At 49.3% G+C, this 209968-nt stretch carries 184 protein-coding genes, 1 other RNA gene, 2 pseudogenes and 1 other annotated feature (1 of these 188 running past the window's edge); of the genes and pseudogenes, 25 read left to right on the top strand and 162 right to left on the bottom strand.

The window, feature by feature from the left end; genetic code table 11:
* From TX85_RS11790 to TX85_RS11835, 10 genes are all read right to left on the bottom strand, one after another.
* On the bottom strand, nucleotides 1–1171 hold the 5' portion of the coding sequence (locus tag TX85_RS11790; RefSeq protein WP_044479288.1) for an adenosylhomocysteinase. It extends 98 nt beyond the left edge of the window; only the first 1171 of its 1269 coding nucleotides appear in the window; it begins with the start codon at nucleotides 1169–1171; the stop codon falls past the left edge of the window.
* Between the two features lie 11 nt (nucleotides 1172–1182).
* Nucleotides 1183–2820 carry a bacillithiol biosynthesis cysteine-adding enzyme BshC gene (bshC, locus tag TX85_RS11795; protein ID WP_044479289.1) on the bottom strand — a complete coding sequence of 546 codons (1638 nt, stop codon included), beginning with the start codon at nucleotides 2818–2820 and terminating at the stop codon, nucleotides 1183–1185.
* 151 nt (nucleotides 2821–2971) lie between these two features.
* Nucleotides 2972–3910: an ABC transporter ATP-binding protein gene (locus TX85_RS11800; RefSeq protein WP_044479290.1), complete on the bottom strand. Its 939-nt coding sequence runs from the start codon at nucleotides 3908–3910 to the stop codon at nucleotides 2972–2974.
* On the bottom strand, nucleotides 3907–4905 hold the full coding sequence (locus TX85_RS11805) for an ABC transporter ATP-binding protein (RefSeq protein ID WP_044479291.1): 999 nt from the start codon (nucleotides 4903–4905) through the stop codon (nucleotides 3907–3909). The genes TX85_RS11800 and TX85_RS11805 overlap by 4 nt, the downstream gene beginning before the upstream one ends.
* A gap of 11 nt (nucleotides 4906–4916) precedes the next feature.
* Nucleotides 4917–5855 (bottom strand): ABC transporter permease, encoded by a 939-nt coding sequence (locus TX85_RS11810; RefSeq protein ID WP_187375158.1) that lies wholly within the window; start codon nucleotides 5853–5855, stop codon nucleotides 4917–4919.
* A gap of 26 nt (nucleotides 5856–5881) precedes the next feature.
* A complete protein-coding gene (locus TX85_RS11815; protein WP_044479293.1) occupies nucleotides 5882–6814 on the bottom strand; it encodes an ABC transporter permease in 933 nt (310 codons plus the stop codon).
* 199 nt (nucleotides 6815–7013) lie between these two features.
* Nucleotides 7014–8729 (bottom strand): peptide ABC transporter substrate-binding protein, encoded by a 1716-nt coding sequence (locus TX85_RS11820; RefSeq protein ID WP_044479294.1) that lies wholly within the window; start codon nucleotides 8727–8729, stop codon nucleotides 7014–7016.
* A gap of 239 nt (nucleotides 8730–8968) precedes the next feature.
* Nucleotides 8969–9355, bottom strand: a complete 387-nt coding sequence (locus TX85_RS11825) for a DUF3397 domain-containing protein (protein WP_044479295.1) — start codon at nucleotides 9353–9355, stop codon at nucleotides 8969–8971.
* 70 nt (nucleotides 9356–9425) lie between these two features.
* The gene (locus tag TX85_RS11830; RefSeq protein WP_044479296.1) at nucleotides 9426–10397 is read right to left on the bottom strand and encodes a ketopantoate reductase family protein; all 972 of its coding nucleotides are present in this window, start codon (nucleotides 10395–10397) and stop codon (nucleotides 9426–9428) included.
* Nucleotides 10398–10501: 104 nt separating this feature from the next.
* Nucleotides 10502–11158 (bottom strand): RsfA family transcriptional regulator, encoded by a 657-nt coding sequence (locus TX85_RS11835; protein ID WP_044479297.1) that lies wholly within the window; start codon nucleotides 11156–11158, stop codon nucleotides 10502–10504.
* 309 nt (nucleotides 11159–11467) lie between these two features.
* On the opposite strand from TX85_RS11835, the gene TX85_RS11840 reads away from it, so the two are divergent.
* A complete protein-coding gene (locus TX85_RS11840; RefSeq protein WP_044479298.1) occupies nucleotides 11468–11704 on the top strand; it encodes a DUF2626 family protein in 237 nt (78 codons plus the stop codon).
* 147 nt (nucleotides 11705–11851) lie between these two features.
* Nucleotides 11852–12928, top strand: coding sequence for a coiled-coil domain-containing protein (locus TX85_RS11845; RefSeq protein ID WP_101781141.1), 1077 nt, complete (start codon nucleotides 11852–11854; stop codon nucleotides 12926–12928).
* On the opposite strand, the gene TX85_RS11850 is transcribed toward TX85_RS11845, so the two are convergent.
* Nucleotides 12923–14179, bottom strand: a complete 1257-nt coding sequence (locus tag TX85_RS11850) for an ABC transporter substrate-binding protein (RefSeq protein ID WP_044479299.1) — start codon at nucleotides 14177–14179, stop codon at nucleotides 12923–12925. The two genes, TX85_RS11845 and TX85_RS11850, sit on opposite strands and share 6 nt — an antisense overlap.
* A gap of 141 nt (nucleotides 14180–14320) precedes the next feature.
* Nucleotides 14321–15652 carry a PhoH family protein gene (locus TX85_RS11855; RefSeq protein WP_044479300.1) on the bottom strand — a complete coding sequence of 444 codons (1332 nt, stop codon included), beginning with the start codon at nucleotides 15650–15652 and terminating at the stop codon, nucleotides 14321–14323.
* Nucleotides 15653–15782: 130 nt separating this feature from the next.
* Here TX85_RS11855 and TX85_RS11860 point away from each other — a divergent pair, with 130 nt between their 5' ends.
* Nucleotides 15783–16373: a YhcN/YlaJ family sporulation lipoprotein gene (locus tag TX85_RS11860; protein ID WP_233500694.1), complete on the top strand. Its 591-nt coding sequence runs from the start codon at nucleotides 15783–15785 to the stop codon at nucleotides 16371–16373.
* 38 nt (nucleotides 16374–16411) lie between these two features.
* Here TX85_RS11860 and TX85_RS11865 read toward each other — a convergent pair whose 3' ends face one another.
* The 6 genes from TX85_RS11865 to TX85_RS11890 form a co-directional block, all read right to left on the bottom strand.
* Nucleotides 16412–16864 (bottom strand): pyridoxamine 5'-phosphate oxidase family protein, encoded by a 453-nt coding sequence (locus TX85_RS11865; protein ID WP_044479302.1) that lies wholly within the window; start codon nucleotides 16862–16864, stop codon nucleotides 16412–16414.
* Between the two features lie 76 nt (nucleotides 16865–16940).
* Nucleotides 16941–18032, bottom strand: a complete 1092-nt coding sequence (locus tag TX85_RS11870) for an LCP family protein (RefSeq protein ID WP_044479303.1) — start codon at nucleotides 18030–18032, stop codon at nucleotides 16941–16943.
* A 96-nt stretch (nucleotides 18033–18128) separates the two neighbouring features.
* Nucleotides 18129–18437 carry a YlaH-like family protein gene (locus TX85_RS11875; protein WP_044479304.1) on the bottom strand — a complete coding sequence of 103 codons (309 nt, stop codon included), beginning with the start codon at nucleotides 18435–18437 and terminating at the stop codon, nucleotides 18129–18131.
* Between the two features lie 38 nt (nucleotides 18438–18475).
* Nucleotides 18476–20317 carry a translational GTPase TypA gene (gene typA / locus TX85_RS11880; RefSeq protein ID WP_044479305.1) on the bottom strand — a complete coding sequence of 614 codons (1842 nt, stop codon included), beginning with the start codon at nucleotides 20315–20317 and terminating at the stop codon, nucleotides 18476–18478.
* 166 nt (nucleotides 20318–20483) lie between these two features.
* Nucleotides 20484–20984, bottom strand: coding sequence for a hypothetical protein (locus tag TX85_RS11885; protein WP_044479306.1), 501 nt, complete (start codon nucleotides 20982–20984; stop codon nucleotides 20484–20486).
* Between the two features lie 138 nt (nucleotides 20985–21122).
* On the bottom strand, nucleotides 21123–21782 hold the full coding sequence (locus TX85_RS11890; protein ID WP_044479307.1) for a TerC family protein: 660 nt from the start codon (nucleotides 21780–21782) through the stop codon (nucleotides 21123–21125).
* A 126-nt stretch (nucleotides 21783–21908) separates the two neighbouring features.
* Between TX85_RS11890 and TX85_RS11895 the strand changes: the two genes are divergently transcribed.
* A complete protein-coding gene (locus tag TX85_RS11895) occupies nucleotides 21909–22631 on the top strand; it encodes a TerC family protein (protein WP_044479308.1) in 723 nt (240 codons plus the stop codon).
* A gap of 132 nt (nucleotides 22632–22763) precedes the next feature.
* On the opposite strand, the gene thiI is transcribed toward TX85_RS11895, so the two are convergent.
* The 5 genes from thiI to TX85_RS11920 all read right to left on the bottom strand — a co-directional run bounded on the left by thiI (nucleotide 22764) and on the right by TX85_RS11920 (nucleotide 27939).
* Nucleotides 22764–23996, bottom strand: coding sequence for a tRNA uracil 4-sulfurtransferase ThiI (gene thiI, locus TX85_RS11900; RefSeq protein WP_044480024.1), 1233 nt, complete (start codon nucleotides 23994–23996; stop codon nucleotides 22764–22766).
* Between the two features lie 6 nt (nucleotides 23997–24002).
* Entirely contained in the window at nucleotides 24003–25151 is a 1149-nt protein-coding gene (locus tag TX85_RS11905; protein WP_044479309.1) for a cysteine desulfurase family protein, read from the bottom strand.
* A 4-nt stretch (nucleotides 25152–25155) separates the two neighbouring features.
* Nucleotides 25156–25911 carry a lytic transglycosylase domain-containing protein gene (locus TX85_RS11910; RefSeq protein ID WP_044479310.1) on the bottom strand — a complete coding sequence of 252 codons (756 nt, stop codon included), beginning with the start codon at nucleotides 25909–25911 and terminating at the stop codon, nucleotides 25156–25158.
* A 1343-nt stretch (nucleotides 25912–27254) separates the two neighbouring features.
* Nucleotides 27255–27668, bottom strand: a complete 414-nt coding sequence (locus TX85_RS11915; RefSeq protein WP_044479311.1) for a hypothetical protein — start codon at nucleotides 27666–27668, stop codon at nucleotides 27255–27257.
* 46 nt (nucleotides 27669–27714) lie between these two features.
* A complete protein-coding gene (locus TX85_RS11920; RefSeq protein ID WP_044479312.1) occupies nucleotides 27715–27939 on the bottom strand; it encodes a DUF1540 domain-containing protein in 225 nt (74 codons plus the stop codon).
* 164 nt (nucleotides 27940–28103) lie between these two features.
* Between TX85_RS11920 and TX85_RS11925 the strand changes: the two genes are divergently transcribed.
* Nucleotides 28104–30011, top strand: coding sequence for a S8 family peptidase (locus tag TX85_RS11925; protein ID WP_044479313.1), 1908 nt, complete (start codon nucleotides 28104–28106; stop codon nucleotides 30009–30011).
* 100 nt (nucleotides 30012–30111) lie between these two features.
* Here the strand turns inward: TX85_RS11925 and rnpB are convergent.
* The 26 genes from rnpB to TX85_RS12045 form a co-directional block, all read right to left on the bottom strand.
* Nucleotides 30112–30519: RNase P RNA component class A (gene rnpB, locus TX85_RS25400), an RNA gene on the bottom strand.
* A gap of 76 nt (nucleotides 30520–30595) precedes the next feature.
* A complete protein-coding gene (locus tag TX85_RS11930) occupies nucleotides 30596–31711 on the bottom strand; it encodes a Nif3-like dinuclear metal center hexameric protein (RefSeq protein WP_044479314.1) in 1116 nt (371 codons plus the stop codon).
* Entirely contained in the window at nucleotides 31687–32448 is a 762-nt protein-coding gene (locus tag TX85_RS11935) for a tRNA (adenine(22)-N(1))-methyltransferase (RefSeq protein ID WP_044479315.1), read from the bottom strand. Before TX85_RS11935 ends, TX85_RS11930 begins: the two co-directional genes overlap by 25 nt.
* Nucleotides 32445–33275, bottom strand: a complete 831-nt coding sequence (locus tag TX85_RS11940) for a hypothetical protein (RefSeq protein WP_044479316.1) — start codon at nucleotides 33273–33275, stop codon at nucleotides 32445–32447. Before TX85_RS11940 ends, TX85_RS11935 begins: the two co-directional genes overlap by 4 nt.
* An 84-nt stretch (nucleotides 33276–33359) precedes the next feature.
* A complete protein-coding gene (gene rpoD, locus TX85_RS11945) occupies nucleotides 33360–34487 on the bottom strand; it encodes an RNA polymerase sigma factor RpoD (RefSeq protein WP_044479317.1) in 1128 nt (375 codons plus the stop codon).
* 42 nt (nucleotides 34488–34529) lie between these two features.
* A complete protein-coding gene (gene dnaG, locus TX85_RS11950; protein ID WP_044479318.1) occupies nucleotides 34530–36353 on the bottom strand; it encodes a DNA primase in 1824 nt (607 codons plus the stop codon).
* A gap of 44 nt (nucleotides 36354–36397) precedes the next feature.
* Entirely contained in the window at nucleotides 36398–36859 is a 462-nt protein-coding gene (locus TX85_RS11955) for a YaiI/YqxD family protein (protein ID WP_044479319.1), read from the bottom strand.
* 33 nt (nucleotides 36860–36892) lie between these two features.
* On the bottom strand, nucleotides 36893–38968 hold the full coding sequence (gene glyS, locus TX85_RS11960) for a glycine--tRNA ligase subunit beta (RefSeq protein WP_044479320.1): 2076 nt from the start codon (nucleotides 38966–38968) through the stop codon (nucleotides 36893–36895).
* Nucleotides 38961–39848, bottom strand: a complete 888-nt coding sequence (gene glyQ, locus TX85_RS11965; protein ID WP_044479321.1) for a glycine--tRNA ligase subunit alpha — start codon at nucleotides 39846–39848, stop codon at nucleotides 38961–38963. Before glyQ ends, glyS begins: the two co-directional genes overlap by 8 nt.
* Nucleotides 39849–40036: 188 nt before the next feature.
* Complete coding sequence (locus tag TX85_RS11970) at nucleotides 40037–40204, bottom strand: hypothetical protein (protein ID WP_158297324.1); 168 nt, start codon at nucleotides 40202–40204, stop codon at nucleotides 40037–40039.
* 8 nt (nucleotides 40205–40212) lie between these two features.
* Nucleotides 40213–40962: a DNA repair protein RecO gene (gene recO / locus TX85_RS11975; RefSeq protein WP_044479323.1), complete on the bottom strand. Its 750-nt coding sequence runs from the start codon at nucleotides 40960–40962 to the stop codon at nucleotides 40213–40215.
* A gap of 26 nt (nucleotides 40963–40988) precedes the next feature.
* Nucleotides 40989–41135: a YqzL family protein gene (locus TX85_RS25880; RefSeq protein WP_071784189.1), complete on the bottom strand. Its 147-nt coding sequence runs from the start codon at nucleotides 41133–41135 to the stop codon at nucleotides 40989–40991.
* Between the two features lie 137 nt (nucleotides 41136–41272).
* Nucleotides 41273–42175: a GTPase Era gene (gene era, locus TX85_RS11980; RefSeq protein ID WP_044479324.1), complete on the bottom strand. Its 903-nt coding sequence runs from the start codon at nucleotides 42173–42175 to the stop codon at nucleotides 41273–41275.
* Nucleotides 42176–42236: 61 nt separating this feature from the next.
* A complete protein-coding gene (locus TX85_RS11985) occupies nucleotides 42237–42650 on the bottom strand; it encodes a cytidine deaminase (RefSeq protein ID WP_044479325.1) in 414 nt (137 codons plus the stop codon).
* Nucleotides 42651–42684: 34 nt separating this feature from the next.
* A complete protein-coding gene (locus TX85_RS11990) occupies nucleotides 42685–43056 on the bottom strand; it encodes a diacylglycerol kinase family protein (RefSeq protein WP_044479326.1) in 372 nt (123 codons plus the stop codon).
* Nucleotides 43056–43553 (bottom strand): rRNA maturation RNase YbeY, encoded by a 498-nt coding sequence (ybeY, locus tag TX85_RS11995; RefSeq protein WP_044479327.1) that lies wholly within the window; start codon nucleotides 43551–43553, stop codon nucleotides 43056–43058. Before ybeY ends, TX85_RS11990 begins: the two co-directional genes overlap by 1 nt.
* The gene (locus tag TX85_RS12000; RefSeq protein WP_044479328.1) at nucleotides 43525–45819 is read right to left on the bottom strand and encodes an HD family phosphohydrolase; all 2295 of its coding nucleotides are present in this window, start codon (nucleotides 45817–45819) and stop codon (nucleotides 43525–43527) included. The genes ybeY and TX85_RS12000 overlap by 29 nt, the downstream gene beginning before the upstream one ends.
* 81 nt (nucleotides 45820–45900) lie before the next feature.
* The gene (locus TX85_RS12005; RefSeq protein WP_044479329.1) at nucleotides 45901–46875 is read right to left on the bottom strand and encodes a PhoH family protein; all 975 of its coding nucleotides are present in this window, start codon (nucleotides 46873–46875) and stop codon (nucleotides 45901–45903) included.
* A gap of 6 nt (nucleotides 46876–46881) precedes the next feature.
* Nucleotides 46882–48060: a sporulation protein YqfD gene (yqfD, locus tag TX85_RS12010; protein ID WP_044479330.1), complete on the bottom strand. Its 1179-nt coding sequence runs from the start codon at nucleotides 48058–48060 to the stop codon at nucleotides 46882–46884.
* Nucleotides 48057–48350: a sporulation protein YqfC gene (gene yqfC / locus TX85_RS12015; RefSeq protein WP_044479331.1), complete on the bottom strand. Its 294-nt coding sequence runs from the start codon at nucleotides 48348–48350 to the stop codon at nucleotides 48057–48059. Before yqfC ends, yqfD begins: the two co-directional genes overlap by 4 nt.
* 110 nt (nucleotides 48351–48460) lie before the next feature.
* On the bottom strand, nucleotides 48461–48904 hold the full coding sequence (locus TX85_RS12020; RefSeq protein WP_044479332.1) for a GatB/YqeY domain-containing protein: 444 nt from the start codon (nucleotides 48902–48904) through the stop codon (nucleotides 48461–48463).
* A 15-nt stretch (nucleotides 48905–48919) separates the two neighbouring features.
* Entirely contained in the window at nucleotides 48920–49093 is a 174-nt protein-coding gene (gene rpsU, locus TX85_RS12025) for a 30S ribosomal protein S21 (protein WP_005547957.1), read from the bottom strand.
* Between the two features lie 134 nt (nucleotides 49094–49227).
* Nucleotides 49228–49590, bottom strand: a complete 363-nt coding sequence (locus TX85_RS12030) for a histidine triad nucleotide-binding protein (RefSeq protein ID WP_044479333.1) — start codon at nucleotides 49588–49590, stop codon at nucleotides 49228–49230.
* A gap of 277 nt (nucleotides 49591–49867) precedes the next feature.
* The gene (gene addA, locus TX85_RS12035) at nucleotides 49868–53842 is read right to left on the bottom strand and encodes a helicase-exonuclease AddAB subunit AddA (RefSeq protein WP_044479334.1); all 3975 of its coding nucleotides are present in this window, start codon (nucleotides 53840–53842) and stop codon (nucleotides 49868–49870) included.
* Nucleotides 53839–57378 carry a helicase-exonuclease AddAB subunit AddB gene (addB, locus tag TX85_RS12040; protein WP_044479335.1) on the bottom strand — a complete coding sequence of 1180 codons (3540 nt, stop codon included), beginning with the start codon at nucleotides 57376–57378 and terminating at the stop codon, nucleotides 53839–53841. Before addB ends, addA begins: the two co-directional genes overlap by 4 nt.
* A gap of 1544 nt (nucleotides 57379–58922) precedes the next feature.
* Nucleotides 58923–60293: a class I SAM-dependent rRNA methyltransferase gene (locus TX85_RS12045; RefSeq protein ID WP_044480025.1), complete on the bottom strand. Its 1371-nt coding sequence runs from the start codon at nucleotides 60291–60293 to the stop codon at nucleotides 58923–58925.
* A gap of 162 nt (nucleotides 60294–60455) precedes the next feature.
* Between TX85_RS12045 and TX85_RS12050 the strand changes: the two genes are divergently transcribed.
* Complete coding sequence (locus TX85_RS12050; RefSeq protein ID WP_044479336.1) at nucleotides 60456–61448, top strand: Na/Pi cotransporter family protein; 993 nt, start codon at nucleotides 60456–60458, stop codon at nucleotides 61446–61448.
* Between the two features lie 4 nt (nucleotides 61449–61452).
* On the opposite strand, the gene TX85_RS12055 is transcribed toward TX85_RS12050, so the two are convergent.
* The 18 genes and pseudogenes from TX85_RS12055 to gpr form a co-directional block, all read right to left on the bottom strand.
* Complete coding sequence (locus TX85_RS12055) at nucleotides 61453–61884, bottom strand: NUDIX hydrolase (RefSeq protein ID WP_044479337.1); 432 nt, start codon at nucleotides 61882–61884, stop codon at nucleotides 61453–61455.
* A 149-nt stretch (nucleotides 61885–62033) separates the two neighbouring features.
* Nucleotides 62034–63377: a tRNA (N(6)-L-threonylcarbamoyladenosine(37)-C(2))-methylthiotransferase MtaB gene (gene mtaB, locus TX85_RS12060; protein WP_044479338.1), complete on the bottom strand. Its 1344-nt coding sequence runs from the start codon at nucleotides 63375–63377 to the stop codon at nucleotides 62034–62036.
* Between the two features lies 1 nt (nucleotide 63378).
* Nucleotides 63379–64143 carry a 16S rRNA (uracil(1498)-N(3))-methyltransferase gene (locus tag TX85_RS12065; protein ID WP_044479339.1) on the bottom strand — a complete coding sequence of 255 codons (765 nt, stop codon included), beginning with the start codon at nucleotides 64141–64143 and terminating at the stop codon, nucleotides 63379–63381.
* A gap of 138 nt (nucleotides 64144–64281) precedes the next feature.
* A complete protein-coding gene (locus TX85_RS12070; RefSeq protein ID WP_044479340.1) occupies nucleotides 64282–64968 on the bottom strand; it encodes a site-2 protease family protein in 687 nt (228 codons plus the stop codon).
* A gap of 4 nt (nucleotides 64969–64972) precedes the next feature.
* Nucleotides 64973–65941: a 50S ribosomal protein L11 methyltransferase gene (gene prmA, locus TX85_RS12075; RefSeq protein WP_044479341.1), complete on the bottom strand. Its 969-nt coding sequence runs from the start codon at nucleotides 65939–65941 to the stop codon at nucleotides 64973–64975.
* A gap of 99 nt (nucleotides 65942–66040) precedes the next feature.
* The gene (locus TX85_RS12080; protein WP_044479342.1) at nucleotides 66041–66229 is read right to left on the bottom strand and encodes a YfhD family protein; all 189 of its coding nucleotides are present in this window, start codon (nucleotides 66227–66229) and stop codon (nucleotides 66041–66043) included.
* A 43-nt stretch (nucleotides 66230–66272) separates the two neighbouring features.
* Nucleotides 66273–66581 (bottom strand): hypothetical protein, encoded by a 309-nt coding sequence (locus TX85_RS12085; protein ID WP_044479343.1) that lies wholly within the window; start codon nucleotides 66579–66581, stop codon nucleotides 66273–66275.
* 169 nt (nucleotides 66582–66750) lie between these two features.
* Nucleotides 66751–67869, bottom strand: a complete 1119-nt coding sequence (dnaJ, locus tag TX85_RS12090; RefSeq protein ID WP_044479344.1) for a molecular chaperone DnaJ — start codon at nucleotides 67867–67869, stop codon at nucleotides 66751–66753.
* A 151-nt stretch (nucleotides 67870–68020) separates the two neighbouring features.
* The gene (dnaK, locus tag TX85_RS12095; protein ID WP_044479345.1) at nucleotides 68021–69859 is read right to left on the bottom strand and encodes a molecular chaperone DnaK; all 1839 of its coding nucleotides are present in this window, start codon (nucleotides 69857–69859) and stop codon (nucleotides 68021–68023) included.
* A gap of 48 nt (nucleotides 69860–69907) precedes the next feature.
* Nucleotides 69908–70504: a nucleotide exchange factor GrpE gene (gene grpE / locus TX85_RS12100; protein WP_044479346.1), complete on the bottom strand. Its 597-nt coding sequence runs from the start codon at nucleotides 70502–70504 to the stop codon at nucleotides 69908–69910.
* 59 nt (nucleotides 70505–70563) lie between these two features.
* On the bottom strand, nucleotides 70564–71595 hold the full coding sequence (gene hrcA, locus TX85_RS12105) for a heat-inducible transcriptional repressor HrcA (protein ID WP_044479347.1): 1032 nt from the start codon (nucleotides 71593–71595) through the stop codon (nucleotides 70564–70566).
* 115 nt (nucleotides 71596–71710) lie between these two features.
* Entirely contained in the window at nucleotides 71711–72178 is a 468-nt protein-coding gene (locus TX85_RS12110) for an N-acetyltransferase (protein WP_044479348.1), read from the bottom strand.
* A gap of 95 nt (nucleotides 72179–72273) precedes the next feature.
* Entirely contained in the window at nucleotides 72274–73440 is a 1167-nt protein-coding gene (gene hemW, locus TX85_RS12115) for a radical SAM family heme chaperone HemW (RefSeq protein ID WP_044479349.1), read from the bottom strand.
* Nucleotides 73441–73996: 556 nt separating this feature from the next.
* Nucleotides 73997–75814: a translation elongation factor 4 gene (gene lepA / locus TX85_RS12120; protein ID WP_044479350.1), complete on the bottom strand. Its 1818-nt coding sequence runs from the start codon at nucleotides 75812–75814 to the stop codon at nucleotides 73997–73999.
* A 63-nt stretch (nucleotides 75815–75877) separates the two neighbouring features.
* A complete protein-coding gene (locus TX85_RS12125) occupies nucleotides 75878–76945 on the bottom strand; it encodes a LacI family DNA-binding transcriptional regulator (protein ID WP_233500695.1) in 1068 nt (355 codons plus the stop codon).
* 90 nt (nucleotides 76946–77035) lie between these two features.
* Nucleotides 77036–77485 carry a hypothetical protein gene (locus TX85_RS12130; RefSeq protein WP_044479351.1) on the bottom strand — a complete coding sequence of 150 codons (450 nt, stop codon included), beginning with the start codon at nucleotides 77483–77485 and terminating at the stop codon, nucleotides 77036–77038.
* Nucleotides 77486–77521: 36 nt separating this feature from the next.
* Nucleotides 77522–78817, bottom strand: coding sequence for a stage II sporulation protein P (locus TX85_RS12135; protein WP_187375142.1), 1296 nt, complete (start codon nucleotides 78815–78817; stop codon nucleotides 77522–77524).
* 136 nt (nucleotides 78818–78953) lie between these two features.
* A pseudogene (gene gpr, locus TX85_RS12140) lies at nucleotides 78954–79969 on the bottom strand (GPR endopeptidase).
* 193 nt (nucleotides 79970–80162) lie between these two features.
* Here gpr and rpsT point away from each other — a divergent pair.
* On the top strand, nucleotides 80163–80435 hold the full coding sequence (rpsT, locus tag TX85_RS12145; protein ID WP_044479353.1) for a 30S ribosomal protein S20: 273 nt from the start codon (nucleotides 80163–80165) through the stop codon (nucleotides 80433–80435).
* Between the two features lie 108 nt (nucleotides 80436–80543).
* On the opposite strand, the gene holA is transcribed toward rpsT, so the two are convergent.
* The 6 genes from holA to TX85_RS12175 form a co-directional block, all read right to left on the bottom strand.
* Nucleotides 80544–81563, bottom strand: coding sequence for a DNA polymerase III subunit delta (gene holA, locus TX85_RS12150; RefSeq protein ID WP_044479354.1), 1020 nt, complete (start codon nucleotides 81561–81563; stop codon nucleotides 80544–80546).
* 523 nt (nucleotides 81564–82086) lie between these two features.
* Nucleotides 82087–83235, bottom strand: coding sequence for a zf-HC2 domain-containing protein (locus TX85_RS12155; protein ID WP_044479355.1), 1149 nt, complete (start codon nucleotides 83233–83235; stop codon nucleotides 82087–82089).
* Entirely contained in the window at nucleotides 83232–83780 is a 549-nt protein-coding gene (locus tag TX85_RS12160; protein ID WP_044479356.1) for an RNA polymerase sigma factor, read from the bottom strand. Before TX85_RS12160 ends, TX85_RS12155 begins: the two co-directional genes overlap by 4 nt.
* 148 nt (nucleotides 83781–83928) lie before the next feature.
* Nucleotides 83929–86601 (bottom strand): ComEC/Rec2 family competence protein, encoded by a 2673-nt coding sequence (locus TX85_RS12165; protein WP_049894911.1) that lies wholly within the window; start codon nucleotides 86599–86601, stop codon nucleotides 83929–83931.
* An 86-nt stretch (nucleotides 86602–86687) separates the two neighbouring features.
* On the bottom strand, nucleotides 86688–87206 hold the full coding sequence (locus TX85_RS12170; RefSeq protein ID WP_044480028.1) for a deoxycytidylate deaminase: 519 nt from the start codon (nucleotides 87204–87206) through the stop codon (nucleotides 86688–86690).
* A 21-nt stretch (nucleotides 87207–87227) separates the two neighbouring features.
* On the bottom strand, nucleotides 87228–87722 hold the full coding sequence (locus TX85_RS12175; protein WP_049894912.1) for a ComEA family DNA-binding protein: 495 nt from the start codon (nucleotides 87720–87722) through the stop codon (nucleotides 87228–87230).
* 117 nt (nucleotides 87723–87839) lie between these two features.
* On the opposite strand from TX85_RS12175, the gene comER reads away from it, so the two are divergent.
* Entirely contained in the window at nucleotides 87840–88676 is an 837-nt protein-coding gene (gene comER, locus TX85_RS12180; RefSeq protein WP_044479358.1) for a late competence protein ComER, read from the top strand.
* A gap of 43 nt (nucleotides 88677–88719) precedes the next feature.
* On the opposite strand, the gene leuS is transcribed toward comER, so the two are convergent.
* The 15 genes from leuS to TX85_RS12255 all read right to left on the bottom strand — a co-directional run bounded on the left by leuS (nucleotide 88720) and on the right by TX85_RS12255 (nucleotide 102373).
* Nucleotides 88720–91161, bottom strand: a complete 2442-nt coding sequence (leuS, locus tag TX85_RS12185; RefSeq protein WP_044479359.1) for a leucine--tRNA ligase — start codon at nucleotides 91159–91161, stop codon at nucleotides 88720–88722.
* Between the two features lie 80 nt (nucleotides 91162–91241).
* Nucleotides 91242–91458: a binding site (T-box leader), on the bottom strand.
* 125 nt (nucleotides 91459–91583) lie between these two features.
* Complete coding sequence (locus TX85_RS12190; RefSeq protein WP_081671706.1) at nucleotides 91584–92045, bottom strand: class I SAM-dependent methyltransferase; 462 nt, start codon at nucleotides 92043–92045, stop codon at nucleotides 91584–91586.
* A gap of 121 nt (nucleotides 92046–92166) precedes the next feature.
* Nucleotides 92167–92961 (bottom strand): MBL fold metallo-hydrolase, encoded by a 795-nt coding sequence (locus TX85_RS12195; protein ID WP_233500696.1) that lies wholly within the window; start codon nucleotides 92959–92961, stop codon nucleotides 92167–92169.
* Between the two features lie 119 nt (nucleotides 92962–93080).
* Nucleotides 93081–93812, bottom strand: a complete 732-nt coding sequence (locus tag TX85_RS12200) for an MBL fold metallo-hydrolase (protein ID WP_044479361.1) — start codon at nucleotides 93810–93812, stop codon at nucleotides 93081–93083.
* The gene (locus tag TX85_RS12205; protein ID WP_049894914.1) at nucleotides 93802–94614 is read right to left on the bottom strand and encodes an ABC transporter ATP-binding protein; all 813 of its coding nucleotides are present in this window, start codon (nucleotides 94612–94614) and stop codon (nucleotides 93802–93804) included. Before TX85_RS12205 ends, TX85_RS12200 begins: the two co-directional genes overlap by 11 nt.
* 48 nt (nucleotides 94615–94662) lie before the next feature.
* Nucleotides 94663–95445, bottom strand: a complete 783-nt coding sequence (locus TX85_RS12210; protein WP_049894915.1) for an ABC transporter ATP-binding protein — start codon at nucleotides 95443–95445, stop codon at nucleotides 94663–94665.
* Complete coding sequence (locus TX85_RS12215; RefSeq protein WP_044479362.1) at nucleotides 95442–96263, bottom strand: ABC transporter permease; 822 nt, start codon at nucleotides 96261–96263, stop codon at nucleotides 95442–95444. The genes TX85_RS12210 and TX85_RS12215 overlap by 4 nt, the downstream gene beginning before the upstream one ends.
* The gene (locus TX85_RS12220; RefSeq protein ID WP_044479363.1) at nucleotides 96256–97215 is read right to left on the bottom strand and encodes an ABC transporter permease; all 960 of its coding nucleotides are present in this window, start codon (nucleotides 97213–97215) and stop codon (nucleotides 96256–96258) included. Before TX85_RS12220 ends, TX85_RS12215 begins: the two co-directional genes overlap by 8 nt.
* Nucleotides 97216–97285: 70 nt before the next feature.
* Nucleotides 97286–98842: an ABC transporter substrate-binding protein gene (locus TX85_RS12225; RefSeq protein WP_044479365.1), complete on the bottom strand. Its 1557-nt coding sequence runs from the start codon at nucleotides 98840–98842 to the stop codon at nucleotides 97286–97288.
* Nucleotides 98843–98864: 22 nt separating this feature from the next.
* The gene (locus tag TX85_RS12230) at nucleotides 98865–99710 is read right to left on the bottom strand and encodes a MurR/RpiR family transcriptional regulator (protein WP_044479366.1); all 846 of its coding nucleotides are present in this window, start codon (nucleotides 99708–99710) and stop codon (nucleotides 98865–98867) included.
* A gap of 31 nt (nucleotides 99711–99741) precedes the next feature.
* Nucleotides 99742–100410, bottom strand: a complete 669-nt coding sequence (locus TX85_RS12235; protein ID WP_233500745.1) for an HAD family hydrolase — start codon at nucleotides 100408–100410, stop codon at nucleotides 99742–99744.
* Nucleotides 100411–100665: 255 nt separating this feature from the next.
* Nucleotides 100666–100878, bottom strand: coding sequence for a hypothetical protein (locus TX85_RS27040; RefSeq protein WP_049894917.1), 213 nt, complete (start codon nucleotides 100876–100878; stop codon nucleotides 100666–100668).
* A 53-nt stretch (nucleotides 100879–100931) separates the two neighbouring features.
* Nucleotides 100932–101561, bottom strand: coding sequence for a hypothetical protein (locus tag TX85_RS12245; protein WP_044479368.1), 630 nt, complete (start codon nucleotides 101559–101561; stop codon nucleotides 100932–100934).
* 18 nt (nucleotides 101562–101579) lie between these two features.
* Nucleotides 101580–101882: a hypothetical protein gene (locus TX85_RS12250; protein WP_044479369.1), complete on the bottom strand. Its 303-nt coding sequence runs from the start codon at nucleotides 101880–101882 to the stop codon at nucleotides 101580–101582.
* A gap of 17 nt (nucleotides 101883–101899) precedes the next feature.
* Nucleotides 101900–102373, bottom strand: coding sequence for a GNAT family N-acetyltransferase (locus TX85_RS12255; protein ID WP_044479370.1), 474 nt, complete (start codon nucleotides 102371–102373; stop codon nucleotides 101900–101902).
* Nucleotides 102374–102521: 148 nt separating this feature from the next.
* Here TX85_RS12255 and TX85_RS12260 point away from each other — a divergent pair, with 148 nt between their 5' ends.
* Nucleotides 102522–102965 carry a hypothetical protein gene (locus tag TX85_RS12260; RefSeq protein WP_044479371.1) on the top strand — a complete coding sequence of 148 codons (444 nt, stop codon included), beginning with the start codon at nucleotides 102522–102524 and terminating at the stop codon, nucleotides 102963–102965.
* A gap of 6 nt (nucleotides 102966–102971) precedes the next feature.
* On the opposite strand, the gene TX85_RS12265 is transcribed toward TX85_RS12260, so the two are convergent.
* From TX85_RS12265 to TX85_RS12295, 8 genes are all read right to left on the bottom strand, one after another.
* Nucleotides 102972–103337 carry a DUF4180 domain-containing protein gene (locus TX85_RS12265; protein WP_044480035.1) on the bottom strand — a complete coding sequence of 122 codons (366 nt, stop codon included), beginning with the start codon at nucleotides 103335–103337 and terminating at the stop codon, nucleotides 102972–102974.
* 135 nt (nucleotides 103338–103472) lie between these two features.
* Nucleotides 103473–104441, bottom strand: a complete 969-nt coding sequence (locus tag TX85_RS12270; protein WP_044479372.1) for a sugar phosphate isomerase/epimerase family protein — start codon at nucleotides 104439–104441, stop codon at nucleotides 103473–103475.
* Nucleotides 104442–104454: 13 nt separating this feature from the next.
* On the bottom strand, nucleotides 104455–105174 hold the full coding sequence (locus tag TX85_RS12275; protein ID WP_044479373.1) for a ThuA domain-containing protein: 720 nt from the start codon (nucleotides 105172–105174) through the stop codon (nucleotides 104455–104457).
* Nucleotides 105171–105608, bottom strand: coding sequence for a sugar phosphate isomerase/epimerase family protein (locus tag TX85_RS27585; protein WP_324607080.1), 438 nt, complete (start codon nucleotides 105606–105608; stop codon nucleotides 105171–105173). Before TX85_RS27585 ends, TX85_RS12275 begins: the two co-directional genes overlap by 4 nt.
* A gap of 9 nt (nucleotides 105609–105617) precedes the next feature.
* On the bottom strand, nucleotides 105618–105920 hold the full coding sequence (locus tag TX85_RS27590) for a hypothetical protein (RefSeq protein WP_233500698.1): 303 nt from the start codon (nucleotides 105918–105920) through the stop codon (nucleotides 105618–105620).
* 198 nt (nucleotides 105921–106118) lie between these two features.
* Entirely contained in the window at nucleotides 106119–107012 is an 894-nt protein-coding gene (locus tag TX85_RS12285; protein ID WP_044479374.1) for a carbohydrate ABC transporter permease, read from the bottom strand.
* A gap of 12 nt (nucleotides 107013–107024) precedes the next feature.
* Nucleotides 107025–107948 carry an ABC transporter permease gene (locus tag TX85_RS12290; protein WP_233500699.1) on the bottom strand — a complete coding sequence of 308 codons (924 nt, stop codon included), beginning with the start codon at nucleotides 107946–107948 and terminating at the stop codon, nucleotides 107025–107027.
* 80 nt (nucleotides 107949–108028) lie between these two features.
* Complete coding sequence (locus TX85_RS12295) at nucleotides 108029–109624, bottom strand: extracellular solute-binding protein (protein WP_044479376.1); 1596 nt, start codon at nucleotides 109622–109624, stop codon at nucleotides 108029–108031.
* A gap of 557 nt (nucleotides 109625–110181) precedes the next feature.
* Between TX85_RS12295 and TX85_RS12300 the strand changes: the two genes are divergently transcribed.
* Both TX85_RS12300 and TX85_RS12305 read left to right on the top strand, forming a co-directional pair.
* A complete protein-coding gene (locus tag TX85_RS12300) occupies nucleotides 110182–111276 on the top strand; it encodes a GntR family transcriptional regulator (protein WP_044479377.1) in 1095 nt (364 codons plus the stop codon).
* A 33-nt stretch (nucleotides 111277–111309) separates the two neighbouring features.
* A complete protein-coding gene (locus tag TX85_RS12305) occupies nucleotides 111310–113508 on the top strand; it encodes a GH92 family glycosyl hydrolase (protein ID WP_044479378.1) in 2199 nt (732 codons plus the stop codon).
* Between the two features lie 181 nt (nucleotides 113509–113689).
* On the opposite strand, the gene fabF is transcribed toward TX85_RS12305, so the two are convergent.
* Together fabF and TX85_RS12315 are read right to left on the bottom strand one after the other, a co-directional pair.
* Entirely contained in the window at nucleotides 113690–114928 is a 1239-nt protein-coding gene (gene fabF / locus TX85_RS12310; protein ID WP_199558829.1) for a beta-ketoacyl-ACP synthase II, read from the bottom strand.
* 34 nt (nucleotides 114929–114962) lie between these two features.
* On the bottom strand, nucleotides 114963–115691 hold the full coding sequence (locus TX85_RS12315) for a lysophospholipid acyltransferase family protein (RefSeq protein ID WP_044479379.1): 729 nt from the start codon (nucleotides 115689–115691) through the stop codon (nucleotides 114963–114965).
* Nucleotides 115692–116224: 533 nt separating this feature from the next.
* Here TX85_RS12315 and TX85_RS12320 point away from each other — a divergent pair.
* The 3 genes from TX85_RS12320 to TX85_RS12330 are packed head-to-tail and all read left to right on the top strand — an operon-like array spanning nucleotide 116225 to nucleotide 118040.
* The gene (locus TX85_RS12320; protein ID WP_044479380.1) at nucleotides 116225–116542 is read left to right on the top strand and encodes a PadR family transcriptional regulator; all 318 of its coding nucleotides are present in this window, start codon (nucleotides 116225–116227) and stop codon (nucleotides 116540–116542) included.
* On the top strand, nucleotides 116542–117099 hold the full coding sequence (locus TX85_RS12325; protein WP_044479381.1) for an HAAS signaling domain-containing protein: 558 nt from the start codon (nucleotides 116542–116544) through the stop codon (nucleotides 117097–117099). Before TX85_RS12320 ends, TX85_RS12325 begins: the two co-directional genes overlap by 1 nt.
* Nucleotides 117096–118040 carry a DUF4097 family beta strand repeat-containing protein gene (locus TX85_RS12330; protein WP_044479382.1) on the top strand — a complete coding sequence of 315 codons (945 nt, stop codon included), beginning with the start codon at nucleotides 117096–117098 and terminating at the stop codon, nucleotides 118038–118040. The genes TX85_RS12325 and TX85_RS12330 overlap by 4 nt, the downstream gene beginning before the upstream one ends.
* Nucleotides 118041–118300: 260 nt before the next feature.
* Here the strand turns inward: TX85_RS12330 and TX85_RS12335 are convergent, their stop codons facing one another.
* The 8 genes from TX85_RS12335 to TX85_RS12370 all read right to left on the bottom strand — a co-directional run bounded on the left by TX85_RS12335 (nucleotide 118301) and on the right by TX85_RS12370 (nucleotide 126298).
* Complete coding sequence (locus TX85_RS12335) at nucleotides 118301–119539, bottom strand: RICIN domain-containing protein (protein ID WP_392391822.1); 1239 nt, start codon at nucleotides 119537–119539, stop codon at nucleotides 118301–118303.
* Between the two features lie 279 nt (nucleotides 119540–119818).
* Nucleotides 119819–120562 (bottom strand): MOSC domain-containing protein, encoded by a 744-nt coding sequence (locus TX85_RS12340; protein WP_044479384.1) that lies wholly within the window; start codon nucleotides 120560–120562, stop codon nucleotides 119819–119821.
* A 43-nt stretch (nucleotides 120563–120605) separates the two neighbouring features.
* Entirely contained in the window at nucleotides 120606–121274 is a 669-nt protein-coding gene (locus tag TX85_RS12345; protein WP_044479385.1) for a uracil-DNA glycosylase, read from the bottom strand.
* A gap of 99 nt (nucleotides 121275–121373) precedes the next feature.
* Nucleotides 121374–122462, bottom strand: coding sequence for a GerAB/ArcD/ProY family transporter (locus tag TX85_RS12350; RefSeq protein ID WP_044479386.1), 1089 nt, complete (start codon nucleotides 122460–122462; stop codon nucleotides 121374–121376).
* Between the two features lie 17 nt (nucleotides 122463–122479).
* Entirely contained in the window at nucleotides 122480–122701 is a 222-nt protein-coding gene (locus TX85_RS12355; RefSeq protein WP_044479388.1) for a hypothetical protein, read from the bottom strand.
* Nucleotides 122698–123924, bottom strand: a complete 1227-nt coding sequence (locus TX85_RS12360; RefSeq protein WP_044479390.1) for a Ger(x)C family spore germination protein — start codon at nucleotides 123922–123924, stop codon at nucleotides 122698–122700. Before TX85_RS12360 ends, TX85_RS12355 begins: the two co-directional genes overlap by 4 nt.
* A 15-nt stretch (nucleotides 123925–123939) precedes the next feature.
* Nucleotides 123940–125403: a spore germination protein gene (locus tag TX85_RS12365; protein ID WP_044479391.1), complete on the bottom strand. Its 1464-nt coding sequence runs from the start codon at nucleotides 125401–125403 to the stop codon at nucleotides 123940–123942.
* Nucleotides 125404–125557: 154 nt separating this feature from the next.
* Nucleotides 125558–126298 (bottom strand): GTP pyrophosphokinase, encoded by a 741-nt coding sequence (locus tag TX85_RS12370; RefSeq protein ID WP_044479392.1) that lies wholly within the window; start codon nucleotides 126296–126298, stop codon nucleotides 125558–125560.
* A 159-nt stretch (nucleotides 126299–126457) separates the two neighbouring features.
* Between TX85_RS12370 and ald the strand changes: the two genes are divergently transcribed.
* The gene (gene ald / locus TX85_RS12375; RefSeq protein WP_044479393.1) at nucleotides 126458–127585 is read left to right on the top strand and encodes an alanine dehydrogenase; all 1128 of its coding nucleotides are present in this window, start codon (nucleotides 126458–126460) and stop codon (nucleotides 127583–127585) included.
* A gap of 84 nt (nucleotides 127586–127669) precedes the next feature.
* Here ald and TX85_RS12380 read toward each other — a convergent pair whose 3' ends face one another.
* A complete protein-coding gene (locus TX85_RS12380) occupies nucleotides 127670–128335 on the bottom strand; it encodes a bifunctional 2-keto-4-hydroxyglutarate aldolase/2-keto-3-deoxy-6-phosphogluconate aldolase (protein WP_044479395.1) in 666 nt (221 codons plus the stop codon).
* A 232-nt stretch (nucleotides 128336–128567) separates the two neighbouring features.
* Between TX85_RS12380 and kduI the strand changes: the two genes are divergently transcribed.
* Genes kduI through kduD form a run of 3 tightly spaced genes read left to right on the top strand, consistent with a single transcriptional unit; the run spans nucleotide 128568 to nucleotide 130983 of the window.
* A complete protein-coding gene (gene kduI, locus TX85_RS12385; RefSeq protein ID WP_044479397.1) occupies nucleotides 128568–129401 on the top strand; it encodes a 5-dehydro-4-deoxy-D-glucuronate isomerase in 834 nt (277 codons plus the stop codon).
* Between the two features lie 40 nt (nucleotides 129402–129441).
* Nucleotides 129442–130188, top strand: a complete 747-nt coding sequence (locus TX85_RS12390) for a DeoR/GlpR family DNA-binding transcription regulator (protein WP_044479399.1) — start codon at nucleotides 129442–129444, stop codon at nucleotides 130186–130188.
* A 42-nt stretch (nucleotides 130189–130230) separates the two neighbouring features.
* Complete coding sequence (gene kduD / locus TX85_RS12395) at nucleotides 130231–130983, top strand: 2-dehydro-3-deoxy-D-gluconate 5-dehydrogenase KduD (RefSeq protein WP_044479401.1); 753 nt, start codon at nucleotides 130231–130233, stop codon at nucleotides 130981–130983.
* A gap of 78 nt (nucleotides 130984–131061) precedes the next feature.
* Here kduD and TX85_RS12400 read toward each other — a convergent pair whose 3' ends face one another.
* The 4 genes from TX85_RS12400 to TX85_RS12415 form a co-directional block, all read right to left on the bottom strand.
* Complete coding sequence (locus TX85_RS12400) at nucleotides 131062–131871, bottom strand: ABC transporter permease (protein ID WP_044479402.1); 810 nt, start codon at nucleotides 131869–131871, stop codon at nucleotides 131062–131064.
* Between the two features lie 4 nt (nucleotides 131872–131875).
* A complete protein-coding gene (locus tag TX85_RS12405) occupies nucleotides 131876–132682 on the bottom strand; it encodes an ABC transporter permease (RefSeq protein WP_233500700.1) in 807 nt (268 codons plus the stop codon).
* A 2-nt stretch (nucleotides 132683–132684) separates the two neighbouring features.
* On the bottom strand, nucleotides 132685–133743 hold the full coding sequence (locus TX85_RS12410; RefSeq protein ID WP_044479406.1) for an ABC transporter ATP-binding protein: 1059 nt from the start codon (nucleotides 133741–133743) through the stop codon (nucleotides 132685–132687).
* 573 nt (nucleotides 133744–134316) lie between these two features.
* Nucleotides 134317–136350, bottom strand: a complete 2034-nt coding sequence (locus TX85_RS12415) for a methyl-accepting chemotaxis protein (RefSeq protein WP_044479407.1) — start codon at nucleotides 136348–136350, stop codon at nucleotides 134317–134319.
* Between the two features lie 246 nt (nucleotides 136351–136596).
* Here TX85_RS12415 and TX85_RS12420 point away from each other — a divergent pair, with 246 nt between their 5' ends.
* Nucleotides 136597–137520, top strand: a complete 924-nt coding sequence (locus tag TX85_RS12420) for a serine hydrolase domain-containing protein (protein WP_044479408.1) — start codon at nucleotides 136597–136599, stop codon at nucleotides 137518–137520.
* Nucleotides 137521–137627: 107 nt separating this feature from the next.
* Here the strand turns inward: TX85_RS12420 and rnjA are convergent, their stop codons facing one another.
* The 17 genes from rnjA to spoVAC form a co-directional block, all read right to left on the bottom strand.
* On the bottom strand, nucleotides 137628–139346 hold the full coding sequence (rnjA, locus tag TX85_RS12425) for a ribonuclease J1 (protein WP_044479410.1): 1719 nt from the start codon (nucleotides 139344–139346) through the stop codon (nucleotides 137628–137630).
* Between the two features lie 52 nt (nucleotides 139347–139398).
* Entirely contained in the window at nucleotides 139399–140049 is a 651-nt protein-coding gene (locus TX85_RS12430) for an SGNH/GDSL hydrolase family protein (protein ID WP_081671708.1), read from the bottom strand.
* A 20-nt stretch (nucleotides 140050–140069) separates the two neighbouring features.
* On the bottom strand, nucleotides 140070–140843 hold the full coding sequence (locus TX85_RS12435; protein ID WP_044480037.1) for a class I SAM-dependent DNA methyltransferase: 774 nt from the start codon (nucleotides 140841–140843) through the stop codon (nucleotides 140070–140072).
* Nucleotides 140844–140884: 41 nt separating this feature from the next.
* Nucleotides 140885–141793, bottom strand: a complete 909-nt coding sequence (locus tag TX85_RS12440) for a CvfB family protein (RefSeq protein WP_044479414.1) — start codon at nucleotides 141791–141793, stop codon at nucleotides 140885–140887.
* Nucleotides 141790–142137: a ribosome silencing factor gene (gene rsfS, locus TX85_RS12445; protein ID WP_044479415.1), complete on the bottom strand. Its 348-nt coding sequence runs from the start codon at nucleotides 142135–142137 to the stop codon at nucleotides 141790–141792. Before rsfS ends, TX85_RS12440 begins: the two co-directional genes overlap by 4 nt.
* 24 nt (nucleotides 142138–142161) lie before the next feature.
* Nucleotides 142162–142746 (bottom strand): bis(5'-nucleosyl)-tetraphosphatase (symmetrical) YqeK, encoded by a 585-nt coding sequence (yqeK, locus tag TX85_RS12450; protein WP_044479416.1) that lies wholly within the window; start codon nucleotides 142744–142746, stop codon nucleotides 142162–142164.
* The gene (locus TX85_RS12455) at nucleotides 142730–143323 is read right to left on the bottom strand and encodes a nicotinate-nucleotide adenylyltransferase (RefSeq protein ID WP_044479418.1); all 594 of its coding nucleotides are present in this window, start codon (nucleotides 143321–143323) and stop codon (nucleotides 142730–142732) included. Before TX85_RS12455 ends, yqeK begins: the two co-directional genes overlap by 17 nt.
* A gap of 74 nt (nucleotides 143324–143397) precedes the next feature.
* Nucleotides 143398–143688, bottom strand: a complete 291-nt coding sequence (yhbY, locus tag TX85_RS12460; RefSeq protein WP_044479419.1) for a ribosome assembly RNA-binding protein YhbY — start codon at nucleotides 143686–143688, stop codon at nucleotides 143398–143400.
* Between the two features lie 25 nt (nucleotides 143689–143713).
* On the bottom strand, nucleotides 143714–144556 hold the full coding sequence (gene aroE / locus TX85_RS12465; protein ID WP_044479420.1) for a shikimate dehydrogenase: 843 nt from the start codon (nucleotides 144554–144556) through the stop codon (nucleotides 143714–143716).
* Nucleotides 144557–144596: 40 nt separating this feature from the next.
* A complete protein-coding gene (gene yqeH / locus TX85_RS12470; RefSeq protein ID WP_044479421.1) occupies nucleotides 144597–145724 on the bottom strand; it encodes a ribosome biogenesis GTPase YqeH in 1128 nt (375 codons plus the stop codon).
* Nucleotides 145721–146248, bottom strand: coding sequence for a YqeG family HAD IIIA-type phosphatase (locus TX85_RS12475; RefSeq protein ID WP_044479422.1), 528 nt, complete (start codon nucleotides 146246–146248; stop codon nucleotides 145721–145723). The genes yqeH and TX85_RS12475 overlap by 4 nt, the downstream gene beginning before the upstream one ends.
* 67 nt (nucleotides 146249–146315) lie before the next feature.
* Nucleotides 146316–148565: a DUF4129 domain-containing transglutaminase family protein gene (locus TX85_RS12480; protein WP_044479423.1), complete on the bottom strand. Its 2250-nt coding sequence runs from the start codon at nucleotides 148563–148565 to the stop codon at nucleotides 146316–146318.
* Nucleotides 148562–149632 carry a DUF58 domain-containing protein gene (locus TX85_RS12485; protein ID WP_316244885.1) on the bottom strand — a complete coding sequence of 357 codons (1071 nt, stop codon included), beginning with the start codon at nucleotides 149630–149632 and terminating at the stop codon, nucleotides 148562–148564. Before TX85_RS12485 ends, TX85_RS12480 begins: the two co-directional genes overlap by 4 nt.
* 183 nt (nucleotides 149633–149815) lie before the next feature.
* On the bottom strand, nucleotides 149816–150772 hold the full coding sequence (locus TX85_RS12490) for an AAA family ATPase (protein WP_044479425.1): 957 nt from the start codon (nucleotides 150770–150772) through the stop codon (nucleotides 149816–149818).
* Nucleotides 150773–150946: 174 nt separating this feature from the next.
* Complete coding sequence (gene spoVAE / locus TX85_RS12495; protein ID WP_044479426.1) at nucleotides 150947–151297, bottom strand: stage V sporulation protein AE; 351 nt, start codon at nucleotides 151295–151297, stop codon at nucleotides 150947–150949.
* Nucleotides 151298–151299: 2 nt separating this feature from the next.
* Nucleotides 151300–152316, bottom strand: coding sequence for a stage V sporulation protein AD (gene spoVAD, locus TX85_RS12500; protein WP_044479427.1), 1017 nt, complete (start codon nucleotides 152314–152316; stop codon nucleotides 151300–151302).
* On the bottom strand, nucleotides 152316–152786 hold the full coding sequence (spoVAC, locus tag TX85_RS12505; RefSeq protein ID WP_044480038.1) for a stage V sporulation protein AC: 471 nt from the start codon (nucleotides 152784–152786) through the stop codon (nucleotides 152316–152318). The genes spoVAD and spoVAC overlap by 1 nt, the downstream gene beginning before the upstream one ends.
* Before the next feature lie 418 nt (nucleotides 152787–153204).
* On the opposite strand from spoVAC, the gene TX85_RS12510 reads away from it, so the two are divergent.
* Nucleotides 153205–154278: a M42 family metallopeptidase gene (locus TX85_RS12510; protein ID WP_044479428.1), complete on the top strand. Its 1074-nt coding sequence runs from the start codon at nucleotides 153205–153207 to the stop codon at nucleotides 154276–154278.
* A 568-nt stretch (nucleotides 154279–154846) separates the two neighbouring features.
* Here the strand turns inward: TX85_RS12510 and TX85_RS12515 are convergent.
* Nucleotides 154847–156877, bottom strand: coding sequence for a beta-galactosidase (locus TX85_RS12515; protein WP_044479429.1), 2031 nt, complete (start codon nucleotides 156875–156877; stop codon nucleotides 154847–154849).
* A gap of 127 nt (nucleotides 156878–157004) precedes the next feature.
* Between TX85_RS12515 and TX85_RS12520 the strand changes: the two genes are divergently transcribed.
* Entirely contained in the window at nucleotides 157005–157841 is an 837-nt protein-coding gene (locus TX85_RS12520) for an AraC family transcriptional regulator (RefSeq protein ID WP_044479430.1), read from the top strand.
* Between the two features lie 210 nt (nucleotides 157842–158051).
* Here the strand turns inward: TX85_RS12520 and TX85_RS12525 are convergent, their stop codons facing one another.
* From TX85_RS12525 to yicI, 6 genes are all read right to left on the bottom strand, one after another.
* On the bottom strand, nucleotides 158052–160418 hold the full coding sequence (locus TX85_RS12525; protein WP_044479431.1) for a glycoside hydrolase family 95 protein: 2367 nt from the start codon (nucleotides 160416–160418) through the stop codon (nucleotides 158052–158054).
* 80 nt (nucleotides 160419–160498) lie between these two features.
* The gene (locus TX85_RS12530) at nucleotides 160499–162235 is read right to left on the bottom strand and encodes an ABC transporter substrate-binding protein (protein ID WP_044479432.1); all 1737 of its coding nucleotides are present in this window, start codon (nucleotides 162233–162235) and stop codon (nucleotides 160499–160501) included.
* A 190-nt stretch (nucleotides 162236–162425) separates the two neighbouring features.
* On the bottom strand, nucleotides 162426–163328 hold the full coding sequence (locus TX85_RS12535) for a carbohydrate ABC transporter permease (protein WP_044479433.1): 903 nt from the start codon (nucleotides 163326–163328) through the stop codon (nucleotides 162426–162428).
* 13 nt (nucleotides 163329–163341) lie between these two features.
* A complete protein-coding gene (locus TX85_RS12540) occupies nucleotides 163342–164322 on the bottom strand; it encodes an ABC transporter permease (protein WP_044479434.1) in 981 nt (326 codons plus the stop codon).
* Between the two features lie 92 nt (nucleotides 164323–164414).
* Nucleotides 164415–166211 (bottom strand): sensor histidine kinase, encoded by a 1797-nt coding sequence (locus tag TX85_RS12545; protein WP_044479435.1) that lies wholly within the window; start codon nucleotides 166209–166211, stop codon nucleotides 164415–164417.
* Nucleotides 166212–166380: 169 nt separating this feature from the next.
* The gene (yicI, locus tag TX85_RS12550) at nucleotides 166381–168702 is read right to left on the bottom strand and encodes an alpha-xylosidase (protein WP_044479436.1); all 2322 of its coding nucleotides are present in this window, start codon (nucleotides 168700–168702) and stop codon (nucleotides 166381–166383) included.
* 138 nt (nucleotides 168703–168840) lie between these two features.
* Between yicI and TX85_RS12555 the strand changes: the two genes are divergently transcribed.
* Nucleotides 168841–169743 carry a helix-turn-helix transcriptional regulator gene (locus tag TX85_RS12555; RefSeq protein ID WP_044479437.1) on the top strand — a complete coding sequence of 301 codons (903 nt, stop codon included), beginning with the start codon at nucleotides 168841–168843 and terminating at the stop codon, nucleotides 169741–169743.
* A gap of 105 nt (nucleotides 169744–169848) precedes the next feature.
* Here the strand turns inward: TX85_RS12555 and TX85_RS12560 are convergent, their stop codons facing one another.
* The 7 genes from TX85_RS12560 to arfA all read right to left on the bottom strand — a co-directional run bounded on the left by TX85_RS12560 (nucleotide 169849) and on the right by arfA (nucleotide 181689).
* Nucleotides 169849–172653 carry a glycoside hydrolase family 3 protein gene (locus TX85_RS12560; RefSeq protein ID WP_044480039.1) on the bottom strand — a complete coding sequence of 935 codons (2805 nt, stop codon included), beginning with the start codon at nucleotides 172651–172653 and terminating at the stop codon, nucleotides 169849–169851.
* Nucleotides 172654–173056: 403 nt separating this feature from the next.
* Nucleotides 173057–174598, bottom strand: a complete 1542-nt coding sequence (locus tag TX85_RS12565; protein ID WP_044479438.1) for a response regulator transcription factor — start codon at nucleotides 174596–174598, stop codon at nucleotides 173057–173059.
* Nucleotides 174599–175986: 1388 nt separating this feature from the next.
* Nucleotides 175987–176952, bottom strand: coding sequence for a glycoside hydrolase family 43 protein (locus TX85_RS12575; protein WP_044479440.1), 966 nt, complete (start codon nucleotides 176950–176952; stop codon nucleotides 175987–175989).
* A 37-nt stretch (nucleotides 176953–176989) separates the two neighbouring features.
* Entirely contained in the window at nucleotides 176990–177823 is an 834-nt protein-coding gene (locus TX85_RS12580) for a carbohydrate ABC transporter permease (protein ID WP_044479441.1), read from the bottom strand.
* Complete coding sequence (locus TX85_RS12585) at nucleotides 177823–178719, bottom strand: carbohydrate ABC transporter permease (RefSeq protein WP_044479442.1); 897 nt, start codon at nucleotides 178717–178719, stop codon at nucleotides 177823–177825. Before TX85_RS12585 ends, TX85_RS12580 begins: the two co-directional genes overlap by 1 nt.
* A 69-nt stretch (nucleotides 178720–178788) precedes the next feature.
* The gene (locus TX85_RS12590; protein ID WP_044479443.1) at nucleotides 178789–180123 is read right to left on the bottom strand and encodes an ABC transporter substrate-binding protein; all 1335 of its coding nucleotides are present in this window, start codon (nucleotides 180121–180123) and stop codon (nucleotides 178789–178791) included.
* A 30-nt stretch (nucleotides 180124–180153) separates the two neighbouring features.
* Nucleotides 180154–181689 (bottom strand): arabinosylfuranosidase ArfA, encoded by a 1536-nt coding sequence (gene arfA / locus TX85_RS12595; RefSeq protein WP_044480040.1) that lies wholly within the window; start codon nucleotides 181687–181689, stop codon nucleotides 180154–180156.
* 370 nt (nucleotides 181690–182059) lie between these two features.
* Here arfA and TX85_RS12600 point away from each other — a divergent pair, with 370 nt between their 5' ends.
* A complete protein-coding gene (locus TX85_RS12600) occupies nucleotides 182060–182977 on the top strand; it encodes an ArsR/SmtB family transcription factor (protein ID WP_044479444.1) in 918 nt (305 codons plus the stop codon).
* 98 nt (nucleotides 182978–183075) lie between these two features.
* On the opposite strand, the gene TX85_RS12605 is transcribed toward TX85_RS12600, so the two are convergent.
* From TX85_RS12605 to TX85_RS12625, 5 genes are all read right to left on the bottom strand, one after another.
* Nucleotides 183076–185871, bottom strand: a complete 2796-nt coding sequence (locus TX85_RS12605; RefSeq protein ID WP_071784190.1) for a LamG-like jellyroll fold domain-containing protein — start codon at nucleotides 185869–185871, stop codon at nucleotides 183076–183078.
* A gap of 14 nt (nucleotides 185872–185885) precedes the next feature.
* Nucleotides 185886–187373, bottom strand: coding sequence for an alpha-N-arabinofuranosidase (locus tag TX85_RS12610; protein ID WP_044479447.1), 1488 nt, complete (start codon nucleotides 187371–187373; stop codon nucleotides 185886–185888).
* 36 nt (nucleotides 187374–187409) lie between these two features.
* Nucleotides 187410–188252 (bottom strand): carbohydrate ABC transporter permease, encoded by an 843-nt coding sequence (locus TX85_RS12615; protein ID WP_044479448.1) that lies wholly within the window; start codon nucleotides 188250–188252, stop codon nucleotides 187410–187412.
* Nucleotides 188253–188305: 53 nt separating this feature from the next.
* Nucleotides 188306–189184 carry a carbohydrate ABC transporter permease gene (locus TX85_RS12620; protein ID WP_044479449.1) on the bottom strand — a complete coding sequence of 293 codons (879 nt, stop codon included), beginning with the start codon at nucleotides 189182–189184 and terminating at the stop codon, nucleotides 188306–188308.
* An 81-nt stretch (nucleotides 189185–189265) separates the two neighbouring features.
* Complete coding sequence (locus TX85_RS12625; protein WP_044480044.1) at nucleotides 189266–190489, bottom strand: extracellular solute-binding protein; 1224 nt, start codon at nucleotides 190487–190489, stop codon at nucleotides 189266–189268.
* Between the two features lie 553 nt (nucleotides 190490–191042).
* Here TX85_RS12625 and TX85_RS12630 point away from each other — a divergent pair.
* The gene (locus TX85_RS12630; RefSeq protein ID WP_044479451.1) at nucleotides 191043–191960 is read left to right on the top strand and encodes an ArsR/SmtB family transcription factor; all 918 of its coding nucleotides are present in this window, start codon (nucleotides 191043–191045) and stop codon (nucleotides 191958–191960) included.
* 216 nt (nucleotides 191961–192176) lie between these two features.
* Here the strand turns inward: TX85_RS12630 and TX85_RS12635 are convergent, their stop codons facing one another.
* The 12 genes and pseudogenes from TX85_RS12635 to TX85_RS12690 all read right to left on the bottom strand — a co-directional run bounded on the left by TX85_RS12635 (nucleotide 192177) and on the right by TX85_RS12690 (nucleotide 207989).
* Nucleotides 192177–194480: a glycoside hydrolase family 3 N-terminal domain-containing protein gene (locus TX85_RS12635; RefSeq protein WP_044479452.1), complete on the bottom strand. Its 2304-nt coding sequence runs from the start codon at nucleotides 194478–194480 to the stop codon at nucleotides 192177–192179.
* A gap of 40 nt (nucleotides 194481–194520) precedes the next feature.
* Nucleotides 194521–196179 carry a response regulator gene (locus TX85_RS12640; protein ID WP_071784191.1) on the bottom strand — a complete coding sequence of 553 codons (1659 nt, stop codon included), beginning with the start codon at nucleotides 196177–196179 and terminating at the stop codon, nucleotides 194521–194523.
* On the bottom strand, nucleotides 196169–197974 hold the full coding sequence (locus TX85_RS12645; RefSeq protein ID WP_233500702.1) for a sensor histidine kinase: 1806 nt from the start codon (nucleotides 197972–197974) through the stop codon (nucleotides 196169–196171). The genes TX85_RS12640 and TX85_RS12645 overlap by 11 nt, the downstream gene beginning before the upstream one ends.
* A gap of 94 nt (nucleotides 197975–198068) precedes the next feature.
* The gene (locus TX85_RS12650) at nucleotides 198069–198899 is read right to left on the bottom strand and encodes a carbohydrate ABC transporter permease (RefSeq protein WP_044479454.1); all 831 of its coding nucleotides are present in this window, start codon (nucleotides 198897–198899) and stop codon (nucleotides 198069–198071) included.
* 17 nt (nucleotides 198900–198916) lie between these two features.
* Nucleotides 198917–199791, bottom strand: a pseudogene (locus tag TX85_RS12655) (carbohydrate ABC transporter permease).
* 157 nt (nucleotides 199792–199948) lie between these two features.
* Nucleotides 199949–201265, bottom strand: a complete 1317-nt coding sequence (locus tag TX85_RS12660; RefSeq protein ID WP_044479456.1) for an extracellular solute-binding protein — start codon at nucleotides 201263–201265, stop codon at nucleotides 199949–199951.
* Between the two features lie 646 nt (nucleotides 201266–201911).
* On the bottom strand, nucleotides 201912–202931 hold the full coding sequence (locus TX85_RS12665; protein WP_044479457.1) for a glycoside hydrolase family 130 protein: 1020 nt from the start codon (nucleotides 202929–202931) through the stop codon (nucleotides 201912–201914).
* Nucleotides 202932–203218: 287 nt separating this feature from the next.
* Nucleotides 203219–203977: a GntR family transcriptional regulator gene (locus TX85_RS12670; RefSeq protein WP_044479458.1), complete on the bottom strand. Its 759-nt coding sequence runs from the start codon at nucleotides 203975–203977 to the stop codon at nucleotides 203219–203221.
* A gap of 51 nt (nucleotides 203978–204028) precedes the next feature.
* On the bottom strand, nucleotides 204029–205045 hold the full coding sequence (locus tag TX85_RS12675) for a sugar kinase (RefSeq protein WP_044479459.1): 1017 nt from the start codon (nucleotides 205043–205045) through the stop codon (nucleotides 204029–204031).
* Nucleotides 205038–205793, bottom strand: coding sequence for a 2-dehydro-3-deoxy-phosphogluconate aldolase (dagF, locus tag TX85_RS12680; protein ID WP_044479460.1), 756 nt, complete (start codon nucleotides 205791–205793; stop codon nucleotides 205038–205040). The genes TX85_RS12675 and dagF overlap by 8 nt, the downstream gene beginning before the upstream one ends.
* Nucleotides 205794–205795: 2 nt before the next feature.
* Nucleotides 205796–206899, bottom strand: a complete 1104-nt coding sequence (locus TX85_RS12685) for a DgaE family pyridoxal phosphate-dependent ammonia lyase (RefSeq protein WP_044479461.1) — start codon at nucleotides 206897–206899, stop codon at nucleotides 205796–205798.
* Complete coding sequence (locus tag TX85_RS12690; RefSeq protein ID WP_044479462.1) at nucleotides 206865–207989, bottom strand: amidohydrolase/deacetylase family metallohydrolase; 1125 nt, start codon at nucleotides 207987–207989, stop codon at nucleotides 206865–206867. Before TX85_RS12690 ends, TX85_RS12685 begins: the two co-directional genes overlap by 35 nt.
* 403 nt (nucleotides 207990–208392) lie before the next feature.
* On the opposite strand from TX85_RS12690, the gene TX85_RS27965 reads away from it, so the two are divergent.
* On the top strand, nucleotides 208393–208518 hold the full coding sequence (locus TX85_RS27965; RefSeq protein WP_262362635.1) for a hypothetical protein: 126 nt from the start codon (nucleotides 208393–208395) through the stop codon (nucleotides 208516–208518).
* A gap of 50 nt (nucleotides 208519–208568) precedes the next feature.
* Here TX85_RS27965 and TX85_RS12695 read toward each other — a convergent pair whose 3' ends face one another.
* The 3 genes from TX85_RS12695 to TX85_RS12705 all read right to left on the bottom strand — a co-directional run.
* Nucleotides 208569–208754, bottom strand: a complete 186-nt coding sequence (locus tag TX85_RS12695; RefSeq protein WP_044479463.1) for a hypothetical protein — start codon at nucleotides 208752–208754, stop codon at nucleotides 208569–208571.
* A 176-nt stretch (nucleotides 208755–208930) separates the two neighbouring features.
* Nucleotides 208931–209131 (bottom strand): hypothetical protein, encoded by a 201-nt coding sequence (locus TX85_RS12700; RefSeq protein ID WP_044479464.1) that lies wholly within the window; start codon nucleotides 209129–209131, stop codon nucleotides 208931–208933.
* Between the two features lie 24 nt (nucleotides 209132–209155).
* On the bottom strand, nucleotides 209156–209968 hold an 813-nt coding region (locus TX85_RS12705; protein ID WP_044480048.1), incomplete at its 5' end, for a glycoside hydrolase family 25 protein.

The following is a 209968-nucleotide window of genomic DNA, read 5'->3' on the forward strand; positions in this document are numbered from 1 at the left end:
CATCCAGCTCATACGGCACATTTACAACTGTTTTTCCAATCTGCTTGTATCTATCATTGACATATTTCAGGGACAGAGCTTGCAGCGCAAAGGTCATATCCATAATCTCGGCAGGATGTCCATCGCCTGCTGCCAGATTTACAAGACGTCCTTCAGCTAGAATGTAGACTTTACGGCCGTCCTTCAGCTGATATTCTTCGATATTGCGGCGAACCGTACGAATGCTGCTTGAGCGTTCCGCCAGCTCCGGTTTATTCACTTCCACATCGAAATGGCCGGCATTGGACAGGATTGCTCCATCCTTCATGACATCATAATGCTCACCGCGTATGACGTCACGATTCCCGGTTACGGTGACGAAGAAGTCGCCAAGCTTGGCTGCTTCCATCATCGGCATCACGCGGAATCCATCCATATAAGCTTCCACTGCTTTAATTGCATCCACCTCGGTGACGATGACGTTGGCGCCAAGTCCTTTTGCCCGCATCGCAACCCCTTTGCCGCACCAGCCGTAGCCTACAACGACAACTGTCTTCCCTGCAACAACAAGGTTTGTTGTCCGGTTGATCCCGTCCCAGACCGATTGACCTGTACCATAACGGTTATCGAACAAATATTTGCAATAAGCATCGTTAACAGCAACCATTGGAAATTGCAGTTTGCCTTCCTTATCCATTGCCTTCAGCCGCAAGATTCCCGTCGTTGTCTCCTCTGCGCCTCCGCGGATATTTTCCAGCAAATCCTGCCGTTCTGAATGCAGAATCGTTACAAGATCGCCGCCATCATCGATGATGAGGTCGGGCTTTATTTCCAATGCACGGATGAGCAATTGTTTGTATTCGGCTGGCTCCGGATTGTACTTCGCAAATACCGTAATGCCATCCTCGACAAGGGCTGCGCATACATCATCCTGCGTAGACAGCGGGTTGCTTCCTGTAATCGTAACCTCTGCCCCGCCGGCCTGTACTACTTTAGCCAAATAGGCCGTTTTGGCCTCCAGATGCAAAGAAATCGTTACCTTAAGCCCCTTGAAAGGCTGCTCGGCTTCAAATTGCTTGCGGATCCGTCCCAAAACAGGCATGTGAGCCTCTACCCAATCAATCTTCAAATGCCCTTCCGGGGCAAGCTTCATATCCGTAACAATACTATTCCTAACCGCTTCCTGACTCATCCTGAATCCTCCTACAAATAAAGTATCCGATGCGTTCCCGTTACATCATAAGGAATTCCTGCAAGCTCGTCAATCCAGCTCCATCCATATCGATTTAAATAATAAAACGCATTATATGTCCGCTCTTGCAACCTGCCCATCGGAATGACGGATTGCTCGATACGTTCGAAATGTCTGATTCCGGAATCGTTGCTCTTTGCCAAAGCATCCATCGACTTATTGCGGAGATATTCGATTTGTTCAATAATTTTGTCCCGATTAGCTCCGCCCAGCTTGATCAAGCCCGCTTGCACTGTTCCCAGTTGCTCGATCAACGGATTGTACATGGCCTCAAAGGAAGACTTAATCTCCGCAAATCGTTCCTCCAAATGGAGATGATCCTGTTCCTTCAGCCAGGCCTCACGCTTATCCGAAAGTGAATCCTTATTATTCACATCGTTCCACTCCAGCCCGTACTTCTCCATATTCCTTTGAACTGCCCCGTCGATCATGGTGAAGGATTCCCGGGGAACTAAAACAGGCATCTGGATGCCGAACGCCTGGAAGGCTTTGCCCGTCAACGCCCAATATGCAATCTCTCCAGCACCAAGTACCGTTCCCAAGACCGGCAGCACCGAGTCCTGCATTAACGGACGGGTCAATACATTATTGCTGAACCGTTCGGGATGCGCATGAAGCTCGGCAAGCAATTCATCAGCCGAAAAAGAGCAGGTCCCCTTCCTGTCGGTAAAGACACCCTTCTGCTTGAAGAGTAGCTTCCGTTCCCCTTCATGAACATAGAACAAATTGGCCCCGCCTTCATGAACGTCTGCTTGAAGGGAGAATCCCCCGGCTGCAAGCTCCTTCCCCGCACTAAGGTAAGCCTGTTCCAACTCGTCGTTTTGCTTGATCATTCGTTCGAATACGGGAACTTCCAGCTTTCGCAGATGCGGGTCAGCAGAATCCATCACAATCAGCCCGAATCGGCCAAACAGTGTCCCGATCAGCTTGGCAAAGCATTCTGTCAATGTGCCCGACTGGGAAGCAAGAGTGCGGTATGCATCCAGCAGCCCCGATTTGAATTCTGTATTCTGAAGCAGGTTATCCAATTCATCGGCAATTTGCCCCCAATCCTCCTGCATCACTTTCACCTGGCTGACAGGGGTTCGCTGCTCTGACCTTTTTGCGATCCGAATTCGTTTGATCTGCTGGTCAGCGGATAACAGATAAGTATGATCCACCTCATCCCAGTCATGATCCTCTCCTGCAATCCAGAAGACAGGGACAACGGGATGGGAGAGCTTTTCTTGTGCTTCTTTCGCCGCTTTAATAATCGATAAAGCCTTATAAATTACAAATAACGGTCCCGTCAATAAACCGCTCTGCTGTCCCCCGACGATTACAGCTGTGCCTTCTTGCTCCAGCAGGTCAATGGATGCCATCACTGCTTCATGCGGATTATGTTCTCTATTAAAATCCTTAAGTACTTGAGTCAGCTTGATGCGGTCGAGGCGTCTACCATCGCTCTGCTTAAGCCAATCTATTCTTCTCGCCCATTCTTCCCGGCGGGTCAAATCATACTCATAGAAATGCTCAACCTTACTATAATGGTGTATCATTGCCTCTGCCAGCGGCTGTGATGAAGGCAACGGTTGTTGTTCGATATTCATGGGGCTCATAATCCTCCTGTAGTTACTAAACTATCTCTCAATATAGCACAAGTGGCGTAAAATCGCGAAGCTGTTCACAACACTTTGGTATATGCGCAAAAAGCGGCCATTCAGGAATATCTCCTGAACAACCGCTATCTTAAACAAGGATTTAGCCCTTCTTGGGCATGGAAACCCAATGGCCTTTGGAAACTTCCACAAGCTCCGAGTTGTCCAAGTCAAACAAGCCGCCGCCTGCATGATCACCTTTTCCATGAATCGGACCATTTCCATGATCATCAAGCAGAATCCGCTTCTTGTTCGCTTCAATTTCCGGATCGGGAATTGGAATTGCGGACAATAGCGTCTTGGTGTAAGGGTGGAGCGGATTGGCGTACAGTTCTTCGCTTTCCGCCAGTTCGACGATGCGTCCCAGATACATAACCGCCACCCGGTCACTGATATGCTTCACCATGGACAGGTCATGCGCAATAAACAGATAAGTCAATCCCAGGCGATCTTGCAGATCCTTCAAAAGGTTGACGACCTGAGCCTGAATCGATACGTCGAGCGCAGAGATCGGTTCGTCACAGATAATGAACTTTGGATTTACCGCCAGGGCACGGGCAATTCCGATCCGTTGGCGCTGACCGCCGGAGAACTCATGTGGATAACGAGTAGCATGATCCGGGTTCAGACCAACCATATCGAGCAGATCTTCAACCCGTTTCTTTCTTTCCGCACGCGATCCTGCCATGCCGTGAATGTCCAGGGCTTCACCAATAATATCAGTAACAGTAAATCGAGGATTCAACGAAGCATAAGGATCCTGGAAAATCATCTGCATATCACGGCGCATATGCTTCATCTTCCGCGGAGAAAGCTGATTGATATCTACACCGTTAAAGCGGACACTGCCGCCGGTAGGCTCGTATAATCGCAAAATCGTACGTCCGGCTGTAGACTTACCGCATCCCGATTCGCCTACGAGGCCGAGTGTTTCGCCTTCAGCAATCGAGAAGCTGATATCATTGACAGCCTTCAATACACTGCCGCTGCCGACATTAAAATACTTTTTCAAACCTTCCACTTCAATCAGGTTTTTACTCATGACGACTGTCCTCCCTCTTTGGCCATAGGGTGAAGATCCCAGCAACGGGCCGAATGAGTATCGCTGAATACAGTCGCACTTGGGTCGATTTGTTCGCAGATCTTCATCGCCTGATCACAACGTGCTGCGAATGGACAGCCGATCGGCGGCTTGATCAGATCCGGAGGAGTTCCGATGATCGGAATCAACGGCTCACCCTTCTTTTGATCCAGCCGCGGCATCGATCTGAGCAAGCCTTTGGTATAAGGATGTTGAGGATTTTTAAAGATTTCCCATTTCGTACCGGTCTCGACTACTTCACCGGCATACATAACGATAACACGGTCACACATACCTGCAACCACACCCAGATCATGGGTAATCAAAATAATAGAAGTACCGAGACGTTGCTGCATTTCCTTCATAACATCCATGATTTGCGCCTGAATGGTTACGTCCAGCGCTGTTGTCGGTTCATCAGCAATCAGCAGGGATGGACGGCAAGCCAAGGCAATCGCAATCATCACCCGTTGGCGCATACCGCCGGAGAATTCGTGAGGATATTGGTTAAAGCGGGCTTCAGCATTTTTAATGCCGACCAGTTTCAGCATTTCGATCCCTTCCTGCTTTGCCTGAGCCGCTGACATTTTCTGATGTTTGATGAGAACTTCTGTAATTTGTTTTCCTACTTTAATAGTAGGATTCAAAGAGGTCATCGGATCCTGAAAAATCATTCCAATATCTTTGCCGCGAACTGCTTCCATTTGCTTATTCGTCTTTTTGAGCATGTCCTGTCCCTGGAACAGGATCTCACCTTGCTTGATGATTGACGGAGGGGACGGAATCAGGCGCATGATCGTTTGGGCCGTTACGCTCTTGCCGCTTCCGGACTCACCTACGATCGCAACCGTCTCCCCTTTACCTACTTCAAAGTTCATGCCGCGAACGGCCTTTACCTCGCCGCCTTTCACTTGGAAAGATACGTGCAAGTCTTTGACTTGTAAAATCGGCTCCATCATTCCACCTCCTATTTCTTCAGTTTAGGATCCAGCGCGTCGCGAAGACCATCGCCAAAAATGTTAAATGCCAGCATGGTCAAGCTGATTACCGCGGCCGGGAACATCATCCGCCAAGGGTAGTACAACCAGCCGGTCAAGGCATCATTGATCATCGAACCCAGCGAAGCAACCGGAGCTTGTACACCCAATCCCAAGAAGCTCAGGAAGGCCTCCGCGAAGATTGCATTCGGAACCGACAGTGTAACTGTAACGATAATCGGCCCTACTGCATTCGGCAACAAATGCTTGAACAAGAGACGTCCAGACCCGGCTCCCATCGAGCGGGATGCAAGTACGAACTCACGATTTTTCAATTGCATGATTTCACCGCGCACTATCCAGGACATGTTGATCCAGCCTGTAATCGTGAGCGCAAGAATAATGGTCCCCAAGCTCGGCTCAAGTACAACCAGCAGCAGGATTGTGACCAGAAGGTAAGGAATCGCGTACAAAATTTCCGAAAATTTATTCATAATCTCATCGACGCGGCCGCCGAAGTAGCCCATGGTTCCGCCATAAATGACACCGATAATCAGGTCAATACAAGCAGCAACCAGACCTACAAACAGTGAGATCTGAGCACCTCTCCAAGTACGGACAAACATGTCCCGTCCCAGATCGTCTGTGCCAAACCAGTGCGTCAATGAGGGGCTTTCATTTGTAGCAAGCAGATCATTTGAATAGTAGTCATAGCCGTGAACCCACCCCGAAATGAGAGGACCAAGAACTGATGCAACCACTATAAATGCAAGCACCCATAAGGCTGTCATAGCCAGTTTGTTAGCACACAAGCGCTGCCATGCATCTCGCAAAGCGGAAATACTTTCGCGCTGAATCACTTCTGCTTGTTTTTCGTCTGTACCTATCTTTCTGAAGTCATCTGGCTTAAGCTCAACCGGAGAATTCATAACTTGAACTTGATTGCTATCCACTTCTAGCCCTCCTTTCCTTTGGAAAGTTTAATTCTCGGATCCACAAATACATAAGCAATATCAGTCAAGAACCGGGCAATCATCAGCAGGGCGCCGTAAAAAATGGTAATCCCCATAATCACCGGGTAATCCCGGCCGCTAATGGCATCAACAAACTGCTTCCCGATGCCGCCGATACCGAAGATCTGTTCGATAACGACAGAACCAGTTACAATGTTCGCCGTCATTGGTCCCAGATAAGTAACAACCGGCATAATGCCGTTGCGAATGACGTGTCTAAACAAAATGGCAATCCAGTTAAGACCTTTGGCCTTTGCCGTCTTGATATAATCCGCATGCAAAACCTCAAGCATGCTGGAGCGGGTAAGCCGTGCGATAAATGCAATCGGTTGAGCAGTTAACGCCGCCACCGGAAGGAAATAATAAATCGGGCCTTTAAAGCCCATGGTAGGCAACCAATGGAGCTTGGAAGCAAAAACATACTGTAGTAGTGTTGCAATAACAAAGCTCGGGACCGCAATCCCCAGCACAGCTAAGACCATGGCTATATTATCCAGCAGCTTTCGATGATATAGCGCTGCCAGCATCCCTAGGGTAACACCTACGATAACCGCCACAATAATAGCCACAAGTCCAAGCTTCAAGGATGGAGCAAAGGAACCGGTAATAATATCAGCAACCTCATGATTGATCTTCTTCATCGAAATTCCGAAGTCACCTTGCACGATGTCACCTAAATACTTGAAATACTGCTGATAGACGGGCTTGTCGAATCCATATTGCTCATACAAGCGTTCCCTAATCTGGTCTGGGACCTTTTTCTCCGACGTGAAAGGGTCGCCTGGAATGGCTTTCATCAGAAAGAAGGTGGCCGAGATCAGAATGAACAACGAAACCAACATGTAAAATAACTTATTGGCTATATAACGTACCATGCCCGTTAGCACCTCCTTTTGATAAAATTCGACATTAAGATTTTAAGACAATTAAGAGCTTTTGTCTATTGGATACAATATCCTCAAGCTTCAAGCTCGATTAATAACCTATTGTAGATACGCACAAAAAAATCGGGATATATACGGATAATCACATATATATCCCGATGAAACTATGCAATTTCCAAGCGTACTTGGATTAATGTTCCAGCAGGTAGGCGCGAGAGTAGTCAACCGCACCGCTAAAGTCAAGTATTACGCCTTTCAGATAAGGTTTAGATACGGAAACACTTGTATAGTAGTAGATCGGCAACAGAACTTGGTTGTCCTTGATCAGGTTTTCCTCAGCCTTTTTGAATGCCTCGTTACGCTCAGCAGCATCATCCGTGCTCTTCGCTTGGTTGATCAAAGCATCGTAATCGGCATTAGCATAACCGGAATCATTGTTACCGCCGCCAGTTACCCACATATCGAGGAAGGTCATTGGATCGTTATAGTCCGCACTCCAACCTGCGCGAGCGACTTGGTAGTTCAGGCTTTGACGGTTTTCAAGGAACACAGCCCATTCTTGGTTTTCCAGCTTCACGTCAACACCAAGGTTCTTCTTCCACATGTCAGCTACAGCCAAAGCGATTTTCTTGTGGCCTTCGCTTGTATTGTACATTAAAGTGATTTCCGGCAGTTGTGTATAGCCTTTTTCTTGCATGCCTTGCTCAAGCAATTTCTTGGCTTCTTCATAGTCTTCCTTGAAGTAAGCTTTATCGTCTACTTCGTTACGGAACTCATCGTTCACACCTTTGATACCAGGAGGGACATAGCCATAAGCCGGGAGTTGTCCGCCCAAGGTAACTTTATCTACGATCGCTTGACGATCGATAGCCATTGCAAACGCTCTACGGATATTAACGTTATCGAATGGTTCTGCAGTTACGTTGAATTCATAGTAGTAAGTAGATGCAGTCCCCTTGATTTCAACTTCATCTTTCAGCTCTTGCTGAACAATCGGAATTTGGTCGGTTGGAATTTCGCCGTTCGGATGTCCGGCACGATCCAATTCGCCGTTTCTGTAAGAAGCAAGCTCAGTAGCGCCGCTGTTTACAAGCGACATTGTTACTTTATTCAGCTTGATCTCATCTTTACCCCAGTAAGAATCACTCTTGGTTACTTCGATCGACTGGCCTTTCGCCCAAGTCGTCAAAGTGAAAGCGCCATTTGTGATCATCTTGTTGGCGTCTACCGCCCAAGCTTGGTCATCCTTAACGGATTGATGAACTGGATAGAATGTATAGAAGGAAGTCAGACCCAGGAAGTATGGAGTTGGTGTTACGAGTTCTACTTCCAAAGTATGTTCGTCTACAGCTTTCACACCCACTTGGGAGAAGTCTGTAATTTTCCCTTCATTAAACTCTTGCGCATTTTTAAGGTAATACAATTGGTAAGCATATGGAGGAGCAGGCAACGTTTCAGGACTCAGAACACGTTCCCAAGCAAATACGAAATCATTTGCTGTTACAGGATCGCCATTGCTCCAAGTTGCTCCTTCACGAAGATGGAACGTATACTTGGTTCCGTCGATTTCCCAGGATTCAGCGGCAGCCGGTTGAGCTTCGCCAGCTTCATCCATGCGAGTCAAACCTTCGTACATCAGCTTCAGCACCGTGTTGGCTTGGCTGTCTTGGGCTTGAGCCGGGTCAAATGTTGGCGGCTCGGAGCTCAGGTTGATTCTCAGTGTTTGATCTGCTGCCAGCGTTTCATCACCGCTGTTTGCAGTATCATTGTTCGAAGTTGCGGTGTTTCCACCGTTGCCACTATTCGACGCCGTGTTGTTCTTGTCGTTCGATCCGCATGCAGAGAGCAGCGTACCTACCGCGAGAACAAGCGTCAAAAGAAGCAAAAGACTCTTACTCTTCTTCATCTTGCAAGATCCCCCTTAAAAAAATAGTGTGGTATATGTTTTTAGATTATACAACCAGCGGTCAAAAAAATCCAACATAAATTTTCAGAAAGTTAATCTAATTTTGATAAAACACATCAATTCGTCAACAAAATTGTCTATTATACAATATTGACTTTTCATTTTCTTAACAATTAACGAATCATGTCATATTATTATGTAGGATTATGCTCATCATCATCAGCAGGATCTATTTTGTACTAAGCGGTCGTAATGTATGTAAAAAAGCTGATCAGGAAAAGCACGATATAAAGAACCCCGGTGCCAGCGAACGTCAGTCTCCAAACCACGCGAACCAGCTTGCGGATGTTGACCTTTCCCTTCATGCGCGTCTGTGCCCCTCCAATTAAGCCCGTAGCAATAAGGATCACCAGCAGGATCAAATAAAATCCGGAGCTTGAAGAAAACACTATATTGAACAAGGCCGAGACAGAGAGAATCAAGAAAAACGTACTTACATCCATAGCAAGCTTGATTGCGGCTTTCTGGTCTTTATTCGCAAAATAGAAGCTTACCAGATAGACTAATACAAAAGGAACGAATGGAATGATAGACAGCACGGTAACTGATGTGAAAATAATATCCAAGTGTTCACACCTCCTCGAAAATTTGGGGGCTGCGTATAATTAAGGATAGCGTAATAATTTTATATGGCTGTCAAGGATGCAAGGACTTAACCAGGAGCCATAGCATTCTATGCATCGGAAGGTCGATTCCAACTGACTCAGCCAATCCAACCAGCTGTCCGTTAATCGCATCGATTTCCGTTGCACGATGATGAAGAACATCTCCCAGCATGGAGGATGTATTCGTCGAGGTAGACCGGCATACGCTTGCTACTAATTCGGATGCATCATCATCCAGCGAAATACCGCAAGCTTTATAGGCTCGCTCCGCTTCTGCACATAACATCCGGACCATCGTCATGCGTTCCTCACTCACAAGCAAATCACCGTTTGGAACACGCAGAATTGCGGTAAGCGGATTAATCACCGAATTAATCAATAATTTGCGGTAGATATCCTTATCGATGTCATTCGACAAAAATGTTGGAAATCCTGCCTTTCTAAGTGTATTCAGCAAAGTTTCAGTTGCTTTATCATGAAGCACGTCAGTGCGGCCTCGGGCTTGAGCTTTGGACACTCCCAGCCTGCTCTCTCCCAATCCGGCTCTGCGGACTCCATTATCCGCCAGTCTTGTGGAGCCTTCGGTTGTAATGATCGTAAACACGGGCCTTCCGTCAAGCCTGCGAGATATTTTATCGATGTGGCCGATACCATTTTGCAGACAGGCAATTCGGGTGTCCGGTCCGGCGATGTGTGATAAGGCTGATATCATCTCCTCCTCTAAATGGCTCTGCTTCACCGCAATCAGAATCCACTCAGGCGCCTCCTGCTGCGCAGCAGCATGTTCATCACATTCACTTTGCTTCAAGACACGTGCAGTCCAATGTCCCGCCTCAATTCTTACTGTATTTCCATCGGCTTCTTCAATATAGATGCCTTGCTCAAGCAGCAATTTTCTTTGAGCTTCCTTACGCGTCCAGAAGGTAATTTTCTCCCCTGCTTTGGCCAGATACCCTCCATAGAGCAAACCAATAGCTCCTGCGCCTACAATATGTATGTTCATTCTTTATTCTCCTCTTTCACGCTTGCTTCTTTCTTTATACCAAAGCCTTCCGAGGAATACAAAAAAGAACTGCCCAACAGGGCAGCTCCTTTTGTCAGATAACCTCATTCAATCCGTTCCAGATTTCCGTTGGCATCCATCTTGAATCGCTTCTTCAGCTCTTCATCTTCTTCATTAAGGAAGGCGAGCCTTCTGGCACGATCCATAATCTGAATCAGCGCCTTGTAATCATCGTTTACAACCCGGTAATCGGTCTGAACCTCGCTCACCTGAGCATTCAAATGCTCATTCTCGACACGCAGTCTGGCGAGCTGTTCTTCTTTTTCCCGGAGCTCTTTCTCCAAGGATTTCATATGACGATTACTTTCAACAATCGTGTTCTTCCATCCGCGCAGGAAACGGATTACAGCATCAATGGAGATCGTCTCTTCACTAACGCCTTCTCCCTTATAGCTTCCTGCATCTTCTACTTCCGCCTGAGCCAGTGACGAAATTGCCGGATTCCCCGAGAGAACCCCCTGCTTCTTCATATAGTTCCGCTTCTGCCGTTGTGCTTTCGCGATCCCGATTGCAGCTTCGTATTTTTTGCGGACACAGCTGTTCCACCGAAAACCGCAAGCTGCCGCTGTTCTGCCAATTCGCTCACCGACTTCCTCAAAAGCGGTAAGTTGAGTGCTGCCCTCCCGAATGTGGCGCAGTGTTACCTCTGCCAGAATCAAATCATCTTCAGCACTCCATGCGTCTTGTCTGACTGCTGCCATGCTATAAAAACCTCCCAACGACTTCCTGATATCACTGTAAAAACTGCTTACTCCATTACTATGCCTCTCATAGAGTTCATAGAATCTATTTGATACTAAAATGTATTTCCAAAATAAACCTTCTCCATACCTTTGAAAGCTTGAACAAGAAATAAACATTCAGACTCACAAAATGAACAAGAACAAAAATCACAGTTAAATAACGAATTCAAGCGCAATTTGTGTCTTTTCATTTACACTTTATATTGTTGAGGGTATAATGAGAAATAGTAAACGGTTACGTTATACATAGGAAAGGGGGCAATGTTCTTGGCTCGCATGTTCCGTGTTCTCGGGTTCTTTACCCTGGCAATCGGGTTAATGGCTTTTGCGGGAAACCTCATTGAAATGGCACTGTTATTCTTTTTGCAGACCGCCTTTCTCGTACTGTTCGGTTACTTGAAATTTACGGAGAGAACCTATATTCTTTTGTTTTGGGGATATATGATTGTTACTTTTACCGGTTTTAGTTACTGGACGATCTTTCAGATGGGTCTTCCCCTCTAATTGCAAGTGTGCAAATACTTTAGACGTTTGGTTAATTCGCCAGCGTCTTTTTTTTGCATTTATCCGGAATGAAGAGGACTGATAATTAACTTCCTGTTATCATATATATGAACAAGCAGTTTATGACAAAAGGGGGCTGATCCGAAGTTGAACAGAAACTTTATGGCTATTTTTCTCGCCGCCTTGCTGCTGTTTAATCTTCTGCAGCCACATCGCGTCCATGCTGCTGCGATGTCCGATGAAGAGCTCCGTATTTTACAGGACAGTCTGTCTATTATCGAGCTTGACAGAGAGATTGCCAGAATCGAGGTCCAGCAAGAGGAAGCGCATCGAACCGCAGAGCAATTGCAACTGGAGCTCGAGCGGAAGAACGAACAGATCGATCGAAGCCGTGAGCAGGCCGGAAAACGTCTCGCCGCCTATTATATGGGGGAACGCGAATCCTTGATGGCCGCCATATTATCCGTGAACAGCTTGAAGGACTTCTTTGCAGTTATGGATTACTACCAGATCATCGCGGAGCGGGATCGCGATGTCCTCAATGCCTATAAATCAGAGTATGCCGGAATCAAGGCAACAAAGAAGAAAATAGACAATTTGTCCGTCGAGCTCGCAGGGATGAAGGAAAATTTGCTTAAACAAAAGGCCCGAATCTCTGAGCTGCAAAATAGCGTCCAGGGCGTCCTGAGTGCGAGCAGCGACCCGGAGAAGCTGGCTGCACTTATCCGCGAGCTAGGGATGTACTGGGAGAATGTCGGCTTGTACGAGGTTCGTCGTTACTTTCGGGAACTCGCTTCTGCGATGGCGGATTTCCCGGACTTCTTACAGGAGCATAAAGAAAGCCTCACTTCGGACAAAAGCGGTTATACCTTGATTGTCCGTGAAGAGGACTTAAACAGCTTCCTGCACGGAAAGAGCGAATTGTTAAAGGATATGTCCTTTCAATTTGAGAACGGGCTCATTATCGCCAAGGGAAAGCGCGATTCGCTGGAGCTTCAGCTTGAAGGAAGTTACTCGGTAGTGAATGATCCCGAAAATTGTATCAAATTCCATGTTGAACGGCTGATTTTTAACGGTCTGGAGCTTCCTGACACCACGCGCAATGAACTGGAACAGGACTTTGACCTCGGATTTTATCCCAAAAAAATAGTTCCGTTCGTTGAAGCCACCGAAGCGGCGATCAGCGAAGGAACCTTGAAGGTCAAATTAAAATTGGGTTTATAGCTCAGCCTTCCACTCCATGAGAAAGGTGTGCCTATCCTTCCCATCTGCAAGAAACGGCGCAGCAATCTTCGAAAAATGCTGCAGCCATTCCGGGAATCCGGTATCTGCGGGGATTACCCCCGAGTTATTAACAAATGATGCAGGAATCCAGAACGGCAGGCCTCCGCGAGTCGATTGATAATATATAGTCTTGAGGACCGGCAGTTTGCCGGTTCCTTCATACCATTGCCGCTGCTCAAACTGGTCAGTCATAGCTGCAATCCATTGCCCGGCCGCATCTTTATTGGCTGATTGGGCTGATACGACATAACTCCGTCCATCAATCCACATCCATCCTGCTGCCGGATCATCAAGGTTCGGATACAAAATTTCCATCCCCGCATCCATGCGGCTGGCAACTTCACTCCAACGAACCAGGGCAAACATGGCCTTCCCCTCATTCAGACTGGAGGACAGCTCTTTCAGTTCCGTACCTTCCAGGTTGAGAAGCAGATGACGTATCCCTTCGATAGAAAGCACCGCTCGCTCCATTGCATCATCCGGCAAAAAAGCTCCGCCGGACTTGTCGTCCTCGTCATTGCCGGACAATTGCCACAACAGGGAGAGCACGGCATAAGGATCAGTAAAATCAAGTGCAAACAAATAGGGTATCCCTTGTTTCTCTTCATAGGCTGAGATCAGCTGCATCCAGTCGTTTGCGTTCTTAGGCAACGACAAGCCAGCATCCTGTACACGATCCTTTTGGATCATCCATACATATGTATCCGCATCCATTGGAACGGACCACATGTAACCATTCCATTCCCCAGGGGCCAGAGAAGCGGTTAATAATTCCCCGGTTAATGACCCTGTGTAATAGCTTTCGGTTGGTGACAAATAGCCTTCTGCTGCGAATCGGCGAACCCAGATATTATTAAGAAGCAGTACATCCGGCGCTTCACCAAGTCTAAGCTCGTTTTGAACTGAAGTATAATCCGAATCATACGGGAAATTCGTCAATTCCACATCCATACTAAGCTCTTCTGAAATTTTACTGTTCATTTGCTGAAGTCTGGAGAATTCCGACTCTTTCATTTGAACGGCTACCTTTAACGACTTTGGCTCCTGCTCTGTCTCCAGCACTTTCGGCTGGGCAGGCTCGAACTCCCCCGTTCGATCAGAGCGAGGAGGAGTTGCTGTATTGCTGGGTGATAAGTTGATCAAGGCAAGCAAAAGGATGGCAAAAAGGACCCAATGGTTTTTTCGCTTCACACCAGTTCTTCCTCTCCGGATGATAACCCTTTCCCTATTGTAACAACTTTCCCCTTGCTTGTCCTTACAAATCACAACAAAAAGCTGCCTTTTCGGAAAGTGATTCCCGTCAAGGCAGCTTGTTTACTCGAGCTCAGGAAGCTACAACAGATCGGCGGCTACCTGTGCCAGTTTGGATCTTTCCCCCTTTTCCAAGGTAATATGTCCACTGATTCCCTCTTCCTTAAAGCGTTCGACCAGATAGGTCAGACCATTGCTTGCAGAATCCAGATAAGGATGATCAATCTGTTCCGGATCCCCCATTAGAATGATCTTGCTCCCTTCTCCTACCCGAGAGACGATCGTCTTCACCTCATGCCGGGTCAAATTTTGCGCTTCATCAATAATAATAAACTGGCCAGGGATCGATCTGCCTCGAATATAGGTTAGCGCTTCAACCTGGATACTTCCAAGGCCCATAAGTATTTTGTCAATATCGCCAGATTTTTTGGTATCGAATAGATACTCCAGATTATCGTAGATGGGCTGCATCCACGGACGAAGCTTCTCCTCCTTTTCTCCCGGCAGATAACCGATATCCTTCCCCATAGGCACTACCGGACGGGCAATGAGCAGCTTCTTGTATTTATGGTCATCCTCCACCTTCATCAAGCCCGCTGCAAGCGCAAGGAGCGTCTTTCCGGTCCCTGCCTTGCCCGTGATTGTGACCAGTGGAATATCATCATTCAGCAATAATTCCAGCGCCATTCTCTGCTGAGCATTCCGTGCACTGATTCCCCATACCGGATCATTGCTGAGAAAGAGCGGCTCCAGCCGCGTAGCTTCCTTGTTCACCCGCAGCAGCGCTGACTTCCCTGTACCCATCTCATCCTTCAGAATTACAAATTCGTTCGGATTCAGCGAATAGGACAGCCCGAGAGGCTTAATCGCCAGACTGCGGTAGCTGTAAAACTCATCAATCACGGAAGGGTGCACTCGGATGGTGACATAACCCGGATACAGTTCATCCAGTCCCGCCGTCCGATCAGACAAGTAATCCTCGGCAGCCAGACCAAGCACATCGGCTTTTACCCGAACCAGCACATCCTTGCTTACCAGAATAACCGAAGCCGGCTGCTCCAGCTCTGCCTGCTCCAGATGGTAATTCAAGGCTACCGCCAAAATCCGGTTGTCGTTCGATATCTCACCAAACATCTCCTGAACCTTGAGGAAGCTGCGATGGTTGAGTTCCACCTTAAGCGTACCTCCATGCTCAAGAAGGACCCCGTCATGAAGATGTCCCCGATCCCTTAATCCGTCAAGCAGCCTCGACACTCTGCGGGCGTTGCGCCCGATCTCCTCTGCATTTCGTTTCTTGGAATCAATCTCTTCAAGCACAATCGCCGGTATGATAACCTCGTGTTCTTCAAATGCGAATAAGGCAGTCGGATCATGCAATAGAACATTGGTATCGAGAACAAAGATTTTTTTCATGGCTATCCCCTCCACAAACATCTTGCAGCCTCTAAATTCACATACATAGTTTTCTTCCATTCGGGAAAAATGAAGCCAAATCCCGATCGAAAGGATGAACACCCACATGCGAATATGGCTGTGTTTAGGAATGACGATTTTACTGCTTGCAGGCTGCGGAACCAATTCTAGAACGGCATCACCCTCTCCACAGGATCAAAACAACACGGGTGGATTTAGGACCCAGAGTACTACAGAGAATGTCGAGCAAATGAATACAGGGGGCACCATGACTGCAGAGCAGAGACAGATTCATCTGGAAGAACTGGCTCAGCGTGTTCCCGGAGTTAACGGAGCCCATTGCATCATTATGGGAAAGACCGCAATCGTCGGTATTGATGTCGATGCTAAGCTGGAGCGGGCACGTGTCGGCAGCATCAAATATTCAGTGGCCGAAGCGCTGCGTAAAGACCCGCAGGGTGCCGGCGCCGTGGTAACTGCAGATATCGACATCAATCAGCGCCTTGTCGAGATAGGCAACAAAATCAGGGAAGGGCATCCGGTATCCGGCTTTGCAACCGAGCTGGCCGATATGATCGGAAGAATCGTCCCTCAGCTCCCAAGTGATACGGTCCCTCGCACCAAGGATCAGACCGGCAATCAAAAGAACGATAGCATGGAAATTGCGCCCGGGGGCAACAATCAAGGCTCGGAGCATTTATCCGAGCAGCCGCGAGGCTGACAGAATGTCCCAAAATAAAAAGCCCGGCGAATAAATCGCTAGGCTTTTTTCATGGCTGCAAACACTTGATTGTCCAACAGCTCTGCTGCACGCTGGTCATACACCTTGGCATAAGCCGGCGCAGAAGCAAGCTGCGCTCCGTAGAAAAGCGCATTGCGCACCGCATCGATCTTCAGATCGAAGCAGCACATTTTAAACGGAACCCCCTCAAGGGGATCCTGGACCGTCACAGCCGCTCCATTAATGGCGTAGATCGTATCTTCGCCGAAAACCGTAATCGTAACTCTTGGCTGACGCTTGATGTTGTTGACAAGTCTTGAACGGTGATCCAATGCAAAGCGAAGGGTGTAATGATCCTGCGCATAGATCCAGGAGATCGCGCTGGATGTCGGTCCGCCGGACTCCTGATCAACCGTGCTTAGCAAAACGAAGGTCTCAGACTGAAAGGTTTCGAATAAAGCCTCTGATAATTGGGTCACAAGTTCAGACATACAGCCAGCCCTCCATTACATGATCACTGGATTAATTAATTGTATTATACCATGTTCAAAAACTTGCCTTCAATCGTCACTCGCCTGCCGTTTCCTCCGTTGGGGTCTCAGGCTCTGGCTGTTTGGTTCCGGCAAGCTCGTTTTTGAGCGCCAGTTTGGCTTGCTCCAGCTCCGAATCATTAAGGTAAACGTAAGGACTCTTCCACTCGCCGGTCACCGGCATGAAATCCACATCCTCCTTGGAGATGCTCCAGTAGGCAGAGATCATATTCTTCATCTGTTGGGATTCTAGATCTGTCTCCAGATTATCTCCGACAGCCTCAATTACTTTCCCGGCCCCAAGTACACCATTCAAGGATTTGGCCTGTTCAATCAAGCCGTGAAGCACTTCATTCTGGCGCTTGTTACGCGAGAAATCATCAGAAGCCTTCGTTCTCGGCTTACAATTGGAGGAGGTCTTCCGGTAACGAACATATCCAAGGGCATCCTCCCCGTTCAGATGCTGGGGACCTTCCTTCAGATTAATATCCGTACCGTCAGCCGTATCGCGATAGCACATGTCTGCATCCACATTCACATCAACACCGCCAAGCGCATCTACAATGTCCCTGAATCCCTGGAAGTTCAATACGGTAACATAGTCAATCGGTATATCCATATATTTCCCGAGCATCGTCTTCATTTCATCCTCGGCGGAAACTCCCGATTTCTTCTCGGCAACCAGGAAGTTCGGATAGAATGCATTGAGCTTATTCGTCTTGTATCCGTCCATTGAGAAACGCGTATCCCGCGGTAAAGATACTACGGTGGCAGATTTCGTGTCGGGATTCATCGCAATGATCATAATGACATCGCTCAGATGTGTCCCTGTCTCGGGCCTGTAATCCGTCCCTAACAAGAGCATTGTGATCGGTTTGACCTTGGCAGATTCTTCAGGAGCCACCTCGACGTCACTGCCTGTGTCTTCAATAACCTTGTCCAGCGTAAGGTACAAATAACCAATATAGGCGCCAACACCAATTATAGCCACGATGATGATGCTTAGAAATATCTTCAGAAATGTTTTTCCTGCTGATTTCTTTCGCTTTTTCGATTTGGAAGCTTTATTAGCAGGAGCAATTCTTTGGCTTTGCCCCCGAGGAGGCAAGCCGCTGTTGGAAGAACTCATGAACCTCAACACCTAATTTCATCTGGATTATGTCACATGAATAAGAACGTTGCAGAAGCCTGCAAGGTTACAGCATGTACCACAGACAGACAAGCATTAGTCTTGCTTGCTCACAGCTGTTGACGAAAGGGATTCCTTCCGCTTGCGCCGGCCCTCTACAAAATAGCGGATTCGAACCATCAGCATCAGGATAACCGCTACTAACAGGCACTGAATAATCGGCAGTTTGTCGATTTGAAAAATGAGCAGAAGGAATGAACCGATTGCCATGATCACATACAGCACGATTTCTTTAAGCAATGGAAGCTTTTGCTGTGCCCGAAAGACCTTGTTGTATACGAAAGCCACCAACACAAAAATAAGAATATACGATATTACCGGATTTTGCGCCAGCCAAGCTTGCATAGCGGATTCCCTCCTTCTCGCACTTGCTTATATTTCTATTATAGATTGGCTTCTGCCATTTTGCGATGTTTTTCGGCACGTTCCCGTTCGCTCTTGTTCAAAATTTTCTTTCTCAGGCGAATAGACTTCGGCGTAATCTCGCAATATTCATCATCATTCAAATATTCCAGCGCCTGTTCCAGCGAGAACAGACGAGGCGTCTTCATCTTCACGGTATCGTCCTTCGTTGCGGAACGAATATTGGTTACCTGCTTCTCCTTACAGATATTCACAACAATATCGTTATCTCTTGTATGCTCGCCGACGATCATCCCTTCATAAATCTCGACCCCAGGTTCCAGGAACAAGGTGCCCCGGTCTTCGATCGAAAGAATCCCGTAAAGCGTGGATACCCCATTTTCGCTAGATACCAGAACCCCTTCATGACGTCCGCCAACCTGCCCGCCAACTCGAGGTCCATAGCTGTCAAAGGCATGATTCATGACTCCGTAACCCCGTGTCAGTGTAAGAAAATGTGTCGCATATCCGATCAAGCCACGCGCAGGAATCAGAAACTCAAGACGCACCTGACCTGTTCCGTTATTAATCATGTTCACCATCTCGGCTTTGCGTGTTCCGAGACTCTCCATAACAGCGCCCATGCTTTCTTCTGGGACATCAATCAACAGACGTTCGATCGGTTCCATCTTGACACCATCAATTTCCTTGATAATTACTTCAGGCTTCGAAACTTGCAGCTCATAGCCTTCACGGCGCATATTCTCAATCAGAATACCCAAATGAAGCTCTCCGCGTCCCGATACAATGAAGGCATCCGGGCTATCGGTTTCATCCACACGAAGCGACACGTCCGTCTCCAATTCCTTTAACAACCGCTCACGAAGCTTGCGGGAGGTGACCCATTTCCCTTCCCGGCCAGCAAACGGACTATTATTTACGAGGAAGGTCATTTGCAGGGTCGGCTCATCAATCTTGAGCACCGGCAATGCTTCAGGGTGATTCGGGTCGGCAATCGTCTCACCGATATTAATGTCCTTGATCCCGGCGATGGCCACAATATCCCCGGCACCAGCTTCTTCGGTTTCTACACGGCGGAGGCCCTGGAAGCCGAATAACTTCTCGATGCGCGCAGACTTCTTGCCGCCTTCGCGCGTCATTACAGTGACAGGCTGTCCTTGACGGATCACACCGCGATTCACACGTCCGATCGCAATCCGTCCCAGATATTCATTATAATCCATCAAGGTCACAAGAAATTGCAGAGGTTCCTCTACGGTTTCAGTAGGTGCGGGGATTTTTTCAATAATGGTCTCATAGAGAGCAAGCATATTGTCATCCTGTTTCTCAGGATCCAGACTGGAGGTTCCGTTCAATGCGGAGGCGTAGACAACCGGGAATTCCAACTGCTCGTCATTTGCTTCCAGCTCGATGAACAAATCAAGTACTTCATCGATAACTTCTGCCGGACGTGCTGCAGGGCGGTCGATTTTGTTCACTACGACAATCGGGGTAAGTTGATGCTCAAGTGCTTTGCGGAGTACGAATTTGGTTTGCGGCATGCAGCCTTCATAGGCGTCAACCACAAGCAACACGCCATCCACCATTTTCATGATCCGCTCTACCTCTCCGCCAAAATCGGCGTGTCCCGGAGTATCCACGATGTTAATCAGGTAATCCTTGTAAGTGATCGCTGTGTTTTTAGCCAAAATGGTAATCCCACGTTCACGCTCCAGATCGTTGGAATCCATTGCGCGCTCCTGCAAGGCTTCATTTTCGCGGAAGATTCCGGATTGTTGAAGCAGTTTGTCTACAAGTGTTGTCTTGCCGTGGTCTACGTGAGCAATAATAGCGATATTGCGAATGTTTGTTCTTTCATGCATGGTCTTTTCTCCAAATCCTTTCGTCTCTATATGTGTTTACTGAAAACAGCTAATCTCAGCCTGAATCACCATTAAAACAAGCGCCGGTAATTTGACATAACCGACGCTTGGACATATCCCTTATATTATACGCAAATCCATGAAAAATTCAATAACTTTACAAACTTCACCAACTTCGGCGGGTATTCCTGCGTCCGCGTGCAGCAATCAGCCAAATTCCCGCAACAATCATCAAGATGGCAAGCAAGTAGATAAATGCCATCGAGAACAAAGTGAACCCGAACAAAACAAGTGAAACAGCGGTCAGAATCAAGGTGACGATCCATAATCCGTTATGGCGCGTGCCCGACAGCAATAAGTATTCATACAGCCCGGCCGCGATTCCGAGAATGAATCCAGGCCAGATATGCTTCATCGTCTGCCAGCCCCAGATAATGGCGATAAAAAACATAACGCTGTAAAGCACCAGCATGGCTCCCGGGACGAGTAATTCTGCCGGTCCTTTCCGCCAAAAATATAGCAAGTGGAGTAACAGGCCCGGGATCAATAACAGAAGCGGCCAGAACGCTCTCCCGAGAAAGCCGAATACGCCAAGCTTACCGAGCAGGATGATGATCCCCGCGGCTAAAATCAGTATCCCTGTTGTTAGTTTGTTGTTGTCGGACATCCCATCACACACCTTCCAGTGGACAATGAGGGACAAGCCGCATCAAAAAACGACATTTCCCTTTGCTTCCAGTTTAGCTGATAACAGCACAAAAAACCACTCTCAACCCCTGCTCTGAGAATGATTTTTTGAGGGAGATCAGCGTCGCCCGATATTATATTTCCTAATCCAGCCGAACATAATAACCAACACTGCGAGGATGAAGGGAAGCAATTGCGCAAGCGAGGGCAGCAAGGAAGTAAGCAGCCTGCCCATCTTCGGATCATTCATTAGCATTTCACCTGCAGTATAGGCAAGGATTCCGGCCCCCGCATAGTTCAACAAGGGTACCTTGTGCAGTAAGGTAGCAATCAGATTACTTCCCCAGATGACGATGGGAATGCTAAGCGCAATACCGATCACAAGAACGGCTACATCACCTTTTGCCAATGCGGCTATCGCAAGAACGTTATCCAGACTCATGACGAAATCGGCTATAAGAATAACCTGAATCGCCTTCCACAAGGTACCCGCCTCGCGTGCATCGCTCACTTCGTCGTGAGGCATCAGCAGTTTGAAAGCAATCCCGGCCAGCATGAGCCCTCCGGCAGCTTGGATAAATGGAATTTTCAGCAGAACAAGTGCAATCCAGGTGAGGGCGCATCGAAGCATGATGGCCCCCAACGCTCCCCACCATATAGCACGCTTCCGCTGCTTCACGGGTAAATCCTTGCTTGCCATAGCAATGACCAGCGCATTATCACCGCTTAGCACCAGATTAATTATCAGTATCTCAACCAATAGCAAGAGCTGCTCCAAGCTTATCCCCCCTCGATCATAATTATGAAACGAAGGGCCAAGCTATGCCTGGCAATCATAAAAGGCTGGACAAATGGTGGCATTAGTTTTTTAATACCTATATACCGAATAAGGAAGTGACATCAATTGGATTTATTTCAGGCAACATTCTGGTTTTCTTTACTCAACATCATCTTTATTGATCTGATTCTTGCAGGCGACAACGCGATCGTAATCGGAATGGCCGCTCGCAAGCTCCCGCACACGGTTCAGAAAAAAGCGATCCTTTACGGGACTGCCGGTGCGGTCGTGCTCCGGATTCTGGCTACGCTCGTTGTTGTGTGGCTGCTGGGTATTCCTTGGCTGCTTGCCGTAGGCGGGGTGATGCTTATATTTATTGCCTATAAAGTTCTGGCCGATGATGGGGATCATGATACCATTGAAGCGAAGGACAAGCTATGGCCGGCAGTACGAACGATTGTCATTGCAGATGCGGCTATGGGACTCGACAATGTCATTGCTGTTGCAGGCGCGTCGGGACAGCATACCATTCTCGTTGTAATCGGTCTGCTGATCAGCGTGCCGATTGTTGTATGGGGCAGCACCATTTTCATTAAAATCCTGGGCAGGTTCCCTTGGATTGCCTATATCGGAGCAGCGGTTCTGGCATATACAGCGTCCCACATGATTACCGAGGAGCCCCATTTCCTTCCCTTCTTTGAAGAGCATGTCGTCCTTCGTATTTTGTTCATCGCCCTCGTAATCGCCGCTGTTCTTATCGCAGGGTATTTCAAAAAAGCGCGGCAAAAGAAGCGGCGGAAAGAAGCCGAGGCCGCACGAGGTTCAAGCTCAAGGCCGGCCACCCGGTAAGGTAACAAAAAAAGATCAACCGCAAACAAGCCGGTTGATCTTTTTTTATAGCTGCGCTCCATAAATGCGATTTCAGAAAATCGGCTCTTCAACGCCGAGATGGTTGCGGGAGCCGATGGGCGAATCGATCTCTTAGAACCAGTTATCCGAAACTGCCGCAGCTTCTTCATTTTGCCGAACTACCTCTTCATCCGGGCGGATGATCAAGGTCTCCGTATCCGATACCGCAGCTTCAATCAGTCTCTCCAATCCGGCAATACCGGCTTCGATTCGCTCCACGACCCGCAAGTTAGGATTTGTAGTCGGTGACTTGGGGACGAACAGCGTGCAGCAATCCTCATAGGGCAGGATCGAAATATCGTATGTCCCGATCTCCCTTGCTTGGCTAATGATTTCCTCTTTATCGATCATGACAAGCGGGCGCAAAAGCGGAAGGTCCGTTACCCTGCCGATTACATTCATGCTTGCCAGCGTCTGGCTTGCCACCTGTCCCAGACTATCCCCGGTCACGATAGCCAATGCTCCGTTGCGTTCCGCAAGCAGCGATGCAATCCGCAGCATGGATCGGCGCATCAGGGTAATCGTCAGGTTTTCCTGTCCAGTTCCTGCAATCGCCGTCTGAATTTCTGTGAAGGGAACTAGATGAAGCTTGATTTGGCAAGCAAAGCGGGACAAGACCTTGGCAAGCTCGATCACCTTCTCCTCCGCCTTCTTACTTGTAAAGGGGTAGCTATGAAAATGCACGCATTCAATTTCCAGCCCCCGCCGCATGGCAGACCAGCCCGCTACCGGGCTGTCGATGCCGCCGGACAAGAGCAATAAACCTTTTCCATTTGTGCCCAGCGGGAAGCCGCCGGCTGCCGGAACCACTTCAGAGTACAAGTAGGTGCCTTGTTCCCGGATTTCCGCGCGCAATTCCAATTCAGGATTATGGACGTCTACCTTCAATTGAGGGCAGAGCTGCAGGACCGGGCTGCCGATCAGCCGATTCATTTCCTGGGTGCCGTGCGGGAACTCCTTCCATACTCGCCGGGCACTCACTTTGAACCGCATCTGACGATCTGTCGGCAGATCGCAGACAAAGAGCTTTGCCGCTTCGATGATATCCTCAAGTCTGGAAGGAACGACAACTACAGGGCTAATCGAGGTCACACCGAAGATGTGCTTCAGGATCGAAATGATCTCATGCGCGGGTTCGCCGTTCAACACGACATAAATCCGGCCATATTCCCTGATAATTTTAACTGCGGGATACTTCTTAAGCAGCACCTTGACATGGGACAGAGCTGCCTTTTCAAAACGGGAGCGGTTCTTCCCTTTAATCGTTATCTCTCCAAAACGGAGCAGAAGCATATCGTAAGCTATCATGTTTTAATTCTCTCCCTTTAATCTACGCACGCGGTCCACAGACTTTCCGATCGCCGCGAGCAGCTCCTGAATATCACCTGCTGTATGCTCCTCGGCAAGACTGATGCGAACGCCGGACTCGGCCTCAGCCTTGCCGGCTCCCATGGCCAAAAGCACCCGGCTGGGCTCGGCTTTCTTCGAAGAGCAGGCTGACTTTGTAGAGACAAGAAATCCTTGCTCTTCCAGCATATGCAGGAACGCCTCCGCCTTCATGCCAGGATACGAGAAATGTACGATGTGCGGAGCCACAGCTTCGCCCGAATGAACGATCAGCTCAGGCCAGGCAGCTAAGCCTTGAATCAGCTGCTTTCGCAGGGCATTTAGCTTGCCTGCGCGTTGCTGTTCACCCTCCTTGGCAAGGCGGATCGCCTTTGCCATCCCGACAACGGCCGGGATATTCTCCGTTCCCGGCCGCAGGCTATCCTCCTGTCCGCCGCCCGACATGAGCGGAACAAGCGAAAGACCTTCCCGCACCATGAGCAGTCCGGCCCCTCTCGGTCCCCTTAGCTTATGCGCAGAAAGGCTATACAAATCAATTCCGCTGTCCATGAGAGACAGCGGAACTTTACCAAAGCCCTGGACACCGTCGACATGGAAAATCACGCGAGGATGTTCCTTTTTAAGTCTGCGTCCAAGCTCTTCCACGGGCTGGATGCAGCCTGTTTCATTGTTCACGTGCATCACGGACAGGAGAACCGTATCCTTGCGCACGGCGTCAAGCCCATCCTGCACAGAGATTTGCCCGTTTTTATCCACGGGGAGAAAAGTAACCTCCCAGCCCTGCTTCTCTAACTGAACATAGCATTCCCATACCGAAGGATGCTCGACCTGGGTGGTAATCAAATGTCGGCCGCGGCCAGCATATCGCATTGCTGCTCCCTTTACGGCCAGGTTATTGCTCTCAGTGGCTCCGGAGGTAAATATAATTTCTCCGGGCTTTACGCCAAGCGCGGCGGCGCATACCTCCCGTGCCTTTATAAGCAGTCTTCCGCTCTCCTCGCCAAGCTTATGCAGGGAGGAGGGGTTGCCATAATGAGCAGCCATCACCTCTGCCACAGTTCGCACTACATCTTCATAAGGCGGGGTTGCAGCGGCATGGTCAAAATATTTCATATTCTCAGCCCTCATATTTAGCCCGAGCTGCGGCGATCTTTACAATATACCGTTGGGTCTCGCCCGGCAACAGCTCCAGCTTCTCCATCAGTTGCGAATCCCCGGAAATGCCGAGCTTGGCAAGGCGTCCAGGTCCTGCGTTATAAGCAGCCAAAGCAGTATTCTCATCTCCGCCGAAACGCTTTATTTGAGCAGCCAGATAACGGGTGCCTGCGTCGATATTTTGGGCCGGATCAAATGGATCTGTTACTCCAAGTCCCTGGGCCGTACCATCCATCAGCTGCATCAAGCCCTTAGCCCCGGCAGACGATACTGCCTGAGGATTAAAGGAAGACTCCGTCTCAATAACAGCTTTAATCAAGCTGGCAGATACGCCATATTTTTGTGCGGCTTGCGTAATGAGCGGCTCCAGATCCCCGGCAGTTGCTGAGGAACTCGTGCTTGACCGGGCTGCAAGCAGTTGGCTTAATGCCGCAAATGACTCCGTATCCAATCCGGACAGGCCCTCCCAGGCGTTGTCATCGTTCATCATGCCCGAAGAGAGCGTGCTTAAATCTGCAGCGGTCCACGGAACATTGCTCAAGATATCCTCTTGCCCTGCCGGATCGCCGCTTTCTGCTCTCATTAACTCCTGCAATAATATATCAAACAACGAACGGTCGGTTTCTGCTTTTGCTCGGCTCTCCGTATTGCTGAAATCGACAGCGCTTCTCGACTGTGTCTGAATCAGCTGCACCATGGTTCTTGGATCAATTTGCATGACGGTAATTCCTCCACCTTGTTATGGACAAAGTCTAATATAGCCTTTATTTTACACTTGTTCCACCAGCTTGACCAGCCGTAAGTCAGTTTCCATTCAAAATGGCAAAAAATCGTGCAAGTGCGCAGCAGTATAAAACAGCTGACGTTTCTGCGTTCCGGGGGTAACGTGTAAAGGTTGCTTACGATCGCTGTTGTTCGCGGATTCCTTGGATTGAACTAAGCCTCAAAAGGTAGAAATCCACTCGCAAAGGCGACCGCTTCGCTTCTGCAGCAACCTTCACACTTATACCCTTATTACGCAGGCTCGTGAGCTCGGCATTATATGTGCCGAATGCATGATAGTAGCCCACATGCTCGAATCCCTTGACATGTACCACCGACTCGTTCTTCCGGCATTTGAGGTGCCGGATAACACCGATGCAATACAAACAGTAACTGCGAATCATTGCACCTTTCAGCGGATAGGTGCATGGACAACTACCCACACAAGGACTATCCCCGGCAGATTCTGCAAAATAGCAACAAAGTACCGTCTACGCACACACACCTCGCATCATGCAGATCTCACACTGCGCAAAGCTCCCAATAATGTACGGTGCTTTACAGCATGACGACGATTGGCAGACCCCATGCATATACGGATCACACACATGCAGTGAAAAAAGTTACTCTAAATATAGGTGAAATGGTGGGAATGCGGATATAGTGAAATTTTTTCGCTTAAAGTTGACTAAAACGTGGATTTGGCTAGTTACTGGCGATCTAAGGTAAGTTTTTTCACTAAAATTGGGTTCGAGCGTCGAATGAAGAATTTAAGGTAAGAAATTTCACTGGAGCATGATGGAATGAGACAGGAAAAGCGGGATGGGTGAAGCTCGGAACAAGACTGGAATGCGTAGTCAAATAACGAAGTTCCGCGTTCTGCGTAAGGCCGAGGCAACGTGCGACTGGCCGTAACTTCAGGCGGCCAGCTTACTGTAATGCGACATGTGAGCGCAGGCACGTGCAAACTGCACTGTAGTTGAACTTTAAAGGCGAAGTAATCAGGGCATAAGTATGAGGTGTGCTGTAGAAGCGTTAGCGGTCGCCTTTGTAAGCGGATTTCCCCCCTGTGATAACTTGGTCCAATTAAAGAAATCCGCGAACAACAGCGATCGTAAGCATACCTCATACGTTGCCCATCCAACTCGCCATCTAATGTTCAACTGTTTTCTGCTGCTGCACATTTTGCCGCTTAAATGCCGTAGTCGGAATGCTTGTTGCAGTGCAGCCCTAACAAAACAGGGCCTCCCGCCAGATCAAGTCTGTTGGGACAGCCCTTTCGCAGATCGACTATGCGGTTTACCGAGTGAACGGAATGAGTACGAAATAACTGAGCGTCGCTACAATACCTAGTCCCGCCGCCCATGCGCCTGAAGCCTTCCGGCCTTGGCTGTATGCGTAGAAGCCCAGTACGGCTGCAATGGGACCTAGAATTATGGACCACATAAACAAAGATGCGATGCCCAGGCCTACGCCGATATAGCCCACTGTTTTCCCCGCTTCTCTTCCCTTAGCTCCTGCGTTATCCGGATTGATTTCCTGCCGTTCGGTCTCCGTAAAGGCCGTTCGGCTCGGAGCAAATTCGGCTGCATATTCCTCGTTGTGCTCCTCGTGCGGCATTCGTGGATAATCAGTACGGCTCTTTAATGAGTTATCCGAACTGTTCGAATTATCAAACTTTCTGGAGTTATCATTCGGACCTAAGTTATCCATAACTGGCACCTCCTGTAGAATGGATCATGCACTTGCTTTTTGCAAATTACGATTTAGGCTTAAAGGTGTGACAGCAAGTTGCTGATGAGGATTCGGCAATATCCTGATGCTCTGTATCGAACGATTCCCCTGCAAATTCCGCGTTGTAATCCCGGGAGGCATGAGTGTCAATGTCGATCATGATCATGTCCGCTTGGCATAAGTTTTTCTCACCCCAATACGTGCAGTTGGAGACGCTGCATTTTACAATCGGCTTATCTTCTTTAGCCATTTATAATCACCTCAAGCTACATTTTTTCCGTCCCGCCGGTTTGATATGCGAAGCGGCTGCTGTTAAATGAATACAAAAAAGATGCCTTTCGGCATCTCAGAATAAAATCTTCCGGTTTTCCTCATTCTAAGCCTGTTCAGACTAGTCTTGAGGAGGCCTTACCTATGAAGCGGAAAAGCTGGGCTCTGCTAGCGCTATTAGCCGCCGGAGTCATTGTCTTGTATACATTTGCATCTGATCCACAGCAGAATTCACATTCGAATAACGCCTCACGACCCGAAACCGCATCAACAACCGGGCCAAAGAAGCTTGGGAATCATCAGGAACACAAGCTGAAACAAATGATGAAGCAGCGTGACATGACAGCTACCGAGCGCTTGGCGCGTCTGGATGCAAAACGGCATGTCCGGCAGTTGGCTGAACAATATGCTGCAGTCCGTAAGAGCGGCGAAACACCTTCCTATGCCCGGGAGCTGCAGAAGGATCACGGTCAATTCTTGTCGATCATCTGGGTAAAGGACGGCCAGGAGCGGGAAACAAAGGCCGCTTCCTATAAGCTTGATCAGAAGGAGCAGAAGCAACTGCGAGGCTATCTTCAGTATGCCCGAAAGGCTCTCCAGCGGAAGCAATCCTACGAATCGCCTTCATTCCCTCAGGATCAACCCAAGTATTATGTTGTTGCCGAGCCGTCCGGTCAAGGACAGTCCGGTATGATTGCTGTTATGGACATGGGGATCCTGAAACGGGTGGAAGAGCATCAAGACAAAAACCTGCGGCTGATTCCATATCCCAAGGAAGGGAAGTACAAGGTGGAATCCATACATGCCGATACACTCAAGGATATGACCGTCAAGACAGGCCATGACAACGAAAAGGCAAGCCACTATTACGAAAATGAAATCGTTGTGACCTTTGCGGAGCCACCCTCAACAGAAGAGTTGAGTAGAATGACCCAAGAACTGCAATGCGGCCAACCAAAGCGGATTGCCAACACCTACATTTTTCGTTCTGAAACGATGGATATGAAGCAGTTGAAACACTATTTCCAGACGAAATGGAAGCCGAATTATGTGGAGCCCCATTACTTGTACATGACAAATGACAACTTGAGCATGAATCTGACTGATGAATCCCCGGTAATTCCGAATGATTTATTATTCTCTGAATATCAATGGAATCTTCCGGTTATAGAGACTAATCGAGCCTGGAAACTGTCCAAGGGGAGCGATGATGTCATTGTTGCCGTGGTCGATACCGGAGTGGACCTGAAGCATCCCGATTTGAACGGGCGCTTGCTGGAAGGCTATAACGCCATCGAGCAGGAGGAGGAGCCCTATGACGATGTTGGCCATGGCACGCACGTCGCCGGAATTATCGCAGCGAATGTCAATAACAATGAGGGCATTGCCGGCATGATGTGGGGAGGCAAGATCTTGCCTGTAAAAGCGCTCGACAATACTGGCGCCGGAACATCCTACTCTGTGGCTGAGGGCATTATCTGGGCTACCGACCATGGAGCCAAGGTAATCAATCTCAGTCTAGGGAATTATGCGGATGCCCAATTTCTGCATGAAGCAGTCAAGTACGCCTTTGACCGGGATGTAGTCCTGATTGCCGCTACCGGAAACGACAACACCGAGCGGGCCGGCTACCCAGCGGCTTATCCGGAAGTATTGGCAGTATCTGCTACAGACTTTCAGCTCCAGCGCGCTTCGTTCTCCAATTACGGCGATTATGTTGACGTCATGGCTCCCGGCGAGAGCATTGCCAGCACTTACCCGGACAATCAGTATGCCGCTTTGTCCGGTACCTCCATGGCCTGTCCGCATGTCACCGCATTGGCCGCCCTGATCCGCTCCGTCAACCCCGATCTGCGAAATACCGAGGTGATGGATCTGATCCGCAGCAATGTGATCGATCTCGGCCCGACAGGACGCGACAAGGATTACGGCTATGGACAGATCGATGTCTATGCCGCACTGTCCGCTGCAGGAGCAGGGGATTCAGCGCTGCAGCTCTGGCCGCAGGCTGTTCAGCGCAAGATTAACCAGATTCTGGACAAACACAAATAATCTGCTGAAGAAAAAGAGGCTATTCCGTCGGATTCAGGATCTCTCGGGAATAGCCTCATTTCATTCATAAAAAATCATTAATGATATAGGTGGTTGCAGTGAAGAAAGTTTGCCGTAAGCCGGGTTCTGTACTCTTGGCGGTAATCACGGGAACAACCCTCCCGCTTGGAGTGACAATCATCTATCTAGGCCGTACATTACTGGACGGCTCCAGCGACCAACCCGGACGCGCCTCGGGCAAAGGCTGCTTCACGAAGGAAGCTGCGTCCCATTAGGTCTTGCTCCAGATGGGGTTTACCAGGAACGAAGTCACCAGCGTTCCTCGGGGTCTCTTACACCTCGGTTCCATCCTTGCCTGATCCGCAATTGCTTGCGGCCATCGGCGGTCCATTTCTGTGGCACTATCCTTCGGCTCGCGCCGACTGGACGTTATCCAGCACCCTGCCCTATGGAGCCCGGACTTTCCTCCCGCGGCAACAAGGCCGCCGGCGATTGTCTGTCAAACTTTCAATAGCAACACATGTTAGTATACAGGCATCTCCCCGAGATCACAAGTATGAAACTGCAGGAAAAAGTCGTAATGATTAAATAAAGCGGAAGGGCTCCGTATCTATGCCGGAAGCAAATACCTTTGTCTCGTACTTCCCCTCTCTCAGCTTTTGCTCAAGCCATTCCGCCACCTTGGCCTTCATAATCTTCTCGGCATTATGACCTGGGTCGATCAAAGCGATCCCCGCCATCTGGGCATCCTGTGCCGTATGGTAATCAATATCTCCCGTCACCAGCACATCCGCCCCTCGGAACATCGACGCTTTCCAGTACTTCCCTCCAGAGCCTCCGACTACTGCGGCTTTACGGAGCGGACGATTCAGATCACCGACAACACGAACGAAAGGCACGTCCAGCTTCTCTTTGACTCGTTCTACGAATTCACCAAGAGTGGCCGGTTCACGCAGCTTCCCCACACGTCCAAGTCCAAAGGTTCTTCCCTTCAAATCCATCGGGTATAGGTCATAAGCAACCTCTTCATAGGGATGGCTTTTGAGCATGGCTTGAATCACTCTTTTTTGCAGGCTCTCGGGAACAATCGTCTCAATCCTCATTTCCTCTACGGTCTCCAGCTTGCCTGGAGTTCCAATGTAGGGATCTGTCTCCGCACCGGGAATAAAGGTTCCCTGATCTTCCGTATTGAAGCTGCAATGGCTGTATTGCCCGATGGCTCCGGCTCCCGCATTGAGAATGGCCTCCAGCACCTGACGGTGATGGTCTTTCGGAACGAACACGACCAGCTTATGCAGCCGGTCCGTATGGATATCCTCCAGAGCTTCGCCAGGCTCAATCCCCAACGCCTCAGCCATCCAGTCATTCATTCCTCCGTCTGTAACATCAAGATTTGTATGAGCGATATAGACAGCAATATCATGCTTGATCAGCTTCTCATACACCTTGCCCATCGGCGTATCGGTTTGCAACTGCGCAAGGGGACGGAAAATGATCGCATGGTGCGCTACAATCAAATCAGCACCCAGCTTGATTGCCTCATCTACTACTGCCTCATTCACATCCAATGCAGTCAGCACACATTTGATATCCTTTTGCAGGCTGCCAAGCTGGAGACCGATTTTGTCGCCCTCCATCGCAACATGCTTAGGAGACAATTGCTCCATATACTGAATTACTGTTTGTCCTTTTGCAAGCATTCCATTACCTCCTTCAACTGCCGAGCCAGTTCTGCCAGTTCCTGCTCCTTGATCCTCGACGCCTCATGCGAGGAGGAGGCCACAGAGCTGCGAATCCGCTCCAGCTGTTTGATTTCTCCGTGCCACTTTTCAAACCAGACTGCATTCGGCTCCTTAATTAACCAAGGACCGAGCAATAGCAGCAGTTCCTCCGTTAGCTTCATTTCACTGCCAGGCAGTGCTCGGGGCGCATACAGCTGGGCATTAAAACCTGTGCTGTCAGGAAGACGTCTTGCCGTCAGAATTTCATAAATCTTGCCGTCCTCCTCCAGAATGCTCTCTTCGGTTAAAGCCCATTCATGACGAAGCAGCCAGCGCCGAACCAAATCTTCGCCTACATTCGGCTGAAGCACAAGGGTATGGACCCCTGCAAGCTTCTCCTGACCGGCTTCTAGAATGGAAGCGATTAATGCTCCTCCCATGCCTGCGATCGTAATTGTGTCCACCTCTCCAGGACTGACAACCGCTAGCCCGTCTCCTTTTCGTACAGCAATGGAAGAGGTTAAGCCCGCTTGAGCTACCTGCTGCTGCGCCGCCTTCAACGGCCCCTCATTCACCTCACCGGCAACAGCGCTCAAGGCAAGCCCATTCTTCACAGCATACACCGGAAGAAGCGCATGATCCGAGCCAATATCGGCCAATTTACAGCCCATTGGCAGCCGTTCCGCAATCTGTATCAACCTTGCTGATAATTTCATGAAGAAATCCACACCACCCATTTTTTTCGTAATCCAAACAAAACGCCCAGGGCCAGCACAATCTTTAATAAAAGAAATAGCTCCATTCCTTGAACCGGTTGCTGCCGAAGCAGGAAATAATCCGCCTCCGGCATGAACCAAAGGGTCACCGACAGGGCGAAAAGCACTCTGGACACCATAACCAAGCGCTGATGAACAAGCCAGACCAACCAGAAGATAATGATGCTGACCGGAAGCCAGACGACCTGTAACCAGATCCATGAATACTCAGGGTGCAAATAATCAAATATAAAAGCGTAGACAAGTATGAAGGCCGCAAAACCGCAATACATCAGAATTCCGATCTTTAGTATAGTTCCTGCGCATAGCCAGACCAGACCACAGCCGGCAATCAAGGCCATAAAGGCGAGACCGCTGCTCCACCCCTGCAGGAGAAGAATCCAGCTTCCGAGGCCAAGCAGGATAATGCTCCCCGCACCGGCTGTCACCAACGAGAACAGATCTCTCTGCTCACGATAATATCCAGAGATGACGTAACAGATAGCCGGAACCAGCAACGTAATTCCGATTTGCAATGGCCAGGCAAAAAGGCTAAAATAAAAAGAAATAAAGAAAAAGAAGGAAATAATTCCAAAAGAAAGTAACCAAGCCTTCCAGCTGCCTTGACTGAACGAGCCCAACGAGAGCATCGGACGGGCAGCAGTTGGCGACTCGTCATGATCCCGATACAAGTTCTCTAGAAAGTCGCAACACTGCTCGGGCAGCAACCGGCTTCGCCGCCAATGAGCGATTTCTCGGAGAATGATGTCTCTTTTATCCGGATTCACATTATAACCTTCCTTCTGAGAGAGTTACTTTCATCAAAAAAAAGACCTTGCTGCTCTGATCAGCAGAAGGTCGGGTGCCTTGGACTATTCCAGAAAGTCCTTCAGCCGTTTGCTCCGGCTCGGATGGCGCAGCTTCCGAAGGGCCTTCGCCTCGATTTGGCGTATACGCTCGCGGGTGACGCCAAACACTTTGCCGACTTCTTCCAGCGTTCTGGTACGTCCATCGTCCAGTCCGAAGCGCAGTCGAAGCACATTCTCTTCACGCTCGGTCAGCGTATCCAAGACATCTTCGAGCTGTTCCTTGAGAAGCTCATACGCCGCTGCATCGGCAGGGGCCAGCGCTTCCTGGTCTTCGATGAAATCACCCAGATGGGAGTCATCTTCTTCACCAATCGGCGTTTCCAGCGAGACCGGCTCTTGGGCAATTTTCATGATTTCTCGTACTTTCTCAACGCTTAATTCCATCTCGGCTGCGATCTCCTCAGGCGCAGGCTCACGCCCAAGCTCCTGCAGCAATTGACGGGAGACCCGAATCAGCTTATTAATGGTCTCCACCATATGCACAGGAATCCGAATCGTTCTTGCCTGGTCGGCAATCGCGCGGGTAATCGCCTGGCGAATCCACCAAGTGGCATAAGTACTGAACTTGAAGCCTTTCTTGTGGTCAAATTTCTCAACCGCTTTGATCAGGCCCATATTGCCTTCCTGAATCAGATCAAGGAACAGCATGCCGCGTCCTACATAACGCTTGGCGATGCTTACAACCAGCCGCAGATTCGCTTCGGCCAGACGGCGCTTCGCTTCTTCGTCGCCACTCTCGATCCGTTTGGCAAGCTCCATCTCGTCATCACCGGATAACAAGGGAACTCTTCCGATTTCCTTCAAATACATACGGACCGGATCATTAATTTTGATCCCGGGAGGAAGTGTCAAGTCATCGTCGAAGCCGAATTCCCCGTGCTCTCCATGCTCATCATCATTGCGGCGAGTCGTAAGCTCTTCATCGCTGTCACCGGTAATATCAATGCCAAGATCAGCTAACTGCTCATAGAACTCGTCCATCTGTTCAGGATCCTGCTCAAATGGCGACAGCTTCTCCATAATTTCTTTATAAGTCAAAGAAGATCTCTTCTTGCCCTGCTCAATCAGACGATCCTTGACCTGTTCCAGTGTTAATTCGGTTTCTAGTTCAGTATGTTGTTCATTCGTCATTTCTGGCTCCCTCCTCCCTAGAAACTAACCACGGTTCAACGTCTATTGTCTCTCTAGGGCAATAATCTCACTGGCTATTTGTGCTGCACGCAAAAAATCCCCGGCTTTTTCAGCCGATACCATTTCTTCTTTCTTTCGTCTGATTTGCTTCATCTGAGGCACCTTCTTGACTTCCCGGATACAGTCGTCAAGTTCCTGGGTGCTCCATTCTGCAGGAAGCTCCATCATGGCGATTCCAATGACGGATTGCTCAAGCCGTTCATCCTGCAACGAAGCAATAAAGCGGCTTGCATCCGGCGGTTTGCCTTGTGCATAGTATGCGTATAGATAAGCAGCAATGGCTGCATGATCTTCGAGGTTAAATTGGTCTCCAAGCGAGTCACCCACATAACGGGCTACCTCATCATCCTGGAGCATAAATGCAAGAAGCCGGCGTTCGGCAACATGATAAGCAGGCAACAGCTCCGGCATGGAAGCCTGCCCCGTTTTATGCCTACCATTATTCCACCTTTTGCCCTTATTATCCCCTGCATAGTTGTTTTTTTGCATGGATTGGCGCTTCTCATTGCATTCCTGCTTCAGGCTTTCGAAGGAAACCTGCAGCTCAGCCGACAACTCCTTCAAGTAAATCTCTCGTTCGGTTGGTGACGATAAGGGAGCAATTACTTCCATCGCATCCTTGATGTAGGCAACCTTTCCGTCTTCTTCTAGCAGTATATGGTTTTTTCTCAAATATATAAGCTTGAATTTTACAGATGAAACAGCTCCATCCAAAATTTGACGATGAAACCGCTCTGCTCCGTATTTCCGAATAAAGTCGTCCGGATCGAGCCCTTCGCTCAGCATTGCAATTCTTACCTGAAATCCCGCGTCTTCCAAAATCGGTATGCTCTTCAACGCAGCAGCCTGTCCGGCTTGATCTCCGTCATAGCAGACAATGACCTCATCGGCCAATCCCCGCATCATGGCGGCATGGCTCTCGGTCAGCGCCGTGCCCATTGTCGCTACTCCGTTATGCACTCCAGCTTCCCAGGCACTAATCACATCTCCATAGCCCTCAAATAATACAAATTGACGTGATTTTCGTATCTCGCCCTTGGCCATATGAAGATTGTATAAAGTCCGGCTCTTGCTGAACAGCTTGCTCTCGGAGGAATTCAGATATTTCGGCTGACCCTCTCCCAGAACTCGTCCTGCAAAAGCAATCACTTTGCCGCTTCGATTATGGAGCGGAAACATGACCCGATCTCGGAATCGATCGACGTAGCCGCTGCCGTCCTGTTTGGACGACAAAAGTCCGCCCTTCTCCATGACATCAAGATTAAAAGAACGCTTCTCCAAAAATTGAACAAGCGTATCCCAACGTGCAGGCGCATAGCCGATTTGGAACGTGTCAATCGCCTTTTCGCTGAATCCTCTTGACTTTAAATAGTCCATTGCAGACTTTCCATACTCCGTATTCTTCAGCAGGAAATGATACAGCTTCGCTGTCCATTCGTGCGCTTGCAGTTGCTGCTCCAGCTCCAGATTTCGCGGAGAATCTCCGGCAGAACCGCCCGTTCCGGCCTCATAGGGAATATGAGCTTCATCCGCCATCAGCCGAACGGCTTCCGGGAATGTCAACCCTTCGAGCTCCATCCGGAATTTGATCGCATTACCGCCCTTGCCGCACCCGTAGCAGTGAAAAATCTGCCTGTCAGGCGTAACAGTAAATGAAGGCGTCTTCTCCGAGTGAAACGGACAAAGCCCCTTCATATACTTGCCTTGCTTTGTTAAATGAACGTGCTTGCTGACCGTATCGACAATATCATGCTGCCGCAGGACGGCCTCGATGACTTCCTCAGGAATGCCTCGCCCGGTATTCATCTAACCACCTTCATCTTTCATAAAACACATTTAATTATAATTCGCTAAAATTGTACATTCTCCTGCAAATCCCGCAAAAGATTTATCAGGCTCGATCGAAAGTGCTGCCGATCTTCTTCAGAAAAGGGGCGCGGACCCCTGGAATGCTTGCCCGACCGTCTTGCCTTGGCCTGGGCATGTCTTCGTTCCAGCAAGTAATCGATATTCCCCGGGTGAAATATATCGCCCCGGGGAGACAGTGCCTGGCAAGCCTTGGCTAGCACAAGTGCGGCCAGACCGTAATCCTGGGTCACCACAACATCGCCGCGCCGGATATGATTGACGATATAAAGATCGGCGCTTTGCTGACTGCGGTCAACCTGAACGACCTCTACACCGGATGCCTCCTTCAGAACATGGTCGAAGGACGACACCATCAGTACGGAAATGCCGAACTGGCTGGCAATCTCAATAATTTCGGCTTTGACAGGACAAGAGTCCCCGTCAACAACAATTCTCGAAGACATGCGGGGACCCCCTTTCATTTAGTCGTGTGCTTATTATGCCCAAACAAGCTTGCCAAAGTCGGCAAATTGCTTCAATTCCTGGTCAATAGCCGAGAGCAGCGCCAGCCGATTCATCCGGATTTGCTCATCCTCGGTCATCACCATAACGCCGTCAAAGAAAGCATTAATCGCTTCCTGCAAGGAAGAAAGCGAGGTCAATGCCCCCGAAGCATCCTTGCCCTCAAGCTGGCGGCGGAACTCAGGTGTGATCTCCGTCAACTTCTGATAAAGCTTGGCTTCCGCAGGATCATGGAGCAGGTCAGAGCGCACCTTAACAGCGGAAGCTTTGGAGGCAAGGTTGCTTACACGTCCAAAGGCTTCGCAAACGGTCTTGAACTCCGGACGTTCAACAGCTTCCATCAATCCGTTGCCCCGGGATACGACAGAGACGACGTCATCATAGCCCGCCCCCATCACAGCATCCACCACATCATAACGGCAGTGATCGGAAAGGGTCTTTCTTACGCGCAAGCCGAAGAACTCCAGCAGATCCTTCATCATTTCTTCCTTGCTCCGCTTCAGCTCATGGAAATGGGCATGAGTCTCAATCGCAAGCTCGAACAGTTGGGATAACTGAACCTCCAACTGATGCTCCAGAATAATCTGAACAATGCCTGCAGCTTGACGGCGCAATCCGTAAGGATCCTGTGAGCCTGTCGGGATAATCCCTATGGAGAAGCAGCCTGCAATTGTGTCCAGCTTATCGGCAATGCTGACAATGGATCCGACTTGCGAAGCCGGAACATCATCTCCGGCAAAGCGGGGCTGATAATGCTCAAAGATTCCCCTGGCAACAGCATCAGACTCCCCGGCTTTGCGAGCATAGTCTTCCCCCATCACTCCTTGAAGTTCCGGGAATTCATAGACCATTTGGGTAACCAGGTCGAACTTGCAAATTTCAGCCGTACGACTCACGGCTTCTACAGTGCCGCTGTCAGCGCCGAGCAATGCGGTCAGCTTCTCGCTGTTGCGGCGGATCCTGCGCACCTTGTCTCCTACCGTGCCCAGCTCCTCATGGAATACGATGCTCTCCAGCTTGGACAAGGCATCCTTGATCGCCAGCTTTTGATCCTCTTCATAGAAGAATTTCGCATCGGACAGCCGTGCGCGAAGAACCTTCTCATTCCCGCGGGCGATAAGGTCGAGGGAACGGTTGTCTCCGTTGCGGACGGTAACGAAGAAGGGCAGCAGCGCTCCATCTGCATTCAATACCGGGAAGTAGCGCTGATGCTCGCGCATGGAGGTGATCAGCACCTCCTGCGGAATATTCAGGAACGATTCCTCGAACTTCCCGAACAGGACGGTCGGTGTTTCCACCAGGAACAGAACTTCCTCCAGCAAATCTTCCTTTACAGCGATATTCCAGCTTTGCTCTTTGGCAAGGTCTGCAATTTGCGAAGTAATCATTGCCTCCCGCTCTTGGATGTCAGCAATCACATGCTGGGCGCGAAGCGCCTCCACATATTCGCCAGGGGATGCAATGACGGTATCCTGACCAAGGAAACGGTGCCCGCGAGTGACATTCCCGGATTTGACTCCCGCAATTTCCAGATCAATAATCTCGCTGCCGAACAAAGCAACCATCCAGCGGATCGGACGCACAAACTTGAAGTCATAGCTGCCCCAACGCATATTTTTAGGGAAATTCATGGCATGCAGTATACCTAATAAGCCTTCAGACAGCAAGGACTTCGTCTCAACACCTTCACGGCTCTTGCTGACATAAATGTATTCGGTTCCCGACAATTCGCGGAAGGTGAATTGATCCGGATCCACACCCTGACTTCGGGCAAATCCAAGAGCAGCCTTGCTCCAGTTGCCGCTCTCATCCAATGCGATTTTACGGGAAGGCCCCTTCACTTCTTCATGAACGTCCTCCTGCTTCTCGGCTACGCCCTTTACCAATACCGCAAGACGGCGCGGCGTCGCATAGCTGTCAATGCTGTCATAGGAAATGACCGAATCTCCCAGCCACTTGCTCGTGCGTTCCTTTAATTGCTCCATAGCTGCACGGATAAAGCGCGCAGGCATTTCTTCGAGTCCAATCTCAAACAATAAATCCTTAGCCATGGATTTCGCCTCCTTTGTTCAGCATCGGGAATCCAAGCTTTTCGCGCTCCTCCAGATACGTAGCCGCTACTTGACGGGCAAGGTTCCGGACTCTTGTAATATAACCGGTGCGTTCAGTCACACTGATAGCCCCCCGGGCATCAAGCAGATTGAAGGTGTGCGAGCATTTCAGCACATAATCATATGCCGGGTATACCAGGTGCTCGGCCATTGCTTTCGCCGCTTCCTGCTCATACATGTTAAATAACGTGAATAGCATCTTTACATCGGAAAGCTCAAATGTGTACTTGGAATGCTCAAACTCGGCTTGATGGAATACATCGCCATAGCTTGTTCCATCCACCCACTCCAGATGGAATACATTCTCCTTGTCCTGGATGTAAGAAGCCAGCCGCTCCATACCATAGGTAATTTCCACGGCTACCGGATTCGTCTCGATTCCTCCAACTTGCTGGAAATAAGTGAACTGTGTAATCTCCATACCATCCAGCCATACTTCCCAGCCGAGTCCCCAGGCGCCAAGTCCCGGATGCTCCCAGTTATCTTCGACGAACCGGATATCATGCTCCAGCGGGTTAATGCCAAGTCGCTTCAAGCTCTCCAGATAGATTTCCTGGATGTTGTCCGGCGAAGGCTTCAGAATAACCTGGAACTGATGATGCTGGTACAGCCGGTTCGGGTTCTCGCCGTACCGTCCGTCCGCCGGACGGCGGGAAGGCTCCACATAAGCTACATTCCACGGCTCCGGTCCGATGGAGCGCAGGAATGTCATCGGGTTCAGCGTCCCTGCACCCTTCTCCACATCATAGGGCTGGACGACGATGCAATTTTGCTCGGCCCAGAACTGCTGCAGGGTCAAAATCATTTGTTGAAAATTCATTGAACCTCATCTCCTTGTTTGCTGAATAAATGAGAGTCCGCAACATTCGCGGGCGGTGAGGCGCAAAAAAGCTCTCGCCGCCCACGTCTGTTGTCAGACGTAGGGACGAGAGCTATTGTCCCGCGGTTCCACCCTACTTGATCTGCCTGACAGCTAACTTGCATGCCGCTCACGAACAGATCCGCTTTTCACGTACCATTCCCATCCTCCCGGGCCGCCGCTTCATGAGTTCCTCCGGCCGGGCTTCCACTACCCCCGACTCGCTGTTCCTGCCGCTTCGAAACATCATTACTTTTCCCGATCAACGCATGGGTCTCCAGAAAGGAGAAATTCTTATTTATAATATCCGATTTCACATGCCGCGTCAAATCTCGTATTTATCAAGCTGATCCAGAAAGCTGCGCGACTTCAGCTTAAGTCCAAGCTGCATATCCATGAAATCCCGCATGATCCTCTTGAGCTCCGCCGTTGTCTCATCCTTAACTTCAACATTGCCCAGCCTGCGCATATCCATACGTTCAAAATAATGGAGCAGCTTATAGGTGCCTGCAGACACCTTTTGAGCAGCCGGATCGTGATGTCCGCAAGAAGGACAGAGCGAACCTCCCAGCCGGGGACTTATTTTATAAGTATCCGCCGTGCGTCCGCAGGATACGCAATTTGAGATGACGGGTCCATAGCCGGCGGCCTGCAAAATTTTCATCTCATATAGTGCGATGACAACCTCGGGGTCCTTTTTCGAAGCCAGCGATTCAAGACAAGCCTTTAGCTGTGTGTACCAGAAGCTGCCCACCTCTTCATCCTGCAAGGTCCGATCCAGCAATTCGCAAGCATAGGAGGCATAGGCCGCTAAAAAAAGATCCTCACGTAAAGAAAAGTGAGATTCAATAATCTCACCTGAATTCAATGTGCCCAGACCGTGGTTGGGACGGTAAAATGCAAACTCCCCGAGCGTAAAAGGCTGCGTTATTGCCGCATGACGGCTCTTGACCTTTTTTGCTCCCCGCACCAACACTCCGATTTTACCGTTGCCTTCTGTGCACAGCGTGATGATCTTGTTCCCCTCGCCGTAGTCCATGCTGCGGATGACAATGCCTTCCACCCTGTATAGCATGTCTCTTCCCCCATGTGTGAACCTTGTTATATTTCCTGTTGTTCCTCCGGAACAACCCATTCCTCTGCGGCTTCAGTCATCTCGTCCTCTGGATTGCCAACAGCTTCTTTATAGAGCATGTAAGCATCGACATCTCCAGTCATTGAAAAATACTTCCACGAAAAATCTCGCATTCGTATTCACCCTTCCCTTCGAAATGACGCCTTTTAAAAGGAGTGTTCAAAAAGTGATAACTTTTGAACTACCACGTTCAAAGGATAGGATGCTCGGGTAAACACGAACTAATGTGATACAAATCCTCCCAATCCGCCTACATGTCGCGATGGAAGCCCAAATCCTTCAAAATCCGTTCCTGGTTCCGCCAGTCCTTCTTCACTTTCACCCATAGCTCCAGGAAGGTTTTGGAGCCCAGCAGATTCTCAATATCTTGTCTCGCCAGCTTGCCGACTTCCTTCAGCAAAGCTCCTTGCTTTCCGATGATAATTCCCTTCTGAGAGTCTCTCTCCACAAAGATGATAGCCGATATATAGACGACCCCATTCTCCTCTACCCGCATATCTTCAATAGTTACGGCAATGGAGTGCGGCACTTCCTCCCGGGTCAGATGAAGAATTTTCTCCCGGATCAGCTCTGCGCATACAAACTGCTCCGGATGGTCGGTCACCTGATCCTCTGGGTAGTACTGCGGGCCTTCCGGCAAATACTTGCCGATCTGCTCGATCAATGTATTCACATTGCTTCCAAGCATCGCGGAGATCGGTACGATTTCTGCAAAATCATACAGCTTCCGGTACTCCTCGATGATCGGGAGCAATTCCTCCGGCTGAATCCGGTCGATCTTGTTCAATACGAGGATAACAGGGGTTCGCACATCCTTGAGACGTTCAATAATAAAACGATCTCCGCCTCCCAGCCCTTCCGCAGTATCAACGAGGAACAGAACCGCCTCTACCTCCCCAAGGGTGTTCAGAGCTGTCGTGTTCATATAATCGCCGAGCTTGGACTGCCGCTTGTGGATGCCGGGCGTATCCAGAAAAACCACTTGCATCTCTTCAGATGTGTAGACCCCATGAATTTTATTACGGGTTGTCTGAGGCTTATCGGACATGATTGCAATCTTTTGGCCGATGATATGATTCATCAACGTAGATTTTCCGACATTCGGCCGTCCAACGATGGCGACGAAGCCTGATTTGAATTTGGATTTTGCCATGTAGTGAAAGTTCCTTTCGCATGTTTATGCTATATTTTCATAACCGTTGGGAATCCTTGCATTATTCCTGCTGTTCCTGCAGATTCACAGAGCTAAAATAGTACGGCAGCAGTTCCCCTACCGTAGTTTCTTTGACATCACCCTTCAGGTTGCCAAGCACAACCGGCATTTCCGGACCGCATAGCTCCAGAAGCACCTGCCGGCAAACCCCGCACGGAGAGATCGGTCCCTCGGTATCGCCAACAATTGCGATGGCCTGAAAGGATCCCGGCTTCAAGCCGTCAGCAACCGCGCGAAATACGGCCGTCCGCTCCGCACAATTGGTTGGTCCATAGGCGGCATTTTCAATGTTACAGCCATGGTGGACCTTTCCCGACTGATCCAGCAGTGCGGCCCCAACGCCAAACCCTGAGTAAGGGATATATGCTTTCTTCCTTGCCTCAACTGCTTCTTGAAGCAGTGCTTTGTAATCCATTCTATCAGCTCCCCATTCTAAATGAACCGCTGTGCTACAGTCCCAGCAATGTCATCACAGGCTTCCAGAACACTAAAAGTCCGATGAAGACGGCAAAAGCCGCGGCGATCAGCACAGCTCCGGAAGAAGCATCCTTGGCTTTCTTCGCCAATTCGTGCCACTCCGGTGCTGCCAGATCCACTGCAGCTTCGATCGCAGTATTGATAACTTCGGTTGCAAGAACCAACGCAATGGTCAACAGCAGCAGCGCCATATCTCTTGCGGGCAAACGCAGCAACAGTGCGGCAGTCACCACGACAATTCCGGCAACAACATGAATTTTCATATTACGCTCATGCATCACGGTTTCTCTGATGCCAGACCACGCATCCTGAAACACTCTGCTCCAACTGCGGCGGGGCTTCATTACCGAACCAATCCTACTTGGGCAAGGACCGTTTCCTGTTTTCCCATCATGACCTGTTCGCTGGCGGTATCTTGATGATCATAGCCTAGCAGATGCAGGAATCCATGGACAAACAGGAATCCCAGCTCACGCTCCAGAGAGTGACCGTAGTCTTCACTCTGTGCCTTCGCCCGCTCGACGGAAATGATGATGTCGCCGAGCACGTCGGTCAGCTCGTCCAGCTCTTCACCTTCTTCAAGCTCGTACACGATATCCATTTCCTCATCAAGCGATTCGTTCATGGCAAAGGATAACACATCGGTAGGTCGGTCGATGCCGCGATACTCCTTGTTCAACTCGTGAATAGCCACATCATCCACAAAAGTCAGGTCAACCTCTCCTTCGACAATGCCCTCCATCTCGGCGGCCGCTTGAAGCAGCTTGTCCAATAGCTCGATCAGACTATCCTCTACCGCCATTTTGTCTTGATCATTGTTCCAAGCCAGTGTTAGGCTCATTCACAGCACTCCCCTTGTCTTTCTCTTCGATCGCCTTGTTCTTCTTGATTTGATCCGGATATTCAATTCGGGAATGGAAGATTCCCATGACCGTTTCTTTCAATGTCTGGGCAATCAGATCAAGCTCACGCATCGTCAAATCGCATTCATTAAACTGGTGGTCATCAAGCCGACTCTTGATAATCTTCTCGATCATTGTCTCGACCTGCTCCACTGTAGGCTTGCGAAGGGAACGCACAGCAGCTTCTACGCTGTCGGCAATACCGACCACCGCTGCCTCTTTGGATTGAGCCTTCGGACCAGGATAGCGGAAGTCGTTCTCGGTGAAATCCGGTTCCAGACCTTGCTCCTCAGCCTGCGCGAGCGCTTTGTGATAGAAATAGTGGAGGAATGTCGTACCGTGATGCTGCTCCGCGATATCGCGGATCGGCTTCGGCAGCTTATACTCCTTCTGCATGTCCACCCCGTCCCGGGCGTGGGCAATAATGATTGATTTACTAAGTTTAGGATCTATAAAATCATGCGGATTCTCCATATTATTCTGGTTCTCGATGAAGTAGCCCGGGCGTTTCGTCTTGCCGATATCGTGATAATAAGAGCCTACCCGGCAGAGCAGTCCATCTGCTCCGATCGCTTCAGCAGCAGCCTCGGACAAATTCCCGACCATGACGCTATGATGATACGTTCCCGGTGTCTCGGTCAGCAGCTTCCGAAGCAGCGGATGATTGGGATTGGACAGTTCCACCAGCTTCAGGGCAGACAGGATGCCGAATGTAACCTCGAAGAATGGCATTAATCCGATAACCAGTATCGTAGTCAACAAGCCTCCGGCAATGGCAAAGCCGATGGCAAGCAGTGTATCGCCATTCTCGGCCCAGCCGTTGTTATGAATGACAATCAGCGAGAAGACGGCCAAGGACCCAAAGAGGCAAATCATGATCCCTGCCTTAAGCAGGGTTGACCGCTGGCTGGCCTTGTGAATGGCAAAGATGGAAGCATAAGAAATGACCAGGGCAAACAGCCCGAATTCAAAGTCAAAGATTTGTCCCTGATGAACATTTAGAATAATACTTGCCATAATGCTTAACAGAATGGAGCAGGTATAAGCCAAGGACAAATCGATCAGCAAGGTGATCAGCATGGCTCCCGTCGCTACCGGCGCCAAATAACCCATATAAGGACGCTGTTCATTTTGCAGGATAGAAGTAATATGTAGTGATAACAGCGTGATAAGCAGAATCAACAGCAGCATAACAAATTGCGAATTATTGTACTTAAAACGGTTTACCCCTTGGGATTGACGCATAAACAGGATCAGACCGGTCGCCATCAAGGCAGACAGCAGGATAAGCCCCAACTGCGGCCAGTAATTAACCTCATCCTTTAACAGCCCATTTTTCTCCAGCAGACTATACATTTCCTCGGAAATTTTTTCGCCCTTTTGAATCAGAACATCCCCTTGCTTGATATAAACTGTAGGGGTATTCTCTCTGGCCTCTACCTTCGCGGCTTTAGTCGCTTCATCATCGAAAAATTTATTCGCGGTGATCGCCAGTCTTGCGAGCTCCTGTACAACCTCACGGGAGGTCCGTTTGCTTAGCGAGCTGGTGCTGACCATTTCCGCCACTTTCGCCCGGGCGGTCTGCGCGTCGACAATCTGGTCTGTCATCAATCTGGCCACGATATCGGCAGCTACCGGCTTCATTTCGTTAATATCCTCCGCCGTCAGACGGGGAATTTTAATGAAGGTCTCCTCGGAAATGGAATATTGCTGTTCATCCACCTTACGGGTAACTTCCTCGAACAGCGTCGCTGAATAAGCACTGTTAGAGCGATTATTCATAATAAAGTTTTGCACGTGGTCCTTTACACGCTGCGGAAGCTCTTCACGATAAATATTGATTTTATCATCGGTCGATACCTGATCATCCTGATTCAGCCGGGAGATGCGATCAAGCAATTGCCCGACCAGCGCCTCGTTGCGAAGCGGCAGGATTGAATAAATCTGCCCCACTTTCTCGGCTGCCTCTTCTTGCGCCTTCAGTGTAGCCTTTGTATTCGGTATATCCATAGGGGATAATATTTCTTTGTCCGCCGGCAGGCCTACGGCAATGTCGTAAGTTTCCGGCAACAGCTTGGGCGACATACTCAAATACAGCATGACAATAAGCGCGCCATACAGTACATACCGTACTGAGGAGCTGTATTTCCAGCCTGCCGTCTTGGATTGGAGCTTGCTCTTTCCCTGCTGATTGCTTGAAGTCATAGAGACAGCCCTCCCGCAAATTGATAAACCCAAAGCAGCCTTACCCGAATGATCTCCGGGTAAAGGCCTCCGGGAATTGACTTACTGACCTTGCTGCTCCGCAGCCCGGTCATACGCGACAATAATTTTCTGAACCAAGGAATGCCTTACCACATCCGAATCATCGAAATGAACAAACCCGATTTCCTCAATCTGTTCCAGAATCTTTCCCGCCTCAACCAGACCGGACTTTTTGCCGCGCGGCAAATCGATCTGTGTTACATCTCCTGTAATGACCATCTTCGAGCCAAAGCCGAGACGGGTCAGAAACATCTTCATTTGTTCAGGGGTTGTATTCTGGGCCTCATCCAAAATAATAAAGGAATCGTCCAATGTACGCCCGCGCATATAAGCTAACGGTGCAATCTCAATCAGTCCCCGCTCCAGCGCCTTGGCTGTCTGGTCTGGACCCATGACATCATATAAGGCATCATAGAGCGGCCGCAAGTAAGGATCTACCTTCTCCTGCAGATCTCCAGGAAGAAAGCCCAGACTTTCCCCGGCTTCCACAGCAGGACGGGTCAGGATGATCCGCTTGACTGCACCTTCCTTCAAGGCTGTTATCGCCATAACAACGGCAAGATAGGTCTTCCCTGTTCCTGCGGGTCCGATACCGAACACAATGTCCCGCTTCCGGATTGTCGTGACATAATGCTTCTGACCAATCGTCTTGACCCGAAGCGGCTTGCCGCGATAGGTGACCGCAATTTCTCCCTTATATAAATCAAGCAATTGATCCGCGCGAAAATCCTTCGCCAGATCAATCGCATAGAGCACATCCCGTTCGGTTAGAATATACCCGTTCCGGATTAATTCAAGTAATACCTCGAACAATTGCTTGGTTTTCTCTACTTCCTGTTCTTCACCGCGAACAGAAATCTCCGATTCACGAAGCGCAATAGTTGCATGTATTCTCTGCTCGGTCAACTTCAGAAAGACATCCTGCGGACCGAAGAGCGCCAAACCTTCCGATGCATTCTGGAGCGGTATTTTTATGCTGTACAGTTGTTCTGACAAATAGACTCATTCTCCTTGATCATATACTATCGGGAGTTCTTCCGCGATGGATTGTTCCACTTCAAAAAGCACTTTCATATAAACTTTACCATTGTCTGTCTTCTCATGCAAAATTTTTTGATTCAAAATCGTAGTGTCAGCGCCGTTTTTAGCCAAAATATCTTCTTTTGCCCGTTCGATCCCATCGGCGGCAGCCTTCTCCTCGCTCAGCTTGAATTCGAGCACTGCCGTCTCCTGAATCTTTTCGCTCATCCAGCCGATCGGGAGCTTGAAGCTTCTCCAGGTCAAGGGATCAAACTCAGTGGTAACCCGTGACGATTCAAACCCCGCATTGCCGTATCCGGTCAACTGGATTGCTGTCCGTCCAAAGTACAGGTAGCCGCGCTCCTTTTCTTCCCCAGTAAATACATTCTGCTTGCGAATAAGCGGAACTTCTATATTGTATTCATGCCATACATTAGCCCGAATTTGGCCCTTTGACACAACAGCCTTTCCGCCTTGATATCCGGACACCAGGATTTGCCCCTTTTTAACCCGGTCATGCTTTTTCACCTCAGGCTGTCCCTTTTCCGCATAAATGAACGTAATGACCCCATCAGCCTTACTGACCAAATGACTCGGACTGACAAGCTTCTTCTCCGGCTCGGTCGCCTCTACTATTTGAATATGGACCTTGGTTCCGGTTCGTGATACACCGACCCAGGAGATTCCTTTGAGCTTGCGGCTCAGACCGGCTGACAGCTTGTCCTGTGAAGGCAGCGCAAAGGTCCACTGAAAAGGATACAACCCTTCTTCCTTCGCAGCAAGCAGGATATCCTGCTTCGCTATCTTATCATTGCCTGTTACCTCGATATCCCATACCATTCTGGTTAAGCTAAAAAGAACAGCCGCGAAGAGAATAAATCCGGCGGCAAACCACTTGCGGCGCCAGAGACGAAGCAGCATGAACGGAAGTCCAAACCGCTCCTTCACGGAAACCCTGCAGCCTGTCCGCTTTAACAGCGGGCGAAGCGCAAAAAAGCTGTCTACCTTCATACACAACTCCATTTTCCGGTCATTATTCGGCTTGATATCCCAGATATGGATTCCCGCAGCGTTCACCTCATTAATGAAGCCTTCGATGTCTCCCCCACGAACAACGACCGTTATAGCCCCGCTCCACTTTGTCAATATCGATGATCTCATGAAGATCCCTCCGCTTCACGATAGTTGATACCGTTGATTTTTCCTTCAACCACAATTTCTTCAGGCATGATTTCCCTGATGAGCAATCCGCTTCCATATACCTCCAAGGTTCCTTCCTTTGTGCGCAAATGAAGGGCCTCAGGGGAAAAGTGCACAATACCGCGGTGGTTTTCTATGTATAACTGCTTGCCGCCAACCCAGGTGAGCCTTGGCAAATCAAACACAAGATCATTCGGAAGATCCAGAGCTTCGACCGTCCATTTCCGTATTTTGCGAATCATCCGGCTCATACTGAGGCAAACCTCCTTCTTTTACTTTACACAGTATGCTAGGAGCGGCTTATTTATGAAAAACAGAAAAAACACCCTCTACCAAAGTAGAGGGTGTTGCTGTGATCTAACTATTGCAGAAACTGTTGAACTGCCTGATTAACGAGCTTGCCGTCTGCCCGGCCTTTGACCTTAGGCATTAACGCGCTCATTACCTTCCCGATATCGGCTTTCGAAGTAGCACCGGTTTCCTGGATGGTCTGCTGTACGATAACTTTAATTTCATCTTCGTTCAGCTGTTCGGGAAGATACTCGGCAATAATCTCGGCTTCCGCCTTAACATTTGCGGCAAGATCGTCACGACCTGCTTTTTCAAATTCTTGGAGGGCATCTTTGCGCTGTTTGATTTCACGACTTAGGATATCAAGCACTTCACTATCGTCCAAAGTTCTTTTCAAATCTATTTCAAGATTTTTAATCGTAGCACGAACCATTCGAATGGTGGAGAGTTTGAACTTGTCTTGACTCTTCATCGCTTGCTTCATATCTTCGTTCAATCGCTCGCTAAGACTCATGGTAGCAATTTCCTCCTAAAACTTTCTTTTACGAGCAGCCTCAGACTTTTTCTTGCGCTTTACGCTTGGCTTTTCATAATGCTTGCGTTTCTTCACCTCAGCCAATACGCCATCTTTAGCGATTGAGCGCTTAAAGCGACGAAGTGCAGCATCAATTGTCTCGTTTTTGCGAACTTTAGTTTCAGACACCAGTTTTCCCTCCCTCCGACCAGACCGTCCAAGAGCCTAACACGGTTCATCAAACTTCATTATAGGGGAAAAATAAATAGGGTGTCAACCTGAGCACCCTATTTTTAATATATGGAAGGAGAATGTTTTCTTCATCAAGCGTGCGAGCTGGAATGTTGGACTAAAGCGCCTAACTTCGTCCCGCCAAGCAGGTGGTAGTGGATATGGTAGACCGCTTGTCCGCTGTCAGGCCTGCAGTTATTAATCAGACGATAACCGGACTCTGCTACGCCAAGCTTCTTTGCCGCTTCCTTCGCGACCAAATGCAAGTCGCCAAGAAGCGCCGCATCCTCTTGCTCCACATCGTTCATCGTAGCGATATGCTTCTTGGGGATAATCAGTACATGTGTCGGTGCCGCGGGCTCAATATCGTGGAATACAAGAAAGCGGTCGTCTTCATATACTTTATTGGACGGAATCGAGCCTTCCGCAATTTTGCAAAACAAGCAGTTCTCCATAGGTACGCCTCCATGATCATATAGTTTTCTCTATCATACAAAAAAATGGCAAAAAAAAGAAGCACCCTAGCGTACTCAGCGAGTTCGCTTCTCACACGGACGTATTGGACCGAAAATAAAAATTCTCTGTCAGCAATACGTCCGTCGGGGTGCTTGCAAAATTGATGTCGGCTAACTGTAGTATAACAGCGGGTTGATACTGTATCTGTGATCAACATCACTTATTTTTGCTTTGTGAAGAAAATATCATCTGAAGCTTGGACATCATTATTACGTCTTACAGCTGGACGGCATCCCCGCTGTCGAAGAAAAACAGCCACTTCTCATCGACAGGCATGCCCGTAATTTTCTCCAATGCTTCTGCATACAGCTCGAGCTGGAAGCGGTAGCTCTCGGTCAGGGCGGCGACGCCGCCGCGGTGCGGAAGCACCTTGTCACTCTTGTAATCCAGCAGAATTACCCGTCCGTCCACCTGGAACAGACAGTCGATAACCCCCTGTACCAGTACAGTCTCTTCTCCTTCATTAGGCTCCAGTTCCTTATTGCCTTGCGGTTGTAGCTGATGCAAGCGGCGGTGTGCCCGGGAAGCCGGCAAACCAAAGCTGAAGGGCATTTCACGCCGGATCCAGTCGGCTTGTCTCAGCGCCATTCCGAGCGGACTATTTCGGAACTGAATAATATATTCGAGGTTAATTCCTGAAATCTGCTCCGAAGTCATAATCTGGCGTTCTACCAGTTGATTCAGCAAGGAACGCAGACTCTCTGCCGTTTCTTCCCCTTCAAAAGAAATATGCTGCATCAAGGTATGATAGGCTGTTCCACGCTCGGTGGGCGTGAGTCGGTTCTGTTCCATAAACCTTGGTCTTCGCAGCTGCAGCTGGAACTCCGGCAAAGATGGCTCGCTGTCCTCCGCGGAAAGTGCAGGCGGCGGTGTCAAAATATCCACAGCCGGAGACTCGTCGGAGTTCAGAGCTTCGTAGGACTTCAGCTCCGTAACGGTGGTCTTCGCCGGAAGCATCGTATCCTCATGATAAGGATACGACCAGCTTAACGCAGCCTTCACTTGCTCGTCTGCCTCCTTGTTCACATGATGAAGCCAGAACGGGGCTTCGTCGGATAATAACCGATCTAGGACCGAATGCTCCCCCGGCATGAACGGCTGATCAGAAGGAGCTGCTGTCCCGTCCGCCAGCTCAGCTGTGGCCGCAGCCTCCTGGTGATCTACTGCAGCATGGGTAGAATCCGGCTCCGTTAAACCGGATTCCGCCCGGATCAGCCATTCGGACGCGGTATCCGCCAGTACGCCGGAAGCTGTCTCCGACAAGCCTGCCCAGCGGCGCAATTCAACTGCCGAAGGGGTGCGGATCAGCGAAGGGCCGATCCAATCCAGATAGGATCGGGCACCGGCAAGCAAATAATCCGGCAGTTGTTCCTCGCGGATATCCATCACTGAGCCCCAGCCTTCAATTGTCTTGCTTAGGTCTTTTACAGCGGATATCAGGATCAGTTTGTCTTTGGGACGGGTGAGGGCCACATACAACACTCTCATCTCCTCCGCCAACAATTCCATTAACGCTCGTCTTCGAATCGCCAGATTCGGCAGCATCGGATAGCTGACTCTTCTGATGCTGTCCACGAGCTTCGGACCAAACCCCAGCTCCTTATGAATGAGGAAGCGGGCATTCAAATCCTGCCGATTGAACATTTTGGATAAGCCGGCGACAAAGACGACCGGAAATTCCAGTCCTTTGCTCTTATGAATCGTCATGATCTGCACAGCTTGTTCCAGTGATCCGGAAGCCGATGCCGCACCCAGATCTCCGCCGTTCTCGCGCAGCCGCTCCAGATATCTGAGGAATCGGAATAGTCCGCGCGATGAGGTCGCCTTCTCATAGGCAATAGCCCGATCATGCAGTGCTTGGAGATTGGCCTGCCGCAGATGTCCGCCGGGAAGCCCCAGTGCCCAATCCTGGAGACCGGTATCCCGATAGATTGCACGGATCAGGTGCCCAAGATCGCCCTCACTGGCCAGGTTGCGCCAGTCATCCAGCTGTTCCAAAAATAATTTCAACTTATCCAGGGCTGTCGCATCCATCTGATCCCCCGAAGCCGCAGAGAGAACAGCCTCATAGAAGCTGCCGCTCGGCAAGGTCAGACGAACCTGTGCAAGCTCTTCTTCGCTCAATCCAAAGACAGGCGAGCGCAGCACAGCCGCAAGCGGAATATCCTGCAACGGATTGTCTATAACCTGCAGCAGGCTTAACATCGTCTCCACTTCGGACGCCTGAAAATACCCCTGATTCAGTTCACCGTATGCAGGTATCCCTTCGATTCGAAGCTCTTCGATCATGATGGGAGCCCATGACAAGGTAGAACGAAGCAGAATGACCATATCTCTGTATTCGGCAGGACGCAGCCGCTTAAGCTGCTTGTCATAGACCTGCAGCGGAGGCAGTCCGGTCTGCCCGGTCAATTCGCGAATTCGCCGGGCAATTGCCCGCGCCTCCAGCCGAACGGCCTCCGGTTCGACTTCATTTTCTTCTATGCTCTTGTCATTTGATCCGCTGACTGGCGATACTGTGTTTGTGAGATCCCCAGCCGCTTCTTCGGACGAGGAGGAGGCTGAAGCCTTCCGATCCAGCAGCAACAGCTCTGGCCGGTAATCACTGCCTTCGTTGAGATTCTCGTAGCCTTCTCCATACACCAGCTCCGCCCTGTTATCATAGGCGATCTCCGCCACACCTTCATTCATGATCTGCCGGAACAGCAAATTAACCGCATCGACAACCTCTCGTCTGCTGCGAAAGTTCCTGGCCAGATCAATTCGTAGTCCGGAGCCGGTGAAATCACCGCCATAGCTGCGGTATTTCTCCAGGAACAGCCCTGGCTCCGCCAGACGAAAGCGATAGATGCTCTGTTTCACATCTCCAACCATAAACCGGTTGCCCGGAGACTGCCGTGCAATGAGACGCACGATATCCTCCTGAACCGTATTTGTATCCTGATATTCATCAAGCAGCACTTCCTCATACTGGAGCTGATACTCCCTTGCAGCCTCGGAAGGCATCGTCATTGCCGGCGTCGAATCGGGGTGCCGCAAAATTTGCAGGCAGTAATGCTCCAGATCGGAAAAATCAAGCCAGCCGCGCTCCATCTTCTCCTTCTTGTAACGTTCTCCGAATTCAATGACCAGCTCAGCCAGCCCTTCCATTAGCGGAGCTGCAAGGTAGAGCTCCTCCAAGTAATCCTGAAGCGAGCGGGAAAATAACTGTCCTCGCAGCTCGGTTACAGATTTCTTGACATCGTCCCGCAGCCTTTTTACCCGTTCCTGCAAATCAGGATCCGTCTGATCCTTCTTGCAAGGCTTCAGCTTGCCGAAGCCTGCTCCAAGGAATCTTTCTTGCAATCCAGTCCATCCGTCAGCTTCCGAAGCTGCAGCCTGCAGGCTGGCGATGAGAGCCATATCCTCCCGCAGCGTATCCGCATAAGGGGCTGGGCCGCCGGGAGACAAAGCCAGCGCTTCAGCCTGTCGAAGCACATCGGCAGCGTCGTCCAGAATAATCAAAGCATCCTTCAGCAGGCTCGACAGCCAGCCGCTGCCCTCCAGTTCGGCCAGATCAGCCGGACGAAACGCAGCTGCAGCCTGACGCAGCCAGTGCTCGGGCCAGGATTGACTGCGGGAAAATTCATACAGCTTCTGAACGAGCACGAACACCTCGGAATCGCTGCGCTCTCCGCTAAACCAATCTACCAGCGTCAGAAAGTCGCCGCCCTCCTCCTCTTCGGCATACTTTTCCTCGAACAGGCCCTCCAGCACTTCCTGGCGAAGCAATACGGCCTCACTCTCTGACGCAATCCGGAAGCCGGGATCAAGCGGGATAAGCGTGTAATGCCGCTGAATCACTTCCATGCAAAAGGAATGAAGCGTGGTGATCGAGGCTCGGCCAAGCATGGCCAGTTGCCGGGACAAATGCTCGCTTCCCGGGTCACGCTCCAGCTCCCGCTCTAATGCCTCGCGGATGCGCTGCCTCATTTCCGAGGCCGCAGCTTTGGTGAAGGTTGCTACCAGCAGCCTGTCTACACTTAAGGGCTGGTCGGCAGCCGCCAGCTTGCGGATAATCCGTTCTACCAGCACAGCCGTCTTTCCTGAGCCGGCTGCAGCGGCAACCAGCATATCCCCACCGGAGAGAGAGATCGCATTCCACTGATCATCACTCCAGTAGCTATCTTGAGGCTTCGGTATCCTATTCATTGGCCCTGCTCCTCCTCTCTTCCGGGTTGTCCAAGCATGCTCCAAAGCTCTTCCTTGCCCGGCTTGTTAAGCACTTTATAGCTGCCGTCCAGCCCTTCATCAAACCGGCATACCGGTTTGAACTGGCAATAAGTACATGCTGTTTCTGCCGCTATTTTATACGGGGTTATTTGAACCTCGCCATCCGTAATTCGGGTTCCGATATCCACAACCTTATGACGCACAGAGCTTAATAGGCCCTGCCATTGCTCCAGCGTTGCCACGGAGGCCGTGCTATAGAAGCTGCCATCGCTTTTGACGGCTACAGGCAGTATGTCCGAATACCCCTTCTCTAGCTGCCCGTCCATCCGGGCAATGACCTCGCGATCTGCAAGCAGCAGGCCTTTCATTTTGAACCGTTTCAGCATTTCGCTGTAGGCTTCCTCTTCACTAAGTCCGTTACTGCTCTGAAGCAATGGATTATGGACATGAAAATACAACGTTCCAGCCGGAAGCGCCGGCCGGCCGAGCCACATTTCCGCCGAGCTGAGCAACACATCCAGATAGGTCAGCATCTGCAGGGATAGTCCGTAATACACCTCATGCAGCTTCAAATCCGTCTGGCTGGATTTATAATCAATAACCCGAAGCAGCACGCCTTCTTCCCCTTCGGACATATCGACCCGGTCGATTCGTCCTACAATCTCCATCACGCAGCCGTTTGGAAGCTCAAAGGTCAGCGGCGGAAGCGGGCGGCCCGGGCCAAAATCGAGCTCGAGTCCGATGGGCTCGAAGCTGCCTCTTCGAGACTGCTCGCCGAGGATAACCGATGCCCGTCCAACAATTTGCTTTAACTTGCGTTTGATATAGCCATAACGCTTCGTACTGAGCAAAATCTCGCCCTGGAGCTTGGGAGCGAGGCGCTCCACGACTGCATCCGCCTCTTGAAGACACTCCTCCGGAGTCAGACTTCCCCAGCTGCGGCCTTGCTCCTTAAAGGTGACTGCCAGTTGGCTGAGCGCCGAGTGGAATAACTGTCCAATATCCGGAGCCTTGAGCCGATACAGCTGACGTTCCTTAAGCCTTAGACCGTGGGAAGCAAAATGAGAAAACGGACAAGCCGAAAACTTCTCCATCCGCGACACACTTGTCCGCAGCACTTTGCCATACAGCTTCCTGCTCGTCGCTGGAGCCAGGCTGTATGCGCGGTTGCGATAATCGAGCGAGCCTACGAGCCTTCTCAACACGCCGCTCCATTCCGGCGATTGATTGTACCAATCCAGTGCGCTCCACCATACCGCCGAGACAGGCTGGCCGGTACGCCACGCACGAAGCTGACTGATCAAGCGCGGCAAAGTAGGCACAGGACTGCTTATATAATTTAGCGCAAGCATCTCAGCATCATCCGGCACGGGCTCATCCTCAATCTTACGCTCCTGAAGCATGCCTCCGGGGAAGATCGCTTTGATCTGGCGGATCACTTCGGATGGAAGCAAGGGCTTGCCCTCCTCATCTGCTTGCGGATAGCTAAGCCATAAAGAGCGGCTTGCCGAAGATAGCGCGCTATAAATGAGGAATCGCTCATCAAGCAGCCTGCGCGTCAGCCCCGGCGCCAGCTCCAATCCAAGCTCGCCAAGCAGGCTGCGCTCCCGGTCACTCAGCAATCCCTCTTCCTGAATCCCTGCGGGCATAATACCTTCGTTAACTCCGAGCAGAAAAACTTGCAGCGCACGACGTGTACGGGTCCGATCCGTACTTCCGATCAGAACCTGATCCAATGCGGGAGGCACCAGTCCCAGACTGAGCGATTTGATTCCTGTCTCCAGCACCCCTGCAAATGCTTCAGGCGCGAGCTTCTCTTCCCCCATCATCTCGACAATCTGATCAAGCAAATCCAGCAGCGCCCCCCATAATTGGCGATGCTCTGCCGCCTGCTGCGGCCGTCCCTTCTCCAGTGCTTGATGCGCCAGAAGATCAAGCCGGTCCGCTGCCGCGATTGCCTCAAGCAGTCCATACACGGCGAGACACATCTCCCGTGCCGTCTTGGCCTGCTTAAGCGCCTTGTCAAAGGCTGCAAGCGGCGTGACGACCGCATTTCGGCAGCGTTCGAGCAGCTTCAGCTTATCCGCAGCGGCACTGGTTCGTCTCTCCTCTGTTTCCTCCAACGATTCGCTCGGTTTAGGCTTCCACGGACGACCATCTGTCCAGCGGTAACCCTGAATGCCGCTGGCAAGCACGTAGTTCTCCAATTCGTCCATATCTTCCCGGGTCAGACTATGATCCGCAGGCAGCAAAAATCCGGTTTTCACACTGCGAAATACATCCTCATACCTCCAGAATTTCAGCACAATGTCCAGAGAAGCCCTGATAAATTCAATCAAAGGATGATGAAGCAAGCTTTGCTTCTTGTCCGTAAAATAAGGAATTCCATAATCCTCAAATATCGGCCCCATCACCTGTGCATAGTCATCGATATTCCGTACAAAAACAGCAATATCTCTATACCTGACGCCTTCCTCACGAACAAGTCGGAGAATTTGCCTAGCGGCTCCATCGACTTCAATCCGCCGGCTGCCGGCATTTAGCAAAACAACGTCCTGCTCCAATCCTTGCGGAGGCTTTGCACCCTGCCAAGGCTTTCTTCGTTCGTAAGCCTCCTCGAGATAGGCGAGTGCTTCACTGCCCCGAAACCGCGGGTACGGACTTGAATTCAAGGTGATGGTCGGCTGTATCTCCGCACCCATCGCTTCCGCCAGCTCCCGAAGCTTGATATAGGTGGAGGCTGTTGCATGGAATATATTCAATTCATGAGGCTGTGCACCATCATCATAGGATCGATCCAGCGTCAACGCTACAGTGACGGAATCAACTGTCTTCAGCAATTCACCAAGCGCCTTATATTCACCAGGGGTAAACGAATGAAATCCGTCAATCCACAGCTTGGCCCCACGCAAATAAGCCGAGTCCTTCGCTCCTTCGGCCAGCTTGACAACATGGTCCTCTGCATCGATGTACAGCCCGGACAGCTCGGCATCAAATTCACGGTACAGCAGGCTCAAATCATGCAGCTTGTCCTGTAATAACGCGTTCTCTCCCTGAGTAACCGGAGCCGATGTCAGCGCCTCTCGATAGCTGCCTAACAGGTTGAAGTCGGCTTGATGCTTCTTCAGCTCGGTATAAAGCGAATTTAACTCATCAATCAGTCCGAGCTGATCACCGCCCTTCCCATATAAACGCAATGCGTCTTTGTGTCTTCGCATAATTTTATAAAGGAGCATCTTCTTGCCTTCATCACTGATCGGAACCAACGCAGCCCCGCCAGTCTCCTGCATAACCCGGAGAGCAAGCCGGCGAAAGCCGAGCACCTGCAATCGAACCGTGCCGGAGATGCCGGGAGCATTCAAAATCGCCTGTTCAATTTGAAATGTCCCTTGTTCCGGAGCAAGCAGAATCATCGGAGGGCCTGTCGGATCCTCGCGCAGCTGTGATGTGATATCCTCCAGAATTTGATGGCTCTTGCCGCTTCCGGAACGGCCGATGATCAATTGCAATGACATGAAGCTGCCTCCCTTGTAGTGACGGTGTACCTGCCCGTTCGTTTTTCTAACTGTAAATCAGTATAACATACCTTCATCGGATAGGAATATACGTTCCCTCTTTCTACAAGCTGTCATTGCTGCGTACTTGCAGGAAAATGTGCAACAGCGGAATATAGCTAGAACATTGGAGGCGAGTTAGAGGGGCAACGTGTGAAGTGTGCTTACGATCGCTGTTGTTCGCGGATTTTTATGATTGGACCAAGTTCTGGCAAGGGAGAAATCCGCTCTCAAAGGCGAACGCTGACGCTTCTACAGCACACTTCACACTTATGCCCTGACTACTTCGCCTTTGCTGTTCAACTGATACGCAGTTTGCACGTGCCTGCGCCACAGTTGCATTACAGTAAGCTTGCAGCCTGTGGCATGCAAGTAGGATACTCCGCGCGCCAATAGCCCCCTCCTAACTTCACTTTACTGCCAGCCCCGCCTTAGATTAGGCATCGCGAATGGAAGCCTGCGCGATTCACTTTATGCACAGTCCAATGGAACACCGGCGCCTGGAGTTGCGTCCAGTCATACGTTGCTTCAACCTTGAGCGGAACGCGGATCTTCGTTATCCGACTGGGCATTCCATTCTTGCTCCGAACTTTACTCGTCCTACTTGATCAGCCTAATTCCGGTCATGCTCCAGTGAAATTACTTACCTTAAATTTACCATTCGACGCTCAAACCCACTTTTAGTGAAAAAACTTACCTTAGATTGCCAGTCATTAGCCAAACCCACGTTTTAGTCAACTTTAAGTACAAAAATTTCACTATATTCGCATTTCTATCATTTCCACTAAATTTAGAGTAACTTTTTTCACTATATGTGTGTGATCTGTATTTGCATGGGGTCTGCCAACCGTCGTCATGCTGTGAAGTTCCGTACGTTGGAGCTTGGCGCAGTGTGAGATCTGCATGATGCGAGGTGTGTGCGTATACGTACTTTGTTGCCATTTTACAGAATCTGCTGGGAATAGTTCTGTGGGTAGTTGTCCATGAACCTACCCCCGCTGAAGGTGAAATGATTCGCAGTTACTGTTTGTATTGCACCGGCGTCTAGGCACTTCAAATGCCGGATGAACGAGCCGGTAGGTACATGTCGAGGGATTCGAATGCTAGTCACCGCATGGGCGGCATTGTTAGCTATTAAAGTGCATTCGGCACATACAAAGCCGAACTAAAGAATCTGCGTTAAAAGGGTATAAGTGTGAAGGTTGCTGCAGTAAAGCTTTCAGAAAGAAAGCTACATCGGGAGCATACGCTCGGAGTGGTCGCCTTTGCGAGTGGATTTCTTCCTTGTCAGAACTTATTACAATAAGAGAAATCCGCGAGCAACAGCGATCGTAAGCAACCTTCACACGTTACCCCCGGAACGCAGAAGCAATCTTTAGATGGTTTTATACTGCTGCACGCTTGCACGAAACTAGCGGCGAATGGACACAAAAAGAGAGCGCCCGACGGATTCGCGATCATCGGAGCAACTCTCTTTGCTAATCACTTATGGTAATCACTTATAGTTAAAACTGCTTGCTTCTTACTTCAAAAATGGCGAACTTCAGATAATGGCCTTCGTCCACGCCAAGAATCTGCGGGTGATCCTTGCCGGCAGCACGCCATTCTACAAGGCGCAGAATCTTGCCTGCGTCAGCGGCCGCCTCTTGAATCGTCTCGAGAAAAAGATCAGGGCGCATATGGTATGAGCAGCTGGCAGTCACCAGATAGCCGCCCTCATTCACCAGCTTCATGCCATGCAGATTGATATCCTTATAGCCTCTGCATGCGCCCTTGACCGCTCCGCGCGTCTTGGCGAAGGCGGGCGGATCCAGGATGACGACATCCCAGGTTCTGCCGCCTCCGGCCGTCATCGGCACCGAGGTGTCCGCCTTAACGCTACCCGCCGCCCGAAGGCTCCGCTCATTCAAGCCTTTAACCTGGCTGCGCAAATATTCAAACGCATCGGCAACCACAAACTCGACGCGATCCTCGAAGCCGTTCAGCTCCACATTTTGGCGGGCACTCTCAATCGCATGCTCGGAAATATCCAGACAGGTGACCTTTTTGGCGCCGTATTTGCAAGCATGAAGCGTGAAGCTGCCCGTATGCGAGAAGCACTCCAGCACGGTTGCCCCGTCCCAATAAGGAAATGTGACCTCCTTGCCGTTCCGGTTGACCGGGGCGGTGCGCACGGATCCGTCCTCATTAGGGACCTCTTGGAGTTCAATCCCGCTCTTTGCTCCCCAGCCGGTCATAAGCGGGGCTGTCGACGCCCGGTTCTCGCGCTGGTCAAAGAAGTAACCGGTCTTCTGTCCTTGCTCAATGTCTACTGAAATGAGCAGGCCGTTCTCTTTTACCGTCACAAAGCGAGGCGGATTGCCGTAGATCGGCCCCTTGACCTGCTCCAGCCCCTCCATTTCCCGGATCGGCACATCGCTGCGTTCATATATCCCTACAGGGTTCATGACCGAGACAAGCGCTTCTACAATGCTGTCCCTGCAACGATCCATGCCGAGGGTCAGAATTTGTACCACGAGCACCTCGCCGAACCGGTCTACGATCAGGCCAGGCAGGAAGTCCGCTTCTCCATAGACCAGGCGATACGCATCGTCCGCCACAAAGCGGTTTCGGTGCAGCAAACACTCCCGGAATCTGCGCTCGAAAAAGGCGGTATCCATCTCCTCCAATTCCAGATACGATACAGCACGCACCGTAATCTGCGAGGCAGGATTGTAATAGCCTGTCGCCAGAAAACGCTGGCGATGGTCCATGATCCGCACCAGACTTCCCGGCTGCGGGCCCCCTTCCACCCGTTCAATCTCATTGTTATAAATCCAGGGGTGCCCCTGCTCCAACCTTTTCTTTCGAGCTTTATGCAAAATTACCGATGCCACACGCTTCAACTCCGTTCATCCTACTTCAAATCTGATTCTGATAAGCCGCCGTCTTCATTCCTGCTGCTGCCACCGGGGTAACCGCATCCGACACCGGTGAGCATGCAGCCCTAACCACGGGCATAAGCTTAGATATAACTTGTACATCCAGGAGGTATTTCCTTGGTACGCGACATCATTTTTCCTGTAACCTTCGGTCTGGCCCTTTTCCTGTTCGGAATGAAGTTAATGGAGGCCTCGCTGCAGGCCTGGGCAGGCCCCCGGCTCATAGCCGGACTCCGGACCTCGACTAAGACACCCTTGACCGGTATGCTGTCCAGCACTGTCGTAACGGCCTTGCTTCAGAGCAGTACTGCCGTGACCGTGATGACCATCGGGCTCGTAAATGCCGGCCTGCTCAGTTACGCGCGCACACTGGGAATCATTCTAGGGGGCAATATCGGCACCTGTCTGACCACTGAGCTGATCGCCTTGAATATATCACGCTGGGGCCCTGCGCTGGCCGTAGGCTCTATTATCCTATGGATCGCTAGCGTCTTGACGGAAGAGCTTTCGCCGCGAGCCGCGATCGCCGCCTGGAGCCACTTGCTTCGCCCGCTGCAGCTTGGCGCGCTGGTGCTCCTTGGCTTCAGCCTGATCCTGATTGCCATCGCCTGGATGCAATCGATAGGTCCCGCGCTGGAAGCGCGCGGGGTCATCGACTGGCTGCTCGGCCATGCCGGAGACAGCCTGCTGTGGGGCGCTGCGGCAGGCGCGGTCATCACCGCGCTCATTCACAGCAGCGCCGCCGCCATTGCGATGACTATGGGGCTCACCGCCACCGGCGTACTTCCGGTGCCGTTCGGGATCGCTATGGTCATCGGCGCCAATGTGGGGACCTGCGTCACGGCCGTGATCGCCGCCATCGGCGGCACAAGGTCCGGCCGGTTTGTGGCCTGGTCCCACGTATTGCTCAATGTTGCCGGCGCTGTACTGTTCCTGCCGCTCACCCCGCTGCTGGCTGAGGCAAGCGCCTGGATCTCATCCGATCCGGCGGCACAGATCGCGCATTCCCAGACCATTTTCAATGTTGTCTGCTCTATACTGGCCCTGCCCGTCTGTTATCTACCCTTGTGGAGCAGGCTGGACAAGAACATGGTTCCACCCGGGGCATAGGCAGCTAGAGCTGAACGCCGAGCATAACCAGCGCCTTTTCCAGAATAAAATCATTATTATCATAGCCAAATTTCATCTGATTCTCCAAAGCCTCTGCCGGAGAGTACCAGTCGACACTGCGAATCTCCTCCAGTTGGGGCTTCAGTTCTCCGCTCTGATACTCCACCAGATAATAATGCACTTCTTTATTCACCGCTCCATACGCCGGATGCCGGTAGGTATAAGCAATAATGTCGATCAGCTCTTTGATCCGGCCGTTGACGCCCGTTTCCTCTTTGATCTCACGAAGAGCCGTCTGCTCTACGGTCTCACCGGGTTCCCGTTTGCCCTTGGCATACGATATCCGGCCGTAGCGATCCCGAATCAACTGAATCCGCAGCTCGCCCGCTTCCCGCCAATACACAATGCCTCCTGCGGATATTTCTGTCTCCGGCATCTCTGCTCCCTCCTGGCCTTACCTGACTCCAGAGCCATATCGGCCTGGGCCATGATTGGCAACAAGGACTTCAGCCCGCCTGGGCTGAAATCCCTGTAGAATTCAACTTCTATATCCTATTTACACAATCTTATTTACACAAAATCCACTTAAGCCAAAGCTTGCGTAATGGCTTGATCCATCACACGCACGAGACGGCCTTCGCTTGTGTTAGCGTCCGCTTTCGTTACCTGAACACGGCACAGCTTGCCGGTCAGGTCCTGCGATCCCTCAAAGCAAATCTGCAGATAGTTATCGCTGAAGCCCGCCACATAGCCAGTGCCCCAAGCCCCTTTTTCATCGCGCTCCGGGATGACCTCAAGCACTTGACCCACGAATTTCTCCGCATAGGAAAGCTGCATTTGCTCGGAAAGGTCGATCAATTGCTGAACTCTGGCATTTTTAACTTCCTCATCAACCTGATCTTCCATCCGCGCAGCCGGGGTTCCGGTCCGTTTGGAGTATGGAAATACATGCATCTCGGAGAAGCCGATGCGCTTGATGGCCTCAAAGCCTTCATTGAACAGCTCGTCAGTCTCGCCCGGGAAGCCGACGATCAAATCGGTTGTAATCGCCACCTCCGGCATGAAGGCACGGATCTTCGCAATCTTTTCCTCAAATTCTTCAATGGTGTATTTCCGTCTCATCCGCTTGAGAACCTCGTTGCTTCCGGCCTGAAGCGGGATGTGGAAGTGACGGCACATCTTGGACGAATGCTTGAGCACCTCAAGCATCCGGTCATCGATCTGACTCGCTTCAATGGAGCTGATCCGGATCCGCCCCAGACCTTCAATCTTATCAAGCTCCCATAACAAATCGGCAAGACTGAAATCCTCCAGATCATCGCCGTATCCGCCAGTATGGATGCCCGTCAGTACAATTTCATTATAGCCTGCGGCTACCAGCTGCTTGGCCTGGGCTACAACGTTCTTCGGATCACGGCTTCGCGACAATCCGCGCGACCAGGGAATGATACAGAACGTACAGAAGTTGTTACAGCCCTCCTGAATTTTGAGAAAGGCCCGGGTATGATCCGCAAAGCCCGGCACATCAAGCTCTTCAAACTCCCGGGTCTTCATGATATTGCGGACAGCATTAATCGGACGACGCTGGGCTTGCAATTCCTTCACATAAGGAATGATTTTGTCGCGATCCTGCGTACCGACAACGAGATCCACGCCCGGGATATCCAGGATTTCTGCAGGCGAGGTCTGGGCGTAGCAGCCCGTTACTGCCACAATCGCATCCGGATTTCTGCGAATGGCGCGGCGAATAATCTGCCGGCTCTTCTTATCCCCGGTATTCGTCACCGTACATGTATTGATCAGATATACATCGGCGGTCTGTTCAAAGTCCACCTGTTCATAGCCTTCATTTTTAAACATCTGCCAGATCGCTTCTGTATCATAGAAATTGACCTTGCAGCCCACAGTATAAAATGCAACGGATGCCACGTTACATCCCCCCCATTTCTCCAGATTCATACATGATGCATGTCAGGGCAGCCATTCCCGCTGTCTCCGTTCTTAAAATCCGTCTGCCAAGCGAAGTGGATACGGCTCCCGCTTCCTCCGCCTCCTGGATTTCCCGTTCCGAAAATCCGCCCTCCGGACCAATCACGACGGCAACATGGCACTGGTTCTCCCGCAGTGTCGCCTCAATCAAGGGGCGAAGCACATCTCTAAGCCCGCCGCCATCTTCCTTCTCATAGCAGATGCATACAAGATCAAAGGTATCCAATCGACGGAGCAATTCCTTCCATGAGATTGGAGTCTCTACGGCTGGAATTACACTGCGGTGTGATTGCTCAGCCGCTTCCTTGGCGATTTTACGCCACCGGGCTATCCGCTTTTCTTCCTTCTTGCCATCATACTGTACGACAGTCCGTTCCGAGATAAAGGGCAGAAATCCATCTGCACCAATTTCCGTGCATTTTTGAATGACCGTCTCCATTTTGTCGCCCTTCGGCAGGCTCTGGACAAGTGTGACTTTCACCCAAGGCTCGCCTTTCTGCTCAAGCATTTCAAGGATCTCCGCAGATACTGTCTCCGGCTCCAAGGATACAATTTTGACAAGGGCATCCCGGGAGGCACCGTCACTGACGATGAACTGATCGCCCGGTTTGGATCTCATAACTTTGCTTATATGGCGGGCGTCTTCACCTGTGATTGTTACAGAACGCTCTCCGAATTGATCGGGCCCAATAAAGTACCGCTGCATAATCACCATTCCTTGCACAAAATAAACCAAAATACATCATACAACTTTTATTTTCCGGATTCCAGTGGCGGTTTTAGGGAGAACTCCGAACTGCCCCCTTAAGCTCAAATTTAAAAAGTCGGCTTTTTGAACTACCTCTTAAGCTCCGAACAGAACACGGAAGAAGATCAGAAAATGTTCCGCCAGCGCATTTGCCGCTCCGTACAGCGGCACTATAGTATAGAGCCGAAATGTAGGCACTACCAGAATAATCAAGAAAACCAGGATCGACCATTGCTCAAATCGGTGCAGGATGCCCAGCATCCGGCGCGGCACCAGATCTTCGACGATCCGGTAACCGTCCAGCGGCGGCAAGGGAATAAGGTTGAACAGACACAGAAAGAAGTTCATGACGATAAAAGTGCTGAAAAAGATATGAATCGCCTGCTGCAACTTATCCTCTACCATAAATGGAGATACTACTCCGGACTGCAAAAGCGCTGCATAGATCACCGAGCCGAGCACGGCCAGCAATAAATTGCTCAGCGGGCCGGCAACCGAGACGATAATGCCCATTAAACGGGGCTTGTCGAAGTTATCGCGATTGACCGGGACCGGTCTGGCCCAGCCGAAGCCTGCTATCAACAGCAGGACAATACCGAAAAAATCAAAGTGAACCGTCGGATTAAGGGTAACCCTTCCAAGCATCTTGGCTGTAGGGTCACCGAACCGATAAGCAAAATAGGCATGAGAAAATTCATGGACTGTAAATGCAATCAGCAATGTAACCAGGTAGAACGGCAACTCGCTGATTGGCACATACAAGAGTTTATTTAGAAACTCCATTTATTTACCTCTTTCTCGCTACAAAGGCAACCCAATCCTCTTCACGGGCTGTCTGCGTGATCTCAAAGCCGGCAGCAAGCAGCGCGTCTTGCACAGCCTGCTCCTTGTTCTTATAAATACCTGAAGCAATATAAATTCCGCCTGACTCAAGCGCTTCATAGACATCCTCAATGAATAGCAAAATGATTTCGGCCAAAATGTTGGCAACCACAACGCGAACCGGCAGCTTCACAGATATCGGGGTGTTCACACCTTGCTTCAATACCGACAGCAGATCGCTTTCCACAACCTGAATCCGATCTTCCAGGCCGTTCAATCTTGTGTTCTCCGCGGCACTGGAGACAGCTACAGGATCCAGATCCAGCGCCAGCACCCGGGAAGCACCTAATCTGCATGCGCCTATGGCAAGAATTCCGGAACCGGTGCCGACATCTATAACTTCGTCTCCCGGCTGTATTACACCTTCTAATGTGCGTAAGCACAACGATGTCGTAGGATGCGTGCCTGTGCCGAAGGCCATACCCGGATCAAGCTCAATAATCTGCTCTTGATCCGATTGCGGCGTGTACTCTTCCCAGGTCGGCTTGATGGTCAAGCGATCGGACACCTTTAGCGGCTTGAAATATTGCTTCCAGTTGTTCGCCCAATCATCCTCATCCACCTCTCTGATGGAGTAAACAGGCTGTCCGGGATCAATGTCATATTCCCGAAGCTCTTCAACCCGCCGCCTGATCTGTACTGCCACCTCATCCAAGGCAATCCCTTCCGGAAAATAGCCAAGAATCTTCGCCTCTCCCTCCGGAATGTCGTTAGGAGGAATTTCAAACCATTGACCGAGCGAGGTGTCGCGGGGCTTGCTATTATCGACATGCTCTTCTATCGTAACGCCGCCTGCACCTGCCTCATGCAGAAAGTTGGTGATCATCTCCACGGCCTCTTCGGTAGTATGTATTGTAAGTTCATTCCATTTCATCGTAAGTTTTCCTCCTTGAAATCATGCATAAGGTTTATTGTACTATAGACCGGGACATTATCGCAAAAAAAGGCCGGGCATCAGCACCCGGCGCTTTCATTACAATTTTCGCTTTCCTTCCTGTCGAGCATTTGCCCGTTCACTGCGCTCCAAGGCTTCCCAGTCCTCCTGATCTGCCAGGTCATCGGAAAATTCAACGTCTTCATGATATCCTCCGGACAAATCGTTCAGGCTTCTATCAGCCGATCCCCTTTTCGTACGCCGATCCTCTGAACTAAATTTGGACATCTTGTACCTTCCCCCTTCACAGATTTGAGTTGCTTGCTAAAGGCTATAGCAGTCCGTCCAGGTCCTCAATCAGACGCAATGCCTGATGATGAATGCCTTCATCCACGACGGCGGTAAGCAGGATATCCCTTCCGGTTGGCCCTCCTTGTCCGCCATGACTCATGCCGCTTGAAGCCGGATCAGCAGCGCTAAGAATCCCTAAGGAGTCTCCGAACTCAACAGAGTATTCTTCTCCATAACGGCTGATGCGATCGATAGATACATCCGCCGCTCTTAACGCACGGAGCTTGGCAGCTGCTTCACCGGCTTCCTCAGGGCTTTTGAAATACGCCAGAATATTTTTCTCGCCCATACCGCATTCTGTCCTTCCTTCAATAATGAACAGAACCTTACAAGGTTCCTCGAGGATTAGGATGAGTATCTGGATAAGTATTTATCCTCTGAAAATAAAAAAGAGCGGCCCGGCATCATCTTGCGATGTCCGGGCAGCCCTCATGCCGCTATAGGCCTATCCTGTTAAATTAATCCCCGCGGAAAGCCCGCTTCATACGGTCGAAGAACGACTGTTCATGCTCATGCGTGAATTCCCCATCGAGCGAAGCGAATTGGCGCAGCAATTCCTTCTGCTCCTCGTTGAGCTTGCTAGGAGTAACAACCACAACCTTGACATGCTGATCCCCTTGACCGATGCCGCGCAGCTTAGGCACCCCTTTGCCCTTAAGGCGGAAGTAGGTTCCCGTCTGTGTACCGGCAGGAATCTTCAGCTTTACCTTCTCCGTCAAGGTCGGAATTTCGATCTCATCGCCTAGTGCAGCCTGGGCAAAGGTCAGCGGAATCTCACAATAAATATCGTCGCCTTCCCGATCGAAGAAATCATGAGATTTCACACGGATAATGATATATAGATCGCCGGCCGGACCTCCGCGCAGCCCGCCTTCACCCTCTCCGGCCATCCGAAGCTGAGCGCCGTCATCCACGCCCGCCGGAATGCGGACATGAATCTTCCGCTGTTTCTTGACCTTGCCGTTACCACCGCAGGTGGTGCACTTCTCCCTGATAATCTGTCCTCTACCGCCGCAGTTAGAGCATGCACGGCGGTTAACCATACGGCCAAATGGCGTATTCTGCACGACCTCCTGTTGGCCTGAACCATGACAGACAGAACAAGTCTCAGGCCGGGTGCCCGGCTTTGCTCCGCTCCCGTTACAAGTATCGCAATTCTCTGTCCGGGGAATCGTGATATCTGTCTCTTTGCCGAATACGGCTTCCTTGAATTCGATGGTCATCGTATATTGCAGATCATTACCTCGCTGCGGAGCATTCGGATCACGCCGATTCCCTCCGCCGCCGAAGAACATATCGAAAATATCGCCAAAACCGCCGAAATCGCCGGAAAAGCCTCCGCCCATCCCCTGGTTAGGATCGACATGCCCATATTGATCATATTGCGCCCGTTTGCCGGAATCACTCAGCACATCATAGGCTTCCTTCACTTCCTTGAACTTTGCCTCCGCGTCATCCGCCTTGTTCACATCCGGATGATACTGCCGTGCCAGCTTTCGGTAAGCCTTCTTGATCTCTTCCTCGGAAGCTGACTTGCCGAGGCCCAGCACCTCGTAATAGTCCCGTTTCTCTGCCATCCTTCCACCCCCATACTTGACTTGAAGCCCTGCTGTAAAGACCGGCCCTTAATCCGGCAAAAGGAAAGTCAAAGCGCAGGCTTACCTGCACTTTGACCTCCCCAGCTCACCCAAGTCTATTTACTCTATGCATCAAGGCATGTGCCTCGGATTAATTCTTCTTGTCTTCGTCAACAACCTCGTAATCAGCATCGACTACATTGTCTCTGCCGCCAGCAGCTTCGCCCTCCGCACCGCCGGCTTGCTCCCCGGCTTGAGCCGCCTGCTCGTACAGCTTCACCGACAGCTGTTGAACGATCTCGGTCAGCTTCTCGGAAGCAGCCTTGATCACTTCCAGGTCATCGCTTTCCAGTGCTTTCTTGAGCTCTTCCTTGGCAGCATTCGCTTTTTCCGTCTCGGAAGCATCGACTTTATCCCCGAGCTCCTTCAACGTCTTGTCAACGCTGTAGATCAATTGGTCGCCGTTATTCTTTGCTTCAACAAGCTCCCTGCGTTTCTTGTCCTCTTCCGCATGAAGCTCGGCATCCTTCATCATGCGCTCCACTTCATCATCGCTCAGACCGCTCGACGAGGTGATTGTGATTTTTTGACTCTTGCCTGTGCCTTTATCGGTTGCAGATACGTTCACGATCCCGTTGGCATCGATGTCGAACGTAACTTCGATTTGAGGCACACCGCGCGGAGCCAGCGGAATGTCGCCCAGCATGAAGCGTCCCAGCGTTTTGTTGCCGGCAGCCATTTCGCGTTCCCCTTGCAGAACATGGATTTCAACGCTTGGCTGATTATCCGCATAGGTGGAGAATACTTGCGATTTACTTGTCGGAATGGTAGTGTTGCGCTCGATCATCTTGGTGAATACGCCGCCCGCGGTTTCGATACCGAGCGACAATGGGGTTACGTCGAGCAATACAACGTCCTTCACATCGCCTGTAAGCACGCCTGCTTGAACCGCGGCGCCAAGCGCTACCACTTCATCCGGGTTTACTCCCTTATGAGGCTCCTTGCCAGTCAGCTTCTTGATTGCTTCCTGTACAGCAGGGATCCGGGTCGAACCGCCAACAAGCACTACTCTATGGATATCCGCAGAGGTCATTCCTGCATCGCTAAGCGCACGGCGGGTTGGTCCCATTGTACGTTCTACAAGGTCAGCCGTCAATTCTTCGAATTTAGCGCGGGTCAGATTAACTTCAAGGTGCTGAGGCACGCCGTCCACTACCGTAATAAACGGAAGCGAGATCGTTGTCGTCAGAACGCCGGACAATTCTTTCTTCGCTTTTTCCGCAGCATCCTTCAGGCGCTGCACAGCTGCTTTGTCCTTGCTCAGGTCAATGCCTTGATCCTTTTTGAATTCAGCAACGAGATAATCAATAATCTTTTGGTCGAAGTCATCGCCGCCCAGGTTGTTGTCCCCGCTGGTGGCCTTAACTTCAAAGAAGCCGTCGCCCAGCTCAAGAATCGATACGTCAAATGTACCGCCGCCCAGGTCGTAAACCAGGATGGTTTGATCTTCTGCTTTTTCAAGACCGTAAGCCAAAGCTGCCGCCGTAGGCTCGTTGACGATCCGCAGCACTTCCAGACCCGCAATCTTGCCGGCATCCTTGGTTGCTTGACGCTGGCTGTCATTGAAATAAGCCGGAACCGTAATGACCGCCTGGGTTACCGTTTGTCCTAAGTAAGCTTCTGCATCCGACTTCAGCTTCTGCAGAATAATTGCCGAAATTTCTTGCGGCGTGAAATCCTTGCCGTCAACTGTTTCTTTATGGTTCGTTCCCATATGTCTCTTCACCGACATGATCGTGCGGTCCGGATTCGTAATCGCCTGACGTTTCGCCGTCTCACCGACAATGCGTTCTCCGTCTTTCTTGAAGCCCACCACCGAAGGAGTGGTGCGGGCGCCTTCCGGATTCGGGATAACGACAGCCTCGCCGCCTTCCATTACGGCTACGCAAGAGTTTGTTGTTCCAAGGTCAATACCGATAACTTTACTCATAGGAATAGTTCCTCCTTAAATGTATGCTGCAAACTGGGAAAAGGGCGATTAACCTTTCACTTTGACCATCGCCGGACGAAGCACTTTATCTTTCAGCATGTAGCCTTTTTGTACTTCTTCGACCACATCGCCTTCCTCATATTCATCGCTCTCCACCTGCATAATCGCCTGGTGGTACTCGGGGTTGAACGGTGTCCCCACAGCCTCCATCGGCGTCAAGCCTTCCGCTTTAAGAATACCTTCCAGTTGGCGGAAGATCATCTCAACACCCTTGGCATAAGAAGCTGCCTCCGGCACATCGGAAACCGAGCCCAAAGCGCGTTCAAAATTGTCAATGACCGGCAGAAGCTCGGTAATAAGCTTGGCAGATGCATACTTGCCCAGCTCTTCCTTCTCCTTCACGGTCCGGCGGCGGAAGTTATCATAATCGGCCTGTGTACGAAGCAGACGCTGCTTGTGCTCTTCTATTTCAGCCTTCAGCTTCTCCGTCTCAGCCTCAAGGGCTTGATCCTGATCACCCGCTGCCTGTTCCTGAACATCTTCTTCAGGAGTGCCGTCGTCCGTTACGTTGTCCGTATCCGCATTTTCCAGCTCTTCTTTAACTCCAGTCTCCATCTCGTCTTGAATCGGTTGTTGTTCCTTCAAGATGTCACCTCCTTAGACAAAATTGCTGCAATTCATCTGCATCATTTACCCTATTGAATTTAATGAATCCTGGATAAAAATCTGCTCAGGTCTTTTGATAGGATGTCCAGGATTCCAATAACCCGTGCATACTCCATTCGTGTCGGACCAAGAATCCCAATCGTTCCCACCGCTTCACCGTCAATTGCATAGGTCGCCGTAATCAGACTACAGTTCGCAAAGGCTTCATGGCCATTTTCAGTCCCGATCCTCACCTGTATACCGCCCGGGCTTGAAGCCGAGGCCATCATTTTCAGCATCGTCGGCGTCTCCTGGAACAAATCGAGAATGCTCTTTACCTTATCAACCTCTCGGAATTCCGGCTGGGTCAGCATATTCGTCATCCCGCTAAGGAACAAACGCTGCGTATCCTGCCCATTATCAAGCGCATCATCCAATACACTCATCAGACCCTCGAAATGACTCACATAACGCTCCATTTCCTGACCGATCTCGTTGTAGAGCGCCGTCTTCAGCTTGTAAATAGGTATCCCGGTCAATTTTCGGTTAAGCAGGTTCACGAAATGCTCGATCTCCGAAACTGAAATTCCGGCCGGAATGGATACGGTCTTGTTCTCCACTTGACCCGTATTGGTCACGATAATGGCGACAGCCGTATTCTCATTCAGCGGCAGCAGCTGAAAATGACGCAACGACGTATTAAAAACTTCCGGCCCAAGCAGGATGGAAGTGTAATTCGTCATATTGGAAAGAATGGTGCCCGCATGCTGTACGATCTGTTCAATCGCATTCAGCTTCTCCGCAAAAAACGTCTTCAGGGTATGCAATTCCTTCGGCTTGATCAGATCCTGGGGAGCCAGATGATCCACATAGTATCGGTATCCCTTATGAGAAGGTATCCGTCCTGCAGAAGTATGAGGCTGCTCCAGAAATCCAAGTTCCTCCAGGTCGGCCATCTCATTGCGGATGGTGGCTGGACTGTAAGAAACATCTCCCCGCTTGGATATGCTCCGGGATCCCACCGGCTCCGCTGAACGGATATAATCATCAACTATAGCATTAAGTATCATCCTTTGGCGTTCCGTAAGCATGGTAATCCCTCCTGTATCACTTGGATAAAGCTCTGTTTCAAGCTCGTTAGCACTCGTTGTCGTTGAGTGCTAATCACTATTACAAAAATACCAAACCAACCTGACGATTGTCAAGTCAGTTCAGTATCTTGAGCACAGCTATTTCGTCGCAGCATTGCTGCTTCGAACAGTTCACGCAATCCCGCCATACTTTCTCCGGAAAAATCTCCTTTTCCACCACATGATATCCATTCTTTAAAAAGAAGGAGACCTCATAGGTAAGAGCCATCACCCGGGGGAGGGACTGCTTTCTCGCTTCCATCTCCAGCTGCTCAACAAGCATCGAGCCTAGTCCGCGGCCTTTATACCCTTCCGAGATGCCAAGCGAGCGAATCTCCACCAGCTCATCTCCGAGCTTGCATAACGATCCGCAGCCTACAATGATACCGTCTGCTTCCGCAACGATGAAATCTTCGATCTGCCGCTCGAGCACAGCCCGGGAGCGCGGGAGCATGATCCCCTTTTTTGCATATTCATCTATAAGCTCAAAAAGCTGACCTACATCCTCCAGCTTCGCTTGTCTGCATAAGATAACAGCCTGCATACCTTCTCCCCCTCCGATCAACGCTGCAATGATTTACGAATAAATATACATCACAGTGTATAAAAGTTCAAGAGAGAATATACATTCTATTTCCCTTAGCTGGTTAGCGCCCCGACAAATTCACCAAATACCTCGTTGCCGAGTAAAATCCCGCGCTCGCTGAGACGATAACCTCCATGATCAGCATGCGGCTCAAGAAGTCCGGCATTCAGCATTTTTTGAAGCTGGCCCTCAAAGATACTCTCCAGAGAAGCTCCAAATTGATCACTAAAATCGCTGCTGCGAATCCCGTCCAGCATCCGCAAGCCAACCATCACAAAGTCCTCCATTGCCTCCTCGCGCGAAACCCGGAATTGCTCCAGGCGCGGAAGTCTCGTCTTGGCGGCTTCGACAAAGGGGCTGACCCCTTTAATATTCATATGGCGCTGACCGCCGACATAACCGTGCGCACCGGCTCCAAGACCGTAGTAATCCTCATTTCGCCAATAGGTCGTATTGTGCCGGCTCTCCAAGCCGGGCTTGGCAAAATTACTGATCTCATATTGTTTATATCCTACTGCCTTCATCCGAGACATCAGAAGCAGGTACATGTTCAACTCATCCTCTTCACTCGGAAGCGGCAGTTGATTTCGCTGAAACAGGGTATGGAATAACGTATTCTCCTCCACCTTAAGGCTGTAAATCGAGTAATGAGGGAGTTCCAGCTCAAGGGCCCGGTCTATACTTTCATTTAACATGTCAACCGTTTGATTAGGAAGCCCGAACATCAGGTCGATGGACATATTTGAAATTCCAGCGAGACGAGCATTCTCAAGACTTCGATATACATCATCTGTATTATGAATCCGTCCGATTCCCGTAAGCAGGTCATTCTGGAATGCCTGTACCCCGAAGCTGACCCGGTTCACCCCGCCGGCCTTCATGACCAACAGCTTCTCCAGGTCCGTCGTTCCCGGATTTGCTTCCATCGAGAATTCGATATCATCCGCCCAATCCGGAAAATGCCGTTTGACCGAGCTCAGGAAATACTCCATCTCATCCGGCTTGAGTACGGTTGGCGTTCCTCCGCCTACAAAAATGGACTTGATCGTTCCGGGAGGGGTCTCTCCAACCGTAAGCTCCATCTCCCTATCCAGTGCGTGCAGATAGTCCATGACAGGCTGATCCTTCAGCACGTAAGAGTTAAAATCGCAATAGAAGCATTTATTTGTACAAAATGGTATGTGAATATACACCGCCTGCGGTGATGTTTGCTGGCTCATCTTATTCCCTCCTTAATGACTGCAAATTCATGTCTGTGTCCAGCCGAAAGTCCGATATAGCGCGAAGAGGGTGTCCCAAAAGCAAGCTTTGGAACACCCACGCCAATAGAATAGGATGGTCATTTTCTTCATCATCATAACCCGTATCGGCGATGACGATTTTGGACAGCTTGCCCGGCTGTGATTTTACATTTCACTATAGTAAGCGGGCGTCATGACTTCTTACTATAGCTATTTCGCGCACTTAAAATGGCTTCATTTAGGTGCGAGTGTTCACGCGACGAAACAAGTGCCAAAAAGCAATTAGATTACTGAACTGGGAGCTCTCACGGCGAAACAAGTGCCGAAAAGCAATTAAATTGCTGAATTGAGAGCTCATACGACGAAACAAGTGCTGAAAAGCAATTAAATTGCTGAATTGAGAGCTCATGCGCCCTTTTGAGCGGCTTGCTCCCTTGTCAGAACTTAGTCGAATCAGAGAAATCCGCTAGCAACAGTGATCATAAGACGCAGCATCATTAACAAGGACTCTGGGACAGCCTCTAAGTCGAACCTGCTATTTATCGTCGATCTTCAGTACTGCCATGAAGGCTTCCTGCGGAACCTCGACATTACCGACCTGCTTCATCCGCTTCTTGCCTTCCTTCTGCTTCTCAAGCAGCTTGCGCTTCCGCGAGATATCCCCGCCGTAGCACTTGGCAAGCACGTTTTTCCGCATGGCCTTGACCGTCTCGCGGGCAATAACCTTTGTTCCGATCGAGGCTTGAATCGGCACCTCGAACATTTGACGAGGAATCAGTTCGCGAAGCTTCTCGCAGATAACCCGTCCGCGATGATACGCGCGCTCCCGGTGCACGATGAAAGACAACGCATCGACTTGCTCTCCGTTCAAGAGGATATCCATCTTGACCAGATTGGACTGACGGTAGCCGGACAGCTCGTAGTCGAAGGAAGCATACCCCTTCGTGCTCGATTTCAATTGATCGAAGAAGTCATATACGATCTCCGACAACGGGACCTGATAGATAATGGTGACCCGTGTCGTATCCAGATATTCCATATTAACGAATTCACCGCGCTTGCCCTGGCAAAGCTCCATAACAGTTCCAACATAATCGTTCGGAACAATAATGCTTGCCTTAACAAACGGCTCTTCCACATACTCGATCTTGCCAACCTCAGGATAATTCGAAGGGTTGTCAATTGAAATCTGTTCTCCGTTGGTCAAGGTGACATGATAAATTACGCTCGGCGCCGTTGTAATCAGCGGAATATTGAATTCACGCTCAATGCGCTCCTGGATGACATCCATGTGCAGCAGACCGAGGAATCCGCAGCGGAATCCAAAGCCCAGCGCACTGGAGGTCTCGGGCTCGAAGCTCAGCGAAGCATCATTCAGTTGAAGCTTCTCCAAGGCCTCGCGCAAATCATTGTAGTCCGAAGTCTCAATCGGATACAAGCCGCAATAGACCATCGGATTGATCTTCCGGTATCCTGGCAGCGGCTCTGCTGTTGATTTCTTGGCATCCGTTACCGTATCCCCGACCCGGGTGTCCCCCACATTCTTGATCCCGGCTACGATAAAGCCGACATCGCCGACGCTAAGCTCGTCCACTACAGTCATCCGCGGTTTGAATGCTCCGACCTCAATAACCTCAAACGTTTTGTCGGTCGCCATCATCTTGATCTTGGAGCCTGCCTTAATATGACCATCGATGACACGCACATAGACGATAACTCCTTTATAAGGATCATAATGCGAGTCAAAGATGAGCGCCTTCAGCGGCTGATCAGGATCTCCTGTCGGGGCCGGAACCTTCTCAACCACCTGCTCCAGAATTTCCTTGATTCCGATACCCGCTTTTGCAGAGGCAAGCACGGCATCACTGGCATCCAAGCCGATAACATCCTCCACCTCCTGCTTAACGCGGTCAGGATCAGCGCTTGGGAGATCAATTTTATTAATAACAGGCAATATTTCAAGATTGTTATCCAACGCTAAATATACATTAGCCAGGGTTTGCGCCTCGATTCCTTGCGCAGCATCCACGACCAGCAATGCGCCTTCACAGGCAGCCAGGCTTCGGGATACTTCATACGTGAAATCGACGTGTCCCGGCGTATCGATCAGATTGAGTATATACTCTTCTCCATCGTCCGCACGATAAGACAAGCGAACCGCTTGCAGTTTAATTGTAATACCGCGCTCCCGTTCCAGATCCATCTGGTCCAGAACCTGCTGCTGCATTTCTCTTGAGGAAAGCGCTCCAGTATATTCCAGGATCCGGTCGGCCAAGGTCGACTTTCCATGGTCTATATGTGCGATAATACAAAAATTACGAATCTTCTTTTGTCTTTCCCGAATGTCAGTCATTCTTACCCCCACCACAAATCCTCGTAGTCAATCAATTCATTATATCAGTTGAGAGGGGCGGCATCAACGCTTCAATTCCTTTGTCGAGGAGCGGAGGACAAGTTCGGCCGAGACGAGTATCTTCTCCCGAATCTGATCCGGGCAGTCAATTCGCTCAAGCAGCTTCCGGACCGCGCGTTGTCCCATCGACTCCTTAGGCACATGGATTGTGGTGAGCATCGGCGAGCTGCGGAAAGCATCATCAATATTATCAAACCCCGTAACACTAACCCGTCCCGGCACATCGATTCCAGCATGCCGGAGCGCATCCACGACATGAAGAGCAATCGCATCATTCGCACAGATCATCGCGGTTGGCATTGTTCCTCCTCTCAGCCTTTCCTCCGCCCACTGCTGCACAAGGGAGACATACTTTTCTCCCAGCTCTACATTGGTCGGCTGAAGCATTGGGTCATCCTTGCTTGGCATCACCAGTCCGTTAGCCTCCATCGCCTCCCGGTACCCTAGCCAGCGATCCCGGAAGCTTCGGGAGAAGGAAATATCCCCAATAAAATGCAACTGCTCATGACCAAGCTCAATTAGATATTGACAGAGACGCATCACACTGTCAGCATTGTTCGCAAATACAGTATCTGTCGGAATCAACGCATCCTCATGATCGACCAGTACCATGGGAATTCCAAGCCGGTGTACCTCCAGCAGAAGAGAGGACTCGATGTTGCCCACGCCGATCAGTCCCAATATCCCCTCGGGGTTGAGGATGTGGCTGAGATCCTCGGCTCTTGATTCGGAGATTGTCATCATTCCGATCCCTAGAGACTCCAGCTCTCTGTCGATTCCCTCCAGAATTTTACCCCAATACAAAGACTCCCTCGTCTGAAACCGGTTGTTCGGCATCAGGACAATGACCGATTGTCTCGACGAGCCGGCTGCAGGCGCGGAAGCCCGCGACAAAGACCCGTGCTTCATATAAGCATTCTTCTGATTAAAATAACCCAGCTGAGATGCTGCTTGAATGACCCGGTCTTTCGTTACTTCATTCACGCCTCCCTTTCCGGACAAGGCTTTCGACACGACAAATTTGGATACCCCCAAATGGTCGGCGATATGTTGCATCGTAACCTTCTTCACTGAATAACCCCCGACATTAATCCGTTAGTAATAATACTATCATTATTATAACAAATAGCTGTCTTTGAGGTACGCCTTGCTGCACAGTTCTTATTCTCCGGAATCAAACCAGGATGAGACCCAATGAATACTCCTGCTGGATAACTGCTGAAGCAGGCTTGCCGTTTTGTCCGCAAACCGGTCAACGGCAGGAGCCTGCGGGTCCGGCAGCAGCAAATCAGCCGGGGTCTGCAGTCCATCCGCTATTTCCTCTACGGAGGAGGGCAGCTGTGAGTCAGCTCCGCCTTGAGCAGAGTCAGTCTGCTCAGGAACCATAAAGTATCCGGTCTTGCCGTCCGGAGTTATAAAGGTATACACCTCCTTGATCGGGTTCGCCGCAGCAGAATTGGCTTGCTGCAACCCGGACCCGTTCTCAGGCCCGGTTGTTGCCTTCGAATCCTGCGGGCCCGGTGAGGCCGGCTCCGATATTTGCATTCCGAGCGTGACTCCTGCAGCCAGCAGCAGCACATACAGCAGTGTTTTCTTAAGCGATTTCCCCATCAGTAACACTCCTTCCTTCCGGACAGCAGAATTGCATCAGGACTGATGATTGCTTTGAATTTGATTCCCGTTACCGTTACTGCCGCTCTGTGTCAACGAACCCGCCTTCAATGCCTCCTGGTTCTCCCAATACAGGTCGGAAATAATCTGGGCCAGCACCTTTGCTGTCCGTTGGAGCTCTTCCTCCGTATTGTCGATTCCCCCAACCTCGATCAGGATGCTTTGCGGTGACAGTGACTGATTGTACTCGCCATTCCCCTGCGAACTCGTCTTGCCCCAGATTCCTCTTGAGATCCCCGGGTAAGCTGCCTCCAAACGATCATGAATCTTATTCGCAAAGGATTCGTTCTTACGCCAGTTTTCATTTCCATGTCCAATGATGAAATACACCTGGGCATAGGAAAGGCCATCAATCGTGGTGGTCGTTTTATCATGCCGCTGTGAATCGCGGTGAATATCAATGAAGTATTCCAGCATCCCGTTTTCAGCCATCGCAGCCTTTACCGTCTCTCTGGAATATTTATATGAATAGTTATAGCTGTAATTGCTAACTGTAGCAGCATAGTTCTTGAACGAATGCAGGGTAGCTATCCCTAAGCGCTCCAGCTCTTCGGCCATAAACTCTCCGACCAATCCGACATTTTTCTTTTCTTCCGCTGAGCTCGGGTTATCTATGTTGGTACCGAGAATAGGATTGTAGGATTCCTGGGGATGTGAATGGTAGATCATGACGACATTTTTGTAGCCTGGCTGGTTTGCCGGCTGCTGATCAGGATTGGTTGGCGGTTGATTCTGTCCATCCGTCTCCGTTGGGGGGATGTCATTCTGGTCTGGGTCGGTGGTTCCCAAGTCAGGCTCTGAATGCTCGGGAGCCGTATCGGATGCCCCTGAGCCGGGATGATAATCCTCCGGCGCCTGGACGGTCTTATTCCCTGAACCAATACGAAGCAATACAGGATTGTCCGCGCCGAGGCCCGGAACCTCGCGGGCTACCAGGCTTTTCGGATCCGAAGGATTTACATCCGTCAACAATTGGAAGACAAACCGGGAGACCTGTCCGGCAGATATAGCCGGACTGTCCGAATCACCTCCTGAATGCGGGAGCTCCATGCCTATCATTTCGATGAAGAACTGGCTGGACAGTGAAGCCGCGAGCCCCTTCATCGACGATACGGGAGAGGTATGCAGATGCTTCTCTGCGATCCCGAACGTACCCAATAGAACAAAAAAGACAACCGACATCGCCGACATCAACAAAAAGGTGCGCCCCATTACAAGCCCTTGCAGCAGATTCGCTCTGATTTTCCCAATATTCCATGCTCTGAACTTCATTATGTGTTATCCTCCTCCAGCCAGTACGCTTAGGCTCTGATCTCATATACTTCAAATCTATGAACCTATCGGAGAGGATAGAACTTGCTATTATCATAAAAATAGAAGTCCGCGAGAATGCGAACTTCATAGAGAGTTAGTGGGTGTAGGCCGATATGTTTTCCCGATTAACCGCCTCATGCAATGCAAGATTCAGGCCGTTGGCGATCACGTTGGCGATATCTTCAATAAACTCGTCGATTTCTTTAGGCGTCACGATCAGATCGTGCCCCAGCGGCTCCAGCACTTCCTTGACCAATCCCAAGCGTTCGCTTTCGCTTAACTCGGTCAATAGCCCAAGAATTTGCTTGGTCTGCACCTGTTGTCCGCCATCCTGCTCCTGGTCGAAATGGGTCTTCATCATATCGAATACATTGTTCACGATGGTGGAAGCATAGCACACGGTGGGCACTCCGATGGCGATGCAAGGCACTCCGAGAATCTCACGGGTCAGTCCCCGGCGCTTATTCCCTATGCCTGAGCCCGGATGGATACCGATATCCGCAATCTGGATCGTCGTATTAATCCGTTCCAGTGAACGCGAGGCAAGCGCATCAATGGCAATAATGAGATCCGGCTTTGTACGTTCCACAATCCCTTGCACAACTTCGCTCGACTCGATGCCGGTAATTCCCATCACTCCAGGAGCAATCGCGCTAACCGGACGGTAACCCGGAGATACCCGATCCGGGGTCAATTCAAAATAGTGGCGGGTGATCAGCACATTCTCAACGACAAGCGGACCCAGCGCATCCGGAGTCACATTCCAGTTCCCAAGCCCGACAATAAGAGCCTTCGCTCCTCTGGCAATACCAAGCTTGTTAAGAAAACCGCTGAATTCTTTGGCGAACGCTTCGGCTACCTTGTCCTGCAGCTCACTGTCCTGGCCCCGCAGTCCGGGGACCTCAATGGTAATGTAATGCCCTTTGATTCTGCCGAGCTTGGCTGAAGCAGCCTCATCCAGCACATCAAGACGAGTAATCTTAATACCATCCTGTTCTTCAACCTGCTCTGAACTCCAGGGAGCGGCCCGCCATGGATGGTCTCGGCAAGCTCCCGGGATTCCACAGCCAGATCGGTGCGAACCGAGTATTTTTGCAAATCCAGTGTCATTGGATCACGCCTCCTTTTTCTTGCTCGCAGCTATAGTTTGCGAGACAGCGCAGACAATTATTCACGATTAATTCCACTTACGGCCGTGCCGAATTGTTTGTAGGAACTGATTGCAATTTGCTAGGCATCGTGATAAACTATTTTAAGTTGTGAATCATCTGGGATGATATATGCTTTACAGGAGGTGAATGCAATGCCAAACATTAAATCCGCAATTAAACGCGTAAAAACGAATGACAAGCGCCGTGCGCTGAACGCTTCGCAAAAGTCTGCTCTTCGTACTGTTGTTAAAGCTGCTGACACAGCTCTGGCTAACAATGAAGTGGACACTGCAAAGTCTGCTTTCGCCGCTGCTTCCAAAAAATTGGACAAAGCCGTTACTAAAGGTTTGATCCATAAAAATGCAGCTGCCCGCAAGAAGTCCCGCTTGGCTAAAAAATTGAACGCCCTTACGTCGCAAGCGTAAGCGTCGCTTTTTATAAACTTAAGCTCAAAAAGACCTGAACGATAATCGTTCAGGTCTTTTTGATGATATCAGCAAGTATAAACTTCGGAGCATGAGTTCATTATCCCCTTAAGCGCCTAGTCTGAGCAGGAACAGCTCCAGGCCCAGCACCTTATCAATTCCGCCGCTTTTCATCTGGTAGTCAAGCTGCGCAAGATCGGATAAGATCCCCTTAAGCCGCGAAGGCTCAAACTTTCTGGCTTGTTCACCTGCAATTTTAACCGCATAAGGATGCAGGCCCAGCTGCGAAGCAATTTGCTGCTGCGAATAGCTCTGTCTTGCCATATCCTTCACCTGAAGCATAATCCGGAACTGCCGGGCAATCAGGGAAGCAATTTTGATGGGCTCCTCCCGCTGCTTCAATAATTCGTAGAAAATATCCAGCGCCTGTTCAAGGCGCAGGTTGGCAATATGCTCAACCATCACGAATACATTCTGCTCTGTTGTCCTGGCAACAAGCTGTTCAATAACCGCAGAGTCAATCATTCCGCCTTGCCCGGCATATAGACAGAGCTTGTCTATTTCAGTAGACAACGGGGACATCTGGACGCCTACCGTCTGAACTAACGCCTCGGCTGCCTCACGGCCGATTCGGCTGCCTCTCTTCTCAATCTCCCGAATCACCCAGTTTGTTAATTCGCTGCCGCCCAGCGGCATAAAGGAAAGCACCGTACCCGCCGCCTTCACAGCCTTAACGATCTTCTTACGCTCATCCAGCTTGTCTCCTTGTACCAAAAAGACAATTACACTGTGCTCCGCTGGATTGGACAGATAAGAGGTCAGCGCCTCAACTTTATGTTCGATCTTGCCGTTATCCTTCCCCGTGCCAAACAGCGACACATCGCGAACCAGAATCAGCTTCCTCTCTACAAGGAAGGGAAGCATTTCGGCTTCTTCCACAATCATCTCAATCGGCGTATCAGCCAAGTCATAGGATGCAAGCGAGAAGTCCCGCTGCTCCGGATCCGTAATCTGCGACTGCAGCAGACTGACGAATTCTTGGATCTGATATTTTTCCGTACCGTAGCATAAATAAATCGGGGCAATCTGCCCTTGCTTGATTTGTTTCAGCACTGTCTTGACGTCCATCATGCAACTCCCTCAGGTTTCTAAGAACATGCTCAAATACCTATATAAGTTGGTCTAAGAAGAGTACGCCGCTGGGGGGCAACGTGTGAAGTGCTCTTCCGATCGCTGTTGTTCGCGAATTTCTCTGACTGAACTAAGCCATCATAAGGTAGAAATCCACTCACAAAGGCGAACGCTAACGCTCAATGCTTCCGAAGTAGCTTTCTTGCAGAAAGCTTTTAGCACTTCACACTTATGCACATTCCACGTAGCTTCTTTCCAACTCAACTATCTCTATGATACTGTGAAACGACGGATTCGTCCAAGTTTTGCCCGGAAATGCAACAAAGGAACCTTCGCTATGCGAAAGTCCCTTTGTCCCAGAGCATCTATATAAACGCAGGCCGGAAGGCTCTAGAAACAATCCCGCCTGCGGTCATACGACGTTCAGGGTGTAGCTCTTTACCGTACCTTGATATAACCTATTCCATATCTTCTGAAAAGGTGCCACCGGTTGGGGCCCGTTTTCTTTATCTCTGTATTTCTAACGAACAGGCTGAAGGGTATAGGAAGCAGATACTCCGTCCTTCTCTACAATATAAGTAAAGACTGTTCCATCCTCAGACCACTCGCCGCTAACCCAATCTCCTTCTACAGGCAAATCCGTAACCATGGTTGAGCTGTCGAACTCATTCCGGTACAAATACAAATGCTCATCCAGATATTTCACCAGGAAGAGCCCATCCGGAGAAGTCCACTCATCCGGCATCGCAAACCTGGAGATCCCCATCATCATTCCTCCATCCTGCAAATCTCCTTGCTGTTCAGCAATGCCTTCATTTTCCTGGATCAGAGGAGGATCAGAGGGCCTTTCATCCCTTACGGCATCTTCCGAAGCATCAGCGCGGTTCGCGGCAGATGTATCTTCCTTGTTGGCCAACTTCTCATTTTCTTGGCTGGTTGGCTTTTGTTCTGAAGAAGACGATGGGCTCTTCTGATTCGGGACTGGGGAATCCGGCTGCTCCGGAGCTGTCCCCGTCGAATGGCCGGAGTCAGCAGTCGGACTGCTGTCTGCCGTGCTTTGTTCATCTGCAGCTGGTTTATTATTATCAGATGCCTCAGGCTCTGGAGTTGCTGATGAGGCATCCTGAGCCGCTTCTTCCTGTGCACTGCCGGATGTCATATGATCTGCATCCGACGACTGGCCCATATCCTGTGCAGAGGATTCAAGCGATGAATTCTCACTCGTGTCCATTACGGAATAAGAAGCTATCTCAGCATCGCGAACGGTACGCGGCTCTACCTGATAAATAAACACACCCAAAATCACTGCCGCCGCCAGACCGAGCGCGCCTGTACGATAAGCACGGCTGCGGCCTGAGGTCCGCTCGCGCCGGCGATTGACCGGCTCAGCAGCCATTGTCGCGGCAGGGATCTCCTCTGACGCGCTGCCTTCTTCCCGGCGGCCAAGATCAAGCGCCTCAAGCTGCGGGAGGATCGCATCGACAAGGCTGTAACGCGGGGCCAAAACCGGAAGCTCCTCCAATTGGGCAGACAGCTCCTTGAGCATAGCGAACTCTTCCTTACAATCACGGCAGTTCTGAATATGCTCAAGCAGCGCGGAGCTCTCTTCCTCGCTCAGATCATGGTCGATATAACGATGCATCCATTCCACCGCCTCCGAGCATTTCATCCTGATACACCACCTTTCTGATAATCTTGAAGTAATTGCTGAAGCTGCTGCCTGGCTCTGAATAAATAGGATTTCACCGTATTCAGCGGCAGATTCAGACTATCGGCTATTTCATTGTAAGAGAAGTCCTGCAAGTACCTTAGTACAACGACCATTCGATGCTGTTCGGGTAACTGATCAATCGCATCCCGGATGTCTTGAGCCAGATAACCGGACATGACCTCGCGTTCTACGCTTTCCTTTCCCTGAAAGACCATTTCATGCTCATCAATGGATACGGTCGGCTTAGCCCGGCGAAATTTGTCGATACAGATATTCGTTACGATACGTTGAACCCAGGTCTTGAACTGCGCCTTCTCCTCATAAGAATCAATTTTTGTATAAATGCGGATAAGTGCTTCCTGCGCAGCATCCATAGCATCCTGTTCATTTTTTAGAATGTAAAAGGCCGTAGTATATACATGATTCTCAATTTCTCGCAATAGGGTGATTAGAGCGTCGCGATCGCCCGATTGAGCGGCTCTGACGAGTCCTTGCTCCACCACAAAGGCTCCCCCTCTCTTGCAACCTTACAGACGGGATCGTCCCGAAATATGTTGCAATGTTGTTACTATTATTTTTGATAAATTCCTGATTAACTCACCTTAGAATATCAAAAAAAATAGATTGCGTCATCCGCAGGCTGCTGGAAGATCAGTACGCCTCATTTAAAGCCTGCCACTTGCTCCGAACATAGAGCCGCCCCTGTAGAATTCTGAACTGAATTCCTCCGTTCAAATCGGTCCGATAAATCCGGCTGCCTGTTGCTTCAAGCCGTTCGACAACACCGCTGTTAGGATGACCATACACGTTTGACCTGCCCGCTGAAATAATAGAAATTCCAGGCTGCACTTGGCTCAGCCATTCCTGTGTGGAGGAGGTCTTGCTGCCATGATGAGCCACCTTTAAAACATCGCTCCTAAGCTGAAGGCCCTTGATTGCTTGACTCTCCAGCTTCTCCAACATTCGCCGTTCTGCCTTAACGTCCATGTCTCCCGTAAATAGAAACGAAACCCCATCCATAGTCAGCCGGAACACTACTGATCGCGTATTCTGATCCTTAGTATAAGGAAAATTCGAGGTGATAAGCTCATCCTCCGGAGCCAGAAATACAAGCTGGGTCTTCTGATCCGGCTGTAATACCTGTCCTGTCTTAACAGCATAAATGGGGATATCCTGTTCTAAGGCCGTCCTCATGAGTTGATTCATCGTTGCCGAGTCTGCAAGGCTGCCATTAAGAAAAATCATCCCAACCGGGTAGCTATCCAAAACCGCCTGCAAGCCGCCGATATGATCCTGATCTCCATGGGTCAGCACCACGGCATCCAGCCGATGAATGCCCCGCTTTTTAAGCAGAGGGACAAGCGTCTTCTTACCTACCTCAAAAGGGTCTCTGCGCTGCCGCCAAGTATCGCCGGGCTTCCGGAAAGTGACGGTTCCCCCGCCGTCTACCAAAATATGAAGTCCGGCAGGCGTCGTAATCAATGCGCTATCCCCTTGTCCGACATCCAAAAACTCGACATACCCGGTTCCCTGGCGATAGTCAGATTGGAAGCCGACATAGAGAAGAACGCCCATGATAGCTGCGGCTGCCAGCGACATTCCAATATCGCGCCACGATCGGCGAGGCTCATTGAAGAAGGGAATCGGGCCGGGTGCTGAAGCTGGCCTCGGATCATGACCTGGGTAGGGCGGAAGCGGCACCGTATCCTCCTGCGTCAGAAGGCTGCCTTGATTCCGTTCCTGTTCCTTCGCAATGCCTGCTTCCCGTGACAAAAGCCAATACAGCACAACGTAAAAGGAGAGCATCCAGAGCAAGGAGGGAGATTTCCAATACGTCATGGACCCCATCCAGCTATTCAACCATTCCGTGATGACAAAGGTTAAGCGATTGAGCTGGATTACCGGGTAGGCAATAAAGCGGGCAAGCGGCATCCAGATCAGGCCGACCAGCAGAGCAGCCATCCCGCCCGGAAGAGAAACCAGGCTGACCACTGGAACAAGCACCAGATTTGCTGCCAGGGACAGAATCGAGACCTGATTAAAATAAAAAATCGTCAGAGGGAAGGAGACCAGCTGTGCCGCAACAGTAATGGCTACTGCAGAGCGAAATCGACCGGGCAGCCATTTTAGCCATGGCCTAAGCAACGGTACAAACACGATCAGACCGGCTGTTACGGCAAAGGATAGCTGGAAGCTCACATTTACAAGTAAATAAGGGTCCCAGATCAACATGACCAGACAAGAAGCGGAGACAAGGTGAAGGCCATCCTTCAACAATCCTCTGCGGAGCAGATACAGTCCCAGCATGGTCATCATTCCGGCACGGATGACGGAAGGGGTAAATCCTGTCAGCAGAACATAGAACGGAGTGAAGCCCAGCGCTAACAGCTGCGAGGACTCTTTAGTAAGCCTGCATAACCGGCAAAGCCCTAATAGCAAGCCAATATTGATAGCCACATGACTTCCTGATATCGCTAAAATATGACTAAGCCCCAGGTTCGTAAATTGAGTGTATTTATCAGGCTCCAGTTCATCAGCCAGGCCGATCAGAAGCCCCTTCATATATCCGCCCTGCCAGTCCGGGAATAGCGCGTCCACCTTCGCTCCAAGCGCTTGCCGGAGTTTATCAATATTGCCTAGCAGCTGCGGGGTTCCCCAGCCTCCGGTACGATTCAATTGCACTACCTCCGAAGCACCCTTGACCTTCAGAAGCCAATGTATCCGCTTATAGTGGAGATAGTTCCTGTAGTCGAAGCCGCCATAATTACTGGATATGCTTGGCCGTTCAAGCGCCCCTTGAATCCGGACCTCCTGTCCCCTCCCCCATAAGGCTGCTTCGTCCAGTTCCTCTTCCTTTGCCAAAGTTACCTGTACCAGAACTCTCTCGCCATCCACATTAGACAGCTTCGTCTCGGCAGGGAGCTGATCGATATCAGTGTGCTCAAGCTCCAGCTCAACTTCTCCCTTCAAACGGAGCGTAAAGGTTACCCGGTCGCCATCGATGTCCGGAGAAGACACAAGGATGCCTTGCATGGCAGCAGTCGATTTGTCAGGAAGGACGGATTGCCATATCCGTTCAAATGAGCCCGACAGCTTGCTTGTGTTAAGCTTGTCCTGAACCATCCAATATCCGGCAGCAGCTGAGAAAATAACCCCTAAAATCAGAAGCCTCTTCCAGGACAAGGAGCACATCATCCCGTACAACGGCAGCATCAGCACCATGCCTGCCCATAGCAGCCAGAACTCCGTTCCTTGCAACAAGCAGGCGGCTGTGCTTCCCACAATCCAAAAGCAAGCCGCCTGAACCAAGGGTCTCTGCTTCATAATGAACCTTCCTTTGTCGTTCAAAATAAAAAGAACCCCGCCTGTCTTTAGACAGATGAGGTCCTTCCTGCATCTCAATCAAAAACTTAATCCTGAATCATGACTACGGTCTCCGGGGGAGGTGAATAGGTATCCAGCCTTCTGAAGACGATGCCTTTTTGTTGCATCATTGCGGTTACCTTGCCCGTATCCTTCGGATAAGGACGGTGATAGACGATTTCTGTAATTCCGCTGTTCGCCAGCATATTGGCACAGGTCCAGCAAGGCTCGTCCGTAACATAAACGCTGGACCCCTCCCGATCTACGCGATCCGTGAACAGAAGCAGGTTTTGCTCCGCATGAATCGTCCGGATGCATCTTTGCTTCTTGATCACCTTCTCCTGGCCTTCTACAACGGTAACCTCGTAATCCTCCGCGATCATGCACCCGGCCTCCAGACAATCAGGGACGCCGGACGGGGCACCGTTGTATGCCGTGCCCAGCAGCTTCTTGCCCTGCACCAATACAGCGCCCACATGTCTGCGGCTGCAGCGCGAGCGGGTAGACACCATATAAGCAATATCCATGAAGTAGGTATCCCAATCCTTACGTGTCTCCGGACTTATCATAAGCAAATTCCTCCATTCCTACAGCCCGATATGCGGCTTCATTTTTTCCAGCATTTTATCTCCAATTCCCTTGACCTTCGTTAGATCCTCAATGGCTTTATATAACCCATGAGATGTTCTGTATTCGATAATAGCCTGCGCTTTCTTCTCTCCGATGCCTGGAATCTCCATTAGCTCTGTTATTGAAGCTGTATTAATAGAAATTACATTGGATGCTGCAGCCGGAGTCTCTGATTGAGAAGTCTGCGGCAACGGCGTGGCTGCAGACTTCTCAGCAGCGGCTTGTGCTTGGAGCGTATCCGTAGCAGTCGGCCCCGTCTCCGGTGGAGTCGTTGTCTCGACTTTCGGCTCGGCAGCCGTCTCTTGCAGCGATACAGCGGCGGCAATCTCCATATTCAGCGGAATCCAGTCATCGATAATCCGGTCTTGGCGGTCTCCAGCCGCAAACCATACCAGTGCTGCTCCTGCGATCGCCGAGATCAGTGATGTGATGACGTACCCTTTTCTAATCATTGGCATCCCCCGACCTTAAAATTTCCATGAAATAAGTCATGAATATGCATTCTGTGCGCATAAACCTACTATATCAGGTTATATATTATGAGGTTGCATACGGAAGGGGGAACAAGGATGAAAGTAGCCTTCATCGGAACTGGATCGATGGGAAGCTTGCTGATTGAAGCTTTCCTGCGTTCCGGTGCGTTGCACCCGCATTTTATTTATGCCAGCAATCGTTCCCGGGAAAAAGCAGATGGGCTGGCCAAGCGTTATCCAGGTCTGCGCGCCGTGAGCAGCAATGTGGAAGCCGCTGCAGGGAGCCAGATTATTTTCCTGTGCGTAAGGCCGCTGGATTATCCGCTTATTCTGGCAGAGATCGCCGACGTGCTGGATGAAAATCAGATCGTCGTGTCAATAACAAGTCCTGTCCAGATCGAAATGCTTGAAGGAAGAATTCCGTGCAAAATTGCCAAGATTATTCCGAGCATTACACACTCTGCCTTATCCGGGGCATCGCTATGCATTTATGGACAGCGCATATTGCCCGAGGATCGCTTATTGCTCGAACAGCTCATGTCGTCCATCAGTGAGCCCGTAGTGATTGATGAGTCCGAAACGCGCATCGCATCAGATATCTCGAGCTGCGGTCCTGCCTTCATTGCCTTCATCCTTCAGGAATGGGCCGAGGCCGCTGCAAGACATACCGGCCTTGAGTATCACCACGCGATAAGGCTTGGAGCAGAAATGCTGCACGGCACAGGCAAGCTGCTTACCGGGGGCGGCTTCTCTCCGGAAGAGCTGCAACGCCGGGTAGCGGTTCCCGGGGGAGTGACCGCCGAGGGAATCGCTGTGCTAAGAGCCCGTCTACAGCATGTATTCAGCGCATTGATCGAGACGACACACCGCAAATTTGAGGAGGATCTAAGCAAGCTGGATCAATCGTTTACAAAACAGGCAGGTCAGGTCTAGTTCATCCCGTTGAAGGATGTACGCCTGGCCTGCCTGACCGTGCTTAACCTACTACAATGTTAACCAGTTTGCCTGGAACAGCGATAATCTTGCGGACCGTCTTGCCTTCGGTCGCCTGTTTGACATTCGGCAATCCAAGGCTGTACTCCTGCATGGCCGCTTGATCCATATCTTTGGAGATTTTCGTGCGCTCCACGATTTTTCCATTAACCTGCACTACGATTTCAACCTCGGCATCCACAGTCCATGCCTCATCATAGACTGGCCAAGGCTCGTAAGAAATGCTCTCTTGATGTCCAAGACGCTCCCACAGTTCTTCAGCCAGATGCGGAGCCAACGGAGACAGCATTTGAACGAAGTTTGCTGCAGCCGCTTTTGGTATAGCGTCCGTCTTGTAGGCTTCATTAATGAAGATCATCAGTTGGCTGATCGCTGTATTGAAACGAAGTGCTTCCATATCCTCTGTGACCTTCTTAATCGTCTTGTGCCAGGTCCGTTTGAACTCGTCACTGCCGTCCCCGTCCACAATTTTGGCATTCAGACTGCCGTTCTCGGCAACAAACAGACGCCAGATCCGGGCCAGGAAGCGATGCGTGCCTTCCACACCGTTAGCATTCCAAGGCTTGGTTGCCTCCAGCGGTCCCATAAACATTTCATACATCCGCAAGGTATCGGCTCCAAATTCGTTCACAATCTCATCCGGATTAATTACGTTGCCGCGGGATTTACTCATCTTCTCGTTATTCGTTCCAAGGATCATCCCTTGGTTAACCAGCTTATGGAACGGTTCCTTCGTCGAGACCACGCCAAGGTCATACAGCACCTTGTGCCAGAATCGGGCGTACAGCAGATGGAGCACCGCATGCTCCGCACCGCCGATATACAGATCGACCGGCAGCCATTCCTGCTGCTTTTCCTTCGAGCAAAGCTCTTCATGATTATGCGGATCAATATAGCGCAGGTAGTACCAGCAGCTTCCCGCCCATTGCGGCATGGTATTCGTCTCGCGGCGTGCCGGCAGGCCGGTCTCAGGGTCGGTTGTATTTACCCATTCCGTCACATTGGCAAGCGGAGATTCTCCCGTACCGGATGGCTTGATTGCATCCACATCAGGCAGAACGAGCGGCAACTGATCCTCAGGCACCGGCTTCATCGTTCCATCTTCCAGATGCAGAATCGGGATCGGTTCTCCCCAATACCGCTGACGGCTGAACAGCCAATCGCGCAGACGATAGGTTACTTTTCCCTTTCCTTTCCCCTTCTCCTCAAGCCAGGCGATCATCTTCTTGATGGCCTCTTCATTACGAAGACCGTTCAGGAAGTCGGAATTGACATGCGCTCCGTCCCCGCTGTAGGCTTCTTCGTCCAGATTGCCTCCGGACACTACTTCAATAATTGGCAGCTCGAACTGCTTGGCGAATTCATAGTCCCGTTCATCATGACCCGGAACAGCCATAATGGCCCCCGTTCCATAGCCCGCAAGCACATAGTCGGCAATCCAGATCGGCAGCTTAGCGCCGTTGGCCGGATTGACCGCATAAGCCCCCGTGAATACGCCGGTTTTTTCCTTCGCCAAATCCGTCCGTTCCAGATCGCTCTTGCGGGCGGCTTGATCCTGGTACGCCTGTACTGCAGTTGCCTGCGCCTCTGTAGTAATATGAGCCACGAGCTCATGCTCAGGAGCCAGAACCGCATAGCTGGCACCAAACAAGGTGTCCGGACGAGTCGTAAATACCGTCAGCGTCTCTTCGTGTCCATCGATGGCAAAGACCACTTCAGCTCCTTCGGATTTACCAATCCAGTTGCGCTGCATATCCTTAATGCTCTCCGACCAATCCAGCTCTTCCAGATCCTCAAGCAAACGCTCTGCATATTCGGTAATTTTGAGCACCCATTGACGCATCGGCTTGCGGACAACCGGATGGCCGCCCCGCTCGCTCTTGCCGTCGATGACTTCTTCGTTTGCAAGTACGGTCCCGAGTGCAGGGCACCAGTTCACTGGCACTTCGGCTACATAAGCAAGACCCTTTTTATAGAGTTGGATAAAAATCCATTGTGTCCATTTGTAATATTCAGGATCTGTCGTGCTGATCTCACGATCCCAGTCATAGGAGAAGCCCAGCGATTTGATCTGGCGCCGGAAGTTGTTGATATTCTTGACCGTAATATCGCGCGGATGCTCTCCGGTATCAAGAGCATGCTGCTCCGCCGGCAGCCCGAAGGCATCCCAGCCCATCGGATGAAGCACATTGTAGCCGCGCATCCGCTTGAATCTGGACACGATATCGGTAGCCGTATAGCCTTCCGGGTGACCCACATGAAGTCCCGCACCGGATGGGTAAGGAAACATATCAAGCGCATAAAATTTCGGTTTTCCCGCTTCTTCACGAGTCTTAAAGGTCTGGTGTTCATCCCAGTATGCCTGCCACTTCGGCTCGATCGTCTGAGCCTGATACACATCATGCGATGTTTGCTTCTCTGTCATTTCTAGTCCTCCCTAGAGTACATAATTCAACCTAGCTATCGAAGGGAATAAAAAAACCTCCCGATCCTTAGCGTATCATCGCTAGGGACGAGAGGAAGTTTCCCGTGGTACCACCCTAGTTAGCGTCGGACATCCTTTGTCTAACGCTCCCTTTACACCCTTAACGCGGGTAAAACGATGATGGTTTGCATCATCACTCCGAGGCGAGTTCATTCTCATTCCCCAACCGGCTTGCACCAGACCGCCGGCTCTCTGGGTGGCAGAACTTGAATTACTACTCCTCATCATTGCTTGTGAATATCCAATTTAATCACAACCATTATATAGAAATCAGTGCTTGGCGTCAATGTCGCCCGTGATTTTACTTTTGAAGTATGTAATCGATAAAGCCTTGGCGAATCCATTTTCCAAGCCACTGCCTTCTATCTGGATTGATTCCTCCTCTGTCCAATGTAGCAAAAATAATCGTCATCCTCTATGAAAACAATCTCAAAGCCGACTTTCCGGGACAAATCCAAAAGCCTGCTATCCGAGGGAATAGGCTCGAACGAGCTGACATGCCCAATCCGCTCATGATGCTCTTTTAATTGTTGTCTGGACCTTGCATGCATAATGGCAAAAGTTCCACCATGTTTTAGGTTGTTGCAAGCATTTTCGAATACTTGGTCCAAATTTTCAAAATGAGGAATGCTGTTATAAATAACTACGAAGTCAAACTCCTGATTCAAGCTGAATTCTTCTTCAAAATCGGCACATACCGTTTCTACATCTGAAAAGCTCTCCTTTAATTCATCCAGCATTTTTTGCGAGATATCAATCGCGGCATATCTTTGCGGGGTTACCTTGTTATGTAGGTATTTCTGATCTGCAATCTCCGTACTAATTCATCCGCGCAAATGAGTGATTTCTCAGGTATTTGCTGATTCCATTTCGATGCTATTTGATCGAAGTTGTGACTTTCTTGTTCTTTTCTTGAGTTAGACATGATTTTTTCTCGCCTCCTTATTAAAAGTGAATATTGAAGTGCTGATATCGGTGTATTCCAGAGCCATGCTTGGCTAGATCACGCTGAAGCAGATCCTGACAGGCTTCATGGACTTCCTTAATAAAATCTGAGTTCAAATCTAAATCGTGATGACCTGGCAGTACCTTCGAGATATTATCTAACCGGCTTATCTTCTCAACCGAGTTAACGAATTGCAGCGGATCTGTCGTCGGATAAAAAGCAAACAAGGTGCCTTTATAAATCAAATCGCCGGTAAATAAATACCCTCGTTCCGCTTCATAAATACAAAGGTGTCCCGGGGAATGACCCGGCGTATGGATAAGCGTTAGCACTCTTTTTCCCAGGTCGATGGTGTCATAATCTCTTACCACCCCCGCAGGCTCCCCTTTAAACGGCTCGTAGTTCTCTATACAAAAATCTTCAGGAAGCGGTAGCGTAATATCCCGGATTACATCTCTACGAATAACTTCTATCGGCAATCCCGGTATCCCATTCCTCAGCCACTCTTTCTCCAATTCATGAACATAGATTTCGTCAAAAAGCCCGTGGTTCCCGATATGATCCCAGTGGACATGCGTGGTTATGACCTTGATTGGAAGTGAGGTTAATTGATCTACTATCTTTTTGATATTTCCAATTCCGATCCCCGTGTCAATTAGAGCAGCGTGGCTGTCTCCAATAACAAGATAGGAATGGACCTTCTCCCAATGCCCATACTCACTAATGGCATATGTCCTAGAATCTATTTGTTCAACGGTAAACCAATGGTTACATGGTTCCAAAGCTTCTCCCACCCCTTTTTTTGCAAAATAACCCGGCCTTAGATTATCTTATCTTAGGGCCGGGTCATCGCTGTTATCTTATGATTATACATCCAGGCAGTGATCGTGCCTATCTTTCCGGGAGAGCTTCCTCACAGTTCAATCAACATGCCCGGCTCCGCCAAATGAACATTCCGGTTTCCTTGTTGTTTGGCATCCTCCAATAAATCCTGCAAATTTCCGTAATGAGGCAGGTGCGTGAGCAGAACCTTTTTGGCCTGGGAATGGTGTGCTAATATTCCGGCTTCCCTGGATGTCATATGGCCCATGCGCGATCCGTCCGTTCCATGATACAAGCTACATTCGGTTATCAACAAATCCGCCCCTTGCGCAAACGAAATTAAATCATCCGTAAATAGGGTATCCGAGGTATAGACCATCACTTTATCTTCACAGGTGATCTTCATAGCGTAGGCCTCAACGGTATGTGCATTTTTCTTGAACTCAAACAGGAAAGGCCCTAAGGTCAGCGAGGTAGTTTCGTCGAAGCTTTTAAAACGGGAACCCAACATCCCCTCCACCTCTTTGCGGAAGCTCTCGCTTTCCGGCCCATAAATATTTAACACTGTATCCGCTCGCCCGATCTGAGTGTTCACTAACCTTGAATACAAATAAGCCCCAATATCGGCATTATGATCATAATGATAGTGAGACAGCACCACATGATCAATCTTGTTCAAATCAATATAATCCTGTGCTTTAACGAGGACGCCGCTTCCGCAGTCCAGCATAACCGTAAAGCCTTGGTGCTCAATCAAATAACCTGATGTAGGGCCATTTTGCTTCGGAAAGCCGCCCCACATGCCGATGACTCTACATTGCATAATGATTCTCCTTATCGAACAAAAATGAACTGGAAACCAGTGTTTGGGTATACTCGTCCTTCGGAGCAAAGAGCACTTCCTCTTTTGTCCCTTGCTCCACCATTTTTCCGTGCTTCATTACCATTATAGAATCAGACATATAATTAACAACACCAATATCATGAGTAATAAATAAGTAAGAAATCTCAAGCTCTCTTTGCAATTCCAACAGCAAATCGAGAATCTGCTTCTGAACCGACACGTCCAAGGCCGAGACGGACTCATCGCAGACGATTAGCTGCGGCCTCAGCAGCAAAGACCTGGCAATGGCTACCCGCTGTGCTTGTCCTCCGCTAATTTCAGTTGCATGCTTGCTGAGAATGCTGTCCTCCAGCTTTACTCTATGCAGCATTTCCTTGATTTGATGGAGAGCTGCGTTCATATCGAAGCTATCGCTTGCAATTTTCAAAGGCTCCATTAGCACTTCTTTAACCGAAAAGAACGGATTTAAAGACTCCTTGGCGCTTTGGAAAATAAACTGCACATTGCTTCGGTATTTCTTATATTCTGCCTTGGACAGTTCCTTAATGTTCTTGCCGTAATATAAAATCTCTCCGGAAGTGGGCTGCTGCAAATTCCCGACAATCTCGGCAAACGTCGATTTGCCTGAACCCGATTCGCCGACTACCCCTACTGTTTTTTTCCTTGGAATCCGAACCGAAACACGATCCACCGCGGTGAAAAAAGCTTGTTTATCAAGGATGCTTTGCTTCTTTAATTTGAAGGTCTTCACAATATCCTTCGCTTCAATAATCATGTCCATATCATAATCCTCCTTACGGAAGCATTTTTCCCTATCGAGGCTATAAGCCTATTTGATTGTCATGGTAGAGTCCAACAATTGCCTTGTGTAAGGATGCTCGGGCTGTGAAAAGACTAGCTCGGTGCTGCCGGACTCAACAAGCTTGCCTTTATACATGACGTAAACGCGGCTGCAGTACCTTCGAATGATATTCAAATCATGCGATATGAACAAAATCGGGACACCCTCTTGTCTATTCATCGTATCGAACAGATCCATGACTTGTCTCTGAATGACGGTATCCAGGGCCGTGGTCGGTTCATCGGCAATAATTACTTTAGGGTCGGTCATCAAGGCCAATGCAATATTGACACGTTGCTTCATGCCACCGGAAATTTGAAAAGGATAAGAATTCATCACCCGGTCCGGGTCCTTGATACCGACTTTGGATAGCAGACGGCAAGCCTTGTCATAAGCTGCTTCCCTGCTTTTTTTCATGTGATGCATATAAGCATCACCGATTTGATGCTTGATTTTGATCAAAGGATGCAGGAAGGATACGGTGTTTTGTGGAACAAATCCGATTTCGCGGCCGACCAAGGCACGAATCTGTGCGGCATCCATCCCTTCCACGCTCCGGTCCATCAAGGTCAGTTGCTCGTACTCGGCCTGCAAGCTTTTCGGCAATACATTTAGGAGGGCCTGCGTGGTCAAGGACTTTCCGGAGCCTGATTCCCCGACAATGCCGACAAACTCCTTGTCATTCAATCCCACGGAGACGTTGTCCACCAGGACGGCGCCTGATTGATCCTTAATGGTTAACCCTTTGATTTCCATTAACTTGGAGGTCATACGGATTTTCTCCTCCCCACCGTCGTGTCATTAAGCGCATCCCCGATCAAATTGAATCCTAAAATCGCAATGACTAAAACAATGCCGGAAGGAATCGCCAAATACGGGTAGCTCAATGTAAATTGACGGGATTCACTCAGCATCAGACCCAGGCTCGCATTCGGCGGCTGTACCCCGAGTCCTAAAAATGACAGTGAGGATTCGAGCAAGATCGCTCCGCCAATGCTCGATGAAAATTGCGTGATTAATTTGGGCAGCATGGAAGGCAGGATATGCTTCACAATAATCCGCCAAGGAGTTGCTCCATAGCTCTTGGCTGCCTTAATATACAATTCGTTCTTCTGATCGATAACAAGCGAATAGGCTAACCTGGCATAGGTAGGTATCATAAAAATCGCAATCGCAAGCACCGCGTTCCACAGCCCTTTCCCGGTTACAGCAACCAGCATCAATGCTAGAAGCATCCCCGGAAATGCCATAAAACCATCGATAACCCGCATAATTACACTTTGCAATACGCCTTTGGCAATACCTCCGATCGAACCAATCACGACACCGATACTGGCGCCGACGGCAACAGATACCAGGCCGACGAGTAAGGCATACCTCGTTGATATCATAATGCGGCTTAATATATCGCGGCCAAACTGGTCCGTACCCAGGAAATATTCCCCGCTGGGGCGATGCAGCCGATCTATCGTATTCATATTATTAGGATCGTGCGGAAGATAAATAAATGAAGTCAGACAAAGCAACACAACCATGCTAACCAAAGCAATCCCAAGCAGGACGAGCCGATTGTTTTTCCCTTTACGCATTTCTTTCACCGCCGAATTGGATCATTGGATTGATCACTCGATATAAAATATCCGCCAGAAAATTCACACAGACTACTACGCCGGTAATAAACATAACTGTTCCTTGCAAAAGAATAATATCCCGCTGCTCGACGGCTACCAATAATAGACGGCCAACTCCCGGGAGGGCGAATATACTTTCTACCAGCACAGTTCCGGCGAGCAAGCCCGCGAGCTGCATCAAAATCGTGGTAACCGGAGCGATAACCGCACTTCGCAATGCGTACTTGAAGACCGCTTGTGCGGGCGATAACCCGTTAACGCGTGTCATCAGCATAAAATCCTGCTCCAGAGCACTAAGCATCGAGCTTCGGATGATCCGGATCAGATAGCCGATCAATCCGATCGCCACCACGATTGAGGGGAGCAGCAAGGAATGGAGACTTCTCCACCAGCCCTCTTCAACAGGTATGAATCCCGGGACTGGGAACCAACCTAACTTTCCGGAAAAGAAAACAAGAAAAATTAGAGCAAGCCAAAATTGCGGAATGGCATCTCCTAGCTGCATAACCGTTCGTGCTAATCGATCTATCCACTTGTCCTGATATAAAGCAGAGAAGATCCCTATGATGGCAGCAACCGGTATCGCTAGCAGTAAGGAAAGAACAGCCAAAGAAACGGTTATCATCAACCTTTGCATGATCAGCGTCAAAACATCCTCACCGAAGAACAAAGAATTGCCCCAATCGCCGGCCAGGAAATGAGTCAACCAGGAGAAATATCGCTCATACCAGGGCTGATTCAGGCCCATGGATTCCCGCAATGCCTCCAGCCGTTCCGGTGTCGCATCCGTTCCGAGCGATAACAATGCCGCATCCCCCGGAATGACGGTGAGTACAAAGAAAGTGATCAACGAAATTACAAATAACACAACAACACCGCTTACCAACCGATTGATTGTGTATTTAACCATCTCAAACCTCTTTTTTCATAGAAGTATGAAAGCTCCTCTATGGCAGAGGAGCTTATCAAACAAAGCTCGATTAATTCGTGAAATAGACATCCTTCATTTCATAAATATCAATCGGATAAGATTGATATCCCGCGACATTAGCTGCCGTTACAGTCAAGCCGATCGGGGATTGAATGTACAGCGCCGGAACATCTTCAGCAAGAATTTGCTGCAATTCCTGATAGAGCTTCAGACGCTGTTGTTCATCGCGTTCTTGCTGAACCTGGGTTAAAATTTCATCGACCCGTTCGTTCTTATAGTTCATATAGTTTTCTTTGCTTTCGGAATGGTAGCGCGCAAGCAATGCATAAGGATCCAGTCTTCCGGTATGTCCGGTAACGGTCAGATCATATTTTCGGCCTGTATATACATCGCTCAGCCAAAAGCCCCATTCTACCGTATGAATATTGATCGTTAACCCAACCTTTTTCAACTGGTCGGCAATCACCTGACCTGCAGCAACGTAGTTTGGATAAGAGCTAGGCAAGTACATTTCTAAAGTTAAGCCTTGGGCGTATCCCGCCTCTTCAAGCAGTTGTTTTGCTTTCTCAGGATCGTAAGTGATAGCATCATTTGTATCCAGATACTCCTTCAGCATGGGCGGATAATGGGATCCGATTTCCTGCCCATAGCCCCACCAGACGGTATCGATCAGGGCTTGTTTGTCCACCGCATAATTGATAGCTTGTCTTACGCGAGCATCCGAGAGAGCTTCATTGTCCAGGTTCATAGCCATCACTTGCACGGCATTGGCTTGAGTCTCGATAATGCTATACTCCGAATTGCTTTCAAACTGGGGAACAGCGTCGCCGCTAACGTTGATAATGTCCAGTTCACCGCTTTGCAGAGCCGTAATTTGCGAAGTTGCATCCGGCATCATGATAAAGCCGACCTTTTCCAATTTCGCCGGTGTAAAATAGTCGTTATTTCTTGTGAGAACAATTTGTTGCTGCGGAACCCATTGCTCCAGCTTGAACGGACCTGTACCGACCGGATTGTTTCTCAGCTGTTCTACTGCTTCTTCCGGAACTATCGCTGTCCATGGATAGGCGAACTGGGAGACCAGAGCAACATCAAGCGCTTTTGTTGCAAATTCAATATTGTAATTGTCTACAGCCGTAATGCTAACGATATTGGAAAAATCTCCTGCCCGCGGACTTTCCTCGCCCTTTAAGCGTTCGAAGGAGAACTTCACATCTTCTGCGGTCATCTCACGGCCGTTGTGGAATTTTACGCCCTCCCGCAATTTGAACGCAATCGTTAATCCATCTTCGGATACTTTCCATTCCTCGGCCAAGCCTGGAACAAATTCACCGTCCGAGGATACTTTGACCAAGGTGTCGTAAAGGTTATTTGTGATTTGAAAGGTGGAGGCTGCAGTTGTGCGATGCGGATCGAGTCCATCCGGATCCACGGTCAGAGCCATTTTTAATTCCGTTTTTACCGGCGCTTTAACCTCCGCTTCCGGGCCTCCCGCAGCTGTGTTGTTGGTTGGAGCCGGTGCCGAAGCCGCGCCATTGTTGCTTCCGCATGCTGCAAGAATAGCAACCATCATCAGGACCGATAACGCATTTAAAAGTTTTTTCATCGTAACCTCCATAGCCGTATTTTTAAAATTTGTTCTGTAGCTCTTTAAAGTTGAGGTAATGGTCTTCAACCTTTTCAATATGCTCTCGGACTCTTTCTTTTCCAAGATAAGAGACTTCATTAACAACTGCATTGCACACAGACACCGCGGCCGTATAGGAATCGACGAAGCTCTTGGAAGCGGACTTGGCGATAAAGATAACGTCGGAAAATTTGCAGATGGGTGAAACCGGTGAATCGGTTATTGCAATGACCTTCAGGTTTCTTTCTTTAGCGAACTCGGCGACTTCTGTAATTACTTTGTTATAGCGAGGGAAGGAGCACAGAAAAACGACATCACCTTCGGAGAATCGAGCCAAATATTCGGCAACCTCACCCTGTGGGATCAAATAACTGTTTCCCAGCATGTAGTTCAAAATAAAGGACATATAAGACGTAACCGATAATCCCATTCGCCATCCACCCACCCAGACGGCCTTCGCATCGAGAATGAGTGTTGCGGCACTCTTAATCTCTTCAACAGAAATTTCTTTACTGGTTTCCAGAATGTTCTCGGCTTCCAGATAAAAGTGGCTGTTTAACCAGGAATCATCCTTCACCGTGGAGATGGATTCCAGATTGTTGATCGCCCGGTTCATTTTCCGCAGATCGTTCCGCAGCTCTTTTTTCAGCAGCATGAAGCTATCGAAGCCAAGATTTTGCGCAAGCCTGTGTACGGTCGCTTCCGATACGCCAGAGGCAGCCGCAATTTTTTGAGCAGAAGAGATGGCCGCATCCTGCAAATTTTCGAGAATGTAATATGCCGTTTTCTTTTGAGAACTGCTCAATTGATCGTATCTTGTCTGAATCAGCTCTTTGATATTTTCCATTCAACTATAGATCCTTTATCAAGTTTTACCTTCACACAACGAGGGCGGTTAAATCATGAATTGTGGAAATCACTTCAACATCATTAATTTCTTCAATTCCTTGCTTGGCGTACGGATTGATCAGAATGCCCTCCATGCCGACTTGCCGGCAGCCGATGATATCATCGTAATAATTATCGCCTACCATGAGACACTGGCTTGCCTGAACCCCAGCCAGTTCAAGTGCATGACGGAAAATTCGTTCGTCCGGCTTCTCGATATCAACCTCGGACGAAATAACGACGTAATCCAGATAAGGCATAATTCCTGTATTCTCCAACACCTCTCTTGCTGTCAAATTCCAATTGGAAATCAGGCCGATCTGACAGCCTTCCTTCTTCAACTGTGCGAGCGTTGAATGTGCTGCCTCGAACGCCCTCCATTCGGGACGTCCCTTGCGTTCCTGCTTGGAAGTAAGCAATTCCGTATTTTCATCAATTTGCAGGCAGCGGTTGATCATTCTGTAATACGGCTCCTCCCAATGGCTTCGGTCTTTTCCGAGCAATCCAGGAAAATGCTTCATAAAATGCTTGTCCGTAAGGTGATAGGCCAACAGCAGCTCATCGATAGATTTTTCAATACCAAGCTGTTGGAGATGCTCCCGATACAGCTCTTCCCGATTCCAGTAAACCAGCGTATAACCTAAGTCGAACCAAATCACTCTCTGCAAATGATCCCCTCCTAGTGAAGACTTTCCTTCATTTGATGTAAACATTGGTTGATTTCCTTCACAATTAGTACTATAAAGGGCTTGTATTAAACCAAAACCATTTTGGGGTAAAGTCATTGTTAATTTTTTGGCTTGGTTAAAGCAGAAAAAAGAGACTTCTGCTGAGGGGCAGTAGTCTCTTTTTACAAAAATGATCCTATTGTTCTTCAATTTTAAATAGAAAAGGGGCCGATTATTCTGAAATGTTTACTTATACTCCTTTCTTTGTAGCGTTGAATCCAGTAACCATTCCTTCAACCCCTCAATACTTACATAATTTTCGGATTCAATTCGAATTACCGGGAAAAGCTTACCGGAGTATACGCCTGTTGTTCTTAACATGGTATCTTCACTAATAATAATTGCTTTTACCTCAGCTTCGGTTAAGTTCAAATACTCTGCTGTTTCTTTGATCGTCATTAGAGGTTTATATACACTTCCATTGACGAATAAACATCGTAATCGCTACTTGCTTATTCATATTTTTCATCAACCTTGATTTTCAATAGCAACACAGTCAAACTTTCGTCTAAGATTTGATTAATAGATTTCAAGTCCTGGTAATCGTAGGTTTTGAGCGAATTCTCTGCTTGTCTATAAACGGCCAATATCTTGGTCTCTCCCGCCTCCAAACCAATTGCTTCCTTACCTATAGCATAGTCCCAGGTACTAATAGTTGCATTCGGGTCTAAGATTTTTTCCTCAACCGGATGCGGAGATACACTTGCTGTTGGAGAATATAACAGGAATAACGGATGGTCGCTGTTCGGGTTGATTATGCCAAATCCCACTAGACCTTCTTCCACTTGATTCGGACTTAACCCGTAAGATATTTCAGTAATTCGAACAGGTTCAGCAGCTCCATTTCTATATCCCTCGACCCAAATGGTTACCCAACTTTGATTCGCGGAAGGTAGCTTCAAATGATAATCAAATAAGATTCCTAGCCCCATTTTTTTAAACATCTTCTCATAGTCGGAATTTACGTGCGAAGATATATAGGCAATTTTCTCGTCTTCATTCGCTTGACTGCTACATCCTTCCAGGACAAAAAACAACCCCAGAAATACCATGGTAAAAATAATCCATCGAATTTTTTTCATACGATGCTCCTTCTTGAATCAATCCCTTTTTGCATTTTTTCTCCGGAAGAAAGAGATCCCGCCAAACCCGCTGATCACTGCAATATAGAAACCTAGATCGTACCACCAACCCGAGTTATTTATTTCATATACTCTAATTTCGCGATTGAAAAATCCTATGATCAATGAAATAGGGGCCACCCATCCATGCCATATGCCCCAGAAAAAACCTGCTGGATCTTCAGTGCTGTTCCTTCCATCACCAGGTACGCAACCCGATAATAGTGCCATGCAAAACATGAAAACAAAGAAAATTATGAGGTACTTTAGGCTCTTTCTCATAAATCATCATCTCCTGATTAATGAAGTTCTTTACTCATAAGTATGGTTATTAATTTTGTCTGTCCATTAAATACATTCTTTACATCGTAAGGCTTAAAACCGAGTTTTGAATAAAAGGCTAATCCTCTGGAGTTCGTATTGTGACAGACCAATTTCAACTGCTCAAGCTTCAGCAGATTTTTAGCTTTATCCATCATGACTTGGATTAAATACTGTGACGCCCCTTGCCCCCGATATCCAGGAGACACAACGACATTCCCTAGCCAGAAGCCATCTTCATCCTTATAAATATTTGCATATGCTACCACTTTTTTCGTTTGTTTGTCTATTATCACTGTCGGTTCAAATCTATCTTTTGCTAAACCAATGATTTGGTCAGACGTAAGAGGATATACGAACCTGGGACTCATGAAAAGCAACTCCTCTTCAGATTGAGGGAACGTGCAAATGGCTTCAATATCTCTGGTCTCAAGCTTTCTATGAAGGTACATCTTCTCAGCTCCTTAATACGCCTATGTAGGTGTTCAAAACTTTATGAAAAGACCTATTCTGAGATAGCTCCTATCTTGGCCGGGCATGTCCAGCAACAATTCTAATCAGTTATCCGTTATAAATAAAAGGAGAAAGAAGGTGAGGTTTATGAAAAAAGCTGCTGTACTAATGATACCCATTGCTTTAATCATTGCAGCTGCTGTCGTTTACCTGGTTTCGTCATCTGGAACACGGTTGGACATGGACGGCAACAACATAAGGGGAATTCGAATTGAACAGCAACCAGAGTTCTATAATACCGGTCCAATTTCTGTTACGAACGAAGCAGAGATAAAGCTTATTACGGATTATTTGAACGGTTTGGAATTAAAGAGTCCTAACCATAACCCGGACGAATACGATGGAAGTGCATTTGTTTTTACAATTGAAAACAAGGACGGTACTGAGCGAACCATAGTACATTTTGGCAATAAATTTCTCAGAGCCAATGATGAATGGTATGAGATCAGCTACGAGCAAGCCTCACGTTTTGATGAGGAGATCTATCCCAATTTAGAAGCTGCTTATGAGCACTTCCATCATGTAGAATAAGCGTCACTATACGTTACTCAATTTATCAATCGCCTGTTCTTCATCCGATAGGAAAAATAAATCCTTCCCCTTATTACTCTCATATATAAAATCCTTCAAACTTTCGCTTTGATAATTGGCGAAGCTGCCCACAATTGCAATTTTCGTCTGATAATTTATGAATTTCTGAAGGATCTCACCCGCCAATCGTGTCTTCAAGTCAAAAAACTCTTCACAGATCGCGGATTTATTCAATATGATTCGATGGGTCCCTGTCTGATAATTAATCGTTGCAATAAAATCCAATGCTGACTGGACATCCGTGATTAACACTTCATCACTTTGTACTAATGCGATCTCAATTCCATTCTTGCTAATTAATTGTATGTTCATCCTCTTCCTCCCGGGAAACTTATAGTTCTCCAAATTGTACCTATATTGGGCTGTATCTATTATATAAAAAAATACCCAGCCCAAGATAGCTCCTATCTCAGGCTGGGTCATATTTTGTTTTGTTTGATGCTCCTTTTATGCCCACCACATGGCGGAGGGCTGTTCGTGGATCATGATCGATTTCAGGTTAGTGACGGCACGAGTTAAGCCTTCGTCGATGGACATAATTGGATCCTCATGCTCAATGCTGATGACATAGTCATATCCATATACGCGCAGCGCGGAAATGATATCAGACCATACCTTCAAGTCATGGCCGCAGCCGACAGAGCGGAAGGTCCAGGCACGAGTCTTTACATCTCCATAAGGCTGCATATCCATTAATCCGTACATATTGATATTGTCCTGATCCAGATACGTATCCTTGGCATGAAAATGGTGAATAGCGCCGGCTTCGCCCAGAATTTTTACAGCAGCAACGGGGTCAATGCCTTGCCACCACAAATGGCTAGGATCCAAATTACAGCCAATCGCTTTCCCGGTCGCTTCCCGCAATTTCAGCATGGTATATGGCGTATGGGCAAGGAAGCCGCCATGAAGTTCAATACCGATCTTTACACCGGCCGCTTCCGCTTCCGTATTAATTCCTTTCCAATAAGGAATCAGCTTCTGCTCCCACTGATAAGTATAGCTGTCATCGTATTCGGTCGGCCAAGGCATGACAGGCCAGTTCACCGTTGTATCGGATGCATTCCCGCCGGCAATGCCGGAGAATCCGTTAACGACCGGAACATGCAATAAGCCGGCTAACTTGATGGTCTTGCGGAGCAACTCATCTGCCTCGGCAGCCACTTCCTTCACTGGCGAGATCGGGTTATTGTGGCAGCTTAGCGCCGAGATTTCCAGTCCTTTATCAGCCAGCTTTGCCAAGTATTCTGCCCGCGCCTCGCTGCTCGCCAACAGCTTATCAATATCCAGATGCGCGTTGCCCGGATATCCGCCGGTTCCGATTTCTACCGTTTGCAGTCCTTTCTTCGCAACCTCGTCAATCATCTCTTCAAAGCTTAAATTGTTAAATAGGGGAGTAAATACACCCAGCTTCATTGAATTTTCCTCCTTAAACTTTTAACTTTTGACGTGCTTCATAGTGTCCATAGGTTGGGTAAGTATTTTGAGTCGGCGCGCACCAGCGAACGCCATTTCTAATCACCTGCTGCACCTTTTCATTGTAATAGCTAGGATAAGTTTCATGGCCCGGCTGGAAATAGAAAACCTTCCCGTTCCCTCTGCGGTACGTGCAGCCGCTCCGGAAGACTTCGCCTCCCGGGAACCAGCTCACAAAGATCAGCTCGTCCGGCTCCGGGATGTCAAAGTGCTCCCCATACATCTCTTCAACGTCCAAATCGATAAATTCGCCGATCCCTTCCACGATAGGATGACTCGGATTGACATTCCATATCCGGCAATTGCCTCCATCCTCCCGCCATTTCAAGTCACAAGACGTTCCCATTAATCTCTTGAATATTTTCGAGAAGTGTGCCGAATGCAGGACCACGAGGCCCATCCCTTCAAGAATGCGCTTGTGCACGCGGTCAACAATTTCGTCCTGAACCTCGCCATGAGCCATATGTCCCCACCAGACAAGGACATCGGTCGCCTTCAATACTTCCTCCGTTAACCCGTGCTCGGGCTCATCCAGAGTTGCCGTTCTCACTATAACCTCGTCTTCGGATAAGAACTTCAACAACTGCCCGTGAATGCCTTCCGGGTACATCTCCTGAACAGCTTGATTGTGCTTCTCGTGACGGAATTCATTCCATACGGTGACTTGTATCAAGAATAGACCTCCTCAACAATCGCCTCAAGCTGCCGATAACAGATCGCGGTCGCCTCTAAAGGTTGATAAAGCTGAAACTCTTCCTGCTCCACAATGAGCCAAGGCAAAGCCAGCTGTTTCGCGACTTGAACATATTCCTTTATCGGCAGAATGCCGGATCCAACCTCCGTGCTCTTCCGGGAAGAACCATGCATATCCTTCATATGAAAAAGTCCAACGCGGTCTTTGTGGGCTTCCAGCCAAGGCAATACGTCATGTTCAGAGCAGGCCAGCCAATACAGATCTACTTCCAGATTGATATGCTTGGAGTTATTTACCATATAATCGAGAATGTCTTGACCCGGGATTTCCGTGAATTCATGGGCATGATTGTGGTAATACAGTTCCATGCCTTCCTGATCCAATCTCTTCGCGATTCTCTCCATGTCATCAATAAAGCTTCTCTACTCTTCCAGGGTCCGGAAGGATACGCCCGGAACCACCAGGCGCTTATTCCCGATGCCCTTTTCAAAGACTATCGTTCCCTCAAGATCTTTTTGCAGTGCTTCATAGGGAAGATGGGAAGCGGCAACCTTCAAGTTCAATTCGTCCAGATAGCTTTTCACTTCAGCTGCGCTTTTGCCATAATAGCCGGCAAATTCCACACCATCATACCCGCTTTCCTTCACCTGTTTGAGCGCTGCATAAAAGTTCTCTTTACATGCATCCTTAATACTCCATAACTGCAGGGCGATTTGGGGCTTCATATTTTCTCCTCCTGAATGCTGCTCTATTTGTTAAATTCATTATAGCTAAAACCCGGGCAACTTTCTCTCAAATATCGCGCCATCTTTGCTGGACTAAAAGGAGGCGTAAACATAATCTCCTGTTTTACACCTCCTCCGGGGTTCCCGCCTATATTCAAATTTCCTTTTTGGAAAAATGATTTTCAATTCAAGCACAGACTATCCTTTAATCGCCCCAACCATAATGCCCTTCTCAAAATACTTGGACACCACCGGATAGAAGATCAGCACCGGAACACTGGACACGACGACAACCGCATATTTAATCGACTGCTTCAGCGAGTTGACCTCGCTTTGATTGGCGGTCATAATCGCCTGGTTCACCGAATCCCCCATCTGGTTCTGCACAAGAATTTCCCGCAAAATCAACTGCAATGGGAACAGGTTCCGATCGGAAAGGTAAATCATCGCATCAAAATATCCATTCCATCTGCCTACGCCATAGAACATCATCATCACTGCGATAATAGGCGTGGACAGCGGGAGAACGATTTTAAGAAGCAGCTGCATATCAGTCGCTCCGTCAATAAAGGCGCTCTCCTCCAGCTCAAGCGGAATATTTTGCTGGAAATAAGTACGCATAATAATCATATTGTATACGCTGATTGCTCCGGGAATAATCATGACCCACATCGTATTGACAATACCAAGTGCTTGGTTGACGAGGTATGTCGGAATCAGGCCGCCGGAGAAGAACATCGTGAAGGTGAACAGCATCGTAATGACGTTCCGTCCTCTGAAATCCCTCCGCGACAACGGGTAGGCGGCAAGGGTAGTCATGACCACGTTAACGGCCGTCCCCAGCCCGGTATAGATGATTGCATTTTTAAATCCCATCCAGATATCGCTGTTTCCGAATACCCGCTTGTACCCATCCAGCGTAAAGCCTCTTGGCCAGAGCAGCAGTACATGATCGAAAATTTGTCTGGGATCGCTTAGTGACGCAAATACAACGAATAGCAATGGATAAAGAATAATCAACGTTAAAATGCCGACAAGGACCAGGTTGAACCAATTAAAAACCTTATCTCCTCTTGATAACTGATAATCCACGGTTGCCCCTCCTTACCACAGACTGGTCTCACTGAATTTCTGGGCAAATTTATTGACCAGGTACAGCACGATGAAATTGATCAGGTTGTTAAAAAATCCCACAGCGGCCGAGAAGCTATATTCCGCATTCAAAATACCGGCCTTGTACATGTAGGTAGACAATACCTCGGAAGTAGCCAGGTTGGCATCATTTTGCATCAACAGCACCTTTTCAAACCCTACAGACATGACAGAACCCGTAGCAAGAATCGTACAGATGACAATCGTCGGCATAATCGCCGGGATGGTAATGTACCAGATGCACTTCAAGCGGGAGGCACCTTCTATATAAGCCGCCTCATACTGATCCTGCGGAATACCCGACATCGCTGCGGTGTATATCAACGTCCCCCAGCCAACCGATTGCCAGATGCCCGACCAGACAAATACATGAGGGAACAGCTTCGGATTTCCGATAAAATCAATGGGCTCGCCGCCAAAATACTGGATCACGGCATTAATGACCCCGTCTACCGGGGAGGTAAAAAACATCACCATGCCGACGATGATGATTACGGAAATAAAGTTAGGGATATAGGAAATCGTCTGGACGATCGATTTGTATTTTTTATTGCGGATCTCGTTAAACATAAGCGCCAGAATAATAGGAAGGGGAACGCCAACCACCAGACTGTACAGACTGATTCTCAACGTGTTGATGATGACATCCTTAAAATAGAAGGCATTAAAAAACCGCTCAAAATGATCAAACCCCACCCAGGGGCTGTGCAGGATACCAAATGCCGGGGAATAATCCTTGAAGGAAATAATAATTCCGTACATAGGGATGTAATTCCATATGATTAACGAGGTCAAAGGCAGCAGCATCATGATGTACAGCCATTTTTGCTTCAGAAACGATTTGCCTTTTGCGCCAGGAGGAAGTTTCTTTCGCACTGAAGATTCCATAGTTTACCCCTTTCTTTAAAACTTGGGGGAGATTCCCGAGAATCTCCCCATCGCTTCTTGATGTGCTCTTAGCTTTCTTTATAACGCTTGTATTGCTCTTGCTTGATTTGCAAATATTTATCCGAACCCATCTTCTTCAATTGGGCGATATAGTTGTCCCACTCTTGATCAATATCCTTTGTGCCCGTTACGAACTCCACCCGCATTTGACCCACATAGTTGCCAAGATCGGCCATAATCGAGGAGGATTCATTAGCTTCCTCCTGCGTTGCCGGCAAATCCGGCAGAGTTACGCTTGGCAAGGTTTCTTCCGTCAGATCGGTGTATACCGGTGCTTCCTGCCGGCCGGCAGCCGCTCTGATTTCCGGTGATAATTCAATGTACGGGAAGTACCCGCCATATACGTTGTCAACATATTGGAACGCGCCAAGCCCGATGCCGTCCTTGTAGTTCAAGATTTCATCGATATAGACCATGCTGCCGTCTTCCATATTATAGGTAACGCCTTCCTTGCCCAGGTAGCCGAATACACTGCCCTCTTCACTGTAGAAATAGTCCACCCATTTCGGGATCGCTCCCGGGTCTTTCGCGTCCTTCGTGATAACAAGACTGGATGCTCCCGCAACCTGGGAATCCGTCAGTGAAGCAGTAGCTCCGTCCGGTCCTGCAAGCACGTTAATCGGAACAAAATCATTCTTCACGCTCTCGCCAATGTAATCCGGAGCTGCCCAGTTCCAAGCACCCACTGTATCCTTGGCGGCATCTGCTGTCCATTTGTCATAATCCACGCCGCTGAAGGCCTGCTTGTTGATCGCCCCGCTCTCATACATCCGGTTTTCATATTTCAGAACTTCTTTATATCCATCAGAGGTAATCGTAAGCTGGATCTCATCCTTGTCATCGACATAGATAAAGTTCCCCAGAGCTTTCCGTCCGCCATTCCCGATGCCGAAGGAGCCCATCATCATCTGCTCAAAGGTCCAGCCAAGCGAGCCGCTAGGCATATACCAGCCCTGTTCGTCGTTAACGCCGTTGCCGTTAGGATCTTGAGTTACAAACGCATTCAATGCTTCTTCAAGCTCGGCCGTTGTCTTTGGAACCTCCATACCCAGGTTGTCGAGCCACTTCTTGTTAATATATAAGCGGATCGTCCGGTTGCCTTCCGGATAGGGATCAAGGTAAGGGGTGGCATAAATGTGTCCATCGGCGCTGGTCAATCCTTTACGGATATCCTCATTCTCATCCAGAAGCTTCTGCAAATTAGGTGCATGCTCCTTGATCAAGTCCTCCAGCGGGATAAAAAGGCCTTGCTGGCCGTATTTCAACAGCTCTCCGTTGCTCCAATCCACTTGATAGAAGGCATCCGGCAGCTGTTTTCTCGTCAAAATCACATTTTTCTTTTCGCCGATATCACTCAGTTCTTCCCACTCTACCTGAACGCCGGACATTTTCTCGTATTCCTGCCACATCCATAGATCCTTAGATGCCGGTCTCAAATTGTTCCAGCTTGGTCTCAGAAGTGAAATGGATGAAGCGGTATTTCCGGATTCCGATGACTTATCATTCTCTGTTGAACCTCCTGAATTGCCGCCGCAGGCAGTAACAAGTAATGCCATCATTAACGTACCAAGTAATACAACCTTCCCTTTTCTTGAACGAAACATTTGGATGCCCCCTTATAATTTGATATATCAAATCACTGAACAAAGCCTATTTTGAGGCATATCATATTATTTTGTCAAGCGTTTACATTCTAAAATCTTAAAACATGTAAGCGCTTGTTTCCGGAAACATCTTCATTGCCCAGGCTAGTCATTGATTAAAAACTCTATCTCGCCCCAATAATATTGAGTAAAAAGGACTACTTCTCTTTATCCGCTATGTTCTTTTCTATTGCCGAAACACGGGATCTATCGTATATTCAACGTAATTGTTATTAATGCTCTATAAGTTGAACTACTAAATTTTACGTTCTGGGGGCAACGTGTGAAGTGTGCTTACGATCGCTGTTGTTCGCGGATTTCTTTAATTGAACTAAGATATTGCAAGGTAGAAATCCACTCACAAAGGCGAACGCTTACGCTTCTTCAGCACACTTCACACTTATGCCCTTTCTACGTAGCTTTCATAGTTCAACTTATATCGCCTGTTATTTGCCTAAGATAATTTGACATGTACATAAGTAAAATGGTATACCAATTTTGACGAGGTGAAATGTCTTATGGAGCAAATCCCGCTATATCAACACATAGTAAACAACCTCAAAGCAAAAATTGATTCCGGAGAGCTGAAGGCCGGAGATCAGCTTCCTACTGAAGCTGAGATTTCCAAGCAATTTAGTGTAAGTCGGATCACTTCCAAGCGAGCTTTGACCGAACTGGAAAATGCCAATTTAATCTTTCGTGTCCAAGGAAAAGGCAGCTTTGTAAATACTAAGCTCACTCCCGCTCATGCCTTGGCCAAGGGCAGCAAAGAGATTTTGCTCATTCTTCCGTTTTCCCATAACCCGGGGCTTGGTGATTATGAAAAGGGGATCAATGAATTTCTGGCAACAACGGACTATACCTTGAACATTCAGTCCAATACGCTTGTCGGTCAACGCAAGTTGCTGGAGGCGGCGCTGCGCAGCTCCAATGCCGGGTTGATTTTCTATCCGGTTAGCAGCAATTCGGATCTCGGAATTCTATATCAATATCATTTGCAGAAATATCCGCTAGTTACGATGGACAAGACCATTGACGGCATTCCCTTCTTATCCGTTGTCTCCGATAATTTCAATGGAGCTTATATGGCCTGCAAGCATCTGATCGATAATAACCATAAGAAAATCGCCTATGTCTCCTCTTTGAATGTTGAGAATTTCTCATCGATCCGTGAGCGCTATTTCGGCTATTTGAAGGCTCTTCATGATTACAACCTGAATGATTACAGCGTCAATGACTTAACTGAGCGCTATCTGACCCATGAAGACGGACAAGGCAGAGCGTATTATCTGCAGTTCATTCAAGCTGTTAAGGAGCAAGGCATTACCGGGATTGTGGCGGAGAACGATCTGATTGCGATCGAGATCATACAGATTGCCAAGGAAATCGGACTATCCATTCCAGAGGACTTCTCGATTGTCGGCTTTGACAACATTCATCTGTCCAGCTTTGTTGAGCCTAAGCTGACCACGATCTCGCAGGATTTTGGCCGAATGGGCTATCTTGCAGCAAAAAATCTGATTGCAACGATTGAGAATCCGCACCAGCCGCCGCGGGAAAACGTCATAGTTCCCGTGCAGCTCATCGAACGGCAAACCGTTAGGAGATTGTAATACTACTTTTTATATCAAGTTAGGAGGTTCTGCATGCTGCATTACATTGATACACGACAAGGCTCCCACAATAAGCATGCTTTTTCGCACGGAAACACACTGCCCTATACATCGGTTCCCTTTGGCATGAATCATTTTGTGGTTCAGACCAACCAGGAAGGAAGCTGGTTCTTTAATCCCCATGACCGCGTCTTTTTGGGCTTGCGTCTAACTCACCAGCCAAGTCCATGGATGGGGGACTTCTCCTATTTCTTAATGACACCGATTGCTGACGAGAAAATCAAAGGCTCTCTCTTCTCTTGCCAAAGCTCTTACCGGCCTGAAGAAGCGGTCTTCAAGCCGCATTATGTCAAGGTGAAGCAGCAGCGCTACAATATCATTACCGAGCTCGTTCCGACCTGCTATGGCGCCACGATGAACATCAAGTATAATTCCAGCAAGCAAGCCGGGATCGTGCTGAATGTGAAGAACATCAGCGAATTTCATATCGATGCTGCGAATCGTAAAATTACCGGCTATATCAGTAATTTCGCAGGCTGTCATGACGACGGATTCCGCATGTATGTATCCATGAGCTTTAATAAAGATATTGATCTAAGCACTTCCGGATATTACAACGCTGAAGGCGATCTCTGTAATGAAACCCGCCTGAACGGTGTGGATCAGCATGTCGTTATTCGTTTCCATGACTGTGAAACCGATATTCTGGAGGCCAAGCTGGCCACTTCATTTATCAGCCTGGAGCAGGCCGAGCTTAACTTACAGCGGGATTCAGGTCCGTCGCTCCATGAGCTGAAGGATCAAGCCGCACAGACCTGGAATCATTACTTGAACAAAATCCAGGTCTCCCATTCGAACGAAGAGTATTTGCGCACCTTCTATGGCTGCCTGTACCGCATGTTCCTGTTCCCGCAGAAGTTCTATGAGCTCGATGAGAATATGGAGCCGATTCATTACGATACTACCGCCAAAGCTGTTAAAAAAGGGGTCTTGTACACCAACAACGGCTTCTGGGATACTTATAAAACGGTCTACCCGCTCTATTCCATCATTGCTCCTAAGGAATATGAAGAGATGCTGGAGGGCTTCCTGAACAGTTATCGTGAGACCGGCTTCCTGCCAAAATGGCTGTCTCCGGATGAACGGGGACTCATGCCTGGAACGCTTATCGACGCGGTAATCGCCGATGCGGCAGCCAAGGGGATCGGCCAGCAGCTAATGCCTGAATTGCTGGAGGCCATGCTTACCGCCGCAAAAACACAAAGCGAAAAAGACTGCTATGGGCGTCAAGGTACGCTTGACTATATCAAGTACGGCTATGTGCCAAGCCATTATCACGAAAGTGTTAACCATACGTTGGATTACGCTTATAGTGATTACTGCATCAGCCGTGTGGCTGAAGTGCTTGGCGACGAGGAAGTCGCTGAGCATTACCGGCACAGCGCGCTGAATTACCGGAATATCTTCGATCCGGAGACCGGCTTCATGCGTGCCAAGGATGCAAACGGACAATTTCGTCCTGACTTTAATAGCACAAGCTGGGGTCTTGATTATGCGGAAGGCAGCGCTTGGCAGAACAGCTTCGCGGTGTTCCATGATATTCAGGGTCTGATTGAGGCCTACGGCTCTAAGGAGCGTTTCTTTGAAAAGATCACCGAGCTGTGCAATAAAGAACCTGAATTTGATGTACTGGGTTACGGCTTTGAAATTCATGAGATGAGTGAAATGGCGGCCATCGATTATGGGCAGTTAGCCATTTCCAATCAGCCGAGCTTCCATATCCCGTATCTGTTTAATTACGTGGGTCAGCCGGCCTCCTCGCAGGTTGTCATCAAGCAGCTGCTAGCCAATCTGTTCAACAGCGGCTTTGACGGATATCCTGGGGATGAGGACAACGGCAGTATGTCCGGTTGGTACGTGTTCAGCTCCATGGGCTTCTATCCGGTATGTCCTGGCAGCAATCAATATGTATTGGGAATTCCCTTGTTCGATAGTGTCAAGATCGAGCTCCCTAACGGCAAGCATATGAAAATTGAGACCTCCAACAATAATCCGCAGTCTAATTTCGTGGCTAATGTGAACCTGGATAACAAACCGTATCAAAAGCTGTTCATTACCCATGAAGACATCCTGGCAGGGAAATCACTGGATTTCCGGCTCGGTCTTGCTCCAAGCTACCGAAGCTACAAGCCTGAGGAGCTGCCTTTTTCGATCACAGAACCTAAGAACTGAATATGAGTGTGCAGATGTAAAAAGACTCCCAAACAAAGAGAAATTCTTTGTTTGGGAGTCTTTTTATAAGCTCTTTATTAACTTTCCCATATAGTTTAGGCTTAGTTTCTTCAGCATTACACTGATCCAAGGAGACTGCTTGGTTGAAGCACTCTGAAAATTGCTTTGAGAAGTATTGAAATTATTTTCCAGAAAACTGTTTTAAGACTAGAACAGCATTATGTCCCCCAAAACCAAATGAATTACTAAGCGCTACTTTAACATTTTGTTGAACTGGAGCATCAATCATGTAATTCAAATCGAATTCATCCTCAAGCAGGCTTGTTCCCATTGTTTGATGAATAAAGCCATCTGTAATAGTCTTTGTACAGACAATAAATTCAATGCCTCCAGCCGCCCCCAAAGAATGTCCTATCATTGATTTTGTTGAATTTATTTTAACTGTCCTTGCAAATTCTTTGAAAATTTTCTTAATTGCTCTTGTTTCTGTGATGTCATTCTGGTAAGTACTTGTTCCATGAGCGTTAATATAATCAATTTCCGATGGGGTAACTCCAGCTTCTTCTATCGCCAGCTCCATCGCTTTCGCCGCTCCCCCACCATCCTCTGAAGGCGATGTCAGATGATATGCATCTGCTGTGCAAGCGTACCCTGCCAATTCAGCATATATTTTTGCTTTTCGCTTTATGGCATGTTCTAGTTCTTCCAAGATAACAATTCCTGCACCTTCGCCAATAACAAACCCATTACGATCTCTATCAAAAGGAATGGAAGCGCGGAGTGGATCTTCTGTTATGGATAATGCGGTTAATGCGGAAAACCCTCCAACACAAGTAGGTGTGATGCAGCTTTCTGTACCTCCGGCAATCATAATATCAGCGTCTCCACATTGAATACTTCTGTAAGCTTCACCAATATTGATTGCTCCTGTTGCACAAGCTGTTGAAATACTAATACACTTTCCTTGAGCACCTAGCTTTATCGCAACATTTCCAGCCGCCATATTAGGAGTCATTTGAGGAATCATCAGTGGTTTCAATTTTCTGGAACCTTTTTCTTCAATTATTTTACAAGCACTTTCGACAGTCTGCAGACTACCTACACCTGACCCTATCGCCGTTCCAATACGAAACGAATCTTCATTGCTAATGTCTATTTCAGAATCTTCCCAAGCCTCAATTGCCGCAGATACAGCATATTGTGAAAAAAGCTCCATCCTCTTTGCGGATTTCATATCTATTTTTTCAGTAGCTACGAAATTTTTTACCTCTGCCGCAATTTTCACTTTGTATGAAGTGGTATCAAATTTCGTTATTTTATTGATGCCTACTTTCCCTTGTTTAATGTTCTCCCAAAATTCATTTACGGTATTTCCAATAGGAGTTACTGCTCCTAATCCTGTAACAACAACTCTTTTCATTATATGCCGTCCCTTCCCAGAAGCTACTTCATTATCAAAACTCTGAAATAGCACGAGTGTGTATAGTTATTGCGTTCTTTATCACTGCTTTTACCATCTCTGCAATTTGTGATGTTGACATACCCTTATACTGTTCGTAGTAAAGAGGTTGTAAGAAATGGACTTGCACAGTTATCCGCTTAATAGATTTTGAATCAAACACTTTATATGAATCAATCAATGCCACTGGCACGATGGGACACTCCGCTTTTATTGCACTCTTAAAGCTACCACCCTTAAAATCCAAAAGTTCATTCCTATTTTTACTTCTTGTCCCCTCAGAAAAAATCATGAGATTACGCCCATTCTTTACTTCGGCGGCTACTTGATTAATTGTCTTCAAACTTTGCCGTACATCCTCTCGATCAAGTGCAATTGCCTTAACACACAGTAATACCTGCTTTACAAACGGAATACTATCCAGTTCCTTTTTGTATACTGTAGAAAATGGCACTTCTAACCCCTGTGCAATTGCAAATCCATCAAATAAACCTTGATGATTGGGAAAAATCATGTAACCGTTTTTAATTGGCAGATTCTCTTTTCCATAAACCTCCAGATTAATTCGACCGCCCTTTATCATCCACTTCGAGAATTTCCGTATCAATGCGTATTTTTGTTCTTCTGGATACTTATTTGTGTGCTTTGCATAATGGCATAATGTAATCCATCCATAGGGAATAAAAAGAATGTTTCTAAGAATAACTAGTATAATTCTTTTCATTAAATTCTCCTTATATCATCGTTAATCGTTGAGCATTCATAAAAAACAGGTTATACATATTCTACTGATTGAGCATCCCCCTCAGGAGCATGTATAGATAATCCTTATGGTTGAAATCATTTCATCTGCCATAATCGAAACCTCCATATCTCTTTTTCTACTGATTGAAAAATACTAGGGGATTTTCTATCTGAAGTCTGTCTGTGTTGTATCTCATTACTTAACTTGTTACGGTTATATTACTGCCTCTTTATTTGCAAATTGTGAAAGAATTGTTTGAGAATCATTAATTTGAACGATTTACAAATATACTAATCCGGCCCCATATACGATACGCCTTCAGCGGAATGTCGAAACATACAACACCAGATTATTATTTTCTGATTCATTTGCCTGATAATTGGCACATTGTCTTGTACTGCATTCATCCTGGTACACTATATTGCATTGTAGAATAGTAAGTGTTATATTATAGCAAGAGGAGGTATTCAATATTAAATAATAGTGATCATTACCGCATAGGAGGGTTTTGAATGAATATACAGTTCAAGAAAGGGGTTCTTGATCTGTGCGTGCTGGCCCTGACCGCACGGGAGGACCGTTATGGCTACGAGCTTGCCGTGGTGATTTCCTCCAAGTTTGAGGTGGCGGTGGGCAGCGTATATCCGCTACTGACCCGTCTGACGCTGGAGGGGTATTTTTCCAGCTATCTGCGGGAGTCCCGCGAAGGACCTCCCCGCAAATATTACAAGCTTACGCCGCTTGGGCGCGATCATCTGAACGAACTGATCGAGGAGTGGCGGTCGTTCACAGTTTCCGTAGATCAATTGATAAAGGAAGGTATCGGCTGATGACACAGGAACAATTTCTGAAAAAGCTCAAGGAACAGATGAAGTCGATTCCCGAGCCGTTGCGAAGCGAGTGGATATTCGATTATGAGGAGCACTTTCGACGGGCGATGGAAGACGGACTAGCTGAAGAGCAAATCGCCAATGAGCTTGGCGATCCGCGCCAGCTTGCCAAAGAAATGCTGCTGGTCTACCGGGTGAATCAGGCGGAGAGCAGCAACGGACGTATTGCGCCTGTGTCGAAGGCAGTTATTGCTACGGTAGGTTTGGGATTTTTTAATCTGGTTTTTGTTCTGGCGCCTTACCTCGTTCTTCTGGCTTTGCTGCTCGGTTGCTGGGCTGCAGCCTTCGCCAGCGTACTGGGCGCATTGACCGCTGTTTACGAAGGATTATTCGGTGGCGGCCTTACCCTTATCCAAAGTATTTTCGCAGCATTGGCGCTGTTGGGATTGGGAATGCTGCTGGCGGCGTTCTCCCGCTGGCTGACGAGGGCGGTTTCCAAAATGACTTTGCAGTATTTGAAATTTAATTCCAGAGTGATGAAGGTGAAGAAGCGATGAAAAAGTGGGTCATTACCGCGGTTATTCTGCTGACGATCGGATTGATTGGCGTTGGCGCGACGTTGTGGAACGGAAAAGGCTTCGATTATAGCAGTGTAGAGATCAACCAGGATCAATCGATTGATGCCGGTGGCGTGAAGGATATTGTTCTTTCAATGGACGGCATGGATGTAACGATGGCGAAAAGTTCGACAAACGAAATCAAGATTTTTTTGACCGGTAAGGCAAGCAAGAAATTGGCGGATGCAACAAAACTGAACATCGTTCGGGAAGGCGATGCGGTCAGGATTGGCGTGGATACTAAAGCCTCCACATTCGGCATCAGTGTATTCGAGTTACAGGCTCGAGTAGAGCTGCCGGCTCAGCAGTATGATTCCTTGGTCCTCAATACCAAATCCGGGAATTTGAATATGGCGGAATTTGCCGCTCAATCCGTGAGAATTAAATCGTATTCGGGCAAAATCAAGCTTGACGGCGTGACCGCGAGCACAGTTTCGCTCGAACTGGGCAGCGGCGATGCGGAAATCAACCATGTTTCGGCGGATACCGTAGAGCTGAACGGAAAATATGCGAATGTAACGCTCGAAAAGCTGACCGCACAGAAACTGAAGGTGAAGACGGGCAGCGGCGGCATCAGCATGAGAGATGTGGAAGCCGAGCTTGAACTGGAGGCTGATTCGGCCAAAATTGAGGCAACGATGGCGGATATCGCACACCCTATGAAAATTACAACCGGCAGCGGTGATGTTACTCTCTATACGGCTGAACAGCCTTCTTCTGCAACAATCAAATTCAGTCACGGTTCGGGAAAACTTCATAACGAATGGGATAAGCAAGATCAGCCTACTGCCGATAAGCAGGAAACCATCCTATTGGGCGATGGGGGCGTATCGGTGGACATTAAAACAGGTTCAGGAAATTTAACGCTCGCAAAGCGATAAGCGGCCGTATGCACGTTGGAGGTGAGGCGCATGTACGAGCCGTATCGCCTATTTATGAATCTCCGTTCTACCTATAGGAAAAGGTTGAGTTATGATATGTGGAAGGCCACCTTCTTTAATTACTTATGAAGGTGGCCTTCATGCCGATTTATTGCTGATTCCCATGTTTGTAAGTTTACTTAGTTGTGCTGTCCCAATACTCGCCGGACAAGCGTCCGGTTAAATCATAGATGTAGGTATAGGGCTCGCCTAGATGCTGCTTATTGTATACGAGTCAGAAACCATCTCTGGGCATCCGTTCCGTTATCATTCCACTGCTGCACAACCGCTCCGTCGGCCGTGGAGGAATTGGACACATCCATCACCAGGCCGCTCGCTTTGTTGACGAGCTTATAATAGCCTCCGCCAACATCGACCAGCTTCCACCTTTGAGCGTTGTTCCCGTTATCGTCCCATTGCTGAAGCCGGAGACCTACGGTGCTCGCTCCGCTTGGCACATCCAGGCACTTCCCGCTATGAATAGCCGTCAGCTTGTAGTGCCCATCCCCTGTATCCGTTAGTCTGAACTGCTGGTTCGCTGCGGTATAATTGGTCCACTGCTGCATCTTGGCGCCGCTGGCCGTGGACACATCCACAACATCCAGCACTTTACCGCTAACCTTGGAGGTCAGAGTATACACTCCGTTATTGACAATACTGGAGGAAGTGGACTGTTGATAGACGCGAACATAATCAACAAGCATTTGGGAAGGAAACGGAGTCGAGCTGTTCGGAGACCCCGGCCAATTTCCGCCTACAGCCATATTAAGCAGAATGAAAAACGGCTTCTGGAATTCCTCGGTATTGCCGGTTCCGTTCTGAATGAGAATTTCATTGAACTGCACGCCATCTACGAACCAACGGATATAGTTGGCATCCCATTCGATGCTGTACACATGATATTGGCTGAAATCGACTGCTCCTGAAGCTCTTCCATAGGAGGCATAGCCATTCGCATCCCAGTGCACGGTGCCATGGACATTGCCTTCATGATTGATGCGCTCCATGATATCGATCTCACCGCTCTTCGGCCAGCCTACCGAGGTAATATTGTCGCCGAGCATCCAGAACGCCGGCCACAAGCCTTGTCCGGAAGGCAGCTTGATACGAGCTTCAATTTTACCGTACTTAAAGCTCTTCAAGCCTTGAGTCTTAATGCGGGCGGACGTATATTGCATGCCGCCGTAGCTTTCTTTGCGGGCCGTGATGACGAGATTACCGCCGGTAACTTGCAGATTCTGCGAACGATTGGTGTAGTATTGCAGCTCATTGTTGCCCCAGCCACCGCTTCCGGTACCGGTTTCGGCAACCCAGTTGGAGGTGTTCAGAGAAGTCCCGTTGAACTCATCACTCCAGACCAGGTTCCAGGTTGCAGCGTCTGCCTTCATTGGGGGCATCATCGACATTATCAACGTAAAGATCACAAATAGCGCAATTACTTTTCCTCTTCTAAGCATCATTTTCCCCTCCATTTTTTAAAATGAGAGCTTCATAGAATGATACATCAAAGCAGAAATCTACCTGGGTAACCTCTCTATCACCTCACATACTTCATCTATCTCAAAGCACGTCGCGCGCCGTACTCTGAAACCTTTATTGGAAGCGCTATCATTAGATTTAAGTCCATTATATACCAGTTTCTATATTTTGAATATCTAAATTTTCATATTTTTGTAAAAAAAAGAGCGTTTCTTCATTCATCTGTGATGATTGCAGAACACCCTTATCTATTCCGAATTCTAGGCGCGTAATACGTCTGCCTCCGGGTTGTCCAACAGCTTCACCTGGTCGCCTAATTGAACCCTTCCTGGCTTTACGACAGAAGCATATACCCCAAACCGAAGAGAGAAATCCTGATGCACCTTTTTCAGCAAAGAAGGATCTCGGTCCAGGTTATCCGGGTCCATCGTAATCATGACACAACGCTCGCAGTAACTGTCTATCTGTAATTCCGCCTCGCCAATGCCAAGACGCTGACCGATCCAGTCTCCTTCAAAGATCGAATCCTCCGTGACCGCTATAACAAAATTCCCCCGGAACCGCCGATGATCCACGGGCTGTCCCCACGCCTCTTCCAGCCTTCTCAGGCTTGCATCTGTAACAAGAAGCACACTTGCCTCATCCACGGACAGCAAATGCGGAAATTGCGGGTGAGGGTCCCGCAGCCTGGACATGGTTACCGGCTTCTTGGACAGCTTTTGAATTTCGTTCAGCAGCTGCTCGTCCCAGCCAAGGACTGTCCCGTCAGGGGTGGTGACTTCGATATCACCATCAATGAGTTTGGCATGATAGGATAACAGGCCAGGAATATTTCTTGCCGTTACGAAGCGCGACCAGCCCTCTTTAGTCTCATCATAAAATGCGCAATACCGGTCGCCCACCAGGCCATAAGACTCTATATCGCATACTTCCAGCGTTTCTCCTGCCAACGACTTTACCGGATAACGGTTGATGTCCCGAATCTCGCCGATGATTGATTGCATAGCTCTACTCTCCCCGTTGCATCGTGTCTTATCCTTCATCTGCTTACAAGTTCGGCAGCGCCCAATTAATCTTCGGCATGCCATGCTGTTCAAGAAAGGTATTTGTTCGTGAAAACGGCCGGCTGCCTAAAAAGCCTCTATGCGCCGAAAACGGGCTGGGATGCGGAGATTGAATCACCATATGACGATTCCGGTCAATAAAGGCTCCCTTTTGCTGGGCATAGCTTCCCCAAAGGATAAACACCAGCGGCGTCTCGCGTTCATTCAATTTCATCATTACCGCATCGGTGAATTGCTCCCAGCCCAGCCCCTTATGGGAATTAGGCTGGCCTTGCCGTACAGTCAATACCGCATTCAGCAGCAGCACCCCCTGCTCCGCCCAGGGCAGCAGATAGCCGTGGTTCGGCGGCTGCAGACCGAGATCCTGCTCCAACTCCTTATATATATTTTGCAGGGAAGGAGGAATGCGCACTCCCGGCTTCACTGAGAAGCTCAGGCCATGCGCCTGCCCCGGACCGTGATAAGGGTCCTGGCCAAGTATGACGACTCGTGTGCTCTCATAGGGCGTTAGCTTCAACGCGGAAAACAACAGCTCTTTGGGTGGAAACACGGTATGTAGTTTGTATTCACGGGCCAGCGCATAGCGAAGCTCCTGAAAGTATGATTTCTCGATTTCATCCTGTAAAACAATATCCCAATCGTTACCAAACATCTTTGGCGGCTCCTCTCTTGTAGAACACTCTGCCTATTATTCTATCTGAGAGAGCCAGGTCAAGCAATGAATGAACGAAGCAAGAAGACAAAATTCATCTTATTTTCGAAGCAGCTTTCTCTTAATGATTCCGGTCAGGCAGAGCAGAAACGGTACAACAATCAAATGGAGCAGGGCATAACTGAACCAGACCTTTTGAATGATTTCTCCAACGTACACGGAATTAATATAGGTTTCCCATGCGACCAGAATGATGAGCACAGAAAACGTGTTAATTAACGCCCCTTCTTCCTTCAAGCCAAACACAATTCTCATTCCCTTCAGCATGGAGAAGAATAGCAATGAGATTTTAATGAAAAAAGTCAAAATCCATATCATCACCAGAATCCCTTCCACACGCTGCAGAAAATTCCCCACATTAATCGTCTTGGCCAATGCGTAGGCCGGAAATGAATTGTTCTCTGTCTGTTCAATCCCAAGGACTAGCACACTAAGTAAAACAAGGAGTGTAAGAAATAGTTCTCCTAACAATGCCCCTCCAAGAAAAGCCCGTTCCCCCTTTTTTTTCTCTTGGACTAATGGAATGAACACCATCATAATAATCAATTCCTGAAATACCGCCGCATGGGAGCCTGCCTTAATAATAGGAGCAATCCCGTCATCGAAGATGGGGAGAATGAAGTCCAGGTGAATCTGCGGAATCAGCGTTAAAACCAGCACAAGAAACAGCACGATGATAAATGGAAACACTAACTCTCCAACTCTTGCTAATACAACGATACCCAGTCTTGCACATACAACTGCCGCAATGAGAAACAAGATTTGGGTTGCTTCAATCGGAGTTTCAGGCATCATCTCACTCGTCAGGAAAAATCCAAGATTGCCTAGCAGCGTCCCGGTCAGAATCAATATGTAAAAGAGATACAGCAGAGACAAGACTTTGCCGCACCATTTTCCAAGGATATTTTCGAAGATCTCGAATAAATTGCTGCCGGGGTACAAGCGGGCAAGCACGATATAGATACAGACCATGAACAGGTTGATTGCCGTAGATAATAGGTCAGCAATCCAAGCATCCTCCCGGGCAATTCCGGCAAGCCCGGACGGGGTGACCAAGATCGAAGTGCCCATGGTCAATCCAAAGGTTAAAATAAAAAATTGGACGGTCGTAATGGATGGTGTTTTCATCGTTATTCCCCCATATATTAGCCAAGCCAGCGGCTTAATGGCCAGGTTGCCGCTCGAATCCAGTCCAAGGGCCGAATCACGGGATATCCCCTCCATTCCGCTAACAGAACGCCAAATGTCATCATCCATAGCAAGGTAAAGACGATACGATCCCTTCGCAATGCCCGTTTCTTGAGTTGCAATCCCTCTTTAATGAGGGTGTATACCATAACCAGCAGCAATATAATATTCCAGTTCATTGTTCGTTCATCTCCCGCTTTACAGGTTGAACAATAGAGCCAATCCTTCTAATAGCCACTTTTGATTTCACGGTGATTTTGCATTGTTTAAATTGCTCATCCCAATGGTCTCTCAGCTTCTTCCACAGCTTGGGATACTTCCGGTGAAGCGCCTCGCCGAAGCCGAATACGTCGGTCCCGTATTTCTCCTGAATAATTCGGAGATCCCGCGTGACATAGCTGTCCACCTTTTGCTCAATTTTCCGGTTGATCCATTCAACCGTGTCAGATTTTTGCAGGTCCACTGTGCTTTGTACCGAATTCAGGTCTGTCTCCATCGTCATCTTAACGGTAAACTCGGGGACATTGTCTTCTCCCAGCTTCACTTTAATATCGCTCTCCGTTCTCCTCACCTCAAAACCAACGATCCCCCCCTCAGGTCCCTCAATATATCCGGAGGTGGTATTGACCTCATTCAGCGCATAGTTAGTGCTCTTGCTTAACGGCTCCCCCAACCAACCGACCAACCGGTCACGATTGAATACCGCAAGACCCACGTGCTTTAGAAGCGTCATCGGCACCACTCTTTTTTTATTTTCATGCGATTCCCCTTCCTTCTTGTTCCCCACGACTTGTACACCGGGCAGCACCGGATTGGAGCCTCGTCTCTCCATCTGGGTAATAAATTGCTGCAGGGTCACCCTGCCGGTAACCGCCCATTTCTTCTCGGACAAGAGGATCGAGGAATAGAGCGAATTGGCCGGAATGTTCTCGAAGGAGGTGACCACGTCAAGAATTTCAGAGGCCTTGCCGCCTTTGCTCACAAGCATGAAAAAATCGGTGCGAAGCTGCTGGTTTCTTGAGAGAAAGTCCAGTGCGTCGCTTACCCCTGAGCGGGCCAGGCTCTCCCCGAAGATGAGCACCCTGATATGGGAAAGGTAAGGAACCCGGGGCGCGACGCTTAGCATGCGCTGCAGCGCTTCCGGAATCGTCTTGCCGGACGTTCTGTAAGTTATCACCGGCGCTCCGTCGGATGACCCGCCTTCTGACTTCCCAACCTCGCTTGACTTCATGACCTGAATGGACACTTCATAATCGGAATCGTCATAATCGATGCCCATTGCCATGACGATCGCCAGCTCGTTTAGTTCCTTTTTACTCCAGCAGCCTGGAAGAATGGCCAGAAGTATAACCAGTAATAGAAGGAAGCTGATATGACTAACTTTTTGCTTTGTACATAACATAAGCCTTCCCCGCTTTTAGTTTTCTCTGAAGTGCTTTTTTACCATGCGCTGGGATAACCGCAATAGGGTATCCTTCTGGCTGTTGCGTTTTAAGGGGGCCAGTGAACTCATATAGGGAACGCCCAGCGATTGAAGGCTGCATAAATGGAGTGCGATAATGATGAGCGAGATCATGATCCCGTACAGTCCGAAGGAGGCTGCAATGGCCATCAGGAGAAACCGCAGAATCCGGACTGAAATCCCCAGATTGAACGCAGGCAGAGCAAAGTTGGCGATTGCTGTAATAGCCACTACGATTACCATGGCCGCAGATACCAGCCCGGCGTCCACCGCCGCCTGTCCGATAACCAGCGTTCCAACGATGGATACGGATTGACCGATGGATTTGGGCAGTCTGATTCCCGCTTCACGCAGAATCTCAAAGGTAATCTCCATAATCAGGGCTTCCACAAAGGCCGGAAAAGGAACCCCCTCGCGCTGTCCGATCAAGCTGATCAACAAATTGGTAGGGATCATTTCCTGATGAAAGGTAGTGATTGCGATATAAAAAGAAGGGGTCAATAAAGCCAGCACAAAACAAAAGTATCTTAGCAGACGAACCAGACTGGCAAAGTCCGCACGCTGATAGTAGTCCTCGCTGGATTGAAAGGCTTGGACAAACAGGGACGGGACAATTAACACAAATGGGGTCCCTTCCATAAGAATGGCAACCCTTCCCTCCAGAATAGCCGATGCGATCACATCCGGACGCTCTGAATTGAATATCGTGGGAAAGGGACTGTAGCGTCGATCCTGAATCATTTCCTCGATATAGCTGCTCTCCAGCACACTGGGCAATTGGACCTGATCGAGTCGGGTACGCAGCTCACTAAGCACTTCCTCATCGGCCATGCCCTCCATATACATGATGGCGATACTTGTTCTTGTCTGCTCACCCAAGCGACGCTGCTCTATTCTAACCATCGGGCTTTGAATGCGTCTTCTGACCAAAGCGGTATTATTTCTAAGCGATTCCGTGAAGCCTTCTCGCGGTCCTCTAACAACGGATTGGGAGCTAGCCTCCTCCACGCCCCGCTGATTCAAGCTTTCCGTTCCTACAAGCAGGCATATGGAATGTCCTTCGACAAAAATGATCGAGCCTCCAGCAAGCAAGGCGCTAATCAGCTCCGTATAATGATCCGTATCTCTTACCCTTCCCATCGCAATACCCTGCTTCTTGAGTCTTTCATACGCCTGCTCCGGCGATTCCTCTTTGGAAGAAGCCGCAACGTCTACATTCTCCAGCATGCCGTCAATAAGAGATTTGGGATCTGACATGCCCTCCACATATACGATCAGCACCGAGTTATTCCCATATACAATATCCCTGTAAATAATATCCGGACTGTTGCCAAGCCGATGCTTAAGCACGTCAATGAATTGATTACGATTGTCGTGAATGTGCTCATGCTCCCACCCGAAATGCTCCACTTGATTCATGCAACCAGCCTCCTCCAATACACCCTTAATATCCCTTTTACTAGGCAATTTATTCTTGCTGCCTCCTGCTGATCGAATTCGGTTCAAATCCCGCACAAAAGAAAAACAGCCTTATCCTCACGGGGAGGACAAAGCTGTAATGTTCAGGACTATTCTATTCATCCGTCAGCAGCTGCATGAATCCTGCCGGAAGCGCAAACTGCTGATTATTGATCATAATCCGGCGGAGCTCGTCGAATTCGCTGTCACCGTTCGCATCCTTAATATCATTAATCTCCCTGTGCAGCCGCTCCATCTGCAGATCAAGCGAATTCGCAGATTCCGCCGCATTCTTCAGCTCATTCAGCAGACGTTCGGGAATCGCCTGACTGTACTTATAGAAGATCTTATGCTCCAGGCTAGCCCAGAAATCCATCGCAATCGTCCGAATTTGTATCTCAACGCAGACATGCTCACAACAGTCGGACATAAAGACCGGCACCTCAACCAGCATATGAAGGCTGCGGTATCCATTGGGCTTAGGATGCTCGATATAATCTTTGATCTCCAAGACCTTCAGATCGTCCTGGTTCGCCAGCATATCCTTGACCGCATAGATATCCGAGATGAAGGAACAGGTTATTCTTAAACCGGCAATATCCTTGATATTATCACGAATTCCGTCCAGCGAAAATTCATGATTTTTCCGGAGCATCTTGTTCATAATACTCTCCGGCGACTTAATACGGGACTTGGTGTGCTCGATCGGGCTGTAATCATGCAAAGACTGGAACTCTTCCTTCAAAATATCAATTTTGGTCTCGATTTCATCGAGCGCAAATTTGTATACCAGCAAGAAGCGGGTCAGATCATACTTCATCTTTTTTAATTGTTCGATTGGAAATAATGCATTCATAGTCCAATTTCTCCTTTTGTCAGCTTACCGGTGTGCCACATTTAAATTATAGTCGATTCAGGCAGGCCAATTCAATTTTCCTGTGCTGCCCCTATTCCTGATAACTTCAGAAGGATATACTTATTAGTAATGCAATGGATAGGAGAAGGAGGAGACATCATGATTATCGGTGTACCGAAAGAAATTAAAAATAACGAAAATCGGGTCGCCCTGACCCCTTCGGGAGTATCCCTGCTGACGAATGAGGGCCATCGGGTGTATATTGAGCGTCATGCGGGAACAGGCAGCGGATTTAGTGATGAGGAATACATTCATGCAGGAGCCGGTATTCTGGAGCTTGCGGGAGAGGTCTGGGCAAAGTCCGATCTGATCATGAAGGTAAAGGAACCGCAGCCGGAGGAATATCCTATGTTGCGCGAGGGTCTGATCCTGTTCACTTATCTGCACCTGGCTGCCGAGCCGGCATTAGCGGAAGTGTTACGGGAAAAAGGAGTCACCGCTATCGCATACGAAACGGTGGAGATGAATCATGCTCTGCCTCTGTTAATACCGATGAGCGAGGTAGCCGGCAGGATGTCTGTACAGATCGGGGCACAGTTCCTGGAGAAGCCCTATGGCGGTAAAGGAATCCTGCTCGGCGGCGTTCCCGGCGTCAAGCGCGGGAGGGTTACGATCATCGGCGGCGGCGTGGTCGGCATGAATGCTGCAAAAATTGCCGCCGGTCTCGGTGCAGAGGTCACCATTCTGGATCTGGATCCGTTGCGTCTTCGCCAACTGGAGGAGCAGTTTGGCGCTTCTGTCCAGACCATGATGTCTAACCCGCAATCCATAGATGAATGTGTGCGGCGCAGCGATCTCGTCATTGGAGCGGTATTAATTCCTGGTGCGAAAGCACCGAAGCTCGTTCGCGAGGAGACCGTTAAAGCCATGGTGCCCGGATCGGTTATTATTGATGTGGCTATTGACCAGGGCGGTATCTTCGAGACAATTGACCGCGTCACGCTGCACTCCGACCCGACCTATGTGAAGCATGGGGTTGTTCACTACGCAGTAGCCAACATGCCTGGTGCGGTTCCAAGAACATCGACTATGGCTCTGGTGAATGCTACGGCGCCCTATGCGCTCGAGATCGCAAATAAAGGCGTTCTCGCAGCAATTGCCGGCAACCTGGCCTTGCGCAAAGGGGTAAATGTGGCAGGCGGAGCCGTGACCCACCCTTCTGTTGCCCGTGATCTTAATTACACGTATGTACCGGTCGAACAAGCTTTGAAGCTTCCCCCTGTGTAAACACAAAAAAATGGCGCTTGCCTGCAGGGTGCGATTCGCGGAAATTCACGAATTCACCCTGCAGACAAGCGCTTTTTATTGTCATTATTTCGCTTTGGCCTGCAGGTAGGCTTGCTTGTATTGTGCCGATTTCTGGCTGATCAAGCTGTAATCCTGCTTCTTAAGCGCTTCACTTGTCAAGTCCGAACCAATTCCGACAGCTACAGCCCCTGCCTTGATCCACTCCGCTAAATTATCTAGGGACACTCCGCCAGTCGGCATGACGTTTGCCTGTGGCAGCGGCCCTTTAATGGCTTTGATCATCGAGGGATCATACAGATTACCCGGGAAGAGCTTGACGATATCTACTCCCCATTCCAAGGCTTCCTGGATATCCCGAATGGTCATACAGCCAGGCATCACAGGAATTCGGTAGCGGTTGCATAACTGAACCGTCTCTTTATTCAAGGATGGGCCAACCACAAACTGGGCTCCGGCGAGAATTGCCGCTCGTGCCGTTTCCGGATCCAATACGGTTCCCACTCCAATGATAGCATACTGCTCCGGTGAGCTTGCATCCCATGCATATTTTTGCGAAAGAGTCTCAATAGCTTTGAGTGCATAAGGCACCGTCATAGTAATTTCAATAACCTTGATTCCCCCTGCGATAGCCTGATCGGCCATTTCCACGACCTGCTCCGGCGTATCTCCGCGAAGTACAGCAACAACGCCTTCTTCTACGATTTTTTGAACCAATTGCAGCTTTTTCATTTGCGTCTCTCCCCATTTTGATCTTATACGGAATATCGATTCTACTTTCTCCTACACATAATAAACCTAAATGAACTTTTTTGATAGACCTGAATTTGAGTGAAATGATTATACGACGGGGGCAACGCGCAAGGCCAGAATTTAAAGCTTGCAAATTCACTAATCATGACATAATATAAACCTAAATGAACAATATGAACATAAACGAACCTAAAAGGAGCGATTGAATCTCATGGAACGACGCTATGCATCCCACCCAAGCCAGGTCAAGCAATTTGACACTGAGCGCCTTCGGCAGGAGTTTCATATTCCGAAGCTGTTCACCCCTGATGCGTTGGAGCTTGTTCTCACGCATGAGGATCGAATGATCATCGGCGGAGCAGCCCCCGTGAACTCGGATGTGAAGCTCGAGACCGACCTCAAGGAGCTCGGGGTCGAGTACTTTCTGGAGCGCCGGGAGCTTGGGGTAATCAACGTTGGCGGCCCTGGTATCATTCTCGTCGACGGCACGGCCTACGATCTGGAACGGAAGGACTGCCTGTACATTGGAATGGGCTCCAGAGAAGTTATTTTCCGCAGCAAAGAGGCTGCCAATCCGGCTAAGTTTTACCTCAACTCGGCTCCGGCGCACAAGGAATTCCCGACTGCCAAGACAACGCTCGCCGAAGCGGAATCCGGGGCGATGGGCTCGATTGAGAATTCGAATGAGCGAACGATCCATCGTTTTATTCACGAGAGCGGCATCCAGAGCTCACAATTGGTCATGGGTATGACCCAATTGAAATCAGGCAGCATGTGGAATACGATGCCGGCCCATGTGCATCCGCGCCGAATGGAAGCCTATATGTACTTTGATCTTCCCGAGGACGCTATAGTCATTCACTTGATGGGGGAGCCGAGCGAGACCCGGCACATCGTCATGCGGAACGAGGAAGCGGTAATTTCACCAAACTGGTCCATTCATAGCGGCGCGGGCACCAACAACTATACTTTTATCTGGAGTATGGCTGGAGATAATAAAAAGTACGCGGATATGGACGCGGTTTCTATGAAAGCTTTAAAATAGAACCGAATGTCATTCTAGAACGGAAGAGTTGAGGTACACGATGAGTTCAATACGACGATACGAGAAAATTATGGAGGTTCTGCTGACGAAGAAGGAAGTCACCGTGGCAGAGCTCAGCGACAAGCTTGGTGTCACCGGCAAAACCATCCGCGAGGATCTGACGCGATTAGAGGAGCAAGGCCTTATCGCCAGAGTACACGGCGGTGCAGTTCTTGCGCAAAGCGATCAGCTTGGCATCCTGTCTTCCAAGGCACCTGTCATCAAGCACGCTGCGGAGAAGGCAAGTATTGCCGCGAAGGTGATTCAGGAAATCCAGCCTCACGATATTATCGCGCTGGACGGCGGCAGCACTACACTGGAGATTGCCAGGCATCTGGAGAATCAGCCGCTAACCGTCATCACGAATGATGTGTACATCATCAGCGAGTTGGCCTCCAAGGATATGATCCGTCTCGTCGTACCCGGCGGACACCGTGTCCGGAATATGCTTGCCGGTCCGGAAGCCGGCTCATATATCAGGCAACTGAATATCCAAAAGGCGTATATATCTGCAACCGGTATTCATCCCCAGCACGGCCTGTCCATCTATACCGGTGAATTGATCGAATTTAAGCGCGCGCTGATAGAGACCGCTCGAGAGGTGATTGCTGTCATTAACCATCATAAATTCGGACAAACAGCGTTGCGTACCTTTGCTGCATTAGATGAATTAACCCGCATTATTACGGATGATCTGCCGAACGATATCGCCAAGCCTTATAAAGAAGCAGGCGTGGTTATCGTGTAACGATTGCTGACTTATCATATTTATAATCGAGGAGTGAACGGAATGAATTTATTTGACCTTTCAGGAAAAACCGCCTTGGTCACCGGAGCTGCCAGCGGACTGGGACAAGGAATTTCAATTGCACTGGCCGAAGCGGGGGCCGATGTGGTATGTGCTTCTCTCGGCTCCAGTCAGGAAACTGTAGACCGAGTTAACGCATTGGGAAGAAAAGTGTTGTCTATCGAAGTGGATCTTAGCGACCACGACCAACTGCAAAGCACCTTTGACCAAGCGCTCGCCCTGACCGGGAAAGTGGATATCCTGGTGAACAACGCCGGCATTATCCGACGTGCACCAGCGAAGGACCACGCGGCTAAAGATTGGTTCGATGTGATCGACATTAATCTGAATACCGTATTCCTGCTATCACAGATTGCCGGAAGACATATGCTGGAACGGGGCAGCGGAAAAATTATCAACATCTGCTCCATGCTGTCCTATCAAGGCGGCATCAATGTGCCGGGATACACAGCTTCCAAGCACGGTGTTGCCGGGCTCACACGGGCCTTCGCCAATGAATGGGCTTCAGGCGGAGTTCAGATTAATGCGATTGCGCCGGGATACATGGCTACTGACAATACCGCACCAATCCGTGCCGACGAGAACCGCACCGCCTCGATTACCGACCGGATTCCGGCAGGGCGCTGGGGAACACCTGATGACCTGAAGGGACCTGCGATTTTCCTGGCTTCCTCGGCCGCCGACTATTTGAATGGGCATATCCTCTGCGTGGACGGCGGATGGATGGCTAGATAAAATAATTGCACTCCATAAGATCAGCCCCCGGATATAGACTTCTTCCGGGGGCTATTTTATACGATGCTCGCTGTTAAGTTAATTCCCTGCGCTTTCATATTTTCCGAGACCGATCCGCAGCAAGCCGAGCGACAGCCAAACAGCACAGACGGCTACAAGCGGCCCGAGCCATCCCCACCAGCTCCATGGCTCCTTGCCGAACAATACGGCCGCCGGGAAGAAGCTGACAAAAGCAAAGGGAACAACAATGGAAATAAAGAGCTGAATCCCGAGCGAAAAGATGGTAATCGGATATTTGGCGAACTCGCCTAAATTGTGAATCATGATCGGAAAGGCATTTCCGCTGCTTCGGATCCAGAAGGAGGAACAATTTGCAGCCAGATTGATAGCAATACGGATCGTAATCGCCGAGACAAATAACAGGATTGCCATCAGAACCGTCGACAGATTCCAATCCATCTGCACATGGCTTAAGGATATTCCGATAATCGTCCCGCCGATCAATATATTTCCGATCCCGTTCATTCCGATTCCCGTACAGAATATTTGCAGTACGATCGGAACAGGCCGAACAAGGTAGCGGTCCAATTCTCCTAAATTGACCAGCCGCAGCATCCGCCAAGTCCCCTCAAAAAACAAGGAGCCTACCCCCTCGGAGACATATATGGCCGCATACATAAAGGCAACCTCCCACAAGCCCCATCCTTGAATATCCGGAATTCTGGAGAATACCACCCACAGAAATAAAAATCCGGTTATCTGGGTCAAAGCAGCGGCTCCGATCATGATGTAGAAATCAGCGGAATACTCCAGCATCGCTTTTAGCTGCTGGCTGTAAAGACGCCAATATAAATACAGAATTCGGCGCGGCGTATTTCTAATCTTCATCCCACTAACCTCCATGAATCGTGATTTGCCGTACAGCCCGGGACCATAGCCACCTGCCGAGCAGCCAGAGGAGGATAATCCAGATCCATTGCACGCCAATCATCTGCCAGGCTTCCGCTCTTCCCGTCATACCGAGCGCAATTCGGACCGGTGTATTAACAATTCCCTGAAAAGGAAGCGCCATCGCCAGCGACTCCAGCCACCCCGGAAAGAACGTCAACGGTACAAGCGCGCCGGATAACAGATTCGTGATGGAGGTTCGGGCCCAATAGATGCCAAAGCTGCTCGTCGTCCAGAAGCAGAGCAAGGCGGACATATATACGATGCAAAATTTCACAAAAATAGACGACAGCATGCTGATTCCAAACTGGAGCATACCCACTCCGTCCTGCGGCAGTGAGATCCCGAGCGTAAACACAGCTGCGGTGCCGATCAAGATGCAGCTTAGCAGACCTTCCAGCACACAAGAGCCCAGTGTCTCTGCGAGTCGGGCCTTCTGAAACTGGATGGGACGAAGCAAATCCATCATGACGCTGCCATCAATGATTTTCCCCGAAATACTGGATTCAGAATAATAGGACAGCATGGAATTTACGAAAAAGGTCACGAGCAGATATGCCTGCATTTGTTCCCACGTAAACCCGGATAGCTGATCTCGGCCGGTATACACCGCCTGCCACAGACAATACATTGCGATAAGTCCGATAAAGCTGGCTAGAAAATTCAAGATAAAAGATAGTCTGTAAGCAAGCGTATTCTGCATGGAGCAGAGGGCCAAAGTAATGTACTTCTTGAAAGATGCCACAGACACCCTCATTCCCTCCCCTTCCCCGCTTCCGACAACGCTGCAGAATCTAACTGTCCTTCATATACACGGGTAATGATCTCCTCAATGCTCGGCTCATCGATTCTGAAATCGACAACCTCTCCGTGATTCATGACCCGCTTCACAATCTCGCTTGCCGTACAACGAAAACGGTCGAACTTGATAGACAATGAAGGAACACTGTCTCCTTCTTTTTCATCGCCAGCGCTGCTTTCAACCGCCACTTCAGGCATATCGGCAAACAGTTCCTCCGCCCCAACGATCGGCGCACTGAGCTGAGTATGTATGGTTCGTTCCCTGGCAAAGGCGTCCTTCACCTTCTGCAACTTGCCGTCGTAGATAATCCGGCCTTGATCAATAATGACCAGCCGTTCACACAGATTCTCGATATCCCCCAAATCATGTGTGGTCAGCATCATGGTCGTGCCTTTCTCCCGGTTCATTTCCTTGATAAAATCGCGAATCCGGTGCTTGACCGCCACATCCAGACCGATCGTCGGTTCATCGAGATAGACAATCTTCGGATCATGAAGCAATGCCGCTGCCAGATCGGCACGCATCCTTTGTCCCAAGGACAGCTTGCGGGCCGATAGATGGAGGAAGGACTCCATCCCTAACAGCTCGGTGAATCCGTCCAGATTTTTCTTGAATGCAGCCGGGGGAACCTGATAAATATCCCTCAATAAAGTCAAAGATTCACGTACCGGAATGTCCCACCACAGCTGGGTACGCTGTCCGAATACCGCACCGATATGCTGGGCATTCTCCATCCTCTGCTTGTGCGGAACCCGGCCATCTACGAGAATCTCTCCGCCTGAAGGGACAAGTACTCCGCAGAGCATCTTGATTGTCGTTGATTTCCCCGCTCCATTGGGACCAACGTAGGCTACCGTCTCCCCTTCCTCAATCGTCAAATCAATTCCCTCTACCGCATATTTCTCCCGATACTGTTGTGTAAACAAATGCTTGATCGCCCCACCTAATCCAGGGTCCTTGACTGCTTGCTTGAATACCTTTTTCAGCCCGCGTGCCTCGATGATACTCACTCGTTTCGTGCCTCCCAACCTTCCAATATCTTACTACTATATAGCAAAATATCTCGTCTTCCTACCCTTTAAATTAGAGAACAAATTAGGGAACAATTTAGGAAACAGCAAAAAGCCGACCAATGATTCTGCGTGCCGGAGGCAACGAGTGAAGTGTGCTTACGATCGCAGTTATTCGCGATGTTTCACAGCATGACGACGGTTTGTAGCCCCCATGCAAATACGGATCATGCGCATGCAGTGAAAAAAGTTACTCTAAATTTGGTTGAAATGGTGGAAATGCAGATATAGTGAAATTCTTTCGCTTAAAAGTGGCTATACCGTGGGTTTAACTAGATATTGGAGATCTAAGGTAATTTTTTTCACTAAAATGGGGTTCGAGCGCCGAATGAAGAATTTAAGGTAAGAAATTTCACTGGAGCGTGATCGAAATGGCTGGGCAATGTTTAACTGTCCTTTGCTTTGCACACTCCCCTGCCAAGAAATTCTGTGCCGCGCCAGTCTCTGAACACAAACAGGGCCCTACCGCCGGATCAAGTCCTTTGGGAGAGCCCTTTTGATAGAATTTCCTAATTAAAGTGTAAACTTGGACATCAGCTGCTCCATCTCCCGAGCACTGTTCAGCGTCTCTTTGGCTTTGGCAGCCTCTATTAAGGTTTTTTCCACAATATCCGAGTTCTTCTCGGCAATGTCCTGTACCCCGGCAGCGCCTTCATTGATGGTAGCGGCCACTTCGTTGACAGCAGTGGAAATACCCGATACGGTCGAATGCAATTGAGATGCAGAGGTATCAAACTCGCTCATCAGTTCGTCGATTATGACCGCGTCTTGGCTATACTGTACGCTGACATCCCCAAGCTTGCGATAGTCATGCAATACACTATCATTAATGAACGCCAGCATGGCTTCAGATTGAGTCTTCATCTCACTTACGGAGGAAGTCACATTTTCAACAATATCCTTAATACCGGAAGCAGTATGAGAGGATTGCTCCGCCAGCTTTCGAATCTCGCCAGCAACCACGGAGAAGCCCTTTCCGGCTTCGCCTGCTCTAGCCGCTTCTATAGCCGCATTCAGTGCCAACAGATTCGTCTGGCCCGTAATGGCTAGAATTGTAGCTGCAAGCTGGTCAATCTCCTGGATTGCTGCTGACTGCTGAATCGCATGCTCCATTTTATGTCTGACTTCCCCATACATTTGTTCAGTTCTTTCTGACGATTCCATGGCATCCTTCCGCAGATGCTGGGCACGCTCCGTAATTTGCCCCGAAACCTCGACACCCTTTCTAACCTGATCTGCAATGGAGCTTACATTAGAGTTAATTTCCTGAATTGCTGCAGTCATTTCCTCCGAAGCGGCTGCCGTCTCTTGCATTCCTGCCGACAGCTGCTCCGTTGTTGCCGCGTTATCATGGGCATTTTCCCGGACATCCGTAGACAACTGCTCCAGTGCTACAGTATTATTTACGACTTTAGAGGAGATTTCGGAGAGACCTCCAACCGTTTGTCGCAAGACGTCGCGGGTTTTTAGCGTTGCTGCCGCCATCAAGCTGATTTCATCCTTACCCTTGGCAAGACGGTCATAGCCGTCCAATCTCTTCAGATCGAGATCCGCTGTCTTTTCAATCAAGCCCGTAAGCCTGATAATCGGAATGGAAATCCCGCGTGCAATCAAGCCTGCCGCAATAATGGTAACCACAAGGCTGATTGCTCCTATGATCCAAATAAACTGAATCATCCTATTAACCGGAGCGACAATATCCTGCTCATCTCCCGTCAAGACCAGGGTCCACCCAGTTTCAGGTATCGTGGTGTAGTATGCGGATTTTTCCACACCATCCAGTATGTAATCATAATGACTTGGGGCAACCTGTTCTCCGGCAGCTAATTTGCTTACCACTTCTACGATTTTTTCAACCTGCGTCACTGTACCAATTCGGGCCGGGTCCGGATGAAAGATAAGCGTTCCCGTCTCATCCGCCAGATAGGCATAAGAAGATTCCGCACTCAGCACAGTTGAATTGGCCAGATAATGGACCATGCTGTCGCTGCGGACGGCAGAGGCAACAAATCCGATCATTTGACCATCTACCTTTACCGGCTCTACAAAGGCTACCACAAAAGCGCCCGTAGATTTGGATTGCAGCGTTTCACTGATCACAGATTGTTGAGTTTCTACCACCTTCTTAAAGTAACTCCGTTCACTAAAATCAGTACCGATCAACGCAACATCACTGTCTGCGATCCCAATGCCATTCATATTCCCTACGAAAATATGTTCCAGGTTCCCCGCTTCTTCCACCCATTCCTGAAGCTTAGCATTGAGGTTATTTAATAACTCCTGATTCTCGCTTGCCCCTGTTCCTCCTGAGGACTGCAGCAGCTGGGTAATGTCGGGATAATCCGCAACCATTTTAAGAAAATTGGATTCCTTGGAAATCAAAGCGCGGATCGTCTCAATTTTCCCCTCCGCCATTTGTCGCATAGCCGTTTGCGATAGCTGATTAATCTCATCCGTGGACTTGTTTCTCGTGAAAAAGACCATCAGCAAGGTTGAGAACATAGTAACTGCGATAATGACAATAGTTAATTTGGCCTGAATTTTCATTTCATTTCCCTTCCTTCTTAAAAATGCTATATTTTCGATTCATTCTTCTACCGCTTTAATATGACCTTAGTCACATATAATATCGGAATAAAAGGGGACCAATTGTATAGTTTTCGATAAAAAGACGAATGTTGTCGAAGAAAGTAATTAGTATGAAATTTTCAAAATGTATGCTGGTTTTTTCATTTATGGGACTTCCGAGCCCTTATGATACAATGATTTCAATGAAAGAAAGGATGTTGCAGCATGGATCTGTCATCAATTTCTGCGGCCGTCGTACCGCTTCATTTAAGGAGCTGTCTCATTTACCGTCAAGAAAAGCTAATTTTCGAGCATTATCGACATCATCAAGTCGAATATGAACTAACCAAAATCAACTCGTGCACGAAGAGCTTTCTTTCTGCGCTAATCTGTATTGCTATGGATCAAGGACTCTTTCCTCCGCCCGATACTAAGCTTAGCGAATGTGTTCCGATGCTGGACAGGGAAAAGGACGACTGGAGAAAAGACATCACCCTCCGGCATCTGTTAACAATGTCTGGCGGTTGGAGATGGAAGGAATTTGGCGGCATCAACTCCTTCCCGCAGATGACTCGCTCACAGGACTGGGTGGCTTTCGCCCTGGAGCAGCCAATGGCTACTCCACCAGGCGAGGTGATGGAGTACAATTCCGGAAGCTCTCAAATCCTGTCCCATCTGCTTGTCCGGGCGATCGGCGGCTCCCTGGTTTCATTTGCCGAGACCTATTTATTTGGCCCCCTCGGGATCAATGATTATCACTGGGAGCAAGATCCTCAGGGCATTCATACAGGAGGCTTCGGGCTGTCTCTCCGTCCCGCCGATCTGCTGAATTTCGGGCGGCTCTACTTGCAGCAAGGACAATGGGAGAACCGGCAATTAATCACTTCCGAGCTAGCGGTCCATTCCGTTCAGCCTGCGATCAGAGTTACAGCTCCCTGGAGCGGCTCTTATGCCTGGCATTGGTGGTGCGACAGTTTCGAGGGGGACGGGAAGCCATCCTTCGATTATTTCTACGCGCGCGGGTATGGAGGACAATTCATTTATGTCATTCCCAGCCTGGAAACGGTTGTTGTGCTCACCGATGACCGCAGGAAAAGAGAACGTCCGCCAGTCGATGTGTTCCCGCGGTTGATTGCCCCGCATCTTTAACACTCATTCCGTATTCTCACCGCTTTTATGCAACAAAACACAAAAAAGGAGCTGGATCGGAGAGTCCTTCTTAATGACTTTCCGATCAGCCCCTGAACCATTCCATGCTATTTAACTTCCAAAATTGAAGGCATGATATGAGGCGCACGCCCTACTTCCTTCATGAAGTATTTTCTCATACTCTTATGCACCGAACGGAGCCATACCGCTTTATCAAAGGCTTGCTTCTCAGCCATCTTGGCCAGATTCCGCTTCAGCACCGTCTCCGCCCTCCGCAGCAGCGGACGGGCATCCTGCATGTAGACAAAGCCGCGGGTCACGATATCCGGACCGGCCAGAATCTGTCCGGTTTTACCGTCCACCGTCATCACAACGATCACAATACCCTCTTGCGACAGCTCCAGGCGTTCCTCAACCAATTGTTCCTCTTGGGCGCGCATTTCGCCATTGCTCACAAATACTTCGCCCGACGGAATCGTACGGCCGCGCTTGGCCCGGTTCCGGTAGATCGAGACGGTCTCGCCAAGGTTGAGCAGAAATACCCGATCCTCGGTCAAGCCAGTCTGGATCGCGAGATCCTTGTGTCTGAGCAGCATCCGGTACTCCCCATGAATCGGAATGAAGTACTTCGGACGGATAAAGCTCAGCATCAGCTTCAAGTCTTCCCGATTGCCATGACCGGATGTATGAATGTCAAAGATCGAACCGTAAATAACATTCGCATCCGCACGCATCAAAGTGTCAATTACGCGGTTAACGTTTTGACCGTTGCCCGGAATCGGGGAGGACGAGAAGATCACTGTATCGCCCGGATAAATCTGCACCGTGCGATGGGCGCCTGAGGCAATCCGGCTGAGCGCGGCATTGGGTTCGCCTTGGCTGCCGGTACAGACGATCAGGATCTGCCGGTCCTCGTACCGGTCGATGTGCTTCACATCAATCAGCATCCCGTCCGGAATCCGGATATATCCCAGGTCCTGCCCGATGGAGAAGGCCTTGTCCATGCTTCGGCCGATGACCACGATTTTGCGATTGCACAGAATAGCCGCATCAACCACCTGCTGCAGCCGATGAACATTCGAAGCAAAGGTGGCAAACAGGATTCGTCCTTCGCATTGACGGAACGTTTCGAGAATCGAAGTACCGACCTTGCGCTCGGAGGGAGTAAATCCCTCCTTCTCACTGTTCGTACTGTCTGCCAGCAGCGCCAGCACGCCCTCCCCGCCGACCGCGGCCATCTTGAACAGATCAGCCGGCCGGTCCTCCGGTGTAAAGTCGAACTTGAAGTCTCCCGTATGCACTACAGCACCATATGGAGTATCAATCACGATTCCGAAGGCATCGGGAATGCTATGGGTTGTCCGGAAGAAATGAACGGCCAGATGCTGAAACTGAAAACGGTCGCCCTCTTCGTACACATGGAGCTTGACCTCGCCAAGCATCCGATATTCCTCCAGCTTGGCTTTTACAAGTCCAATCGTTAACGGTCCTCCGTATACCGGCACGGACAATTGACGAAGCACAAATGGCAGGGCCCCGATATGATCCTCATGGCCATGAGTCAGAAACAAGCCCTTAATTTTATGACGATTTTCAATCAAATAAGTAATATCAGGAATGATGTAATCAATGCCCGTCAATCGGGACTCCGGAAATTTGAGTCCGGCATCGATAATAATGATTTCATTCTTGTATTCCACACCATACATATTTTTCCCGATTTCCCCCAGCCCACCCAGGGAATACACCCGTACTGGCGGCGGAGAAGAATTGGAACGCCGATTATTTCTGGCAACTTGGGTTGGTTTTTCAGTAGCTTCATTCATGATTCATATAATCTCCTCTGGGAAAAATACAGGATTAACAAAGTGTCCGACATTATTTCAAAAGTCCATGCTGATCAGCAACCGACATCCAACGCTCGGCAATCAAATGATGCCCTGCCGCAGTGGGGTGTACCCCGTCCCACAACCAATAAGCAGGCTCTTTCTGCTTGGCTGCCTCATTGAATCGATCCTGAAGCGGCACATGCACAGCATTAAACTGCTCGGCAAGCTCACGTGTAATGCGTTGATAGCGGCCAAGGAGTGCCTGCCACTCCTCCCACTTGTCCGCCGTAGCGCCAACGGGAAGAATAAACGGCTCGCATAGCATCAGACGGGTCCTCGGCAACACCTCAGCCGTCTCCGCAAGCAAATGCATATAAGCACGCTCGAATCTGTCCGTAGCGCCGCTTGGCTCGCCAGCCATGATTCTCCAGGCATCATTCACTCCGATCAGAATGCTGAGGACCTCGGGCTGCAGACTGATGGCATCCTCATTCCAGCGCGCATACAGATCGGATACCCGATCCCCGCTGACACCGCGATTGACAAAGCTCAAATTCCGCTCGGGATATTTTCCTCCAAGCATGCCTGCAATAATATAAGCGTACCCATGTCCTAAAATATGATTCAAATCCTGCCCGCGATCCCGATTCCCATCGGTAATCGAATCTCCTTGAAACAAAATCAGCCGGTTTTGTGACATCACAATCCACCTCAACAGTTTTATTTCACAGCAACAAAGAACAGCCTTGCGGCATCCTCAATCGGCGCATTCCAGCTAAAGTCGCCATGGCAGGATACGCTTTTGAATCCGCATTGAAGCAGCATCTTCCTGATCCATTCGGGATCATACGCACGCTGGATATGCGTCTCTTCAAATCTTCGGTAGAGGCCGGCTCCCGCTTCTTCTTCTCTTGCAAAAATCGTCAGGTGATGCTCGATCTCATTCCTTTCATCATTCCGTTCACAGGTCCATATGTAAGCCAAGGAGGGCTCATCCCAAATAAAGGGCTGTTCTTCCTCATAGCTGCGCAGCGTGTCCGGGTGATGCACGTCAAAGATAAACGTTCCGCCAGGCTTGAGCGCATTCCAGGTGGCTTGAAAAGTACGGATAACATCCGCTTCCTCCAGCAGATAGTTCATACAATCGCAGAAGGAAATGACCGCATCAACCTGCTCTGGCAAGGTCCATGACGTCATATCCTGCCGGGTCAATTGCAAGCTTCCCTCACGGAACAGCCTTGTTCCCTGTGAAGTACGCTCCAGCTTTTGACGGGCAACAGCCAGCATATCCTCCGACAGGTCAAGTCCAGTTACCTGATAACCGGCGACCGCGAGCGGAATGGCAATACTGCCGGTTCCGCAGCCCAGATCCACCACCGTCCTGGGGCTGCTCGTCTCTGACCACGCATGCTCGGCAAAGGCAATCCATTCCGGATACGGCATGTCCTCCATTAATTCATCGTATACATAAGCAAATTTTCGGTATGCAACCATCGTTCCTTCACCGCTTTCCAGCATACGCCGCAGTGGGCTGCTTACTCTGCTTCGTGATTCTCTTTATCCTTCAAGGCACCTGCAAGATAGGTCCAGTTCTCGCTCTGCGTAACCTTGCCTTCCTTCATCAGCTTGCCTAAAGCCCGTTTAAAGGCGGACTTGCTGATTCCGAACCGCTGCTTGATCAAGTCCGGAGCTGTAGCATCAGAATAAGGCATTCCTCCGCCGGGACGGCTTTCCAGATAGCTGAGAATCCGTTCGGCGTCCTCTCCCATTCCAATTTCTTTGCGGGCGGCCATCGACAGGTTGACCCGTCCGTCCTCGCGAACAAATGCGACTCGAACCTTCACTTGCTCACCAAGCCGCAGCAGTCTCGGGCGTTCCGATGCATGAACCATCCCAATTGCTCCAAAGCCGAGCACGCCTCCGTCCACAATGACAAAGGTACCCATTTGCAGCGGCTTATACACGATGGCTTCCTTCCATTCATCCTTCCAGGATTCGGGTGCATGGAAACAGAGTGGTGCCAGCTCCTGCTCTCCGGCCAATTTGGCCCGCAGCCGTCCTTGCTTGTCATGCTCCATGATGACATACACCCGGTCGCCTACCTTGGGATGCAGTTCCCTCAGCTCGGGCAGTTCACGGATCGGCAGCAAGAGCTGCCGTCCGAGCCCCATCTCAAGGAAGCAGCCCAGACGGGGATGAACATCCGCCACTTCCAGAAGGGCCAGCTCGCCCAGCGTCAGGAAGGGCTTCTTCATCGTTGCCGCAAGCCGGTCCTCTGTGTCATAGAATAAAAATACCTCTACCGTATCTCCGGGCTTTACTTCGCGAGTCAACTCCGAATAATGCAGCAGCACATCCTGTGTTCCTCCGCTGAGGAAGTAACCGTAAGGAGATACTTCTCTGGATACAGGGAGTGAAAGAACCGTACCGGCAATCAGGCTCATACGTTCTCCACGACTTTAGCGTCCGACCACAGACGCTCAATATTGTAATACTCGCGCTCATCGCGATGGAATACATGGACTACGACGTCTCCAAGATCCATCAGAACCCAACGGGCAGAATTCAGCCCTTCGATTCCGCGAATCGTTGCACCGGCCTCCTGCGCCTGTTTACGAATCTCCGTTACAATCGCCTTAACTTGTGTGTCTGAATTCCCGTGGCAGATTACGAAATAATCCGCAATCAGGGATACCCCCTTCAGATCGAGTGTCACGAGATTCATCGCTTTCTTGTCTTCTGCAGCCGCGACTGCAATACGCAGCAATTCATTAGGTGCTACTGCCATTCATTCAACCTCCTGAAAATAGTATTATCGTTCTTTCTGTTCATTCAACTCACGGATCAGGCTATTTCGCGCGATTACCGTTAGCGGAAATATGATCTTCCCTTGCTGTAAGAGAAAAGAAATCGTGGAATCAAAGCCGCAAATCAACGCCTTCTCCAGATTATGCTCAGCCAGCCCCCGGATCTGGTCTACGCCAGGGAAGTTTCGGCCAGGCTCGATATAATCCGCCAGACAGACGATTTTATCCAGCAGTGTCATCTGCTCTCTGCCTGACGTATGGTAGCGAACAGCATTGAGAACTTCTTCATCCCGAATTCCGTATTCCTGCTCCGCGACATAGGCACCGATCTCCGCATGAAGCAATTGCCGGTCATACTGAAGCAATTCCGGCTGCAGCCCATGCTCGAGCATAACTGCCTCCTGCCGCTCCATCGGCCAAAATTTGGCCAGGTCATGCAGCAAGGCTGCCAAATCCGCCTTTTCCGGATCGGCCCCATAACGCTTTGCAAGAGATACGGAGGTTGTCATGACACCCTCGACATGTCTCCAGCGTTTTTCCGGCATTTGGCCGGAAACCATAGTGATCAGTTGTTCACGCGAGTACTTCATACAATCTGCTCCCCATGATATATTCATATACCGGCTCAGGCACCATATAGCGTACGGAGAGTCCGCGGGAGATTCGGGACCGAATCAGACTCGAGGAAATATCAACCAACGGCATATCCGCAAGCATTACAGCATCCCGGATCAGCGGCGGAAGTGTATCCAGCTCCAGGAAGCTTCCGGGACGCTGGAGGCCGATGAACCGGAGCATGCCCACCAATTCTTCAATCCCTTCCCACTTGGGCAAGTAATTCACCATATCTGCGCCGATGATAAAATAGAGCTCCAGATCAGCATGCTCGGAGCGAAGCGCACGGATGGTATCTACCGTATAGGATACCCCGCCCCGGCGCAGCTCAATATCAAGCGGCTTGAAAGCGGGATGACTATGCGTTGCAGCCTTAACCATCTCCAGCCGTTGCTCTCCGCTGCCGCCCGCCTGATGCTTGTGCGGCGGAATATGCGAAGGCATGAACCAGACTTCCTCCAGTCCATATTTCTCCCGTGCTGCCTCGGCTGCCAACAGGTGTCCGATATGGATCGGGTCAAAGGCTCCGCCCATAATACCGATTTTCTTCATATCTCAACTTCCCCTTCCCTGTTAAGCGAGTTCAGAAAGTCGGCTCTTCAGCTGACTTTTTGAATGAACTTCTGTTAAGGGAGCTCGATCTGCTTATAATCCCGGGACTCCTTATACAATACAATCGTTCTGCCGATCAGCTGGACCAGCTCTGCTTCCGCTCCTTCTGCCAATTCTTCCGCAATCCCCTTCGGATCATCAAGATTGTTATTCAGAATTGAGACTTTGATCAGTTCCCGGCGTTCCAGCGCTTCGGAAATGTGGCGGATGATCTGCTCGTTCGTTCCTCCCTTGCCGACCTGAAAGATCGGTTGAAGATGATGAGCAAGGCTCCGTAAATACCGTTTTTGTTTTCCGCTAAGCATGTAGTTCATAACCCCTTAATATTGTTTAATGGTATTCTTTATTTAATTCACCGGCAACTGCAGCTCGCATCTCGGCGACCGGCGCACTGGCTTTTGTCCATAATTCAAAGGCATAAGCACCTTGATAGATAAACATGCCCAGTCCGTTGTGAATCCGGCAGTTCTTTCGCTTCGCCTCCGTAAGCAATACGGTCTCCAGCGGATTGTAAATCAAGTCGCTGACGATGATCCCGGAAGGCAGCCAATCCGGTTCAACAGGGATATCCTCGATATGCGGATACATCCCTACTGTAGTTGTATTAATAATAATGTCTGCTGTTTCCAGGGCACTGCGGACATTATGATATGCACAGGCTGACAGGCTTCCTAGATGTCCCCATTCTGATACCAGTCCCTGAGCCGTCGCCTCCGTCCGGTTCGCGATGGTGAGGCATTTAGGCTTCTCCTGCAGCAGCGCATAAATGATGGCGCGGGAAGCGCCGCCCGCTCCAAGCACAACGATGTTTGCTCCGTTCAGCTTGGCTCCCGTCTCTTCCTTCAACGAGCGCAGATACCCGATTCCATCGGTATTGTAACCGATTAGTCTGCCGTCTTCATGCACTATTGTATTGACAGCGCCAATAGCAGCCGCTGCCGGATCAATCTCGTCAAGATAATCCATCACCCGGATCTTATGCGGCACCGTTACATTTACCCCATGAAACCCGAGCGCCCGAATTCCCTGAATAGCCCTCTCCAATTGATCTGCCTTCACATGTAGCGGGACATAATTTCCAGGGAGACCTGCGGCATGAAGAGCAGCCTGATGCATAACCGGCGATTTGGACTGAATCACAGGATCCCCCATCACTCCAAGCAATAGATTCATGGTTACTCTCCCCCTTATTCCCTGCTAAAATCCTATTTTCCTAGATCAGCGACGGACGCTCCAGCACCTTGACTCCCTTCGGCACATGAACAGCCAATACCGCTCCGCTATCATTATTCACCTTGATCCAGCCCAGGCCGGAAATAAACAGATCCGAGTGCCGGCCCTTTGGTATCCGGAAGTCATGTCTAGTCCACTCAGGCAGCTTCTCCAGACTGCTTCGGTTCGGCGGAGACAGAAGCTCTCCGGCATGCTCCGCATACAGCTCGTCGGCCCGTTCCAGCTTGGTCCGATGCAGCGGAATACGGCTGCTTGCGAAGAAGGTGAAGGACTGACGCTCGCCCTGGATAAAATCAAAGCGGCCAAACCCGCCCAAGAATAAGGTCTGTCCTTCATTTAACTGGTATACCGCCGGTTTAAGAGGCTTATCCGGCATGATCACGCTCAGGTCCTGCGGACTAACCAGCTCGCTATATCGGGAAGGATACACGATCCCAGGCGTATCGATAATCGACTTGCCGTCATCCAGCGGGATATGAACCATATCCAGCGTGGTTCCCGGATATCTCGACACGGTAAGCTCCTGATCCAGATCGCTGTAATCCCGGATCAGCCTGTTGATCAGCGTAGACTTCCCTACATTGGTAGCACCAACTACATAGACATCACGGTCTCCCCGGTAGAGCGACAGCATCTCCAGCAGGCGGTCAAACCCGCTGTTCTGCTTGGCACTGCACAGCACAACGTCGACCACCTTCAAGCCCATCTCTTTGGCTTCCTTCTGCACCCAGTTCCTAATCTTGTTCCAGTTCGTAACCTTTGGCAGCAGGTCGGTCTTGTTCACGGCAAGCAATACCGGGTTGTTGCCGATAAATCGCTGCAAGCCGGAAATAACGCTTCCATGGAAATCAAACAAATCCACGATGTGGATAACAAGCGCATCCTTGCTTCCAATCTGCCCAAGCAGCCGAAGAAATTCATCCTGCTGCACCGTCACAGATGAAGATTCATTATAGTTCTTAATCCGGAAGCACCGCTGACAGATAACGGGCTCACGTTCCAAAGCCTGTGCCGGAACATAGCCCGGCTTGTCCTGTGCTTCCGTCTGCAGCTTGATGCCGCAGCCGCTGCAATGGGCTGCGTCCCTTCTATTTTGCAGATCCGTCATTTATGTTTGTCCTCCTCAAGCCATAATCCAGACTTCCCCAGCCGGGACTTCACGATACGTTCCAGACGCCGATTGATGCGTGTGCCGAATCCTTCATCCTGAACCGAGATCGGCAGCACAAGCACTGTAAAGAGCCCCTGGCGATTGCCGCCGTATACATCCGTCATCAATTGGTCCCCTACCATGATCGTCTCCTTCGGACTAAGCCCCATCAGCTTCATTCCTCGAAGGAATGAAGCTCCGGTCGGCTTTTTGGCTTTATGGACGAACTCAATATCTAAAGGGGTAGCAAATTTGGATACCCTGTCCAGATTATTATTGGATACGATCACAAGTTTAAATCCGATTTTCTTGACCTTCTCGAACCAATCCACCAGCTCTGGCGTGGCAAGCGGAGCCTTCGCCCCCACCAGCGTATTGTCAAGATCCGTTATAATTCCGCGGTAACCCTGTTCATATAGACCTTCAAGATCAATATCGAACACATGATTCACCCGCAGCTTAGGCATAAAAATCTCAAACAAATTTTGTTCACCTCAGTTTTTTACATACGACAAACTATACCATATTCTACCCTGAACTTCCTTATATTTATCTTCTTTTGCCTGTATTGCGGAATAATTCTTTGCTCAAATCTCTTACATGCCGCCAGCGCTCTTCCCCATATGCATCCCGGCTGTAGCTTGCCAGCTCGAATTCCTGCAGCAAGTCGTCCAGAATCGAAGACAAATTAGGATTGGCAGCACTCCAATGGGCAAAGGTCTCTCTTAGGGTCTCTTCCTCGCTTCGTTCAAACCCTCTCCACCTCAGGGCACGAACAACCCGCATCGTCTCCAGAACGGTTTTCTCAGCTGCCGATAGCTTGTGGCCGATTCGCATCCGCATGAAAACAAAATACAGAGAGGAACGGAAACGGTACACTGCCCAGACCAGGATAACCGCTGCTGAAATCATCGAGATGATCCGAAGCACTTGGGGTGAGACACGATCCATAAAGCCGCCGCTTGCCGCTTTATGATCCGACATGTCAGGCTGTTCTATATCTGCAAATGCTACTACACTGTCGTCCTGCTTGTACAATACCGGGGCGTTGAATCCAGGCGTAGGCTCAAAAGGAATCCAGCCATAATCGCCAAAGTGCAGCTCCACCCAGGAATGAGCATCGGCGTTGTTGACCTGATAGGCCATCCCCCGCTCCGGGAATCTATCCAGTGTCTCCGGGCTCGGCTGGCTGCCCGGTGCGTACCCCTTTACCCAGCGCGCCGGAATGCCGAGTGTTCGTGCCATCATGACCATAGATGTGGAGAAGTAATCACAATATCCCTGCTGGATTTCAAACAAAAAGCTATCCACAAAATCGTCGCTTTGTTTACGGGATATATCAGGCTTGTTTGTATATTCGAAATTTTGCCGCAAATAAGCCTGCAGAAGCTCCATCTTCTTGTAAGGGGTATCCCCCTCCGAGGTAATCTGTTCTGCCAATAGGCGAACCCGCTCCGGAAAGTCCGAAGGCACCTGCAGATACTGTTCATCCCGTGAACCTTCGGGGTACAGCTCCTGATATGCGGCTTCACGCACCTCTTCCAGCGGAATCAGCGGAATATTGGCAGTGATGGCGTATCTTCTTGGATAGAGACGTGTTGGCTCAGCACTGCTGGACAGTACAGCCACATGAGATGGATCCCAGCGCAGCTCCGCCTCCTCCGGATACCAAGTAGCACTTGAGCTAAAGGACGCGGAAGACTCCTCATCCAGATACTCTACCTTCGCGATCGCATACCCGCCGAACAAAATCGGATAAATCTGCTCGTTCTGCATCGTAATTGTCTGTACAACCTGCATGGTCTCGGTCTTCGGCGCAGGGTCATTCAGCAGAAACTCTTCACTTCCGCCTCCGCCCCTATTATTTCTGCCTTCGCTTAAGTAATCCAGCCAGCCTGTGCCTGTGTATAACCGGCGAGTCTCTCCCTGCCAATAGGATCTTACGGAAGAGTCGACGGACATCACCGGACTATAGCTGAATTCAAAGCCGCCGCCAAGCTCCTGATCATCTCTGCTATAACCGGACACAACCACAGCTTGTTCAAAGTTGGGAGCAAGGGTCGAAATGGACGATGTAGCCGTCTCTACTGTCCCTTCGCCTCCGCCGCTGCCGCTATTTCGGTTCACCCAGGCCGTATACGGGTCTGTTAACAGCGGCGATACCGTAGGCATATTGGTTCCGATTAACAGAACACAGGCAAATACGACAATGATATTGCCGGCAATTTGTAATGGATGACTTTTCAATACGCCCCAGCCTTGAGGAAATTTCAATTGATACTCTCGGAAATGACAGCCGGCCAGCCAGCTTAAGCCTGCAAATACGATCCATGCTACGTTCATCCATAAATGGTAAGGTGTGAAAGAATCCAGAGCAGCAAATACAATAAGATGGCCTGCTAAAAACAGCATAATCCGAGCTTTCCCCTTCACCGCCATCAGGATAAGCTCAAAAAGAAACCAGGCAGCAAGCGAAAACCATATATAGGGCTGGAACGATAATGACATATCACGCAACTGGTCAGGGTAGAGCGGCCCGCTCGGAGTGTATACTCCATACCCCACCAGGACCACTCTCCAGGAGGCCATTACAACAATTAGCTTCATCGTCCAGCGCCAGCCCGCTTGAAGCGGAAGGAGCTCCACTGCTCCCACGATCAGCAAAGTAACCGTAACAAGTGTCGTTGTTGCCTGAAACCATAGCGGAACCGTAAAATCAATCCACTGAAAAGCAATAATCCAGATGCAAATAACGGATAGAATATGATACCAGGAATAGGTGCGCTCAGAAAGCTTCATTGAACACCACCTCCAAGCGCCGCAGGCAGTTCGGACAGCGAGGATACGGAAATCCCCCGAATCCCCCGCTCATGCAGCATGCTCTTAACTAGGCTTTTACGAGTAGAACCCGTCGTGCTGGCAGCAATATGAATGTGATATGGCGTCATGTGATGACTTTTGGCCCAACGCAGAATGGAGAATAAGTTCTCGTCGCTTAGCGGACTGATCAGAATAAAAAAGGCTCCTGGTGATTGCAGCATCCTTGCCTTCTCCAGCTTCGGGATATGCGAGCCGTATCCGTCGGCATGAATATCCACCAAATGATGCAGCATCTCAAGGCGCTCCAGGTGCCCCTCGGAAGGCGAAAAGCCTCTAAAGTCTTTGCCCAGTGTGCACAATCCCATATTAATCCGCTGTCTTGCGCCAAATTCAAGGAGCGAGGCGGCGGTAGATACCGCGAGTTCAAATTGTTCAGGCTTCATATAGCCGATGGAATGCCCGTCCAGCACAAGGAATGTCTTCGGGAGCGACTCATGCTCGAACTCCTTGGATTTCCAGGTGCCTGTCTTGGCGGTTGCGTTCCAATGAATCCTTGAAATCCGGTCACCGTACACATAGTCCCGCACCCCGTTAATCTGGGTCGTCTCTCTCCGCGACATAGATACCGCCGTTTCTGTCCCGGCAAGCCGAGAGTTCCGGCTCTGCAATTGCCAATGAGGAATGAAGATGGTGCGCGGAAGAATCCGGAATTCGCCTCCAGCCATAAAGCTGCTCTTATGCTTCATCCATCCGAAGATGTCTTCGGAATAGCATTCCGTATCCTCAAAGCTGTATCTGCCTCGCTCCAGTGGAGGGGTCTGATAGGCCAACGTGCTGTTTCTCTGCATTCTTGGAATGATACTCTCCTGAAACACCCACGCATCCCCATTATGCCTGTGCAAATGCTCCTTAAGCACAATATAGGGAAGCGGAAGGAACCGCGGTGTCTGAATTTCGAGGCGTATCTGAACCGCGTCACCGGCCTTCAGCAAAACAGAGCGTTCTCCGTCTACAGACAAGCTTCTTGTCCCTCGAATTCTGCGCATGCCTCCCCAGCCTCCTATAATCCAGTAGCACGATAAGACGAGGGTCATGGCCAGCAGCATCAAAGATGTTTTGCCCCCCTGGAACAATACATACAGCAAGCAAATGATCCAAAGAGAGGCCATTTTCCAAAAATTAAAGGAAGACAATTCCGCTTTGACAGCTCCCATTACGGTACGCATAGCTTATATTCCCGCGCTAACCGGAACCTGAATCTGCAACAGAATCTGCTGCACGATCTGTCCGGCATTCCGGCTGTCCAGCCGGGCTTCCGGCCGAAGCAATATGCGGTGTCCGAGTACATAAGGAGCAAGCACCTTGATATCATCCGGCAAAGCATAATCACGCCCCCGCAAGAATGCGTAAGCTCTCGCAGCATTCATGAAAGCGAGCGATGCGCGCGGCGAGGCCCCCAGCAGGACAGACTCATGGCTCCGGGTTCTTCTCACGATTTCCAATAGATAGTCAGTCAGAGCATCGCTGATATGCACCTGGGTAATCTCTTGTTGGATTCTCGCGATATCAACCATATTCGTCACCGGGCGAAGCTGATCAACCGGCTGTCCGGCAGCATGCGAACGAAGCATGCTTTTCTCGGTAGCCGCGTCCGGATATCCCATGCTGATCTTCAACATGAAACGATCCAGCTGCGCCTCAGGAAGCAAATATGTACCTTCAAAATCAATCGGATTCTGAGTCGCACATAGCATGAAGGGCACCGGCAAGTCATAGGTCACCCCATCCGCCGTCACGCTTCTCTCTTCCATTACTTCAAGCAGTGCCGATTGCGTCTTGGTTGTGGCACGGTTGATCTCATCCGCAAGCAAAATATTGGTCATGACCGGCCCCGGACGGAAAACAAAGCGTTCCTCATGCGGGTGAAACACAGATACACCTGTTATATCGCTTGGTAATATATCCGGATTACACTGGATTCGTCTGTATTCTCCGTCCATGGATTTGGCCAGAGCCTTGATTAATTGCGTCTTTCCCGTACCGGGAACATCCTCGATTAAGACATGTCCTCCGGCAAGAAGGGCGGTAAGCAATAGATTAATCTCAAAGGTTTTCCCTAATATGCATGATTCCAGATTGCTCTTGACCGCGTTCAGCGCTGAAATTGACTGCTCGTCGATTGGCATGCTCTATCCCTCCAGGCGTTTAGTCATCTTGTCGCTCTATGCTGAATTGTACCGATGTGTACTAGTTCTATTGTACATGATGATTCCTATGGAAGTAAAAAAAAACAGACCGCATCTTCGGGCAAAATTCCTGCCTCCAGACACAGTCTGCTGCTCATTTCGTCTTCATAATGCTCATCCCTTCGGCCTTACAACCAAAGCGGCCAGAAAGGAGAAAATAATAGCCGCCGAAATCCCTGCGCTCGTCACATCGAATATTCCCGTTATGACGCCAATCCAGCCGTCGCGGTGCAATTCGGTCAAGGCACCGTGAACAAGAGAGTTGCCGAAGCTTGTGATCGGCACTGAGGCTCCGGCTCCGGCAAACTTCACAAGCGGGTCATACCAACCCAGAGCATCCATGACTGCGCCGATCACGACAAGTGTGCTCATTGTATGAGCCGGCGTTAACTTGAAAATATCAAACATGATCTGACCCACCACACATATTAATCCCCCAACGACAAAAGCCCAGAAATAGATCATATTTAGTTTTCACCCCTTTCAATAGAGACTGCGTGGGCAATGCACGGGATACTTTCCCCTTGCTGATATGACAGTGGAGACATCAAGGCTCCGGTCGCAGCGATCAGTACCCGATTTAATTCCCCCCGCTTCATCCTCTTTAAAATATGACCGTAGGTTACGACCGCCGAGCAACCGCAGCCGCTGCCTCCTGCAAACACAAAGGGCTGCTTCTCCCGGTCATAGATCATCAACCCGCAGTCATTAAAGGCCGTCTTTTCCATGGTGACTCCATCCTGCTTCAGCAGATCGCTGACGATGGCATGTCCGACAGAAGCCAGATCGCCTGTCACAATGAGATCATAGTCCTCCGGCGTTCGGCCGGTATCCTTGAAATGCGCGACTAATGTATCCGCTGCCGCCGGAGCCATGGCCTCTCCCATATTAAAGGGATCCTTGACACCAAGATCCTGGATTTTTCCGATCGTTGCATGGGTTATTCGCGGGCCTGAACCAGATGAAGCCACGACCGCTGCTCCGGAGCCAGTAATCGTATACTGGGCTGTTGGCGGCTTCTGCGATCCATACTCCGTAGGATATCTGAACTGCTTCTCCGCTGTGCAGTTATGGCTTGCTGTCGCCGCCAGCGCATACTGTGCGCCGCCTGCATCCACCACCATCGCCGCTACCGCCAGACTTTCCATCGAAGTGGAGCAGGCTCCGAATACGCCAAGATAAGGCGCTCCGATGGTCCGCGCCGCGAAGGTCGCGCTGATAATCTGATTCATCAGATCACCTCCGACAAACAGCTGCAGTTGGTCCTTGGAGATTCCGGCATGTACCAGGGCTAATGACGAGGCATGCTCGAGCAGCTTGCGCTCCGCCTTCTCCCAGGTTTTCTCGTCAATTTCAAGATTGTCGTATACGAAGTCAAAATCAGAAGTAAGGGGACCTTGCCCCTCTTCCGGGCCGACGACGGTCGCCGCGCCGAGAATGACTGGCTTGGATTTGAACTCCCAGGTCTGGGCGCCGATCAGCATCAATGATTCCCCCCAAGTCCGAAGATCACATGAATCACGCCAATGATGAAAGCGGCGACAACCCCGAACACAATGACCGAGCCGGCCAGCTTGAACATGCTTGCCCCCACGCCCAGAACAAGCCCTTCTGCTTTGGCTTCCAGTGCCGAGGAGCACATGGAATTCGCAAAACCGGTTACCGGAACTGCCGAGCCCGCTCCAGCCCATTGGGCGATTTTATCGTAAATTCCGAAACAGGTGAGGATAACGGATATAATGATCAGCACCGCGACAGTGGGGCTGCTTGCCTCCTTCGACGACATTCCGGCAAAAGTCATAAACAGTTGCTGGATGCACTGGCCAATCAGGCAAATCGTACCGCCAACGAGAAATGCTTTCAGACAATTGGCGAGCACTTTGGGCTTCGGCTTATGTTTTTTCGCGATCTGCTTATATTCTTGTTCTGTCAGCGACGTAGAACTCAGCTTCATTCTGGCGCCGGGTTTTGATTTTGCTGGCACAGGCGCTCCTCCTTTTCGGGCCTCAATTCTTTCCTGAGCTGTATATACATTATTCGCTCCTAATGGCTTTGTTATGTTTCGGAAATGTTTACCACTTGATTCCAGCAAAAAAACCGGCGTCCCCGAGTGGAGCACGCCGGTTTTCGGTTGATGAAAATCGCTTGAATCACAGCAGCTGCAAAATAATGACCAATAAGATAAATAGTATGATAATTAGAAGCCAATCCTTGGAATGCCTTTCGAGCATGGCTTGAGCGCCTCCCTGAAACGGTGTAATGCGTGGTGAATTGATGTATTATATGTAGAGTGCGTCCTATTGGTGCCCACGCATCGTAGACAATCTAATTAGGGCGGTACATACTGAGTAGCATGGAAGGAGAGAACGATGATGAATACCCAAACAAGAGAACTTTTTAAGCAATTAACGGAGTTTCCTGCCGCACCCGGCTTTGAACGGGAATTGCGCAGCTGGTTTAAGGAACGGATGTCCGCTTATACGAGCGAATTTGTCCAAGACCGGCTTGGAAGCCTGTTCGGAGTGCTTCGCGGTGATGATCAGGGGCCGCGTGTTATGGTTGCCGGACATTTTGATGAGGTAGGCTTTATCACAACTAGTATTACTGACAATGGCATGGTGAAATTTCAGCCGATCGGCGGCTGGTGGAGCCAGGCTGTTCTGGCCCAGCGTCTGCAGATCATTACGCCTAAAGGACGCATTATCGGTATAGTAGGCTCCACACCGACACATTTGCTGGATGAAGCCCAGCGCAGCAAGCCTGTAGATCTCAAGACCATGTATCTGGATGTTGGAGCTGACAGCCGCCAGGAAGCCGAGGAGGCAGGGATTACTCCAGGTCAACAGATCGTGCCGATCTGCGAATTCACTCCTATGATTAACCCTAAGAAAATTATGGCTAAAGCCTGGGATAACCGCTATGGCGTCGGCCTAGCTCTGGAAGTAATGGAAGCCCTCCATAAGGAACAGCTTCCGAACACTTTATATTGCGGCGCAACTGTTCAGGAAGAGCTGGGACTGCGGGGAGCGCGGACATCTGCCAACCTGATTCAGCCCGATATTTTCCTCGGTATGGATGCAAGTCCTGCGAACGATACAACAGGTGATAAATCCGCCTTCGGTCAGTTGGGACAAGGGGCATTGCTACGGATTTATGATCCGACGATGCTGACCCATCGCGGAATGGTGGAGTATATTCGTGATACGGCGGATACCCACAAGATTAAATATCAATACTTTGTCTCCCAAGGCGGTACGGATGCCGGACAGGTCCATTTGAGCGGTATCGGGGTGCCTTCCGCGATTATCGGTATTTGTTCCCGCTACATTCATACTTCCTCATCCATCATTCATACCGATGACTATGAGGCTGCCAAGGAACTGATGATCAAGCTCATTAAGGGGCTGGACCGCACCACGCTCAACACCATTTTGGAGAACAGCTAATCTGTGCAAAATAGGGGCCTTCGGCAAGACATGATCTTGCTGGAGGCTTTGTAGCAGCTATCATAAGAAGGCGCGTTAGGGGGCAACGTGTGAAGAATCGCTATGATCGCTGTTGTTCGGGGATTTCTTTAATTGAATTAAGTTCACTCTTTTGTACGAATTTTCGTATATACCTGCTCCTTGATGCCATCGACTGGAAGAGTTTGAACGATATTTCGTACAAATTACCCTCGTCCCCTCGTTCCACGGGCGATTTTATACGATATTTCGTTCAAAATCCTGGATTCGGGCGGTGCGGGAGTGATATTGTGCGATTTTTCGTATAAAAATCCGGCAACACTGGGCATTTGATTTGACGACCTTTCGGGACAATACTAGTCAAGGTTTTTGTAAGGTTGGAGGTCGGGTGAATTTCCCTCGCTCCTCATTTGATCTTGAAAGCCGTAGTGGACGCAAGAAACCAAGGATTCAAGCGAGAGTAGGCCGCTTAGCTCCTTGGTTTCTATATGAATATCGCTCTATTTTGTTATTAAAGCCTCACTTCTCCTTGTACCTGCATCCTAAGAGATTAGCTCTCCAGAATGACAACACCTCGTCCAGGAACGGTAACTGAACCCGATACGGAGGAATGCGCAAGCAGGTCCTGCCGCGGACTGTCCCCGATATTTACCTCTGCTGCTTCAGCACTGTGATTCAGCAGGAATAAATATTCTTTGCCATCCTTTACACGACGGGCCGTCTCTACACCTTCCGGCGCCCGTTCCGGCAGCAGCCCCTTAATCCCCTTTTCTTCACACAGATTTGCGAGGAAGCTCTCCATAAACGCTTCATCCGGGCTGCTAGCTACATAATAGGCTTTACCCGATCCAAAATGGTTGCGGGTTAATACCGGCATACCTTGATAGAAATCCTGGCCATATTCCGCCAGTACCTCTGCTCCTTCTGAATGGATGAGATCGCAGAGCACACCGCACTCATAGGTGCCTGACAGGCCGTTCCAGTCCTGCTTCATGACGATTTCATTCTTCTGATCCGGGAATAACGCATCAATTTCCTCCGCCCAGATACCAAGTAAAGAGCGGAGCTCTCCCGGATATCCTCCTGTCGTCACCAGATCATTCTCATTCACTATGCCGCTGAAGAAGGTTGTGACAAAGGTGCCGCCAGCCGATACAAATTGCTCCGCACGATTTGCAAAGCCTGGCTTCACCATATACAGCACCGGCGCAATCACAATATCGTATTTGCTTAAATCCTCTTCAACCGAGACCATGTCCGCCTCTACGTTCATCTTGAATAAAGCATCATAATACTTATGCACTTCATTCACATAGTTCAACGCAATGGTCGGACCGCTTGATAATTCAAGAGCCCAGCGATTCTCCCAATCATATACAATGGCCACTCGAGCCTGAGTCCGCGCATCCAGGAGCTTATCGCCGAGAGACTGCAATTCTTGTCCCAGCTCCGCACATTCGCGGAATACCCGGGTATGCTCGTGGCCGACATGCTCAATCACAGCACCGTGATATTTCTCGCAGGCTCCGATAGAGCGACGAAGCTGGAAGAACATCACTGTATCTGCGCCGCGCGCCACCGCCTGATAGCTCCACAACCTCATCACGCCAGGCCGCTTCAAGGAATTATAAGGCTGCCAGTTCTGCTGGCTTGGCGTCTGTTCCATCAGCATGAACGGATCTCCGCTCTTCAATCCGCGCATCAGGTCATGCGTCATTGCCGTGAAGCTGACCGGCGTATTCAAGGACGGATAGTTATCCCAGGATACGATATCCATATGCTTGGCCCACTCGAAGTAGTCCAGCTCCGGATAGAAGCCCATCAGATTCGTCGTCACCGGAATATCCGGTGTATGCTTCTTCAATTCAGCCTGTTCCAGCTTGTAGCATTCCAACAGACTGTAGGACATGAACCGGCGGTAATCCAGCGAAATTCCTTGGAAATTCGTACGATTGCCTCCCCATTCCTCACTCAGTTCATTAGGAACGACGATCTCGTCCCAATCATAGAAAGTGTGCCCCCAGAAGCGGGTATTCCAAGCCTTATTCAGCGCATCTAGAGTACCATAACGTTCCTTGAGCCAGGTGCGGAAGCCTGCTGCACAGTTCTCACAATAGCAGTAGCCGCCATACTCATTGGACACATGCCAGATCAGGAGACCCGGATGATCTTTATACCGCTCGGCAAGCTTGGCAGCGATCTGAACAGAGAATTTTCTGTAGGAAGGAGAATTGGGACAGGAATTATGCCGTCCTCCAAACTTGCGCTTCCGGCCTTGAACATCCACACGCAGTACGTCCGGATATTTTCTCGCCATCCAGGCAGGATGAGCGCCTGTACTGGTTGCAAGACAAATATATACGCCTTCCTTATACAATCGGTCCATCGTTTCATCCAGAACAGAAAAGTCAAATGTATCTTCATCGGGTTGAGTTAACGCCCAGGAGAAGACATTCACCGTCGCAACATCAATCCCGGCGAGCTTGAACATCCGCTCATCCTCTTTCCAGATTTCGCGGTCCCATTGCTCTGGATTATAGTCTCCGCCATACCAGATTTTAGGCAGCTTTTGATTGATCAATCCAAGCACATCCTTTATTATGTGATATAATTATAATCCCATTGTAAATCAGTTAGATATCGCTTTATATATAATAAATTTGAATAGCTATATAATAATATGGAGCATCTTTCAGGAGGTATAATATATGTCAATTCCAGCTTACCGCCGCTTTGTCTTCCCCTCCTCTGCCAATCCGCATCTACCCCTTATCGTTGAGAGCATCGGCTGTAATCCGGATCAGGAGAAGGTGAACAGGCCGGAAGGTTATCCTTGCTACCACTGGCTTCAAACCGATGACGGAGAGGGCAGAATCACGTATGGCGGCGAGTCGATTATACTGAAGACGAATAGCGGCATACTGCTTCCTCCAGGGATGCCCCATGCCTATGAAGCGATTGACCGAAATAAGTGGGGGACGTATTACCTTACTTTTGGCGGAGAAGCGGCCGGAGCCATCTTGTCCGCCTATGCTATTCACGAGCCTGCACGTTTTGATTGGGAAAGCGACTCCATCCTGTCTGATATTCTGGCGTCTATTGTAGAGCAGCTTCAACTAGGCAACGATCCCTTCGGGCTGGAGGTCTCTTCAGCCGCTTACCGCTTTCTGGGATTGCTGAGCAAGTATGGTCAAGCAAGCCGAATTCCTGTTACCCGGGGGATTGAAAAGCTGCAGCCTCTACTGACCTGGATCAACGAAAATTATGATAATCCTGATATAGGTCTGGATACACTGGCGGAAGTGCTGAATACTTCCGGACGTCATCTGAATCAATTATTTCAGTCCATATTCGCGATCTCTCCCTATGCTTATCTAATCCAACACAGGATACACAAAGCAAAGGAGCAGCTTGCCGGACAACCCGACCTAACGGTTATCCAGATTGCCGGTAAGAGCGGATTTCGGGATGCCAGTCACTTCGTAGCGACCTTTCGCAGGCATACCGGTATGACCCCCCAGCAATTTCGCAAGCTGCACATTTAAATACTATAAGTGCGTGTTCAAAAAGTCGGCTTTTCAGCACCGAGAAGGTTGCGAGAACCTGAAGAAGGAGGAACGGAGTGTAGGCGAACCCTACATGAGTACCGGACTTCTAGGGTGAACGCAAGATTCGATGTCGAATCAACCTCTTGTACTACTTCGTGATCAAAAGATGACTTTTTGAACAACCTCTATAAGATATTGTTAATGCACTTAATCATCTAGGGTTACATTCACACAGCATCCTGGCTCCATTTTGAAACGGTCATCCTGCCATTCCAGCGTGCCTTTGCCAGCAACGGCTATTCTCAGCTTCTTGCCCGCATACCGGATATGACACCACCCGCTGCGGGAAGACGTTACTCGAGCGAGGGTTAATTTCCCTTCCTCCCACGCGATATCGACGGTATATCCTCCCCTTGCCCGAATTCCCTCCACACAACCATTGGGCCAGGCTGCAGGCAAAGCCGGGAGAAGATGAATGTCATCCAGATGGCTCTGCATCAGCATCTCGGCGATGCCGGATACTCCACCGAAATTACCGTCAATTTGGAACGGCGGGTGATCATCAAACAGATTCGGATAGGTGGATCTGGCGAGCAAGGTGTGCACAAATTTGTACGCCTGCTCACTGTCCGCGAGCCGGGCATACAGATTGATCAACCACGCACAGCTCCAGCCGGTATGTCCACCACCGCTTGCAATGCGCTGCTCCAGCGATTTGCGGGCCGCTTCCGCAAGTTCCGGCGTATGCTCAGGCGTAATCGCATTTCCCGGATAAAGGCCATATAAATGGGATACATGCCGATGCCCCGGCTCTGCTTCAGGGAAGTCCTCCAGCCATTCTCTAAGCCGTCCGTCCGGAGCGACCTCAGGCTTGGCAAGCTTCTCCAGCACCCTGCGGACTGATTGAGCCCACTCGCTATCCATGTCCAGTAGGTTAGCCGCTTGGATACAGTGCTCAAGCAGTTCCCGGATCAGCGATAAATCCATCGTGGAACCGGCGTTAACACTGCATGCTTCTCCTTGAGCGGTCAGGAACTTGTTCTCGGGTGATGTGGAAGGCGCCGTAACGAGCCGCCCGGCAGGATCCTCGATCAGCCAGTCCAGACAGAACTCCGCCGCCCCCTTCATCAGCGGATAAGCTTCATCCCGCAAAAAATCAAGATCCTTTGAATAAGCATATCGCTCCCACAGATGTCCGCACAGCCATACTCCGCTCATCGGCCAGAACGCCCAGCTGGCATCTCCGTCACTCGGTGTCGAGGTTCTCCACAGATCCACATTATGATGTGCGGTCCAGCCCCTTGCCCCATAATGGACCTTGGCCGTTCTTGCTCCTGAAATGCTCAGATCCTTGATCATATCAAATAGCGGCTCATGGCATTCGGGCAAGTTGCCTACTTCGGCCGGCCAGTAATTCATTTCTACATTGATATTTGTTGTGTAATTACTGTTCCATGGCGGTTGCATGTGAGGATTCCAGATGCCTTGAAGGTTGGCAGGCTGAGTGCCCGGCCTTGAGCTGGCCATCAATAAATAGCGTCCATATTGAAAATACAGGGCCTCGAGTGCCGGGTCTTCTTCTCCCTCCCGATAGCGAACCAATCGTTCATCTGTGGGCAGCTCCGATATAGCCGATGATCCGAGATCCAAATATACGCGGGAAAAGAGGGCTCGATGATCATCCAGATGCCTGTTCAACAATTCCTCATAGCCTTTGACGACAGCAGCATCCAGCCAATCGAGACATCTCTGGCGGAGCTGTTCTTCCGAAATGCCTCCCGGCACAACATCAAATCCGGCGAAATCGGTAGCCGCTGTAAACAGAATCAGAACCGAGCCGGCTTCAGATACGCGAATCTCATTCCCTTCCTGTGCTACACTTCCACCCTCTGCCAGAACCCTTATATGGGCCTGAAAGGATAGCCCTCTTCCATCCTCATAGAGAATGGATTGCGGATGGTCGCCCCTGTAATTGTCGGCGATATGGCTGGGGGCCTTCCCTTTCATGACCAATGTCTCCTGGCTGCCCGCTTCAATCTGATGCTGCAGCAGGGAATCCATGGTAATACGCAGGCTTAACGAGCCTTCTATGGAGGTGTATCTCAACACCATGACCTGATCCACCGCGCTGATGAATCCCTCGCGCTCGAAGCGCTGTCCCCCGCCGGAATATTGAACAGATGCCAGACCCGTCTGCAAATCCAGCTCACGGCTATACTCCCCGACCGTCTCCATGCCGAACTGCTGTATCCGCAAGTTCCCTAGCGGCTGATAGGATTCCGTACGCCGCCCAAGCATACGCAGATTAATTAACTCCTCAGCCTCTTTGTATTTCCCGGAAAATATCAATTCCCGGGCACTCTTTAAATGACGTAGAGCATCATAGTTTTGCGTATCTCTTGGAACTCCCGACCATAAGGTATCTTCATTTAAGGCTATAATCTCCTCTTGAAGTCCCCCATAGACCATCGCTCCAATTCGGCCATTGCCGATCGGCAATGCTTCTTCCCAACGGGCGGCAGGCTGCTTGTACCACAGTCTCCAATTTCCTTGTTTCCGGTGGTTTTCGCTCACGGTGTACTCCTCCACTCCTATAACTTAAGGAAAAGACCCGTTGAACCCGGGCCTTTTCCTTTGTATTTGAACTATTAGATTTATTGTACATCCTTACCTGTGAAGAGCGATACTCTCTTCTTCACAAGCGCTGTATATTCCGCTTCCATTTCTTTAGCGCCGGCTTTATCCAGCTCGGCAAGGAAGTCGTCAAAGACCTTGTCGAATTGGTCTGGCTTAGCCAATACGGCTTCCGGAATCCGTTTGCGGATAATGTCTTGTGTCTTTTGGTAGATTACTTGATAATCGCCATCGGTTGGAACCGGCATGTTGTACAGAGCGCCCCATTCCTTCGGCTCAAAATCGCTTTCTTGCGGGAACAGATCCTTCCAGGTCGTGGCGCCGTAAGCAGCCAAGGTTTCTTTTTCAGCTTCAGTATACCCCGCAACGATTTGTTCAGGGAAGTTCGTCGTGTAGTAATTGCCTGATGGATCCTTCACACCGTCGCCATAATACACCGTAAATGCTCGGTACAAGCTGATACCGGATTCTTTATTAAAGTTGTTGGCATCGTTCACTTTTCTATCCTGAATTTCTTGCGGAACTACGCGAACGCCATTCTCAACATTGTAGTGCTTGCCTTCAATACCCCAGTTCATCAGCACTTGACCTTCATCAGATGCGAGCCAATCCAGGAATTTGATCAGGCGCACCGGATCTTTACAAGCCGTCGTAATCGCGATACCGGAGCCATCGAGACCAGCAGACTGGAAGGAATGGTCTACATAATCTTCATTCAGCGTAACCGGGAAGTGAGCGTAAGTGTACTCATCCTTGCCTGCTGCCTTCAGAGCGTTCTCACCATCCTGGTATTCCCATTCCTGACTGATCAAGCCAAGCACGCGGCCGCTGGCAATTTTCGCTTTGTATTGGTCGTCTTTTTGTACGAAGGTTTCCTTGTCAAGCAGTCCTTCATTGTACATATGGTTCAACCAGCGGAAGTATTCTTTTTCCTCAGGACGCTTGTAGTGCAATTGCGCTTCATAGGTCTCAGGGTTTACATAGTATTCGCCATCATCCGGAGCACCAGTTGTCAGGAAGGCTGGGTTTGTTACAGTGATCATGATCTTCCAGTCATCGGCATTCAATGTAAGAGGAATCGTAGGTTGTCCATCGGTCTCAGGATATTTTTCCTTATACTTTCTGAGAATATCCTCAAAATCCTTCACTGTGCGGATTTCAGGGTAGCCGAATTCCTTCAGGACGCGCTGCTGAATTTCAAAACCGCCGGTTGCATCAAAGGATTGCTGATCAACGCCCATATTCGTAGTAATTTGATAAATCGAAGGGTCCTCATTACTGTATTTCATGCGATTCATATTATCGCCCAATATCTTCTTGATGTTAGGGGCATGTTTTTCAATCAAATCAGTCATATCCATAATGAGTCCGGCGTCCACAAGCTTCGACAAGCTGCCCTTGGCGAAAATAAAGTCAGGCACATCGCCGCTAGCCGTCATAAGCGCGATTTTTTGTTCGCCGCCGCCGCTGCCTACATCGTATTCAGCTTGAATCGTAACGCCGGTTTTTTCAGTGATGACTTTACCTACTTCATCCTGCATATTGTTCCAGTTCGGACTCGCGTCCGCACCGAAGAAGGTGAAGGTAATCGGGCTGGTATCTTCCGCCGCGTTTTGCGAATTTTCCGCATTATTGCCAGTGTTGCCTGTGCTGCCTGTGTTGCTTGAAGCGTTGTTGCCGGAGTTGCCGCAACCGCCGATAAGCAACGTAGTGGCCAGCAAGAGAGCTGCAAAGGTTTTTGGAGTTTTCCACTTCATGTCTACTTTCCCCCTGATTCATTATTTTTGATGCATATCGTATATCAGGCATGGCCTGTTTATACCGTGGTTTATCTGCACGCCTTGTCAAGTAAGGGCTTACATAGCAGATTTAAAAAAAGGGTGCACTGATCTCCTTCCGGTTCCGCAGAGCTTGCTTGACGCTCTGCGGAGTAAGGAAAGCAAGGACTTAGGCCTTAACTGCACCCAAGGTCATACCCGATACAAAGTATCTTTGAAGGAACGGGTACACCAGAAGGATCGGTAACGTGACAACAATTGTAATCGCCATCTTGATCGATTCAGGTGATACCTGAGCCATCAGGTTCGCCATATCATTGGCGTTAACCATCCCCGAACCCTGGTTGGTGCTGGCGAGCACTTTCATCAATTCGTACTGCAATGTCGTCAGATGAGGTTTGTTTCCGTTATACAGATAGGTGTCAAACCAGGAGTTCCATTGTCCTACCGCCAGGAATAGCGCGATCGTTGCCAATACCGGTTTGCAGAGCGGCAGGATGACCCTATAGTAAATCGTGAAATCATTTGCACCGTCCAGCTTCGCTGATTCCTGCAAAGCGTAAGGCAACCCATCGATAAAGGACCGGATAATGAATACGTTAAACGCACTTACGATACCCGGTAATACATAGATCCAGAAGGTGCCAATCAGATCCAGATTGCGCATCAGCATGTAGCCTGGAACCAGACCGCCCGAGAAATACATCGTGAGAGCCAGAAAGGTCGATACGAACTTACGGGAACGGAAGTCGGGACGGCTGAGTGTATAAGCCAGCATCGAGGAGCTGATCAGCCCGAATATTGTACCGACAATTGTTCTTAGCACGGATATTTTGAAGCCCTGGATCAGGCCGGTATAATTAAAGATCGTCCTATAGTTCTCCAGAGTGAACTCGCGAGGCCACAGATAAATTCCGCCCCGTACGGTATCCGTCGAATCGTTCAAAGAAATCGCAAGCACGTTCAGGAACGGATACAAAGTGACGATTAGGATAACAGTCATTAAAATTACGTTAATGAGATCAAACACTTTTTCTGATCTTGTAGCGTTAAATGCTTTTGAAGCCGCCATTTTGTCCCCTCCTTTACATGATGCTTTCCTTGGTCGTTTTCTTCATGATGCCGTTTGCCGTGAGCAGCAAGATAACGCTTACGACAGAGGTGAACATACTGATAGCCGTACCATAGGAGAACCGGCTTATTTTTATCCCATAGTTCAAGGCATAAAGATCCAATACCTCGGAATAATCCAACACGAGCGAATTTTGAAGCTGGAACTGCTTCTCGAAGCCGATCCCGATCAAATGCCCGATCGACATAATCAGCAATACCGAGATCGTTGTCCGAATGCCCGGAAGTGTAATATTCCAGATTTGACGCAGCCGTCCGGCACCGTCCACGCGGGCCGCTTCATACAATTCCTTGTCGATCCCGGTGATCGCCGCCAGATAAATGATGGCATTCCAGCCGGTTTCCTTCCATATATCAGCGCCGGTTACAATCCCCCAGAACCATTTCCCCTGGGCCATGAACTGTATCGGTTCATTGATTACGCCAATTGTGAGCAGCAGCTCATTCACAATCCCGCCGTCGACCGACAGCATCTTGGTGATGATCCCGCCTACGACAACCCAGGACACGAAGTGAGGGAGATAGGATACGGTTTGTACCGTTCTTTTAAAGATCGTCCCCTTCAGCTCGTTCAGAAATACAGCGAAGAAGATCGGTACTACAAATCCGAAGACCAGTCCCATAAGACTCATCGCCAGGGTATTTCTTAATACAAGATAGAACCGTTCATCCTGGAACAGGTCTATAAATTGCTTGAATCCGACCCATTCTTGTTCGCCAAATGACCTGGACGGTTTGTAATTTTGGAAGGCCATCGTCCAGCCCCAAATCGGTAAATAGTTAAATACAAAACACCAGATTACAAATGGCAAGGACATGAGGTAAAGATACTTTTGTTGGACGAGAATCTGCCAGAAACCTTTCTTCCGCTTTTTTGGCGGAGAAGGGGTTACGCTTAAGAAATTAGATTCGTTCTTGGCTGACAGCGTTTCCATGTGTCCAATCCCCCCTTCTTTTTATAGTTTAATCTTAGATAAAAAAAGCGTTTTCAAATACCCGATAGATTGATGCAAAAACCATGTAAAAATTAGAGATTCAATGGTAGCGTGAAAATAATTAGCGTGCCTTCTCCATATCTGCTTTCAATATTCAGCCCATGTTCCTCTCCGTAAGTAAGCACCAACCGCTGATAGACGTTCCGCAATCCGATGTGGTTTTTCTCCGATTCCTCCGAGGCCATGATTGACTCCTTTACTTCTTCAAGACGTTCAGGCGTCATTCCCATTCCGTTGTCCTTGATGCTGACTTCGAGCATTTCTTCCAGCCTCCGAATGCTGACCGTTACCTTTACACCGTCCACCTTGTCTTCAACTCCATGAACGACTGCATTCTCCACGAGAGGTTGAATAATTAACGGAGGAACCCGAAAATCCATGACCGAGTCATCCACTTCAATTTCATATTGGAGGCGATCCTCATAACGAAATTTCTGAATATCCAGATAGGAGCGAACCATCTCCAGTTCTTCCTTCAGCGGGGCCTTTTCCCGGCCAATCTCCAAGTTTTTGCGCATAAGGCGTCCAAGCAGACGCACAACATTCGCAATCTCCTTTTCCCCTTTCATATGGGCATTCATCCGAATCGATTCAAGCGCATTAAATAGAAAATGCGGATTAATCTGGCTCGCCATCATCTTTAGCTTGATCTCACGCTGAGCCAGCTCCAATGCGGTAAATTGCTCGTTCTTCTCCACCACCTGATCCATCAGCAAGCGGATGCTTTCCACCATATAATTGAACTGCCGCGACAATTGTCCGATTTCATCATTGCCGTCAATCACGGACGTAACATGCAGATCCCCTAGCGCAAGACGATTGAAATGCCGGCTAAGCCGCAACAGTCGATTTGTCGTAAGCAGGGATACGATATACACAAAAAGCAGGGCGATCAGCAGAACCAGCAAGATAATAAGCAGCCCGATGTAACTGACCTTGTTCGCATCCTCTACAATAGATTCCGTGTTAAATACAGATATGATTTTCAACCCGCTCATACTGAGCTCCGTTAGTAGTTCATCCACGATAATATAAGAGGGCTCACCCTTGACCTGAAGCTTGTACGTTCCTTTTTCCTGTTCTTTCAGATCCATACCATAATCTAGATTTTCCAGAGTTTGACCGACATAGCCTGGATTTTTCGCAGCGACAACATATCCTCTTTCATCAGCAATCAATGTCTCGAAGGGTTCCTGCAGCAACATGCTGTCAAGCTCCTTCTGGTCAAGCGATACGACAATGACGCCGCTTGTCATCCGGTCGGGAAAAGGAAGCTGGCGAACCAAGCTCAATGTATTGAGGGGGAACTCTTCCGGGTCATTAAAATAAAGCCACCTTACACTTTTGTTGCGCATAGCTTCCTGATACCATTCCCTTTCCGAGATCGGTTCATCTACAGGAATCAGCTCCATGTTGTTGATCAAGGTTGGATTCTCATAGTACAAACGCACCCCTGCAATTTCTCGGTGAACTCTTTTATATTGACTGAGCCCCCCATATTGTCTGAAGCCATTGTAGTTAATATATTCCTTCGTCAACTCAAGCACGCTGTCATAACGCGTCGTTGCCAGCCGCTCCAGTTCCTTATCCAGTATCAGTGAGTCGGAAACGTCCATCGGAATCCGCAGCATATTGCCAAGTCTGGTTTTGATCTTCTCTACGTTGTTGGTCGCCTGTTCGATTGCCCTGCTCATCGCCTGCTCCCGGAAATACCCAACTACACTCCCGCCCACAATCATCACAGGAATCATGACAACCACAAGATAGGTAACGATCAGTTTGTGTTTTAGCTTAAGATTATTGATAAGTGACGCGGCCTTTCTTAGCATGGCATATTCTCCTTTTGGCTTCCCGTCTTGAAACCGGTCTCATTTTTATATCGCAAAAAGGCCGAATATCCCCTTCATTTTGAAAGGGGATATTCAGGCCAAAGAGCAACATAACATGATTCGTTATTTAAACCTTTAATGAATTCTGGAACAAGAAGCAATTTCGAGCCTATTTCAACGTAACTTCTACGGTTGTTTTTCCGCTAAAGCCTGTAACAGCCAACAAGCCGGATTCTGTCAATTCCGCACCTTGAGCAGAAGCAGCTTCACCCATGCCATGGAGCGACAGTGTAAAGGCTTTACCTGCACCCTCCGCTTGTACAGAGATGCTCTTGCCGTTCCGTACCGCCGTGACGGTCAGTTCTGCTTCACCCTTCATATTGCGTACGGTGCGCGAGACGGATACGCCTTCTTCCAGCTGATAAAATCTTAGGTTAACCCCATCAGCAAAATCGTAATCCGGACGCAGATCATTGGCGCCAATCGGAAGAATGCTGTTTGGACGAACGAACAATGGCAAGCTCATGAAATCGTAGGTCTCTTTATGCCATTTGCCGCCTTCAACCACTTTACCGGAGAGCAGGTGAGTCCATGCTCCTTCCGGCAGGTAGTAAGAAACCTCACCATTTTCACTGAATACCGGAGCAACCAGCAGGGAGTCCCCCAGCATGTATTGACGATCCAGTGTTTCTGCTGCAGGGTCGTTCGGGAATTCCAGGAACATTGCCCGCATCGTTGGAACTCCTTTTTCCGTTGCATAGACTGCCGTGTCGAACAGATACGGCATCAGGCTGGATTTCAGCTTCGTGAAGAAGCGGGTTACATCAACAGCTTCCTCATCGTATGCCCAAGGCACCCGATAGGAGCTGCTTCCATGCAGCCGGCTGTGGCTGGAAAGAAGACCAAAGGCCAGCCAGCGTTTGAATACGTGAACCGGTGCCGTATTCTCAAAGCCGCCGATATCATGACTCCAGAAGCCGAAGCCTGATAATCCGAGCGACAAGCCTCCGCGCAGGCTTTCAGCCATCGACTCATAATCCGCGTAGCAGTCGCCGCCCCAGTGAACGGGGAATTTCTGTCCACCGACGGTGGCCGAACGAGCGAACAATGCCGCTTCATTCTTGCCCAGCTTCTCTTCCAGGACATCGAATACTACCTTATTGTACAGATACGTATAGTAATTGTGCATCTTCACTGGATCAGAACCGTCGTAGTACACGACATCGGTAGGAATCCGCTCGCCAAAGTCTGTCTTGAAGCTGTCGACTCCCATGTCCACAAGCTCCCGAAGATATCCGGCAAACCATTCGCATGCCTCGGGATTCGTGAAATCAACCAAAGCCATGCCAGGCTGCCAAAGGTTCCATTGCCATACGTCTCCATTTGGCTTCTTCACCAGATATCCGCGTTCCTTGCCTTCCTTGAACAAGCGCGAACGCTGCCCGATATACGGATTGATCCAGACACAGATCTTCAGCCCTTTATCCTTCAACCGTTTCAGCATCCCCACCGGATCCGGGAATACGCGCTCATCCCACTTGAAATCCGTCCAATGGAATTCTTTCATCCAGAAGCAGTCAAAGTGGAATACGTGCAGCGGCAAATCGCGTTCCGCCATGCCATCCACAAAGGAATTGACAGTAGCTTCATCATAATTCGTCGTAAACGAAGTGGTCAGCCACAATCCGAATGACCATGCCGGAGGCAGCGCCGGCTTGCCGGTCAAGGCAGTGTATTTATTCAACACTTCCTTCGGCTCCGGACCATCAATGATGAAGTATTCCAGCACTTCGCCTGTTACGCTGAACTGAACCTTTTTCACCTTTTCAGAAGCGACTTCAAAGGATACGCCGCCCGGATCATTGACGAATACGCCGTAACCCTTATTCGTGATGTAAAACGGAATATTCTTATAAGCTTGCTCAGAGCTGGTCCCGCCATCCTTGTTCCAAATGTCAACGATTTGGCCGTTCTTCACAAAGGAGGTGAAGCGCTCGCCCAAGCCGTATACCCATTCTCCTACACTAAGATCCAGCTCCTCACGCATGAACGTCGTACCGGTCGCCGTTTCGGTAATATGTGCCATCGATTTGAAGCCGCTGCCTGTAATGCGCTGCGAGCCACGATAGAAGTTAACTGACCATTGATCTCCCTTGGAAATGCGTACACTAAGATCGCCGCTCTTAAGCTCCGCATACTCCTCGGTCTCGGTAATCACGGCGTGATCTCCGCTCTTCGTCAGTTCAAAATTAGGTCCATGATCCACGGTTCCATCAAAATGAACAAGCTTGACGCCGATAACCCCCGGCAGCGGGGAATGAAAAGAAATCGTAAGCAGCGTTGAATTGATCATATCCCCACGACCGCGCAATGGCGCCGTTGACGCAGAGGCCGTCAAGGTGTGTCCTTCGTTTATAAAATCGTAGGCTTGAACTGCTGTCGACAAAGAATATCCATCTCGAATCAACCAGTTGCCGTCTGTAAATTTCATGGTTTATTGCCACCCTTCATATCGCTTGTATTAGTACCGCAATTTAGTTTACAATTGCATTATACTGATTAAAAAACAACGAAACTAGCAAAATACAATGATTACTTAACACAATTTTGATGAAAGGAATGATTTCTAATGGATCAGGCATTGCGCAGCTCCTTGAAGGAGAGCAAAATGCACGGAAATGAGTATCTGCCCCTTGGCACGTACTGGTATCAGTATGGACCCGGTGAGCATGTGATCGATTGCCATTGGCATGAAGAAGCTGAGTTCTTCTACTGCCTGCAAGGCGAGACCATGTTCCAGGTGGATACCGATTATTTTCTCGTTCGCGCCGGAGAAGCCGTCTTTATCGACGGGGGTGATATCCATGCGGCCCATGCCCACGGAGAGCAGGGATGCAGCTTCTTTTCGCTCGTGTTCGATACCCAGCTGCTGGCGAGCGCCCATTATGATGCTGTCCAGGAGAACCTTATTCTCCCTCTTCAGGAGAAAAAGGCGACCTTTCCCCGTCATATTCAACCGCATCCCCCCGGAATGAATGTGTTGCTGGAGCAGATCCATGCCATCATGCAATGCTGCAACGATAAGGCGCTTGGTTATGAAGGCGCTGTCAAAGGACATTTGTATCTCATGATTGCAGGAATGACGGCATCTGGCCAAGCTTGCAACCGCCAAGCAGGCAGCCGGAGCGATTCCTTCAAAATTGCGCGTTTGAAAACAGTGATTCATTATATCCAGGAGAATTTCAGTCATCCGATCAGACTCGCTGAGCTTGCCGCCTTAATTCCTATGAGCGAAGGACAATTTTGCCGTTTCTTTAAGTCCATGACCCGCCAGACGCCAATGGATTACATTAATGCTTACCGGATCCGTCAGGCAGCCGAGATGCTGCGCAACCCGGATCGGAAAATATCGGACGTAGCCCTTGAAGCCGGCTACGACAATATCAGTTATTTCATTCGGGTATTCAGAAAAGCAATGAACTGCTCCCCTTCCGAATTCCGCAAGCGATTGCTGGAGCAGATCGAAGCATGAGCCGCAGGAGCTTATACCTGCTCCTGCGGTGCCTGACTTTCTGCCTGTTTGCTGTTCTGCTGTTTTGCTGTTCAGCCTATTCTGCCTGTTCTGTTCTGCCCGTATTTAGCTCAGCTTGAACCAGCCTATGCGGATCTCCCCCTGAAGCTTCAAATAAACATCATGTCGTCCGCTAATAGGATTGAATTCAGCAGTTGCTGTAGTCCAGGCCTGGCTGCCTCCGGTTGGAATGACTTTCAGCTCAGAAGCGGCCTGCCCATCCGGTTGATCCAGCACGATCTGAATACCGCCGCCTCTGATTCCTCCGGATACTCTTGCCTCAAAGGAGGAAGCACCAGCTCCCAACTCCACATCCCTGAACAGTATCCATCCCTGTTCTTTGGACAAAGCAACACTTTCCCCGCCCTCACGGCACTCGTCAATATATACCTGCTTGTAATCATCATAGTTAACCGCACGTGTCGGCTGCTGCAGCGAACGAGGCGGGATCACCTCGCCATCGACTCTGAGCACGGTATCCGCTTGAATGGAGCCTGCCGAGCTTCCGATCATAATCGTGTAGCTGCCTTGCTCTACAACATATTTATCCCGGGTTACATCCCACATGGCCAGCTCGGATGCCGGAAGCTTAAAGTCCAGCCTCTTCTCTTCTCCTGCCTCAAGATGGATTCGTCTAAATCCGGCAAGCGTCTTAATCGACCGTGTAACACGAGATTGGTCTGCTCTGACATAGAGCTGAACAACCTCCTCTCCCGCCGTACCGCCGATATTGCGGACCAGAACAGAGACGGTTGCTGTCTCTTCTGCTCCCATGTTCTCCTTATCAAGACTCAACTCTTCATAGGCAAACCTCGTATAGCTCAACCCGTGTCCGAAGGGATACAGTACGTCTCCATCAAAATATTGGTAAGTCCGCTTGCCCTTGATAATATCGTAATCCATTAAATCAGCCAGTTGATCTGTTGATTTATACCAGGTCATATTGAGCCGTCCCGCCGGATTGTATTGTCCGAAAAGCACGTCACCGACAGCCCGTCCGAGCTCCTGTCCGGAATGAGAGGTATACAGAATCGCCGGCACATGCTCTTGCTCCCAGTTCACAGCAAACGGATAGCTGCCAACGATAACGACAACGGTGTTCGGGTTAGCCCTATGGACCGCTTTGATTAAGGCTTGCTGATCAGCAGGCAGCACGATATCCGGCCGGTCGATGGTTTCTTTTCCATTGATAAAAGGACTGTTGCCCACAAAAATCACTGCACGCTCGGAAGCCTTCGCCGCACGAACAGCTTCGGCAATGCCATCCTCAACGCGCTCGATCAGGAATTTTGCTCCGGCCGCATCAGGCTCAGAGGAGACTGCCAATTGGGTTCCATCCAGAATAATTGGCTTCCCTTCCCAGGATTTGAGGACGAAGCAGCCATTCTCCGCCGGTTCAAGCCGGAAGGATTCCTTAACAAACCAGCCGCGCGCCTCCTCGGCCGTGACCTGCAGTCCCTTTTCCCCTTCGGTAATATACTTGCCCGTAGTTACAGCACGAAAAGTAGTATTCCCCCAACCCCAGTCATTACGCTCAAAGGTCTCGGCGGATTCGGCTGCCTGACCATCGGCAACGAGCATAGCCGCTTCTCCATTCATAATGCGAATATAGGAGCCGCTCTCTGCCTCGCGGATTCTCACCTTATCAAGTCCCGTATGGAAGTGGGCCTTGTTCTTCTCGGACAGCTTCTCCTGAATGCCTTGAAGGGGGGTGATCCGGTAAGGCGGAGTGCCGCTGTACCAATCCGTGTAGGCTTCATTCGCAAGCGGCCCCAACACAGCGATAGACTCCAGATCCTGATGCAGCGGAAGAATTCCGCTGTTCTTGAGGAGAACCACTGATTTCTGTGCCGCCTTGCGCGACAAATCCGCATGCTCCGGTGCGCACAGCCTGGATTCCGGAACATGGCCGTAAGGATTCCGGTCAATCGGATCAAATTCTCCCAGACGGAAGCGCACACGGAAGGTATTGCGCAGGGCATGATCCAGTTCGCTCTCCTCCAGCAATCCCTGCTCCAAGGCATCACGGAGCGCGCGGAATGAAATATCTTGCTCGTCCGTAATGCTGTCGATTCCTGCTTTGACAGATCCAGCCACGGCCTCGGCGTAGGATTGGACATATCCATGATCCATTACAGTCCCCAGCACATCTCCGGCATCTCCGACGACGAATCCATCCATGCCCCATTCTTTTTTCACAATCTCATTTACTTCATGATTCAGGTTGCACGGCGTACCGTTCACCCCGTTGTAAGCTGTCATCATCGACCCGGCCTTCCCCTCACGAAATGCAGGTTCGAAAGCCTTCAAATAATATTCCCGTTTATTCCGCGGATCAATACTGACCGAAGCGCTGCCGCGATCTATTTCATTATTATTTCCATAAAAATGCTTCAAGGTCGCGACCGTCTTGTAATAAAAAGTATGATCTCCCTGCATTCCCTTTACAAGCTCCGTTGAAAGGCGTCCCGTCAAATACGGGTCTTCTCCATAGGCCTCCTCGGTGCGTCCCCAACGCGGATCCCGCTCCATATCGACGGTCGGCGCCCAAACGGTCAGTCCGTTCACAGCAGGATCCCGTTGATAATAAACCCGGGCCTCCTCGGAAATGACCGATCCGATTTCACGCATCAGTTCGGGATCCCAGGTACACGCGAGTCCGATATTTTGAGGAAAGACCGTTGCTTCACCCAGCCAGGCAACGCCGTGGGCCCCCTCTGTGCCGTGCTTGTATTTCTTGACTCCTAACCGCGGAATCTCGGATTGGTATTGGCACATTAATTCGATTTTTTCATCCAGAGTAAATCTGGAGATCAGATCATCAACCCGTTCTTCCAAAGGCAGATCAGCATTCTGAAATGGGAAATTCATGTCATAAACCCCGTTTCTATCTTGTTTTTTGAAAGCGCTATTATAACTCTTCGCAACTATCATAACTTGATTCGCAAGGGCTTTAATACTCATGAAATTTGCACTCTTTTCATATGAAAATCAGTAGAACTAAAAAGAAGAGGGCCGAGTAGCGCGGCCCATTTTCTAATCTATATAAGATGAACTATATAAGTTGAACTGGAAAAGTACACAGAAGGGCATAAGTGAGAAGTGTTCTGAAGAAGCGATAGCGTTCGCCTTTGTGAGCGGATTTCCACCCTTTTATGGCTTAGTACAGTCAAAGAAATCCGTGAACAACAGCGATCGTAAGAACACTTCACACGTTGCCCTAGGTGTACAATCTTTAGTTCAGCTTATATAGATTAGTTCGACTTATATAGCGCTAACTATTTGATGTTTTCCGGTAAGCAGAAGGGGAGGTCCCCACATATTTCCGGAACTTGCTATGGAAGTAATCCACATTGGTATAGCCCACTCGTTCGGCAACCTGGTAAACCTTCAAACCTTCCTCCAATAAGCTCTTGGCCTTCTCAATCCGCACCTTATCCAGGTACGTGTTAAAGTATTCGCCTGTCTCATTTTTAAACAGCTTGCCCAGGTATGCGCTATTGTAGTTCAAGATGCCCGACAAGGTTTCCAGCTTGAGGTTCTCATTAAAATTACGATGGATCAGTTCCAGCATCATCTTGACTTCCTGATGCTTACTGCATGCTTTCGAGCCAAGCTCATTCATCATTTGCTTAAGGAATTGCTGTGCCTTTTCATAGAGCTCTCCCAATGTCCACGCCTTATAAATATCAGACAAGTATTCCGAAAACTCCCTGTTCCGCTGCTGAAGCTCCGGGGACTGCTTGATCCCTCTTCCCAGCAGTGCCGTCAGCATCTCGGCAAAGTGAAGCTTGATCTGCTCCTCCGTAAGTCCTTGGGAGATGTAACAAGTCCCTTTTTGTTCAATGAGCTGCTTCACCAGCTCATGGTTTCCAATCTCGACAGCGTAATAGATTTGTTCATCCAACTCATGAACCGAAACGCCTCCATCGTGCGTCTGCTCTACAAGCAGTTCCTCTGTCAGCAACTTATCATTGCCTAAAAAGAAATGGTTCTTGTTCAGTCTGTTGGCCACGCCATAGGAATAGGCAACCTCCTCGATCTTGCACACCTTCGGACCAAGAGCTAGCGAAAAATCGATGCCCAATCCTTCAACGACATGTCGAATATTGAAATATAGTTCAGACCATTCCACCGGAAGAATCGGATCATTCAACAAAACACCGATTTGCGAATGATGGGAAAATACATACCCCCGCCCTTTCGCTTCCAGCAACCGGGTCATCGTATTTCTGACTGCAGCAAGCTTTTCTCCATAATCCTCCTCATCAAGAACCGTTGATAGCAACAGCACCTGATAGGATCTCCAGGCCAGTCCGAGCTCTTCTGCCCGGCTCCAAAGCAGCTCCGGATCTCCCGGATGCTCCATCATAAGCGAAATGATAAAAGACTCTCTGCCCCATTCTCTTGTTGTAAGTCTCCATTGTTCCGCTTGACTCGCTTGATCAATCTGGGACTTGATCGTGTCCAAGTAACCAATCAGTTCATCTTCATCAACCGGCTTAAGCAAGTAACCGTCAGCACGCTGCTGTATTGCCTTCTTCGCATATTCAAAATCGGCATAGCCGCTCAAAATCAAGATGTGCAGGGAGGGGTCCAATTCCCGAAGACGACCGATCAATTGCAGCCCATCCATCCCCGGCATGCGAATATCAGCGATAACCAGTCCTGGTCTGAGCTGTTGGTACTTCTCCAATGCTTCGTTGCCGTTAGACGCTGTATCTACCACACAGTACCCATGCGCTTCCCAATCAATAAACGAGCGAAGACCCTCACGGAGCTTTGGTTCGTCATCGACAATCAGCACTTGAATCATCGCTGTTCTCCTTTCCGCCGAAGTAGACTCGGCAGCCCAGTTTTATGTAAATTATGCTCTTTTTTTGAGGAATAGAGCCTATGATTAGTATAGCGTTTACATCCTCTGTTACTTTCAATTATAACTTTTATCAAAATTACAACAAACATAATTCTGTTAAAATGTTGCACAATATTGCGTTTGGCATTGCGCTCGTCCCCATGCAAACGCCGTATAAAATCTAAACATAAAGCAGGCACGCTAGAGGGGCAACGTGTGAAGGGTGCTTACGATCGCTGTTGCTCGCAGGTTTCTCTGATTGAACTAAATTCTCACAGGGAAGAAATCCGCTCACAAAGGCGAACGCTCACGCTCTATGCTTCCGAAGTAGCTTTCTTACAGAAAGCTTTTACCTTCACACTTATGCCCTAGCCACTTAGCCTTTACAGTTTTGCTACAAGGCAGTTGGCACATGGCTGCTCCGATCCTTCGTGCCTGCTTCATACCCGCTGCGTACCTGCTGCGTGCGTTGGAGCGCCGTTGCCCCTCCTCGTGCCACAGCTTTGCTCCTAGCATCAGATGAAATGGAATCAAAGCATACCAGCCTCAGCGGTTAGCATCCTTCTTGGGTAATATCCTCCTGGGTTACATCTTCCTTCGGCTACTTCCTTCTTCGGTCACTTCCTCTACTTCCTTCTTCGGTTACTTCCTTCTTCGGTTACTTCCTTCTTCGACTACATCTTCCTTTGGTTTTCTAACGGACATTTTGGATTGTTAGCAGGCCTTTTCAGACTATTTTGATCGCTAACGGACATTTTCGCCACTTAGAACACCCAATCATCCCACTTTCCTCTACATCTACTCGCTAAGTGTACAAAATGTCCGTTACACTTCCATCGTCATCAAAAGTTAGCTCTAAGAAGACGTAATGTCCGTAAGAATCAGGTGAAAAGGTGAAAGCGACTCAACTGGAACAGTGTGCATGTCCCTTTGATCCTCGAAGTTGGAGCTTGGGGACTTTGGGGTCTTGGGGTCTTGGGGTCTTGGGGTCTTGGGGTCTTGGGGTCTTGGGGTCTTGGGGTCTTGGGGTCTTGGGGTCTTGGGGTCTTGGGGTCTTGGGGTCTTGGGGTCTTGGGGTCTTGGGCCTCGGGCCCTTGGAACTTCGGAGCTTTGGGGCTTCTGGCTTTGGGGCCTCGGGCCTCGGAGTCCTGGAGCTTTTCGGCCTCAGGGCCTCAGAGCCCTGAAGCCTTGGGGCTGAAGTTGCCTACCGTGACAAGCATTCACCGCCTCCGCTTGAGTAATTGCCCTGCCAGGTCAGGCGCACACCACCATTGTCCATGCCGGGCGCACCACCACCGAAAAAGGACCGCCCGGTTCCCCGGACGGTCCTTTTCAAACCCGTTCACTTACTAAATCGCGCTATGATCCTTTACCGGCACCCCGAAATCCGGCGTCCCGTCCTCCTTCCACCCGAACAATTGGGCACGAGTGTGCCGGTTCGGATCGTAGAGCGGGTCCCCGACAATCTCCTTGTAATTCCGGGCATGGTAGACAAGGACATCCCTTCCGTCCTCCGAGACCGTAAAGCTGTTATGCCCCGGGCCATACTGGCCTGTCTCCTCATTGGTCTGAAATACCGGAACCGGCGACTTTGTCCACGACGCAGGGTCCAGCAAGTCCGCATCTTCATCCGCAGCAAGCAGGCCCATGCAGTAGTTGAAGTCCGTCGCACTCGCTGAATAAGCGATGAAGATACGTCCATTTCGTTTCAATACGGCAGCGCCCTCATTGACCAGAAAGCCGATCTTCTCCCAATCATACTCCGGCGTAGAGATCATGGATTGCTCGCCCGCCAGCGTCCACGGATTGCTCATTTTGGAAATGTATAAGTTGGAATTTCCTTCGATCTCAGGATCCTTTTGCGCCCAGACATAGTATAGCTCTCCCCGGTGTTCAAACACAGTCGCATCAAGAGCAAAGGACTCCCAACGGGTATGCACCTGCCCCTTCTTGATCCACGTCCCCTCTAGCGGATTCTCCGCCTCCGTCTCCAGCACATACATCCGGTGATCGAACAAGCCTTCCTGCGTCTCCGTCGTTCTGGCGGCCGCAAAATAAATGTACCATTTGCCTTGAAGGTAATGGATCTCCGGTGCCCAAATGTTGGCGCTAAGCGGACCGGAATCATATTTATGCCACACCGCCTTGGGTGCCGCGCCTTGCAGTCCCTGAATCGTAGCGGACCGGCGCAATTCGATCCTGTCGTATTCCGGAACCGAAGCCGTGAAGTAGTAATATCCGTCTGTATGCTTATAGATCCATGGATCCGCTCGCTGCAGAACAATGGGGTTTTTGTATTCTCTCTTTGTATTCATATCGGTTTCTCCTTTATCCTTTTATTCCTTTTTTCTACTAACCCTTCACCGCTCCTGCCGTCATTCCGTCAATGAAGTACTTCTGGAAGGCCATAAACAGAACAAAGATCGGAATGATTGAGAAAAATGAACCCACGATGAGCAGATCATAATTGTTCCCATACGGTGTAAGCAGCGTCTTCAAGCCGATTGGCAGCGTATATTTATTGGAATCGCTAAGCACCATAAACGGCCACAAGAAGTTGTTCCAGCTATTCATGCCGTTCAAAATAGCCATGGCGGCGAATGAAGGCTTCATGATCGGCAAAATCAGCCGCATGTATATGCCGTACTCCGACGCTCCGTCTACACGCCCGGCAGCAATAATCTCCCTTGGAATTCCACTGAGGTATTGCCGGAAGAAAAAGATCGTGGCGGCTCCGGCTATGCCCGGCAGAACAATTGCAGAATACGTATTCATAAGCCCAAGATCGTTCGTGAGTTTGTACAAGGGCAGCAGCAATATTTCGAAGGGAACCATCATGATGAGCAGCACGCAGATAAACAGAAAGTTCTTTCCTCTAAATTCATAGGCCGAAAACCCGTATGCCACAGTGGCGCTAACAAATAAGGTAAGCACAACCTGAACGATCGTTAAAAAAACCGAATTGAAGAACCATGTAAAGTAAGAATGACTGCCGGTAAATAGAAAGACATAATTATTCAGACTCATTCGGCTTAGGTCAAAGCTTAAGTTCAGACCATTTCTTACGAGGTCTCCCCCGGGCTTGAAGGAAGCCAAGGCAACCGCATAGAACGGAATCAGTACCAGGATGCAAAGGATAGCGAAAAATAGAAAGAGGACCGCTTTGAACGCAACGTCTTTTCTCATCAGTTCTCCTCCTTTTTAAAGAGGCCGCTGAACGCCAATTGCGTCAAATTAATGATCATCGTAACGGCAAGCAGAACAATGCCCACCGCTGCCGCATAGCCCAGATTGTTCTTCTCAATCCCCTGGCGGTACAAGTATCCGACGATCGTAAGACCAATATTTTTGGGAGAATTGTTTCCGTTCCACAACATCATACTCTCAATAAACATCGCTAAACCGGCGTAAATACTGATCGTAAGCACATAAATGGTCGTTGGCTTAAGCAAGGGCATGGTGATTTTTGTGAACTGCTGAACCTTGGAGGCACCGTCGATGGCCGCCGCTTCATAATAATCATCCGGAATATTCTTCAGCCCGGATAAGAAATACAGCATATTAACTCCTGTCCAGCGCCAGGTAGCAAGCACCAGAAGCGCAATGTAACCCGTAACCTGGCCTTTTAGGAATTTAACCGGATCCAACCCGAAAAAGCCAAGAACACTGTTAATCAGCGAGGTATCCATTTCACCAAACATAAGCCGGAAAATCGTACCTGCGACGACAACAGAGGTTAAAGCGGGAAAGAAGAAGGAGGATTTGAAAAACTCTCTTCCCCACATGAATTTACTGTTAATCAACACCGCAAACAGCATTGGAAAAGGAATTAGAATGAGCAAGGTAAGCACCATATAAATAACGCTATTAGTTACCGCCTTGAAAAAAACTCCGTCCGTTATCAGCTTGGAATAATTGTCAAAACCAACCCATGCCGCTTCCTGGCCAAGCGTCAGCTTCTGGAAGCTCATGGAGAATGAACTCGCCAACGGATATACCCAGAAAATCAAAAAGACAGCGATAAAAGGAAGTACGAACACATAAGGAGCAACCTTTTGCGAGTACAGGAACCTTTTAATCATCGTCCTCTCCTCCCTTTTAAAGAGAGCTGCTCCGGTTAGAGCAGCTCTCAAGTCTTATTTCCATGAGGCCTACTTTAATTCCTGTTCGATTTGAGCCTGGGCTTCGTCAAGCGCTTGTTTTACGTCCTTGCCGTCTTCAAAGATCTCATTGAGTGTTACCGTACAAAGGACATTGTTAATGGTCGGAGATGATGATGTGGATTTAATCAGCATGATTTCGTCTTTTATTTCATTCAAAACATCAAACGGGTTATTGGCAAAATACTTCACAAATTGGTTGTCTGGATTGTGTGTCACATCATTCATATTCCACACGTCCATATTTACGGGGTCAAAGCCGAGCGTGTTCCAAATCTCGATATTCGCGTCTTCAGACAGCTTGGCGAAGGCGAGGAAATCTTTTGCTAATTGAATGTCTTTTGCCGTCTTGGTCACAACAGTACCTGTACCGCCGCCGCCGACCGATCTAGGCATCCCTTCTTCCAACACCGGAATCGGGGCAATTGCGATTTTCCCAGATAAATCAGACATATAGTTCGTATATCTGGACATTTGCCAGAGCGGCATGAAGGCCGTAGCATAGTTCCCGGAATTGAATTCACCGTAAGCCTCTTCCGTATCCGGCTGTCCGCCTGCAATCGTAGCAATCACGTTATTATCCTGCAGATCTTTAAGCATCATTAACGCCTTGACGGCCTCTTCAGAATTCACAATCGGATTACCTGAGTCGTCTGTCAGATCCGCGCCTTGCTGAGCAAGCAACTGCGTAACCTGCCAGGTTGCGCTGGTATCAGCCGTTCCCATGTACTTGCCGGTCTGTTCGTATACTTGCATCCCTGCTTGCTTGAAATCCTCCCAGGTTACGATGCTCTTGTAATCAACTCCGGCAGCCTCAAGGATTTCTGTATTGTAGAAGGCTACAGAAGCACCGACATGGGTTGGAATCCCGTAATTTTGGCCGTCTTTGCTGTACAAATCAATTCTTGATTGAACGATAGTGTCTCTGTAAGGATCAATCACATCATTCAAAGGCTCCAATTGGGGTTCACCCTTCAAAAAATCGGGAAACTTGCCTAGTTCGATATCGGAGATATCAGGAGCCCCCACTCCCGTCTGAACCGCGATGGATAGCTTATTATGCATGTCATCATAAGGCATCACGGTAACATTAAGCTTGATTTGACGGTCCGGATACTCTGTATTCCATTTGCCCAGCATCTTCTCAAAATGCTGTCCATGCAATTCTACGAAAGTCCAATAGGACAATTCCGTTGCATCTTCCCCGGCACCGCTGTCCAGCACTGAAGTTTCACCGTTGCTGGAAGAAGATGAATTTCCGCCGCACGCCCCGAGTACCGTCGCCATTACGAGCACCAAACAGATCGTGAACCATTTTCTTTTCATACCTTGACCTCCCACATGATCATTTTCGGCTTAAGCCTTTTTCAAACGGATAACATTCCAGGAGGCTTTGGATAAGCGGGCATGCACGAAGCCATCCCGGCATTCCGCCCCTCCCCGGGAATGAGGTTTGACTGATTCCAATTCCGCTGTATTTACCGCTTTCAAGTCCTCATGTTCAAGTACAATATGCTCTATGACACGGTAGTCTTCGAAGCCGCGGACATCGCACTGTAATTCGAGCGCTTCATCCAAATGACGATTGACAGCAAAGATAGTAAGTTCTTCTTCCTCCGCACGGTATACAACCGCACTATCAAGATAAGGAACATCGGTATAATCCTGCGCATCATATTTCGGCGAATCAACGATGGGCAGCAACGACTCGCCCCGGCCGTATCTGGATGCATGCAGATAAGGAAAGAAGATGGTCTGTCTCCAGGCGCGTCCTCCGTTTTCCGTCATAATTGGCGCTATGACATTCACTAGCTGAGCCAAGCAAGCCATTTTGACCCGGTCTGCGTGACGAAGCATCGTAATCAACATACTCCCGACCAGCAGAGCATCTTCAAAGTTGTACACATCTTCAAGCTGCGGCGGACCAATCGTCCATGGATCAATCTTGGCATCGGTATCATTGGAGTGATACCAGACGTTCCACTCATCAAAACTGAGATACATCGTCTTCTTACTGCGTTTCTTAGCTTTGACGTAGTCACAGGTAGAGGCTACCGTTCGTATGAAATGCTCCATATCCATCGATCTGGCTAGGAAATTAGCCGAATCATGATCCCGGTTGCCATAATATTGGTGAAGGGATACATAATCAGCGACTTCATAGGTGTGATCGAGCGTAATCGCTTCCCACTCCGGGAAGGTCGGCATCGCCGTGCTGGAACTGCCGCAAGAAACAAGCTCAATCGTGGGATCAACCAGGCGCATCGCCTTTGCTGTCTCATAAGCGATTCGGCCGTACTCTTGGGCCGTCTTCTGTCCGATCTGCCATGGACCGTCCATCTCATTGCCCAAACACCAGGTCTTGATCTTATGCGGCTCTTCGTATCCATGACTGCGGCGCAGGTCACTCCAATAACTCCCGCCTGGATGATTGCAATACTCCAGAAGGTTTCTTGCCGCATCGACTCCGCGAGTTCCGAGATTGACCGCCATCATCACTTCAGAGCCGACCTCCTTCGCCCATCGGGCAAATTCGTTCGTGCCAACCTCGTTCGGCTCGATCGTTCTCCAGGCCAACTCCAGCCGCTTGGGACGATCAGCCAACGGTCCTACGCCATCTTCCCAGTTATATCCGGACACAAAATTTCCGCCTGGATAGCGGATAATCGGTACATTCAGCTCTTGGATCAGCGTCTTGACATCATTGCGGAAGCCATAGGTATCTGCCGCAGGATGAGCTACTTCGTAAATCCCCCCATACACGGCTCTGCCGAGATGCTCCACAAAAGAGCCATAAATCCGCGGATCAATTTCGGCAATTTTAAATGCTTTGTCTACAACCATTTTTGCTTTGAGCCCAGTTGTTGCGGATGACAAATGATCACCTTCCATCCCTATTTTAAATAACGATAAAATGTTTCCCATCAACTTGAATGAATCCGCTTACAGATATAAAATAACATACAAGAACATAGCTGTAAATATATAAATATAAATCTTTTCATGTTTTTATAAACAAAATAAATCACATTATCAGAAAAACTCAATGTTTATTAGTATTTAACTAAGATAATTCATAAATAGACTCTATTTAATTTTATAATTATATGAAGTATACAGGCGTTTATAACCATATTTTATATAAAATTTTATTTGAATCTATGCTTTTTGATTTAATACTTTTGTAAACGTTTGAGTTGGTTTATAATTATATAAAACAAACCTAAGTTTGATTACTTTTTCTGGAAGAGGGATATGACGCATGATTTATATTAAAGATCTAATGAGCGGCATCGATATTTTTAAAGCGTTAAGCTCTGAAATCAGAATCCAAATCCTCGAACTGCTCGCAAAGAATCAAGCGCTGAACCTGAATGACCTTGCTAACAAGCTGAATCTTAGTAACGGGGCTATCACGATGCATATTAAAAAGCTCGAAGAAAGCGGGCTAATTGAGATCAATACCACCGTCGGCAAGCATGGGATTCAAAAAATCTGCTACTTGAACAAAGATAAGTTAATGGTTGATCTTCGTAAAAAAGATGTAGAAAATCTCTATGAAGTAGAGATTCAAGTGGGACATTACAGTAATTACCAGGCATTACCAACATGCGGGCTGGCAACGAAAGACAGCATTATCGGCGACTTTGACGATCCGCGATACTTCGCTGATCCTCAGCGTATCGACTCCGAAATCATTTGGCTTGCCGAAGGCTTTCTGGAATACCGGATTCCGAATTATCTTAAGCCCAATCAGAGCTTTCGAGAAATCCAGTTCTCCATGGAGCTGGGTTCTGAAGCCCCGGGCTATTGCGATAACTATCCTTCCGATATTCATTTCTACATTAATGATATCGAGATCGGCTTCTGGACCAGCCCCGGCGACTTCGGCGATATTCGCGGAACCTTTAATCCGGAATGGTGGCCACCTCATCTGAATCAGTACGGGATGCTGAAGCTTATTCGAATTAATCACGAGGGCAGTTTTATTGATGGATGCAGAATATCGGATGTGACTCTGGATCAAATCCAGCTGGATTACAAGAGCGATTTAACCTTGCGCATCGCCGTAACCGACAGCTCCGTGAACAAGCGGGGATTAACCATCTTCGGCAAAAATTTTGGCAACTATGGGCAGGATCTGCTGGCACGTGTTCTTTACGATTTAAATGAAGAATAACAAATAAAGCGTGAAATCCGGGTTTACTTGCTGGATCTCACGCTTTACTTATATGCATAGATCGAGCAGGTTCCTAGAAACCATACTCGCACTAAATATTATGGAGAGGCAAGCTGACTGCCAATGATTTCTCCGGAACCAAAATTCCCTGCATGATCTGCAAGATCATGCTCAAACAGAAACTTAGCTGCCAATTCGGCTTTTCCCTCCTCTTCTTCAAAGGAAGCTTCCTGTGAAAGCCGCTTGACTAATGCATCGGTCAATGAAGTATTATAAATCCGCAATTCATCCATTTTGCCTTCGAAAGGACGATCCCACCAATTCACACCAAGGCTGAATATCCCCGACTGATCTTTAAAAATATCCGGGAAGCCTTTACCCGTATATTTCTGCTCACCGTTAACGAACACCTTCACACTGCCCTCATTTACGATAAAGGCGAGATGATGCCAGTCTTTTGTTCGAATTCTGGAGCCGGTTGAGCCATCATACCAAGCTTCACCAGACCATAGCATTGTATGGTTATCCCAAGAATCCGGCACAAGGCTGATCCAGCTTGATTTGGATTGCGCCCCAAAGAAGGTGGTCGAGAACTGGTTATGCTCCTTCGGGTATACCCAAAGCGATACAGAGTATTCATTTCCGGAGATCAGGCCATCCGGGAGGCGGATGCCGGATTCGCCGTCAAATACGGCTGCATTCCCGGTGACGCCTTTCGAAAAGGCTATATTACCATTACCATTCTGCTCATCAATCAATGGCCCAGTAACTTTGCCGTGCTCATAGTTGTCTGTCGAATCGGACAAGTCACCTTCAAAGGCATAATGAGCAGCTAAGCCCTCATTCAAATCCAACGGAATGACGCGGACCTGAAATTTTTTCGCGGCGCTGAAGGCCCCCTTTGTGATCACTGCCGTAAGCTCTGCGATCAGCGGCTCTTCCCCTGGATCAGGGGGGCTGATAACACCTGCGTCCGAAATAACAGAAGGATCAGAGCTTACCCATTCGATCTTAGTTCCACGCACACCTTTCACAGGTAATTGAAGATGATCGGTCACTCGGCTTGTATCTCCAAGCGAAAGGGCCTGTTCAACGGCTATGACCGCCTGTTGATCGGTTATATCCGGCTGCTTGATTCCCCAAATGGTCTCTCCCTTGGCCGAAACAGCTGTAAAGGTTAATGTGTTTTGCTGCTGAAGCGGATCCCAGCCTTGGACAAACACCCCATGATAAGCTTCGCCGTTCACCACAATCTCAGCATCATATCCGCCTTCCAGACTCCAGCTGCCTTCCAAGTCACCCGTGATCTTCTTATCCTTTTCAAGCGTAATTGATACAGACTCCGTAACTGCCCCGGAATAGGACAGGCCGTGATTTACAAACTTATAATCTCCGGAAATGCTGGCCTCCTTAACTGCCGCTGCCGTCTCCCCGGAATATCTTCCAGGCGCCGTCACAAGCCAGCCATCCTTGTTCATGAACATCTGATGGACGCGAAGCTCATGCGCCTCTCCACGCTCAGGGAAGCGGGTATGGAACAATAGAAAGTACTTTCCTGCAGCCTCATCGTAGAACACCGAGTTATGACCTGGAGATACATATCCATAACCGTCCTCCGGACCAGTTTCCCCAATCTCTTGCTTGAAAAGGAAGTTGCCCATCAGCTTGATGCCGATCAGATCATTGGCTGTATTCTGGTCTGTCAGGACGGCATTTTGCCCGGATGCATCGAGATAGGGGCCGGTCGGGCTGCTCGCGCGGAACTGCCTCATGTTATAGCCGCCGTCCGCTCCAAGCCAGCCATAGGTCACATTTAGATAATAGTAGTCCGTAGACGGATCATAGAAAATATAAGGACCCTCGCCCGATTTGGTAAAACCGCCGGCGATTTTCACTCCGAAATACCGATCGATCAGCCTGCCGTCTTCGGTAACTCCATCCTGTCCAGGATACTTCGGCAAGCCTGTTTCCGGATCAAGCTCAAGCAGGAAAATCCCGCCGGACCACGAGCCATAGGTCATCCACAACTTTCCTTCTTTATCAAAAAATAAGGTGGCATCGATTGCGTTCGGGTATATCGTATTGTTGTATTCTCCTGTACTTTTGAACCATTCCAGATTTTCTCCGTTCAGCAGTCCAGCTTCGATAAGCTCAGACAGATGGGTCTGAGTCCACTTCTTATTGACCGTACTATTGTCATCCCTTGCATCATGAAGTGTGAAGCCGGAAAAGACAACCGTATCTCCATACAAGTACGGGCCTTCGATATTTTGGGACACAGCAAACCCGATAGCTGACCGGATATAAGTGGAAGAGGCGCTGTAATACTGCATAAAGGCTCCGGTTGTTCCATCAGGATTCTTGTAATATTTATTCCAAATTACATCCGGCGCCCATACTGCATATCCTCCCTTGCTATCGGCATCATCTTCGCCTGCCCACTTGAATGAATCCGCCAAATTTTCTGACAGGTCCCCGTAAATCACGTTTCCGGGTGTCGTATATCCATTCGTGAATTTGGTCCAATTTTGTAAATCCGCAGATTTGGCAGCATCAATATGGGATCCAAAAACATAATAAGTCGAAGCATCCTTAATCACAGAAGGATCATGGACTGAGACATTAGTTTGATATGGACGAAGCGTTCCATCCCCGTATCCTTGCATATATCCTGCGGCGACAGCCTTTCTGAGCTCTGACAATGGGGACTCATTCACATCCTGATCCCGGAAGTTCCATTCACCTTCATTGATATATTGAAAGACTTGATTAATCCAGGCGGCAAATTCTACTCTCGTAATCCCTGAAGCCGTGTTTTCCTGAGCATAGCCTGTGGCCGGAATCAGCAGGGCAACTAATAACAGCAGCGTCAATCCTCTCTTTAACGATTTCATGGAATTCTCCTCCCCTAGTTCAGACACAGCGTGACTGCCGACATCGCCGGAAGCCGTAGTTTCAATCCTGCCTTATCCGCAACTACTTGTTCAAAGGGGGCCGGGGCAACGGTATTAGGTTGCTCGAAGGTGTTATGATCGTTCATATGCTTGGCAGTTAAAATCCTCCCAACAGGCTGCAATTCTACAGCATCCAATCCGCGCACCTCTACATAAATCTCTGCTTCCTGACCAAGGTCAATATTGACCAGGCTAAGATGAATTCTTCCCTCATGATCCTTGGAAGCCGATACCGTCACTTGCGGCAGTTCCTGACCTTGATGCTCGCAGATGCCTAGGGTTGATTCGACCGATAACAGTTCAGCCTCCTGATGGACCTTGAACATATCAAAGATATGATACGTCGGCGTCAGAATCATTTTATCCCCTTCCGTTAAAATCATGGCTTGCAGCACATTAACGGTCTGGGCAATATTCGTCATATGCACCCGATCCGCATGCTTGTGGAAAATATTGAAATGCAGCGCAGCAACGAGAGCGTCCCGAATCGAATTTTGCTGATAAAGGAAGCCCGGATTTGTTCCCGGTTCTACATCGAACCAAGTCCCCCACTCATCAATGATCAGACCAACACGTTTATCGGGGTCATATTTATCCATAATTGCTCCATGCCTTGAAATGAGCTCATCCATATGCAGCGCTCTCTTCATCGTGACGAACCATTCATCTGTGTCGAAGTCCAGCGCCGATCCCTTACCCAGCCAAAAGTCACCAGGTATAGTGTAATAATGCAGGCTTAAACCATCCATCAATCCGCCCGCATGCTTCATCAGCACCTCCGTCCAGTTATAGTCATCTACGTTGGCTCCGCCGGCAATTTTAAAAATCCGGTTGTTTCCATAATTACGCACATAGGTCTGATATCTCCGATACAGATCAGCATAGTATTCAGGACGCATATGGCCGCCGCAGCCCCAATTCTCATTGCCAACGCCAAAATACTTTAGTCTCCACGGCTTTTCTCTCCCGTTCTCTTCACGCCAGTTAGCCATAGGCGATTCACCGTCAAAGGTCATATATTCAACCCATTCGGACATCTCCTGGACCGTACCGCTGCCAACATTTCCGCAGATATAAGGTTCGCACTCCAGCAACTCGCACAGCAGCATGAATTCATGGGTCCCAAAGTGATTATTTTCAATTACACCGCCCCAGTGGGTATTGACCATTCGCTTACGGCGCTCGTACGGTCCTATTCCGTCCTTCCAATGATATTCATCGGCGAAGCATCCCCCCGGCCAACGCAACACCGGAATACTGATCGCTCTTAATGCCTCCAGCACATCCTTTCGAATCCCCTTTGTATTCGGGATGGGGGATTCTTCACCTACCCAGATGCCCTCATAGATACATCTCCCGAGATGTTCCGCAAAGTGACCGTAAATATGCTTATTAATTCGAGCTTGGGAAATGTCTGCATTGATAAGGATACGATTGCTCATCTATTGTCCCTCCGGCTTATTTAGTAGTCCCGCTGATCACCCTTTAATGCCTGAATTCAGGTTAATCGATTGAATGAAGTATTTCTGCGCGAATGCAAACAGCAACAAGGTCGGAATAATAGCTATGATGGCTGAGCCCATTAGCTGGCCAATCATGCGGTAGTTGCCGTAAATATCCTGAAGCAACAACAGCCCGGCGGTAATCGGCATTTTATCAACATCGGTATAAACAATGACCGGCCATAAAAAGTCATTCCATGAGCCGACAAAGGAGAACAGTCCGCACACAATCAAAACGGGTTTAATCAAAGGAAGAATAATTGAGGCATATATTCTGAAATCTCCCGCCCCGTCCACTCTGGCGGATTCATCCAGCTCATGCGGAATTCCCTTCAGGAACTGACGAACCAGGAAGATATTCCCCATCCCCGCCAAGCCTGGAATAATCATCGCCAAGGAAGTATTCACCCAACCGAAAATATCAATAATTTTATAGGAAGGAATGATGTTCACTACACCCGGAAAGAACGAGATCCCCAGCAAAGTGAAAAATAAAGTATCTCTGCCCTTGAATTTCATTCGGGCATAACCGTAGCCGGTCAACGAAATTACGACAATAACCAAAAAGGTATGCAGAGATGCTATGAACACCGAGTTGAATAACCATCGCATGATCGGCGCAGTCGAGGTATTGCCCAGAATTGTCACATAGTTCTCCAGTCTCCATTCTGCCGGGAACAGGCGGAAGCCCGATTGCACAATCTCCGACTGTGTTCTTAAAGAGGTAGATATGCCGAAGATGACAGGAATGATCCACGTGATGCATAGAGCCCAAAGAAATAAATTCGCCAGATACTTGGATATGTTCATTTTACTCATTTGAAGAACACCTTACCTCTCGCTTCCTTAGATTCGACTCCCTGACAGACAGCTTACTCATTGGCATTCCGGTTCATAACATAGTATTGCAATGCCGAAATCACCAGGATGACCATCCCCAGCAGTACAGCCATCGCTGATGCCATTCCTGCAATGGATTCACCATGCCCGAAAGCCAACTGTCGAATGTACATCATCAATACATGTGTCGTCTGTCTAGGACCACCGTCGGTCATCATCAAAGGCTGACCGAATACGTTAAACGCCCCCGCAGTCGTCATAACGAAGGTGTAGATCAACGGAAACCGAATCGAAGGCAGAGTAATGCTGAAAAATTTACGATTCGCACCTGCTCCATCCATTTCAGCAGCCTCATACAAATCCTTTGAGACGCCTGCGATGGAAGCACGGTAAATAATCATGTTTCCGCCAACGCCGCCCCATACCGTAATAACGAATATGATAATCCACGCGTAAGGCTGGGTAGCAGGCCAAGCAACTTGCGAGTTGAATATATTCCCTGCTATGCCGAGCTGCTTGTTAAATAGCAGTAACCAAATCAGCGCCGCCGCCGAAATAGAGATCAGACCCGGAATATAAATAATGGCTTGAATAACGCCCTTCAGCTTCACCTTCCGATGCTCTAATGAAACTGCAACGAGGAGCGGAATTACAATCAAGAGCGGAACGCTTATAGCTACGAAAATAAATGTGTTCGTAAGACCATTAAAAAATTGGGTATGAAAGGTAGATGTTGTGTCAAGCAGAATCGTCTTATAGTTGGCGACACCAACCCATTGCGGGTCGTTCATGAGATTCCACTTGGTGAAGGAAGCATAAATCCCGTAAATGGTTGGAATAAGAATAAAGATTAAAAACAAGACCAGATGAGGGCCAACGAAGAAAACCGGTGCGAATGATTTCTTTCTCATAGCCTATGCATATCTCCTTTTGACGAAAGGATGTGCCAACCGTCCTTGTCGGCACATCCTTTCAGCTTTCTGTTCCCGACTTTAATTTGCTTCCGCCTTGCTGCTTTCGGCAATCTTATCCTCAACGAACTTCTGCATGGTTTGCAGCGTTTCATCCAGATCCACATTGCCGCGTACAATATCTGCACAGTAAGTATCTACCGCTTCAGCTACATAAGGATAATATTCATAGGTATAGATATATAGGGATTCGATCTCCTTCTCGTTAGAGGTGAAGAAGGATTGCATGTATTGTGAGTAGTCCGGGCTTTCAATCACTTCTTTACTTGCAACAATTTGTCCAGCCTTCGCCCATTCAATTGAATTTTGACGAATAAATTCCAGGAAAGCACCGATACCTGCTTCCTTCTCATCAGATCGTTTATCATTCTTGAGCATAGCGAACAAATGGGAAGAGGCCCGGTTCGTAAATTTATCCGCAGTTGCAGAGTAAATATTGGTCACCCCGAAATTGAGTCCCTCTACTGCAGCATGAGCTGTAGAGCTCCACGTTCCGTCTGTAGAGAAGAGAACATTGCCGGATTGGAACATCAGGTATCCATCTTCACCGAACGGAGTCATCAGACCCGCATCGGCAATCTTCTTCACTTCCTCGAAGGCTTGCTTCATCACCGGCGTGTTTACCGCAGGCTGCCCATTTTCTTCAATAGCTCCTCCAAGATTCTGGATTTGCGCAAGAATGACCCATCCAAGGAGAGCATCATTTACTACATAATCTCCTTCGTCCAGCTTGCCTTGAAGAGAGAGCATCTCATCGATCGTCACAACATCATCATCCAGGAAATATTCCACATCGTATTTCTTAAGCAAATCCTTGTTGTAATACATGGTGTTGCTATGAATATCAAGCGGAACTGTATACTGCGTTCCATCAATGTTTCCAGTTGTCCAAGCTTGAGGCAAATAGTTTTCTTCTTTAATTTCAGGCTGGCCGGCGATCGCCGAATCAATCTGTTCGAGCACCCCTTGCTTTACAAAGCCGGGCACCCGGTCAGCGTGGATAATTGCCAGGTCAGGTACACCTTTGCCGGAGTTAAGCACCGTTGATATTTTTGTATACATATCCGCTGTGATCACATGTTTAACTTGAATTTCCGGGTTGGTCGCATTGTACTCCTTTACCAGTTGGTCCATATAAGCGCCGTCATCTCCGGTCAAGGGAGTCCAAAATGTAATTGTCTTGCTGTCCGAACCGCCTCCGCATCCCGATAACACGATACTCAGAACAAAAATAGTAATCATCATGATTATTCCGTGCTTTTTCAAAACCTTCGCCCCCTAAATTTTAATAAAGCTTGATAATGGCATGCAGATAACTCAGATTCTACTTTCTTTCTCAACTTGTACGTACATCTTTAGATAAATTAATAAATTTATAGCTTCAACACCTCCCGGTCCTGCAAATAGGACTCCCTTATACTGGTCAACCATAACGCCATCAATTATTTTATTAATATATGAAATAATTGACGAATAATTAAATGAATTCGCTTACAGGTATAAATTAACATAGGATTTCAGCGTTGTAAATACGTCATTTTAAATCTTTTCATTGTTTTATAAAAAAAATATAATCATTAAGTTAATACAATGTAAAATCAAAGAGATGAGGCCTAAAAACGCCTGATTTATTTTATGTATTTGTAAACCATAGCGTCAAAATAGTTCATTTTTTTCTTTAATTCGTGCCTTTACCTCTCTTAACTTTGAAATCTCTTCCAATTAAATGTTCATTGATTTATAATAGTATAAAATAAATATATTTTTAACTTCATTATTGGAAGAGGGTTAGAACCGGATGATTTATATCAAGGATTTAATGAGCGGCATCGATATTTTTAAAGCGCTTAGTTCGGAGATCCGAATTCAAATGCTGGAGCTGCTGGCCAAGAATCAGGCCTTGAATCTGAATGAGATTGCAAGCAAGCTGGGACTAAGCAACGGGGCCATTACAATGCACGTAAAAAAGCTCGAAGAAAGCGGGCTAATTGAGATCAATACCACCGTCGGCAAGCATGGCATTCAAAAAATATGTTATCTGAATAAAGACAAATTGATGGTTGATCTTCGCAGTAAAGATATGGAGAATTTGTACGAGGTTGAGATTCAGGTGGGTCATTACAGTAATTATCAAGCAGTACCTACATGCGGGCTCGCTACCAAAGACAGCATTATCGGCGACTTTGACGATCCGCGATACTTCGCTGATCCTCAGCGTATCGACTCCGAAATCATTTGGCTTGCCGAAGGCTTTCTGGAATACCGGATTCCGAATTATCTTAAGCCCAATCAGAGCTTTCGAGAAATCCAGTTCTCCATGGAGCTGGGTTCTGAAGCCCCTGGTTACTGCGATAATTATCCTTCCGATATTTATTTTTATATTAATAATATAGAAATTGGATGTTGGACCAGTCCCGGCGACTTCGGTGATATTCGAGGAACCTTCAATCCGGAATGGTGGCCGCCTCACTTAAATCAATATGGCATGCTGAAATTAATCCGGATTAACCGGGATGGCAGTTATATCGATGGCTGCAGGATTTCAGACGTCACACTGGATCAAATCCAGCTGGATTACAAGAGCGACATTACGTTTCGCATCGCCGTTACTGACGGTCCTCTGAACAAGCGAGGATTAACTATCTTTGGCAGAAATTTTGGCAATTATGGACAGGATCTGCTTGCGCGTGTGCTTTATGATGTGCGCCAGACTTAACCGCATCATGCATTTTTTACCTGCTAGCACGAAGAAGCCCTTCGGCCACTTCTATTAAGTGGTTATGAAGGACTTCTTTTTTATCCTCGGAAAAGACCGAAGCCTTTACGAGGATACTCAGGCTGCTAACAACGATTATGGACGGAGCCGCGAATGTAAAAGAGTCCTAGCAGCCTCGTACTTCTTGTTCAAACCGGGCATCTACCCCGTCCGCTGTTAAGCCGTTACGCTTAATTCTACAGCTACCGTATCCCGGCTGTTCCCGCCGACCTGCACGCTTACCTTGCATGGCTCGGCCGCAAATTTCATTTCCCGGTTCCAGATACCGAGTTCCTCCCGGCCCATCGTAAACTCTACAGCCTGCCGTTCTCCAGGCTTAAGCGTCACCTTGGCGAAGCCCTTCAATTCAGCAAAACGCCGGGTAATGCCGGATTCGCTGGCCTGAATATACAACTGTGCCGTTTCCGTTCCCGCCAGAGCGCCTGTATTCATGACCTCTACACGGACCTTTACCTCTTCCCCGCCTTCCAGCTCTCCCGCAGATATTGCGGTACGTGATAAGGACAGATTCTCATAGGCAAAATCCGTATAGCTTAAGCCGTAGCCGAACGGATATAATGCCGCCGATGGCATATCAACATATACGCGCGGCCGCGATGGTGTCTTCTGATTGTAATATACCGGCAATTGCGCCGAGGAACGCGGCAGCGAAACCGGCAGCTTGCCGCTTGGCAGCTCCTGTCCGAACAGGATTTCAGCCACGGCCTGCCCACCCTCTGTCCCTGGATACCAGGCACAGAGAATGGCTCCGCAGAGCTCCTCAATGTCGGTTAGCGCATGCGGTCGGCCCTGGATGATAACGGCAACAACCGGCGTACCGGTAGCAGCTACCGCTGCAGCCAACTCACGCTGAACGCCGCCGAGCGATAGATCCGCCAGATCGACACCTTCGCCGCAATCCATCTCAGAGGGGCTGCCCTCGGAGAGGATCGCCGCACCGTTGCTGTCGAAGTCGCCGCCAAACTGGCGAGCACTGCTTCCGCCCAATACCAGTACGGCAACGTCAGCTCCCTTCGCCGCCTCCACCGCTTCAGCGATGCCCGCTGTAGAGAGATCACGAATGCCGCAGCCCAGCGCATGCACGATTTCCGTGCCTTCCGGAGCCACGGAACGAATGCCTTGCAGCACCGTCGTTCCGCTTCCCTCCGGCTGTACGCTGGTGTAATCGCCTAATTGATTGTACAGACGATCCGCATTCGGACCAATGACCGCAATACGGCGAGGCGAGGAAGAGAGCGGCAGCAGGTTATCTTTATTCTTAAGCAATACCAGCGACTCTCTGGCAATTTGCAGGTTAACCGCCTGATATTCCGGTCTTCTGGCAGCGGAGCCAGACTCGGAAACATAAGGCTGGTCGAACAAGCCCAGCCGGAACTTAAGGCGCAAGACACGCGCCACGGCCCGGTCCAGCTCCTCTTCCTTCACCAAGCCCTGCTTCACCGCCTCCTCCAGCGTTGAGAAGGCGGTGTCCCACAGGCTGAGATCAACACCGGACTTTAAGGCCAAGGCCGCGGCAGACTCATAGCTGCCGGTCAAGGTCAGCAAACGGTCCACGGCCTGCCCATCCGCCATGACAATGCCATCAAATCCCCATTCCTCGCGCAGAGTGCCCGTCAAAAGCTCCGGGTTAGCATGACAAGGCACGCCGTCAATCTCGTTGTATGCCGCCATAAAGCCTGCCGCCCCAGCCAATGCCCCGGCCCGGGCCGCAGGCAGATGAATCTCCCGCAGCTCACGTTGTCCGATGGCAGCCGGTCCGGCATTCCGCCCTCCTTGGGCAGCTCCTTGAGCACATAGATGCTTCAGTACCACTGCCAGCTTATCCGTCCCTGCCAATTGCTGCGGATCATCCCCCTGCATGCCGCGCACCGCCGCTTCGGCAAATTGCGAGGCGAGGTAAGGGTCCTCACTGAAGCATTCCTCCGACCGCCCCCCACGAGGCTCTTGCAGCATATCAAGCGCTGATACCAGGCCGATGTGAGCGCCGCGGCTGCGAATTTCCGCCGCCATCAGGCTATAAGCTTGCTTCATTAATTCCGGGTTCCAGGTAGCCCCTACACCCAAATTAACCGGAAGCAGGGTACCGTCCAGCGCCTGGTGGCCATGGGGACATTCCTCGGTCAGCAGCACGGGGATACCCAGACGCGTATGCTCGAGCACGTACCGCTGCACCTGATTGGCCGCCTTGGCGCTCTCCGTTGCGGTAATGCCGTTGCTATAATTGACTCCCGACCAGGGGTCGCTGCGGAACAGGCCGTACAAAGCCCCCATCCCGCCGCCACGGGCTACCTCATCCTTGAACGCATCGGTCAGCTCGAAGCGTTCCCCTTGACGTATGTAGGCATCCCAACCGTACATCCGCTGGTTAAGCTGCCCTACCTTCTCAGTGAGCGTCATGCGCTCCAGCAAATCCGCGATTCGCTCCTCCAAAGGAACGGATGATTGTTTGTATTTCTCCATGTTCTGCTTCCTCCCGCCTGCCGATACTCCGCGCAGTTGTTTATTTGTCCTCTGCCGATGGATTGCGTTCTTGCGTCTCGACACTTTCCGCAGCCGCGTCCTTGCCGACGCGCAGGCCCCGATACTCCTTCGGCGTCATGCCTGTATGCAGCTTGAAGACCGAAACAAAATATTTGTATTCCTTATAGCCTACCTTATCCGCGATTTCGAACACCTTGTCATGGGTTGTGGCCAACAGGTCTTTGGCCTGCTCGATTCTCATCTCGTTCATGTACTCCGTAAATCCTCTGCCCGTGCTTTGCTTGAAAATGTAACTAAAATAACTCGGCGTAATCTTCAGCCAAGCGGCAACCTCGGAAGCCTTCAGATCAGTACGATAATGATCGATAATAAACTTCTTGGCCTTCTCGACCACCCAATAGGACTTGTCCATCCCGGTCTTGTCGATCAACTGCTGCAAGGCCTGCATATCTTCCATGACCACAGCCTCCAGACCAGCGTAGGAATTGTAGATATTCGGGTCCGGCTGTCCGGGATGGCCATAATCAAGGCCCGTCATGCCGCTTTGACGCAATCGTTGGCGCAGAAGGGCAAAGACCTCCTCATAAATCTTCCAGATTTCCGGCAGCAAGTAACCCGAGTCACGGAAGAAACCGAACATCCCGGCAACCAGGGCCCGCACCTCCTGCTGATCCTGCTTGAACAACGCAGCAACCAGCTGCTGCACCGTGTCCGCAATATCCAATCCGGGAAGCTTACGCTCCCTCATGAGCTTATCATAACAGCCCGCAGTCAGCACCTGTCCTTGGCCCAGCACATGAAGCCCCAACAGCCGAATCGCCTCCGCACAGCACTCCGCAGTCTCTTCCAGATGGGCGTATATCCGGGATGCGCCTCCATAGATGCGCCCCTCCCCATCAGGAGATAACGCAGTCACCGCCCGGTCCAGCAGCTCATCCCATTCGCCAAGCTCCAATTCTTCATCCGCAACCAGCAGGGTAATTAATAGATTCTCGTGGTCAAATACAGAAAACGCCCGAAGGCTTTGCCGCTCCAGATGCTGCCTCAGGCTCTCCAGCCAAGACCGCTGGACCTGCTCATAAGATTCGCCCTTTACGCTCGCAAAGCGCTGATGGAACTCGGCAAACTGCGTGGCCAGAATCCGAAATTGAACGCCGCGAAGCGATGCAGGAGGCTCCTGCCCATAAGCCAAACCGTGGCGAGCCGTGCCCGAAAGCCACAGCTGGATATCCTGCATCGCCCCCTCTTTGTCCCTCTGGCGGATGCGCTGTACAATTTTCCCGACAACGGCGGTCAATTCCTCGATATCAACCGGCTTAAGCAAATAATCGTTGACTCCCAAACGAATCGCTTGGCGCGCATAGCTAAAATCTTCATAACCGCTAATCATGACGACCTGTACATGAGAATGATGCGAACGAAGCTGCTCCGCAAGCTCCAGACCGTCCATTCCGTCCATGCGAATATCCGAAAGCACCAGATCCACGCTATGCTGCTCCACCAGCCGCAGCGCTTCCCTGCCTTCACTGGCCTCTCCAACCACTTCAACGCCTAGCTCGGCCCAATCAATAGTATAGCGCAAGCCTTCGCGAATCACCGTCTCATCATCAACGATAAGCATTTTTATACGATTGTTCTCACCCACGAATGTCATGCTTGCTTCAAAATCAGGACTCATGCGGTTCACCTCCTGAATGAGTGGTCTCGGTGTAGGGGATTCGGAGACGAATCCAGGTCCCCTTGTCCGTTGTCTCTACAATCTGCAATCCGTAATCCGGTCCAAAGAAAATCGACAACCGCTCATGAATGTTGTTCAGAGCCCCTTCCCTGCCCACGCCCGTTGGCCGCTGATCCAGAGCCATGCGAATTTCCTCCGCCCGTTCAAGGGTCATCCCTTTGCCATTGTCGATCACATCAATCCAAATCTCGCCTTCTTCGGCATAACACCGGACCGTCACTTTATTGACCGGATGGCTCTGGTGCAACCCGTGCTTGATAAAATTTTCGACCAAAGGCTGGATCGTCGCTTTCAAAGTAATTGCCTCTTCAATTCCAGCTTGTATGAATAGGGTATACTTTAACCGCTTCTCTCCCAATCTGCGCTGCTGCAAATACAGATAAGAGCGGGCAAACTCCAGTTCCTTACGCAGGGTCGTCTCATAGCTGCCCGTGCCTACACTCGAACGAAAGAACTTGGACAACATTTCAATCAATTGGCTTGATTGTGTCGCCTTCTCCAATCGGGCGGTCCAGCGAATCATATCCAATGTATTGTAGAGAAAATGCGGGTCCATCTGGTTCTGCATCAGCTTGAGCTCCGACTCGCGCTCCCGCAGCTCCAGCTTGTACTTATGCTCAATCAACTGCTGAATCGTCTGCACCATCTCGTTGAATTTCCGGTTAAGCTCAGCTATCTCGTCCTTGGAGTTAACCGGTACCCGTGCATTGAAATCCCCGAAGGCCACTTTGTTCGTTTCCTTCTTGAGCCGCAGAATAGGTTGAATAATCGTGTAGTGGAACCCGATCAAGGCCGTTAAGCCAAGCAGCAGGATAGCCCCCAAAATAAACAGCATCATCAGCTTGACTCCACGAAATTCCTCCGATACCTCCGCTTCAGGGATCATGGCGATCACCTTCCACTCCGTATTCTCCATCCGATCGTAAACGGTCAGATAGCGAATATCGTCCACCTCATAGGTCAGGTCCCCCCTGTCGGAAGAAAGCTTGTCCAACAAGGAACGATCCGGCTTGAAGCCTTCCGGCATCTGATTCCGGGAGCCCAGAATGATCTGCCCCTTGGGACCTACGATAAACACGCTGCCGGTCCCTGCTTTGAATATTCCTTTTTCTAATGAATTCACAATGCTCGCTTCATCCAAGCGAATAATCAGCCGGCCGAGCGGTCTTGTAATCTGGCTGTAGGAATTAAGCACCCGAAACATGGACAACACACGGACCTCTCCATTCCAGCCGCTCTGAAGCTGATATCCCTCCGTCCAAACGATCCCGCCCTTGCGCTCCTTGGCCTCCTGCTGCCATCTCTGTTCATCCCCGCTAAACGGCTCGCCCATCTCGATAAAGCTGCCGTTAAAGCCAGTGATTTCAATTGCCCGGATATACCCCTTGGACATCAGTTGAAAGGTAAGAAAATCCTCGATATTACGCTTGAGGTTTGTCTGCTGCTCACTGGTAAGCGGCGGAGCCGACCTAAGAAAGTTGCGCATGTCCGGACTCAGAATTAAGTAGTTGGCGATGTCCTCGACCATCTTGGTTTGCTCACCAAGCTGGTTAACGACATTGTCCAGATTGCGTTTAGTCGAATTGATAAACTGGTCTCTTAATACAACATTAAATTGATACTGAACCACGACGCCGACCCCGATGGTCGGCAAAATGACAAACAGCAGGAAAATAACAAGCGCTTTGCGTTTCAAGCTAAAGCTGCCAAGGACTCTTCTGTTGCCTGTCATCATGCTGTCGCCTCCACCTGGTCTTTGATGCAAATTGACCGCCTGTCCGCCGCCCCCAACACTTTGCAAGGACGGCTAACAGCCGGTTTATGTTATGTTATCCTTTTACCGCTCCCGCCGTCATACCGGTAACCAGTTGTTTTTGCAGCAGCAGGTAGAAAATAACGATTGGAATCAATGCCATCGTTAACGCCGACATTTGCAAGGTCAGGCTTGCTGTCTCGATGCCGACGAAGTTTGCAAGCCCCAGCGGCAGCGTCTTCAACTCGGAGGAACTGATCAGCACGAGCGCGAACAAGTATTCATTCCAGTTATATATGAAATTGAGGATGATGACGGTCGCCATCGCCGGTCTCGTTATTGGCAAAATAATTGACCAGAATATCCGGAAGATGCCGGCGCCGTCCATCACGCCCGATTCCTCGAGATCCTTCGGGAACCCCCGCATGAAGCCCTCCAGAATAATGATCGTTAATGACAGGTGAAATGCCGTATACGGCAAAATCAGTGATAAATGCGTATCGAGAAAATGCAGCTTCTGCATAATCAGAAAAATCGGAATCAGCGTAGCATGTATCGGTACGAGCATCCCTAGCAGGAACACTCCGTAAGTCAGCCCGCGAAGCTTGAACTCAAAACGCGAAAGAAAGTACGAGGCCAGCGCCCCGAGAAGCACGGTCACAATCAGGGAAGCAAAGGTCACGAATAAACTGTTCAGAAAATATACGTTCATGTTCGCGATCTTCCAGGCTTCCGCGTAATTGGAAAATTGCAGCGTTTCCGGCAACGAGAACGGGTTGACTGCATATTCCTGCTCTGTCTTGAAGGAGTTAACCACCATCCAGAAAAGCGGAACTATATTCATAATAGCGAATAGACTCGAAAATGTGTATGCAAATATGCGAAACCCCAGCGACTTCCTATTCAAGGCGAACCCCTCCTTCCTCAAGCATCTTTTTCTCTACCCAAGCGATTGACCAGCGTAATGACCACCAGGCTGAACAGCAGAATCAGAATGGACACCGCACTGCCGTAGCCGTAACGCATGTTCATAAAGGCGCTGTTGTACATATGGATGGTCATGACCTCCGTCTGATGCGCCGGACCTCCGCCCGTCAGAATCTGAATCAGGTCAAACACCCGGAAGGAATTACTGATGCTATACACGACACCGACCATCAAAGTACTGCGGATCATCGGAATCGTAATGCGGAAGGTGCGTTTGAAGCCGGTCGCTCCATCCAGCTCGGCAGCCTCGTTCACCTCGTCGGGAATATTTTGCAGGGCCGCCAGGAAAATAACCATATATAAGCCGCAGTTTTGCCAAATATACGCGACACTAATCGACAGCATGGACAAGCGGCTGTCACCGAGCCAATTCTGCTGCCAGCTATCCAGTCCGAACATGCCCAGCAGGTTATTCAACATGCCGTATTCCGTGTTGTAGATCATGCCCCAGATCAAGGACACCATGACCGATGAAATGACGACCGGCATAAAGCCCACGGTACGGAAAAATCCGGAGCCTCTTAGCCCGCGATTGAGCAAGAGCGCAAGCAGCAGACCCAGCGGGATTTGCCCCACCAGACCGGTAACCATGATAATGACGTTATTCTTGACGGACAGCAGAAGATATCGTCGCTCAAAATTCTTGTGAAGTTCTTGAGCCCCACAAAATCCATGGCTCCGATGCCGTTCCAATCCATTAATGAATAATACAATGACAAGCCGATGGGAACGATCGCGATCCCCAGGTAAATGATCAGTGCCGGCAGCAAGCCGATAAATATTGCCAGCTTCGTTCCACGCAGCGTTTGCATGTCGGGTCCCTCCTTTATGTCGAAGCCTTGCTTCACACCCGATGAATGAAGAAAACCCGGGGTTCGGGTTTTCTAGCAAACATCGATTTTGAAGCTCGTGCCTGTCTTGCCGTTTAAGCGCAAGTTCGAGTATTCGAACCGCCTCTGCAAGTGTCGGCTAGTTCATGTTGTCCAGTGCTTCTTGTACGTCTGCAGCCAATTTCTCCGGTGTGGTATGGTCCATCATCAAGGCTTGCAGCCCGTTTTGGAGAACATCGACCACCTGAGTCGGAATCAAGCTGTCGAATACCGGGGAAGTACCGTTTCCGGTCAGAGCAAGCATTTCCTTCAGATAAGGACTGGCATCCTCCGGAATTTCAACCTTGGCCGGCACAACGACGCCATTACGGATCAGTTCCTTATATAAATCTTCGTTAACGAAAAATTTCAGGAATTCTTCGGCAGCCTGCTTCTTCTTCTCATCCAATCCGCTCTTGATCGCAATGCCGTATTGCAGGACGCCGGCACTCTTCTTCGGCTCACCCCTGCCGCCCTCTACGCTCGGGAACAGGGCAATACCAAACTTGTCGCCTTCTTCGTTATTGATGCGGACACGGCCGTCTACCGTAGCCGAGGAAATATGCATGGCTGCTTTCCCTTGAATGAAATAATCCTGGGCTTGCACGGAGTCCATGTTGTTGGCATCCGTATTGAAGGCATCCAGCTTCGACAGCTCCTCGATAACTCCCAGCGCCTTGACGAACTCGGGATCGGTAAATTTGGCCTTGCCTTCCAGAACGGCCGGCAAGAAATCGCTTCCCGTAAAGCGGTCGCCGATAATGGAAATGTAGGAGGATTGCAGCGGCCATTGCTCTTTATTGCCCAGCGAAATCGGGGTAATTCCCGCCGCTTTCAGCTTGGTTACCGCATCGATGAATTGATCATAGGTTTCCGGGAACTGATCGTAGCCTACTTGCGCGAACATCTCTTTGTTGTAATAAATAATGTCGACGAAATTCTGCTTTGTCGGAATCGCATATTGCTGTCCGTCTACGTTAAATCCGCTCAAAGCCGCTTCCGGTAAAATCGAAGTCCAATTTTCCATCAGATGGTTGATCGGCTCAACAAGGCTGCCGGCTACCAGCGGAGCCAAATCGGCACCCGGCCAAACGACGTTGATGTCGGACAAATTATTGGCCGCCGCCAGCGTGCGAAGCTTGGTCTTGTACTGTGCGGACGGAACCCCATCCTGCTTGATCACAATATTCGGATGCTGCTTCTCAAATTCGGCGATTCTAGCCTTATACACTTCGTTATCCACGTTAGGCGAAGTCCAAGGATGCATCATGTTCAAGGTGATTGTTTCTTCTTCACCCGAGCCCCCGTTCTTGCTGTTGCTCGCCGCATTATTATTGCCGCAGGCTGCGGTGAACAAGGTCAGTACCGCGATCAGACCAAGCAATACTGCTTTTTTAGTGCGGTTTCTTTTACTCATAATCAACCCTCTTCTCATATGATTTGGAATCGCTCCACCACCATAACAGGTTATGTTCTCTTATATATCTCTACCTGTTATATTATCTATTATAAAAGCGTAGACAATTCGACTATATCCCATAAAATTTCGATTATATCCGAAATATATCAATAATTTTGTCTTAATCACTTGTATTTCGAGGTTTAAATGTTAACTATTATTACATGAAAATTGAAATTGTTTCTTACTTACGCCTCCTTTCATTTCATTTTCTTTCGGTAAGCGTTTGCAAGAATATTAGGGTGTCCCAAAAGTAAATTTTGGAACATCTTCTTTATGTGTTATGTGGCAAATGCACTAACAGAGCTCACGCGACTGCTCGTACGGTCGATAGTTGAACTTGAACAAGTTAATAGCGGGCAGGCGAAGTTTCGCACTTAGAATTTTGATACCAGGCAGGAGCATCATGACTGCCATTTATTACGTTTGCGCATTTGTTTCCTCGCATGAGGCAGAGCGCAGCTCTAAGCATGCGGCCGGTATGCATATCGTTCGTACGGAAAGGGGGTTGTCCCTCAGTTCAGTAATCATAAGATGACCGAGCTGGAGACTTACGGGACAGCCCCATACATTGAACTGGCACTCTGCAAGCAAATAAATCTGACTAAGCTTGCGAATCTTGCAAAATATGATCGACCAATTCCTCAACCGGTACGGTTGCCAGCGCAATTGCCGTATCCGTGACTCCGTAGTAGATGTACAGCAGGCCGTCCTTCACCACATTCCCTGTCGGGAATACCACGTTCGGAATCTGGTAGCCGAATTTCTCGTAATACGTCTCCGGCTCCATGATGAAGTTATGTGTCCGCGCGATTACCTTCTCCGGATTCTCCAAATCCAGCAGCAACGCCCCTACCCGGTAGACCACTTCATCATCCACCCCGTGGTACAAGACCAACCAGCCCCGGTCCGTTTTTACCGGCGGCGTCGAGCCACCGATCTTCCGCGATTCCCAGGCCATATTCTCCGCCTTGGCCAGCAGCTTCGGCTCTTCCCAGTGGATCAGATCTTCCGAATACGTGATCCACATAGCGGCCTTCTCCGTTCCGTATTCCTCGCCGATATATTCCTCAGGACGGCGCAGCAGCACGAACTTCCCGTTGATCTTTTCCGGGAACAGGATGTTGTCCCGGTCGTTGATATCCAGCGGCGTCGTATCCGCAACGAATTCCCAATCGATCAGATTCTTGGAGGACAGGATTGACGAACGCGTCAGCCAGTGTCCTTCTTCTTCTCCCCAACCGTCCGGATACTCCGGAATCGAACGCTCCGGAACTCCCCGCCCGGTCGGATAATAGCTCATCGCGCAAGGCCGCAACGCATAGTTCAGGTAATACGTATCGTCAATCTTGACGATACGCGGGTCCTGTACGCTTCCGTACGGGAAGCCCAGCATGTCCGGCGTTACGATCGGCTCATCCTTCACATGCGTGAAGTGCACTCCGTCCTCGCTCTCCAGCAGGCCCAGATAGTTCTTACATGGCGTCAACGATCCCGCCGTTCGCTCAATCATATAGAACTTATCGTTATCCAGGATCACCGCCGGGTTAAATACCGTGACCATTCTCCACTCATATCCACCGGGTACCACGATCGGATTCTCCGGATGTCTTGTGATTTTCATCTATTATGCCTCCTCATGTAAGCCCTTTATTTCTTCGTTAATGTTATTATAGCCTTGGTGTCCGGGATGAAATATCCCATGAAGTTTAGAAAACATCTGAATATTGCCGATGTTTTTGTACCACCACGGCCTGGCACATTCTATTGTGGACTCGGCGCTGTAATTTTAGTAAGCATGAAAAAACTCCCCATACGGCAACAGGTTTTATTATTTCACCTGTCCGCCGTATGGGGAGCGTACACCTTTTGGGTTAACCCCTTCTGTATTTACTGCTTCACGGCCCGATGCTAGGCCTCGTAATTCACAATGTAACTCTGCAATTCGGTATGATAAAAACCCACACTATACTCAATCAGTTTTCCAAATTCATCCCGCGAGGTTCTGGAGCGCCGCAATACAGGCGTATTGATCTCCAGTCCCAGTGCTGAGGCGGCCTCAGCCGGAACCTGAACCGCTCCGAATTCATCCTGGAGCTGATCCAGGGACAGCCCCTGCTCCTCCAGCAGCTCGTATAACGATTGCTCGCTTAGATCCATGAGCTCCAATCCCTCCAGGAGCGGAGTCACATAATGAATATAGTAGATAAAGGGCTGCCCGTTGAGCAAATACATGCGCACCAGACGAAGGCACCGCGAACCGAACTCTGCCGTCAGCTTCTGCTTCTCCTTCGCACTCAAGAGGTCTCCCAGCTCCGCATTAGCTCCGTCGGCCTCCAGTGCAATCAGCTCCACGGCAAGCCAGCGCTTCTGAATCCGGTGCCCGGATTCCACGAGAATTTCCGTGAAATGCTTCCACTTGGACAGCTTGGAGGCAGCCTTGTTGCGGATGACGCGGGTGCCGCGGCCGCTGCCCTTTTCCAGAAAGCCTTCCTGAACCAGCTCCTGAATGGCTCCGCGAACCGTAATCTTGCTAACACCGAATTCCCGTTCCAGCAGCGGCTCGGAAGGAATGTTACTGCCCAAGGCATACTCTCCATGGAGAATACGCTCTCTGATGATCTGTTTGATTTGTAAATATAACGGCCTTTCCTTTCGGGACAAGCTCACGTGTAATTCACTACCTTTCCACATCTTCCTGTTCGGGCAGCCTTTAATGACCTATCGTTCCACATCTCCGGCAGTGCTGTGCATGGCCTTGAATACGTCCTGTTCCGAGGACATCGGCGTGTCACCGCTCACCGTGTGAGCCAACAGAGCCGCAGCCGCTGCAAAGTTGACGGTCTTCTCCGGCTCATAATCCGAGAGCTCTCCGTGCAGAATCCCGCTTGCATAAGCGTCGCCAGCTCCGATCCTGTCATGGACGGAAAAGGTCAGCTTCTCCGAGAACGTAAATGCACCCTTTTTCAGCATAAACCCTTGCAAGGAATGACGATTATCTCCGTGAATATGACGATGCGTTCCCGCAAGGACCTTGATCTGATAATCAGCAGCCACCTGCGGAAGCAATTCGTATAATTGATCAATACGCTCCTTGGCCGCTGTTTTCCTGCCAAGTGTGAGCATAACATCCTTCTCGTTCATGAATACGATGTCAGAAAGTTCAAGCATTTGCTCATACAATGGCTTGGCCTTCGCATACCCCTCGGCTCCCCACAATGATGGACGATAGTTGCAATCAAACACTACCAGACCGCCATGCTGCTTGACGGCCCGGGCCAAAGCCAGCATATGCTCCCGCACCTGATCATTCATAGCAAGCGTAATCCCGCAGAAATGAATCGCATCGATCCCGGAAGCAATCTGCTCCAGATCATAGGTCCCTTTCGGAGCCGTGTTGAAGCTGCTCTCCTGGCGGTTGCTGTAAGTTACCCGGCTTGGGCGCATACCGAACCCGTTTTCCAGAAAATAAAGACCCAAATAGCTGCCGCCTCTAGTGATATGATCGCTTCTGATCCCCAGTCGGTGGAGACTGGACAATGCTGCATCGCCAAGCGGATTATCCGGCAACCGTGACACGAGATACCCTGTATGGCCGAAGCGCGACAGCGCCGAGGCTACATTAACGCCCGTGCCGGAGAAGGAATAATTCAGCGTGTTGCTCTGCGACAGCAGATCAAACCCCGGCACCTGGAGGCGCATCATAACTTCCCCAAATGCAGCAATGGTCTTAGGCATAGGTTTGTGCCAGCCTTTTCACGATATCAAGCAAGGTACGCACATCTTCCGGTCTGGTATTCCCGGATTCGGAATCAATAATTGAAGAGTATACGTGAGGGATGATCTTCTCAACCCCTGCTTCAAGCGCGATTTTTACAATCGGTTCAAAGTTATCCAGATCAATCCCGCCGGTCGGCTCCAGGGCCAGCCCTTCCTCCGCACAAGCCTTGGCGACTTCACGGTATTCGTCTCCACAAGCCAGACCCTTCATCGGAAAATACTTCAATGCATTCCCGCCCATATCCTTGACGAGTGCAATGGCCGCCCTTACCGGAACGATGGCATGAGCTCCGTTTGCTGCACTTATCGGTCCTGTCGAAATGTTAACATAGCCAACTTTGCCTGTCGGAGACACCAAGCTGTTGATCCAGCTGTCCCGCTCTCCAAGGTTAGCCCGTGTCGCGCCCACAGCCGGGAATACCTGATTGATGTGGCTGCCCGGATAATGCTTCGCAATTTCCGCCACGACGGCAGCCTGACGGTTATCGCCCGCGCCTAGGCCGATGGATACGGCATTCTCAATCGCCTCTCCGTATTGCCGCATGGCAATGACCGCTTCCTCTACCGTCGGATATGCTTTGGACAGCACTCCAACGAGTACGTGGCCCTCTGCTGCTTCAAACACCTCTTTGGCATTGGCAATATCCTTCGCCAACACATTCAACGCAATCCTTCCCTGATAAAAACGCTTGTCAATTCCCGCCATTTTTATTTGCCTCCCAACAAGTGTTGAATTTGAGCTACGATAACATCCATATCATCGCCGAGCAACGGACGCGGATCAATGTCAAAGAATCCTTGCCGCACCCCGTAATCGCGGGTATACACCGCTATATCGCCTTGCTGCAACGCCTCCGCCAATTGCTTGGCATTCATTGGGGCTGCATCGGGATCAATATGTATGCGCCCCCGGAATATCGCTCTTCCCGCCTCATCCTGAACAATACTTACCTTCACTCCAGGCAATTCGCCAAGCGGCAGCAGCGCTTCCAACGCCGCACGCTCTTGCTCGCTTTTGTCCACTTTATTCATGTATTCATCCAATGCCTGCAAGAGGCCGAAGCTTGTCTCCTTCCCTACCTTCATACTACGGCCAATGCCATGAAGCTGCACCTTGAGCCATTCAATATACTGGCGCTTCCCTGCAACAATACCGGAGGTTGGCCCTTCAATCGCTTTGGAGCCGCTATAGATTGCCAGATCCGAGCAGGTAACATACTTCTTTACATCCTCTTCAGCCGCAGCATCGACAATCAGCGGGACGCCCTGCTCTTTTGCAATGGCCCATGCCTCTTCAACGGAGATCATGTTTTTCTGTACGGCATGATGAGATTTCACATATAGAATCGCTGCTGTACGCTCATTGACCGCATCCCGGATATGCTCTGCTTTTCCTTCATTGGCATAACCAACCTCGATCAAGCGGCCTCCGCCGAGGTAAACCATGGTCTCCACAGGGGCTCCGTATTGTACATTATGCCCCTTAAGAATAATGATTTCATTGCGGGCAATCGGTTCCTGATGCAGCCGTTCGCTAAGCCGCCGGTTCCCTTGCGTGACGATGGCCGCCACGGAAAGGGCAATCCCGCTGGATGCGGAATTGACGATTACTGCCGCTTCCGATCCGATTAGACCTGCGATGTAATCTCCCGCCTTATTGGTCAAGTCCGCAATCTCCACATAGCTCTGCCCGCCTTGCTTCATGGCCTCCATCACCGTATCTGTCGGTGCGGATACGCCAAGGATGCTCATCCGGCCGCTGGCATTGATTACCCGCTTAAGCCCGTATTTTGCTTGCAATGTATTCCCCATTTGCCACAACTCCCTCCGCTTGAATAAATTGGTCTGCGACTCGCTCTTCTCCCTCAGAATCAAGGAGTACAGCTTGTTCCCGCACTACTCTGAACAAAGTCAGGTTAGCTTCATCTCCAACTTGAATTCTCCCCAGCTCCGGTCTTCCAAGCCAGGCGGCTGCACGCACGGTAACGGCATCAATGACTTGCTCCAGCGAGTAGCCGAGCAGCAAAAACTTCGATAGCACACTTGCCATGTCATACACCGGTCCGTTAAGCCGGTTCCCGCGGTAAATATCAGTACTGATCGTATCCGGAGCAATGCCATGCCTTCTGGCAGCCTCGGCAACTTTGAACGAGAAGCTTGCCGTACCATGCCCGACATCCAGATGGACACCCCGTTTTACGGCATCCGTAAGCACCTCAAGCGGATTCCCGGCCTCATCAAACAAATTGTTCCGTTTTCCATTCAGATAGTGTGTCACAATATCCCTGCGCTTCAAAAAAGGGAGTACCTCCCGTATATCAGGCGGTCCGGAGCCAATATGAACCATAAGCGGCAAGCCTGTCTCATCCGACAACTCTCTAGCTGCCTTCAACGGTTCAAGTCCTTGATCCAGCACCACACTGCGGCTGATCCGTGCCTTGAGTCCAACGATATCCGACCGATACCGCTCAATGGCCAGTCCCAGCTTCTCCCGGTCAATCCATTCCATAAGCGACAATTCATCCAGCCTCGATAATCCAATCCGTGAAATGTTCAGAAAAGCCAGCAGCCGTGTCTTCGCTTCCTTGCCATCGGCCAACAGCTCCTTGATCCGATCGGCTCCACAGCTCCCGGCATCCACCACGGTCGTCACGCCTTGATGAACACCAATCTCATCGATATCATCACCGTAAGGATCAAACGCCGAAAAAGCGTGAACATGCATATCGATCCATCCACTGGATACGTAAAGCCCGCGACAGTCTATGGTTTGCATATCTCTGCCGAATGCCGCTCGCTCCGTTTCTGTAATCGCTGCGATCCGCCCATCCTTAATTATAATATCGTTGATCCCGGATTTCCCCATGATCTGAACTCCGCTCAGAACGTAGGATTTATCCATTCTCTCACCGCCTCGAAGAAAACGTTATAATGTTCGGTTTTACTTTATCATGATATGTAACGTATGTAAATATAACGTTATAATGTTTAATACAAATAACAACTATATAGGTTTATCTGAAATGCTACGTAGTAAAGGCATAAGAATGAAGTGTGCTGAAGTAAAAGCTTTCTGAAAGAAAGCTACTTCGGGAGCATGTGCTCGGAGCGTTCACCTTTGTGAGTGAATTTCTACCCCTTGATGGCTTAGTTCAATAAGAGAAATCCATGAACAACAACGATCGTAAGAACACTTCACTCGTTGCCTCCAACGTACATCATTAATTCAACCTCTATGAGATTCACATGAGAACGTTTGAAACAGGGAATTATGACTTAAGAGAATAACAAAGGAGTTGATCAGCATGTATAAGCAAGGAGAGAAATTTCGCAGTTGGGGAAAGGGCGTACTATGGATCAGCGCGTTTGCCCTCTTACTAGGAACCGGCTATGTGGTGTACATTTTATTCTCGGTATTTTGGGAGAAATAAAGAGCGGCCCGCGGCCGCCGAAGGTTAAGGCTGAAAGTTAAAGTCGAAGGTTAAAATAGTCTGAACAAAAGTACAATTACCGCGATAATCCCAGTCAGAATAAGCAAATTGGAAATTTGTCTCCATAGGCCGGGTACGCCTTCGCGATGGAGCTTGGCGGTATTGACATCATAATTAGCCTTGGCGCCATGAGGATCGGCAGAATCAGCAAAGGGTTGGTGCTGTTGATCTAACATAAGCAGGGCTCCTCTCCTTCTGAATTACCGATTCGTGCAGAACTGGGATAATAATTCAATTATACTTTAAATAAAGCTATAAAAATAGGCTCTATTCAAACGGAGAAAGACTCGGTTTGAACTAGAGCCTGTTTGAATTTGAATGGATAAATCGTCGTGTCGGTGTGAGTCTTCCACTACTCGGATTTGTTGCTGCCATCCGTGTATGCCTCCGCCAGCATATAGACGACGCATGCACCCACAGCGCTAATGATACCTGTCACCTTCACTGTTGTATCGTCTGAAGCGCCTGCAGCAGCAAGCACCGAGGTCCCCACCGCAACCACCATGGCCCAGAATTTTCGTGAAGACAGCTTTCGTTTCCAATCAATCTTCATTATTATCCCTCCTCTCCTCTATAACTAGGACTTCTGCGTCTTGGACTCAAGCAGACCAAGATTATATAGCATCTGTAGAGCGACCAATTCAGGCACTCCCTTATCTGCGGAGGTTGTGATTGCACCCGACTGCTTGCCCGCAATGACAGCAGGCTCCGCCCAATTAGGGAGCGGTTCTGTGCCGGACATGTTCAGCCTCCGCTCCAAGGCGGCAATTCGGGCTTCCAGCAAGCTGTTGCTATCCGTTCCCTTGCTCGCTGAAGGCTCTGTATGAAGCTTGCAGAAACGCTGCAATCCTTTTACCGTACCGCTAAATTCGTTCAGGTCCACATTTCCCGAAATGCCGGGGATGGATCCCGAATCGCTGTATTGCCAGAAGCTCCAGGTATTCCAGCCGGGGACGTCATAAGGTGCCTGATTACTGTACCTTGCTACCCACAGCGGATATTTGCCAAGCTCGGCATCGAATTGTTGGGCAAAGCTGTTGCCGGTATAAATGATCGGCGTTCTGCCGGTAAGCCGTTCGATCTCAGCTAAAAAAATCTTGGCAATCTCATTAATGCTCTGCTTGCTCAACCGCCCCGGATTGCTCTCATAATCCATCACCGGCGGCAAATCAAACTCCACGCCTGCAGTTAACAGAGTTTCATAGAAATGCTGAGCTTCCTGTCTTGCTGCGCCCGGTGTGATTGCGTCAAGAAAATGATAAGGCCCTATTAGCAGTCCTGCAGCCTTGGCGCCGGAAGCATTTATTTTGAAATTAGGATCAACCCGGGATGTCCCTTGACTCGCCTTCATAAACACAAAGCTTTTACCCGAAGAGTACACCTTATCCCA

The organism is Paenibacillus antibioticophila, from assembly GCF_000455265.1.
GTDB lineage: Bacteria > Bacillota > Bacilli > Paenibacillales > Paenibacillaceae > Fontibacillus > Fontibacillus antibioticophila.

Coding starts and splice junctions, on each gene's coding strand:
- bshC (WP_044479289.1), bottom strand. CDS start 2,820: ATGAATATCGAACAACAACCGTTGCCTTCATCACAGCCGCTGGCAGAG.
- TX85_RS11800 (WP_044479290.1), bottom strand. CDS start 3,910: ATGAGTAAAAACCTGATTGAAGTGGAAGGTTTGAAAAAGTATTTTAAT.
- TX85_RS11805 (WP_044479291.1), bottom strand. CDS start 4,905: ATGGAGCCGATTTTACAAGTCAAAGACTTGCACGTATCTTTCCAAGTG.
- TX85_RS11810 (WP_187375158.1), bottom strand. CDS start 5,855: ATGAATTCTCCGGTTGAGCTTAAGCCAGATGACTTCAGAAAGATAGGT.
- TX85_RS11815 (WP_044479293.1), bottom strand. CDS start 6,814: ATGGTACGTTATATAGCCAATAAGTTATTTTACATGTTGGTTTCGTTG.
- TX85_RS11820 (WP_044479294.1), bottom strand. CDS start 8,729: ATGAAGAAGAGTAAGAGTCTTTTGCTTCTTTTGACGCTTGTTCTCGCG.
- TX85_RS11830 (WP_044479296.1), bottom strand. CDS start 10,397: ATGAACATACATATTGTAGGCGCAGGAGCTATTGGTTTGCTCTATGGA.
- TX85_RS11835 (WP_044479297.1), bottom strand. CDS start 11,158: ATGGCAGCAGTCAGACAAGACGCATGGAGTGCTGAAGATGATTTGATT.
- TX85_RS11855 (WP_044479300.1), bottom strand. CDS start 15,652: ATGAAAAAAATCTTTGTTCTCGATACCAATGTTCTATTGCATGATCCG.
- TX85_RS11860 (WP_233500694.1), top strand. CDS start 15,783: ATGACGATTTTACTGCTTGCAGGCTGCGGAACCAATTCTAGAACGGCA.
- TX85_RS11865 (WP_044479302.1), bottom strand. CDS start 16,864: ATGTCTGAACTTGTGACCCAATTATCAGAGGCTTTATTCGAAACCTTT.
- TX85_RS11870 (WP_044479303.1), bottom strand. CDS start 18,032: ATGAGTTCTTCCAACAGCGGCTTGCCTCCTCGGGGGCAAAGCCAAAGA.
- TX85_RS11875 (WP_044479304.1), bottom strand. CDS start 18,437: ATGCAAGCTTGGCTGGCGCAAAATCCGGTAATATCGTATATTCTTATT.
- typA (WP_044479305.1), bottom strand. CDS start 20,317: ATGCATGAAAGAACAAACATTCGCAATATCGCTATTATTGCTCACGTA.
- TX85_RS11885 (WP_044479306.1), bottom strand. CDS start 20,984: ATGTCCGACAACAACAAACTAACAACAGGGATACTGATTTTAGCCGCG.
- TX85_RS11905 (WP_044479309.1), bottom strand. CDS start 25,151: ATGAAATATTTTGACCATGCCGCTGCAACCCCGCCTTATGAAGATGTA.
- TX85_RS11910 (WP_044479310.1), bottom strand. CDS start 25,911: ATGCAAATTGATCCAAGAACCATGGTGCAGCTGATTCAGACACAGTCG.
- TX85_RS11915 (WP_044479311.1), bottom strand. CDS start 27,668: ATGGATAACTTAGGTCCGAATGATAACTCCAGAAAGTTTGATAATTCG.
- TX85_RS11920 (WP_044479312.1), bottom strand. CDS start 27,939: ATGGCTAAAGAAGATAAGCCGATTGTAAAATGCAGCGTCTCCAACTGC.
- TX85_RS11925 (WP_044479313.1), top strand. CDS start 28,104: ATGAAGCGGAAAAGCTGGGCTCTGCTAGCGCTATTAGCCGCCGGAGTC.
- TX85_RS11930 (WP_044479314.1), bottom strand. CDS start 31,711: ATGCTTGCAAAAGGACAAACAGTAATTCAGTATATGGAGCAATTGTCT.
- TX85_RS11935 (WP_044479315.1), bottom strand. CDS start 32,448: ATGAAATTATCAGCAAGGTTGATACAGATTGCGGAACGGCTGCCAATG.
- rpoD (WP_044479317.1), bottom strand. CDS start 34,487: ATGACGAATGAACAACATACTGAACTAGAAACCGAATTAACACTGGAA.
- dnaG (WP_044479318.1), bottom strand. CDS start 36,353: ATGAATACCGGGCGAGGCATTCCTGAGGAAGTCATCGAGGCCGTCCTG.
- TX85_RS11955 (WP_044479319.1), bottom strand. CDS start 36,859: ATGTCTTCGAGAATTGTTGTTGACGGGGACTCTTGTCCTGTCAAAGCC.
- glyS (WP_044479320.1), bottom strand. CDS start 38,968: ATGGCTAAGGATTTATTGTTTGAGATTGGACTCGAAGAAATGCCTGCG.
- glyQ (WP_044479321.1), bottom strand. CDS start 39,848: ATGAATTTTCAACAAATGATTTTGACCCTGCAGCAGTTCTGGGCCGAG.
- recO (WP_044479323.1), bottom strand. CDS start 40,962: ATGCTATACAGGGTGGAAGGCATTGTCATCCGCAGCATGGACTACGGC.
- TX85_RS25880 (WP_071784189.1), bottom strand. CDS start 41,135: ATGCGAGATTTTTCGTGGAAGTATTTTTCAATGACTGGAGATGTCGAT.
- era (WP_044479324.1), bottom strand. CDS start 42,175: ATGGCAAAATCCAAATTCAAATCAGGCTTCGTCGCCATCGTTGGACGG.
- TX85_RS11985 (WP_044479325.1), bottom strand. CDS start 42,650: ATGGATTACAAAGCACTGCTTCAAGAAGCAGTTGAGGCAAGGAAGAAA.
- TX85_RS11990 (WP_044479326.1), bottom strand. CDS start 43,056: ATGAAGCCCCGCCGCAGTTGGAGCAGAGTGTTTCAGGATGCGTGGTCT.
- ybeY (WP_044479327.1), bottom strand. CDS start 43,553: ATGAGCCTAACACTGGCTTGGAACAATGATCAAGACAAAATGGCGGTA.
- TX85_RS12000 (WP_044479328.1), bottom strand. CDS start 45,819: ATGACTTCAAGCAATCAGCAGGGAAAGAGCAAGCTCCAATCCAAGACG.
- yqfD (WP_044479330.1), bottom strand. CDS start 48,060: ATGAGATCATCGATATTGACAAAGTGGAGCGGGGCTATAACGGTCGTT.
- yqfC (WP_044479331.1), bottom strand. CDS start 48,350: ATGAGCCGGATGATTCGCAAAATACGGAAATGGACGGTCGAAGCTCTG.
- TX85_RS12020 (WP_044479332.1), bottom strand. CDS start 48,904: ATGAGTCTTAGCGAGCGATTGAACGAAGATATGAAGCAAGCGATGAAG.
- TX85_RS12030 (WP_044479333.1), bottom strand. CDS start 49,590: ATGGAGAACTGCTTGTTTTGCAAAATTGCGGAAGGCTCGATTCCGTCC.
- addA (WP_044479334.1), bottom strand. CDS start 53,842: ATGAATAGGATACCGAAGCCTCAAGATAGCTACTGGAGTGATGATCAG.
- addB (WP_044479335.1), bottom strand. CDS start 57,378: ATGTCATTGCAATTGATCATCGGCCGTTCCGGAAGCGGCAAGAGCCAT.
- TX85_RS12055 (WP_044479337.1), bottom strand. CDS start 61,884: ATGCCGGAGACAGAAATATCCGCAGGAGGCATTGTGTATTGGCGGGAA.
- TX85_RS12065 (WP_044479339.1), bottom strand. CDS start 64,143: ATGCAGCGGTACTTTATTGGGCCCGATCAATTCGGAGAGCGTTCTGTA.
- TX85_RS12070 (WP_044479340.1), bottom strand. CDS start 64,968: ATGGAGTTTCTAAATAAACTCTTGTATGTGCCAATCAGCGAGTTGCCG.
- prmA (WP_044479341.1), bottom strand. CDS start 65,941: ATGAAATGGAATGAACTTACAATACATACTACCGAAGAGGCCGTGGAG.
- TX85_RS12080 (WP_044479342.1), bottom strand. CDS start 66,229: ATGTCCAAATTTAGTTCAGAGGATCGGCGTACGAAAAGGGGATCGGCT.
- TX85_RS12085 (WP_044479343.1), bottom strand. CDS start 66,581: ATGGGCGAGAAAAATATTCTGGCGTATTTCAAAAGCCCTGAGGAAGCC.
- dnaJ (WP_044479344.1), bottom strand. CDS start 67,869: ATGGCAGAGAAACGGGACTATTACGAGGTGCTGGGCCTCGGCAAGTCA.
- dnaK (WP_044479345.1), bottom strand. CDS start 69,859: ATGAGTAAAGTTATCGGTATTGACCTTGGAACAACAAACTCTTGCGTA.
- hrcA (WP_044479347.1), bottom strand. CDS start 71,595: ATGCTTACGGAACGCCAAAGGATGATACTTAATGCTATAGTTGATGAT.
- TX85_RS12110 (WP_044479348.1), bottom strand. CDS start 72,178: ATGCAGGCTGTTATCTTATGCAGACAAGCGAAGCTGGAGGATGTAGGT.
- hemW (WP_044479349.1), bottom strand. CDS start 73,440: ATGAGCCAGCAAACATCACCGCAGGCGGTGTATATTCACATACCATTT.
- lepA (WP_044479350.1), bottom strand. CDS start 75,814: ATGACTGACATTCGGGAAAGACAAAAGAAGATTCGTAATTTTTGTATT.
- TX85_RS12130 (WP_044479351.1), bottom strand. CDS start 77,485: ATGGGGAAATCGCTTAAGAAAACACTGCTGTATGTGCTGCTGCTGGCT.
- TX85_RS12135 (WP_187375142.1), bottom strand. CDS start 78,817: ATGAAGTTCAGAGCATGGAATATTGGGAAAATCAGAGCGAATCTGCTG.
- rpsT (WP_044479353.1), top strand. CDS start 80,163: ATGCCAAACATTAAATCCGCAATTAAACGCGTAAAAACGAATGACAAG.
- holA (WP_044479354.1), bottom strand. CDS start 81,563: ATGGACGTCAAGACAGTGCTGAAACAAATCAAGCAAGGGCAGATTGCC.
- TX85_RS12155 (WP_044479355.1), bottom strand. CDS start 83,235: ATGAAATGCTCGGAGGCGGTGGAATGGATGCATCGTTATATCGACCAT.
- TX85_RS12165 (WP_049894911.1), bottom strand. CDS start 86,601: ATGAAGCAGAGACCCTTGGTTCAGGCGGCTTGCTTTTGGATTGTGGGA.
- TX85_RS12175 (WP_049894912.1), bottom strand. CDS start 87,722: ATGATTAGAAAAGGGTACGTCATCACATCACTGATCTCGGCGATCGCA.
- comER (WP_044479358.1), top strand. CDS start 87,840: ATGAAAGTAGCCTTCATCGGAACTGGATCGATGGGAAGCTTGCTGATT.
- leuS (WP_044479359.1), bottom strand. CDS start 91,161: ATGACAGAGAAGCAAACATCGCATGATGTGTATCAGGCTCAGACGATC.
- TX85_RS12200 (WP_044479361.1), bottom strand. CDS start 93,812: ATGCAATGTAGAGTCATCGGCATGTGGGGCGGCTTTCCGAAGCAAAAT.
- TX85_RS12205 (WP_049894914.1), bottom strand. CDS start 94,614: ATGGACATGATTATTGAAGCGAAGGATATTGTGAAGACCTTCAAATTA.
- TX85_RS12210 (WP_049894915.1), bottom strand. CDS start 95,445: ATGACCTCCAAGTTAATGGAAATCAAAGGGTTAACCATTAAGGATCAA.
- TX85_RS12215 (WP_044479362.1), bottom strand. CDS start 96,263: ATGCGTAAAGGGAAAAACAATCGGCTCGTCCTGCTTGGGATTGCTTTG.
- TX85_RS12220 (WP_044479363.1), bottom strand. CDS start 97,215: ATGGTTAAATACACAATCAATCGGTTGGTAAGCGGTGTTGTTGTGTTA.
- TX85_RS12225 (WP_044479365.1), bottom strand. CDS start 98,842: ATGAAAAAACTTTTAAATGCGTTATCGGTCCTGATGATGGTTGCTATT.
- TX85_RS12230 (WP_044479366.1), bottom strand. CDS start 99,710: ATGGAAAATATCAAAGAGCTGATTCAGACAAGATACGATCAATTGAGC.
- TX85_RS27040 (WP_049894917.1), bottom strand. CDS start 100,878: ATGACGATCAAAGAAACAGCAGAGTATTTGAACTTAACCGAAGCTGAG.
- TX85_RS12245 (WP_044479368.1), bottom strand. CDS start 101,561: ATGAAAAAAATTCGATGGATTATTTTTACCATGGTATTTCTGGGGTTG.
- TX85_RS12250 (WP_044479369.1), bottom strand. CDS start 101,882: ATGAGAAAGAGCCTAAAGTACCTCATAATTTTCTTTGTTTTCATGTTT.
- TX85_RS12255 (WP_044479370.1), bottom strand. CDS start 102,373: ATGTACCTTCATAGAAAGCTTGAGACCAGAGATATTGAAGCCATTTGC.
- TX85_RS12260 (WP_044479371.1), top strand. CDS start 102,522: ATGAAAAAAGCTGCTGTACTAATGATACCCATTGCTTTAATCATTGCA.
- TX85_RS12265 (WP_044480035.1), bottom strand. CDS start 103,337: ATGAACATACAATTAATTAGCAAGAATGGAATTGAGATCGCATTAGTA.
- TX85_RS12270 (WP_044479372.1), bottom strand. CDS start 104,441: ATGAAGCTGGGTGTATTTACTCCCCTATTTAACAATTTAAGCTTTGAA.
- TX85_RS27590 (WP_233500698.1), bottom strand. CDS start 105,920: ATGAAGCCCCAAATCGCCCTGCAGTTATGGAGTATTAAGGATGCATGT.
- TX85_RS12295 (WP_044479376.1), bottom strand. CDS start 109,624: ATGTTTCGTTCAAGAAAAGGGAAGGTTGTATTACTTGGTACGTTAATG.
- TX85_RS12300 (WP_044479377.1), top strand. CDS start 110,182: ATGGAGCAAATCCCGCTATATCAACACATAGTAAACAACCTCAAAGCA.
- TX85_RS12305 (WP_044479378.1), top strand. CDS start 111,310: ATGCTGCATTACATTGATACACGACAAGGCTCCCACAATAAGCATGCT.
- fabF (WP_199558829.1), bottom strand. CDS start 114,928: ATGAAAAGAGTTGTTGTTACAGGATTAGGAGCAGTAACTCCTATTGGA.
- TX85_RS12315 (WP_044479379.1), bottom strand. CDS start 115,691: ATGAAAAGAATTATACTAGTTATTCTTAGAAACATTCTTTTTATTCCC.
- TX85_RS12320 (WP_044479380.1), top strand. CDS start 116,225: ATGAATATACAGTTCAAGAAAGGGGTTCTTGATCTGTGCGTGCTGGCC.
- TX85_RS12325 (WP_044479381.1), top strand. CDS start 116,542: ATGACACAGGAACAATTTCTGAAAAAGCTCAAGGAACAGATGAAGTCG.
- TX85_RS12330 (WP_044479382.1), top strand. CDS start 117,096: ATGAAAAAGTGGGTCATTACCGCGGTTATTCTGCTGACGATCGGATTG.
- TX85_RS12335 (WP_392391822.1), bottom strand. CDS start 119,539: ATGATGCTTAGAAGAGGAAAAGTAATTGCGCTATTTGTGATCTTTACG.
- TX85_RS12340 (WP_044479384.1), bottom strand. CDS start 120,562: ATGCAATCAATCATCGGCGAGATTCGGGACATCAACCGTTATCCGGTA.
- TX85_RS12345 (WP_044479385.1), bottom strand. CDS start 121,274: ATGTTTGGTAACGATTGGGATATTGTTTTACAGGATGAAATCGAGAAA.
- TX85_RS12350 (WP_044479386.1), bottom strand. CDS start 122,462: ATGAAAACACCATCCATTACGACCGTCCAATTTTTTATTTTAACCTTT.
- TX85_RS12355 (WP_044479388.1), bottom strand. CDS start 122,701: ATGAACTGGAATATTATATTGCTGCTGGTTATGGTATACACCCTCATT.
- TX85_RS12360 (WP_044479390.1), bottom strand. CDS start 123,924: ATGTTATGTACAAAGCAAAAAGTTAGTCATATCAGCTTCCTTCTATTA.
- TX85_RS12365 (WP_044479391.1), bottom strand. CDS start 125,403: ATGAATCAAGTGGAGCATTTCGGGTGGGAGCATGAGCACATTCACGAC.
- TX85_RS12370 (WP_044479392.1), bottom strand. CDS start 126,298: ATGAATGCATTATTTCCAATCGAACAATTAAAAAAGATGAAGTATGAT.
- ald (WP_044479393.1), top strand. CDS start 126,458: ATGATTATCGGTGTACCGAAAGAAATTAAAAATAACGAAAATCGGGTC.
- TX85_RS12380 (WP_044479395.1), bottom strand. CDS start 128,335: ATGAAAAAGCTGCAATTGGTTCAAAAAATCGTAGAAGAAGGCGTTGTT.
- kduI (WP_044479397.1), top strand. CDS start 128,568: ATGGAACGACGCTATGCATCCCACCCAAGCCAGGTCAAGCAATTTGAC.
- TX85_RS12390 (WP_044479399.1), top strand. CDS start 129,442: ATGAGTTCAATACGACGATACGAGAAAATTATGGAGGTTCTGCTGACG.
- kduD (WP_044479401.1), top strand. CDS start 130,231: ATGAATTTATTTGACCTTTCAGGAAAAACCGCCTTGGTCACCGGAGCT.
- TX85_RS12400 (WP_044479402.1), bottom strand. CDS start 131,871: ATGAAGATTAGAAATACGCCGCGCCGAATTCTGTATTTATATTGGCGT.
- TX85_RS12415 (WP_044479407.1), bottom strand. CDS start 136,350: ATGAAAATTCAGGCCAAATTAACTATTGTCATTATCGCAGTTACTATG.
- TX85_RS12420 (WP_044479408.1), top strand. CDS start 136,597: ATGGATCTGTCATCAATTTCTGCGGCCGTCGTACCGCTTCATTTAAGG.
- rnjA (WP_044479410.1), bottom strand. CDS start 139,346: ATGAATGAAGCTACTGAAAAACCAACCCAAGTTGCCAGAAATAATCGG.
- TX85_RS12430 (WP_081671708.1), bottom strand. CDS start 140,049: ATGTCACAAAACCGGCTGATTTTGTTTCAAGGAGATTCGATTACCGAT.
- TX85_RS12435 (WP_044480037.1), bottom strand. CDS start 140,843: ATGGTTGCATACCGAAAATTTGCTTATGTATACGATGAATTAATGGAG.
- TX85_RS12440 (WP_044479414.1), bottom strand. CDS start 141,793: ATGAGCCTGATTGCCGGTACGGTTCTTTCACTCCCTGTATCCAGAGAA.
- rsfS (WP_044479415.1), bottom strand. CDS start 142,137: ATGGCAGTAGCACCTAATGAATTGCTGCGTATTGCAGTCGCGGCTGCA.
- yqeK (WP_044479416.1), bottom strand. CDS start 142,746: ATGAAGTACTCGCGTGAACAACTGATCACTATGGTTTCCGGCCAAATG.
- TX85_RS12455 (WP_044479418.1), bottom strand. CDS start 143,323: ATGAAGAAAATCGGTATTATGGGCGGAGCCTTTGACCCGATCCATATC.
- yhbY (WP_044479419.1), bottom strand. CDS start 143,688: ATGCTTAGCGGAAAACAAAAACGGTATTTACGGAGCCTTGCTCATCAT.
- aroE (WP_044479420.1), bottom strand. CDS start 144,556: ATGAATCTATTGCTTGGAGTGATGGGGGATCCTGTGATTCAGTCCAAA.
- yqeH (WP_044479421.1), bottom strand. CDS start 145,724: ATGACGGATCTGCAAAATAGAAGGGACGCAGCCCATTGCAGCGGCTGC.
- TX85_RS12480 (WP_044479423.1), bottom strand. CDS start 148,565: ATGAAGCTTTCTGAGCGCACCTATTCCTGGTATCATATTCTATCCGTT.
- TX85_RS12485 (WP_316244885.1), bottom strand. CDS start 149,632: ATGCGCAGAATTCGAGGGACAAGAAGCTTGTCTGTAGACGGAGAACGC.
- TX85_RS12490 (WP_044479425.1), bottom strand. CDS start 150,772: ATGCCAATCGACGAGCAGTCAATTTCAGCGCTGAACGCGGTCAAGAGC.
- spoVAE (WP_044479426.1), bottom strand. CDS start 151,297: ATGATCTATTTCTGGGCTTTTGTCGTTGGGGGATTAATATGTGTGGTG.
- spoVAD (WP_044479427.1), bottom strand. CDS start 152,316: ATGCTGATCGGCGCCCAGACCTGGGAGTTCAAATCCAAGCCAGTCATT.
- spoVAC (WP_044480038.1), bottom strand. CDS start 152,786: ATGAAGCTGAGTTCTACGTCGCTGACAGAACAAGAATATAAGCAGATC.
- TX85_RS12510 (WP_044479428.1), top strand. CDS start 153,205: ATGAATACCCAAACAAGAGAACTTTTTAAGCAATTAACGGAGTTTCCT.
- TX85_RS12520 (WP_044479430.1), top strand. CDS start 157,005: ATGTCAATTCCAGCTTACCGCCGCTTTGTCTTCCCCTCCTCTGCCAAT.
- TX85_RS12530 (WP_044479432.1), bottom strand. CDS start 162,235: ATGAAGTGGAAAACTCCAAAAACCTTTGCAGCTCTCTTGCTGGCCACT.
- TX85_RS12535 (WP_044479433.1), bottom strand. CDS start 163,328: ATGGCGGCTTCAAAAGCATTTAACGCTACAAGATCAGAAAAAGTGTTT.
- TX85_RS12540 (WP_044479434.1), bottom strand. CDS start 164,322: ATGGAAACGCTGTCAGCCAAGAACGAATCTAATTTCTTAAGCGTAACC.
- TX85_RS12545 (WP_044479435.1), bottom strand. CDS start 166,211: ATGCTAAGAAAGGCCGCGTCACTTATCAATAATCTTAAGCTAAAACAC.
- yicI (WP_044479436.1), bottom strand. CDS start 168,702: ATGAAATTTACAGACGGCAACTGGTTGATTCGAGATGGATATTCTTTG.
- TX85_RS12555 (WP_044479437.1), top strand. CDS start 168,841: ATGGATCAGGCATTGCGCAGCTCCTTGAAGGAGAGCAAAATGCACGGA.
- TX85_RS12560 (WP_044480039.1), bottom strand. CDS start 172,653: ATGAATTTCCCATTTCAGAATGCTGATCTGCCTTTGGAAGAACGGGTT.
- TX85_RS12565 (WP_044479438.1), bottom strand. CDS start 174,598: ATGATTCAAGTGCTGATTGTCGATGACGAACCAAAGCTCCGTGAGGGT.
- TX85_RS12575 (WP_044479440.1), bottom strand. CDS start 176,952: ATGAATACAAAGAGAGAATACAAAAACCCCATTGTTCTGCAGCGAGCG.
- TX85_RS12580 (WP_044479441.1), bottom strand. CDS start 177,823: ATGAGAAAAGACGTTGCGTTCAAAGCGGTCCTCTTTCTATTTTTCGCT.
- TX85_RS12585 (WP_044479442.1), bottom strand. CDS start 178,719: ATGATTAAAAGGTTCCTGTACTCGCAAAAGGTTGCTCCTTATGTGTTC.
- TX85_RS12590 (WP_044479443.1), bottom strand. CDS start 180,123: ATGAAAAGAAAATGGTTCACGATCTGTTTGGTGCTCGTAATGGCGACG.
- arfA (WP_044480040.1), bottom strand. CDS start 181,689: ATGGAAGGTGATCATTTGTCATCCGCAACAACTGGGCTCAAAGCAAAA.
- TX85_RS12600 (WP_044479444.1), top strand. CDS start 182,060: ATGATTTATATTAAAGATCTAATGAGCGGCATCGATATTTTTAAAGCG.
- TX85_RS12605 (WP_071784190.1), bottom strand. CDS start 185,871: ATGAAATCGTTAAAGAGAGGATTGACGCTGCTGTTATTAGTTGCCCTG.
- TX85_RS12610 (WP_044479447.1), bottom strand. CDS start 187,373: ATGAGCAATCGTATCCTTATCAATGCAGACATTTCCCAAGCTCGAATT.
- TX85_RS12615 (WP_044479448.1), bottom strand. CDS start 188,252: ATGAGTAAAATGAACATATCCAAGTATCTGGCGAATTTATTTCTTTGG.
- TX85_RS12620 (WP_044479449.1), bottom strand. CDS start 189,184: ATGAGAAAGAAATCATTCGCACCGGTTTTCTTCGTTGGCCCTCATCTG.
- TX85_RS12625 (WP_044480044.1), bottom strand. CDS start 190,489: ATGATGATTACTATTTTTGTTCTGAGTATCGTGTTATCGGGATGCGGA.
- TX85_RS12630 (WP_044479451.1), top strand. CDS start 191,043: ATGATTTATATCAAGGATTTAATGAGCGGCATCGATATTTTTAAAGCG.
- TX85_RS12635 (WP_044479452.1), bottom strand. CDS start 194,480: ATGGAGAAATACAAACAATCATCCGTTCCTTTGGAGGAGCGAATCGCG.
- TX85_RS12640 (WP_071784191.1), bottom strand. CDS start 196,179: ATGAGTCCTGATTTTGAAGCAAGCATGACATTCGTGGGTGAGAACAAT.
- TX85_RS12645 (WP_233500702.1), bottom strand. CDS start 197,974: ATGATGACAGGCAACAGAAGAGTCCTTGGCAGCTTTAGCTTGAAACGC.
- TX85_RS12660 (WP_044479456.1), bottom strand. CDS start 201,265: ATGAGTAAAAGAAACCGCACTAAAAAAGCAGTATTGCTTGGTCTGATC.
- TX85_RS12665 (WP_044479457.1), bottom strand. CDS start 202,931: ATGAAAATCACAAGACATCCGGAGAATCCGATCGTGGTACCCGGTGGA.
- TX85_RS12675 (WP_044479459.1), bottom strand. CDS start 205,045: ATGCCTAAGACCATTGCTGCATTTGGGGAAGTTATGATGCGCCTCCAG.
- dagF (WP_044479460.1), bottom strand. CDS start 205,793: ATGGCGGGAATTGACAAGCGTTTTTATCAGGGAAGGATTGCGTTGAAT.
- TX85_RS12685 (WP_044479461.1), bottom strand. CDS start 206,899: ATGGGGAATACATTGCAAGCAAAATACGGGCTTAAGCGGGTAATCAAT.
- TX85_RS12690 (WP_044479462.1), bottom strand. CDS start 207,989: ATGGATAAATCCTACGTTCTGAGCGGAGTTCAGATCATGGGGAAATCC.
- TX85_RS27965 (WP_262362635.1), top strand. CDS start 208,393: ATGTATAAGCAAGGAGAGAAATTTCGCAGTTGGGGAAAGGGCGTACTA.
- TX85_RS12695 (WP_044479463.1), bottom strand. CDS start 208,754: ATGTTAGATCAACAGCACCAACCCTTTGCTGATTCTGCCGATCCTCAT.
- TX85_RS12700 (WP_044479464.1), bottom strand. CDS start 209,131: ATGAAGATTGATTGGAAACGAAAGCTGTCTTCACGAAAATTCTGGGCC.